This window comes from Streptomyces formicae (assembly GCF_002556545.1).
Classification (GTDB): Bacteria; Actinomycetota; Actinomycetes; order Streptomycetales; family Streptomycetaceae; genus Streptomyces; species Streptomyces formicae_A.
The window spans coordinates 918,143-1,148,828 of the sequence record NZ_CP022685.1 but is presented as its reverse complement, the minus strand read 5'-3'; the positions used below and the strand labels follow the sequence as shown (position 1 = coordinate 1,148,828).

Here is a 230,686-nt window from a genome sequence, read left to right as displayed (position 1 = left end):
CAGGCGACGGCCGCGTCGTTCTGGACGAGATCGGGATTGTTGAGCAGATCGATGCCCAACGCGTCACCCGCCGCCTTGTAGTTGAAGTTCCAGCTGAGCTGGATGGGCCCGCGGCCGTAGTACTTGTCGTTCCCCGCGGGACAGCCGTAGGGCTGGGTCGCGTCGCAGTAATGCGGATAGTTGGACGTGTTCTGCTCGACGACGTACACGAGGCCGCCGGTCTCGTGACTCACGTTGGCGAGGAAGGCCGCGGCCTCCTGTTTGCGCACGGTGTCGCTGCCCGTCTGGGCGAATCCCGGATAGGCGCTGAGCGCGGCCGTCAGGCCGTTGTACGTATAGAAGCTGTTCCTGTTCGGGAACATCTCGTTGAACTGGGATTCGCTGACGACGAATGCGTCCGCCGCGCTCTTGGGCGCCCGCTCGGCCGAGGCCGGGGAGGCGAGCGTGAGCAGGGCGAGGGAGGCGACCGCCGCGACGGCGGTCAGCAGCCCGATGATGCGGGAGCGCATGGGCTCACTCCTAGACGAAGGGGGAGGGAGGGGGGAGAAGCCTCAGCCGCCGACGTTCACGTCGATGCAGGCGTAGAAGGCATTGGCGGTGTCCGCGATGTTCCACACCGCGAGAACCTTCTGCTTTCCGCTGAGACCGCCGAAGTTCACGTCATGCGTGACCGTGGCGCCGGGCTGTGCGCCGCCGTCGTCGAATTCGGCGATTTTCCTGCCGCCCGCGTAGTACTGCCAGGTGCTCGTGGAGTGCCGGGCCGTCAGCGTCCACTGGAACTGGGTCGTACTGCTGACGTTGGTGACGGCCCAGCCCTTCGAGTCGTCGTCGAGTTCGGCGAACCTGCTGTTTCCGCCGCTGCAACTGCTGAGCCCCTTGGGCCCTTCCACGCTCTGCGGTTCGTACTTGATCTCACCGCAACTGACGGTTCCTGCCGCGCATTGGGCCTGTCGGCTCGGCGGATCGGAGATGTATCCGTGGGCGCTCGCCGAACTCGCGGGCAGACTCACCGCGATGACCGGAGCGAGTGCGGCGCCTATGACAGCGGCGATCTTTCTACGGGAACGCATGAGTTCTCCTTCACATCAGGTCTTCCCGTGCGTACGAGGTGTGGGGACCCCGAATGCGACAGGGCGTCCTCTCGAGGGTGGGGCCAAGAGGCGCGAAGGGAGGCGGAGTTCCCGTGGGGGAAGCGCGGCGGAACGCCAGGCAACCGGAACGGGAATTCCTAGTTGGCCTAGACCATACAGGTCGTCGTGTTCGCGTCAAGAGCGCCTGGAGAAGGGCCTGTTGAGAGGTGTCGCGGGCTCCCACGTCACTGGCAAGGAGCCGATTCCGGTGAGGAAGTTCGAGTAGATGCGCCGCGCCGGACCCGCCGCCTCCATGGATCCGACGAGCTCCCGCAGGTCCCGCAGGACCGCGCCGATCTCCGCCCGCGCGAGGAACGCTCCCAGACAGAAGTGGGCGCCGTGCGCGAAGGCCAGATGCTGGTTCGGCGTCCGCGCGACGAGGAAGTGGTCCGGCTCGTGGAAGGCCGTCCCGTCCCGGTTGGCCGACGCGTTCCACAGCGTGACGACATCGCCCGCCCTGATCGTGTGCCCGTGCAGTTCGATGTCCACGGCCGCCGTACGTCCGGCGTGCAGCGTCGGCGTGGTCCAGCGCAGCACCTCCTCGACGGCCGTCTCCGTGGCGACCCTCCCCTCCCGGTACGCGTGCCACTGCGCGGGATGGTCCAGGAAGGCCGCGACCATCCCGACGAGCGCGAGGCGGGTGGTCTCGTCGCCGCCCAGGATCAGGCTGTAGCAGTTGAGGATCACCTCCTCGTCGGTGAGCGGCACGCCGTCGACCCGGCACTGCGTGAGCAGGCTGATGACGTCGTCGCGCGGGTCCTCGCGGCGCTCCGCGGCCAACCGGGAGAAGTACAGCAGGATCTCGCCCTTGGACACCCAGGAGCCGTCCCGCAGTTCGGCCTCGCTCTGTGCCCCGAGCGCCGACGACGTCATGTCGAGCAGCCGCTGCCGGTCGGTCGCGGGCACGTCGAGGAGGTCGCAGATCGCGCGGAGCGGCAACTGCCCCGCGACGTCCCGCGCGACGTCGAACCGCCCCTTGTCCAGGGCGTCCTCGACGACCTGGCGCGACGCCCGTCGGATGCTGTCGACCACGGAGGCGAGCACGCGCGGCGAGAACGCCTTCATCAACTGGCCGCGCAGCGAGGCGTGTCGGGCGCCGTCCATGACCGGCAGCATCAGCCCGGCCGCCGAGTCGCCGCCGCCGAGCAGGGTGTCGAGGACGTTGCCCCGGTCCGAGCGGAAGCGCTCGGAGTCCCGGTAGGCGGCGGCGACGTCCGCGTGGCGCGTCAGCACCCAGAAGCCGGGGCGCGCGCCGCGCGCCGGCTGCCGGTGGACCGGCTCGTCGGCGCGCAGCCGCCGCCACAGACCGGAAAGATCACGCTCCGCGTGCAGGGCGGGATCGGCGAGATCGATCTCGGTGAGCGGCCGCGCGGGGTCCGTCGCGAAGTCGTCGGTCATGAAGAGGCCCGTCCCTTCCACGAGTCGGTGAGCACCGCGCAGATCTCGGTGAGCGGCGCGGGGTCCAGCATCCGGTGGTGGCCGCAGCCGATGTCGTACGTCGTCAGACGGCCGCCGGTGAACGCCTGCCAGGACTTCGGCTCCGGGCCCGGCCCGTCGGCGGTCGCCCTGAAGTGCGTGATGTCGAGGCCGGGGGCGAGCGGCGGGGCGGCCCGCAGTACGTCGAGGGCGCCTCGCGCGGTCGCCCGCACCCCCGCCACCGTCCGCTCGCCGAGCGCCGCGAGCTGCTCGGGCGGTGTCCCGTCGGCGGCGAAACCGATGCCGTCGAGGATGGCGCGCACCATCGTGTCCCGGTCGGGGAGGAGCCCCGGATCGGGCGGATAGGAGTCCAACAGGCCCAGGAACGCCACCTGTTGGCCCGCCGCCGTCAGCTCGGCGGCGACCGCGTAGGCGATGTTGCCGCCGACCGACCAGCCGATGAGGTGGTACGGACCGTGCGGCTGTACGGCACGGATCCGCGCGGCGTAGTCGCGTGCCATGCTCTCGGGGGTGAGCGGACCGGTGCCCGGGGCCTCGACGGCGGGCGACTGGAGGCCGTACACCGGCAGGTCGGCGGGGAGGTGGGGGAGCAGTCGCGCGTACGGCCAGGCGAGCCCGCTCGCCGCGTGCACGCAGAACAGCGGCGGCCCTCCGCCCGCGAGCCGCAGCGGCAGCAGTACATCGAGTCCGGTGGCCGGGGCCGTGGCGTCGATCCGCCCGGCGAGTGCGGCGGGCGTCGGCGCCTCGTAGAGCGTCCTGACGGAGATCTCCGCGCCGAGCACCGCCCGGACCCTGCTGACCAGGCGGGTGGCGAGCAGCGAGTGGCCGCCCAGGTCGAAGAACCCGTCGTCGGGTCCGACACGGTCCGCGCCGAGGACCTCGGCGAAGAGCGCGCACAGGGTCCGTTCGCGGTCGTCGGCCGGTGCGCGGGTCGTCGAGCGGGCGTACGAGGGGGCGGGCAGCGCGGCCCGGTCGAGCTTGCCGTTGGGCATCAAGGGGAAGCGGGGCAGCTGGACCACCGTCGAGGGGACCATGTGCCTGGGCAGACGGTCGCCGACGAAGCGGCGCAGCTCGGCGACGTCGAGCGCCGTCCCGGGCGGCGCGGCCACGACGTAGGCGACGAGTCTGCGATCGTCCGCCCGCTCGCCGCGCGCGACGACGACGGCCTGCGCGATCCACTCGTGCCGTAGCAGGGCGGACTCCACCTCGCCCGGTTCGACGCGAAAGCCGTTGATCTTCACCTGGCCGTCGAGCCTGCCGAGGAAGTCGAGTTGGCCGTCGGGGCGCAGACGCACCTGGTCGCCCGTGCGGTACATCCGGCGGCCGGGTGCGCCGAACGGGCAGGCCACGAACCGCTCGGCGGTCAGCGCGGGCCGGTCCAGATAGCCGCGCGCGACGCCCGCCCCCGCGAGGTAGAGCTCACCGGGCAGCCCCACGGGAACCGGCTGGAGCCACGGATCGAGCACGTACGCCTGGCAGTTGGGGACCGGGCGGCCGATGGGCGGCTCGGTGTCGGCGGGCTCTCCTCCGTCGCGCCACGTCGTGGCGTAGGTGGTCGCCTCGGTGGGGCCGTAGATGTTGGTGACCGTGCTGCCGGGGACCCGTTCCCGGATCTCGCGCAGCAGCCCGCGCGGGATCGGCTCGCCGCCGAGCACCACCTCGCGGGCGGCGAGCCGGGTGTCGCCGCCCGCCAGGACGCTCGCCACCGCGGACGGCACGCCACTGAGCATGCTGCCCTGCCAGCTGTCGCGTTCGAGGAGGGCGAACAGGTCGTCGACGAGTTCGATGGAGCCGCCGGTCGCGAGTGTCGTGATGATCTCCAGGATCGACACGTCGAAGCTGAGGGACGTCGATGCCAGGACCCGCGCCATCCCGGCCCGGCCGAACTGGTCCTCGACCGTGGCGACGAGCTGGACCGCGTTGGCGTGCTCGATGACCACGCCCTTGGGGGTGCCGGTGGAGCCAGAGGTGTGGATGACGTACGCGGGGTGCCTGGGCAGCAGCGGCCGGGGCCGTTCGGCGTCCGTGACATCGCCGGAGGGCTGGGCGGCGGTGTGCCGTACGACCGGCTCGGCGTCCATGACGACGAGGGTGGCGCCGTCCGGGGGGACGATGCCGGTGCGGCTACGTGTGTCCGTGCCGGTGCCGGTGCCCGTGCCGCTGTCGACGACCACGACGAGCGGGCGCGCGCCCCCGAGCATCTGTGCGATCCGCCCGGCCGGATAGCGCACGTCGACCGGCACGTAGGCGGCGCCCGCCTTGAGGGCCGCCAGGACGGCGACGACCATGTCGGGCGTCCGGGGCAGGGCGAGGGCCACCAGCGTCTCGGGCCCTGCTCCGTGTGCGAGGAGCAGCCGGGCGAACCGGTTGGCCCGCCGGTTGAGCTCCCCGTAGGTCAGCTCCCGCCCCGCGTGCGCGACGGCGGGCGAGTCGGGGTGCCGCGCCGCCCGCGCCTCGATCAGGGCGGGCAAGGTGGTGGGGGAGACCGGGCGGGCCGTGTCGTTCCACTCCAGGAGGATCCGGCGGCGCTCCTCCGGCGTCAGGACGGAGACCGAGGCGACCGTGCGCCGCGGGTCGTCGGCGATCGTCTCCAGGACGCGTACGAACCAGTCGCGGATCCGCGCCGCCTCCGCCCGCTCGAACAGATCGGGCCGGTAGTCGAGGCGGACGCCGAGCTCCTCGCCGGGCGTACAGATGAGCGAGAGGGGGTAGTGCGTCGCATCGAACCCGCCGGTGCCGACCAGGACCGCGTCGCCCAGCGCCGGGGCGCCGCCGCTCACCGGATAGTTCTCGAAGGCGGTCGTCGTGTCGAACAGGGCCCCGAATCCGGCATCGCGCTGGATCTCCGTGAGCCCCAGGTGATGGTGGTCGAACAGGTCGAGCTGCGCGTCCTGCGTCCGTTGGAGCACCTCGGCGACGGTGTCCCCCGGGGCGAGCCGGACACGCGCCGGGAGGGTGTTGATGAGCAGGCCCACCATGGTGTCGATGTCCTCGACGTCGGCGGTCCTGCCCGAGACGGTCATGCCGAAGAGCACGTCGTCCCCGCCGGTCACGTGGTGCAGCACGAGCCCCCAGGCCACCTGCACCACGGTGTTGAGGGTGACTCCGCACTCCCGCGCCCGCTCCCTCAGCGCGGCACCGAGGCCGGTGGGCAGGGTGCACAGGATCCGCTCGGGCATGACGGTGCCGACGGCGTGGGGCGCGACCAGCGTGGGCCCCTGGATCCCCTCCAGAGCATCCGCCCAGGCGGCCCGTGCCGCGTCGGTTCCGGTGTCTTCGAGCCAGTCCAGGTAGGTGCCGTAGGCGGGCGCGGGGAACAGCTCGGGTTCGTGTCCTTCACGCAACTGGGCGTAGAGGTCGAAGAGTTCATCGAGCAGGACGGACGTCGACCAGCCGTCCAGGATGATGTGATGGTTCGTCAGCGCGAAGCGCCAGCGGCCCTCGTCGGCCCGCACCAGAAGGAAGCGGACCAGCGGGGGCCGCGCCAGGTCGAAGGGGCGGGCGCGCTCCTCCTCCACGGCCCGGACGGTCTCGGCGTCACGGGCGGCGGGATCGGACGTCCGCACGTCCATCTCCCGCCATTCCAGGGCGACGTCGGGCACGAGGAAGCGGACGGGAGCCCCTGCTGCGTCCGTGCGGAAGCCGGAACGCAGGCTGTCGTGCCGGTCGAGCAGGATCCGGCACGCGGCGCGGAGCGTGTCCGGACGCAGGAGGCCCTCGAAGTCGAGGGTCAGCTGGGTGGTGTAGACGGCCTGGCCCTCCGGGTCGTACGCGGTGTGGAAGAACAACCCTTGCTGGAGCGGCGCGGGCCGCGCGGAGCCTTCGTGGTGTGCGGCGCTCATGCCGTCCTTCCCGTTCCTTCGGTGCGTACCGTCATGGCCGCGAGGGCGGTGAACCAGCCGTCGGCGAGCTCCGCCACGAGACGCTCCTCGATCAGAGCCTTCGCGTACGCCCAAGTGGCCTGAAATTCCAGCCCGTTCGGTGTGTCGATGGAGACCGCGGAAATTTCGAGCAGATGACTGAGCGGCATCTCGGGATCGCCGCCACCGCCGACCGCTCCCGCCTCCGGGGCAAGACCCCACGCGGCGTCGGCGGACCGCTCGAACCTGCCGAGGTAGTTGAAGAGCACCTGCGCCCGGGGCAGCCTCGCCAGCTCGGGGGCGGTGTCCGGGTCGAGGTGCCGGAGCAGCCCGTAGCCGATGCCCTTGTCCGGCATGGCGCTCAACTGCTCCTGGAGGATCCGGGCCCCACCGTCGGGCGCGGACTCCTGCCGCCCGAGGCGCACGGGGAACATGCTGGTGAACCAGCCGACGGTCGAGGACAGATCGAGGTCTTCGGCGATCTCCTCCCGGCCGTGCCCCTCCACGTCCACGAGGAAGGGCGCGGCGCTCCCGGGGAAGTGCGCCGACCGCCAGCGGCGTACGGCCAGACCCAGGGCGGACAGCAGTACGGCGTTGACGCCGGTGCCGACCGCGGCGGGTGCCCGCGTCAGCAGGGCGTCGGTCAAATCGGGTGGCAGGGTCCTGGTGACGGTGGCCTGCGAGCGCAGGACATCGCGCGCGGGGTCGAGCCCGGGTCCCGGGACGAAGTTCTCCACACCCTCCATCAGGCGTGTCCAGAAGGGGAGTTCGGGGCGGCGGCCGGGCGCGGCGCGTACGAGCAGGTCGCCCCACTCGGCGAAGGAGATACCGGAGGAGACTCCAGGGGTGATGCCGGGGGCCTTGCCGGGCGGCCCGATGACGCGGTCGGAGCCGACGGATTCCGCCGACTCCCATGCCGTACGCAGGTCCTGGAGCAGAACGCGCCACGAAATGCCGTCCACGACCAGGTGGTTGACGACGAGCAAGAGCCGTCCGGCCTGTCCGGCTCCCGCGTCGAACCACACCGCCTGGACCATGTTCCCCTCGCCGGGCGCGAGCCGCCGAGGCGCCGAATCGCCCTGGGCGCGCACGAGTTCGGCCAGCTCGTCGCCGGTCAGGCCGGTGGCGTCGACGCGCACGACGCGCCCGGACGCGTCGACGGACCCGCGCGGCAGCACGTCGAGCCGCCACCCCTCGCTGCGGTCCAGACGCGTCCGCAGGGCGTCGTGCCGGTCGAGCAGGGACTGGAGCACCGCGATGAGCTGCGGCATCCGCAGATCGGCGGGTGTCAGCAGAAGCACGCGCTGGTGGAAGCCGTCGACCGGGCCGCCCCGGTCCCGCTGCCACTGGAGGATCGGAGTGAGCGGCACAGCCCGGCCCGCCGTCGGTGACGCCGTTGTCGCCTTAGCTGTCGCTGTCGCCTTCGTTTTCGTGCGGGGCGCCCGTTCCCGCGCGTGCACGGCGAGTTCGGCGACCGTCTTGTGGCGGAACACGTCCCGCGCGGAGATGCCGAGGCCACGGGCGCGGGCCCGTGCGACCAGGCGGATCGCGACGATGCTGTCGCCGCCGAGGTCGAAGAAGCTGTCGTCCACGCCGACGCGGGGCAGACCGAGGATGGTGGCAAAGAGTTCGCAGAGCAGGGTCTCGGCCGGGGTGCGCGGTGCGCGCGCGGTGACGACGGCGGTGAAGTCGGGGGCGGGCAGAGCGGCCCGGTCCAGCTTTCCGTTGGGGGTCAGGGGCAGACCTTCCGGCAGGACGACGACCGTGGGCACCATGTAGTCCGGCAGCAGGTGCGCCGCCCGCCGGGTGAGTTCCCCGGCGAGGTCCTCGGTCGACGCGCCGCCGGCCGGAGCGGCGTACGCGGTCAGCCGGGCCGTGCCGTTCGCGTCCTCGCGGACCAGTGCGGCCGCCCGGGAGACGGCGGGATGGCCGGTCAGGACGGCCTCGACCTCGCCCGGCTCGACGCGGAAACCACGGATCTTGATCTGGTCGTCGGCACGCCCGACGAAGTCGAGGTCGCCGTCCGCCGTCCACCGCACCAGGTCCCCCGTGCGGTACATCCGGGTGCCCGGCGCGCCGAAGGGATCGGCGACGAAGCGCTCGGCGGTGCGGCCGGGACGCCCGCGATAGCCACGGGCGACTCCCGCACCGGCGAGGTAGAGCTCGCCGACCACGCCCACCGGGGCGAGACACAGGCCCGGATCGAGCACGCGCACCCACGTGTTGGGCAACGGCCTCCCGATCGGCGGCCGTTGCTCGTTGTCCCGGTCGATGGGGGCGGCGAGTGACCAGATGGTCGTCTCGGTGGGCCCGTACACATTGGTGACGTCGGCCGCCAGGGCGCGCAGTTCGGCGGCGAGCGGTGCGGGCAGTCGCTCGCCGCCCACCAGGACGCGCAGCCCGCGCACCGCCTCCGGGACGCTGTCGACCAGGCCCGACCAGAGCGACGGGGTGGCTTGGAGCACGGTCACCGAGTGCTGCTCGATCAACCGGCCGAGCGCCTGCGGATCCCGTACGTCCTCGTCGGACGCGATGACGACGGCGGCGCCGACGAGCAGCGGCAGCATGAGTTCCAGCTGCGCGATGTCGAAGGCGACCGTGGTGACGGCGAGCAGCCGGTCCGTGCCGGTGGCCGCCGTGCGGTGGCGCATCGCGTCGAGGAGCTGGGCGAGATTGCCGTGGGTGACGGTGACGCCCTTGGGCCTGCCCGTCGTCCCCGAGGTGTAGAGGACGTAGGCGGCGCTGTCGGGGGCGGGCGTCCTGTCGGCTCCCTCGGCGAGGTCGCCGCTGTCCAAGTGGACACGGCTGCTGGGGAGTTGTGGGTCGTCGACCGCGATCCAGTCCGGCCCGCCCAGCGCCTCGCGCGCGGCGGTGTCGCACAGCACCAGCGCGGGCGCCGCGTCCGCGAGGATGGCGTCGATCCGGTCCTTGGGATGCCGGGGATCCAGGGGCAGTTGGGCCGCGCCGGTCCTGTGCGCGGCGAGCAGGGCGACGAGGAGGTCAGGGGAGCGGTCCATGACCACGCCCACCAGGCGCTCGGGTCCCGCGCCGCGCGCGAGCAACTGCCGCGCGAGGCGCCCGGCGCGGGCGTCGAGTTCGGCGTAGGTGAGCCGGGTGGAGCCGTGGATCACCGCGATGGCGTCGGGCGTCCGTGCCGCCTGCTCGCGGAACCACCGGGGCATCGTCCCTGGTGTCCGCTCGCGCACAGGGCCGTTCCACTCGCCGAGCACGGCGTCCCGCTCGGCCGGGGAAATGACGTCGATCTGCGCGACCGGCCGCGTGGGAGCGGCCAGGGCCCCGGCGAGGAAGCGCTCGAAGCAGCGGGCGAGACGCTCGCCCGTGGCGCGGTCGAAGAGATCCTCGGCGTAGCTCAGTCGGCCCGTGAGCCCCTCACCGGAATCGGAATCGGAATCGGCCCCGAGCCCGGGCCCGGACTCGGCGATGTCGAAGAGGAGGTCGAACGGGACCGCCGGATCCCGCCCGTTGTCGAGCGCCGCCACATCGAGGCCGGGCAGCTCGGCTGAGGCGGCCGCGTTGTTCTGCAGGCTGAGCATGACCTGGAAGAGTGGGTGCCGGGCCGCCGAGCGGGTCGGGGCGATCGCTTCCACGAGGCGCTCGAAGGGCACTTCCTGGTGATCGAGAGCGGTGAGCAGGGCGGTACGCGCCCGGTCGGTGAGTTCGCTGAGGGAGGGGCTGCCCGAGGTGTCCGCGCGGATCACCACGGTGTTCAGGAAGCAGCCGACCAGGTTCTCCAGGGCGGCATCGGTACGTCCGGCGATCGGGCTGCCGATGGGGATGTCCGTGCCCGCGCCGAGCCGGTGCAACAGGCCCGCGAGCCCCGCGTGCAGGACCATGAACACGCTGGCCCCCCGCTCCTTGGCGAGCGCGCGGAGCAGGCGGTGTTCGCGCGGTCCGACGCGCAGCGCGACGGACCCCGTCCGGTGCGTCGCGGTGGCCGGACGCGGGCGGTCGGCAGGCAGCGCGATCTCCTCGGGCAGCCCTTCCAACACCGACGTCCAGTGGCGGAGTTGCTCTGCGAGAGCGCTGTCGGGGTCCGTCGCTTCCCCCAGTGCCTCGCGCTGCCAGAGGGTGAAATCGGCGTACTGCACCGGCAGTTCGTCCCAGTGCGGCGCCTGTCCCGCCAGACGCGCGGTGTAGGCCGTCGACAGATCGCGCAGGAAAGGTGCGGCCGACCAGCCGTCGAAGGCGATGTGATGCACCGTGAGTACGAGGACGTGCTCGGTCGGGCCCGTGGCGAGCAGCTCGGCCCGCAGCGGGGTCTCGTGCGCCAGGTCGAAGACGTGCCCGGACGCGGCGGCGAGCGCCGCCCGCACGGCATCGGGGGCGACGTCCCGCACGGGCAGTTCGAGGCGTGCGGCCTCCTCGTCGAGGATCCGCTGGTACGGAACGCCGTCCCGCGCGGGGAACACGGACCGCAGGCTCTCGTGCCGCCCGGCCACGTCCCGCAGCGCCGTCCGCAGCGCCACCGGATCGAGCCGCCCCGTCAGACGGAGCCCCATGGTGATGGCGTGCGCTTCGGCCCCTTCGGCCAGCTCGCCCTGGAACCAGAACCTCAACTGGGAGAAGGAGAGCGGGAGACGGTCGGGTCGGGGTCGCCGCGCGGTGAGGCGGGCCGGGCCGCTCGGTGCTGGGGCGAACCGTTCGGCGAGGGCACCGGGCGTGGGCGCCTCGAAGATCGTGCGCATGCCTACCTCCGCACCGAGCACCGACCGGAGCCGTCCCACGAGGCGGATGGCGAGGAGGGAGTGACCGCCGAGGTCGAAGAAGCTGTCGTCGACACCGACGTGCGGGAGGCTCAGGACGTCGGCGTACAGCTCGCAGAGTGCCTTCTCGACCGGGGTGCGCGGTGCGCGCGCGGGGGCGGGAGGGGTGTTGTCCGGAGCGGGCAGGGCCGCCCGGTCGAGCTTGCCGTTGGCGGTGAGGGGCAGCCCGTCGGGCAGGACGACGACGGTGGGAATCATGTAGTCGGGCAGCAGCTCGGCCGCCCGGGAGGCGAGTTCCGGGCCGAGGCCCTCGGCGTCCGCTGTGTCGGTCGGCACCACATAGGCCACCAACTGGCGCTCGCCCGGCGCTACGTCACGGACCACCACGGCCACCTGCCCGACCGAGGGGACACCGGCAAGGGCCGCCTCGATCTCGCCGGGCTCGATGCGGAAGCCCCGCACCTTCACCTGCTCGTCGGCGCGCCCGACGAAGGCGAGTGTGCCGTCCGCGTTCCACCGGACCAGGTCCCCGCTGCGGTACATCCGGGCACCCGGCGCGCCGAAGGGGTCGGCGACGAAGCGTTCGGCGGTCAGATCGGGTCGGCCCAGATAGCCGCGTGCCAGCCCCGCGCCCGACAGGTGGAGCTCGCCGACGACACCGGGGGGCACCGGGCGGAGAGCGCCGTCGAGGACGTACACCCGCGTGTCGGCCATGGGACGGCCGATGGGCGGCCGACCGCCGCAGTGGCCGAGCGGTCGCAGCGGCTGGGTGGTCGAGAAGGTGGTGTTCTCGGTCGGCCCGTAGACATGGGTGAGCGCCGTGCCCGGGTACTCCTCGAGGAAGCGGCGCACGGCGGCAGTCGACGGCTCCTCACCGCCCACCCACACCTCACGCAGTGACCGCGGCACCGAACTCCCCTCCGCCACGAGGGAGTCGAAGAGCGCGGCGGTCAGGAACGCACCGGTCGCGCCGTGCTCTGTCACGGCCTCCTCCAGCGTCCGGGCGACCGAGTCCCTGGCCGGTGCCACCACGACGGTGCCGCCGCCGAGCAGCGGTACCCACAGCTCGTACGTCGAGGCGTCGAAGGAGTGCGGGGAATGCGCGAGAACCCGGGCGTGAGCGCCGTCCGCGAAGGAGGGGTCGGCGGCGAGGGCGACGATGTTCCGGTGCGTCACCACCACGCCCTTGGGGGTGCCGGTGGAACCGGACGTGAACATCGCGTACGCCGCCTGGTGTGCGGCGACGTACGGCAAATCCGTGTCTCCAGCGTCCTGTTGGGCGGCGTCGTCGATGACGAGCACCGGCACATCCGTGTGCGGAGCCGCCAGGCCCAGCGCGCGTTCGCGGGATGTCGCGTCGGCCAGGAGAAGAGCGGCGCGTGCGCCGTCCAGGATCGTGTGCAGCCGTGCGTCCGGACTGCGGGGATCGAGGGGGAGGTAGGCGGCGCCTGCCTTGAGGACGGCGAGCAGGGCCACGACGAGATCGGCGGAGCGCTCCATGGCGACGGCGACGAGCCGCTCGGGCCCGGCCCCGTGGCGCGCCAGCCATCGGGCGGTGCGGTCGGAGCGTTCGTCCAGTTCGGCGTAGGTCATGCGGGTGGTGCCGCAGAGCACGGCGGTGGCGTCGGGCGTCGTGCCCGTGCGGTGCCGGAAGCGCTCCGGCACCGAACCGGCGGGTATCGGAAGGTCCAGGCCCTGCCACTCTTCCAGGATCGTGCGGCGCTCGGCGGGCGGCACGACGTCGATGCGGCCGATGGGGAGTGCGGGGTCGGCGGTCGCCCGCGTCAGGAAGTCCTCCAGGCGGTGTGCCAGGCGCTCGGCGGTGGCGCGGTCGAAGAGGTCCTCGGCGTAGACGAGCCGCCCCTCCATGCCTGTCCCCTCGGTCACGTCGAGCAGCAGGTCGAAGGCGATCGAGCGGTCCCTGCCCTGCGCCAGCGTCCGCACGCCGAGGCCCGGCATGCGGGGCGGCTCCGACGTGCTGTTCTGGAGGCTGAGCATGACCTGGAAGAGCGGATGCCGGGCCGCGGAGCGCTGCGGGTTGACCGCCTCCACCACCTGCTCGAAGGGCACGTCCTGGTGGTCGAGGGCGGTCAGGACGGCCGACCGCACCCGGCGCACCAGCTCGCCGAACGCCGGGTCGGACGCGGTGTCCGTGCGGATCACCACGGTGTTCACGAAGCAGCCGACCAGGTCCTCGAGGCCGGTGTCGGTGCGCCCCGCTACCGGACTGCCGATGGGGATGTCCGTGCCGGCGCCGAGCCGGTGCAGCAGGCCCGCGAGCCCCGCGTGCAGCACCATGAACACGCTCGCGTCATGCGCGCGGGCGACCGAGGCGATCCGCTGCCGCACCTCGGCACCGAGCCGGAAGGGGACCGCACCCGCGCGGTGGGACGCGGCGGCCGGACGCGGCCGGTCGCTGGGCAGGTCGAGTTCGGCGGGAGCCCCGGCCAAGGTCTTGGCCCAGTAGGCGAGTTGCTGGGAGAAGTGGCTGTCCGGGTCCGCCGGATCACCGAGCACCTCCTGCTGCCACAGGGTGAAATCCGCGTACTGGACGGGAAGTTCGGGGAAGTCGGGTGCCACGCCTTCCGTCCTGGCCCGATAGGCGAGCGCCAGATCGCGGACGAACGGGGCCGCCGACCAGCCGTCGAACGCGATGTGGTGGAACGTGGCGACGAGTACGTGTTCCTGGGGTCCCGTGCTGAACAAGTCCGCCCGCAAAGGAAGTTCCTTCGCGAGGTCGAAGTCCTTCTCCTGCGCCTCGGTCACGAGCCGCGGCAGTTCCTCCGGCCGGACCTCCCGCACCGGAAGGTCGAGGCGGACGGCGGTCGCGTCCAGGATCTCCTGACGGGGCACCCCGTCCGTCACGGGATAGACCGTGCGCAGGATCTCGTGGCGCGTCACCACGTCCCGCAGGGCCGTCCGCAGGGCCTCCGTGTCCAAGGGCCCGGACATGTGCAGCGGTACCGAGGCGACGGGCGATTCATGCCCGCTGTTCCTGCCCTGCGGGGAGCGGCCTCGGGATTCACCTCGGGGCGCACCCTGAAACTCCCCCTGAAACCAGAATCGCAGCTGTGAAAATGACAGTGGGATCATGAATTTCTCGGCCTCCCAGCCCTATGCGCACGCTGCGCGAAGCGCGTTCACATACCGCAACCCGTTCAGTACGGTCTTGGTGTCCACACCGAAATCAATCAGGCAGGCGATCTCGTCCACGTCGACGGCGCGGAGCCTTTCCACCGTCCGCGCCGCCTCGTCCACCGTGCCGAAGAGACCCCGTTCGTCGAAGTAGGTGTCGAACGACCGGGAGATGATGAAATCGACGTCGTCCTCGTCGAGGTCGTCGGGATCGACATCGGGATCGCTCTCGGCGAATGACCGGGCGACGAGATGGATCGAGCTCTTCAGATACTCCATCAGCGGCCCGCGCACGGTCGCGCGCACCTCGTCGCGGCTGTCCCCGACGAACGTGTGCAGCATCAGGACGACATGCCCGTCCCAGCCCCCGTGCGCCGCGCGCGCCACCGCCCGGTACTCGGCGATCTTGGCGGCGAGTTCGTCGACGTCCTGATGCAGCAGATGCGTCAGCACACCCGCCCGGGCCTCCGCCGCCGCGCGGAACGTCGCCGCCTCACCGGCGCTCGTCACCCACACCGGCAGTTCGCGCTGGACCGGCGGGGGAAAGACTCGCACGGCGGCGGGAAGACCGTTGCCGTCCGTCACCTCGTGGCTCTCGCCGCGCCACAGGCTGCGCACCTGCCCGATGCTGTCGAGCATCACGCGCTTGCGTTCGCCGTAGGACGCCTGCCCGAGCGCGAAGTCGACGGGATGCCATCCGGAGGCGAACGAGATGCCGACCCGACCGCCGGAGAGGTTGTCGACCACCGACCACTCCTCGGCGATCCGGACCGGATGGTGCAGGGGCGACACCACGCTGCCCGCCCTGATGGCGATGTTCTCGGTGGCGACGGCCAGTGCCGCGCCGACCACGGCCGGGTTGGGGTAGAGCCCGCCGAAGGCGTGGAAATGCCGCTCAGGCGTCCACACCGCGCGAAACCCGTTCCGGTCCGCGAAGCGCGCGCCTTCGAGGAGCAGCTCGTACCGTCCTCTGTCTCCTGTGTCTCCCGCGTCCCCGGCCGGGCCGCTGTCGTCCGCGAAGTAGAAGAGGCTGAAGTCCATGGAGCACCCTTGTCGTTCGGGGGCCGCCGGGTGGGCGGCCGCAGTGGTCCGGGGGCGAGCGGTGGGTGACGGCACGTCCGGTCAGTCCCGTCGGCGCATCCGGCGCAGCGCGGGCCGCGCCTTGCGCGCACCGGCGAGACGCGTCACCAGGTCCGCCACGCGCGGTGTGTCGAAGACCGCGCCGACCGGCACTTCGACGCCGAACTCGGCACGGATGCGGCTGACCAGGCGCGTGACGAGGAGCGAATGGCCGCCGAGGTCGAAGAAGCTGTCGTCGATGCCCACCGCGTCGAGCCCGAGCACCTCCGCGTACATCCGGCACAAGGACTCCTCCTGCGGTGTCCGTGGCGGACGGCGCGTGACGTCCCCGCCGGGCCGTGGGTCGGGCAGCGCGGCCCGGTCGAGCTTGCCGTGCGGTGTCAGCGGAAGGCGGTCAAGGACGACGATCGCCGAGGGCACCATGTAGGAGGGCAGGAAGGCGCGGGCGCGGCGCGTCAGGGACTCCTTGAGCCGCGCGTCGGCGGACGCGGCCGACGGGACGTTGACGTACCGCGCGACATCGAACTCGTGCTCCTCGCCGCCCTGCCCGGCACGGCACTCCCCGGCGCCGATTTCCCCGGTCCCGAAGCGGCCCGCCCCGAACTCCGCGTCGAAGCAAGCGGGGCCCGCCGTCGCGGACCAGCGCAGCACCACCTCGTGACCGAGTTCTTCGCCGAGCCGCGCGAGCTCATCGGGGTCGACGCCGTCGGCCCGCGCCTGCCCCGCGGCCGCCAGGTCCACGGTGAGCCGCGCGTTGGGAATCCCCGTGATCCGCAGCCGGCCGGGCTCCGGTGGCCCGGATTCCCGTGCGCCCGCCAGCCTCCGTACGTCGTCGAGCGACCGGACGCCCGCACCCCAGGCCCGCTCCGGCACGGGAACCGCGGCGGGCGCCGGACCGGTGCGCAGCACGACGTCGTACCGGTAGCGGGTCAGCTCGTTGTGGTGGGCGCCGCGCTTCAGCCGTACGTCGCATGAGGTGAAGGGACCAGGGGCGGCGGTGAGCGCGTGGAAGAACTCCGGGTCGACAAGGAGTTCCTGTTCCCCGGCCAGGCTCCGCTCCGTGGCCTGCCGATGGGCAGGGCCGCCCGGCACCGCGCCGCTCCTGCGCGCCGCCGCCGCGGCGTGGAAGCACTCCATGAGCCCCAGATGACGTACGTCCCCGAGGAACACCGAACCGCCGGGAGCCAGCGCCCGCGCCGCACACTCCAGGACCCGGAGGAGATACGCCCCGCCGGGGAAGTACTGCGCGACGGAGTTGAGCACCACCACGTCGAATCGGCCCGGCGGCACACCGGTGTCGTCGTCGGCTCCCTGGCAGCGCAGGACGACGCGGTCGGCGAGCGCGGGCCGTTCCGCGACGTGCCGTCCGAGGCGCTCGACGGCACGGGGCGAGAGGTCGAGCCCCCAGTAGGAATCCACCTCGGGAGCCAGGTGCGCCAGCAACAGGCCGCTGCCCACACCCAGTTCGAGTACGCTCCGGGGCCGCAGCGTCCGGATCCCGCGCAGCGTCTCGTCCCGCCACTGCCGCAGTTGGTCCAGCGGAATGGGGCTCCCGTCGTACCCGCTGAGCCACCCGGCGAAGTCCTCGCCGAAGGGCGCGGGCGCCGCGTCGGCGGGCACCGCGTCGTGGATGCGCCGCCAGTCGGCGACGCGCTCGCTGTCCGTCGGCGCGCCCGGCCGGGCCGCGCCGCCGTCCCGTACGACGTAGCCGACGATCCTGCGCTCCCCCTCCCGGTCCTCGCGCACGGCGACCGCGGAGCCCGAGACGTGCGGATGACCGGCGAGGAGCGCCTCGATCTCGCCGGGCTCGACGCGGAAGCCCCGCACCTTGACCTGGTCGTCGGCGCGCCCGGCGAACTCCAGTTCCCCGTCGGACCTCCGGCGCGCGAGGTCGCCGGTGCGGTACATCCGGGACCCGGCAGGACCGAACGGGTCCGCGACGAACCGCCCCGCGGTCAGGGGCGCGCGGCCCGCGTACCCCCGGGCGAGCCCGGCCCCCGCGACGTACAGCTCGCCCACCACGCCGTCCGGCGCCGGTCGCAGCCGTTCGTCGAGCACGTACAGGCGCGTGCGGCGTATCGGTCCGCCGATCGGCGGTGGCCCCTCCGCCTTCGAGGGGTCCGTGAGGGGGCGGCTCATGGTGGCGCAGACGGTCGTCTCGGTCGGCCCGTACGCGTTGATCAGGATCCGCCCCCGCGACCACCGCCCGGCCTCCTCGGCGCCGAGCGCCTCACCGGCGGCGACCAGGGAGCCGACGCCGGACAGGGCGCCGGACGGCAGCGCCCTCAGCACGGAGGGGGTGAGCGTGGCATGGGTGACGCCGTGCCCGTCGACCACGCGTGACAGGTCCGGTCCAGGGAGGAGCCGACGGGCGGGCGCCATGACGAGCGCGGCCCCCGCGGAGAGCGCCATGGTCACCTCCCAGAAGAACGAGTCGAAGCCCGCAGAGGCGAACTGAAGGACCCGGCTCGCCGGTTCCACCGCCATCGTCCGCAGCTCGTGGGCGACGAGGTTGTCCAGGCCGGAGCGCGTCACCACGACTCCCTTGGGGCGCCCGGTGGAACCGGACGTGTAGATCACGTAGGCGGGATGTTCAGGGTGCGCGGGGGCGCGCCCCGGACCGTCGCGGCGTCCCGTCGTCGCGCTCTCCCGCAGCGCCGCCTCGGTCTCTGCCGCGTCCAGGACGATCCTGGGCACCCCCGGGGCCGCGTCGCAGGAGCCTTCGGTCGCGCGGGTCGCGAGCACCAGCGCCGGAGCGGCGTCGCCGAGGACGTACGCGATGCGGTCGGGCGGGTGCGTGGGGTCCACCGGCAGCTGGGCGGCTCCCGACTTCAGGACGGCGAGCACCGCGACGATCAGCTCGGGGGAGCGGGGGATGGCCGAGGCGACGACGGTCTCGGGCCCGACACCCCGGGAGAGCAGCAGGTGGGCAAGGCTCTCGGCGCGGGCGTCGAGTGCGGCGTACGAGAGACGGTCCTGCTCGAAGACGACGGCGGTGGCGTCCGGGTTCCGCGCGGCCGCTTCCTCGAAGAGGGTGAGGAAGGGGCGGGTGGGAGGAGGTTCGGACTCGGTGACGCTGTTCTCCGCGTCGGTCCGCGGCGCGAACTCCCCCACGGGCAGGCCGGGTTCGCGCACCGCGCTGCGCAGCACGGCGAGCAACCGGGCCGCGATCGCCTCGGCCGTGGCGGGGCGGAACAGATCGGCGGAGTACTGAAGGAAGCCGTCGAGGCCGCCCGGCGCACCGTCGTCGGCGCGCAGTTCGCCGACCGAGAACGACAGGTCGAACTTGGCGGTCCGTGGCTCGACGGGCTCCGTCCGCATGTCCGTGCCCGCGAGGTCCCATGCGGCGACCGCGTTGTTCTGGAAGGCCAGAAGGACCTGGAAGAGCGGCTGGCGGCCCGTGACGCGCTCCGGGCGGAGCGTCTCGACGAGCTGGTCGAAGGGCAGGTCCTGGTGCTCGAACGCGGCGAGGTCGGTCTCGCGCACCCGCGCGAGGAGCTCCTCGAAGGACGGGTCGCCCGAGGTGTCCGTCCTGAGCACCAGCGTATGGACGAAGAAGCCGACCAGCTCGTCGAGCGCGGGCTCGTCGCGGCCCGCCACCACGGCGCCGATCGGGATGTCGTGCCCCGCGCCGATGCCGGTCAGGACGGTGGCGATGGCGGCCTGCACCACCATGAAGAGCGTGCACCCGTTGTCCCGCGCGAGGGCCACGAGCGCGCGGTGCAGATCGGCGTCGCAGACCAGCGGGACGGACCCGCCCCGGTGGGTCGCGGTCGCGGGCCGGGGCCCGTCCGTGGGCAGCGACAGGGCCTCGGGCAGTCCCTTGAGCGTGTCGGTCCAGTACGCCAGCTGTCGGCCCGGTGGCTCTCCGGCACCGTCCGGCGCGCCGTCACGGTCCAGTAGCGCGCGCTGCCACAGGGCGAAGTCCGCGTACTGCAGAGGGAGTTCGGGCCAGTCGGGCGCGGTGCCCGCGCGGCGCGCCCGGTAGGCCGTGGCCAGGTCGCGGGCGAGCGGCCGCAGCGACCAGCCGTCGCTGGCGATGTGATGGGTGACGAGCAGCAGCACATGGGTGTCGGCTCCCGTCGCGAACAGCGCGGCGCGCAGCGGGGGTTCGGCCGTGAGGTCGAAGGGGACGCGGGCGGCGTCGCGCAGCACCTCGGCCAGTTCCGTGGCGCGCACCTCGCGCACCGGCAGGGGGAAGTCCACCGCGTCTGGGGCGAGGACGTGCTGCGAGGGTTCCCCCGCGTCCTCGCGGAAGACCGTGCGCAGCGACTCGTGACGCTTCACGACGTCCCGCAGGGCAGACCGCAGCGCGGGCACGTCCAGGGCGCCGGTCAGGCGGAAGGCCATGGGTTCGTTGTACGTGGAGTTGGGGCCTGCCAGCCGGTCGAGGAACCAGAGCCGGTGCTGCGCCGGGGACAGGGGGAGCCGGGCGGGGCGCGGTGCGCGGCGCAGCGGAGGCCGCCCGCGGCCGTCCGTCGTGTCGGCTGCTCCGGCGACCACGGCGTCCACGCGGCGGGCCAGCGTCACCGGTGTCGGCGCCTCGAAGACGTCGCGCACCGTCAGCTCCGCGCCCAGGTCGGCACGGATCCTGCCCACGAGCCGCATGGCGAGCAGGGAGTGGCCGCCCGCGTCGAAGAACCCGGTGTCGGCGCCGATCCGTGCGGGGGCGAGCAGTTCGGCGTAGAGCCCGCGCAGCGTCCGCTCCGTCGCCGAGCGGGGCGCGCGCGGCGACCCGTCGGGGATGGTGGTGCCGACAGGGGCGGGGGCGGGCAGCGCCGAGCGGTCCTTCTTGCCGTTCGCGGTCAGCGGGAAGGCGTCGAGGACGACGAAGGCCGACGGCACCATCGCGTCGGGCAGCCGCGCGGCACAGTGCGCGCGCAGCGTCTCGGCGAGGCCGCGCGGTGCGGGCGGCGGTGAGGTGACGTACGCGAGGAGGTGATGGTCCCCGTGCCGGTCCCTGCGAGTGGTGACCAGCGCTCCGGTGACGGCCGGATGACGGCCGACGACCGCCTCGATCTCGGCCGGTTCGATCCGGTGGCCGCGCACCTTGACCTGGTCGTCGGCGCGGCCCAGATAGGCGAACACCCCACCGGGCAGCGGGCGTACGCGATCACCGGTCCGGTACATCCGGCCGCCCACTGGGCCCAGCGGGTCGGCGACGAAGCGCGTCGCCGTCGCGCCGGGTCGGCCCGCGTACCCCGTGGCGACGCCGTCACCGGCCAGATAGAGCTCGCCCGGCTCGCCCTCGCCGACCGGCCGCAGCGCCTCGTCGAGCGCCAGGGCCCGCACGCCGGGCAGGGCCGCCCCGATGTGCGGGCCTCGCCCCGTGACGCGGGCCGCCGTGGAGTCGACGGTGCACTCGGCGGGTCCGTAGAGGTTGACGGCGCTCACCCTGCCCTGCCGGGACAGTTCGGCCAGGTCCGCCCACATGGCGGGCGGCACGGGCTCGCCGCCGAGGAAGAGGCGCAGCGCGGGCGCGGCCGCCTCGCTCGTCTGGAGGCAGGGGCGGAGGACCTCCCAGTGCGACGGGGTGGCGTCCAGATCGGTGGCGCCCTGGGCGCGCAGGAAGTCGGTGAACAGGCGGGGATCCGCGCGTAGTTCGTCCGTCGGGAGGATCAGCGTGTCGCCTCGGCAGACCCGGACCCACTGCTGGACCGAGGCGTCGAACCCCGGCCCGGCGTTCCACGCCACGCGGGCGGGCTCCGGCGGATAGACCCCGCTCTCCTCCAGGGACCGGACCAGGTGGGCGACGTTGCCCCGGGTGACGATCACGCCCTGGGGGCGGCCGGTGGTGCCGGAGGTGGGGATGACGTACGCGGGGGCCGTGGAGGGCACGGACACGGCGTGTGCCGTCGGTGCGGCGGCGCCACCTTCATGTCCCGTGTCGGGGGCGGGCAAGGCGTCGACGTCGATGACGCGGGCCCCGGGCGGCCAGGCACCGGGTGACGGCTCCTCGCCCGCCACGAGCACCGTGCGCGCGCCCGCGTCCTCGACGAGCGGCCGCAGGCGCTCGGCGGGATGGGCGGGGTCGAGCGGCACCTGGGCGGCGCCGACCTGCCAGACGGCGAGGAGCGAGGCGACGAGGTCGGTGCGGCGGGGGAGACAGACCGCGACGGCGGAACCGGGGCGCACGCCCGCCCCGTCCAGGACGGTCGCCAACTCATGGACCCGTGCGGCCAGTTGGGCATGGGTGAGGTGCTCGGAAGGCGTGACGACGGCGGTGCGCCCGGGGTGCCGGGCGGCTCCCCGGTGGAATCGGCTCAGGAGATCGGTCGCGCTGCCTGCCACGGAGGGCTCCTTGGGCTCATCGGCGCTCGGGCTTCGAGGGGTGGGATCACGGCCGTTCTCGCTGCGAGTTGCGGGGCGCCTGCGCCCCTCGACTATCGGGGCACCGGCCCGAGAGTGACCCGCGAGTAAAGAGGAACGCCCAATTCCCGCGCCCGGACAGCGCGCGGATCTCCGCCATTCATCGGGGCCGGGGCCCGGCCGAACTCATTCCCAAACGTGCCAAACGGATGCGCCATCCGAAATCGACTCGCTTTCACCCAAGGCGTGTTGCTGCGGTGATGAGCGCGAATATCCTAGGGCGCCGGTGGGCGAATTCCCACACTGGCCTCGAAGAATTTGATCTTGTATGATCGCGCGAATCCGGTCGGAACCGACTTCTGCGAAGGGTTCGCCCCGCCATGAGCTACGACGGTGGCCGGAGTCTGCTATTCCACCGGAACTTCCGGCTGCTGCTGATCGGCGAGACCACCAGCAAACTCGGCACGAGCGTCACCTCCGTCCTGCTGCCCGTCGTCGCGGTCACCACGCTCGACGCCTCGACGTTCATGCTCGGCCTCCTGACAGCGGCGACCTGGCTGCCCTGGCTGATCGTCGGCCTGCCCGCGGGTGCCTGGGTCGACCAACTGCCCCGCCGCCCGGTGATGCTGTGCGCCAACGCGGTCTCCGCCGCCCTGTTCGCGAGCGTGCCGGTCGCGGCCTGGCTCGACGTCCTCGGCATCTGGCACCTGGTCGCCGTCGCACTGCTCTCGGGCGCGGCCACCGTCTTCTTCTCCACCGCCTACTCCGCGTATCTGCCGTCCCTGGTCGACAGGTCCGAACTCATGGAGGGCAACGCGAAGTTGCAGGGCGGCGAGCAGGCCGCCAAGGTGGCGGGGCCCGGGATCGGGGGCCTCGTCGCGCAGACCGTGGGAAGCGCGAGCGGCCTGCTGCTCGACGCCTTCTCCTTCGTCGTCTCCTCGGTGTGCCTGCTCGCCGTGCGCGGCGCCGAACCGAGGCCGGCGGCCAAGGCGGGGCGGCGGCTGCGCGGTGAGATCTCCGACGGCCTGCGCTTCGTGCTGCGCGACCCGCACGTGCGGATCCTCACCGCGTACGGCGCGGCGGTGAACCTGGCCCTGGCCGGGTACCAGGCGGTCCTCGTCGTCTTCCTCGTCCGCACCGTGGGGGTCGACTCCGGCGTACTCGGCGTGCTGGTCGCCTGCGGGGGATGCGGCGGCATCGTGGGCGGACTCGTCGCGGGCCGCCTGACCCGGTGGCTCGGCACCGCCAGGGGGCTGCTGGTCGTCCAGCTCACCGCGTCGCCCTTCGGACTGCTCATTCCGCTGACCCGGCCCGGCCCGCGCCTCGTCCTGTTCGCCGTGGGCTCCGTCGTCGTCCTCGCCGGTGTGGTGATCTGCAACGTCATCATCGTCAGTTTCCGGCAGTCGTACTGCCCGCCCGAGATGCTGGGCCGCGTCACGGCGACCACGCTGTTCCTCAACTACGGCACCATTCCGCTCGGCGCGCTGCTCGGCGGCGCCCTCGGCTCGCTCCTCGGCGCCCGCCCGACGATGTGGATCGTGACCGTCGCCCTCGTCGCGGCGAACGGCCTCCTGCTCGGAGCCCCTGTCCGTACGCTCCGTGACTTCCCCGAGGCGTCGCACCGCTGAAGCGCACCCCGTGATGGCCCTTGCCTCTTCAGCATATGACGACTAGTCATATGGCTAAGAGAAGCATGCGCGCGCCACGCGCCGTTGAGGCGCACCAGAGGCGCGGCAGAGCCACAACCCCCGGGAGGGCACGTGAAGTTCTCCGTCATCTTCGAGGCACAGCTCGCCGACCCGACGGTCGAGCGTGAGCATCAGGTCATCCGCGACAGCGTCGAACAGGCCGTAGTGGCCGAGGAGATGGGGTTCGACCGGATCTGGGCGGTCGAGCACCACTCCCTCAAGTGGTACGCGCACATGAGCGCCCCGGAGATCTTCCTGACCTGGGTCGCCGCGCGCACGAGCACCATCAGGATCGGGCACGGCGTCGTCTGCATGCCGTTCAACTTCAACCACCCGGCGCGCGTCGCCGAGCGCGCCGCGATGCTCGATCTGCTCTCCGGCGGGCGGCTCGACCTCGGCGCGGGACGGGGCGGCACGGCGCAGGAGACCTCGCTGTGCGGAGTCGACAAGGACCGTACGACCCAGGAGGTCGAAGAAGCCCTCCGGATCATCGGAAAGGCGTGGGAGAAGGAGGAGTTGGAGCACCACGGCGAGCTCATCGACATCGACCCGCACCCGATCCTGCCACGCCCCGCGCAGCTGCCGCACCCGCCGCTCTTCCTCGCCTGCAGCAGGACGGAGACCCTCACCCAGGCCGCCGAACTGGGCATCGGCGCCCTGGTGATGGGGTTCGCGGGGCCCGAGTCGATCGCCGAGATGCGCCGCGCCTACGACGACGCGATCGCGGCCCGTACCGACGCGCGCCTCGTGTCCAGCGTCGTCAACGACCACTTCTCCGTGCTCTGCCCGACGATCGTCCTCGACGACCGGGAGACGGCGCGGCGCGTCGGCATCCGGGGGCAGCGGTTCTTCGCCCAGTCCATCGGGCACTGGTACGGCGGCGCGGGCATCCCCGACGAGGCGGTCGTGGAGGGCAGCGACGAGGCGGCCGAGATGCGCAAGGCCGCCGAACAGGTCGTCGCGCGGCTCCACGAGCACCACATCCCGGTGCGCCCGACGTCGACCGCCACGTTCAACGCGGACCACGCCTACGGCACGGCCGACGACGCCATCGCCTACGTGGAACGCCTCCGTGACGCGGGCGCGGACGAGATCATGTGTCTCATCCAGATGGGCACGGTCCCGCAGGGGGCCTGTCTGGAGACCCTGCGCCAGTGGGGCGAGAAGGTCATCCCCCACTTCCGGTCCCAGGAAGCGACCGGGGCGTGACGGGCACGGACCGGCCCACCCGGCTCCCGACCGGCCCCGACCCCGCCCCCAGCCCCGACCGCCTGGCCGCCGAAGCCCGCCCCCTCGTCGACGCGCTCTCCGCCGCCTTCCCCGACCTCGGCGGCTCCGTCACCGATGCCGCGCAGGCCCGGCGGATCCTGGCTGACGGGGGTCGCCCGCCGCGCCCGCCCAAGCGGTCCCGCGCGGTCGGACCGGTCGTGGATCGCACCATTCCGGGGCCCGTCGGCGCCCCCGAACTCCCCGTACGCGTCTATCTGCCGGATCCGGAGACCTGCACCGGCCCCCGCCCCACCGTCGTCTTCTTCCACGGCGGCGGCTACACCCTGTGCGGCATCGAATCCCACGACGCCACGGCCCGGGGACTCTGCGCGCGGGCCGGTGCCGCCGTGGTCTCCGTCGCGTACCGGCTCGCTCCCGAGCACCGCTTCCCCGCGGCCGCCGACGACGCCTACGCGGCGCTGTGCTGGTGCGCGCGTGAGGTGGCCTCGCTCGGTGGCGATCCCGGCGCGCTGGTCACCGCGGGGGACAGCAGCGGTGGTGGTCTCGCCACGGTCGCGGCGCTGAGGGCGCGGGACCGCGGCGGGCCCGAGGTCGCGCTCCAGGTGCTGATCTACCCCGTCCTCGACGCGGGCGAGGACACCCCCTCGTACCGGGAGAACGCCGAGGGCTACTTCCTGACCGCCGCGCACATGCGGTGGTTCTGGCAGCAGTACCTGGGCCCGGACGGCGACGGCGCCCACCCGCACGCCTCGCCGCTCGGCGCGGAGCTGACCGGACTGCCGCCCGCACACCTGGTCACCGCGGGCTGCGACCCGCTGTGCGACGAGGGCGTCGCCTACGCGCGCCGCCTGCGCGCCGCGGGCGTCCCGGTCACCCACGGCCACCACCCGCGGATGTTCCACGGCTTCCTGGGCTTCCCGGGGCTCCTTAGCGAAGCGGAGACCGCCGTGACCGCCGTGGCAGAAGCGATCGCATCGACGGTGAAAGGCAGGAAAAACAGCGGTGAAGAAGGGGGGTGCGCAGGATAATTTCCCGAGGCCCCCCTTGTCGCGGAGAACCTCGCATGCATACGGTGTCCATACGCGAGGTTCTCCCGTGGAAGGTGGGTCATGACGGAAATTCTTGTGCGTTCGGGTACGGAGGGTGCGGTTCCTTCCGCTGATGGGCGGGTGGTGGACCACCCGGCGTGGCCGGTGCTCAAGGACGCCGTGGAGGAGATCAGGCCCTGGCAGTCGCCGGACGGGTCGATCGACTTCGAGGCGGAGGGCGCCCCGGCCAAGGCCGTGGCGGAACTCGCCGTGGACCGCGTCATATCGGCGGTCGAGCAGCTCGCCCCGCTGCTCCCGCACGACGCCGCCTACCACCAGGCCCTCGCCGCCGACCTGCGCCGCTGGTCCGACGACGGCTTCCAGGTGCCCGACTTCCTGGACTCGCTGCTCGCCTTCCAGCCCGCGGCGCACCGCGCGGACGGCCTGCAGCACCTGGTCGTCTTCCCCATGTACACGCAGAACGGCAACCCCGACCGCAATCTCGAAGCGGTCGTGCTGCGCATGGTCTGGCCCGACTGGCTGGCCGATCTCGAGCGCACGCGCTACGACAACCCGCTGTTCTGCGGCATCACCTTCGAGGACTTCACCGCCGGGTACGACACGAACTCGGCCGTCCTGTTCCCCGAGACCATCGCCGTGCGCGAGGCGCCCGAGCGCTTCTCCTGGGGCGGCATCTTCTGCGACCGCGAGGCGGCCCGCTTCCGCCGCGTCACCGAGGCCGCCGTGGACCTGCTCGGGCTCGAACTGCCCGACGACATCCGCGAGATGGTCGGCGACCAGGACCGCTGCCAGCAGGCGTTCGTGCTGTGGGACATGGTCCACGACCGCACCCACAGCCACGGCGACCTGCCCTTCGACCCCTTCATGATCAAGCAGCGCCAGCCGTTCTGGATGTACGGCCTCGAAGAGCTGCGCTGCGACCTCACCGCCTTCAAGGAGGCGGTGAAGCTCGCGGACGAGGGCGTCCCGCAGGCGCGCGACGTGCAGTACGCGGTCCTCTTCGACCGGATGTTCCGCTTCCCGGTCACCGGCGACCGCGTCAAGAACTACGACGGGCTCGGCGGCCAGCTCCTCTTCGCCTACCTCCACAAGCACGACGTGGTCCGCTGGACCGACAACACGCTCCACATCGACTGGGAGCGCGCCCCGCAGGTCACCAACCAGCTGTGTGCCGAGATCGAGGACCTCTACCGGGCGGGCATCGACCGCCCGAAGCTGGTCCACTGGTTCGCCGCGTACGACCTGGTGTCCCAGTACCTCTCGCCGCACCCGGGCTCGCGCTGGGCCAAGGGTCCTGACGCCCTGGACACCTCGCTGCCGCCCCGCAAACTGGTGGACGAGGTGCTTCCCGACGAGTTTCCGCTCAGCATGTTCTATGAGGCGCTCTCCAAGAAGCTGAAGCACGTGATCGCCTCCACCAAGGGGATCACCGCTTCCACGGGTGCCGAGAAGGCCGCCGCGTGAGCGGCCGCCACAAGGAGGCGAGGACGATGTCCGTACTCGATGGAGCTGTGGTCGCGGTCGCGGGAGCGGCGGGACCCGCGGGCCGGGCGACGCTGCTGAGGCTGGCGGAGGCCGGGGCGACGGTCGTGGCGTCCGACGCCGACGCCGCGCGCCTTGCCGAGGCCGTGGACGCCGCGCGGTACGCGCACGGCGGGGCCACCGTCGTCGGTGACACGGTCGACCTCCTCGACCTGGACGCGGCCCGTGAGTGGGCGACGCGCACGGAGAAGGAGTTCGGCCGGATCGACGGTCTGGTGCACCTCGTCGGCGGCTGGCGCGGCAGCAAGAACTTCACCGAGACCGACCTCGCCGACTGGGACTTCCTGGAGAAGCTCCTGATCCGCACCGTGCAGCACACCTCCCTCGCCTTCGAGGACGGCCTGCGCCGCAGCGACCGCGGCCGCTACCTCCTGATCAGCGCCGCGGGCGCCTCCAAGCCCACCGCGGGCAACGCCGCGTACGCCGCGTCCAAGGCGGCGGCCGAGGCCTGGACGCTCGCCCTCGCGGACGCCTTCCGCAAGGCGGGGGGCGACGATGGCCCGCGCGCGGCGGCTGCGATCCTGGTGGTCAAGGCGTTGGTGCACGACGCGATGCGCGCGGAGCGGCCCAACGCGAAGTTCGCGGGCTTCACCGACGTCAACGAGCTGGCCGAGGCCATCGCGGGCGTCTGGGAGCGGCCCGCCGCGGAAGTGAACGGAAACCGCCTGTGGCTGACCGAGAAGCCGTGACCGCTCGCGACGGAGAAGCGGTCAACCCGCCGAGGACCGATGCCCGGCGCCACCACGACCCGGACGTCCGCGGCTTCGCGAGCGACAACTACGCGGGGGCGCATCCGGAGGTGATGGCCGCCCTGGCCCTGGCCAACGGCGGTCACCAGATCGCGTACGGCGAGGACGACTACACGGCCAACCTCCAGCAGGTCATCCGCGGCCACTTCGGCGCCAGTGCCGAGGCGTTCCCGGTGTTCAACGGAACCGGCGCCAACGTCGTCGCGCTCCAGGCGGTCGCCGACCGCTGGGGCGCGGTGATCTGCGCCGAGTCCGCGCACATCAACGTCGACGAGGGCGGCGCCCCGGAGCGGATGGCCGGTCTCAAGCTGCTCACGGTGCCCACGCCGGACGGCAAGTTGACCCCCGAGCTGATCGACAAGCAGGCGTTCGGCTGGGACGACGAGCACCGTGCGATGCCGCAGGTCGTCTCGCTCGCGCAGAACACCGAACTGGGCACGCTCTACACGCCCGACGAGATCCGCGCGATCTGCGACCACGCGCACCAGCTCGGCATGAGGGTGCACCTCGACGGCTCCCGGATAGCCAACGCGGCGGCCGCGCTCGACGTCCCCATGCGGACGTTCACGAACGCGGCCGGCGTCGACATCCTCTCGCTCGGCGGCACCAAGAACGGCGCGCTGTTCGGCGAGGCCGTCGTGGTCATCAACCAGGACGCCGTGCGCCACATGAAGCACCTGCGCAAGATGTCCATGCAGCTCGCCTCCAAGATGCGCTTCGTCTCCGTGCAGTTGGAGGCGCTGCTCGCCAAGGACCTGTGGCTGCGCAACGCCCGGCACGCCAACGAGATGGCGCAGCGCCTGGCGGAGGGCGTCCGCTCCGTGCACGGCGTGGAGATCCTCTACCCGGTGCAGGCCAACGCCGTCTTCGCGCGGCTGCCGCACGACGTGAGCGAGCGTCTGCAGAAGCGCTACCGCTTCTACTTCTGGGACGAGGCGGCGGGCGACGTCCGCTGGATGTGTGCCTTCGACACCCGCGAGGAGGACGTCGACGGGTTCCTCGCGGCGCTCAAGGAGGAGATGGCGCGCTGACCTCCGCCGCCACTCTTTCGGCTGCATAGATATACGGCTGACCGCAATTGCATTGACGTGCGGTCGGTCGTATTTCTATGCTCCCGTGGCATGCAGCTGATCCAGGACAACCCCGTCCTCTCCGCGTACTTGGCCGCCGACGAGGTCATCGACCACCATCACCACGTCGTACGTGAGGTCGCCGCCCGCCTCGCCGAGGAGTCCGCCGACTCATACGTATACGCGCAGGCTGCCTACGAATACGTCCGCGACACCATTCCGCACTCCGCCGACAGCGGTGACCCGCGCGTCACCTGGCGGGCCTCGGACGTCCTGGCGCAGGGCACCGGCATCTGCCACGCCAAGGCCCACGCGCTGGCCGCGCTGCTGCGCGCCGAGGACATCCCGACCGCGCTCTGCTACCAGCGGCTGACCCACGACGCGGGGACCGGCCACTGCGTGCACGGGCTCGTCGCCGTGCGCTTCCGCGGCGGCTGGCACCGGCAGGACTGCCGCGGCAACAAGCCGGGCGTCGACGCGCGGTTCTCACTGGCGGGGGAGCGGCTGGCCTGGGTGCCCGACGCCCGGTCCAGCGAGTTGGACTATCCAGTACTCTATGCTGCACCGCACCCGGCGGTCCTGCGCGTCATGAAGGACGCCCCTGACCGGCCGTACCTGTGGGAGAACCTTCCCGACGCGCTCTGAACAGTCCCGACCGCGCTCCGCACGGTCTCGACGCAGCAAGGTGGCTCGATGACCCGCACACCCCTCACGCTCACCGTGTCCGACGAGGTGCGCGGCCTCGCGCCCGGCTTCCGGCACGTCGCCATCGAGGCGTACGGCCTGGTCAACGGGGAGAGCACCGACGCCACGTCGGAACTCCTCGACGACGCGGCGCGCCGCCTCGCCGTACGCCTGGACGGGCGCGCCCCGCACGAGGACCCGCACATGGCCGCCTGGCGCGCCGCCTACACGGCGTTCGGCGCGAAGCCCTCACGGACCAGGAACTCGGCGGAGGCGCTCGCCAAGCGGGCACTCGCCGACGGCGGCCTGCCGAGGATCAACGTCCTGGTCGACCTCTACAACGCGATCAGCGTGGCCCATCTGATCCCGGTCGGCGGCGAGGACCTGGACCACATCCAGGGCGGCATGCGCCTGGTGCGGGCCACCGGCGAGGAGGACTTCGTCACCGCGGCGGCGGGCGAGCGGGTCGTCGAGCACCCCGACGCGGGCGAGGTCGTGTGGTGCGACGAGGAGGGCGTCACCTGTCGCCGCTGGAACTGGCGCCAGGGCCCGCGCACCCGCCTCACCGAGGAGTCCAGGAACGCGATCTTCCTGCTGGAGGGGATGGGGCCCGACGCGGGCATCGAGGCCGCGGGCGCCGAACTGGCCGAGCTCCTGGAGAAGTTCAGTCCCGGCGCGCGGATCACCGTCCGCGCGCCGGAGTAGCACGGGGGCAGGGCAGGGCGCGGGGGAGGGGCTCAGCCCGCCTCCGCCGCCTTCACCTCGGCGGGCGTCGGTGCCGTCCCGCCCAGGTGCGCGGGCATCCACCACGTGTCGTCGGGACCCTTGGGGCGCACCGGGTAGGCGCGCTGGGCGGCTTCGAGGAGCTCCTGGCAGCGCTCGCGCAGGCGTCGCGTGATCGCACCCGCGTACTGGTCCTTGGGCGCCTCGACCGGCTCGCCCACGCGGATCGTGATCGGCAGGTGGCTGCGCTTGAAGTTGCGCGGGTGCCCCTTCGTCCACAGCCGCTGCGTGCCCCACAGGGCCATCGGGATGAGCGGCACCCCGGCCTCCTGGGCGAGGCGTGCGGCGCCCGACTTGAACGTCTTGAGCGTGAAGGACTGCGAGATCGTCGCCTCGGGGAAGACCCCGATGATCTCCCCGGAGCGCAGCGAGGCGAGGGCGTGCGCGTAGGCGGCCTCACCCTGCTTGCGGTCGACGGGGATGTGCTTCATCCCGCGCATCAGCGGCCCGGAGATCTTGTGCCGGAACACCGACTCCTTGGCCATGAAGCGCACCAGACGCTTCTGCGGCAGGGCGGCGAGACCGTCGAAGATGAAGTCGAGGTAGCTGATGTGGTTGCTGACGAGGACCGCGCCGCCGGAGCGTGGGATGTTCTCCGACCCCTTGCAGTCGATCTTCAGGTCCCATGCCTTGAAAAGTGTTTTCGCGGCACCGATGACCGGAGGGTAGACAAGCTCTGCCATGGGTGGGGAGGGCCCTTCGTTTCTCTGCCTGGGGAGGGGGCTCCCGGCGGGAAGTTACGCAGCCGTAGGTTTTTCGGCGTTGCGCAGATCGTGCCCGAAGAACGGACGGGTGGCCACCCTTGGTGCCGCCATTGCGGGAGATTCTCGTCACGTCGGAATCTTTGCGGGTGCGTGTGCGCTGAACTGGGGAGCGAACGGAACGGGGCGTGGATCGACATGCCGGGGCGGGAGGCTGGAGTGCCAGAACACGACACCGGGCGGCGGCTCGGCGCGGCGGACATCGGGGAGCCGCTGGGCGAGCGCGCGACGCTCGTGCAGTTCTCCAGCGCCTTCTGTCAGCCCTGCCGCGCGACCCGCAGGGTCCTCGCCGAGGTGACCGCCATGGTCCCGGGCGTCGCCCACGTGGAGATCGACGCCGAGGCCGCCCTCGGTCTCGTACGCGAACTGCGCGTCGTCAAGACGCCGACCGTGCTCGTCCTCGACGCGGCCGGGCGCGAGGTGCGCCGCGCGGCCGGGCAGCCGCGCAGGGCCGATGTGATCGCCGCCCTCGGGGAGGCCGTGTGACCTGCTGTTCCACCCTCCGGAGCGCCCCGCGCGCCGCTGCGTCAGTGATCCATCTTTCATATCCCGGAAAGGACTTGACTGTGTGGGCCACCTGTCGCGAGCCTGCTTCCATGCCTCGGGACCTTCTGCTGTACGAGCGCGTCCATGTGGACCTAGCGCGCCATGCCAGCGCGCGCTGTCCGCACTGCTGAGTACCGACGAATCCGCTCGTACCTCCGGCAGAAGGACAACTCCATGACGGCATCGCCCACTCTCGGCACTTCCCGGATCGCGCACCCCGATCTGCTCCGCTCGGTCTTCCGGCGGCACGCGGCGGGGGTCGCCGTGATCACCGCGGCGCGGGACTCGCGCCCCGTCGGCTTCACCGCCACCTCGCTCACCTCGGTCTCCGCCGAGCCCCCGATGATCTCCTTCGGCATCGGTACGGGCGCCTCCAGCTGGCCCGCGATCTCCGAGGCCGAGCACGTCGGCGTGCACATACTCGGCGAGCACCAGCAGGACCTCGCCGCCACCTTCGCGCGCAGCGGTGCCGACCGCTTCGGCGCGCCGACGCGCTGGCACGAGGGGCCCGAGGGCGTCCCCGTCCTGGACGGCGCGCTCGCCTGGCTGGTCTGCCGGATCGTGGCCCGGGTGCCCGCGGGCGACCACCGGATCGTGCTCGCCGAGGCCGTCGAGGGCGACCCCGCGGGCGAGGGCCGACCGCTCGTGTACCACCAGGGGCGCTTCAACGCCCTGCGCGACTGAGCGTTCCCGTTCGACCGCCGGCGCGCCCGATTACGGAGCGTTGGGAAGGTCACAGTTCAAAGCGCTTGCTCAGGGGGAATGAACTGGGTGTACTCATGAGTAATATTTCGGTCGGAGCGGGGGCCGCCCCGACCGGGATGCGCCGCTTCAGGCGCCTATGCTGCCTGCAGAAGGCAGTAGCCATAAGCCTAGGCAGCAGCCCAGTAAAGACGATGCAGTAGGAGAGCCGGCGTGAGCTTGAGGATCGTTGTCTGTGTGAAGTACGTGCCCGACGCCACCGGCGACCGGCACTTCGCCGATGACCTGACCGTCGACCGCGACGACGTCGACGGCCTCCTTTCGGAACTCGACGAGTACGCGGTCGAGCAGGCACTGCAGATCGCGGACGAGGCGGACGACGCGGAGATCACCGTGCTGACCGTCGGTCCCGAGGACGCCAAGGACGCGCTGCGCAAGGCGCTCTCCATGGGTGCCGACAAGGCCGTCCACGTCGAGGACGACGACCTGCACGGCACCGATGTGATGGGCACCTCGCTGGTGCTCGCCAAGGCCATCGAGAAGACCGGCTACGACCTGGTCATCGCCGGCATGGCGTCCACCGACGGCACCATGGGTGTCCTCCCGGCGATCCTGGCCGAGCGCCTCGGCGTCCCGCAGGTCACGCTGCTCTCCGAGGTCTCCGTCGACGGCGGCGTCGTCAAGGGCCGCCGTGACGGCGACACCGCGAGCGAGCAGCTCGAGGCTTCCCTGCCGGCCGTCGTGTCCGTGACGGACCAGTCGGGCGAGGCCCGCTACCCGTCGTTCAAGGGCATCATGGCCGCCAAGAAGAAGCCGGTTCAGTCCCTCGACCTGGACGACCTGGACATCGACGCCGAAGAGGTCGGCCTCGAGGGCTCCTGGACCAAGGTCGACTCCGCCACCGAGCGTCCGGCACGCACGGCAGGGACGATCGTCAAGGACGAGGGCGAGGGCGGCAAGCAGCTCGCCGCCTTCCTTGCGGAGCAGAAGTTCGTTTAGGCACAGCCTTGCGGGCCAGAAGTTCATCTGAGCTTCAGTCGCCCCGTTGCCGCTCCCAAGACCTTCGCATCAAGCAGGAGATTGAAGTCCCATGGCTGAAGTTCTCGTCTACGTCGACCACGTGGACGGCGCCGTCCGCAAGCCCACCCTTGAGCTGCTGACCCTGGCCCGCCGCGTCGGCGAGCCCGTCGCCGTCGCCCTCGGCTCCGGTGCCGAGGCCACCGCCGCCACGCTCGCCGAGCACGGCGCGGTCAAGGTCCTCACCGCCGACGCCCCCGAGTTCGCCGACTACCTCGTCGTACCGAAGGTGGACGCGCTCCAGGCCGCGTACGAGGCCGTCTCCCCGGCCGCCGTGCTCGTCCCGTCCTCCGCCGAGGGCAAGGAGATCGCGGCCCGTCTCGCGGTCCGCATCAAGTCCGGCATCATCACGGACGCCGTCGACCTGGAGGCCGGCGACGAGGGTCCGGTGGCCACGCAGGCCGTGTTCGCCGCCTCGTACACCACCAAGTCCCGCGTCTCCAGCGGCACCCCGGTCATCACGGTCAAGCCGAACTCGGCCGCCGTGGAGGCCGCCCCGGCCGCCGGTGCCGTCGAGGCGCTCGCCGTCACCTTCTCGGAGAAGGCCACCGGCACCAAGGTCGTCGCGCGCACCCCGCGCGAGTCGACCGGACGCCCGGAGCTGACCGAGGCCGCGATCGTGGTCTCCGGCGGCCGCGGCGTGAACGGCGCCGAGAACTTCTCGATCATCGAGAACCTCGCCGACTCGCTCGGTGCCGCCGTCGGCGCCTCGCGTGCCGCGGTCGACGCCGGCTGGTACCCGCACTCCAACCAGGTCGGCCAGACCGGCAAGTCGGTCTCCCCGCAGCTGTACATCGCCTCCGGCATCTCCGGCGCGATCCAGCACCGGGCCGGCATGCAGACCTCGAAGACGATCGTCGCCATCAACAAGGACGCCGAGGCCCCGATCTTCGACCTGGTCGACTACGGCGTGGTCGGCGACCTCTTCGAGGTCGTCCCGCAGCTGACCGAAGAGGTCAAGTCCCGCAAGGGCTGAGCAGGTTGATCGCCCGAGGCCCTCGTTCCGCACCGCGGGACGAGGGCCTCGGCGCGTCACAGCGTCAGGCTCGCCTGCACGGGCAGATGGTCGCTCGGGAACTGTCCCTCCAGCGAGAACGTGTTGATCGACGCCTCGTGGACGTGGACCTCGGGGGTCACCAGGATCCAGTCGATGCGGTCGCCGTCCGGCACCAGCGGCCGGTAGCCGTGGAAGGTGGCGTACGCCCTGCTCCGCCGGTCGGCGGCGTCCCAGGTGTCGACGAGGCCCGCGCCGAGCATCGTGCCGTGGACGGGATTCTTGTGCGCGGCGACGTTGAAGTCGCCCGTCACCACCAGGGGCAGGGACCGGTCGAGGCGGCCGAGGCGCTCGACGATCAGGGCGGCGCCGCGCGTGCGCGCGTACTGGCTCACGCTGTCGAGATGGGTGTTGAGGACGTACAGCTCGCCGTCCGTGCGCAGATCCCGGAAGCGCACCCAGGTGACCATGCGGATCGAACCGCCGCCCCAGGTGTTGGAGCCGATGAGCTCCGGGGCGTCCGAGAGCCAGTAGTGGTCGTACGCGACGGGCCACAGCCTGCGGGTGTCGTAGTAGACGGTCTCGAACTCGTCGCGGCTGCCGCCCGCGCGGCCCGTGCCGATCCAGTCGTAGTGCGGGCCGAGGTCGGCCGCGACGTCCCGCACCTGGTCGTAGAGCCCTTCCTGGCTGCCGATGACGTGGGGCCGGGCCCTGCGGAGCAATTCACGGGTGACCGGGCGGCGCTCCGCCCAGGTGTTCGGCGGGGTGGTGCTCGCGTAGCGGAGGTTGAAGGACATGACCTCCAGGCGCCGCCCCGGGCGCTCCACCGCGCTCGCCCGGGTGGCGGAGCTCACGACTCCTGTGTCGGTCGGCACGCGGTCTCCTTCGGTAGGTGGCGCCAGGATGGAGCGGGCGGACCGAAGTGTGGAAGCTGGATCTGAGACAGACGTGAACGCTGGTTGTCGGGGACCAGTCAAGAATTGGTCGGGTGTTGACCGGCGGGAAGGTCGCCAGATAACTTCGCCATACGGATTCTTGATTCCGTGAAGCGGAAACGTGAGCGGAAACACCAGGCAACGCTGAGTGTGTGGAGGGTGCAGGAATGGGTCAGCAAGAGAAGGTGGCAACGAGCCTCGCGGGCGCGGTCAGCGAGGGCATCAGCGCTTCCCTCGCCCCGGTGGACGCGGAGCTCGAGCGCCGCTATCCCGGAGACCCCGGCACCCGTCAGCCGGTCCACACCGTGTACGTCCCCGGTGAGCAGTTCGACGCGGCCTCCATCAGGACCTGGGGCGACCAGGCCCTGGCGATGCTCGACGAGCACGCCCCGGACGCCGCCTCCTTCGCCGCCGTCCTCGGCCTGGGCGACGACCTCGCCGACGCCGTCTACACGCGCGTGCGCGCCAAGCTGGAGCGCGAGCCCGTCGAAGACCTGCGCATCGACTTCGAGGACGGCTACAAGGGCGCCGACGAGGACCAGGACGCCGCCCGCGCGGCCCGCCTGGTCGCGGAGGCGTACCAGAACGGCACCGCGGCCCCGTACATGGGCATCCGCATGAAGTGCATGGAGGAGGCGGTGCGTGACCGAGGCATCCGCACCCTCGACATCTTCCTGTCCGGACTCATGGAGGCGGGCGGCCTGCCCGACGGGCTCGTCCTCACGCTGCCGAAGGTGACCTACCCGGAGCAGGTCACCGCGATGGTGCGCCTCCTGGAGGAGTTCGAGAAGGCGCGCGGCCTGGAGCGGGGCCGCATCGGCTTCGAGATCCAGATCGAGACCAGCCAGTCCATCCTCGCCACCGACGGCACCGCCGCCGTGGCCCGCATGATCCAGGCCGCCGAGGGCCGCGCCACCGGACTGCACTACGGCACCTTCGACTACAGCGCCTGCCTGCACGTCAGCGCCGCCTACCAGGCCAGCGACCACCCGGCGGCCGACCACGCCAAGGCCGTCATGCAGGTCGCCGCCGCGGGCACCGGAGTGCGCGTCTCCGACGGCTCCACCAACGTCCTGCCCGTCGGCACCACCGAGCAGGTCCACGACGCCTGGCGGCTGCACTACGGCCTCACCCGGCGCGCCCTGGCCCGCGCCTACTACCAGGGCTGGGACATGCACCCCGGCCACATCCCCACGCGCTACGCCGCCGTGTTCGCGTTCTACCGCGAGGGCTTCGAGGCGGCCGCCGCCCGCCTCGCCGCCTACGCGGGCCACCACGAGGGCGGCGGCGTGGCCGACGAGCCCGCCACCGCCAAGGCGCTCGCCGGATACCTGCTGCGCGGCCTGGACTGCGGCGCGCTCGACGCGGGCGAGGTCACCCGGCTCACCGGCCTGACCCTGGCCCGTCTCCAGGGCTTCTCGGGACCGCGCCGCGGCGACCTCACGGCATCGGGCAAGTAACACCGGACACGGCCTGTCACAGCTGCCCCGTACTCTGTACGCCACGGAACGTGGTGACGCGGGGAACGGGGCAGCGGTGTCTTCGGGGGATCAGGAACAGACGGGCGGGGCCGGACGGCTGCTCGCCGGGCGCTATCGCGTCGTGGCCCAGCTCGGGCGCGGCGGCATGGGCGTCGTGTGGCGCGCGGTCGACGAGGTGCTGCACCGCGAGGTGGCGGTCAAGGAACTGCGCACGTTCACGGACGCGGCCGGTGGCGAACTGGCCGACCTGCGCCTGCGGATGCAGCGCGAGGCGAGAGCCGCCGCCCGGGTGCGCCACCCCGGAGTGGTCGCCGTGCACGACGTGGCGGAGGAGGACGGCCGCCCCCTCATCGTCATGGAGCTCGTCGAAGGCCCTTCCCTCGACGACGTGCTGCGCGAGCGCGGCACCCTCGAACCGCGCGAGGCGGCGGCCGTCGGCGCCAAGGTCATGGAGGCCCTGGCCGCCGCGCACCGCGTGGGCGTCCTGCACCGCGACGTGAAGCCGGGCAACATCCTCCTGGAGACCGGGGGACGCGTCGTCCTCACGGACTTCGGCATCGCGACGATGGAGGACCCCGGCGACGGATCGGCGACGCACCTGACCCGCAGCGGCGAACTGATCGGCTCTCTGGACTACTTGGCGCCCGAGCGCGCCCAGGGCCACGACCCGGGACCGGCGTCCGACGTCTGGGCGCTCGGCGCCACCCTGTACGCCGCGGTCGAGGGCGACTCCCCCTTCCGCCGTACGTCGACGTGGTCGACGCTCACCGCGATCGTCGTCGACCCGCTGCCCGAGCCGCGCCGCTCCGGCCCCCTGACTCCCGTACTGCGGCAGCTGATGCACAAGGACCCGCAGGCGCGGCCCGACGCGGCCGCCGCGTGCGGGCTGCTCGCCGGGGTGGCCGCGTCGGCCGCCGGGGACGTGGCCACGGCCGCGCTGCGGGAGGCCCCGGAGCCGCGTCAGCAGACGGTACGCAGCATTCCGAACACGCCGCCGCCCGGCTTCGGACCGCCGCCGTCGCCCGCCGCGCAGGCGCCCTTCGGCGAGCCGCAGAGCCCGCCCGCCGTGGACCTCGGCGCGACCCGCACCACGCGACGGCCGCGCAAGGGCCGGGCCTGGCTCGCCGCCGCTGCCGTGGCCGTCGTGCTCGCGGCGACAGGCACGGCCGTGGCCCTTCTCCAGGGCAAGGACGACAGCGACAGCCGGGCCAAGGAGAGCGCGGCCGCGGGGAGCGACGTCGACCGCGCCGACGACGACAGCAACGGCCCCCTCGGTGGCGCGTCCCAGCGGCCCGAGCCGTCGAAGCAGGGTGACGAGAAATCCCGCGAGCCGGACACGAAGCCGGACGGCGACAAGAACGAGAGCAAGGGCAAGGACAAGGACAGGGACGACGGTGGGTCGTCGGACCGGGACAAGGGCGAGCGGGACGGCGGGGACAAGAACGGCGACGCGTCCTCGTCCCGGCCCGACCCCACCACCAAGCCGACCGGAGGCCCTTCGGGCGGTGGTGGCGGCGGCTCCGAGCCGGACCCGGTCTGCCACCCGGCGGGCGGCGGCAAGTACAACTGCTCGGTGTGGCGCACCGCGACGTCCTACACCGCGTCCGGCGCCGAGGCGGGCAGCCTGAACTCGGGCACCAACTACTTCTACTGCCAGCAGAACCTGGGCCGCCGCGAGACGTACGGCCGCTGGACGAACGTCTGGTGGGCCAAGACGGACGACGACAGCGGCAACAGGAACGTCTTCGTCAGCGACGTCTACATCACCGGCGGCGACAACGACAAGCCGCTGCCGGGCCTGCCGACCTGCTGACACCACGGACCAGGAAAGGGGCGCGCCCATGAGCGAAGCCCACCGCGCCGACGGCACGGAGGCGTTCTCCGCCCGTGTCCAGGAGTCCCTCACGGACGCGGCCACCGCGTACCGGTTCCAGCGCAGGGAACGGGGGTTCGACCTGGTCGCGGACGTCCCGACGACGAGCCGCCACACCACTCAGGTCCACACCTACCGCGTCGCGTTGGACCCGGGGGAGCTGACCTTCGTCATGACGGACATCGTCCGCACGGAGACCCACGGCCCAGGACCGCTGCGCGGACGGACCGTCGAGACGGGCCGAAGCCGGTACTGGGTCACGAGCGGCTCCCTGGCCGGTGCCGACCGGCAGAGCTTCTCCTCCACCGCGGGCCACCGGTTGATCAGGGGCGTGGCGGCGGAGCTCGGCTGGCGTGAGATCAAGCCCACCGGCCAGAAGGCCGCCAAGGTCTTCGGCATCGTCGGTGGGGTCGTCGCCCTGGGCACGTTGATCGCGCTTGCGGTCGTGTTCTGGCCCTGAGCCGGGACGAGCGGGGGCGGCCAGGACGGAGAAATGACCGGTAGGTAGGGTTTTGGTGCGAGGTGGCGCCCATGGGCGTCAGGGGGCATCAGGGACCGGACCGGAGACTTCATGGCAGAGCAGCTCGGACCGCTTCAGCGGGTCGGTGACCGATGGGTCATCGGTGACTCGACGCGAGCGGGCTGCTCATGGCTCGTCCTGACGGAGGACGGCATGGAACACCACGGGCCGATGGCGCCGCGATGCCGTGCGGTGCTCCCGTGGTCCAGGATCGTGGACCTGGACGTGCGTTCCACCCAGTGGGCGTGGATGGCCTCCTCCGTCATGGAGGGGATGACTGCTTTCGGTCCCGGGGAGTTCGGCCGCAGGGCCTGTTCCGTGCGGGCACTGGTGCGCGATCCGTACGAGGACTGGTCGGCGCGGTACACCCACCACAAACACTCCTACGCCTACGGCGACATCGGCCTGCTGGGCGGGTTGTTCGCGCAGGCCGCCGAGGCCAAGGCGGCGCACCGGCTGGGTGATCCGCACTGGCTGGACGCAGCGGTCACTCGGGTGACGGCGGCCGGGAGCATCAGCGGGGTCATCGAGGAACTCGGCGTCTGACGACGACCGCCCACCCCGCCAGCGCGCTCAGTCCGCGGGCCGCAGTTCCCCCGACCCGCGCTGGATGAGCCGCGTCGGCAGTTCGATGCGCTCGGGCGCGTCCGAGGCGCCGTCGAGCTGGCGGAAGAGCCGTTCGGCCGCGGTCCTGCCCAACTGTGCGGCGTCCTGCGCGACGACGGTCACTCCGGGCTCCAGCAGATCCGCGAGCTCGATGTCGTCGAAGCCGACCAGGGCCACGGTGCGGTCCAGCGCGGCGAGGACCCGGATGACGGTCACGGTCACGCGGTTGTTGCCCGCGAAGACGGCGGTGACCGGATCGGGGCCCGTCAGCATCGCCTCGGCCGCCGTGCGGACGCGCTCCGGGTCGGTGAGGCCGAGCGAGACCCAGGCCTCGTCGACGGGGATGCTCGCGTCCTCCATGGCCGCGCGGTAGCCGCGCAGCCGCTCTATGGCGGTGTGGATGCGCGGCTGGTCGCCGATGAAGCCGATGCGGCGGTGGCCGTGCGCGATGAGGTGGGCGACGCCGTCCCGCGCGCCGCCGAAGCTGTCGGAGAGCACGACGTCGGCGTCGATCTTCCCGGCGGGCCGGTCGACGAAGACGGTGGCGACACCGGCAGCGATCTCCGGCTCCAGATAGCGGTGGTCGTCACCGGCCGGGATGACCACGAGGCCGTCGACCCGGCGGGCGCACAGCGCGAGCACCAACTCCTGTTCGCGGTCCGGGTCTTCGGCGCTCGATCCGTTGATGAGGAGCGCGCCGTGCGCCCGCGCGACCTCCTCAACGGCGCGGCTCAGCGGTCCGTAGAAGGGGTCCGCGAGGTCTTCGAGCACCAGGCCGATGCTGGCGGTGCGGCCCTTGCGCAGCACGCGGGCGCTGTCGTTGCGGCGGAAGCCCAACGCCTCGATGGCCTCCTGCACACGGCGTTCGGTGTCGGGGGTGACGCCGGGTTCACCGTTGACGACACGCGAGACCGTCTTGAGGCCCACGCCCGCGCGCGCGGCGACGTCCTTCATGGTCGGACGGTTGCCGTAGCGGTTCTCGGGTCGGCGGGAGGCGGTCTCGGCCACGGTGCGCTGTCCTGTCCTGTCGTCCATGAGGTGGTCCATGAGCATGTGGCGTCGAGCATAGAGCCTGGACAACGTTGTCAGATGCGAGAGAGACTGTCCAACGCACTCTCCGGCCTGCCCATACACCAGGAGACCCGACACAGATGCACATGGACCTCGTCGCCGCACTCGACATCGGCGGCACCAAGATCGCCGGAGCCCTGGTGGACGGCCGCGGCCGGATCGTGCTGCGCGCCCAGCGGCCGACGCCCTCGCGGGAGGAGGGCGACACGGTCATGCGGGCGGTCGAGGAGGTGCTCGGCGAGCTGACGTCCAGTCAACTGTGGGGCGGGGTCGGCACGGTGGGGATCGGCAGCGCGGGCCCCGTGGACGCGTCGGCAGGGACGGTCAGCCCCGTCAACATCCCCGGCTGGCGCGGCTACCCCCTGGTCGACCGGGTCCGTGCGGTCACCGGCGGGCTGCCCGTCGCCCTGGTCGGCGACGGCGTCGCGATGACCGCGGCCGAACACTGGCAGGGCGCGGCCCGCGGCCACGACAACGCGCTGTGCATGGTGGTCTCCACGGGCGTCGGCGGCGGTCTGGTCCTTGGCGGCGCGCTGCATCCCGGCCCCACGGGCAACGCGGGGCACATCGGCCACATCAGCGTGGACCTCGACGGCGACCCGTGCCCGTGCGGGGCGCGCGGCTGCGTCGAGCGGATAGCGAGCGGGCCGAACATCGCGCGCCGTGCGCTCGAGGGCGGCTGGGTACCGGGCCCGGACGGCGACACGTCGGCGGCCGCGGTGGCGACCGCCGCGCGCGCGGGCGACCCGGTGGCCCTCGCCTCCTTCGAGCGCGCGGCGCAGGCGCTGGCGGCGGGCATCGCCGCGACGGCGACGCTCGTCGAGATCGACATCGCGGTGATCGGCGGGGGAGTGGGCAAGGCGGGCGACGTGCTCTTCACCCCACTGCGCCGCGCCCTGCGCGACTACGCCACGCTCTCGTTCGTACGCCAACTGACCGTGGCTCCGGCCCTGATGGGGACGGACGCGGGCCTGGTCGGCGCGGCGGCGGCCGCGCTCGGTAGTAGTGGGTCGAGCGCGGCTGTGGAATTGCGGCCTGCGTAGGAGGGGTTGGGTCGGGGTTGGGTGCGGAGGGGTTGGGCGCGTCGGGGTGGCGCCTGCGCGGCGCTGCCTCGACGGGGCCTGATCCCCGACGGCGCCTGATCCCCGGTGCTGCCCGCTCCGCCCCGCCCCGGCCAGACCCGGTGCTGCCCGCCCCGGCCCGACCCGGAGCGGCCCGGCCCCCTGCCGTCGGCCTGCGGGCCGGGATCTTCAAGCGTTGGCTTGCGGTTCCCGTCCGCGGGCCTGGATGTCGGGCTTCGGTCCGCGGCGTCGGGCGGGCCTTGGCTCGCGGGGCTGTGCCTCAGTCAGGAGCGTTGGGCCTCGGCTCACGGCGCCGCACCTCGGTCCGTGGCGCAGTACCCCAGCTTGCGATGCCCCGCGAGCCCGAAGGCCACGGGGCGGGCCAAGCGCACCGGACATGCCCCGGCGCGCCCCGTGCCTGACGCCCCGCCCCAGCCCTCAGCACCTCACCTCAGCGCCTCACCTCAGCAACTCAACGTCGCATCCCCCCAGTCCGCGTGGTCCGAGTCGTTGCCGTCCCCGCCGTCCGTGACGACCAGGCGGACCAGCCGGGCGCCGGTCACGTCCGCCGACAGTTCCTGTGCGGGCATGGCGTTGGTGAGGACTCCGGTGGACGCGACCTTCTTGCCGTCCGCCCAGATCTCGAAGACGACCGTGCCCTTGAGGAGCTTCTCGTCGTCGACGCCGACCTGCGCGGTGACCTTCTCGCAGGTGCCGCCGGTGTAGTACTCGACCGCGCTGTCCGCGTGGACGCCGAGCCCCTTGGCGTACACCGTGCCGCCGATGGTGATCGGGTTGCCGTCACCGCCGACGTTCTCGCCGTTGCTGGTGTTGCGTTCGACGGGGCCCCAGCCGTTGGTCGCGGTGATCCACGGCAGGTCGCCCAGGGCCGAACTGCCCGCGGGCGGTGCGACGACCACGTCGGCCGTCAGGGGCAGGACGCTCTCGGCGCGGGCCCCCTGGGGCGAGCGGTAGGTGCTCTTGAGCGTGAGGTCGTACTTGCCGGGCGCCGTGCCCGCCGGTGCGGTGACGGACCAGGACGTGGTGAGCGACTGGCCGGTGCGCAGCGACTTCGCGGTGGTCGGCGAGGTGGCCTTCAGGCGCCAGCCGGAGGGCCCGGTGAGCGCGACCGACACGTTCTTGGCGGCGGTGCGGCCGAGGTCGGTCACCTTGGAGGTGAGCGTGGTCCGCTTGCCCGCCTCGACCAACGCGGCGCCGTCCGCGCCGAGTTCGACGGCAGGCGGGTTCTTGGCCCACTTGTCGTCCGCCGACACGCGGAGCAGGACGGTGCCGTGCGCGGGCACGGTCGCCGAGATCGCCCCCGCGGTGTTGTAGCTCTTGTGCTGCCACAGGTCGCGCAGTGTGTACCCGTCTGCGGCGGGCAGGCCGACGGCCTTCGCGGTGGTGGCGATGGACTGGGCGGTCCCGGTCTCGTTGAAGAGGGCGACGGCGCGGCTGCCGTCCTTCATCTCCTTGGCGACGACCCAGCGGCCGTTCTGCGTCGAGAGCACCTCGCCCTGCTTGCCCAGGGGGTCCTGGTCGACGGCGATGACTTCCTTGTTGCCGAGGATCTCGTAGGTCTCAGGCGTCGCCTTGCGCAGATCGGAGCCGATGAGCAGCGGCGCGGCCATGATCGACCACATCGAGAAGTGCGTGCGGTACTCGGTGTCGCTCATGCCGCCGTTGCCGACCTCGAGCATGTCGGGGTCGTTCCAGCGGCCGGGACCCGCGTACTTGGCGAGCGGCAGGTTCTGCTTCATGATCGACACCATCGAGCCCCAGCTGTCGCTGATGTCCCCGGTGGTGCGCCACAGGTGGCCGACGTCGGCGGCCCACTCCCAGGGCTTGTTCTCGCCCCACTCGCAGATGCTGTAGACGATGGGCCTGCCGACCGACTCGGAGGCGGCCTTCAGCGCGTCGCGCATCGTGATGTAGCGCTGTTTGGCGTCCACGCCCTGGTTGTTGCAGTTGTCGTACTTGAGGTAGTCGACGCCCCATTCGGCGAACTGCTGGGCGTCGCTGCGCTCATGGCCGAGCGCGCCGGGGAAACCGGCCGGGTTGCAGGTCTTGGTGCCCGCGCTGGTGTAGATGCCGAGCTTCAGGCCCTTGGCGTGCACGTAGTCGGCAACTGCCTTGATGCCGTTGGGGAATCGCTTGGGGTCGGGCACCAGCTTGCCGTTCGCGTCGCGCGCGGGCAGCGCCCAGCAGTCGTCGAGGTTGACGTACTGGTACCCGGCGTCCTTGAGCCCCTTCTCGACGAAGATGTCGGCGATCCCCTTGACCATCGCCTCGTCGAACTCGGCCCTGCAATGGGTGGAGTTCCAGTTGTTGAAGCCCATGGGCGGGGTGAGGGCGAGGCCGTCGGGGAGCCGCACGCCGGGATCGGCGGAGGAGCTGCCCGCCGTGTCGCGCGTGGCCGCGGAGGACGCGGGAGGGGCGGGGGCCGCGGCGGCGGACGCCGGCGCGGCGAGACCGGCCGCACAGAGCAGTGCGGTGGCGAGCGATCCGACCACTCTGCGGCGGGTTGTGCGGGATGGGAGATGACGCATCGTGACGTTCCTCCGTACTCGCGGAAGATGAGGGGTTTGCGTGTACGTGTCATGCGTGCGCGCTTACGGTAGGGCGTGTTGGAGTCTGTTGGAAGGGGAGCGGTAACGGTTCGGCCGCCTGGCGCCAAAACCCTTGACTGCGGTGCCTCTTGGGAGTGGGATCCAACCCTCGCGTTCGGTTGTGTTTGGTTGCACCCCGAGGAGGGGGACATGGCACAGTCATCGTTCAGCGGTCCCGTCGCGCCACGGAGCATGACAGGACATCGGATGTCCCGGCGCAATGTCCTGCGCGGTGCGGCCGCCGGAGCCGGGGCGGTCACCCTCCCCGCACTGCTCAGCGCCTGCGGGGACGGACCAGGCGGCAAGAAGAACGAAGTCACGATGGGCTCCAACTCCTCGGACGCGGTGCCGAAGAAGGCGTTCCAGGACGCCTTCGACGCGTACAAGAAGAAGACCGGCAAGACCGTCAAGGTCCACACCACAGAGCACAACGAATTCCAGCAGAACATCACGCGCTATCTGCGGGCCACCCCGGACGACGTCTTCATGTGGTTCGCCGGATATCGCATGCAGTACTTCGCGGAGAAGGGCCTGCTGGTCGACATCAGCGATGTGTGGAAGGGGTTCAGTGGCTTCTCCCAGGCGCTGAAGGATCAGTCCACGCACGACGGCAAGCAGTACTTCGTGCCGTACTACTACTATCCGTGGGCCGTCTTCCACCGCAAGAGTCTCTTTGCGGAACGGGGGTACGAACAGGCCAAGACCTGGGACGAGTTCATCGCGCTCGCCAAGAAGATGTACAGGGACGGGATTCCGGTCGCCTTCTGCGACAAGGACGGCTGGCCCGCCATGGGAACCTTCGACTACATCAACATGCGCCTGAACGGATACGACTTCCACAAGGGGCTGATGGCGGGCGAGGAAGCCTGGACGGACACCAAGGTCAAGAAGGTCTTCGACCTGTGGCGCGAACTCATGCCGTACTACCAGAAGGGCGCGCTCGGCCGGACCTGGGAGGAGGCGGGGCAGGGCCTGCAGAAACGCAGGACGGGCATGGCCGTCTTCGGAATGCCGCATCCGGGGCAGCAGTTCCCGGCCAAGGAGCGGGACGACATCGACTTCTTCGCCTTCCCCGAGATCGACCCCGCTCACGGACAGGACGCCGTGGAGGCGCCGATCGACGGATTCCTGATCGCGAAGAAGGCCAAGAACGTCGATGCGGGGAAAGACCTCCTGACGTGGCTGGGAACGCCCGAGGCCGAAGAGGTCTATCTGGCCGGTGACCCGAACAACGTCGCGGTCAACGACAAGGCGGACACCGCCACGTACACCGCGTTGCAGAAGAAGTCGGCCGAACTGGTCTCCGGGGCCAAGCAGATCTCGCAGTTCCTCGACCGGGACACCCGCCCCGACTTCGCGCAGACCGTCATGATCAAGGCGCTGCAGGACTTCATCGACGACCCGGGCGACGTCGACGGTCTCGTCAACCGCATCGAGCGGCAGAAGAAGGACATCTTCGCGCAGGCCGTCGGCTGACCATGCTGACCATGAGGGGATCGCGCTCCGTACCGTCGAAATCCGCCGGACGCGCCGGGCGAAGGGGCCCGCGGCGCTTCACACGCCGTGACACCGTCGTCCTCGGCGTACTCCTGGGAATTCCCGTCCTCCTCGAAGCCGTCATCGTGTGGGGGCCGACGCTGGCCTCCATCGGTCTGTCCTTCACCTCGTGGGACGGTATCGGCGACATCCACTGGGTAGGCGGCAAGAATTACGAGAGCCTCGTCGACAACTACCCGGCTTTCTGGCCCGCGGTCCGCCACAACCTCCTCTGGATCGCCTTTCTCGGCCTCGTGGCCACGCCCTTCGGGCTCCTGCTCGCCGTCCTCATCGACCGGGGCGTACGGTTCAGCCGCTTCTACCAGTCCGTGCTGTACATGCCGGTCGTGCTCTCGCTCGCCGTCGTCGGCTTCATGGCCCAACTCCTGCTCGGCACGGACCAAGGCGTGATCAATACGGCGCTCGGCAATGAGAGCGACCCCATCGACTGGCTCGGCAATTCCGACCTCAACATCTGGATGATGATGATCGCCGCGAGCTGGCGGCACACCGGATACGTGATGATCCTCTATCTGGCCGGGCTCAAATCGGTCGATCCCGCGCTCAAGGAAGCGGCCGCGATCGACGGCGCGAACACCCGCCAGACCTTCTTCCGCGTCGTCTTTCCCACGCTGCGCCCCGTCAACGTCATCGTTGGCGTGATCACGGTCATCGAAGCGCTGCGGGCCTTCGACATCGTGTACGCGGTGAACAAGGGCCGCAACGGCCTCGAACTCCTCTCCGTACTCATCACCGACAACATCATCGGCGAGGCGAGCCGCATCGGATTCGGGTCCGCCATCGCGGTCGTCCTGCTCACCGTCTCCCTGGGATTCATCGTGACGTTCCTGGTCCAAGAGCTGCGAGGTGCGCGCGACCGATGACCGCCGACCTGCGTGCCGCCTCCGCCGACCGCGCGTCCGACCGTCCCGCACGCGAGCCGACGCGCGCCGAACGCCCGCGCCGCCGCGGCCGGTTCGGGGTCCCGCTCTTCCTCGCGGCCGTCTCCCTCGCCTTCCTCGCGCCGCTCCTGCTCGCCGTCTACGCGTCGTTGCGCCCGTACGAGGAGACGGCAGAACACGGCTACTTCTCCTGGCCCGAGCACATGTCCTTCGACTACTACCGCCAGGCGTACACCGAATCCGGCATGGGCAAGTACTTCACCAACACCCTGCTGATCGCCGTTCCCGCGGTGCTCCTGACGCTGTTCCTCGCGTCGTTCGTCGCCTTCGCCGTCTCACGGGTGCGGATCCGCGGCGGCATGCTCCTGCTGATGCTGTTCACCGCGGGAAACCTGCTGCCTCCGCAGGTCCTCGTGACGCCGCTCTACGCCCTGTTCCTGAAGATCCCGCTGCCCTGGTGGATGTCGGACTCGCTCACCCTCTACGACTCTCTCTGGGCGCTCGTCCTCGTCAACGTCGGCTTCCAGATCGGCTTCTGCGTCTTCGTCCTCTCCAACTTCATGCGGACGCTCCCCAAGGAGATCCTGGAGGCGGCGATCGTGGACGGCGCGGGCGTGTGGACCCAGTTCTGGCGGATCACCCTGCCGCTGTGCCGCCCGGCCCTCGCGGCCCTCGCGACCCTCGAATTCACCTGGATCTATAACGACTTCCTCTGGGCCCTCATCTTCATCTCCAACCCGGACAAGCTCCCGATCACCTCGTCCCTGAACAACCTGCGCGGTCAATTCTTCACCGACTACAACCTGTTGGCCGCGGGCTCGGTCCTGGTGGCCCTCCCCACGGTCCTGGTCTTCCTGCTCCTCCAGCGGCACTTCATCGCGGGCCTGACGCTGGGGTCGGGGAAAGGGTGAGTGCGTGGAAACCGCGAAGACGATTACTTCCGGCGGCGGAACGTCAGCCACAGGCGCGTGGCGATGAGCCCGAGGACGACGATGCCGACCGTGATCCGCGCCCAGCGGGGGAGGGCGCCGGAGCCGGGCAGGTACAGGGCGAGGATGGTCACGCGGTGCTCCTTGGCCGGTGCGGGTGACGGACATTCTGCTCCACGCGGCGTGCACCGCGGGCACCTCTTCGCCGCCCTGCTCCACGAGCCGCCCGGCACACGCCAGAGCCCCGCCGGCCAGCGGCGGGGCTCTGCGCGGAGCGTCAGGAGTCGTCGCGCTTGAGGGAGTCCTTCATGCCCTCCGCGCGCTCCTTCAGGGAGTCCATCGTGTCCTTGACGCCGCCCTTGGCCTGGTCGGTCTTGCCCTCGGCTTCCTTGCGCTCGTCGCCGCTGGCCTTGCCGAGCATTTCCTTGGCCTTGCCCTTGAGCTTGTCCATGTTGCCGTCGTCACCCATGACCGCTCCTTACGATGCCGTTCGGTTACCCGATCAACGTAGGCCGCCGACCCGCTTCGCGCGCGCTGGAAGGTGGCACTGCGTGACGACGGCCCGGGATGCGACCCGTCCGCCGCGACGGCGTGCGCGAGCGGTCGTACGTCACGGGGGCGGTGCTCCCCTCACACCGTCCCGCCCCTGATCCGGCGAGCCACCAGGACCCCTGCCGCCGCCAACGCCCCGGTCAGCGCGAACGTCGCCGTCAACGCGGTCGTGATCGAGGAGCCATGGGCATCGGAGAGGGCGACCGCCGCGCCGCCCAGGCCGCTGAGGACCGCCACCGCGAGCGTCTGCGCCAGTTGCATCGAGCCGCTCGCCTCGCCCTGCCGGTCGGCCGCGGCCTGTTCCATGGTGTCGGTCGTCGCCGCGTTGAAGGCGACGCCCATGCCCGCGCCGCCGATCGCCCAGCCCGCGACGGCCGTCAGCGCCGGTGTCGTGTCCACCAGGATGCCCAGGGCCATCACCACGATGCCGACGAGCAGCACCGCGAACCCCGCAGCGATCGGCACCGCGCGCGACCGCCCGCTCCAGCGGCTGTCCGCCCTGCCCTGCCAGGCCGCGCCCGCCACCCAGGTGATCGCGCCCGCCGAGAGCCCGAGCCCGGCCTCCGTGGCGCTCAACTCCCGCAGTTCGACCAGGCCCAGGGGCAGGAACGCCTCGCTGCCGAAGTACGCGCCGCACAGCAGGAACCGCAGTACCACCCCGGTCGGCACTCCGCGCCGCACGGTGAGCGTGCCGGGCGGGGTGACCGAGCGCAGGGCGCCGACCGCGACGACGGCGCCGACCGCGGCCAGCGGAATCAGCAGGGCGACGGTGCGGAGTTCGAGACCGGCGAGGAAGAGGGCCGTGCCCAGCGCGAGCAGCACGCTGCGCGCGATCGGCGTGGCCCACCACGGTCCAGGCTCCCCGGCCGGGGCGGGATCGGGCCCGCCCAGGCGGCGCAGCGGTGTCAGGGCGAGCGCGGCCGCCAGGACGACGAGGGGGAGCAGGAGGACGAACACGCCGCGCCACGAGGCCCCGTCGGCGATCATCGCCGCGATCGTCGGACCGATCAGCGAGGGCAGCGTCCAGGCGCCCGAGACGAGCGCGAACATCCGCGCCCGCAGGTGCTGCGGATAGGCCAGGGCGATCGCGGTGTACGCGAGGGCCATGACGGCGCCGACGCCGAGGCCCTGGAGGAAGCGCCCGGCGAGGAAGAGCGGCCAGTTGGGCGCGGCACCGGCGACCGCGCAGCCGACGGCGAAGACGGTGAGGCCGATGGCCAGCGGGCGGGCGGGGCCGCGCAGGTCGGCGGCCCGGCCCGCCGCGACCGTACCGATCAGATTGGCCAGCATCAGGGCGGACAGGCCCCAGCCGTAGGCCCCCAGGCCGCCGAGGTTCCCGGCGATCTCGGGGAGGACGGTGGCCACGCCCATCGACTCGAAGGCCACCAGGCCGACCGACAGGACGATTCCCCAGGTCAGCGCGGCATAGCGGCCGCCCAGCACGCTCTCGTGGGCCTTCCCGCGCTGGGGCCCCTGGGGCGTCTCGGTCAAGGACGTGGGCTCCGTGCGCACGCGGTCGGCGGTCGACTCCTGCTCGGACAAGGCGAGCTCCTTGCATGGTGAGTTACGTTTCGATCCGGATCGGAACGAAATCACATGCTACCTATACTGCTTCGCATGGCAACACCCGATCCCGCGTCCCGCGCCGCCACCCGCCCCGCGGGACGCCCGCGCGACACCCGGCTCGACGACGCGATCCTCTCGGCGACGCAGGAGCTGCTGGAGGACGTCGGCTATCCCGGCCTGACGATGGAGGCGGTGGCGCGCCGCGCCGGGACCACCAAGCCCGCGATCAGGCGCCGTTGGGCCTCCCGGCAGCACCTGGTCATCGCGGCGCTCGCCGACACGATGGGCACGGCACCCACGCCCGACACCGGCTGCACGCACTGCGATCTGATCGAGGGGATCGACACCCTCAGCCGCGCCTTCGGCGGACGTCTCGGGCGGCGTACGCTCCCGGCGCTGATGGCCGACCTGGCCGACGACCCTGCGCTGGACCGGGTGTTCACGGAGACGATCTTCCGTCCGCGCCGCGCGACCACCGAGGCCGCGCTGCGGCGCGGCATCGAGCGGGGCGACATCCGCGCCGACGCGGACATCGACCTGCTCCTCGACCTGCTCGGCGCCACCACGTACCACCGGGTGCTCTTCGGGCACCTGCCCGTCACGGACTCACTGGCCCACGACGTGGTGATGACGGTCATGGGCGGTGCCGCGACGCCGCGTTGGCGCGGCCGCTACCAGCGGCGCCACGAGTCGGACCACGACTAGGACCGTCGAGTGGGTCCGCGAGGAGGCCGCGCCGGACGTCTAGGTCTCGTCGAACGGCCCGCGCAGCGCCGCCCCCAGTGACGGCGCGGGGGACAGGGCCGAGGTGAGCCTGGTGATGCGCAGCATGCGCAGGGTCAGCGGATCCGTGCACACCACGCGCAGGTGGCCGCCCCTGCCGCGCACCCGCCGACGGGTCCGCATCAGCAGGGAGATGCCGGAGCAGTCGAAGAAGGTGACCCGGCTCAGGTCGACGACGACCAGCGGTTCGGAGCCCGAGGCGGCGGCATCCATCAGCGACACCGTCCGCTGGTAGGCCACGAGGTCCATGTCTCCGCGCAGTTCGACCACGATCGCCCCGTCGAGCCCGTACACGCTCGGCGGCCGATCGGATTCCTCTGGTTCGTACGTGCCCAGCTCTGTTTGAAGCATCCATCCCCCCAGCGCCGGCGCCGCACTCCTGGGGAGGGAGACGCGGCGGGCCTGTCGTTTCCTTGAGATCGCCGGGGGCCGGGGCGTCTGTCGGATCACGCTAGCGGGCACTGGCGCACTCTGGCGTGCGGGAACGATTCATGGAAGCGCCGCACCACACGATGGGGTGAAGTGGTCTCTAAATCCTTGACAGTTCGGGTGAGGCGCTGGCGGTTTCCTGTACGTCGTCACGGAACTGGTCCTCCCGGGCCCGGTGCTTCGCGCCCGCCTGATGGCTCACGACCAGGAGCAGCGAGACGAGAAGCCAGTTCGCGACCATCGACGACCCGCCCTGCGCGAGGAACGGCAACGCCTTGCCGGTGAACGGCATGAGGCCGGTCACGCCCGCCGTCACGATGAAGACCTGGAGCGCGAGCACCAGGGAGAGCCCCGCGGCGAGCAGCTTCCCGAACGGGTTGTCGCAGGCGATGGCCGTACGCAGGCCACGCTGGACGAGCAGGGTGTAGAGCAGCAGCACGGCCATCATCCCGGCGAGCCCGAGCTCCTCGCCGACGGTGGTGAGGATGAAGTCGCTGCGCCCGGCGAACCCGATGAGTTCGGGGTGCCCCTGCCCGAGCCCGGTCCCGGTGACGCCGCCGCTGCCGAAGCCGAAGAGGGCCTGTGCCGCCTGGTCGGAGACGAGGCCCGGCGGGCGCTGGTCGGGCGGCAGGTAGATGTCGAAGGGGTGCAGCCAGGCGAGGATCCGGCCGCGTACGTGCGGTTCCGTCGCGCCGACCGCGGTGGCGCCGACGGCCGCCATGGCGATCCCGCACACCACCCAACTGGTGCGCTCCGTGGCGATGTAGAGCATCACGATGAAGACGCCGAAGAAGAGCAGCGAGGTGCCCAGGTCGCGTTCGAAGACCAGCACGAGCAGGCTCAGCAGCCACACGGCGGCGATCGGACCGAAGTGCCTGCCGTGCGGCAGGGTCAGGCCGAGCACGCGACGTCCGGTGAGGGCCAGCGCGTCGCGCCGCGGCACCAGGAAGGCCGCGAAGAAGATCACGATGGTGACCTTGGCGAACTCGCCCGGCTGGAAGGAGAACGGGCCGAGGTAGACCCAGCGCTTGGCGCCGTAGGTGTCGCCGGGGAAGAACGCGGGCGCCATCAGGAGGGCGAGCGACACCGCCATCGCGACGTACAGATAGCGCTGCAGCCGACGGTAGTTGCGCAGGAACCTCAGGAGCAGGATGGCGGCGGCCACCGCCAGGACGGTCCACACGAGCTGCCCGGTGCTCGCGGGCGCCGAGTCGTAGCGCGCGGCGTACGCCGGGTCCAGGCGGGCGAGCAGCACCAGACTGAGGCCGGTGAGCAGGAAGGCGAGCGGGAGGACGAGCGGATCCGCGTACGGCGTATAGCGGCGTACGGCGAGGTGCGCGGCGGCGGCCAGACAGACCTGGGACGCGGCGAAGCCGGCCAGTTGGCCGGGTAGCTCGCCGCTGAGCGCGAGGCCCGCGCTCGCGTGTCCGAGGACGACGACGGCGACGGCGAGCGCGAGCAGCACCGCTTCGGTGCGCCGGAGGTTCAGTCCACGCACGGCACACCGCCACCGGAGACCTTGGGGTCGTCGTGACCGGAGTCCTCGCCCCCGCCGTCCTTCCGCGCGCCGTGCGCGGGTTTGAGCTGTCCTGTCTGTTCCTGGACGCGTCGGCGCACCAGGTCGCGGTCGACGATGTTGACGTCCTCGCCGTTGTGCTTGGCGAAGGACTCCACCGGCAGGGTCGTGAACTCCACGTTGCCGCCCGTCAGGCTCCTGGCCTCCTTGACGAAGGAGAGGACGCCCCAGCCCTTGTCGAGCACCACGTTCTCCTTGACCACGTCCTTGAGGTCCAGGAGGCGGCCGGGGTTGGTCAGCGTGCCCAGGCTGTTGGCCTGGTGCAGCGCAGAGGCGAGGAAGGCCTGCTGGCGGCGGGTGCGGTCCAGATCGCCGCGGGTCAGACCGTGCCGCTGGCGTACGAAGGCCAGTGCCTCCTGGGCGTTCAGCTTCTGCTTTCCCGCGGGGAAGTCGGCGCCCGAATAGCGGTCCTCGACGGGGTGGTTGAGGCAGACCTCGACACCGCCGAGGGCGTCGGCCAGATGGTAGAAGCCCGCGAGGTTCACCTCGGCGAAGTGGTCGACGGGCACGCCGAGGAAGGTCCGTACCGTCTCGATCTGGGAGCGCCTGCCCGCTTCACGTCCCGCCTGCTCCAGCTCGTGCCGGTCCTTCACGCCGCGCTTGAGCAGCCGCTCCTCCTCGTCCGCCTTGGCCAGGCCGTACGCCTTCTTGATCTTGTCCTTGCCGTGCCCCGGAATGTCGACGAGGTCGTCGCGCGGGATGGAGAAGCCCTTGGCCTTGCCGCCGCCCGCGGGGACGTGCAGGAGGATCAGCGTGTTGGCGTTGTAGCCGCCGATCTCCGAGCTGCCCGCGTGGAGCTTCTTCAGGACGTCATGGGGGAGCTCGTCGCCGTTCTGGTCCTTCCGGGTGTCCAGGCCCATGAGCAGGATGTTCGTTGAGCCGTCCGTGGACTTGGGCGCGTCGGGGCCGAGGGCGGCCGACGAGCCGATGCTGTCCAGCTCGCGGTACAGGTACCAGGCCGCCGCGCCGCCGCCGAGCACCAGGACGGCGGTCAGGATGAGCAGCGTGCGCAGCAGACGGGCCCGGCGCGAACGCCGTCGCGCCGGGTGGGCACGCGCGCGGTGCCGGGGGCCGGTTGCTCGGTGCAGGGACATGGGGACGATCCTGCGGGCGCTTTGCTGAGGGGATTCTGAGGAACCGGAAGGGGTCTTCAGGAAAGGGAGAAGGGATCTTCGGGAAGGGCGGCGTCACACGTCCGCGGCCGGGAGGCGCAGCACGAGGAGGGCGCCGTGCGGGCCGGGGGCCACGCGCAGGCTCCCGCCGTGCGCCTGCGCGATCTCGCGGGCGATGGCCAGGCCGAGCCCGGTTCCCCCGCGGTCCCGGTTGCGGTCCTCCTCCAGGCGCGCGAACCGGTCGAAGACCTTCTCCGCGGCCTCGGGCGGGATGCCGGGCCCGTCGTCGGCCACTTCGAGCACGGCCGTGCCGCTCGCCGGATCGGTCCGCGTGGTGACGCGGACCTCGGAGACCGCGAAGCGCTGGGCGTTGTCGAGCAGATTGGCGAGGAGCCGCTCCAACTGACCGCTGTCCCCGCGCACGGACACGGGTTCGTCGGCCGTGAGGCGCAGCGGGACCCGGGCCGAACGGCGCCGCGCGATCTCCTCGGCGGTGAGCAGCGACAGGTCCACCAGGGGCGTCGCCGCGGTCTGCGGGGCCTTCGGCGCCTGCTGTGCGTCGAGGCGGGCCAGGAGCAGCAGGTCGGCGGCGATCCGCTCCAGTCGTACGGTGCTCGCGAGGGCCTGCCGCAGCGAGGCCACCGTCTCCTCGGGGTCCTGGCGCAGGAGGGCCAGTTCGAGTTCGGCGCGGACGGCCGCGATGGGGTTGCGCAGCTCGTGCGAGGCGTCGGCGACGAACTGGCGTTGCAGGGTGACCGAGCGCTCCAGGCGTTCCAGGGTGTCGTTGACCGTACGGGCGAGCCGGGTGATCTCGTCCTTGCCGCCCGGCGCGGGCACCCGGCGGCTGAGCCGGTCGGCCGTGACGGCGGCGAGTTCCCTGCGGATGGCCTCGACGGGCCGCAGGGCCGACCCGGTCACGCTCCAGGAGATGAGGCCGGTGAGGACGACCACCAGCGGGCCGCCGACCAGCAGGGTGACGGCGAGCGCGTGACTTGCGTCGGACTCGGCGTTCAGCATGGTCAGCGCGTAGACGTAGCGGTCGCCCTGCGGTGAGGGCGCGCGCACCACGGCCACCACACTGCGGTGGCTGGCGGCCGCCTCGCTCTCGGACAGCTCGCGCACGGCGGAGTCCTCGCCGCGTGCGGGGCGGAAGTCCGCGAGGCGCGCGGCGCGGGCCGCCGGGTCGGGGGCGGTGCTGGCCAGGGCGCGGCCGCGGGCGTCCAGGACGAGCACCGCGTCGACCCCGTCGTCCGGCTCGGGCAGGTCGGAGGGGAGCTCGTCCTTCCCGGTCATCAGGGCCGCGACGGTCTGCCGTGCGGCGAGCTCGGTGCGGTCCGCCGCGTTGTCCAGGACGTTGTCGCGCAGCGTGAGGTAGAGCCAGCCGCCGCCGACGGCGAGGGCGAGCACCATCGTCAGTACGGCGGCGGCGGTGGCTCTGGCCCGCAGGGTGCGGGGCCAGGGCCAGCGGGGGCGGAAACGGCGGGTCGGCTCGGGACCGGCCGGTTCAGGGCCCATCGGGTGCCAGCCGGTAGCCGACGCCGCGCACGGTGCGGATCGTGTGGCGGTCGAAGGGCGCGTCGATCTTCTTGCGCAGGGAGCTGACGTACACCTCGACGATGTTGGGATCGAGATCCGCGGGCGATGCCCAGACCTCGTCGAGGATGCCCTGCTTGGAGACCGTGCCGCCGCCCGCCGCCATCAGACAGCCGAGTACGTCGACCTCCCGCGCGGTCAGCTCGACCGATCGCTCGCCGCGCTTGCAGAGGCGGGCGCCGACGTCCAGCGTCAGATCGCCGACCTGGAGCGTCGAGGCCCGCTCGCGCCCGGCGCGACGGCCGAGCGCGCGCAGCCGCGCGAGCAGCACGACGAGCGAGAACGGCTTGGTCAGATAGTCGTCCGCGCCCGCGTCGAGCCCGTCGGCCTCGTCGTACTCGCCGTCCTTGGCGGTCAGGATGAGGACGAGCGCGTGGTCGTCGAGGCTGCGCAGCCGCCGACAGACTTCGAGACCGCTGAGGCCGGGCAGCATCAGGTCGAGCACGATCACGTCGTAGCCGCCGGTCAGCGCCAGCTCGAGGCCGGAGTGTCCGTCATGGGCGACGTCGACCCAGTGGCCGTCCGACGAGATGGCCCGGCGCAGGGTGTCGGCGAGCGCATGCTCGTCCTCGATGACCAGGATCTTCACGGCTCAAATATCACATATCTAGTAAATGGGGTGAGAACCGTCAGGATAGGTCCGGCCTGCTGAGCCCTCTCTGAAGATCCTGAAGACGCGCTCAGGAAGGGCGGCGGCGCCCGTCCGTCCTGAAGCGGGCTTCAGGTGCCTCAGCCGGTGTTCAGCCTCCCCGCCGCATGGTGGAGAGGCGGTGCGACGAGCGTGCCGTACGTGCGGCCCGGGGTGGTCCGGGCCCGCCGAAGAGCTGAGGAGGTGGTCGTTGTGCCCTACGGCGACCCTCCTAGTCGCGCGCTCCGCCGCCGCGTCCGCTAGCGCGTTCCGCTGGGCGCGGCGTCCCGCCGCCGTGCCGCCGCGCCGTCACCCGATGACACCGCGCCGCGTCACCGCCGCAGCCGGGTCCGTACTACCCACCGGGTTCCCCTCATGTCGAAGCTCCGTCAGTTCCCCTCCCGCGGCGCCGTGCGCGTCGCCCGCATGCGCCCCGTCGACCTCCTCGTACTGCTCGGCGTCGTGGCCGTCTTCTTCTGCGCCGCCCGGATCGGCGCGTCGGCCGACCAGCCGTACGACGCCGCCGCACCGCCCGTCGTCTCCACCGATCCCGGCCAACTGCCCTACTACGCGGGCCGTTCGCTGCTCCGGATGTTCGCGGGCCTGGTGCCCGCGGTCCTGTTCACCCTCGTCTTCGGCACCTGGGCGGCCCGCTCGCGGCGCGCGGCCAAGGTCATCGTGCCCGCCGTCGACATCCTCCAGTCGGTGCCGGTGCTCACCTTCCTGAGCATCACCGTCACCGGGTTCATCGCGATGTTCCCGCACTCCACGCTCGGGCTCGAACTCGCCTCGGTCTTCGCGGTGTTCACCGCCCTCGTGTGGAACATGGCGATGGCCTTCTACCAGTCGCTCACCACCCAGTCCAGGGAACTGGACGAGGCCGCGCGGCTCATGCGGCTCACCCGCTGGCAGCGGTTCTGGAAGGTGGACGTGCCCAGCGGCATGATCGCCCAGGTCTGGAACGGCATGATCAGCTTCGGTGCCGCCTGGTTCGCGCTCTCCGCCTCCGAGACGATCAGCGTCCACGGCAAGGACAACGGCCTGCCGGGCGTGGGCTCCTACGTGGCGCAGGCCCTGGACAACGGCCAGGGCACCCGCGTCGCCCTGGCCGTCCTCGTCATGATCACGATGGTCGTCTCCGTCAACTTCTTCTTCTGGCGGCCCATCACGGCGTGGGCCGAGCGGTTCCGCACCGAGGACTGCGAGATCGCCGAGCAGCCCCGCAGCTGGTTCCTGAACCTGCTGCGCCGCTCCACCCTGCCCGCGCTGCTGGGCCGCGTGCTGCGCCCGGCCGGGGAGCGGCTCGACCGGGCCATGCGCGTCCTCGGCACGAGCCCCGGGTGGCTGCGCCACGACCCGGTCCGCCGCCGGCGTGCCGACCTGGTCTTCCACGTGCTCTACGCGGCGGCCGTCGGCCTGATCGTGTGGCGGGCGTTCGCGTACATCCTCGACAACGTGCCGGTCGGCGAGATCGGGCACGCGGCCTGGCTCGCCCTCATCACCTACGGCCGGGTCATGGCCCTGGTGGTCTTCTCCACCCTGGTGTGGGTGCCGATCGGCGCCTGGATCGGGATGAACCCCAAGGTCAACCGGATCGCCCAGCCCGTCGTGCAGGTCCTCGCCTCCTTCCCGTCCAACTTCCTCTTCCCGCTGGCCGTCGTGGTGCTCGGCGCCTCCGGCATCTCCCTCAACTGGGGCGCGATCGCCCTGATGGCGCTCGGCGCGCAGTGGTACGTCCTGTTCAACGTCATCGCGGGCGCCAGCTCCATCCCCGGCGATCTGCGCGAGGCGGCCGACGACCTGGGGCTGAAGGGCTGGCTGCGCTGGAAGCGACTGATCCTGCCCGCGGTGTTCCCCTCGTACACGACCGGCGCCCTGACGGCGTCCGGCGGCGCCTGGAACGCCTCCATCCCGGGCGAGTCGGTCTCGTACGGCACCACCACCCTGACCGCCGTCGGCATCGGCGCCTACATCACCCAGGCCACGGACTCGGGCGACTTCGCCCGCAACTTCCTCGGCGCGGTCGTGATGAGCGTGTACGTCGTCGTCATCAACCGGCTGCTCTGGCGCCGTCTGTACCGCTACGCGCAGAAACGGTGCGCGCTGTGACCCGGCACCGCCTCGTGATCCGGCACTGCTTGCTCGGCCCGGGCACCGGCGCCACCCACCCCCGTCACCCCACCGCACCCCTGAGGAGCGCCCCCATGAACGCGTCCGCCACCACCTCGGCGATCGTCAGCGAGCGGGACCCCGCCGCCCGCACCCCGGTCATCACCGTGACCGGTCTCTCCAAGGACTTCACCGCACCCGGCGGGGAGCGCCTTCCCGTCCTCCAGGACATCGACCTCACGCTGCACGAGGGCGAAGTCGTCGCGCTCCTCGGCAAGTCGGGCTCGGGCAAGTCGACGCTGCTGCGCCACATCGCGGGGCTCCTCGCCCCCACCGGCGGGACCGTGCACTACCGGGGCAGTCAGGTGAACGGCCCCAATCCCGGCACGGCCATGCTCTTCCAGTCGTTCGCCCTGATGCCCTGGCTGACCGTGCAGCAGAACGTCGAACTCGGGTTGCAGGCAAGGGGAGTGGCGGCCGCCGAGCGCAGGGAGCGGGCGCTCGGCGCCATCGACATGGTCGGCCTCGACGGCTTCGAGAACGCCTACCCCAAGGAGCTCTCCGGCGGCATGCGCCAGCGCGTCGGGTTCGCCCGCGCCCTGGTCGTGGAGCCGGACGTGCTCCTGATGGACGAGCCGTTCTCGGCGCTCGACGTCCTGACCGCGCAGACGCTCCGCAACGAACTCCTCGAACTGCTCACCCACCCCGAAAGCCCCACCCGCACCGCCCTCCTGGTCACCCACTCCATCGAGGAGGCCGTCCAGCTCGCCGACCGGATCCTCGTCCTCGGCACCGATCCCGGCACCATCCAGCGCGTCCTTCCGGTGGACCTGCCGCGGCCCCGCCACCGCCACACCCCCGGCTTCGGCACCCTCGTCGAGGACGCGTACGAGGCCCTGACGGGCGAGCGCTCCGGGACCGCGGGCGTGGAGGGGCACGATCCGCTGTGGGGCTCGGTGCCGCTGCCGCGCGCCGAGGTGGACACCCTCGCCGGTCTGCTCGAAGAGGTGGACGGCCGGGGCGGCGCCGTCGAACTCGCCGTCCTGGCCGACGCGTTGTCGTACGAGGTGGACGATCTGATGCCGCTCATCGAGGCGGCCGAGCTGCTCGCCTACGCCGGGATCGCGACCGGGAAGCTCACCCTGACGGCCACCGGGCGCGGTTTCGCCCGCGCCGACATCCTCACGCGCAAGCACCTCTTCGCGGCGGCCGCGCTGGCGAACGTGCCGCTCATCGCCACCGTCCGCACGCTCCTGACGGCCTCCGACAGCGGGCGGCTGCGCGAGCGCTACCTCCTCGACCGGCTGGGCGCGAGCGGCGCGCGGCACGCGCGGGCGCGCGGGCTCGACACCGCGATCGCCTGGGGCAGGTACGCCGAACTCTTCGAGTACGACGCGCGGGACCGCGTCCTGCTGCTGCCCGCGGAGAGCCGTTCCGACCGCGCGGCCTGAACGTACGCCGCCCGCATCCACGCCGTACCGCCTTTGGGAGGCGCATCTCATGACTCCGCTGAATTCGCTGAACCCGCCGAACCCACTGAACCCGCCGAATCCGCACCACGTCGGCCGGACACGGTCCGGGACGGTGGCCGTCGCACTGACCGGGCTCTCGGCCGCCCTGCTCGCCATCGCCGCCGTGGTCCCGCCCGCCACGGCGTACGTCATCTGCGGCGCGCTGCTCGGGGCCTCGGCGACCGCGGTGGGGTTCGCCCTCGTCGGCTGGGGCGCCTGCTCGCGGCGCGCGGCCGGTGGCCGGACCTGAGGGCGGCGGGCGGCACCACCACTCATGCGCATCGTCCTTCCCGCGTTCCTCCTCGCCGGGCTGCTCGCCTTCCCCGGCGTCGTGCCCGACACGCCCGGCCACATCGGGAGCCTCGTCGAGACCGTCCTGCCCTGGTTCGGCCTGGGCGTCCCGTGCCTCGTCCTGGGGGCGGCGCTGCGCCGCTCGCGCGCGGGCCTGGCCGCCGCGCTGGTCCCCGCGACGGTCTGGGCGGCCGTCTTCGGCCCGGCCTTCCTCCCCGAACGGACCGCGGCGCAGGCCGACTTCCAGGTCCTGACCCTCAACGTCGGCGGCGACAGGACCACCCCGCGCGAAGTCGCCCGCGAGGTGATCGACACGCACGCCGATGTCGTGGCCCTGGAGAAGGTCCCCAGAACAGCGATGAAGGAGTACGAGAAGCAGCTCGACGCCACCTATCCCCACCACGTCACCCGCAACACCCTCGGCCTGTGGTCGCGTTACCCGCTCAGGGACGTCGAGGCGCTGCACCTGGGCGGCGCCTGGCCGCACGCGCTGCGCGCCAGCGCCCGTACGCCGGGCGGTGACACGGCCGTGTACGCGGTGCGTCTCCCCTCGGTACGGGTGACGCCGGGCAACGGGTTCGCCGTACGCGACCGGGACGCGAGCGCCGCCGAACTCGCCGAGCGGGTCGAGGCCGACCCGGCACGGCGGGTGGTGCTGCTCGGCGACCTCAACGGCAGCTTGCGCGACCGGGGCCTCGCCCCGCTGGCCCGCGCCCTCACGGACGTGCGGGAAGGGGCGGGCCGGGGGCCCGGGTTCACCTGGCCCGCGGCGTTCCCCGTCGTCCGCATCGACCACGTCCTGACACGCGGTCTCCGGGCGACCGGCACCAGGGTCCTGCCGGACCTCGGCAGCGACCACCGCCCGGTCCTGACCGGGCTGCGCTCCTGACCGGGCCGCGCTTCAGACAACTCAGCGGGCGTTCAGGAAGGACACCCCACCATCGAAGGGCCCGCTCCCGCAGAAAGGTATCTCCCCATGGCGTCGGACGAACCGCGCCCGCCGGGCTTCCTGCCCGCACGCCTGCCCGCGCAGGTCCTGGCGGGGGCATGGACCGACCTGGACGTACTGGCCCACGCGGCGGCCGTGGCGCGCGCTCCCGAGGAGGCGAGGGCGCTGGTCGACCGGGCGGACAGGGCGGGCGAACTCGCGGTCCTGCGGCAGCGCGTCAACCGTCTCGCGCCGCCGAGGGCCAGGGCCGCGGCGATGCGGGTGGCCGTCATCGCGGCGGCCTGCGGCTGGACGGACCTCGACCCCCTCGCGCCCGAGTCCCGGCGGGCCGCGCGCGAGGACTTCCTCGGCCTGTGGTCATCGCTGGCCCACCGGGGCGACCACGAGAGATTCGTGGCGCTGCCCACTCTCGCCCTGCTCAACTGGGCCCCACTGCACAAGTCGCAGCGCGCCAGGACCACCGACCAGCTGGCCCGCGGCGAGGTGCTCGTCCCCATCGTCCGCTGGTCGCGGTCGGGCCAGCCGCTGTCCCGCATCGACCGGCTGATGCTGGCCTCGGTACGCCTGGAGGCCCAGGGGATCTGGCTGCTGCGCATCGCGGAGAGTCTGGCGGGCCGGGGTCCCGGCGACGAGACGGTGGCCACGGCGCTGTGCAGGTTCACCCGCATCCAGCACGTACTGCGCACACAACTGCGCACGGAGAGAGTGAAGCTGGCGATGGCGCCGACAACCGCACAACAGCGGACCGTGCTGCACTCCCTCGCCGGACGGGGCGCGCTGGAGCCACCGATCCTCCTGGCGGCGGACACCGTCCTGGGCATCGGTGGCCGCCCCGGCAACACGAGCCGCCCACAACTGCGCCGCCACCTCCCCGCCCCCCACCGCTGCCGCCTGTCCACCCTGGAGCGCGACTGCGCCCCCCTGCGCACCCTCGCCCACCGCAGCGGCCCGGACGCGGACGCCTACCGCGAGGCCCAGGAGTCACTGATCGTGCTGCGCCGCACGTACACGGAGCTGGTGGGCACCGCGATGGAGCCGGGGCCGGTGCGACCCATGTGGCCATAGGAAAGGGCCCGACCGGCCGGGACAAGCCACCCCGTCAGCGGCTGGTTTCCATGGCAGGCTGTTGCGGGCAAGCCACAGGGGGCCAACAGAAGAGGGGGAACCGTGATCGTCTGGATCAACGGCGCGTTCGGTGCGGGCAAGACCAGCGCCGCACGGGAACTGATCGAGCTGATCCCGAACAGCACGCTCTTCGACCCCGAGGTCATCGGCGGCGCCCTGCCGTACCTGCTGCCGCCCAAGCGCCTCTCCGAAGTGGGCGACTACCAGGACCTGCCGATCTGGCGGCGGCTCGTCGTCGACACGGCGGCCGCGCTGCTCGCCGAGGTGGGCGGCGTCCTTGTGGTGCCGATGACGCTGCTGCGCCAGGAGTACCGCGACGAGATCTTCGGGGGGCTCGCCTCGCGCAGGATCTCCGTACGCCACGTCCTGCTCGCCCCGGACGAAACGATCCTGCGCGCCCGAATAACCGGCCGTGACGTGCCGCTCGACCTGCCGGACGGCGGTGGCACGCCCGACGGCGACCTGCGCGTGCGGCAGTGGTCGTTCGACCACATCGAGCCCTATCGCGCGGCGCTCGCCGGATGGCTCGGTGCGGACGCCCATCGCGTCGACACCAGCTCCCTCACCCCGTACGAGAGCGCCGAGTGCGTCGCCGAGGCGATCCGCTCCGGCGCCGCCGCCGTCTGCGACATCGTGCAGACGCCCGAACCCACCGCGGAGACCGTCGCCGCGGGCGTGCTGCTCTTCGACGAGCGGGACCGGGTGCTGCTCGTCGACCCGACGTACAAGGCGGGCTGGGAGTTTCCCGGTGGCGTCGTCGAAGCGGGCGAGGCCCCCGCGCGCGCGGGCGTGCGCGAGGTCGCCGAGGAGACCGGCATCCGGCTCACCGGAGTTCCCCGGCTGCTCGTCGCCGACTGGGAGCCGCCCGCGCCGCCCGGCTACGGAGGGATGCGGTTCCTCTTCGACGGGGGGCGGCTCGACAGCGACCAGGCCCACCGGATGCTGCTCCCCGGACCGGAACTGCGCGGCTGCCGCTTCGTCACCGAGGAGGAAGCCGCCGTCCTGCTGCCCGCCGTTCGCTACGAACGGCTGCGCTGGGCCCTGCGCGCACGGGAGCGCGGCGCCGCCCTCTATTTGGAGGCGGGTGTTCCGGTCGGCGGCTGAGCCCCGGCCTCAGGTGGCCGCGTCGTCCAGCAGCTTCAGCGCCAGCTCCCGCGTCGCCGCGTCCGCCTTCTCCGGACTCCCGGTGTCGTACGGCGGATCCGGGTCGTACTCGACCGCGAGCTGCATCGCCCGTGCCACCTTCTCGTCGGAGAGCCGGGAGGCGAGATGGAGCCCCATGTCGATACCGGCGGAGACCCCGGCGGCCGTGATGATCTTTCCGGTCTCCACGAAGCGCCCCGGCGTGTACGTCGCGCCCGCGTCCTTCAGGAACGGGCGAGAGGCCCAGTACGTCGTGGCGGGCAGGCCGCGCAGGAGGCCGGTCGCCCCGAGGATCAGCGAACCCGTGCACACCGACGTCGTCCACGTCGAACGGCGGTGGATGCGGCGGATCCAGTCGTGGACCTCGGTGTCACCCATCATCGCCAGGACGCCCCGGTTCCCGCCGCCGGGGACAAGCAGGACGTCGGCCCTGTGTACGTCCCGCATCGCCCGCTCGGCGACCAGGCTCAACTCGCCGGTGTCCGTGAGGACAGGACCCTTCCCGGCGCGGCCGACCATCGTCACCCGCACGCCCGGCACCCGGCACAGCACCTCGAAAGGGCCCACCGCGTCCAGCGCGGTGAACCCGTCGTAGAGCAGCACCGCGACCTGGACGCGCCCGTCATCGGGCGTCGCGCCGTTGCCGGAAGCCGCCCACGCGGGCCCGGTCGCGCCCCCGGCGGCGACGACCCCCGCCCCCACGGCGCCGGCCGCCGCGCCCCGCAACAGTCCGCGGCGACTCGGCTTCCGCCGTGCCTCAGCCATCCTCATGACACACCAACGCCCCTCGCTCAGACAGCAGTTGACGTTTCAGTAGTCGTACGTCACCGCGTCCGGGTTCCCGCGAGGGGCGAGGTCGTCATGCGTGCGGATGAGGCGGCGCGGTCAGCGCGCCGCGTACTTCCGAAGGAACAGCGCCTCGGCGACGGAGAGCCGCTCCAACTCCTCGGGCGACACGCTCTCGTTGACCGCGTGGATCTGCGCCTCGGGCTCGCTCAGGCCGATCAGCAGGATCTCCGCCTGAGGGTAGAGCGAGGCGAGGGTGTTGCAGAGCGGGATCGAGCCGCCCTGGCCCGCGTACTGCATCTCCTCGCCCGGGTAGGCCTCACCCATCGCCTCGGCCATGGCCGCGTACGCCGGGCTCGCCGTGTCCGCGCGGAACGGCTGGCCCTGACCGATCTGCTCCGTGCGCACCCGCGCGCCCCACGGAGTGTGCGCCTCCACGTGTGCCTGGAGCAGCTTCGTCGCCTCGACGGCGTCCACGCCCGGCGGCACCCGCAGGCTGATCAGCGCCCGCGCGCCCGCCTGCACGGACGGGGTCGCGCCGACCACCGGCGGGCAGTCGATGCCCAGGACGGTGACGGCGGGGCGAGCCCAGATGCGGTCGGCGACCGTGCCCCCGCCGATGAGCTCGACGCCGTCGAGCACCTTGGCGTCCTTGCGGAAGGCGGCCTCTTCGTACTGAAGACCGTCCCAGTCGGCGTCGCCGGTCAGACCGTCGACCGTCGTCGAGCCGTCCTCGGCGCGCAGCGAGTCGAGGACCCGCACCAGCGCCGCGAGAGCGTCCGGGGCCGCGCCGCCGAACTGGCCCGAGTGCAGGTTGCCTTCGAGGGTGTCGACGCTGACGCGGACGAGCGTCATGCCGCGCAGCGTCGAGGTCACCGTCGGCGTGCCGACCCGGAAGTTGCCCGCGTCGCCGATCACGATGGTGTCGGCGGTGAGCAGCTCGGGGTGCTCCTCCGCGTACCGCTCCAGGCCGCCCGTGCCCTGCTCCTCCGAGCCCTCCGCGATCACCTTGACGTTCACCGGCACGCCGCCGTTCGCCTTGAGGGCGCGCAGCGCGAGCAGGTGCATGATGACGCCGCCCTTGCAGTCGGCGCTGCCCCGGCCGTACCAGCGCCCGTCGCGCTCGGTGAGCTCGAAGGGCGGGGAGGCCCAGGCGGCCTCGTCGAGGGGCGGCTGCACGTCGTAGTGCGCGTAGAGCAGGACCGTCGGGGCGCCGGCGGGGCCCGGCAGGAAGCCGTACACCGACTGCGTCCCGTCGGGGGTGTCGAGCAGTGCGACGTCCTCGAAGCCCTCGGTGCGGAGCGCGTCGGCCACCCAGTTCGCGGCGGCCTCGCTCTCGCTCTTGGGGAACTGCTCGAAGTCCGCCACCGACTTGAAGGCCACCAGTTCGGTGAGCTCCGCCTTCGCCTGCGGCATGAGTGAGGCGACGGTCTCGGCGATCGGATCCGGCGACATGGGCACGCTCCTCGTAGGTGCGACGTTGTACGTGTGGGTACATGTGATCCTCCCACAGGCGGGGCTCCCGAGGGGTCGCCGTAGGATGCCTGGGGAAAGCGCGGCCAACAGCTGGATCAGGAGCGGTAGACCAACGTGAGCAGCGAGAACACAGCGGACGACGCCCGGCACGTGTGGGATGTCGTGGTGGTCGGAGCGGGCCCCGCGGGGGCCTCGGCGGCCTACGCGGCAGCCGTCGCGGGGCGCAGCGTCCTGCTCCTCGAGAAGGCCGAACTGCCCCGCTACAAGACGTGTGGCGGCGGCATCATCGGTCCCTCGCGCGACTCGCTGCCGCCCGGCTTCGACCTGCCCCTCCAGGACCGGGTGCACGCGGTGACGTTCTCCCTGGACGGCAAGTTCAGCCGCACCCGCCGCTCGCGGCAGATGCTCTTCGGCCTGATCAACCGCCCCGAGTTCGACCAGCAGCTCGTCGAGTACGCCCAGAAGGCGGGCGCCGAGCTGCGCACCGGCGTCACCGTCGCGCGCGTGGAGCAGCACGGCCCCGACGTGCCCGACCGGCGCACCGTCGCCGTGATGCTGCAGGGCGGCGAGACCGTCCTCGCCCGCTCGGTGGTCGGCGCCGACGGCAGCGCGAGCCGCATAGGGGCGCACGTCGGTGTGAAGCTCGACCAGGTCGACCTCGGCCTGGAGGCCGAGATCCCGGTGCCCAAGACCGTCGCCGAGGACTGGGCGGGGCGCGTCCTCATCGACTGGGGCCCCATGCCGGGCAGTTACGGCTGGGTGTTCCCCAAGGGTGACACGCTCACCGTCGGCGTGATCTCCGCGCGCGGCGAAGGCGCCGCCACCAAGCGGTACTTGGAGGACTTCATCGCCCGGCTGGGCCTCGCGGGCTTCGAGCCCAGCATCTCCTCCGGGCACCTGACGCGCTGCCGTGCCGACGACTCGCCGCTCTCCCGCGGCCGGGTCCTGGTCTGCGGTGACGCGGCGGGCCTCCTGGAGCCGTGGACCCGCGAGGGCATCTCCTTCGCCCTGCGCTCCGGCCGCCTCGCGGGGGAGTGGGCGGTCCGCATCGCCGAGGCGCACGACGCGGTCGACGCGCGGCGCCAGGCGCTGAACTACGCCTTCGCGATCAAGGCCGGGCTCGGCGTCGAGATGAGCGTGGGCCGCCGCATGCTCAAGGTCTTCGAGCGCCGCCCGGGCGTGCTGCACGCGGCGATCACCGGCTTCCGCCCCGCGTGGAACGCGTTCGCGAGGATCACCCGTGGTTCGACGACGCTGGCGGAGCTGGTGCGTACGCATCCGCTGGCGGGGCGGGCGTTGAGCGCGCTGGACCGCTAGCCGGGTCTTGCTTCGCCGCCCGTCGCCAGGACCGCCGTGGCGCGGGGGCGCCTGCCTTAGTGGCCCCGCTCCTTCGCACCCTTCACGGTGATCCGGAAGACGGGGTGATCGGGCGCGGCCGCCAGGATCTCCGCGTCGGAGGACTTGGCGGTCACGCCCTTGAAGTACTGGTTGACCTCCCAGCCCCACCGCTCCAGATAGCCGCGCAGCAGCGGAAGCTTCTCGGCGTCGGGCACCTCCACGACGGTGAACTCCCGCACCTTGCGCCCCACGCGCAACTCCCCGCCACCCGCGACGCGCATGTTCCGCACCCACTGGGAGTGCCCGCGCGCCGACACGAGGTACTGGCCCTGCTCGCCCCCGTCGCTCGTGTGCGCATACGGGTTCACGGGGACGCGCTGCATCTTGCCGCTCTTGCGGCCCCGCACGGAGAGCTCGGCGCTGCCCATCAGGCTGACTCCGTGCCGCGCGAGCCAGCCGATGACGCTGTTGAGGCGGACGGTGAGCGGGCTGCCCTTGAGGTAGTACGGGGGCGGAGTCGAGGACGCGGACATGGGGACCTCCAGGGGGTGGCGCGGACCAGGATTGCGAGAGCACTGCTCTCGCTTGAGAGTAGTGTGCAGGAGATTGGCGATCCAAAGCAAGAGCGGTGCTCTCGAAATGGTGCACCGATAGGAAAAAAGTGCGCCGATCACAAAGGTGTGCACCGCTCCGTCGCCATGGCAGACTGGTCCGCATGAGCGGCAGCACCAGCGTCACCAAGGGAGCCCGGGCCCGCGCCCGCGAGGAAGTCACCGCGGCGATCAAGGACGAAGCCCGCAGACAGCTCGCGGCCGAGGGCGCCGCCAAGCTCTCGCTGCGCGCCGTCGCCCGCGAGCTCGGCATGGTCTCGTCCGCGCTCTACCGCTACTTCCCCAGCCGTGACGACCTGCTCACCGCGCTCATCATCGACGCGTACGACTCGATCGGCGCCGCCGCAGAGGCCGCGCACGCGGGAGTCTCGGGGCAGGAGCCCGTACGCCGGTGGACGACGGTGTGTGAGGCGGTGCGCGTCTGGGCGCTGGCGCACCCGCACGAGTACGCGCTCATCTACGGCTCGCCCGTGCCCGGTTACCGCGCGCCGGAGTCCACGGTGCGGGCCGCCGCGCGGGTGGGCCAGCTGCTCGTCGACATCGTGCGGGACGCCCACCGGGGCCGGGGGATCGCCGTGCAGCCGCTGCCCGGCGGTTTGCGTACGGAGGGGGAGCGGCTCGCGGCGGACCTGGCGCCCGATCTCCCTCCGGCGGCCGCCACGGCGATGGTCGCGGCGTGGGCGCAGTTGTTCGGGCTCGTGGGCTTCGAGGTGTTCGGGCAGTTCAACCGGGTGGTCGAGGACCGTGAGGCGTTCTTCTCGCACGCGGTGACGCAACTCGCCCGGGGCGTGGGGCTGTTGCCGCAGAGCTGACACCCGCGCCGCCGCGCCCCGCGTCACCTGCCCTCGCGTACTCCCGAGGGAGTACGCCTGATCACCACGCCCGTCGGACGCCCGCGGACCGCCGCCCGGTCTAGCGTGGCCGCCATGGACGAGCAGCACGAACGCAGGGCCGACGGTCCGTCCCCGGGCTCGGGCGGGCCGTCGATGTGGCGGCACGGACCGCCGTGGTGGAACCAGGGCGACGGCGCGAGCGCGGGCCGTCGGCTGCCCTGGCTGACGACGCTCGCGCTCACCGTGTTCGTCCAGATCGGCTCCGGCTTCGCCGGGCACTCCCAGAGCGGACGCGAGCAGCTCGACCCCTACGCCCGGGTGCTCCTGTTCCTGGCCACGGCGGTGCTGCTGTTCCGGCACCGCTTCCCGCTCTCCGTCGCATGGGCCACCGCGGGGCTCACACTCGTCTACATCGGCGCCGGATATCCGTACGGACCCGTCTTCCTCGCCGTCGCCGTGGGCTGCTTCGCCGCGGTCGTGGCGGGCCACCGGCGCGCGGCCTGGAGCGCCGTGGGCGCGCTGTGGGCCGGACATCTGCTGATCGCGCACTGGCTCTACCGGTGGCTGCCGCCCGGCGGCGACGGCGCGAGGCCCTGGAACGAGGAGATCGCGGTCGCCGTCTGGGTCGTCGCGATCGTGGCGGTCTCCGAGCTCGCCCGCGTACGCCGCGAACAGTGGGTCAAGGAGCGTGCCGAGCGCGCGCAGGCCGCCAGGCGGCGTGCGGACGAGGAGCGGCTGCGGATGGCGCGCGAGCTGCACGACGTGCTCGCCCACAGCATCTCCGTCATCAACGTCCAGGCGGGCGTGGGCCTCGCCCTGCTCGACTCCGACCCCGAGCAGGCCCGCACCGCGCTGACCACCATCAAGGCGGCGAGCAAGGAGGCGCTCGGCGAGGTGCGGCAGGTCCTCGACACCCTGCGGGCCCCCGGCGACGCGCCCCGCGCCCCCGCGCCGGGCCTCGACCGGCTTCCCGAACTCGTCGAGCAGGCGCGGAGCACGGGCCTCACCGTCGACGTCACCACCGAGGGCACCCGCGCGAAGCTGCCGCCCGGCCTCGACCTCGCCGCGTTCCGCATCGTCCAGGAGGCGCTGACCAACGTCGTACGGCACTCCGTCTCACGCCACGCGCGCGTGCTGGTGCGGTACGACGAGGCGTGCGCGACGGCGGAGGGGAAGAACGGCGAGAGCGCCGCTCTCACCCTCCGCATCGACGACGACGGGCCCGCCACCGGCACCGACGCGGGCGGCAGCGGCAACGGACTTGCCGGGATGCGGGAGCGCGCCGCGGCCCTGGATGGCACGATCGAGGCGGGCCCGCGCCCGGACGGCGGCTTCCGCGTGACCGCCGTACTGCCCCTGGCGGCCGACCGGGACACCGCGACCCGCACCGCACCCCGGGAGGACCAGTGATCCGCGTACTGCTCGCCGACGACCAGTCCCTGGTCAGGGCAGGCTTCAAGGCGCTGCTCGACGCCCAGGCGGACATCGCGGTGGCGGGCGAGGCGGCGGACGGCGACGAGGCGGTGCGGCTGGTGCGCGAGCTGCGCCCCGACGTCGTCCTGATGGACATCCGCATGCCGCTGCTCGACGGACTCGCGGCGACCCGGCGCATCACCGAGGAGCCGGGTCTCGACGCGGTGAAGGTGGTCATGCTGACCACCTTCGAACTGGACGAGTACGTCTTCGAGGCGATCCGCGCGGGGGCGTCCGGCTTCCTCGTCAAGGACACCGAGCCGGACGAACTGCTGCGTGCCGTGAGAGCCGTGGTCGAGGGCGACGCGCTGCTCTCGCCGGGGGTGACGCGCCGCCTCATCGCCGAGTTCGCGGCCCGTTCCAAGGAGCCCGCGGCCGCCGACGCGCTCGGCGGACTCACCGAGCGGGAGCGGGAGGTGATGGCGCTGGTCGGCGTCGGCCTCACCAACGAGGAGATCGCCCGCCGCCTGGTCGTCAGCCCGCTCACCGCGAAGACGCATGTGAGCAGGACGATGGTGAAGCTGGGCGCCCGCGATCGGGCCCAACTGGTGGTCCTGGCCTACGAGTCGGGCCTCGTCCGCCCCGGCTGGCTGGGCTGAGGTGCGGTGGGCGCTCCCGGCGGACGGCCATCATGCGCCGGGAGCGCCCTGCCGACGGCCTGCTGACGGTCTGTCGGCAGCCTGCCGGGGCTTCCGAGGGTCAGTCGCGAGCGGCCACCGTCTCCCGCTCCGTCGGCTCCTGATCCACCGGGCCCCGGTGCGCGGACCCCTGGGCCTCCGCCTCCTGGGGCACCGACTTGGCGACGACGACGCTCTTCCGCGTACGCGAACTCCGCAGCCCCGTCAGCGTGATGAGGAGTCCCGCGACCGCGATCGCGGTGACCACGATCAGGCCGGGCCGGAAGCTGTCGAGTACCGCCTGCGGGGACGCGTCGCCGTCGTGTGAGGACGCGGTGACCACGGCGGTCACGACCGCGAGGAAGATCGCGCCGCCGACCTGGATCGAGGTGTTGAGCAGGCCGGACACCATGCCCTGCTCGTCGTCGTCCACACCGTTGGTGGCCTGGATGTTGAGCGAGGGGAAGACCAGGGCGCACGCGAAACCGAGCAGGATCATCGAGGGCAGGACCACCGCCGCGTACGCCGGAGTCAGGCTGATCCGCAGGAAGAGCACGTAGGAGGCGACGAGCAGCACGAACCCGGCCACGATGACGCGCGGGGTGCCGAACCGGTCGATGACCGAGCCGACCTTCGTCGACGACAGGGCGACGAGCGCGCCCGCGGGCAGGAAGGCGAGCGCGGTCTCCAGGGCGGACCAGCCGAGCAACGACTGGAAGTACTGCGTGGCCAGGAACTGGAAGGAGACGTAGCCGCCGAAGAACGTCATCGCGCCCAACTGCGCCCGCAGTTGGGGTCCGGAGCGCAGGACGCCGAGCCGGATCAGCGGGCTCGCGGTGCGCAGTTCGATGCGTACGAAGACGGCGAGCAGGACGGCCGCGACGAGGAACGACAACAGCGTGCGGGCCGAGGCCCAGCCCGCTTCGGGGGCCTCCACGACGGTGAAGACGAGCAGCAGCATGGCCGCCGTGCCGGTGACGGCGCCCGGTACGTCGTAGCCGCCCTTGTTCTTCTCGCGGGCGCTGCGCGGGATCAGCTTGATGCCCGCGACCAGGGCGAGGAGCGCGATCGGCGCGGGAAGGAGCATCGTCAGGCGCCAGCTCGCCTCGGTGAGCAGGCCGGAGAGGACGAGGCCCATGGAGAAGCCGGTGGCGGCGCAGGTGGTGTAGATGGTGAGCGCGCGGTTGCGGACCGGGCCCTCGGCGAACGTCGTGGTGATGATGGAAAGACCCGCGGGCGCGGTGAACGCGGCGCTCAGGCCCTTGATGAAGCGGCTCGCGATGAGCAGCGGCCCGGAGTCGACGAAGCCGCCGAGCAGCGAGGCGAGTGCGAAGACGGCGAGCGCGATCAGGAAGACCCGGCGGCGGCCGAGCAGGTCGGCGGCCCGTCCGCCGAGGAGGAGGAGCCCTCCGTAACCGAGGATGTAGCCGCTGACGACCCACTGGAGGGTCGAGGTGGAGAGGTCGAGTTCGGAGCCGATGGAGGGCAGGGCGACGCCGACCATCGATACGTCGAGTGCGTCGAGGAACATCGCGGCGCAGAGCACCAGCAGAGTGCCCCACAGGCGCGGGGTCCAGCGCTCCGGGGACGCGGAGACAGCTGTGAGCGGAGAAGTCATGGGCAGTAAGGTACATGCGCATGCATTGAATGCAAGCGCATTTAATTCCAATGCAACAAAGCGCGGATTCTCTGCTACCGTGCGATGTCATGGCGGCGAAAACGGCCGAGCAGGGGCTCGTGAATCAATGGCGCGACATCCTCGCGGTGCATGCGCGCACCCTGTGCGAGCTCGACCGTGAGCTCCATCCGCACGGCCTGGGGGCGAGCGACTTCGAGGTGCTCGACGTCCTCGCGGAGGGCTCGTCGGACGACGGCGGCGGGGCGTTCCGCGTCCAGGAGATCTCGTCCCAGGTCCACTTGAGCCAGAGCGCGCTCTCCCGGCTGATCGGACGCCTGGAGAAGGACGGTCTCGTGGAGCGCGGCATGTGCAGCGAGGACCGGCGCGGCGTGCGGGTCTGCCTGACGGACAAGGGGCGCGAACTGCACGCGGAGGTACGGCCGTTGCAGCGGGCCGTGCTCCAGAAGATGCTCGCGGGGGACGCGGGCTGACGTTCCCGGCGGAGCCGGCCGCCGACCGGCCCGCGACCGGCGCCCTCACCCCATGACGATGGCCGACTTCTCCCGCCACAGCGCCGCGAGCGAACGGTCCCCGGTCACCTCGGGGAACGGCAGCCGGTTCCACAGCGCCGGATAGAGCCGCGCCGCGGGGCCGGACACCTCGCAGTCGGCGGGAGCCGTCGAACCGCGTTCGGTGACGGGCGGCCCTTCGGAGAGCCGCACCGTCCAGCTCTCCTCCTCGGCCGCGTCCGTCGCCCGCACGCGGAGCACCCTCGGTACGTCGCTGCGCACCTGGCTCCTGGAGCGCGCGTGGAAGCCGCACAGGAGCTCCTCGATCCCGTCCAGCGCGAACGCGGTGCCGATCGGCGAGAACGGCGCACCGCCGCGCGCCGACTCGGCGTCGAGGCGGTGGACGGTCGTCTCGTGCGCCTGTCGCCGGGCCCAGAAGGCGAGCGGAGAGGGGGCGGGCAGGAAGGCCCAGCACTCGACGTCCAACGGCGCCCCGGTGAGCGTCTCGACGAGCGCGGCGTGCCCCTGCCGGAACCAGCCGATGAGCGCGTCCCCCTCGATGTCGGGCGCCTCGCCGCCGAGCTGGTACGAGGTGCGCCGCTCCGTGATGAACGCGGCGGCCCAGCGGTGCACCATGCCGGTGTGCCGCAGCAGGTCCCGCACCTGCCAGCCGGGGCAGGTGGGCACCTTCGCGTCGGTGCCCGCCTCCTCGGCGGCCCGCGCGAGCAACTGGCCCTCTTCGTCGACCACTTGGATGTGTGCGGAAATCTCCATCGTCGTCATGCGGGAGATTGTGTCGGAAGGAGCGGGACCGAACCGGAAGCTCCGGATGATGTCAGACCGTTTCCGTACGCTCTGTAGGCACGAGGGGCTCCACGTGCTCCGTACGCTCGGTGTGCCGCGTCGCGAAGCCGATGAGCGCGGCCGCGGCGGCGAGCAGCGCGACGCTCGTCAGCGCCGCGGGCAGCGAGTACCAGTCCGCCATGAAGCCGATGAGCGGCGGTCCCACCAGCATGCCGCCGTAGCCGAGCGTCGAGGCGGCGGCGACCCCGCCGGGACCGGCGAGCGCGCCCGCGCGTTCCACGGCCACGGGGAAGATGTTGGCGAGCCCGAGCCCGGTGACGGCGAAACCGGCGAGCGCGAGGCCCGTGGAGGGGGCGAGCGCGCCGAGCAGCATGCCGACGCAGGCCGTCGCGCCGCCGCCGACCACCGTGCGGGTCCTGCCGAGGCGCTCGAGGAGCGTGGTGCCGGAGAGGCGGCCGATGGTCATGGCGAAGGCGAAGCAGGAGTAGCTCGCCGCGGCCACGCCCGGGTGCGCGTGCAGGTCCTGCTCCAGGTGCAGCGGGCCCCAGTCCGCGATCGCGCCCTCGCCGTACGCGGTGCACAGTGCGATGAGCCCGAAGACCAGGACCAGGCCGCGGGTGCGCCGGTCCATGCGGTGTGACGCCCGTACGTCGGGGGACGGGAGCGCCTCCGGGGTCGAGGAGTGCTCGCGCAGCAGGTCCGCCGCGCCGTCCCGGAGCAGCACGGGCGCGGTGACGGCGGTGATCGCCAGGCCGAGGACCGTGATGCCGAGCAGATGGGGCGTGGGGGAGAGGTGGCCCGCGACCAGGCCGCCGAGGCCCGCGCCGATCATGCCGCCGAGGCTGAACGCCGCGTGGAAACTGGGCATCACGGGGCGGCGCAGCGCGGCCACGAGATCGACCGCGGCGCTGTTCATCGCGACGCTGATCCCGCCGTACGCCGCTCCGAAGAACAGCAGCACGAGGCCGAGTACGAGGACCGAGTCGGTCAGCGGCGGCAGTGCGACGCTGAGCGGGAGCAGCACCCCGCAGGCCACGGTCGTCCGGAGACTGCCGTAGCGCCTGCAGAGCCGTCCGGTGAGCGTCATCGTGATCACCGCGCCCGCCGAGACCGCGAGCAGCGCGAGGCCCAGCTGGCTCGCCGAGGCTCCGGTCTGCTCCTTGATGGCGGGGATCCGGACGACCCAACCGGCGAAGACGAAGCCGTCGAGTGCGAAGAAGACCGTCAGGGCGACGCGCAGACGGCGGAGGTCGGGGGCGGTGGGCCGCGGCGCTGCGGTCCCGAGTTTGTTTAGTAGCGGCACAAAGTCAGAGTAGGGGTGTGTCCCGGCCGCGCACAACACGATTCCGCGGTGGCCGAAGACGTGCGGTCGCCGAAGGGCGGAGGAGCGGCGGATGACGACTGAACGGCGAGGCGGTGTACGGATCATGGGAGACTCGCCCTCATGAACGGCAAGGCTGTCCCCCGCGGCGAGGGGGAAGTGTCCACGCGCACCCGGCTGGAGCGGGGGCGCGGCGCGCTGGGTCCCGCGCTCGAACTCGTCCATACGGGGCGGGCGCCCACGCGCGCCGTGCTCACCGCCGAGCTCGGTGTCACCCGTGCCACCGCAGGTGCCGTCGCCGCCGAGCTGGAGGCGCTCGGCCTGATCAGGATCGACGCGAAGCCGAGCGCCGCCGCGGGTTCGCAGGGCAGGCCCTCGCACCGGCTCTCCGTCGTCGAGACGGGGCCCGTCGCGCTCGCCGCGCAGGTGCACGCGGACGGTTTCCGGGCGGCGCTGGTCGGCCTCGGCGGCCGCATCGTGGCGACCGCGCCCGGTTGTGAGGCCGTCGGCGCTGATCCCGCCCAGGTCCTCGGATCAGTGGTCGACGCGGGTGCCCGGCTGCTGCGCGAGACCGGCAGGCGCTGTGTCGGCGCGGGGCTCGCGGTGCCGTCGGCGGTCGCCGAACCCGAGGGCACGGCGCTCAATCCGCTGCACCTGGCCTGGCCCGCGGGCTCGCACGTCCGCGAGATCTTCGCCGATCGCGTCCGTGAAGCGGGCATCGAGGGACCGGCGTTCGCGGCCAACGACGTGAACCTCGCCGCGCTCGCCGAGCACCGGCACGGCGCCGGGCGCGGCGCCCGCGATCTGCTCTGTGTCGCGACGGGGCACCGGGGGGTCGGCGGGGCCCTGGTCCTCGACGGCCGTCTGCACACGGGCAGTTCGGGCCTGGCCCTGGAGGTCGGGCATCTCACGGTGAACTCCGAGGGGCAGGCTTGTTACTGCGGGGGCCGGGGCTGTCTCGACGTGGAGACCGATCCCCTCGCCTTCCTGACGGAGGCCGGGCGCGCGCCGGGCCCCGAGGGTCTGCTCGTGCAGGCCCGCGCACTGATCCGTGATTCCTACGGCGACCCCTCCGTGCGCTCGGCGGCCGAGGTCCTCATCGACCGCCTCGGCCTCGGGCTCGCGGGTCTGGTCAACATCCTCAACCCCGACCGGATCATCCTGGGCGGTCTGCATCGCACGCTCCTGGAGGCGGATCCGGAGCGGCTGCGCGCCGTCGTCGCCGACCGGAGTCTGTGGGGGCGCAGCGGCGGCGTGCCGATCCTGGCGTGCACGCTGGACTACAACAGCCTGGTGGGGGCCGCCGAGCTGGCCTGGCAGCCGGTGCTCGACGACCCCTTGGCGGCCCTGGGTTAGACGGGCTGGGTGCTGCGCCGGTCGACCTGGTCGTTCGGCCGGACGGCCTCGGCCGTGTCGTGGGCGCCGCCGCGGTCCGCCGTCCGGCGGCGCAGCAGGTCGGGCAGCAGCGTGCCGAGCCCGAGGACCGCGAGGGCCGCGCCGATCCACAGGGGCGCCCGCAGGCCCTGTGCGTCGATGGCGGGTCCGCCGATGGACGTGGCGATGATGATGCCGAGCGTGATGAAGGACGAGTGGACGGTGTTGACCAGCGGCCGCGCGTTGCCCGCCCGCTGAACCCGGGTGATCAGGGCCGGGTTCATCGTGACGCCGACCAGGCCGATGCCCAGCATGAACAGCACTGCGGGAACGGACAGTTGGGCGAAGAGCGCGAACCCGACGAGGAAGGTCAGATTGAGCGCCAGACCCACGACGAGTACGGGCAGGGCGCGGCGGTCGGCGAGTCGGCCGACGACGGTGTTGCCGATGACGGTGGCCGCGCCGTACGCGATGAGCAGCAGCGGGACGGTGCCGGTGGAGAAGCCCGTGACCTTGGTGAGGATCGGGTTGAGGTAGCTGAAGGCGGAGAAGGTCGCGCCGATGGTGAAGGTGCTGGTGATCATGACCAGCCACAGGCGCGGACGGCGGAAGGCGACCAGTTCCTGACGGAGGCCGCCACCGGCCTCCTCGGTCTCGCCTTCGGTGTGCGGAACGAAGGCCAGTGTGGCGAGCGCGGCCAGTACGGTCAGCGCGGTGATGGCCCAGAACGCGGCGCGCCAGCCCAGGTGTTCGCCGACGACGGTGGCGAACGGAAGTCCGAGCAGTGTGCCGAGCATCAGCCCGTTGAGCACCACGGCGACGGCACGGCCGCGCACTTCGGGTCGGGCGATGCGCGAGCCCAGGGAGATGGAGACGCCGAAGAACGCCTGCGAGGCGATGCCGGTGAGCACGCGGGCCACCAGCATGGTGCGGTAGTCGGGCGCGAGCGCGGCGAGCACGTTGCCCGCCAGGAAGATGCCGAACAGCACCATCAGGGCGGACTTCTGACGCATCTTCAGTACGGCCACGGTGAGGAACGGGCCGCCGAAGGCCATCGCCGCCGCGAAGGCGGTGATGAGATAGCCGATCTCGGGGATGGTGGCGTCAAGTCCTTCGGCCATCTGGGGCATCAGTCCTGCGACCACGAATTCGCTGGTCACCATGGCGAAGATGCCGAGGGCCAGTACGTATACGGCGCGGGGCATGGGTGGGCTCCTGTCGGGCACGAGTATTGGATAGATCAGTACAAAAAAAGGGCATGCCGAGGCGCGGGAGAGCCGCGCGGGGTGAAAGGTTCCGTGAGGGGATGGGCGGAGGTCGCGGGTGCCGGGGTTAGCGCACCGCCAGCGCGTCGAGCGCGGTATCGGCGATCGCCTCAAGGGTGGCGCGGTCGGCGCCGCCCTGGGCGGAGACGCGCATGCCGCCGATGACGGCGTTGATGTAGCGGGCGAGCGATTCGGCGTCCCGCCCGGTCGTGATGTCCCCGGCGAGTTGCCCCGACCGGAGGGTGGCGCGCAGAGCCGCGAGCCGGAACTCCAGGTCGCGCTCCAGCATCCCGGCCGCCTCCGCGTCGCGGGAGGCGAGCCCGACGGTCGTGTTCACGGTCAGACAGCCGATGCTGTGGCCGTCCTGCCGGGTCTCGATCTCGCCGTCGATGACCCGGTCGAGCAAGGCGCGCAGCCGCTCCATGGCGGGCCGCTCCACGTCGTCGAGGATCTCGGCCTGGCCGGCGTTCATCGTCTCCATGTAGCGGGCGAGTGAGCGCCGGAACAGATCGTGCTTGCTGCTGAACGTGTTGTAGATGCTGCTGCGGCCCAGTCCGGTGGCCTCGCACAGATCCTGGGTCGAGGTGGCCTCGTAGCCCTTCACCCAGAAGGCGTGCATCGCCGCGTCCAGGGCCCGCTCCTCGTCGAAAGTCCTCGGTCGGGCCATGGAGAGACCGTACATGTTTTGGAACGCGCGGTGCAATACGCGCTTCTCGCCTGGTCGGGGCGGCTCCGCAAACCTCGTTACCTCTACACGAGCTCAACTGGTAACTTCATGGGAGTAGAGAAGCAGGATTCGCTTCGACGCAGGGAGACGGCACGTGAGGTGGCACCTGAAGGAGAAGTTCGAGACGCCGGACGGCTGTGTGCGGTGGGCGTCGTTCGGAGCGGGCGACCCGGTCGTCCTGCTGCACGGATCCCCGTTCTCCTCGTACATCTGGCGCGAGATCGCTCCCGCGCTGGCCCTGACCCGCCGGGTCTACGTCTGGGACCTGCTGGGCTTCGGCGCTTCGGACAAGCGCGACGGGCAGGACGTCGGCCTGGCCGCCCAGGGGAGGCTCTTCGCCCGGCTCCTGGAGCACTGGCGCACGGCCGACCGCTGGGGCACGGCCCGCCCCGGCGTCGTGGCCCACGACGTGGGCGGGGCGGTGGCGCTGCGGGCGCTGCTGATCGAAGGGGCTCAGTACCGGGACCTCACGCTGGTCGACGCGGTCGGCGGCGGCGCCTGGGGGACCGGCTACTTCAAGCTGATCAGGGAGAACGCACACATCTTCGAGCAACTCCCCGACTACGCCCACGAGGCACTGGTCGCCAGCCACCTCCGCCGCGCCACCCACACGGGTTACCGCCCCGGCGTCCTGGACGCGTACCTGGCCCCGTGGCGCGGCGCCGAAGGCCAGGCGGCGTTCTACCGGCAGTACCGCCAGTTCGCCCAGCGCCAGACCGACGAACTCGAACCCCTGCTCGGCACGGTCGCGGTCCCCACGCGCGTCATCTGGGGCCGCGAAGACCGCCTGCTGCCCGAGGAGTTCGGGGAGTTCCTGCACGAGCGGATCCCGCACGCGGAACTGATCAGGGTCGAGGGCGCGGGTCACACGATCCAGGAGGACGCCCCGGCCGAGCTCCTGGCCCACCTGGCGACCGGCTTCGGTGCCGTGCCTACGCCCACCGCACCCCGAACGCCCGCCCCGCGTTGACCGTCAGGGTTCGCTCCACCAGGTCCTCGCCCACGGCGAGTTCGAGGCGAGGGCGCACTCTGCGCAGGAGATGAGGCATCCCGGGGCCGCCGTTCACCGAGCGGGCCCCCGCCGTGGTCGTGTCGCCGCCCAGGAGCAGGCGGTCGCCGAAGCCCGCGTCGGCCAGTGCCTTGATGGCGTCCGGCATGCGCCAGTCCGTGGCGTGGTGGGCGCGGGACGGGCCGTCGAAGGCCAAATAGGCGCCGGAGGCGGCCGCTTGATGGTGGGTCAAGAGGTCGGGGGAGCGGTTCAGGTGGCCGAGGATCACGCGGTGGGGCGGGACGTCCAGTTCGCCGCAGAGCAGGTCGAGTACGTCCAGGGCGCCGGTGCCGAGCTCCAGGTGGACGGTGATCGGCGCGCCCGTGGCGTGGTGGGCTTCGGCCGCCGAGCGCATGGTCCACCGGGCATGCGCGTCGAGCCCGTGGAATCCGCCCGCCACCTTGATGAGACCGGCCCGTACGCCCGATTCGCCGATGCCTTCGGTGAGTTCGCGGAGGAAGACGTCCGCCAGGCCCTCGCCGCGCAGTTCGTCCAGCGTGTCCTGGGTGTAGTGGGCCGCTTGGTGCAGTCCCGTCGCGGCGACGATCCGCACGCCCGTCGCCCGGGCGAGATCGGGCAGTAGTCCGGCATGGCGCCCCATCCCGTACGGAGTCCACTGGATGACGCTCCGCCCGCCCGCCGCACCGAACGCCGCCAGCTCGCGGGCCGCCGCGTCGGCCGAGTCCAGCTCCTGGCCGGGTAGTTGGGGGCTGCTGATGAACACGTGGTCATGCGCGTCGCACGTGCCGAGCTCCTCGGGGGCGATGTCGCCGAGCACCGTCCGTACGGTGAAGGGCGCGCTCACCACTGCCGACCCCCCGTCAGTTCCTGCCGCTCCGGCGCCGACAGGTGCAGCACATCGAAGACGTCACCCTCGCCGTGCGGCGAAGCGTGGTCCCAGAGCGAGAAGTGCACCGCTTCCCAGGCGTGCGGGTCGACGGCGACCGTCGCGCTCACCACCCCGTCCTGTCGAGCCAATTGCGCTGCCTCGTGCGCAAGTTGGACGGCGTACTCCGGCAGGGGCGTCCCGTCCGGTATCCGCTGCGCGCGGCGGATCGCCGCCTTGGGTGCGGTCGACGCGGCGGCTCCCTCCTCGTGGGCGAGGACCGTCCAGTTCCGCACGTCCGGCCGTCCGAAGTCGTCCACGAGACCCCTGAACCCCGGCCCCCAGAGGAAGGAGTTCATGCCCTCGGGGCTGTTCCAGAGGTAGAACGGCGCGTACTGGTTCACGGGCGAGCCGTCCCTGCCGCGTTCGCGCATCAAGTAGACCTTGAAGCCGAGTCCGGGGAAGTCGTCGAGCAGGTGTCCCTTCGTCGCCACCCGGTCGCGGATGATGCCCATGTCGTAGTCGGCGGGCAGGGTGATCTCGTACTGCATGGCGTGCATGGCGCAAGTACTCCTCAAGAGGCGGGCGGATAGGGGTAGGTGGCGTGGCAGGCGTCGTCGACCAGTTCGCCCCAGGTCGCGGTCGTGCCGTCCTCGGCCGCCTCGACCACCGCCAGATGTGTCATGAACGTGCGAGGTCCCGCCCCGTGCCAGTGCCGTTCCCCGGGCTCGATCCAGACGGTGTCGCCCGCCCTGATCAGCTCGACGGGACCCTCCGCACGCTGCACGAGCCCCTCGCCCTCGGTGACGTGGAGGACCTGTCCGTGCGGATGGGTGTGCCAGGCCGTGCGGGCGCCCGGAGCGAAGTGCACGCTGAACATCCGCAGCCGGGAAGGGGGTTCGGGCGCGGCGATCTCGTCGAGCCAGACCGTGCCGGTGAAGTGCTCGGCCGGTCCCTGCTTGCTGTCCGGGCGGGTTCGGGTGATGTGCAACGTACGGATCCTCACTGAGTGGCAGGGGGGCGTCGGGAGGGGTCAGGTCGTGGTGCGGCGAGCGGTCGTGAGCAGCGCGAGCAGGCCGCGCACCGCCGTGTCGAACGCGGCGGGTGAGCCCGAGGAGCGGGCCAGGACGTAGCCGCCCTGCACCGTCGCGACGATCGCCGAAGCGGTCTCCCGAGGGTCGAGCGCGTTCGTGAACTCGCCCTGTGCGCACCCCTCTTGGACGATTCCGGCGAGCCGGTCGCGCAGCCAGTCGAGGGTCTCCGTGACGGGCGCGCGCAGTTCGTCGCTCGCGATGACGTCGGGGTCCATCGTGAGCCTGCCGACCGGGCAGCCCCGCAGCACGTCGCGCTCGCGCAGCAAGTACGCCGCCACGCGCTCGTACGCCGAACCGGGCCCGGCGAGCACGGCCTCCGCGGTGGCCCGCATCTCCTCGGCCGTGCGCCGGATCGCGGTGAGCGCCAGATCCGGCTTCCCCGCGAAGTGGTGGTACATGCTGCCCTGCCCCGCGCCCGCGTGCTGCTGGATGGCCTTGGGGCTCGTGCCCACGTAGCCGCGCTCCCACAGGAGCTCGCGGGTGGCTTCGATCAGTCGCTCCGGAGTGCTCATGAGGACACTGTACATACTAGTAGGTACAGAAGTCGCCCCTCGGGGGAGCAGGCGCGAGATCCCTGCGTACTCCCGGGGTGGTACGCGGGGTGCCGCTGCCCGTACGACGACGTGGGGGCACCCGCGGAGCGACCTTGGAGGCGTCGCGGAAACCGCTCTAGAGGAGATGACTTCAGATGCAGACCCTGGCGCAATGGGACGGCGGGCCTGGCCCGTGGATCCTCTTCTTCCCGCTGATCTGGGCGGCCGTCGTGGTCGGCGCCGTCACCCTGCTCCGCCGCACCGTGTGGCGCGGGCGCCGTGGCCCCTTCCGGGCCATGGGGCGTCCGACGGGCGTCGAGGAGCACTCGCCCATCGCCGTGCTCGGCCGTCGTTTCGCCTTCGGTGAGATCGACGAGGACGAGTACTGGCGCCGACTGACCGTCCTGAACGAGGAGTTCGGCCGCACCTCCAAGGGTGGCGCGGCATGAGCGCCTCGAACGGACAGGTCGCGGGTGCCGTGCGCACCGACGCCGCCCGCGTGAGCGGCGCCGTGAAGGTCTACGGCAGCGGCGACACCGCCGTACGGGCCCTGGACGGAGTGGACGTCGGCTTTCCCGCCGGACGTTTCACCGCCATCATGGGCCCGTCGGGCTCGGGCAAGTCGACCCTGATGCACTGCGCGGCCGGGCTCGACACGCTCACCTCGGGCGCCGCGTTCATCGGCGACACGGAGCTCGGAGCGCTTGACGACCGGCGCCTCACGCTTCTGCGCCGCGACCGGATCGGCTTCGTCTTCCAAGCCTTCAACCTGGTGCCGACGCTGACCGTCGCCGAGAACATCACCCTGCCCATGGACCTCGCGGGCACCCGCGGTGACCGCGAGTGGACCGAGGCCCTGATCGACGTCGTCGGCCTCCGCGACCGCCTGCACCACAGGCCCGCCGAGCTCTCCGGCGGACAGCAGCAACGCGTCGCCGTGGCGCGGGCGTTCGCCGGACAGCCCGACGTCGTCTTCGCCGACGAACCCACCGGGAACCTGGACTCGCGCGCGGGCGAGGAGGTCCTCGGACTCCTCGGCCGCGCCGTGCGCGGGATGGGCCGCACCGTCGTCATGGTCACCCACGACCCGGTGGCGGCCGCCCACGCCGACGAGGTCGTCTTCCTTGCCGACGGGCGGCTCATGGACCGGATGGAGTCCCCGACGGCGGACCGGGTCCTCGACCGGCTCAAGGCGTTCGACACGAAATCCGCCGCCAGGAGCGGCACGTCCGCCACGATGCCCGCCGCCAGGAGCACGGAAGGAACCAGGCCATGAGCTCCCTCGGCGCCTCCGCGCGCATCAGCCTGTCGTCTCTGCGCGGCCACAAGCGCCGCTTCGCCGGTACGTTCCTGGCGGTCATGCTCGGCGTCGCCTTCCTGGCGGGCACCCTCGTCATGGGCGACACCCTGCGCGCCAGCTTCGACACGATGTTCGGTAACGCGACCAGCGGCACCGACGCGGTCGTGCGCGGCGCGGACACCATCACCACCCCCGACGACAGCCAGGGCACCCGCAAGCCCGTGAGCACCTCCCTGGTCGACAAGATCGAGCGGACCGACGGCGTCGCGGCCGCGGCACCGAACATCCAGGGCGCGGGCCAGCTGCTCGGCAAGGACGGCGAGCCCATCGGCGGTCAGGGCCCGCCCACGCTGGCGGGCAACTGGATCGGCGACGCGCGGCTGAACCCGTATCAACTCGCCTCGGGCCGCGCCCCCGTCGCCCCCGGCGAGGTCGTGATCAACCGCGGTGCCGCCGAGTCCGGGGACCTGAAGATCGGCGACACGACCACCCTGCGCACGCCCGACCCCGTCCGCGTGAAGATCGTGGGACTCGCGACCTTCGGCGGCGAGGACGGCATGGCGCAGACCACCTTCACCGGCATGACACGGGCCGACGCGGAGAAGTACCTGACGCCGAAGCCCGGCGAGGCCGCGACCATCCAGGTGCGGGCGGACCCCGGCGTGAGCGAGCGGGAACTCGTGGACGCGCTGACTCCCGTACTGCCCAAGGGAGTCGAGGCCATCACGGGCGAGGAATCGGCGGCGGAGAACACGGAGAACGTCTCCGGCCAGTTCCTCTCCCTGTTCACCAGCTTCCTGCTGGTGTTCTCCGGAGTCGCCCTGCTCGTGGCGACCTTCAGCATCCACAACACCTTCGCCATCGTCGTCGCCCAGCGCACCCGAGAGAACGCGCTGCTCCGCGCGCTCGGCGCATCGCGCCGCCAGGTCACCGCGTCGACCCTCGTCGAGGCGAGCGCGGTCGCCGTGGTCGCGTCGGCCGCGGGTCTCGCGGGCGGCATCGGGATCGCGGCCGCTCTCCAGGCGCTCTTCCCCGCCATCGGATTCCCCTTTCCCGAGGGCGACTTGGTGATCAGCGCGCTCTCCATGCTGCTGCCGCTCGCCGTCGGCGTCGTGGTCTGCGTCGGCTCCGCGCTGCTGCCCGCCGTACGGGCCGGGCGCACCGCGCCCCTGGCCGCGCTGCGGGAGACCGCGGTGGACCACTCCGGGGCCTCGCGGGGGAGGGCCTTGGTGGGCGCGGTCCTCGCGCTGGTGGCCGTCGGCCTCGCCCTGACCGGTGTCCTCGTCAGCCCCTCGGTGTGGCTGGCGGGCGCGGGCGCCGTCCTCGCCCTCGTGGCGTTCGTGGTGCTCGGCCCCGTCGCGTCCTCGCGGGCGGTACGGATCATCGGCGGGCCCCTCGACCGGCTCCGCGGTGTCACGGGCGGGCTCGCCAGGCGCAACGCCCTGCGCAGCCCCAAGCGGACCGCCGCCACCGCGAGCGCCCTGATGATCGGCGTCGCCGTCGTCTCCCTGTTCACGGTCTTCGGCGCCTCGCTGAAGGCGACCATGGACCAGACCGTGAACCGCTCCTTCGCGGGCGACATCGCGATCAGCACCCCGGGATTCGGCGCGGGAGGCAGTGGTCTGAGCCCCAAGCTGGCCCCCGCGCTCGCCGAACGGCCCGAGGTGGCGACCGCCGTCGGCCTCGGCAAGGGCGCCGCGGAGGTCGAAGGACAGGGCCGCGCCCTGACCGTCACCGACCCCGTCCCCTTCGCGAAGTCCTTCGACCTCGGCAAGGTCGACGGATCTCTCGACGCGCTCGGCGATCACGGCATCGCGATCACCCGCGCCGAGGCCGACAAGCAGGACCTGAAGGTCGGCTCCCAGGCTCAACTGGCGTTCGCCGACGGCACGAAGGACACCTTCACGGTGCGCGCGGTCTTCGGGCGCTCCGAACTCGCGGGCGACTACGTCATCAGCAGGCAGGCATGGGCCCCCCACCGCGCACAGGACGCCGACAGCCTCGTCTCCGTGACGTTCAAGGACGGCGTGAGCACGGCCGAGGGGAAGGCGGCGATCGCCAAGACCGCGCAGGCGTACGGCAATCCGGACGTGCAGACCCGAAGCGAGTACGCGCGGTCCGCGGCCGGTGGCATCGACATGATGCTCACCCTCGTCTACGCGCTGCTCGCCCTCGCCGTGCTCATCGCCCTGCTCGGCATCGCCAACACGCTGACCCTCGCGGTCCACGAACGCACCCGCGAACTGGGCCTGTTGCGAGCCGTCGGCCAGACCAGGGCGCAGCTGCGGGCCATGGTCCGCTGGGAGTCGGTGCTGGTCGCCGCGTTCGGCACGGCGGGCGGTATCGCGCTCGGCGGCTTCCTCGGCTGGGTGCTCGTCAAGGCGTCCGACGGCGCGACCGAGAGCGCCTTCGCGTTCGCGCTCCCGCCGACGCGGCTCGCGGTGGTCGCCCTGGTGGGCCTGGCCGCGGGAGCCTTGGCGGGCCTGCGTCCCGCTCGGCGGGCCGCGCGCCTCGACGTGCTGCGGGCCATCGCCACCGAGTGACGCCCGCGCCTCCAGCGGCGTACGGAGAGCGGCGTACGCACGAGGAGGGATCCGTGTGGTGGACGGTCACCGCCCGGTCAGCCGGCAACGGCCGACCGGGCGGGAGCATGTTCCACCGCCGGCCGGGCGGGAGCACGTTCCACCGCGCCGTAGCCGGGATAGGCGGGCAGCGCCACCGCGGGGGAGGGGGCGGGCAGGGTGAACCAGACGATCTTTCCCGCCTCGCCCTGCGGACGCACGCCCCAGCTCTCGCTCACCGCCGCGACCATCGCGAGCCCGCGGCCACAGGTGGCGAAGGGCTCCGCGTCGCGCAGCTGGGGCAGCCGGGGATCGTGGTCGTGCACGGACACCGTGAGGCGGTCGAGCAGCAGCTCGATCTCCACCGTGCACACCTTGTCCGGCTCGGCGTGCCGGTGGACGTTGGTGAGCAGCTCGGTCACGCCGAGGGCTGCCTGGTCTATCAAGGGATCGAGATGCCAGTAGCGCAACTGCGCAGAGACGATTCTGCGGACCTGGCCGATCCGCGACGGCAGGGCTTGCAGCTCTACCGTGCAATGCCTGCTTGGCTGGCTGATCACGGCTGCGACTCCCCGAATTGAGGTCCGGAAGAAGACGACGTTCGGATCCAGCAGGGGGCCGCGTGGTCTGCCGCCTGCTGTACGGCCGGCGGGCTGGTTCGCAGCGTCATCGCCGGTAAACCCAGAGTGATGTTGTGAGACCAGAGTGACCCAGGGGGTGCGGGCGTGCAACTCGCGCGAGGGTGCCGCGGGCCCGCTCAGCCTCGCGGCCGGTGACCGGCGGCCTTGCGTACGGCGTCGAGGAAACCGCGGACCGTAGGCGGTCCGCCCTCGCCCGGGGCCGGTTCGTGCTCGCCGAGGGTGAGGAGATAACGCCTGCCGTTCACATCGGCGAGGGCCCTGTCGTCCGCGGCGAACCACGGCTTGCCCGTGCGCACCGCCTGCACCGGCGCGCTGTCGATCTCCGTGCCGTAGCTGGTGAGCAACTCCAGCCTGCCGTCCGTGATCCGGACCTGTCCCGCCCGGGTGAGGGAGCGCAAGCGCCGCCCGATCCGCACGCCCGTGGCCGTGAACTCCGGCTCCGCCATGACGCTCCGCCCCCTTGTGCGCTTCGGTGAATCGCGTCGATCGCTTCGATCGGGACGGGCGTCCCGCTGCGTCGCAGTCTGCACGCACCCGGCGTCGAGCACCAGTACGCATGACGACGTCACGCCAGGTCGAAGAGACCTTTGCCGAGGCTACTCCTGACCTTTGCCCCGTCACTGCGCCAGCAGTGCCTTTGAGGTGCTCAAAGGTGTGTTTATGCAGGTGAGGAGCGTGCGGAGGGTGTTTAAGATCGAGGTGTACGGCCGCGTCGAATCGCGTCCGGCACGACGCGAAGGAGTCCCGCGGTGAGCACCCCAAGCACCCCACAACCCGTCCGAGCCGACGAACCGATGCCCACGCTCGACGTGGACCACTCCGACGCCGAGTACCGTGCCTGGCTGAAAGAAGCCGTCCGCAAGGTCCAGGCCGACGCCAACCGCTCGGCCGACACCCACCTGCTGCGCTTCCCGCTGCCCGAACAGTGGGGCATCGACCTGTACCTCAAGGACGAGTCCACCCACCCCACCGGCAGCCTCAAGCACCGCCTCGCCCGTTCGCTCTTCCTCTACGGCCTGTGCAACGGCTGGATCCGGCCCGGGCGCCCCGTCATCGAGGCGTCCAGCGGCTCGACGGCCGTCTCCGAGGCCTACTTCGCCAAGCTGATCGGCGTGCCCTTCATCGCGGTGATGCCGCGCACGACCAGCGCCGAGAAGTGCCGACTGATCGAATTCCACGGCGGCCGGTGCCACTTCGTGGACGACTCGCGCATGATGTACGCCGAGTCGGCCGCCCTCGCCGTCGAGACCGGCGGCCACTACATGGACCAGTTCACGTACGCGGAACGGGCCACCGACTGGCGCGGCAACAACAACATCGCCGAATCGATGTTCCAGCAGCTGACGTTGGAGCGCTATCCCGATCCCGCCTGGATCGTCGCCACGGCGGGCACCGGCGGCACCTCGGCGACCATCGCGCGCTACGTGCACTACAACCAGCACGACACCCGCATCTGCGTCGCCGACCCGGAGAACTCCTGCTTCTTCGACGGCTGGACCAAGAACGACCCGGACGCGACGAGCGACTGCGGATCGCGCATCGAGGGCATCGGGCGGCCCCGCATGGAGCCGAGCTTCGTGCCCGGCGCGATCGACCGCATGATGAAGGTGCCGGACGCGGCGTCCGTCGCCGCCGTGCGCGCCCTGGAGCAGGCCATCGGCCGCAAGGCGGGCGGCTCCACCGGCACGGGCCTGTGGAGCGCCCTGAAGATCGTCGCCGAGATGGTGGCGGCGGGCCGCACCGGCAGCGTCGTCACCCTGATCTGCGACGGCGGGGACCGCTATCTGGACAAGTACTACTCGGACGCGTGGCTGGCCGAACAGGGCCTGGACATCGCACCGTACGGGCAAGCGATCGAGACACTGCTCGCGACCGGGGCGTGGCCCGGGCCCGAGCCCGCATAGGGAGGTGCCCCCGGCGGGTCCCTACGCCCCGGCCGCCGCGAGCCGCCGGTCGAGCGCCGTGACCGCGTCGCGGAACGCCCGGCCGAGACCCGCGCGGCCGAGCTTGAGCGTGCCCCGGAACACGGCCGTCCCGTCCGCGGCGAACGTCCACTGCACGCGGGTGCCGGGTCCTGCCGGGGTGAGCCGCCACTCCTCGACGAGGGCGCGCAGCCCCGGCGCGTTCGACTCGTCGATGCGGTAGGCGTACCGCTCGGGGCCCTCGGCCACGAGGATCGACTCCTGGAAGCGGGTGCCGCCCTTGAGGTGCACCTCCCGGCCCTTGCCGCCGTCGGTGGGCCTGCACAGGGTGACCGCGGTGAACCACCGCGGCCAGTCGGTCACCTCGTCGGCGAGCGCGCGGTAGACGACCTCGGGGGACGCCCGTACCTCGCGTGCGAAGACCAGACGCAGCGGAGCGGACTCTATGAACTCCAGCCCCACAGGGCTCAGTTGGCGTGCCATCGAACGCTGACCCCCAGCGGAATAGGGCGGTGACCCGGCATCGTCACCATAGCTGGCGGCCCATCAGATGTCTGCGGGGGCCCGGCCCTTACCGGACGGGGGCCCGGCCCTTACAGGTCCGCCGTGGGTTCGGCCGGTTCGGTCGCTCCGGCCGGGCTCGCCCCGCCCGTCGCGTCCTCGGCGTCATAGGCGCCGACCGTGCCCTCCGGCTCGCCCGCGACCACGAGGCGGTGCAGGTGCTCGGAGATCTCCGTCCGCGCGTCCGCGGGCAGCCCCGCGTCCGTCACCAGCGTGTCGACCTGGGTGAGCGTGGCGAACGAACTCAGGCCCACCGTGCCCCACTTGGTGTGGTCGGCGACCACGATGACGCGCCGCGCCGACTGCACGAGGCGCCGGTTGGTCTCCGCCTCCGCGAGGTTCGGCGTCGAGAGACCGGCCTCCGGCGATATGCCGTGCACACCGAGGAACAGGACGTCGAAGTGGAGCGCGCCGATGGCCTGGTCGGCCACCGGGCCCACCAGCGAGTCCGAAGGGGTGCGCACGCCACCGGTGAGGACGACCGTCGCCGCGCCCTGGCGCTGGCCGGAGCTGCGCTGCGCGGAGTGGAACACGTCCGCGACCCGCACCGAGTTGGTGACCACCGTCAGATCCGGCACGTCGAGGAGGTGGTGGGCGAGTGCGTACGTCGTCGTGCCGCCGGAGAGCGCGATCGCCGTGCCCGGCGACACCAGGGACGCCGCGGTTCGCGCGATGTCCTCCTTGGCGGTGAGTTCGAGGCCCGACTTGGCCTCGAAGCCCGGCTCGTGCGTGCTCGCCTCGACCACGGGCACCGCGCCGCCGTGCACCTTCTCCAGGACCCCCTGGCGGGCGAGCGCGTCGAGGTCACGGCGGACCGTCATGTCCGAGACGCCGAGCTTCCGGGTGAGTTCGTTGACACGGACACCGCCGCGACGGCGCACCTCGTCGAGGATGAGGGCACGGCGCTGCTCGGCGAGGAGGTTCTGATTCTCGCTCAATCCCGGTCCGGCCCTTCCGCCTCGTCACGCCCCTCGCGCCCGTCCGGCGCGCTGCCTCATCCTCGCACGCGGCACCGACACCCGTGCCACCGCCCGGAGGGCGCGCACGGCCGGAACGGGGAGATTCCGTGACGGCCGATGCGCCGGGGCCCGCGAGCCGGGATCCTGGTCCCCTGACACCACGCATCTCGGGGGAAGCCGAACAGTGGAGCGTGCGACGCAGGACGAGACCGCCCTGGAACTCCTGGTCCATGGAGTCGGGGGAACGACACCGGAAGAGATGCTCGGCGACCCGCGGACCGTGCGGGTCTCCGGCGACGAGACGGCGGCCGTCTTCCGCCGCACGGAGGACGCCGACGCCGAGCGGCGCCCCGACGACTACCGGGGCAAACCCGTGCCCGAGGCGTACGTCTGGTGCAACCTCACCTCGGGCAACGGCTCGCGCGCCCTGTGGCTCCTGCTGCTGCCCTTCATGGTGGTCAACCTCGCGCACTGGATGCGCCCCACATCCCGCCACCGCAAGCGCCTCGTGCGCACCTACGGCCTCCTGGTCCGCCTCACGGGCCTCACCCTCACCGTGCTGCTCGTCGCCGCGGCCTGCGAGGTCGCGCTCGATCTGACGGCCTGGCAGTGCGCGGGCACGCCGCGGTGCACCGAAGGCCGCTCCTGGCTCGGCTTCCTGTCGGCCGACGCCTCCGGGCACGGCGGCTGGTGGTCCCAGCCAGGGCGCCGCCTCGCCCTCGCCGCGCTCGTGCCCGCCGCGCTCACCGGCCTGCTCTGGTACCTCTCGCACCGCACCTGGAGCGCGTACGAGTCCCAGCAGCCGCTGCCCCACCAGGCCGACCCGGAGGAGGAGACCAGCCGCACCGCGCTCGGCAGGCCCGGCTTCTGGTACGGCCGCAGGCTGGTGGCCCGGCTGCGCGCGGCCCACACGGCCGCCGGGTTCCTCACCGTCGCCGCGGCGGTCGGCGCCCCGGCCGCCCGCCACGACCGGCGCCCCGGCGGCCCCGGCCTGCTCGACTCCCTCGGCTGGCTCCTGAACTTCACCATGATGCTCGGCGGCGTCGTTGTGGTGTGGGTGGTGTGCCGCAGGGGGCGCAGCGAGAACAAGCTCGACCGCCGTCTCGACACGTCGCTCGTGCGCTGGCTCCCGGTGAGCGCGCTCACACAGCTCGTACTCGTCCTGCTCTACGCCGGGTGGTCGCGCCCCGGCTGGCGCTCCGTGGGAAGGCTGCCGGGCGACGCGACGTTCGGTGGCATCGCGCTCGTGCAGGGCATCCTGGTCCTCGCCCTCGCGGGGGCGGCGTACTTCCTGTTCCGCACGTCGCCCGACTCCCGCACCGCCATCCGCGGCTTCGGCGGCCCCGCCGTCGCCATGCTGGCCTGCGCGCTCGGCGGCGTGATGTCCGGCGGCGGCGCCCAGCGCGTCGCCGACTGGCTGGACGGCGGGGGCTCGCCGGGCGCGGGCGGCACCATCGACGGACCGCCGGTCCTGCTCACTTGGCAGGCTTCCGTGATCCCGCCGCTCCTGATCGTCGTCGCGCTGCTCTGCGCCTGGTTCGGCATCCGTACGCTGCGGCTCAAGCGCCGCGAGATGGAGAGGGTGGGCCTCGACTACCCGGACGAGGCGGAGCGCGAGGACTCCGAGCGCACCCGCCGCATCGCGAGCAAACGCGCGCGTGCCACCCTCACCGACCGCGCCCCCGTGCTCGTCGGCATCATCTCCGCGGTGACGCTGCTGCTCGGCGCGGGCGCCCTCACCGGCGCGTTGCTGACGGAGAAGGTGCCGGGCAAGGCCGCGCAGGGCCAGCCCGACGTGGTGGCGGCGGCCGCGCAGACCGCGCAGGCACTCGGCTCCTGGCTGATCGGTCTCGGCTTCATACTCTTCGTCACCTGGGGACGCCGCGCCTACCGCGACCCGTCGGCCCGCCGCACCATCGGCATCCTCTGGGACGTCGGCACCTTCTGGCCGCGCGCGGCCCACCCCTTCGCCCCGCCCTGCTACGCCGAGCGCGCGGTGCCCGACCTGACCTGGCGCATGGCCGCCTGGACACGCTCCACGGGCGGCAGGCTCGTCCTCTCCGGGCACTCCCAGGGCAGCGTCCTGGCCGCGGCCGCCGCCTGGCAGCTGCGCCCCTCGGTCCGCAGACGCGTCGCCCTGCTCACCTACGGCTCGCCCCTGGAGCGGCTCTACGGCCGCTGGTTCCCCGCCCACTTCGGTCCCGCGGCCCTCACCTCACTGCACCGCGAGGTCGACTGCTGGCGCAATCTGTACCGCGCCACGGACCCGATCGGCGGCCCCGTACGCCTGCCCGGCGAATGCGGCCCGCAGGTCGACCGCGACGCCCTCAAGGACCCGCTCGCCTACGGCCGTACGGAGGCGCACCCGCTGCCCGCGCCGATCCTCGGCCACGGCGAGTACCAGGCCGACCCGGCCTTCGCGGAGGAACGCGCCAAGCTGCTCGCCCGCCTGAAGCACAGCGTTCCGCCGCCCCGGCCGCCGGGCGCGGGCGCCCCGCGGGCTCAGGAAACCGTCACACCAGCTCCGGCAGATCCTCCGGATACAGCAGGGTGAGATCGTCCGTGCTCGGCTCGCCCACCTGGGCGACCCGTCCCGCGTGCCGCTCCACCATCGCCTCGAAGGTCTGCCGCGCGGTGCGGCCGTTGCCGAAAGCGGGCCCCTTCGGGAGCGCGGTGAAGTACTTCAGGAGCGCCTCGGACGTACCCGTGCCCAGGCGGTACTCGTGCTCGTCGGCCTGCTGCTCCACGATCCGGAGGAGTTCCTCGGGCAGGTAGTCGCTGAAGGTGATGGTCCGCGAGAAACGGGACGCCACACCGGGGTTGACCGAGAGGAAGCGCCGCATCTCCTCGGTGTACCCCGCGACGATCACCACCACGGCCTCGCGGTGGTCCTCCATCAGCTTCACCAGCGTGTCGATGGCCTCGCGGCCGAAGTCGCGCCCGGAGTCCTCGGGCGAGAGCGCGTACGCCTCGTCGATGAACAGGACACCGCCGCGCGCCCGGTCGAAGGCCTCCTGCGTACGGATCGCCGTCGAGCCGATGTGCTCGCCGACCAGGTCGACACGGGACACCTCGACCAGGTGGCCGCTCTCCAGGACGCCGAGCGAGGCCAGGATCTCGCCGTAGAGCCGCGCGACGGTGGTCTTGCCCGTGCCGGGGGAGCCGGTGAAGACCAGATGGCGCCGGACCGACGCGGCCTTGAGCCCGGCCTGCTGCCTGCGCCTGCCCACCTCGATCATGTCGGTGAGGGCGCGCACCTCGCGCTTGACGCTGTCCAGACCGACCAGGGCGTCGAGTTCGCCGAGCACCTCCTTGGAAGCACGGGCGGCAGGCTCGGGCGCCGGTGGCTGCGGGGCCTGCTGGGCGGGCACGGAGCCGAGCAGCCCGACGGTCTGCGTGGCCGTCTGCACGGCGGGCGTCTCCTGCGCGGCGGTCGTCGGCGTCCGCAGGCCACCGCTCTCGTCGCTCGTGCAGTCCTCGACCAGCGGCCCCTCCTCCGAGAACTCGAAGCCGCCGCGCGCGCACCGTTCCGTACGGCACTTGCGCAGCGTCGTACGGCATCCGTCGATGACGTGGAAGCCGTACCCGCCGCTGCCGGAGACCCGGCAGCCGTGGAAGGTGCCCCGGCCGCCCGCGGAGACGTAGAAGCCCGCCTCGGCGGGCGAGTCGACGGTGCAGCGCTCCAGGGTGGGGTCCGCGCCCTTGGTGACGATCACGCCGGTCTGCACGCTGTCGACCGTGCAGTTCGCCAGCGTGCCGCCGCTGCCGTGGTCGCGGAACCACGCGCCCGTGGCGGCCTCGCGGATGCGGCAGTCGTCGAGCTGCGCCGTCGCGCCGTCGCTCACCGACACCGCCGTGTTGCGCACCTGGGACAGGTCGCTGTCGACGACGTCGGCGCGCGAGCCCCGGTCGAGGACGAACAGGGCGTCGGGCACGTCGTGCACCCGGCAGGACTCCAGGACGGCGGTCGCGCCGTCGCTGACCCACACCGCCGGATAGTCGCCCGTACTGTCGTGGATCTCGCACTGGTTGGCGTCCACGCGCGTGCCGGGGTCCCACACGGAGAGGCCGTTGCGCCCGAACTGCCGGACCGTGGACCGGGTCAGCGTGAGCACCGAGCGCGAGCGCAGGTCGATCGCGTTCTCCGGGATGTCGTGGATGCGGCAGTCGGCGAGGGTCAGCACGGCGTCCGTGTCGAGCGTGACGCCGTCGGACGTGGTGCGGTGCACGTCGCAGTCGGTCAGGTGCGCCGTCGCGCGCCCGGTGATCTGCACCCCGGTGCCCTTGACCTCGTACACCTCGCAGCCGATGGCCTCCAGGCCGGTGTGCTCACCGGTCGCCGAGAGCCCCGCGCCCGACGCGTGGTGCACGCGGCAGCGCTCCAGACGGGGGTGCGCGCCGCCGCGCACCGCGACACCGGACTGGCCCGCCGCGACGATCTCGCACTCCTCGTAGACGCCGCCGCCCCCGTCGAGCACGGCGATGCCGATGCCGCCGGGGTTGTCGACGGTGCAGCGGCGCACGGTCGGGCGCGCGCCGCCGCGGACCTCGATCCCGGCCGCGGAGCGCGTCACGACACGGATGTCGGTGAGCTCGGGGGCGCCGTCCTCGACGAGCAGCGCGGGCGCGGAGGAGTCCTGGCCCTCGATGTGCAGGTCCTGGACGAGCGCGGAGGCACGGACGGTGAGCGGTACTCCCTCGGAGGGCGCGATGCGCACGGAGCCGGGGGAGCCCTCCGGGCCGCGCAGGGTCACCGCACGCTGGATGACGAGGTTCTCGCGGTAGGTGCCCGCGTTGACGGTCAGTACGTCTCCGTCGCTCGCGGCCTCCAAGGCAGCGGCGAGCGATGCGTATTCGCCGGTGCGGCGCCGCCACCGCGACGTGCCGGTGTGCGTCACCTGGACCGTGCCCTGTGCCATGGAGTTGCTCTGCCCCCACCTCGTCGTACGCGGGATCTCGCGTCGATGGCCGCGTCGTGCGGTGTCGATGCGCGAGGAGCCGAAGACTTCGGCCGGTCCACCGTAGCGCGCGCGGGCAGGGCGAGTTGACCCGATGCCCAGGCTCTCACCTGCGTGACCGCGACGGCGGGTCGCTCAGGAGCCGGTGCCGGTCCTGCCCCAGTCGGGGCCCGCCTTGTCCCATGCCTGGTCCCAACGGGCATAACGCCCGCGTGCGATGCGCCACAGGATCAGCTTCCTCGTCCCCTCGACAAGGCCCGCCGCCGCCGTGGCCGCGCCGAATCCGGCGAGGACGGCGTGGGTCGTCGCCGTCGCGCCGTCCAGCGGCCTGCCGACCACGCGGCCGCTCGCGTCGGTCCAGATCGTGAAACGGTCGCCCGGGTCAGGGGTCTTGAGGTCGGACATGACCACTCCCGCGCGCTCGATGCCGTCCGGCGCGATCCAGTGGGCGAGCACGCGGCTGTGCGAGTCCCGCGCCGACGAGGTCTCGGGGTCCGGGTCGATCGGGGGAGACGCGACCCTCCTGGTGACCGTGGCGACGGTCTCGTGGCGGCTCTCGCGCTGGTGTCGGATGGAGGTCAGCAGGGCATCGCGCGTCAGGTCCGTGGTGACGACGGCGGCCACCGGGACGGCCACCACGATCAGTACCAGGGCGGCGAAAGCCACCCATGCCTCGACCAGATCGGTCCTGCGGCGCAGCGGATTGTGCCGCCAGCGCCAGAGTCCGGCGATCGCTCGCACAGTCCTGCACCCCCTTCCGCGTCCGTCTCGACCGGTAACGGCACGGCCCACGCTCAGGTGGGGGAAGAGAGCGGCATCACCTTCGACGTCGCTCCTGGTCGCCCTTCTCTATGATTCCACGATTCCCTGTCGCTCAACGTCCGTGCTCCGCCTTCGAGTTCCCCACCCGGGCGGCGATCATTCAAGGATGGTGACCGGATCGCCGACGTGAAGGACACCGGTCGATTCGGGTACGAGGTTCTGCCCGAAGACGAGCTGGTCGCCGAAGCGGCGGTGGCGCGCGAGCGTGCGCAGGGGCTCCTTGCCGCGCTCCGCGGTGTCCTGGTCGGTGGTGGTCACCACACAGCGCCCGCACATCTTGGCGACGCGGAAGGTGACGTCCCCGATGGCGACGCGCGACCAGTCGTCCTCGGCCCACGGCGGGGTGCCGTCCACCACCACGTTCGGCCGGAAGCGGTTCATCGGCAGCGGGCCCTCGTCGGCGTGATCACCCTGGGCGATCAGTGAGTTCAGGGCGTCGAGCGAGGAGAGCGTGGTGAGCAGCAGCGGATACCCGTCGGCGAAGCTGACCGTCTCGCCGTCCTTGGCGTACGCGGGATCGATGGGGCGGCGCTCGGCGGGGTCGTCGAGGTGGACGAGGCGCACCTCCGCGCCGAGGTGAGCGCTGAACCAGGCGTCCGCCGCCGCGTCGGCGGGCACAGCCTCGACCTTGTCCCGCCAGATCTCCACCGTGACGGTCTCGACCGGCTCGGGCACCGCGATCGTCAGCGGTTCCAGGCCGGGCGCGGACACGCGAACGCCGCCGTCGGGCAGTTGCTCGACGGCGGTCAGCGCCATCCGCGGATGCGGTCGCTGCGAGACGAACCGCCCTTCGCCGTCGACCAGCAGCCATCGACGGTCCCCCGCGAGCCCCCAGGGCTCCACGACGGCCTCACGCGGTGCGTGCCCCCGGGCCGCCTTGAGCGGGTGGACGTGGATCGAGCGAAGTGCTGGGTTCGACATGCGGCCATCCTGCCAGCAGCCACTGACAGGAAGGGCCGCGGGCGATCAGTAGCCGCGGTAGGGGCGGTTGTACGGATCCTCGTACGGCGCGGGCGCGGGACGAGGCGCCGCTGGGCGCATCGCCTCGTAGCCCGTGCCGGTGGCGGGACGTTGCTGCTGGGCGCCCGGGTAGCCGCGGGGCGCGGCGGCCTGCTGCGGGATGTACGGCGCGGGGGCCTGTTGCAGCGGTGCGGGCTGCGGGGCCGACGGGTAGCCGTACGCCGGGTTGTGGTGGGAAGGCGCGGCCGGGAGCGCGGGCAACGCGGCCGGGAGGGCGGGCAGGTGACTGCCGGTGTCGTACGCGGACGGAACCCGAATCGGGGCGATCTGAGGAGTGCCCCGCTCTGCGACGAGAGAGTCGTAGATCGGAGTGTCCGGGAAGGACGGCGCGGAGTAGTAACCGCCGCCATAGGTGGAGCGGGGGGAGGTCATGCTCCATAAGTTAAGCCCTTGATGTGCTGGTTGGGGAGACCGATAAGAGGGTTGTTTTACGTGTCGGCAGTGACTGCGGATCCCCAATGCGAGCGAACTTGGGAAAAATCGGTCGCCGAACCGCGTAGGGATCGTGTAAAGGCCGAGTTCCGGGCGGGTTACCCGCGGTCGGCGGCGGGGTGGCGAGCGGGCTGTCGAACGCCGTATCGAAAAGCCGCGGATGGCGGCCGTGGGGATCTTCGGGGTCCGGGTAATAGGTTGGTCATGAACGAATCGGCGGCCCCGCCGGACGCGGCTACTTGTGATGGGGGCGGACATGACAATGCCTAAAGGATCGAATGTTCCGGTACCCGCGCCTGCGGTGCGGGTCGAATTGGGGTGGGGCACCGGTCCCGGCGCGCCCGACGCCGATGCGTCCGCACTCTTGTTGGGCCCTTCCGGAAAGGTCCGCTCGGACGCGGACTTCGTCTTCTACAACCAGCCCGCGCACGCCTCGGGCGCGGTGCGGCACGAGGGCAAACAGCGCACCGCGACCGGCGTGACCGACGTGCTCGCCGTCGACCTCGCGCGCGTGGAGCCGGAGATCGAGACCGTGGTGCTCGCCGCGTCGGCCGACGGGGGCACTTTCGGACAGGTCCCCGGGCTGTACGTCCGGGTGCTCGACGCGGCGAGCGGCGCCGAACTCGCGCGCTACGACAGCGCGGACGCGACCGTGGAGACGGCCTTCGTCCTCGGCGAGCTCTACCGGCGCCAGGGCGCCTGGAAGTTCCGCGCCGTGGGCCAGGGGTACGGCAGCGGCCTCGAAGGGCTCGCGACGGACTACGGCATCGCGGTGGACGAACCGCAGCAGGCCGCGCCCGCCGCGCCGCCCGTACCCGCCAGCGTGCCCGCGGCTCCCGCAGCCCCTGCGGCCCCTCCCGCCCCGCCCGTCACGGCAGCGGCTCCCGCCGCCCCGCGGCCCCCAGCGGCCCCCGCGCCCGAGCCCGTGCGCCTCACCAAGGTCACCTTGACGAAGGACGCCCCGTCCGTCTCGCTCAAGAAGCAGGGCGGCACGTCGGGCGGCATGCGCGTGAACCTCAACTGGCAGGTGCGCAAGCAGTTCAAGGGCTGGGGCGCGAAGCTCGGCAGGGCCGTCGCCATGCACGCCGACCTCGATCTCGACCTCTGCGCGCTCTACGAACTGGCCGACGGCCGCAAGGGAGTCGTCCAGGCGCTCGGCAACGCCTTCGGAGCGCTGCACCAGCCGCCGTACATGCTGCTCGACGGCGACGACCGCACCGGTGCGGTCAGCAGTGGCGAGAACCTCACCATCAACCTCGACCACATCAAGGACTTCCGCCGCATCGTCATCTTCGTGACCATCTACGAAGGCGCGCGCAGCTTCGCCGACCTCAACGCCACGGTCACCCTCCAGCCGCAGCACGGCGCACCGGTCGAGTTCTCCCTGGACGAGTGCACGGTCCCCTCGACCGTGTGCGCGCTCGCCCTGCTCACGAACGACGGCGGCGACCTCGTCGTCCAGCGCGAGGCCCGCTACCTGGTGCCCGACCGCGGCGTCAGCCCGCAGCGCACTATCGACCACGCCTACGGGTGGGGCATGAACTGGACGCCCGGCAGGAAGTGACCCCGGTCAGTTCTGCTCGGGGGAGGGCGCGGGAGCGGTGGTGTCCGGGCGTGCGTACGTACGCCCCTTCCACTGCGCCCCGCGCCCCCTGTAGTGCTGCACCGCCGAGTCCACCGTCATCAGGAGGTACAGGAACGCGGTGCCGGGCAGCAGCGGGGCGAGCAGGAGCGGCAGGCGGTAGTAGCGCAGCATCGGCAGGTACGTCCCGGTCATCACCAGCCAGGCGAGACCACCGGCCGTCGCCGCCACCGCGTTCCCCGTGGCGAGGCCCGCGAACAGGGCCACCGGCGGGACGAGATACACCAGGGCGAGGCCCGCGACCGTGCCGATGAGCAGCAGCGGGTTGTGCCGCAGCTGCGCGTACGCGCTGCGCGACACCATCCGCCACAGGTCGCCGAGGCGCGGATAGGGGCGCACGCTGTCGACGCCCTCGGCCAGACCGAGCCAGACGCGGCCGCCGGAGCGTTGCACCGCCCGCGCGAGCGCCACGTCGTCGATCACCGCGTGCCGGATGGCGTCCGGGATCCGGGCCCGCTCGGCGGCCTCCGCGCGCAGCAGCACGCAGCCGCCCGCGGCCGCCGCCGTCCGCGACCCCTGCCGCGCGATCCACCGGAAGGGATAGAGCTGCGCGAAGAAGTAGACGAACGCCGGGACCACCAGGCGCTCCCAGACGCTGGCCACCCGCAGCCGGGCCATCTGCGAGACGAGGTCGAAGCCGCCCGTGCCCGCCGCGGCCACCAACTCCCGCAGGCTGTCCGGCGCGTGGGCGATGTCCGCGTCCGTCAGGAGCAGGTAGTCGGGCTCACGCGCGCGTGCCAGGCCGATGCCGTGACGTACCGCCCAGAGCTTGCCCGTCCAGCCGGGCGGCGGCTCACCGGGCGAGGAGACGGTCAGCGGCAGACCGCCGTGCCGCTCGGCCAGGGCGCGGGCCAGGTCGCCCGTGCCGTCCGAACTGCCGTCGTCGACAAGGAAGATCTCGGCCCGCCCCGGATAGTCCTGCGCGAGGAGCGAGGGCAGGCTCTCGGGGAGGACGGCCGCCTCGTCGCGCGCGGGCACGACGACACCGACCGACGGCCAGCGGGAGGGTTCCCCGCGCGGCGGCAGACGCACGTCCGTACGCCAGAAGAAGCCCTGCCCCAACAGCAGCCACAGCCACACGGCAAGCGATCCGGCGGCGATCCACGCAACGGCGCTCATCCGCCGAAGTCTGCCCCACACCACGGGGCTCGTGGGGCCCATCGACTATGGTGACCGGGTGAAGATCGCGCTCATGGACTCCGGTATCGGACTGCTCGCCGCGGCCGCGGAGGTGCGCCGCCTGCGGCCCGACGCCGAGCTCGTTCTCTCCTCCGACCCGGACGGACTGCCCTGGGGGCCACGCACCCCGGAGGACATCACCAGGCGTTCCCTGACCGTCGCCGAGGCCGCCGCCGCGCACCGGCCCGACGCGCTGATCGTCGCCTGCAACACCGCCTCCGTTCACGCGCTGCCCGCGCTGCGGGCCCGCCTGGAGCCCGGCCTCCCGGTCATCGGGACCGTTCCCGCGATCAAGCCCGCGGTCGCGGACGGCGGCCCCGTGGCCATCTGGGCCACCCCCGGCACCACGGGGAGCCCCTACCAGCGCGGCCTGATCGAGCAGTTCGCGGGCGGCGTCGCCGTCACCGAGGTGCCCTGCCCCGGCCTCGCCGACGCCGTGCAGTACGCCGACGAGCGGGCGATCGACGAGACGATCGCCGCCGCGGCCGCCCTCACCCCGTCCGATGTCAGGGCCGTCGTCCTTGGCTGCACCCATTACGAGCTGGTCGCGGAGCGTATTCGCGCCGCCGTCCAGCAGCCGGGCCTGCCGCCGCTGGCCCTGTACGGCTCCGCTGGCGCGGTCGCCGCCCAGGCGCTGCGCAGGGCGGGCGAGCGCGCCGGAGCGGCGCCGGGCGCCCTGTCCCCGGGCCTCACGGTCCTGCTCAGCGGGCGCGAGGAGCAGCTGCCGCAGGCGGCGCTCACGTACGCGGAGGGGCGCATGCTCGCGGCGGTCAGCCCGGCGCTCTGACTCCACGCTGCTACCGACGCCCCGTGGCCGTGGTCCGGACGAGGTAACCCTCCGCGACGCGGTGCCTTCACAGCGGAACGTGAGTAGTCTCGAAGGCATGAGGGACCACGCCCCCGAGGAGCGGGCCACCACCGACAGCCCGCCCGACGTCTGGACCGGCCGCGCGACCAACCGCGTGCAGTGGCTACTGGCCTGCGCGGGCGCCGCCTGCCTCGCGCTCGGCATCGAGCTCGCGGTCGACTCCATGTGGACATCGGGCGTGGCGCCGCTGGCCATGTCCGTCGTCGGGTGCATCGCCGTCGGCCTCCTGATGCTCTTCGGGACGCTCGCCTTCGTCCATGTGGCCGTCAAGGTCGACAAGGACTCGCTCGAAGTGCGCTGCGGCCATCTGGGCCTGCCGCGCCGCAGCATCCCGCTCTCGCACGTCGTCGGCGCCGAGTTCGCGCCCGCGGTCACGCCCCGCCAGTGGGGCGGCTGGGGATATCGCTGGCGTCCAGAGAAGGGCACCGCCGTCGTGGTCCGTCGCGGCGAGGGCCTGGTGCTCAGCCTCGGCGACGGCCACAAGTTCACGGTCACCGTCGACAACGCGGAATCGGCCGTGCGCGCCATCAGGCACCGCCTGGGCCTCGCGGGCAACGCGGCGTAAGGGTCTACACAGCGTCTCAGACCCGTTCGTCCGTGAGCGGGCGTGCCGTGGCGATCCCCGCGAGCAGGCCCGCGCCCGTCGTCACCGCCGTCACGCTGAGCGCGTTGCCCACCGCGGCCACGGCCGTCAGTGCGGTCAGGGCCGCGCCCGCCGACAGGACGACCTGGGTGGAGCGCGGCGAGCGCCACAGGGCGTAGAGCAGCCAGCAGAACACCGCGGCCAGTAGCGCCGCCCCCACCATCCCCTGTTCCGAGGCCAGCTGCAGCGGTGCCGAGTGGGGCTTGCCGTCGGTCAGGACGTCGTCGGCGAGCGCCGGGCTCACCTCGCCGAACCGGCCGGGGCCCACCCCCATGGCGGGCTCGCGCGTCGCGAGGCCGAGCGCGTCCCGCCACAGCAGCACGCGGTGGTGGCCCAGCTGCCCCTCCAGGGGAGCCGTGAGCCCGTCCGGCAGCGTCTCGTCGGCCACCGCCAGGGACACCCCGGTCACCAGGAGCGTGCTCACCGCGAGGACCACGAGGGCGGGCGCCCTGCGCCGGGTCAGAGCCGTGGCGAGCGAGCAGAGCAGGACGGCGGCGCAGCCCGCGAAGCCGAAGAGCGAGCCGAGCGCGGCCGCCGCGCAGGTGATGCCCAGGGCGAGCAGCCGCAGTGCCAGGCGCGCCGGGGGAGTCCGGGCCGCCCACGCCGCACAGCAGGCCGCGCCCACGGCCAGGATGAGGAGCGCGGCGACGGCGCCGGCCCGGCCGAGCGGGGACGTGAGCCCGAGCGGGAGGTGCGGAGCGGCCGCGGCGAGGCCGAGCCCCACCAGGGCGCCCGCGCACGGGGCGGCGACCGGGAGCAGCGCCCCGCAGATCCGGCCGCCCGCGTACCCCGCGGCCACCGCGAGCACCGCGAGGAGAACGCCCTCGGGACTTCCGCCGCGCACCCCCGCAGTGATCAGCGCCCAGGCGGCGCACGCCCCCAACAGCGCCACGCCCGTCGCGTCGGACGCGCTCCGCCGCTCGTACGCCTCTGCCGGACCGGCCGCAGCGGCCGTCCCCATTGACCCCACCCGTCGCCCCCCGGTGTCTGACGGGCCCAGGACGGCGCGGTCGGCGCGGACGGGTCCGCCGCGGCGGACCTGCCGTTCGTCCGGGACTCGGCCACACGCTAACGGCTGATGCCGCGGTGCGGGAGTCACTTGCGCAGGAACGATACGGCGGACGGCTCGTCCGGGCCCCGCCGACCACGCTGTCGGCGCCCAGGTGAGGCGCCGTACACTCCCCGAGTGACCGCCACCACCACTCCCGTGGACGAGCCGGGCAGGCTCGACCCGGAGCCCGCACAAACCTCCCGTGCCGCGCGCGTTCTGCGTCGTCTCGTGCCCGCCGCCGCGGCGGCCCTCTCCGGAGTGCTGCTCTACGCAAGCTTCCCGCCCCGCACCCTGTGGTGGCTCTCCCTGCCCGCCTTCGCCGTGTTCGCGTGGTCCCTGCGCGGCCGCACCTGGAAGGCCGGACTCGGCCTCGGCTACCTCTTCGGTCTCGGCTTCCTGCTGCCGCTGCTCGTCTGGACCGGCGTCGAGGTCGGCCCGGCACCGTGGCTGGCGCTCGCCGCCATCGAGGCCCTCTTCGTCGCCCTGGTGGGCGCGGGCATCGCGGTCGTCTCCCGGCTGCCCGGCTTCCCGCTGTGGGCCGCGGCGCTGTGGATCGCGGGCGAGGCGGCACGCGCGCGCGTGCCCTTCAACGGATTCCCCTGGGGCAAGGTCGCCTTCGGCCAGGCCGACGGCGTCTTCCTGCCACTCGCGGCGCTCGGCGGCACCCCCGTGCTCGGCTTCGCGGTGGTGCTCTGCGGCTTCGGGCTCTACGAGATCGTGCGCCGGGTCCTCGACGCACGCGACGCCGACGGCGTCCTCGACGTACGCCGCGTTCGACGCGGTGCCACGGCCGCCGCCGTGCTCAGCGTGCTCGTCCCGCTCGCCGGTGCCTTCGCGGCCCGCCCGCTCGTCAGCGACGAGGCCGAGGACGGCACGGCGACCGTCGCCGCCGTCCAGGGCAACGTCCCGCGCGCGGGACTCAACTTCAACGCGCAGCGCCGCGCGGTCCTCGACCACCACGTGCGCGAGACCGAGCGCCTCGCGGCCGAGGTGAGGGCGGGCAAGGTCAAGCGCCCCGACTTCGTCCTGTGGCCGGAGAACTCCTCCGACATCGACCCGTTCACCAACCCCGACGCCCGCGCGGAGATCGACCGCGCGGTCAAGGCCGTCGGCGTGCCCCTCTCGGTGGGCGGCGTCGTCGAGACCGAGGACGGCAAGCTCTTCAACGAGCAGATCCTGTGGGACCCCGAGAAGGGGCCCACCTCGACGTACGACAAGCGCCAGATCCAGCCGTTCGGCGAGTACATCCCGCTCCGCTCCTTCATCGGACTGCTCAGCAGCGACATCGGCAAGGTGCGGCAGGACTTCAGCCGGGGCAGCGAGCCCGGCGTCTTCACCATGGCGGGCACCAAGGTGGGCATCGCCACCTGCTACGAGGCGGCCTTCGACTGGGCCGTGCGCGACACCGTCACGCACGGCGCGCAGCTGATCTCGGTGCCGAGCAACAACGCCACGTTCGACCGCAGCGAGATGACCTACCAGCAGCTCGCGATGTCCCGGATCCGCGCGGTCGAGCACAGCCGCGCCGTGGCGGTGCCGGTGACCAGCGGCGTCAGCGCCGTGATCATGCCGGACGGCGACGTGGTCGCGAAGACGAAGTGGTTCACGGCGGACACGCTCGTCGAGGACGTTCCGCTGCGCTCCTCGCAGACCCCCGCCACCGAGCTCGGCGTCCTGCCCGAGGGCATCCTCGTGCTGATCGCGGCCGGTGGGCTCGGCTGGGCGGTGACGTCGGCGGCGCGCGCCAAGAGGTCCCGGCAGGCGTAATCGAGGCTCTCGGCGGGAGCGGTGGCGGGACACCGTTAGGGTCGGGTCCATGGCTACTCCCGACTTCATCACGACGCTCCGGGCCGACGCGGGGCAGCAGTTGCTCTGGCTGCCCGGAATCACCGCCATCGTCTTCGACGACGAGGGAAGAGTGCTGCTCGGACGGCGTTCCGACAACGGCAGGTGGTCGGTGATCGGCGGGATCCCCGACCCGGGGGAGCAGCCCGCCGAATGCGCCGTGCGCGAGGTGTTCGAAGAGACCGCGGTGCGCTGCGTCGTGGAGCGGGTGGTCCTGGTGCAGGCGCTGAAGCCCGTCACCTACCCCAACGGCGACACCTGCCAGTACATGGACATCACCCTGCGCTGCCGTGCCGTCGGCGGCGAGGCGCGGGTCAACGACGACGAGTCGCTCGAAGTGGCGTGGTTCGCCGTGGACGCGCTGCCGCGGCTCCACGAGTTCTCGGAGTACCGGATCAAGCAGGCCCTGTCGGACGGGCCCACCTGGTTCGAGCCCGCCGCCGCGGAGTGACCGGGGAAGGCGGAGGTCGGACGGTGGGGCACAGGGCCTACGCCCAGGGACTGCGGGTGCTCGCCTGCGCCCTGATGGCCTGGCAGGTCTGGTTGGTGTGGCACATCAGCACCTATGACGCGTCGACGGTCCGGTGGTCCTGCGACGGCACGGGCAGCTGTGCCAGCGACCAGTTCGCGAGCGTGGCGCCGCTCTTCGGGATCGCTTCCGCGGTCCTGCTCGGCTTCCTTTCGTCGCGGTTCCTGCAGCGCGCCACGGCGGGTGCGGTGGTCATGTTCTGCGCGGTCGCCTCGGCCGTCGGCTGGTACGACGCGGTGCGCGCGGGCCGCGTGGAGTACGCGACGGTGACCGACTTCCCCCTCGTCCTGCCGGTCGCGGACCTCTCCGTATCGGGCTGGCTGACCTTCCTGTGGGCGGTCGCGGGGGCCGGGTGCCTCGCCGCGTGCTGGGGCGCCGCCGTGAGCGTCCGGCGCACCGCCGTGCTGCGCAGGCTTTCGCGCCGCTACACCACCGCGGAGGCGACGCTGGAGGGCTGGCGCACCGTCAGCCGCTCGTACGGCGAGGCCGTCGTCGTCTTCACCGACGCCGGGGGCCTTGAGCACCAGGTGCCCGCCGTCGTCGAGCGGATCGCCCTGGACCGGCCCGTGCTCGCCGTGTACGACGCCGACCGCCCCGCCGACCCCGACCGCACCAGGGTCGCCGTTCCCCGCAAGAGGCTGCTGCGCATCTCATGAACGCTTCGACTCCTTCGACTCCTTCGGCTCCTGTGTCTCCTTCAACTCCTGCGCATCCTTCCTTGGCGTCCTCCGTCCGCAGGTTCGTCGCGCCGCCCGTCCTCGCGGGCGCCCTCGTCGTGGCGGCCGCGCTCGCCACGCTGGCCCAGGGGATCATCGGCGGCACCACCTGGATGCTCCTGGTCGGCCTCACCGCCACCGCCGTCGTCCTCACCCTCCTGGGCAGCCTCGCCGACAGCGGGCACGGGCCCGGCGTCGCGTCCGGGCTGCGGTCCGGCGGGCCGCGCGCCCACGCGCCCGCCGTCGTGCACGGGGTGCGCGCGGTGCACCGGCGGACCGGGGCGGCCGTCGTGGACGGGCAGCGGCACAGCAGCGTCTTCGTGTTCGACCTGACGGTCGTCCCCGACGAGGGCCCGGCCTTCCGCGTCGCGGTGCGTCACCCCCTCGACGTACAGGGCCTGCTGCACCGGACCAGGGCCGTCGTCGCGTACGACCCCGAGCAGCCCTGGCGGGTGGTCCTGCCGGACGATCCGCCGCGTCCCCTGCTGGCCCGCGCGCAGCGGCTCGACGACGCGGCCGCGCACGGCGCACAGCGGCCCGCCCAAGGCTTGCCGCCGGGCGCCCACCTGCTGGTGACGGGCTCGATCCTCGCGGCGCTTGTCGTGGGGCTCGTGCGCCTTGCGGGCTGAGCCGAGGGCTCCGTTAGCCTTTGGGGCACGATGAACGACCGTTTGAGCACGTCATGGGGCGCGTACGACCTCACCCGCTTTCCCGCGGACCCCAAGGACCAACTGCGCGCCTGGTCCGCCGCCGACGCCTATCTGCTGCGGCACCTCGCGGGCGAGGAGGGTGCGCCCGCCGTCGACCTCTCCGGGACGGTGGTCGTCGTCGGCGACCGGTGGGGAGCGCTGACCACCGCGCTCGCCGCGCACGAGCCCGTGCAGATCACCGACTCCTTCCTGGCCCGCGAGGCGACCCGGGCCAATCTGGCGAGGGCCGGTCGGACGCCGGACGAGACGCGGCTCCTGACCACCAGGGACGCCCCGCCCGCACCCGGCGCGGAGGGCGGCGGCGTCGACGTGCTGCTGATCCGCGTACCGAAGAGCCTCGCGCTCCTGGAGGACCAGCTGCACCGGATCGCGCCCGCCCTGCACGCGGGCACGGTCGTCATCGGCACCGGCATGGTCACCGAGATCCACACCTCGACGCTGGAACTGTTCGAGCGGATCGTCGGGCCGACGAAGACCTCGCTGGCCCGGCAGAAGGCGCGGCTCGTCTTCAGCACGCCGGATCCGGCGAGGGCGGCGGGGCCGAGCCCCTGGCCGCGCACGTACACGCTGCCCGCCGACTCCGGGGCGGGCGCGGGCCTGACCGTCGTCAACCACGCCGGGATCTTCTGCGCCGATCGCCTCGACATCGGCACCCGCTTCTTCCTGGGGCACCTGCCCCGTGCCCGCGCCGGTGCGCACGTCGTGGACCTCGGCTGCGGCAACGGCGTGCTCGGCACCGCCGCGTCCGTCGCCGCTCCCGATGCCACGGTCACCTTCATCGACGAGTCCTTCCAGGCCGTCGCGTCCGCCGAGGCCACCTTCCGGGCCAACGCCGCCGAGGGCGCCGAAGCGGAGTTCCTGGCCGGGGACGCGCTCGCCGCGGTGCCGCCGGGCACCGTGGACCTGGTCCTGAACAACCCGCCCTTCCACAGCCACCAGGCGACGACCGGCGCGACCGCGTGGCGGATGTTCAGCGGCGCCCGTGCGGCCCTGCGCCCCGGCGGCGAACTGTGGGTCGTGGGCAATCGCCATCTCGGCTATCACGTGAAGCTGCGCAAGCTCTTCGGGAACGCGCAGGTCATGGCGAGCGACCCGAAGTTCGTGGTGCTGCGGGCGGTGAAGGGCGGCGGACGGTAGACGTCGATCACGTGCCGGGTGCGGTGCGAAGGGGGAAGCGAGTGATGCGTGCGAAGTGTGGGGCGGGGCGGGTGCTGGCCATGACGGCGGCCCTGCTCACCGCGACGGCCTGCGGCGCGTCGGACGACGCGCGTACCTCGTCCGAGGCTCCCCCTACCGCGAGCGGTTCGCCGACGCGGACGCCGACACCGACGCCGAAACCGACACCGGAGAGCACCGATCCACCCACCGGCGTCCGCCCCTGCACCGCAGCCCTCACCAGGGCGAGCGTCGCCGACGACCCCGAAGGCGACCTGATGCTGACGGTTACCAATACGAGCGGAGCGCCCTGCACCGCCTACGGAGCGCCCCGTCTGACCTTCGGGGGCTCCACGTCGGCCGTCGCCCCCTCCCGTGACACCGCGCCGAAGGCTCCCGTGACCATCGGCCCCGGCGGTTCCGCCTACGCGGGCATCCTCATGGCCTGGGAGCCCGACGACTTCGTCACCGTCGACAAGGGGTCCCTCACCTTCGCCGCCGACGGCGAGGGGCACGGCACGGCGGGGGAGCCGGTGACCGTCGCGCTGCCGGGCAGGACGCCGTACGAGGAGCTCGACGCCGAGGTCACCTACTGGCAGCGGACCCGTGAGGAGGCCCACGTCGATGGGTGACGAGCTGTTCCCCCGCGAGGCCGCCGCGCTCGGCCCGGGGGCGGTGCACGTGCCGGACTGGCTGGGGATCGCGGAGCAGCGCGAGCTGGTCGAGGCATGCCGAGGGTGGGCCAGGCCGCCCGCGGGGCTGCGCGTGGTGCGCACGCCCGGCGGAGGGACGATGACGGCCCGGCAGGTCGGGCTCGGCTGGCACTGGTTCCCGTACGGCTACGCGCGCAGCGTGGTCGACGGTGACGGGGCGCCGGTCAAACCGATGCCGCCGTGGCTCGCCGAGCTCGGCCGTCGCGCGGTGGGGGCCGCGCGGTCGGCCGTGGCCGGGAACGGGGACGCGTACGGCGACGAGCACGCGTACGACTACGACATCGCGCTCATCAATTTCTACGACGGCGACGCCCGCATGGGCATGCACCGGGACAGCGACGAGAAGTCCGGCGCCCCCGTGGTGTCCCTGAGCCTCGGCGACACCTGTGTGTTCCGCTTCGGCAATCCGCACACGCGGACGAAGCCGTACACGGACGTCGAGCTGCGCAGCGGGGACCTGGTGGTGTTCGGCGGGGCCTCGCGCCTGGCGTACCACGGGGTGCCGAGGGTGCACCCGGGCACCGCGCCGCGGGACCTCGGGCTCACCGGGCGCCTCAACATCACCCTGCGCGTGAGCGGGTTCACCGATGACGGTGCTCCCGGCGCCTCAGGCGTTGTGGAAGACGAGCCCCAGTGACCTGCGAAGCCCCGAGCGTACGGTGCTGACGCCGTGCCGCACCGGGCCCGCCGACCAGCCGCGCGCCGAGCGGACCGGGCGGTCGCGGGTGGTGAAGACCAGGCCGTGGCCCTGGGGCAGGACCGTCGAGGTGCCACGCGACTGGGCCCGAGGCCGCTGTTCGACGAGCAGGAACTCGCCGCCCGTGTAGTCCACGCCCTGTTCGTCGAGGCCGATGACGACCTGGAGCGGGAAGACCATGTCACCGAAGAGATCGCGGTGCAGGGCGTTCCAGTCGCCCGCCCCGTAGCGCAGGAGGATCTGCGAGGACTTGGTCTGGCCCGCCGCGCGGCACCGGTCGAGCCACTCCTCCAGGGAGTCGGGCCAGGGCGCGGGGCGGCCGAGGCGGGTCGCCCAGTCGCGCGCGACGGTCAGCAGCCGCGGATAGAGCGCTGCCCGCAACGCGGCGACGACGGGCGGGAGTTCCTCGGCGAAGTAGCGGTACTGCCCGGAGCCGAAGCGGTGCCTGGCCATGTCGACCGTGGACCGGAACAGCGTGAGGTCGTCGTAGAGGGCGGCGATGGCGCGGCACTGTTCCGGTGCGATGAGCTGTGGCGTGAGCGCGCAGCCGTGCGCGTCGAGCTCGGTGGCGAGCGCCGTCCAGTCCGCCGAGTCGACGGCCGTGCCGACCGCGGAGCCGATCGTCATGCCGTCTCCAGGTCGAGGAGGTGCCGCTTGCGCTCCAGGCCCGCCGCGTAGCCGGTGAGGGAGCCGTCGGCGCCGATCACCCGGTGGCAGGGGCGCACGACGAGCAGCGGGTTGCGGCCGATGGCGGTGCCGAGGGCACGGACGGCGGCGCGGGAGAGGCCGAGCTGTTCGGCGAGGCGCCCGTAGGTGGTCGTGGTGCCGTAGGGCACGGTGTCGACGGCCGCCCAGACCTTGCGCTGGAAGTCGGTGCCCGCCCCGGTGGCGTACTCGATCTCGAAGTGGGTCAGGCTCCCCGCGAAGTACGAGCGCAGCTGGGCGGCGATCACGTCGAACGCCTCGTCGTCACGGGACCAGCCGTCCCGGACGACCGCCGCGCCCTTCTGGCCCGGCATGGACAGCGAGGCCAGCGCGGTGCCGCCCTTGGCGGTGGCCGATGTCTCGCCCACCAGGAGCAGCTCGCCCAGCGGGCTGTCGATCGTCGTGTAGACGGTCATCGGACTCTCCTCACACGTTCGGTTGCTGGCTCCAGTCTGCGTCTCGCGCGAGGGCGCGGCTGGCGGGATTCGGACATGGCACTCACGGCGCCGTCTTTCATGGCGCTCGGGCCGCCATCTTTATGCAACTAGTTGCACAACGGCGTGCGCGTCGTCTAGAACTGTTCCGTAGACACCGCGTACGGAGGGGCCGCATGAGCCGTTACCCGAACCTGCTGAACCCGCTCGACCTGGGCTTCACGACCCTGCCCAACCGGGTCCTGATGGGCTCCATGCACGTCGGCCTCGAAGAGGCGCCGAACGGCTTCGCGCGGATGGCGGAGTTCTACGCGACCCGCGCGCGCGGCGGCGTCGGCCTCATCGTCACCGGCGGCATCGCCCCGAACGAGCTCGGACGCCCCTGGGACGGCGGCGCCAAGCTGACCACGGAGGCGGAGGCCGAAGAGCACCGCGCCATCACCGCCGCCGTGCACGCCGAGGGCGGCAGGATCGCGATGCAGATCCTGCACTTCGGGCGGTACGCCTACCACGACAAGCTCGTCGCGCCGAGCGCGCTCCAGGCGCCGATCAGCCCCTTCGTGCCGCGCGCCCTGGAGGACGACGAGGTCGAGCAGACCGTCGAGGACTTCGTGCGCGCCGCCGAGCTGGCGAAGCTCGCGGGCTACGACGGCGTCGAAGTCATGGGCTCCGAGGGCTACTTGATCAACGAGTTCATCGCGGCGCCCACCAACCGGCGCACCGACCGCTGGGGCGGCTCGTACGAGAACCGCATCCGCTTCCCCGTCGAGATCGTCCGCCGCGTCCGCGAGCGCGTCGGCGCGGACTTCATCATCATCTACCGGCTCTCGATGCTGGACCTGATCCCCGGCGGCTCCACCCTCGACGAGGTCGTCCACCTCGCCAAGGAGATCGAGGCCGCGGGCGCCACCATCATCAACACAGGCATCGGCTGGCACGAGGCGCGCATCCCCACCATCGCCACGTCGGTGCCGCGCGCCGCCTACAGCTTCGTGACCAAGAAGCTGATGGGCGAGGTCGCCGTGCCGCTCGTCGCCGTCAACCGCATCAACACCCCCGAGATCGCCGAGGAGCTGCTCGCCGACGGCGCCGCCGACATGGTGTCGCTCGCCCGCCCGCTGCTCGCCGACCCCGACTTCGTCGCCAAGGCGCGGGCCGAGCAGGCCGAGGCCATCAACACCTGCATCGGCTGCAACCAGGCCTGCCTCGACCACACGTTCAACCTGCAGATCACCTCCTGCCTGGTGAACCCGCGCGCCTGCCACGAGACCGAGCTGATCCTCTCCCCGACGCGTACCAAGAAGAGCGTCGCCGTCGTCGGCGCGGGCCCCGCGGGACTGGCGTTCGCCGTCTCGGCGGCCGAGCGCGGCCACGACGTCACCCTCTTCGACGCCGCCGCCGAGATCGGCGGGCAGCTCAACGTGGCCCGCAAGGTCCCCGGCAAGCAGGAGTTCGACGAGACCCTGCGCTACTTCCGCACGCAGCTCGAACTGCGCGGCGTGGACGTCCGGTTGAACACCGTCGTCACCGCCGAAGAGCTCGCCGAGGCCGCGTACGACGAGGTGGTCGTCGCCACCGGAGTCTCGCCGCGCGTTCCGGAGATCCCCGGCATCGACCACCCCAGCGTCGTCGGCTACCTCGACGTGCTGCGCGACGAGGCGCCGGTCGGGGAACGGGTCGCGATCCTCGGCGCGGGCGGCATCGGCTTCGACGTCGCCGAGTACCTCACCGACGGCGGCGAGAAGGCCAGCCTCGACCCGGCGACGTACTTCCGGCAGTGGGGCGTCGACATGGACTTCCGCGAGCGCGGCGGCCTGACCAGGCCGGAGCGGCCCGCCCCGCCGCGCACCGTGCACCTCCTCCAGCGCAAGACCTCCAAGGTCGGCCAGGGCCTCGGCAAGACGACGGGCTGGATCCACCGCACCGAGCTGCGCCACCGCGGCGTCGCGATGGTGGCGGGCGCGACCTACGACCTGATCGACGACGCGGGCCTGCACATCACCGTCGACGGACACTCCTCCGTCATCCCCGTCGACACCGTCGTCCTGTGCACCGGACAGGAACCGCGCCGCGGCCTGTACGAGGAGCTGCTCGCCGCGGGCCGCAGCGTGCACCTCATCGGGGGCGCGGACGTGGCGGCCGAGCTGGACGCCAAGCGTGCCATCAAGCAGGGCACGGAGCTCGCCGCCGCCCTGTGAGGCGCCCCGTCCCTAGGATTGGCGCCATGTCACTCCCGCACGCGATCCTCACCGCGCTCCTCGAGAAGCCGTCGTCCGGGCTCGAACTGACCCGCAGGTTCGACAAGTCCATCGGCTACTTCTGGTCGGCCACGCACCAGCAGATCTACCGCGAGCTGGGCAGGCTGGAGCGCGAGGGGGCCATTCGCGCCCTGCCCCGGCAGGGCGCGACGCGCGGACAGAAGAAGGAGTACGAGGTCCTGCCGGCGGGCCGCGCCGAACTGGCCCGCTGGACCGCGGCGAGCCAGGACCCCAAGCCGCTGCGCGACACGCTCCTGCTGCGCCTGCGCGCCGCGGCGGTCGTCGGCACGGACGGCATCCAGGACGATCTGCACCGCCATCTCGACCTGCACCGCCGCCAGTTGGCCGAGTACGAGGAGATCGAGCGGCGCGACTTCCCGCCCGGCAGGGACGCCGTCGAGGACCGCCTGCGGCACGTGGTCCTGCGCGCGGGCATCGACCTGGAGACGTTCTGGACACAGTGGCTTGAACGGACGATCGAGGAGCTGGAGGCGTCGTGATCCATGGCTGACTCGGGGTGGTACGACGACGGTGCCGAGAGCGACGCGGTCGAGCGGGCGGAACGGTCGACACGCGTCGGGTGGGCGGCGATCGCGGGCATCACGGGATTGCTCGGCTGCGCCGTGATCGCCGTTGCCGTCGCCACCCTGGTCGGCATTCTCGCTTGCCTCGGCGTCGTGCTGGCCATGAACCATTAGCAGGCCGTGGCCACCGCAAGCGCCCGGGGAACCGCTAGCCGAGGGTCGCCTCCAGCGGGTCCCAGTCCTCGGGCAGCGGCTCCGGGGGCACGACCTGTGTGGTGAGCGGGGTGAACTCGGCGTGGTCCGCGGAGTGTGTGATCGCCGTCATCGTCTGCAGGACGTGCAGGGCGAGCGCGCCCGAGGCCCGGTGGGGGGTGCCGCCGCGCAGGGCCCGCGCCATGTCGACCACCCCGATGCCGCGCCCGTCGAGCGGTCCGTGCACGGGCAGTTCGCGCCAGTCGCCGGAGCCGTTGGGCAGCAGCTTCAGCGGGCCGCCGAAGGTGTTCGGGTCGGGTACGGCGAGGGTGCCCTCGGTGCCGGTGATCTCGAAGCCGATGCGGGGGAGCGCCGAGTCGAAGCTGAACGTCGAGTTGGCCCGCACGCCCGAGGCGAACTCGACGAGCGAGGTGACGTGGGTCGGCACGTCCACCGGGAACACCTGGCCGGCCTTGGGGCCCGACCCCACGGAGCGCACCGCGCGGGCGCGGGACGAGACCGCGGCCACCCGCGCCACGCTGCCGAACAGGGCGATGAGCGAGGTCAGATAGTAGGGGCCGAGGTCGAAGAGCGGGCCCGCGCCCGGCTGGTAGAAGAACGCCGGGTCGGGATGCCAGTGCTCGGGCCCCAGGCTCTGCGTCACGGTGGCAGCCGCCATGGGCGTGCCGATGTGCCCCGCCGCCACGGCCCGCAGCGCCGACTGGAGGCCCGCGCCGAGGAACGTGTCCGGCGCGTTGCCCACGCGCAGCCCCCGTTCCGACGCCTGGGCGATGAGCTTCTCCGCATCGGCGGGGGCGGGCGTGATCGGCTTCTCGCCGTAGACGTGCTTGCCCGCGCGCAGCGCCTCCGTCGCCACCTGCGCGTGCGCCGCGGGCACCGTGAGGTTGACGACGAGCTCGACCTCGGGGATCGCGAGCACCGTCTCGGGGCCGCCCCACACCGGGATGCCGTGGGTGCGGGCCGCCGCCTCCGCGCGCGCCTCGTCGAGATCGGCGACGGCCACGACCCGGACGTCGGGGAAGCCACCGAGCGTCCGCAGGTACTCGCTGCTGATGACACCGGCGCCGATGACGGCCGTGCCGACAGGACCCGAACTCACGCGGCCTCCAGGGAGGTTATGTGGGCGTGGCTCGCGGCGAGCGCGTCGAAGAGGGCGTCAGGGCCGCCCACGCAGGCGTCGAACTCGACGACGCGCCGGGCGTGCGGAGCGGCGGTGATGATCTCCCGCACCGGCATGGTGCCCTGGCCGACCGCGACGTTCGGGTCCTCCTTGGTGCCGGGACCGTCCTTGAGGTGCAGCGCGGCCACGCGGTCGCCGATGCGGCGCAGCAGCGCGGGCACGTCGGCGCCGCCGACCGCCGCCCAGTAGGTATCGATCTCCAGGAACACGGCGGGGTCGAGGAGATCGGCGAGGAGCTCGACGGCGTGCAGGGACCGTGTGCCTTCCCCGTCGTCGAAGCGGGGCTCGATCTCCCACCAGTGGTTGTGGTAGCCGACGCGGACGCCGTGCCGACGGGCCGGTTCCACCAGGGAGTTGAGGCGGTCGGCGGCCCGTGCCAGGCCGTCGCGCGTGGTGAAGTCCTCGGGCGGCAGACCGGCGGGGACGATCGCGAGGTCGGTGCCGAGCGTCGCCACCGCGTCGAGGGCGGGACCCGGATCAGGGGCGAGCAGGTGCAGGGCGTGCGCGCCGGACACGGTGAGCCCGAGGTCGTCGAGGACCAGACGGTGGCCCTTGGGGTCCACGAGCACGTCGTACGGCTCGACCGCGCCGTACCCGAGTCCGGCCAGGCGGCGCACCGTCCCCTGCCAGTCGTCGGCGAGCTGATCGCGCACGCTGTAGAGCTGAACGCTGAGCGGTCGTGGCATGAGCGCGCCCTCCCTGTCGGCTGGGAGGACGGTAAGTCGGTTCACCGGGGCGGGCAAGAGTGCCCCGGCGCGGGTGACCGGGACATGCGACCGCCGCCCACCCGGAGCGAAACGGGCGGGCGGCAGCCGGTGGTGCGGTGTTCTCTCCGTGGCCCGCCGTCAGGCCCGGTTGTTGGCGCTCCGGCGCCGCAGGTACCAGACGCCGCCGGTCGCCGCCGCGGCCACCAGGGCCCCGCCGGCGACGAGCGTCAGCGTGCCCCGGTCCTCCGTACCGCCCCCGAGCCCGCCCCGGACGCCGCGCGAGGGCGCGGAGGTCGAGGAGGTCGTCGGCGCGGTGCCGACGGTGACGGTCCGAGGCCCGGCGTTGCTGCCGTCCGGGCAGCTGACCAGCACGGTGTAGCTCCCTGGACTGACGTTCTGCCAGGTACCGCCGCCGTTGCTGATCCCCACCTGTTGGCCACCGGCGAAGCTGGCGTTGTTGCCGCCCATCAGGGAGGCCGTGCCACCGGCGCAGGCCCCCGTGACCTGCACGGTCGAGCCGGTGGCCGTCACGGTGATGCCGCCTCCCGCGGACGCGGGAGCGGCCAGGGCCAGCGGCAGCGCGGCGGCGGCGACGATCAGGCCGGAGCGGACGAGTATCTGAGTGGTACGCATGAGTCTGCCCTCCGGTGACACGGGAGGCGGTACAACCCATGCGCCGCCGAGGATTGGGGGGAACGCCCGTGCTACCTGACGAAGAGCCAACGTGCCGTCGCCGGGGTCCGCATGCGGACGGCCTCCGGGCAGGTGACGGAATCCTTCGTACGGCGGAGAGCTGACCCGGCGTCACGGCCCGCTCGGGTGACGGGACGCGACTACACGGCGTCCGCCCCCGGCGCCGGGGCCAGGCCCTCGGCGACGAGTCCCGCGTACACCGCCTGGCCGAGCGCCTGGACGGCGGACTGCGGCCGCACCATCACGGTGAACTCCTTGATCAGACCCTGCTCGTCGAAGTGCAGCAGGTCGATGCCGTGGATCTCCTTGCCGTTCACGGTCGTACGGAAGAGCAGGACGGCCGATTCCGCCTCGGCGCCGTCGGAGCTCGTCCGCGACTCCCCGGCGAACGACCCGACGTACCGGAAGTCCTCGAAGGTGCGCAGGAGCACGCCGAAGAGGCCGAGCACCATCGGCCGCCCCTCGAAGGGCGTGAACTTCACGGGGCTGTACAAGCGGACGTCCGGGGTGAACAGCTCCTCCAGCGCGTCGAGGTCGCCCTTCTCGACGACGGCACGGAAGCGTGCGGCGGTGGGGTGCGTCATGGGTCCTCCATCGTTCACTGGCCCTAGAGCCATAGTCATCAATCTGACTAGTCAGATCGATGACTATGATGGGGGTACGAGACGGCGCAAGGGAAGGGGAACCGGGCGATGGCTCTGCGACACGCGGTGCTCGCGGCACTCCTCGACGGCGAGTACAGCGGCTACCAGCTGGCCAAGGGCTTCGACATCGGCGTGGCCAACTTCTGGCACGCGCTGCCGCAGCAGCTCTACGCCGAGCTGGCCAAGCTGGAGGCGGAAGGTCTTGTCGCCGGGCGTGAGGTCGTCCAGGAAGGGCGCCCGAACAAGCGGCTCTTCCGGGTGACCGGCGAAGGACTCGCCGAGATGGAGCGGTTCGCCGCCCGCGCCGCGAAGCCGTCGTTCATCCGCGACGACCTCCTGGTGAAGGTGCAGGCCGTGGACGGCGTCGCCGCCGCGCCGGTGATCGAGCAGCTCCAGGAGCGGGCCGCGATCGCCGACGCGAAGATCGAGGTCCTGGAGAAGCTCCTGGTGCGGCTGCGCGGCGGCGCCGACGAGGACGACTTCCTGCGCGCCGGCGAGCGCGTCGGCCCCTATCTGACCTGTCTGCGCGGCCTGGCCTTCGAGCGGGAGTCCCGCGACTGGTGCCGACGCGCCGCCGCCGTGCTTCAGGGGCGTCCCGTGGTGACCGTCCGCTCGGGCGAGTAGCCGCCCCACGTCCCGTCGGGCAGCTTCGGGCGGATCCGGACCCGATGCCGCTCCCCGGCCTTCTCGCCGATGTAGAAGCTGTGCTCGGCCTTGTCGCTCGGCGCCGTGCCGCCGAAGACGAGCGAGGTGACGGTGCGGCCGTCCAGCTGGATCTGATACTCCGCCACCGCGCCGCCGGTGTCCGGCGGGGTCCAGGCCAGGTCGATGTAGTACGCCCCGTCGGCGCGGTGCGTCGTCGCGCGGAAGTCGGACGGCGCGGTGGCGCGGCCGCCGTCCTTGCCCGCCGCGGTGGTGAGGCGCACCTGCCGACTCGCGGGCGAGAAGTTGTCGGCCGCGTCGCGCGCCTTGACCGTGAAGACGTACGTCGTGTTCGGACGCAGGCCGGTCACCAGCGTCGCGGTCTGCGCCCCGCCGACGCTGTGGATCTTCGAGGTGCCCTGGTAGATCTCGTACGAGGCCACCTTCTGGTTGTCCGACGACTTGCCCCAGGAGAGCGAGGCCGCCCTGCTGCCCGCCGCCTCGCCCCGGAGCCGCCCGGGCCGCGACGGCGCCTCGTGGTCGGCCGCGGTCGCCTTGGGCGTCGTGACGGAGAGCTTTCTGCTGTCCTCGCTGACGTTGCCCTCGGCGTCGCGGGCGCGGACGGTGAAGGAGTACGTGGTGGAGGGCTCCAGGCCGACGATGTCCACCATGTGCTGCCCGCCCGGCACGCGCTTGACCTTCTTGGCGTCGCGGTACACCTCGTACCCGGTCACCGCGGTGTCGTCGGTGGCCTGGTTCCACATGACGTGGGCCGTGGTGGCGCTGCCCGCCTGCACGGTGAGGCCGCGGGGCGCGGCGGGCGGACTGGTGTCCTGGCCGTCGCCGCCGCCCCACGCGCAGCCGCCGAGAGCGGTGACGGCCAGGGCGGTCAGCAGGGTCAGGGGGGTGGACAGGTGCGGGGTCCGTCGCACGGTGCTGCCTTCCACTCGACGGCATTGGTCCGGACCTATTTGACACAGGTGACGGGGGCACATCAAGAGGCGGGGCGTCCGCCGTCCGGGCCCCGAATGCCGGATGGGGCATACGACGGGGTGCAGATTGGGATATCTGGCCCTGAAGCCGCTACCGGCTCACAACCCGTCACATGTCCCCTACGAAGGGTTCCTTCTCGTGCGTACCAGAACGGCGGCCCTGGCCGCCGCTGCCGGGGCCGCGCTCCTTGCCCCCGCGTCGTTCCCCGCGGCGGCCCAGCAGCCGTTGGCCGAACCGGTCGTCAAGTCCCCTGACGACGTGGCGAGTTCGGGCCGAGGGTCCGGGCCGGGCGAGAGCGAGGGCGGGAGGTCCGAGGGCCGGGGGTACGAGGTCCGGGGGTACAGGGGAGCACCGCGAGTGCTCGCTTCGGCAGTCCCGGAAGCCGCGGCCGCGCCCGTCACCTCGGGTGCCCAAGGCGCCCCAGCCGCTCCGGCCGAGGAAGGCTCCGTGCGGGCCGCCGACCTGCTCGCGAGGACCGGGTCCTGCCGACAGATCTCGCACGGGAAGTTCCGTACGGACGACGGCGCCCGCGCGACCGTACCCGTGTGCGCGAAGCGCGGCGCGGTCTTCTGGAAGGCCGACATGGACATCGACTGCGACGGGCGGCCGACCAAGGCCTGCAACCGGCGCACCGACCCGCTCTTCTTCCACGCCACGGCCTTCCAGCAGTCCGACGGCCGCCAACTCGACGCGGAACACCTGCCCTACGTCGTGGTGCCGGGTGCGAGCCGCCGCTGGAAGCACGCCGCGCACGGCATCACCGGCGGCACGGTCGCCGCCGTGATCCACCGTGACAAGGTGCAGTACGCCGTCGTCGGCGACACCGGGCCCACGGACCTCATCGGCGAGGCGTCGTACGCGACCGCCAAGGCGCTCGGCATCAGGGCCGATCCGAAGAGGGGCGGCGTGGACTCCGGCGTCACGTACGTCGTCTTCAAGGGCCCGAAGGCGACGCCCATCGAGAGCCACCGGGCAGCGGTCGCCAGGGGCGAGGCGCTGGCCCGGCGGTTCGTGCGACAGAACTAGCGGAACCGGCGGTCGGCTCACACCTTCCGGTAGGAGTACGCCTCCGCGGCCGCCGCCTCGACCGCGGCGATGTCGGCACCGGCCGACGCGGTGACCACGGCGGCGACCGCGCCCTCCACGAAGGGCGCGTCCACCAGGCGTGCGCCCTCCGGGAGTTCGTCGCCCTCCGCGAGCAGCGCCTTCACCGTGAGGACCGCGCTGCCGAGGTCGGTGAGGATCGCGACGCCCGCGCCGCGGTCCACCTCGGCGGCGGCCGCCGCGATGAGGTCGGAGCTGGTGCCGAGCCCGCCGTCCTCCGTACCGCCCGCCGCGGCCACCGGCGCGGTGCCGCCGCCGCCCGCGAGTCCCCGCGCGAGGTCGACGACCGCTTCGGCGACGGGACCGCTGTGCGAGACGAGGACGATGCCGACCAGCTTGTCGTCAGCCACGGTCGGCCTCCGAGGTGTTGTTGGCGTCCGCCGTCTCGGCGAGCGCCTCGAAGAGCAGGGCGGACGAGGTGGCGCCGGGGTCCTGGTGCCCGACGCTGCGCTCGCCCAGATAGCTGGCGCGGCCCTTGCGCGCCTGGAGCGGAGTGGTCGCGAGGGCGCCCTCGCGCGCGGCGTCCCGAGCGGCGGCGAAGGACGTGCCGAGCGCGTCGACGGCGGGGACGAGCGCGTCCAGCATCGTCTTGTCGCCGGGCGCGGCGCCGCCGAGCGCGGCCACCGCGTCCACTCCGGTGAGCAACGCGTCGGCGAACGCGGCCTCCTCGACCTCGGCGGCGTCGCCGAGCGCCTTGCCGGTGCGGCGCAGCAGCGTGCCGTAGAGCGGCCCCGACGCGCCGCCCACCGTGGAGATCAGCTGTCGCCCGGCCAGCGTCAGGACGGCGCCCGGCGTAGCGGGGGCGTCCTTCTCGATGACGGCGGCGACGGCGGTGAAGCCGCGTTGCAGATTGCTGCCGTGGTCGGCGTCGCCGATGGGCGAGTCCAGCTCAGTGAGCCGGTCCGCCTCACGGTCGACGGCGGCCGCGGCGGCCGTCATCCAGCGGCGGAAGAAGTCGGCGTCGAGCACAGAATCTCCTTGCGTTGTCCGTGTTCGGGCATGTTCGCGTGCAGGTGGGTGCCGACGGGTCACCTACCCCAGCGCAGCCCGGCCGTACGCACCGGCGCGTCCCACAGCCGCAGCAGCTCCTCGTCGACCTGGCACAGCGTCACGGAGGCGCCCGCCATGTCCAGCGAGGTCACGTAGTTGCCGACGAGCGTGCGGGCCACCGGTACGCCGCGTTCCAGGAGCACGCGCTGGACCTCTGCGTTGAAGCCGTACAGCTCCAGCAGGGGAGTGGCGCCCATGCCGTTGACGAGGACGAGCACCGGGCTGCGCGGGTCGAGGTCCTCCAGGACGGCGTGCACGGCGAAGTCGGCGATCTCCCGCGAGGTCATCATGGGGCGCCGTTCACGCCCCGGCTCGCCGTGGATGCCGATGCCCAACTCCAGTTCCCCGCCGGGCAGGTCGAAGGTGGGGCTGCCCTTCGCCGGGGTGGTGCACGCGCTCAGCGCGACGCCGAAGCTGCGCGCGTTCTCGTTCACCCGCCGGGCGATCGCCTCGACCCGCTCCAAGGGCATGCCCGCCTCCGCGGCGGCTCCCGCGATCTTCTCCACGAAGAGGGTCGCGCCGGTGCCGCGCCGCCCCGCCGTGAACAGGCTGTCGGTGACCGCGACGTCGTCGTTGACGAGGACCTTGGCGACCTGGACGCCCTCGTCCTCGGCGAGCTCGGCGGCCATGTCGAAGTTGAGCACGTCGCCCGTGTAGTTCTTCACGATGAACAGCACACCGGCCCCGCTGTCCACGGCGGCGGCGGCCCGCACCATCTGGTCGGGCACGGGCGAGGTGAACACTTCTCCGGGGCAGGCCGCCGAGAGCATCCCGGGGCCCACGAACCCGCCGTGCAGCGGTTCGTGCCCCGACCCGCCGCCCGAGACGAGAGCGACCTTCCCCGCGACAGGAGCGTCCCTGCGGACGATCACCCGGTTCTCGACGTCGATCGCCAGCTCGGGATGCGCGGCCGCCATGCCGCGCAGGGCATCGGCGACGACGGTCTCCGCCACGTTGATCAGCATCTTCATGCGTACCTCCGAGATATCCGAAAGAGCCGGGTGCGGCGGGCCGGTCAGGGCGATGACCGGCCCGTGCCCAGGATCGAGCATCGCCCGACAAGTGTCGCGGGGGAAGCGCCGCTCTCTCGCGTCATGCCGCCCGGCCCGGCTCCATCAGACGGGCGAGCAGATCGTCCAGGCTGACGAGGCCGGTGAGCCTGCCCGATTCGTCGCCGACCACGGCCAGCGTCGCGCGGCGCTGGCGGAGCGTCTCGACGGCGTGGGCCACCGAGTCGTGCGCGGACAGTTCGGGCACCGGTCTGGCCAGCTCGCGGGCGGTGCCCGCCCGGCCCCGCGCGCGGGCGACGAGGACGTCCCGGGCGTGCACGGAGCCGACGACCGTGGCGCCGTCACGGACCAGGAGACGGGTGCGGTCGCTGCCCGACGCCACCTGGAGGACCTCGTCGAGACCCGCCGTCGCGGGCACCGAGGTGATCCGGTCGGTAGGCGTCTGGAGATCGCCCACCGGACTCTGCGGCGCGGTCAGGGAGCTGGTGATCAGCTCCGAGTCGATCGCGCTGATCAGCCCGAGCCGCTCCGACTCCGTGACGAGGTGGGTGAGTTGCTCGCGGTTGTGGACCGAGGCGAGCTCGTCGCGCGGGGTGACCCGGCACATCCGCACCAGGGCGTTGCTCACCTTGTTGAGGACCCAGATCAGCGGCCGTACGACCTTGACCACGGCCCGGAACGGCGGCGTGAGCAGCATCGCGGAGCGCTCGGGGTGCGCGATGGCCCAGGACTTGGGGGCCATCTCGCCGACCACCATGTGCAGGAACACCACGACGATCATCGCGAGGGCGAAGGCGATGCCGTAGCTCAGCCCGGCGGGCAGGCCGAGCTTCGCCAGGAGGGGATCGAGTTCGTGCGAGATCGCGGGCTTGGACAGGGAACCGAGGCCCAGGGTGCAGACGGTGATGCCCAGTTGGGCACCGGCCAGCATCAGGGAGAGCTCCCGCATGCCCGCAAGGGCCGATTTCGCGCCGCGCTGCCCCTGGGCGGCGGCCTGCTCCACGCGGTGCCGCTTGGCGGCGACCAGGGCGAACTCGGCGGCGACGAAGAACCCGCTGCCGATGAGGAGCAGCAGCGTGACGAAGAGAGCCATGGGGAAGCTCATGCGGTGGCCCCCTTGCCCGCGGAACCGGTTCCGTCGGCGTCAGTGCTGCCCGCGTCCGTCCCGCCACCGGCATCCGGCAGGCGCTCCACCCGCACCCGCTCCGGCACGTGCCGGTCCAGGGCGAGTACGGCGATGGCCGCCGTGCCGCCGTCCGGCAGGTCGACGGTGAGTCGGTCCCCGACGGTCGGGAAGCGCCCGAGCCGGTCGACGATCAGTCCGGCCACGGTGTCGTAGTCCTCTTCCTCGGGCAGGTCGATGCCGGTGGCGTCGGCGATCTCGTCCAGACGGCGGCCCGCGGCCACCAGCCACCCCGCGCCGTCGGCGACGGCGGGGGCGACGACCGTGTCGGACTCGTCGGCGATGTCACCGACGAGTTCCTCGGCGATGTCCTCGTACGTGACGACCCCGGCGACGCCGCCGTGCTCGTCGAGGACCACCGCGAACTCGTCGTCGCGCTCACGCATCTGCGCCACCGCCTCCGGCAGCGGCAGCGTGTCGGGCAGGAAGAGCGGTCGGCGGGCCGCGTCGCCCGCCGTGATCCGCTCGAAGCGGGCGGCGGGCAGCCGCATCAGTTCGCGTACGCCGAGGACGCCCGCCACGTCGTCGGGGTGGTCGCCGAGGACCGGGTAGTTGGAGTGCCCGTGCTTGGCGATCAGCTCCACGGCCTCGGTGGCGCTGGCGTCCTTGCGGACGAAGACGGCGTCCGCGCGCGGCACCATCACCTCGTCGAGGGTGCGCTCGGAGAACTCCAGGACGTGGTCGAGCAGCTCGGCGGTCTCCCGGGGCAGCTCGCCCTCCTTGTGGGACTCGCCGATCAGGTGGCTGAGCTCCTCCAGGGTCGCGCCGTGGTGCAGCTCCTCGACCGGCTCGATGCCGATCCTGCGCAGGATGCGGTTGGCCGCGCCGTCGAAGACGCGCACCAGCGGCCCGACGACCTTCAGGTACGCGAGCGTGGAGGCGGCGAGCGACTTGGCGAGGCGTTCGGGGACGGCCAGCGCGAGGTTCTTCGGCGCCAGCTCGCCCAGGACCATCTGGACCACGGTGGCGACCACGAAACCGACCACTACGGAGATGGCGGAGACAGTGCCGTCCGACAGCCCCGTGCCCTCCAGCGCGGGCCTGAGCAGCGCGGACACCGACGGCTCCGCGAGGAAGCCGACGACCAGCCCGGTGACGGTGATGCCCAGCTGCGCGCCGGACAGCATGAAGGAGAGCTTCTCCAGGACCTGGAGGGCGCGGGCGGCCCGCTTGTCGCCCGCGGCCGCCTCACGCGCGAGGGCGAGCCGGTCGGCGGCGACGTAGGCGAATTCCTGGGCGACGAAGTAGCCCGTGCCCGCGGTCAGGACCAGGACGGCCAGCAGGCCGAGTACGGCACTCATCGAACACCACCCCGTCGCGTGCCGCGATCATGCCTCTTCGGGCGGGATGGTCGGGGACTGTGCCCCGGAGGGTCCGTCGGTCTGGCGGACACAGGGTGGCTCCGTTCTCGTATGAGGACTCAGTGAACGATTCTCGGCCCGGCGCGGTTCCCCCGCCACAGCGGACGAGGGGGACCGCACCGGGCCGCGCGGATCAGGCGGATCAGGCGGGGACGGTGGCGGAGGCGACAGCCGGGGCCGGTCCCACCAGCTCGGACAGGACGTCCTCCATGGTCACGAAGCCGAGCACCGCGCCGCCCTCGCCGAGGACCGCCGCCAGATGACTGCCCTCGGCGCGCAGCGCGGTGAGGGTGTCGTCGAGCGGGGTGTCGATGCGCACGCGCGTGACGGGGTGCAGGGCCTCGGCGGGGAAGGGCGCGTCGCGGTCGGCGACGCCCAGGGTGTCCTTGATGTGCAGATAGCCGAGCAGTGCGTCGTCCGGCCCTGTGACGGGGAAGCGGGAGTAGCCCGCCGCGGCGGCCACGCGTTCGAGGCGGGCCGGGGTGACGGCGTGGTGGACGGTGTGCATGTGCACGATGGGGACGAGGATCTCGCCGACCGGCCGGGTGCCCAGCTCAAGGGCGTCCCGCAGCCGCTCGCTGTCGGCGGCGGAGAGCAGCCCCGCCTCGCTGGAGTCGGCGACCATACGGGCCAGCTGGTCGTCGGTGAAGGCGGCCTCCACCTCGTCCTTCGGGTCGACCTTCAGCAGCCGCAGCAGCGCGTTGGCGAAGGCGTTGACGCCGAAGATGACGGGCCTGAGCGCCCGGGTGAGCGCGACCAGCGGCGGGCCGAGCAGCAGGGCGGTACGGGCGGGCGCGGCCAGGGCGATGTTCTTGGGGACCATCTCGCCGATCAGCATGTGCAGATACGTGGCGATCGCGAGCGCGATCACGAACGCGATCGGGTGCACCAGCGCGTGCGGGACCCGGGCCGCCTCGAAGGCGGGCTCCATGAGGTGCGCGATGGCGGGTTCGGCGACGGCGCCGAGCACCAGCGAGGAGACCGTGATGCCCAGTTGGGCGGTGGCCATCATCGCGGAGATGTGCTCGATGCCCCAGAGGGTGATCCGGGCGCGCTTGTCGCCCGCGCGGGCCCCCGGCTCGATCTGGCTGCGGCGCACGGAGATCAGCGCGAACTCGGCGCCCACGAAGAACGCGTTGGTGAGCAGCGTCAGGGCGCCGATGGTGAGCTGGAGGGCGGTCATCGTGCGTCCTCCAGCTGGTTGTGGTGTGCGGGCGCGGTGATGTGCACGCGGTCCGCGCGGTGGTGGTCGACGTCCAGGACGTCGATGCGCCAGCCGCCGACGTCGACGCTGTCGCCCTGGACGGGGATGCGGGCGAGCCGGGTGGCGACAAGTCCCGCGACCGTCTCGTAGGGACCGTCCTCGACGGCCAGGCCCATCCCGGCCAGCTGGTCTATCCGTACGCTGCCCTCGGCCCGCCAGGCCCTGCGGCCGTCGTCGGTCGGGGCGGCGGGCAGCAGGTCGGGGACCTGCATCGGGTCGTGCTCGTCGCGGACCTCGCCGACGACCTCCTCGACGATGTCCTCCATGGTCGCGACCCCGGCCGTGCCGCCGTACTCGTCGATGACGACGGCCATGGTGCGGGTGGTGCGCAGCCGCTCCAGGAGCCGGTCGGCGGTCAGGCTGTCGGGCACGAGCAGCGGCCGGGTGGCGAGCGCGGTGACCGGGGTCGCGGCGCGCTCGTCCGGGTCGAGGGCGAGGACGTCGCGGATGTGGACGGTGCCGATGACCTCGTCCAGGGAGTCCCGGTACACGGGGAAGCGGGAGAGGCCCGTCGCGTACGTGAGGTTGGCGGCGTCGGCGGCGGTGGCGTGCGCCTCCAGGGCCTGCACGTCGACCCGGGGCGTCATCACGTTCTCCGCGCTGAGTTCGCTCAGGTGCAGCGTGCGGACGAACAGCTCGGCGGAGTCCGCCTCGAGGGCGCCCTCGGCGGCCGAGTGCCTGGCCAGCGCGACCAGTTCCTCGGGGCCGCGCGCGGACGCCAGCTCCTCCGCGGGCTCCAGGCCGAAACGGCGTACGAACCGGTTCGCGGTGTTGTTCAGGTGCCGGATGAACGGGCCGAACGCGGCGGTGAAGCCGCGCTGCGGGGCCGCCACCACCTTCGCCACCGCGAGCGGGCGCGAGATCGCCCAGTTCTTCGGCACCAGTTCGCCGACGACCATCAGGACGACCGTGGACAGGACGACGCCGAGGAGCGTGGCGGTGGCCGAGGCGGCGCCGCCGAGACCGGCCGCTTCGAGCGGGCCGCGCAACAGCGCGGCGAGCGACGGCTCGGCGAGCATGCCGATCACCAGGGAGGTGACGGTGATGCCCAGTTGGGCTCCGGAGAGCTGGAACGTCAGGCGGCGCACGGCCTTCAGCGCGCCTTCCGCGCCCCGCTCACCCGCAGCCGCGGCCCGTTCCAGGTCGGCACGCTCGACCGTGGTGAGCGAGAACTCGGCGGCGACGAAGAGGGCGCAGGCCAGCGTGAGGAGCAGGGCCAGGAACAGCAGCAGGACCTCGGTCACCGTGCCACCCCCGATCCCGTACGCATGCGAGGCGGTGAGGGGACGGCACGGTCGGTACTGGGAGGCTCACCCATTGTGGGCCGGGGCTCCTTCTTCTCCTCGCACGAGGGCGTCCTCGTGCGAAACGGCGGGGCTGAAGCACGAATGCTTCTACACCTACTGTAAAGGAACCGTAAAACGCCGAGGCCCGGCCGGGGTGGATGGGGCCCACGGCCGATGAAAGAATCCGGTCGGCAGAGACGGAGACGTGCACCTTCGGGCACGTCCCTGGTGGGTGGGGGCCAATGTGGCTGTGGAGTGGCGGCAGATGAGGAGCGGGGCCAAGGCGGTCCCGCAGCCGATCGCGAACCTCGTCGTCTGGGCGGGTGCGGGAGCGGGCGCGCTGCTGCTCGTCGGCGTGCTCAACGCGCTGGGGGTGCTCGACCGCACGGGTCTGGCGCTCGCCGTGCTCTGCTCGCTCGCCGCGGTGCTCGGCACGCGCGGCAGGTTCGCGGCCGCGCCGGGCACGGCCGTGCTGTGCTGGCTGGTTCTCAACGTCTTCGCGACCCACCCCACGGGGGAGGTCAGCTGGGCCGGGCACCGCGACCCCGAGTGGCTCGTCTACCTGCTCGTCGCGGGGCTCACGGGCGCGGTGGCGAGCCGCATCGTGAGCGCCCGCGCGGCCTATCGCCGGGTGACGCCGCAGATCGGCCGGGGCGGGCCCGCGGACTACTAGCGCGTCTTCTCGCGCGACTTCTAGCGCCTGAGCAGGGCGGCCAGTTCCGCTTCGAAGAGGGTGGCGGGGTCGAAGCCCATCCCGGTGAAGTGGCCCGCGAGTTCCAGTGAGAGCACGCCGTGCACGCGGGTCCAGAAGGACAGGGCGCGGTGCAGTTCGGCGGGGGTGGCCGGGTGGTCGCCCGCCCATTGGCGGTGGGCGTCGATGTGCTGCTCGAAGTCCTGTTCGGGGGAGCTGGAGGGGTCGGGGGATTCCGGGGAGCCCGGGGGGCCCGGGGAGTCGTCGGGCAGCTTCGCGCTGGCGTCGAGCAGCGCGGACATGATCTCGGAGGAGATCGTGGTGACGTCGTCCGGGGCGTGGTAGCCGGGCACCGGGGTGCCGAAGATCAGCAGGTACCGATGCGGGTCGTCGAGTGCCCAGCGGCGGAGCGTGTGCCCGAGCTCAGGGAGGCCCGCGCCGTCCTTGGCGGCCGCGTCGACGGTGTCGGCGAGCCCCCGGTAAGCGTCCCTGATGAGCTCGGTGATCAGCTCGTCACGGCTGCCGAAGTACCGGTAGAGCGCGGGGCCGCTCATGCCCATCCGCTTGGCGATCGCGTTGAGCGACAGCGCGGAGGCGCCCGCGTCGGCGATCTGCTCCCACGCCCGTTCCTTGATCTCCGCGCGGACCTGGCTGCGGTACCGCTCGCGGGGGGATGCCGTGCCGGTGGCCTTGGCCATGTCCGGTCTCCGCTCGTCGTGACGCTTATGTCTTGGTGCTTGCGTGAGAAGGTATCACTCAACCTCTTGACGGGGCTTCGCGAGAGTTATAGCTTCTAACTGTCGTAAGGGGCGCTAGCTCGACCGGGCAGACGGTCGGGCGGGCCGGGCCAACGGAGGTTGTCATGAGCGGTGCCGCATCCATCGAGTGCGTCGAGGTCGTCCTGCCGGGGCGGGTCGAGCCGGAAGGGCTCCAGTTCCGGCGCGGGCCCCTCCCCGTCGCGGAAGCGGGGCAGGTGGTCGTCGCGATGGAGGCCACCGGCGTCTCCTTCGCCGAGCAGCAGATGCGCCGCGGCCGCTATTTCGACCAGCCGCCCTTCCCCTTCGTCCCCGGGTACGACCTCGTGGGCACCGTCATCACGGCCGGCCCCGGCGTGGTTCCGACCCTGGTCGGCAAGCGTGTCGCGGCGCTCACCAAGACCGGCGGCTGGGCCAGCCACGTGGTGCTCGACGCGGCGGACGTCGTCGAGGTGCCCGAGGGCGTCGGCGCCGCGGCGGCGGAGACCGCCGTGGTCAACGGCATCACCGCGTGGCAGATGCTGCACCGCAAGGCCCGGGTGCGGGCGGGCCAGACGATCCTGGTGCACGGAGCCAACGGAGGCGTCGGCTCACTCCTCGTCCAACTGGCACTCGGCGCGGGAGTGCGGGTGATCGGCACGGCGTCCGCCCGCCATCACGACGCCCTCCTGGAGCTGGGTGTCACCCCGGTCGACTACCGGACCGAGGACGTTCCGAGGCGGGTGCGCGAGCTCGTGCCCGGTGGTGTGGACGCGGTGTTCGACCACATAGGCGGCCGCAGTGTCACCGACTCGTGGCGGCTGCTCGCGCCCGGCGGGACCCTCGTCTCGTACGGCAGCGCCGCCACCCGGGACGACACGGGCTCCAAACAGTGGCCCGTCCTCAAGATCCTCGGCCGGGTCTGGGTGTGGAACGCGCTGCCCAACCGGCGCCGCGCGTACTTCTTCAACGTCTGGGCCGGGCGCGCGTTCGGCAAGGACCGCTTCCGGGCCCGCCTCCGCGCCGACCTGGGTCAGGTCTTCGCGGCGCTCGAGCGCGGTGAGATCACGGCGGGCATCGCCGCCGAGCTGCCGCTCGCGCGCATCGCCGACGCCCTGCGGCTCGCCGAGTCCGGCACGGTCAGCGGCAAGGTCGTGCTCACGCCCTGAGCCGGTCACGAAACACACTCCGACACCCCAGAGGGAACCCCGTCATGAGCGACACACCCCGCCAAGCCCCCTATCTGACCGGCCACTTCACACCCGTTCCCGACGAGCTCACCGCCCGTGACCTGACCGTCAGGGGCACGATCCCGCCGGAGCTGTCGGGGCGCTACTTCCGCAACGGACACAACCCCAAGCCGGGCGACGTCCCCACCCACTGGTTCCGCGGCGCGGGCATGCTGCACGGCATACGCGTCGACGGCGGCCGCGCCGAGTGGTACCGCAACCGCTGGGTGCGCACCCCCGCCCTGGACGGCGCGCCGCTGATCCGCGACGACGGGAGCGTCGACCTCACGGCCAGCATCGCGGGCACCCACGTCATCGAGCACGCGGGCCGCATCCTCGCCCTCCAGGAGGCCAATCTGCCCTTCGAGATGACCCCGGACCTGGACACGATCGGGGCGTACGACTTCCGAGGCAGGCTCACCACCGCCATGACCGCACACCCCAAGGAGGACCCGGCCACGGGCGAGCTGCACTTCTTCGGCTACGCGGCGATCCCGCCCTACCTGACGTACTACGTAGCGGATGCCAAGGGCGAGTTGACGCGCAGTCAGATCGTGCCGGGTGCGGGACCCACGCTCATGCATGACTTCGGCCTGACCCCCCGGTACACGGTCTGGCTCGACCTGCCGGTCGTCTTCGACCCCGCCGAGCGCTCCGGCATCCCGTACCGCTGGAGCGACACCCACCGTCCGCGCATCGGCGTGCTGCCGCGCGGGGGAGGGGTGGAACCGATGTGGTTCGAGGTCGACGCGGGCGCGATGATCCACGTGACCAACGCCTACGAGGACGCCCGGGGGCGCGTCGTCGTCGAGGGGCCTCGCTACGACCGGTCGTCCTGGGAGAGCAGCTGGAAATGGTGGAGCGGCGCGCCAGGACACCCCGCCGTGCCCGCGATCGGCTCGATGCGGCACCGCTGGATACTCGACCCGGCATCCGGCACCGTGCGCGAGGAGCCGCTCGACTCCCTGGTCACCGAATTCGCCACCATCAACGAGGCGTTGATCGGCGCGGCCCACCGCTACACGTACACCGTCGCCTTCCCCGGCGCGGGCCTGGAGCGGTACGCGCTGGTCAAGTACGACGCGCGGACCGGCGAACGGCAGATGGCCGACGCGGGTCCCGGGCGGATGTACGGCGAGCCCTTCTTCGTCCCGGCGGCCGGGGGAGTGGCGGAGGACGACGGATACCTCCTCACCCTCGTCAGCGACCTCGCCCGCGACTCCTCCGAGTTGCTCGTCCTGGACGCCAAGGACATCACCGCGGCCCCGATGGCCGCGGTGGAACTGCCCCGGCGCGTACCGGCGGGGATCCACGGTTCGTGGATCCCCGACACGGCGACCACGTAGGAGAGCCGCCCCGGCCACCAGAACCGGCGGCCCAGGTTGAAGACGGAGAAGCGCCGGCGCGACCGGCGAGCGCAGCAGTCGGCCCCGTACGGGTGACCACAACGCGCCGCCGTCCGGCATCTGAGCCTTGAATGGACGGGTGACCGCGATTCCCGACGACTGCCTCGCGCGCAACGAGTGGATCTGCGGTGAGTATCTGAGCACCCGCCGCCAGATCCTGATCGACGCGGTCGTCCAGCACCTCCAGCTGACCGCCGTCTCCGTACTCATCGCGCTCGTCGTCGCCGTGCCGCTCGCCGTCCTCGCCCGCCGCTGGGAGTGGGCCGCGGGACCCGTGCTCGCGCTCACCACGATCCTGTACACGATCCCCTCGCTCGCGATGTTCTCGCTGCTGCTCCCCGTGTACGGGCTCTCGGCCGCGCTCGTCGTCGCGGGGCTCGTCCTGTACTCGCTCACCCTGCTCGTGCGGAACATCCTCGCCGGGCTGCGTGCCGTTCCCGAGGACACCCGGCAGGCCGCCCGCGGCATGGGCTACGGCCCGATCCGCCTCCTGCTCACCGTGGAACTCCCGCTCGCCCTGCCCGCCGCCATGGCGGGGCTGCGGATCGCCACGGTCTCCGCCGTCTCCCTCGCCACCGTCGGCGCGATCGTCGGCTTCGGCGGCCTGGGCAATCTGATCTACGCGGGCATGAACACCTATTTCAAGGCGCAGGTGCTCACCGCCTCGGTGCTCTGCGTCGTCATCGCCGTCGCCGCCGACCTGCTGCTGCTCGGCGTACAGCGCCTGCTCACCCCCTGGACCAGGGCGGTCCGCTCATGAAGACACTCGGCGACGCCTGGGCGTGGCTCACCGACTCCGCGCACTGGGCGGGTGACGACGGCATCTGGCACCGGCTCACCCAGCACCTCGTCCTCACCGTGGTCTGTCTGCTGCTCAGCTGTCTGATCGCCCTGCCCGTCGCCCTCGTCCTCGGCCACCTCGGCAGGGGCGGCGCGCTTGCGGTGAACATCTCCAACGTCGGGCGCGCGGTGCCGACCTTCGCGGTCCTCGTCCTGCTGCTCCTCACCCCGCTCGGCAAGTGGGGCGAGGGCCCGACCGTCGTCGCCCTGGTCCTCTTCGCGGTGCCCCCGTTGCTCACCAACGCCTACGTCGGGATGCGCGGCGTCGACCGCAGCATCGTGCAGGCGGCGCGCGGCATGGGGATGACCGGGCGGCAGATGCTGTGGCGGGTCGAACTGCCGCTCGCGCTGCCCCTGGTGCTCAGCGGTATCCGCATCGCCGCCGTGCAGCTCGTCGCCACCGCCACCATCGCCGCGCTCGCGGGCGGCGGCGGGCTCGGCCGGATCATCACGGCGGGCTTCAACCTGGCGAGCACCGCGCAGGTGGTCGCGGGCGCGGTGCTCGTCGCCGTCTTCGCGCTGCTGGTCGAGGGGGTCTTCGAGGCCGCCGAGCGGCTCGCGCCCGGGTGGGCCCGGGCGCGGGGGAGGGCGGGATGAGGCGCCGCGCGGGATCGGCGACGGTGGCTCTCCTCGCCCTGCTCACGGGCTGCGCCGGCGGTCCCTCCCTGGAGAACCAGGGCGAGGTCACCGCGCCGCCGGGCGACAGCAAGCACCTCGTCGTCGGCTCGGCGGGATTCACCGAGAGCGACCTGCTCGCCCAGATGTACCTGCTGCTCCTGAAGAAGGCCGGATACGGCGCGGAGATCCTGTCCGTGGCCAACCGCGAGCTCTACGAACCCGCCCTGGAGTCCGGTCAGATCGATGTCGTCCCCGAGTACGCGGCGACCTTCGCGGACTGGCTCAATGCCAAGAAGAACGGCGCCGACGCGCCGCCGGTCGGCTCGCCCGACCTCGCCACCACCATGAAGGCGCTGCGCTCACTCGCCACCCCGCGCGGCCTGACCGTCCTCGACCCCGGCAAGGCCGTCGACCAGAACGCGTTCGCGGTCGCCGCGTCGTACGCCGAGCAGCACCAGCTCAAGACGCTGAGCGACCTCGGAAAATCGGGCCTGAAGGTGCGGCTCGCCGCAGGCGACGAGTGCGTGCAACGTCCTTACTGTGCCCCGGGGTTGAAGAAGGTGTACGGCATCGACGTCACCGGGGTCGATCCCAAGGGCGTCGGTACCACCCAGGCCAAGAAGGCCGTGCAGGACGGTCAGGACCAGATGGTCCTGACCACGTCGACGGACGCCACCCTCGACGACTTCGGGCTCGTGCTCCTCAAGGACGACAAGCATCTGCAGAACGCCGACTACATCGTCCCCGTGGTCAACCGCTCCCGCGCGGGCAGCGGACGCGTCGCGGCTGCGCTCGGGCGGCTCAATCCTGTACTGACGACGGAGGATCTGGCGTCCATGAACGAGCAGGTGGACAGCTGGCGGAGGCTGCCGCAGGACGTTGCGCGGGCTTATCTGGAGGACAAGGGGCTGCTTTAGCTTCCGCAGGGGGGAACTTTGCCCGCGGGTCTCTCCGGGCTGAGCGCGCAGTTCCCCGCGCCCCTTACGGGGCGCCCCGCAAGGCGCCTACGCGTCTGCGACGGAGTCAAATTCCACCTGGTCCCGCGCGACGCCCTGCGCATCCGCGTCCACCGAGCGCCGCAGCGCCTCGTGCAGCTTCGCCGGGGTCAGGACGCCGAGGAAGCGGGCGCCGTCCAGGACGGCGACCCAGCCCGCGTCGTGCTGGAGCATCACGCCGAACGCCTGCTTGAGCGGGGCGCCGATCGGGACCCAGGAGTTCATGCGGTGCGCCAGATCGCCGACCGTGCCGCCCGCGCCCGCCAGGGCCACCTCGTCGACGCCCACCCAGCCGTGCAGATCGCCGTCCTCGTCCAGGACGACCGCCCAACGGGCCTCCTCCGCACGCAGCCGGGCCGCGGCCTGCGCGGCGGGCTCGTCGAGGCGGGCGAGCGGCGGCTGCTCCAGGTCGTCGGACTGGATCTCGGTGACCGAGAGCCGCTTCAGGCCGCGGTCGGCGCCCACGAACTCGGCGACGTAGGGCGTCTGGGGCGCCCCGAGCACCGCTCCCGGCGTGTCGAACTGCTCGATGCGCCCCTGCCCGTACACCGCGATGCGGTCGCCGAGCCGGACCGCCTCCTCGATGTCGTGCGTGACCAGGAGCACCGTCTTGCGCACGGCCGCCTGCATCCGCAGGAACTCGTCCTGCAACTGCTCGCGCACCACCGGGTCGACCGCGCCGAACGGCTCGTCCATCAGGAGGACGGGCGGGTCGGCCGCGAGCGCGCGGGCCACGCCGACGCGCTGGCGCTGGCCGCCCGAGAGCTGTTCGGGGTAGCGGGATCCGTACGTCTTCGGGTCCAGGCCCACCAGATCGAGGAGTTCGGCGGCGCGGGCCCGCGCCTTCGCCTTCTTCCAGCCGACGAGCGCGGGCACGGTCGCCGTGTTGTCCAGGATGGTCCGGTGCGGGAACAGGCCGACCTGCTGGATGACGTAGCCGATGCGGCGGCGCAGGCGCACCGGGTCGACGTCGGCGATGTTCTCGCCGTTCACGAAGATGCGGCCCGATGTCGGTTCGATGAGGCGGTTCACCATCATCATCGTCGTGGTCTTGCCGCAGCCCGAGGGGCCGACGAGCGTGACCAGTTCGCCCTCGGCGACCTCGAAGGAGAGGTCGTCCACGGCCGTCGTGCCGTCCGGGTAGCGCTTGGTCACCTGCTCGAACCGGATCATGCGTTCACGCTAGCCGCGCCGCTCACTCCCCGCTCACCAGGACGACCTCCAAGGTGCGCGGGCCGTGCACTCCCTCGACGCGGTCCAGCTCGATGTCGCTGGTCGCGGAAGGGCCCGAGATCCAGGTGAGCGGCCGGGCGGGGTCCAGCCGTTCGAGGGCCCCGGGGACGCAGGAGACGACCTGGTCGGGCACGCGGACGACACAGACGTGATGGTCCGGCACCAGGGTGATGCGGCGGCGGCCCTGATCGGGGGAGCCGTCCAGAACGATCGTGCCGGTCTCGGCGACGGCCACCGCGCAGCCCGTGACGACGCTGTCGACCTCGTCGAGCTCGTGCGGGGTGCTCGCGGCGCGGTCGTGGACGCGCACCGGGTCGGCGGCGGCCAGCCAGTGCGGCGGCAGGCCCGGCGGCACCAGCACGGTCCGCGCCCCGCGCCGCGCGAGCAGCCGCGTCAGCAGTTCCGGAAGATCCGCGGCGGCACAGCGGTGCACGATCGCCCGGTAGTCCGCGAGGTTCTCCGCGAGCAGGTCGACGGTCTGCTCGGTGGTGCGCTCGCCGTGCTCGCGCGCGTACGCGCGGGCCACCGACTCCTCGTACGGAAGCTCGCCGTCCGGTACGTCGGCCAGTGCCCGCCGCACCCGGCCCAGGATCCGGTCCCTGCTGCTCATGCGTCGTTCCCCTCGGTCGTGCCGCCGCTCCTGTCGCCCCGCGTGCGCTGCCACCAGTCGCGGAACGGCTCGGCGGGCACCTTCGGCAGGTCCCGTGTCGCGCTCCAGGCCCGGCCGGGGCCGGGCAGCATGCGCGGATGGAACCGCCGCGTGCGCGACGCGATGCGCTGGCCCGCGCGCAGGGCACCGGGGCGGGCGAACGCGAGGCCCGCCGCGCGCATCGCCGCCCGCTCCGCCGCGTGCCCCTTCGCGGGCTTCAGCGTCACCTTCACACCCTGCCGGGTGGCCTCGCCGCCCTGGACGACCCGCTCCCGCAGGTGGACCAGGACCTCGGGGATGTCGATGGCGACCGGGCACACCTCGTAACAGGCCCCGCAGAGCGACGAGGCGTAGGGGAGCGAGGCGTCGATCTCGCTCCGGGTGCCGCGCAGCTGAGGACTGAGGATGGCGCCGATCGGGCCCGGATACACCGAGCCGTACGCATGGCCGCCCGCCCGTTCGTACACCGGGCACACGTTGAGACACGCCGAACAGCGGATGCAGCGCAGCGCCTGGCGGCCGACCTCGTCGGCGAGGGTGTCGGTGCGGCCGTTGTCGAGGAGGACCAGGTGGAAGGTGCTCGGTCCGTCGGCCGTGGCCGCGTCGGTGGTGCCCGTCCACATCGACGTGTAGGGGTTCATGCGTTCGGCCGTCGAGGAGCGCGGCAGGGTCTGGAGGAAGACCTCCAGGTCGCGCCAGGTCGGGATGGTCTTCTCGATGCCGACCACGGAGATCAGGGTCTCGGGCAGCGTGAGGCACATCCGGCCGTTGCCCTCCGACTCCACGACGACCAGGGTGCCGGTCTCGGCGACCATGAAGTTCGCGCCCGAGATGCCGACCTTGGCGCGCAGGAACTTCTCGCGCAGGTGGAGGCGGGCCGCCTCGGCCAGCTCGGCGGGGCTGTCGGTGAGTCCCTCCGGGGCGGGGCGGCCCCAGTCGGCCATCTCCTTGGCGAAGATGTCGCGGATCTCGCCGCGGTTGCGGTGGATCGCGGGCACCAGGATGTGCGAGGGCCTGTCGTGGCCCAACTGCACGATCAGCTCGGCGAGATCGGTCTCGTAGGCGTGGATGCCCTCCGCTTCGAGGGCCTCGTTGAGGCCGATCTCCTGCGTCGCCATCGACTTGACCTTGACGACCTCGCTCTCGCCCGTCGCCTTGACCAGGGCCGTCACGATGCGGTTGGCCTCGTCCGCGTCGGCCGCCCAGTGGACGGTGCCCCCGGCGCGCACCACGGACTCCTCCAACCGCATGAGGTAGTGGTCGAGATGGCGCAGCGTGTGGTCCTTGATGCGCCGTCCCGCCTCGCGCAGCTCGGCCCAGTCGTCGAGCTCGGCGACGGCGCGGGCCCGCTTGTCGCGGATGGTGTGGGTGGCGTGCCGGAGATTGGCGCGCAGCGTGGTGTTGCCGACGGCCTCGTGCGCGGCCTCGGGGAAGGCGGGCATGCCGACGAATGTGCCGCCGCTCATGACAGGGGCTCCTCTTCCGTACTGGCCAGGATCTCCGCGATGTGGACGGGTCGCACCGCCGTGCGCAGCCGGGTCGCCGTGCCCGCGATGTGCATCAGACAGGAGTTGTCGGCGGCGCACAGCACATCGGCGCCCGTCGACTCGGCGTTGCGCACCTTGTCCGTGCCCATCGCCGCGGAGACATCGGAGTTCTTCACGGCGAACGTGCCGCCGAAGCCGCAGCACTCCTCGGCGCCCGGCAGCTCCACGAGTTCGAGTCCCTCGACCGCCCGGAGAAGCCGCGTCGGCCGCTCGCCGAGACCGAGGGAGCGCAGGCCGTGGCAGGTCGGGTGGTAGGTGACCTTGTGCGGGTAGTACGCGCCGACGTCCGTGACGCCGAGGACGTCCACCAGGAACTCGGTGAGTTCGTACGTCTTGGGCACCACGGGCGCGAGGGTGCGGGCCAGCCCTTCGCCGCGGCCCTCCGCGCGGGCCCGCTCGCCCATGCGGGGGTAGAGCTCGCGCACCATCGCCCCGCACGATCCGGAAGGCGTCACGATCGCGTCGTACGCGTCCGAACCGAAGACATCGGAGAAATGACGGGCCAGCGGCTCCGCCTGATGGCGATAGCCCGTGTTGTAGTGGGCCTGCCCGCAGCAGGTCTGTGCCATCGGGAAGTCGACCTCAACTCCCAGCCTGGTCAGCAGTTTCACCACCGCGCGGCCCGTGTCCGGATAGAGCGTGTCGTTGACACAGGTCAGGAACAGGGCGACGCGCATCGCGGGTTCCTCCTCGTCGATCATCGGATGGGTGCAGGGTACCCGTACGGCTTCCGAGCGTTAAGTAGGCTTGTCCTCACGGCTGGTGACGGCCGCACAGGGGATGGAGCTCCGGGAACGCATGGTCGGGATCAAAGACGTGGCGAAGCACGCGGGCGTGTCCGTCGGCACCGTGTCGAACGTGATCAACCGCCCGGACACGGTCTCCGAAGGGACCCGGCACAAGGTGCAGGCGGTCATCGACCGGCTCGGCTACGTCCGCAGCGAGTCCGCACGCCAACTGCGCGCGGGGCGCAGCCGCATCATGGCGCTCCTCGTCCTGGACATGGGCAACCCGTTCTTCGTGGACGTCGCGCGGGGCGCCGAGCGTGCCGCGCGCGAGGCCGGCCTCTGCGTCACGGTGTGCAACAGCGGCCAGAGTCCCGCCGAAGAGGCCGAGTACCTGGCGCTCTTCGCCGAGCAGCGGGTACGGGGCGTGCTCCTCACGCCCGCCGACGCGACCGGGCGGAACATCGCGGCCTTCCGCAGGCACGGCATCCCCTTCGTCCTCGTCGACCGCGTCGCCGACGGCGCCACCGAGTGCTCCGTGTCCGTGGACGACGTGCTGGGCGGCGGGCTCGCCGTGCGCCACCTCGTCGACACCGGGCACCGCAGCATCGCGTACGTGAGCGGCCCGCCCTCGCTCAAGCAGGTCAGGGACCGGCGCGTGGGAGCGCTGCGCGCGCTCGCCGAGGCGGGTCTGGACGCCTCGCTGCTGCGCGAGCTGCCCACCGAGCGGCTCGACGTGGCCGCCGGGCGGGACGCGGGCGCCCGCATCCTGGGCCTCGCCGTGCGGCCCACCGCCGTCTTCTGCGCCAACGACCTGCTCGCCCTCGGCGTGCTCCAGGCCATGTACGCGGCCGAGGTGAGCGTGCCCGAGGACATCGCGATCGTCGGCTACGACGACATCGAGTTCGCGGCGGCCGCCGTCGTGCCGCTGACCTCCGTGCGCCAGCCCGCCGTCACCATGGGCGCGATGGCGGCGGAACTGCTCATGGAGGAGACCGAGTCGGGCGACCCCGCGGCGCACGAGCACCGCCGCGTGGTGCTCATGCCCGAACTCGTCGTACGACGCTCGAGCCTGCCGGGCCGCTGACCGGGCGCCCTCCGGTCCGGCGCCGCGGCGCGTGTGCTGAACTGGGGAGACCGTCCCGCGTCCGCGACGTCGCCCCGCGCGACCTGGCCCAGGAGCCGCATTGACCGCCACGTACCGCCAGCCCGGAGTCGTCCTCACCGACCGCCGTTTCAGCGTGCCGCTGGATCACGACGCACCGGCGGGGGAGCGGATCGAGGTCTACGCCCGCGAGGTGGTGTCCACCGCAAGGGGCGGCGCTCAGCTGCCGTGGCTGGTGTACCTCACGGGCGGCCCCGGCTTCGGCGCGACCCGCTTCCACGGCAGGGAGTCCTGGCTCGACCGCGCCCTGGAGGAGTTCCGAGTCCTCCTGATCGACCAGCGCGGCACCGGCAGCTCCACGCCCGCCAACCGCCAGACGCTCCCGCTGCGCGGCGGACCCCGCGAACAGGCCGACTACCTGGCGCACTTCCGCGCCGACTCCATCGTGCGCGACTGTGAGGCGATCCGCCCCGAGGTGACCGGCGGCGCCCCCTGGACCGTCCTCGGGCAGAGCTTCGGCGGATTCTGCGTGACGCACTACCTCTCGTACGCACCCGAAGGGCTGCACACCGCGCTCATCACCGGCGGTCTGCCCACGCTCGAAGGCCACGCGGACGACGTGTACCGCGCCGCCTACCCGCGGATGGAGCGCAAGAGCGCCGCGCACTACGCCCGTTACCCGCAGGACGTCGAGCGCGCCAGGGTCATCGCCGAGCACATCGCCGAGCACGAGCCGGTCCTGCCCGGCGGCTACAAGCTGACGGTCCCGGCCTTCCAGTCGCTCGGCATCCTGCTCGGCACGGGCAACGGCAGCCACCGGCTGCACTACCTCATCGAGGACGCGTTCGTGCGGACGCCGTCGGGGCCCGCGCTCTCCGACGCCTTCCAGGAGAACGTCCTTTCGGTCCTCAGTTACGCGGCGGCCCCGCTCTATGCCCTCCTGCACGAGGCGATCTACGGTCAGGGAGAACGGCCCACCGACTGGTCGGCGGAGCGCGTGCGCGGCGAGTTCCCGCAGTTCGACGCGGCGAAGAGCCTGGCGGACGACGCGCCGCTGCTGTTCACCGGCGAGGCCGTGCAGCGCTGGATGTTCGACAGCGACCCCGCCCTGCGTCCCCTGCGCGAGACGGCCGACCTGTTCGCCGCGCGCACCGACTGGCCGCGCCTGTACGACCCGGAGCGGCTCGCGGCCAACGAGGTGCCCGCGGCCGCGGCGATCTACCACGACGACGTGTACGTCGACAGGAACCACTCCCTGGCCACGGCCCGCGCGATCCGGGGGCTGCGCACCTGGGTCACCGACGAGTTCGAGCACGACGGGCTCAGGGCCGAGGGGCCCCGGGTGCTCGACCGGCTGCTCAAGCTCGCCCGCGGGGAGGCGTGACGCGCCCGGCGCCGCGCACTCCGTCCGTCTCCCCGGCTCTGCCCGTCGTCGGACCTCGGCGCTAGGCTGAGGATCATGACCGAGCCGCAGCCTTCCGCAACGCCCGCGCAACTGACGCCCATGCCCGAGGACTGGCAGCGCGCCCTCGCCGTCGTCGCCCACCCGGACGACCTGGAGTACGGCTGCTCGGCCGCGATCGCCGGATGGACCGACGGCGGGCGCGAGGTCGCCTACCTCCTGGCGACCCGCGGCGAGGCGGGGATCGACACGATCGACCCGGCCACCTGCGGGCCGCTGCGCGAGCGCGAGCAGCGGGCGAGCGCGGCCGTCGTCGGCGTCGACACCGTGGAGTTCCTCGACCACAAGGACGGCGTGATCGAGTACGGCACGGCGCTGCGCCGGGACATCGCCGCCGCGATCCGCAGGCACCGCCCCGAGCTCGTCATCACGCTCAACCACCGTGACACCTGGGGCGGCGTCGCCTGGAACACCCCCGACCACGTCGCGGTCGGCCGCGCCACGCTGGACGCGGCGGGCGACGCGGGCAACCGCTGGATCTTCCCCGAGCTGATCGAGGAGCAGGGCCTCGAACCGTGGAACGGCGTGCGGTGGGTCGCCGTCGCCGGGTCCGCGTCGCCCACCCACGCGGCGGACGCCACGGCCGGTCTCGAGCGCTCCGTGCTCTCCCTGCTCGAACACCGCGCCTACATCGAGGCGTTGACGGACGAGGACCCGGAGAAGTACTGCAGGACGTTCCTCCTGGGCAACGCGCAGGCAGCGGCGCCGCGCTTCGGCGGACGGCCCGCGGTGCCGTTCGAGGTCTTCAGCCGGTAGGCCGCCACCCCTACTCTGACGGGTCATCAGAAACGTATGACCGCAGAGGAGTTGGGGCCCGATGATCGACACGATCGGCACGGACATCCCGGACGGCGAGGAGCGGCTGCGCCTCGACGTCGAGGACGGCCTCGGCATCCTCACGCTCTGCCGCCCGCGCAAGCTCAACGCGTGGAGCTGGGAGTCCACCCGGCAGCTCGGCCTGTTCGCCGACCGGATCCGCTTCGACGACTCGATCAGGGCGGTGCTGCTGCGCGCCGAGGGCAGGGCGTTCTGCGCGGGCATCGACATCACGGCACCGGGCGGCGCGATCACGGGCCGCTCCGGTGCCGAGCGCGCCCGCAACTACTACGAGGCCATGCGCTGGGTCCACGAGCGCTTCCGCGCCTTCGCCGAACTGCCGCAGCCGGTCGTCGCGGCCGTGCAGGGGTACTGCCTCGGCTTCGGCTTCGAGCTCGCGCTCATGGCGGACGTACGGATCGCCGCCGACGACGCGGTGTTCGCCCTGCCCGAGGCGCGGCTCGGCGTCGCCGTGGACGCGGGCGGCGATCTGCGCATCGCGCGCGAGGCGGGCGCGGGCTGGGCCAAGCTGCTCGCGCTCACCGGCCGCCGCGTGGACGCGCCGACGGCCGAGCGGCTGCGCCTGCTCCAACAGGTCGTACCCGTCGCTGAGTTGGCGAAGAGCGCCCGCGCGGTGTCGGCCGAGATCGCCGCGAACGCGCCGCTCGCCGTGCAGGGCATCAAGCGCGGCATCGACGCGTACGCGGACACGGGGATGGCGGGCGCGCTCGACCGGGTCGCGATGAACGCGGCGATCACGCTCACGTCGGAGGACTCCCGTGAGGGGTACGGGGCGAAGGCGGCGGGGCGAGCGCCCGCGTTCGAGGGGAAATAGCGGCGGCGGATCGGGCGTCGGGGCGGTGGGCTGCGTGAGGGCTGGTCCGCTCACTCCGCGAACGGGCCCCGTCCCAGCTGCTCGCGCACCGTCACCACGGGCGGGCTCACCAGGGCGCGGCGCTGCCAGTTGGCGCCGTCGACGACCAGCGTGTGGCCGGTGATGAAGCGGGCGTAGGGCGAGGCCAGGAAGGTGGCGGCCCAGCCCAGTTCGCGCGGACGGCCGACGCGCAGGGCGGGTTGCCGGGCGTCCTTGTCGTGGGCCCGGTCGAGATTGCCGCGGATGTCCTCGGTCATGTCGTCGTGCGGCATCAGGCCCGGCACCAGCCCGTTGACCTGGATCCCGTACGGTCCCCACTCCACCGCGAGGCTCTCCACCAGGCTCTTCACGCCCGCCTTGGCCGCGGCGCTGTGCGCGAAGCCGGGGCCGCCCGTCCAGGCGTACGAGGCACCGACGTTGATGACCGAGCCGGGGGTGCCCGCGGCCAGGTGGCGGCGGCCGAACTCCCGCGTCATGTAGAACGTGCCGTTGAGCGTGGCGTCCACCACCGAGCGCCACGCGTTGGGGGACATGTCCTCCGAGGGGACGGGGAAGTTGGCGGCCGCGTTGTTGACCAGGACGCCCGGCAGACCGTGCGCCGCCTCGGCCGCGTCGAAGACGTCGGCGACGCGCCGCGGGTCGCGGATGTCGCACCCGGCGGCCGTCACCCGCCCGCCCAGCGCCGCCAGTTCGTCCCGCGCCGCCGCGAGGCGGTTCTCTTTGCGGCTCGCGATCACCAGGTCGGCGCCGAGTCGCGCGAACTCCGCGGCGACGGCCTTGCCGAGACCGGTCCCGCCGCCGGTGACCAGGACGACGGTCCCGGCGAACGTGCCGGGCGGCAGCGCGCTCGCGCCGGGCGGGGGAGGGGCGGGCAGGCCGGGCAGACCGGCATCCGGAAGCTCGCCCGTACGTGCCGCGCCCGCCGCGTGGTCCGTCATTCGCGCATCCCTCCGTCGTCGTACGCGGGCCCCGCACGCGAGCCCGCCCCGCCTGTGGTCGCATCGATATCGCGTACGGCTCCAAAGCTCCATGGCCTATCGCGTACGGCTCCAAAGCTCCATCACTTACACCGGCAGACCGTGCGCCCGCTCGCCGCTCACCGTGCGCGCCACCGCGGCCTCGGCCTCCGCCGTGAACTCCCCGGCACGCCGCCGCTCCACCGACGCGTCGATGTCCGCCATCACCAGCTCCGCGTTGATCATCACGCCTGCCCGGTAGCCCATGCTTGCCGCGTTGACGACCTGCTCCATGGCGCTCGCGGCGTTGCCGACCGCCCAGACGCCGGGGACGCTGGTGCGGCCCGTCTCGTCGATCGCCGGGTACGGGCCGTACGGCGTGTCCGTGGTGTCGGCGCCGAGAGCCGTGAGCAGACCGGACCGGGGCGCCGGCCTCGCGGCGACGAACAGGACGGAGCGCGGGACGACGCGCCCGTCGGCGAGCCGCACACCGGTCAGCCGGTCGTCCTCGACCTCCAGGCTCGCGACCTCGCCCTCCACCACGGAGACGCCCGCGGCGGCGAGGCGCTCCCACTCGGCGTCCGGCAACTCCCGCACGGTGTGCAGGAAGAGCGTGACGTCCTTGGACCACTGGGTGACCAGCAGCGCCTGGTGGCTGTTGAAGGGCTCCGAGGCGAGTACCCCGAACGCCTCGTCCCGTACCTCCCAGCCGTGGCAGTACGGGCAGTGCAGCACGTCGTGTCCCCAGCGCTCCGCGAGTCCCGGCAGCTCATCGGGGAGTTCGTCCACGAGCCCGGTGGCGACGATCACCCGGCGGGCGTGCACCGGGGCGCCGTCCGCGAGGGAGAGCGTGAACGCGCCCGCGCCGTCCCGGGCCACCTCGGTCACCCGGTCCCGCACGACGTCCACGCCGTACCGCGCCAGCTCACCGCGCCCCTCGGCGAGGAACTCGGCGGGCGGCATGCCGTCCCGGGAGAGGTAGCCCTGCATGTGTGCGGCGGGCGCGTTGCGCGGTTCGCCCGCGTCGACGACGAGGACCCGGCGCCGCGAGCGGCCGAGCACGAGCGCCGCGCTCAGGCCCGCCGCGCCGCCTCCCACGACGACGACCTCGTACGCGTCGTCCTGGCTGCTGTTCTTTCGGGTCACGGTGACCACCTCCACGGACACCCTCACTCCGGTAGTGCGATATCGACAAGTTGGATTGCCGATACCGCAAGAACTGCGTCATGATGACGGCATGAGAAGAGCGCACCAGGAACCGGCGGAGCCGGACGGGACGGAAACGGCCGAGGCCCCGGAGGAGATGGACCAGGTCCTCACCGAGGTTGGCCCCCGGCTGCGCCGTATCCGCAAGGAGCGCGGCGCCACCCTGGCCGCGCTCTCCGCGGCCACCGGCATCTCCGTGAGCACCCTCTCCCGCCTGGAGTCGGGCCACCGCAAGCCCAGCCTCGAACTGCTCCTGCCCATCGCCCGCGCGCACCAGGTCCCCCTCGACGAGCTGGTCGGCGCGCCACCGGTCGGCGACCCGCGCGTACGGGCCAAGCCGATCGTCCGGCACGGGCGCACCATGCTGCCGCTGACCCGGCAGCCGGGCGGACTGCAGGCGTACAAGGTGGTGGAACCCCCTCGGACGACGCCCGCCCCCGACCCGAGGACGCACGAGGGGTACGAGTGGCTGTACGTCCTCTCCGGGAAGCTGCGGCTGATCCTCGGCGACCACGACGTGGTGCTCGGGCCCGGCGAGGCGGCGGAGTTCGACACCCGGGTGCCGCACTGGTTCGGGGCCACGGGGGACGGGGGAGCGGAGTTCATCAGCTTGTTCGGGCCCCAGGGCGAGCGGATGCATGTGCGGGCGCGGCCCACCCGCAAGGAGAAGGGGGACTGACGGTTTCCGGACTCTGTCCCGGGCTGTTCCCCGTACTGTTCCCCTAGGGGCAAGCGACCGCTTAGTATGCGGTGGAGCCCGGTCTACGACAGCCCCGTGGAGGCCCCGCATGCAGGCATGGCAAGTGCACGAGAACGGCGAGCCCGGCGAGGTGATGCGCCTCGCGGAGGTGGCGAGGCCGGTGCCGGGCGAGGGGCAGCTGCTGCTCAAGGTCCGTGCCGCGAACATCAACTTCCCGGACGCGCTGCTCTGCCGCGGCCAGTACCAGATCAGGCCGCCGCTGCCGTTCACGCCCGGCGTGGAGATCTGCGGCGAGACCGAGGACGGCCGCCGGGTGATCGCCAACCCCGCGCTGCCCCACGGCGGCTTCGCCGAGTACGCCGTCGCGGACGCCGCGGCACTCCTTCCCGCGCCCGACGCGCTCGACGACGCCGAGGCGGCCGCGCTGCACATCGGCTACCAGACGGGCTGGTTCGGGCTGCACCGCCGCGCGCACCTCCAGGAGGGCGAGACGCTCCTGGTGCACGCGGCCGCGGGCGGCGTCGGCAGCGCCGCCGTACAGCTCGGCAAGGCGGCCGGCGCCAAGGTCATCGGCGTCGTCGGCGGGGCGGAGAAGGCCGCGGTCGCGCGCGAGCTCGGCTGTGACCTCGTCCTCGACCGGCGGGCGGACGACGTCGTCGGCGCGGTGAAGGAGGCCACGGGCGGTCGTGGCGCCGACGTCGTCTACGACCCCGTGGGCGGCGACGCCTACGCCAAATCGGCCAAGTGCGTGGCCTTCGAGGGCCGCATCGTCGTGGTCGGCTTCGCCAGCGGCGCCATCCCGACGCCCGCGCTCAACCACGCCCTGGTGAAGAACTACTCGATCCTCGGCCTGCACTGGGGCCTGTACGCGAGCAAGGACCCTCGGTTGATCCTGCGCTGTCACGAGGAGCTGACCGCACTGGCCGCCAAGGGCGCGATCAAGCCGCTGGTCAGCGAGCGCGTCCCGATGGACGGGGCCGCCGCCGCGGTCCAGCGCGTCGCCGACGGAGTGACCACCGGACGGGTCGCCGTCCTGCCGCACGGAGGTGCCGCATGACCGACGCCGCCGAACTGGTCATCCGCACGCAGGAGTTGCTCGCCGCGCACCCGCCCGCCACGACAGAGCGCACGGACTTCCTCAAGGCCCGCTTCGACGCCGGACTCGCCTGGGTGCACTACCCCGAGGGCCTGGGCGGGCTCGGCGCCGCCCGCTCGGCGCAGGCCGTCGTGGACGCCGAACTGGAGGCCGCGGGCGCCCCCGACAACGACCCGCGCCGCATCGGCATCGGCCTCGGCATGGCGGCGCCGACGATCCTCGGCTACGGCACCGAGGAGCAGAAGCGCCGTTTCCTCAGGCCGCTCTGGGTCGGCGAGGAGGTGTGGTGCCAGCTCTTCAGCGAGCCGGGCGCCGGATCCGACCTGGCCGCGCTCGGCACCCGCGCGGTGCGGGACGGCGACGACTGGGTGGTCAACGGGCAGAAGGTGTGGACGTCCAGCGCCCACCTCGCCCGCTGGGCCATCCTCATCGCCCGCACCGACCCGGACGCGCCCAAGCACCGCGGCATCACGTACTTCGTGTGCGACATGACCGACCCGGGCGTGGACGTGCGTCCGCTGCGCCAGATCACCGGCGAGGCCGAGTTCAACGAGGTCTTCCTGACGGATGTGCGCATCCCCGACGCGCACCGGCTCGGCGAGGTCGGTGACGGCTGGAAGGTCGCCCAGACCACGCTGATGAACGAGCGCGTCTCCATCGGCGGCGCGCGGATCCCGCGCGAGGGCGGCATGATCGGCATCGTCGCCAAGACCTGGCGCGAACGCCCCGAGCTGCGCACCCACGACCTCCACCAGCGCCTGATGAAGCTCTGGGTCGAGGCCGAGGTGGCCAGGCTCACCGGCGAGCGGCTGCGCCAGCAGCTCGTGGCCGGCCACCCCGGGCCCGAGGGCTCCGGCATGAAGCTCGGCTTCGCCCGCCTCAACCAGGAGATCAGCGGCCTGGAAGTGGAACTCATGGGCGAGGAAGGTCTGTTGTACGAGGACTGGACGATGCGGCGGCCCGAACTCGTCGACTTCGTGGGCCGCGACCCGGGCTACCGCTATCTGCGCGCCAAGGGCAACAGCATCGAGGGCGGGACCAGCGAGGTCCTCCTGAACATCGTCGCGGAGCGCGTCCTTGGCCTGCCCTCCGAGCCGCGCACCGACAAGGACGTCGCCTGGAAGGACCTGGCCCGATGAGCGATCTTCTCTACACGCAGGAGGAGGACGCGCTGCGCGCCGCCGTGCGCGGCCTCCTCGACGACCGCTGCGACGCCGCCGCCGTGCTCGCGCGCGCCGAGAGCGACCGGCCGCACGACCTGGAGCTGTGGAAGACCCTCGCGGGCGAGATGGGCCTCGCCGGACTCCTGGTGCCCGAACGCCTCGGCGGCCAGGGCGCATCGCACCGCGAAGCGGCCGTCGTGCTGGAGGAGTTGGGCCGCGCGGTGGCACCCGTGCCCTATCTCACCAGCGCCGTCGTCGCCACGCAGACGCTGCTGGCCTGCGAGAGCGCGGGCGCGGGCGGGGGCGAGGCCGCCGAGCTGCTCGGCGCGCTCGCCACGGGGCGGGTGATCGGGGTGCTCGCCGTCGGCCTCGCCGTCGCGCCCGGCGCGCCACTGACCGGCGTACGGCACGAAGACGGCGCGCTGCACGGCGAGTTGACCGGCATCGCGGACGCCACCGGCGCCGATGTGCTGCTCGTCCCCGCCGACGGCGCCCTCTACGCGGTCGACACCGCGCAGGACGGCGTCACCGTCACCCCGCAGGTCTCGCTCGACCTGACGCGGCCGCTCGCCACCGTGAGCTTCGACGCGGCACGCGCGCGCCTGCTGACGCCGGACGCGGCGGCGGCGGTCCGCGCGGGGCTGCGGGCCGGGGCCGCGCTGCTCGCCTCCGAACAACTCGGCATCGCCGAATGGTGTTTGACCGAGACCGTCCGCTACACGAAGGAACGGCACCAGTTCAACCGGCCCGTCGGCTCCTTCCAGGCGCTCAAGCACCGGCTCGCCCAGCTCTGGCTCGAGGTCGTGGGCGTCCGCGCGGCGGCCAGGAACGCGGCCGACGCGCTCGCCACGGGGAGCGCGGACGCGGACGTCGCGGCGGCCCTCGCGCAGTCGTACGCGGCGCCCGTCGCGGTGCGCGCCGCCGAGGAGGCGCTCCAGTTGCACGGCGGCATCGGCATGACGTGGGAGCACCCCGTGCACCTGTGCCTCAAGCGGGCCAAGGCCGACTCGATCGCCTTCGGCACGGCGGGACGCCACCGCGAGGCGCTCGCGGAGCTGGTGGACCTGCGGGCTCCCTGAGGCCCCGGTCCCGCTGCCGGGCCGTCCGAAGACGGCCCGGCAGCGGGACGGCCACGAGGCGTCACACGGGGAAGGAGTTGTCGCCCTCCCAGGTCACGGTGACCTTCTCCGGCTTCAGGCCGTGGATGACGGCGCGGCCCGCGTCCCGTGCGAACTGCTGCGCGATCGAGACGGTGTCGGCGGCGGGGTAGCGGTCCTGGAGCCCGGCGACGATCTGGTCCGCGGGCACGCCGACGGCGGCGGCGAGGTTGGCCGTGTTCCCCGGCCGGTTGTTCCAGCCCGCCTCGGCGTTGCCGGGGCCGACGTGGATGGAGTCCTGGGCGGTGAGGACGGATGCCCCCGCGTCCTCGATGAGGTTCTGGCCGTCCAGCGGGCGCGCGGTCAGGTGGAAGTGCGTGCCCTTGATCTTCACCGCCGACGCGCCGCTGTTCCCCGTCTCGTTGCCGAGGACGAGCATCACGTTGAGATGCACGGCGAGCCGGGCGCTCCTGCCCTCGTGGCTGACGGTCACGGCCTTGGGGCGCGAGATGAGGTTGTTGCCGCCGTTGTTGCGGCACTCGGGGCCGAACTCGAAGCCGCCGAGCACCCGTCGGGGGCTGTCGGAGTCGTTGCCGCCGCCGACGATGATGTCCAGGATCCGGGTGCCGCTCGAAGCCCGCCAGGGGGCGTCGGCGACGCGCTGGACGGCGTGGCCGCCCGCCGTGGCGGGGGCGCGCTGCACGTCCGCTCCGGCCACCGGGGCCTCCGGTGCCGGACCCGAGAGCACCCGGTGCGCGTTGCTCTCCGCCTCGCGCTCGAACCGGTCCGACGGGTCGGAGACGCGCAGACCGTTGCCGTTGTCGGTGCCCGCGACGGGCCCGCTGCGCTGCTGGATGACGTGGGTCAGCTCGTGGGCGAGGGTGTGCCGGTCGTTGCCGCCGTCACCGATGACGACGTGGCTGCCGGAGGTGTACGCGCGGGCGCCGACCTCGGCGGCCGAGGACTTGGCGGCGCTGTCGTCGTGGATGCGGACATCGGAGAAGTCCGCGCCGAGCCTGGCCTCCATGTCGGTGCGGGTGGCCTCGTCGAGGGGGCGGCCGCTGCCGCGCAGCACGTCGTGCACGGCGGAGCGCTGCACGGCGGGCTGTTCGGCCTGCTGGTGTCCGCACCCGGCGCCGTGCCGGTGCTCCTCCTGCTCCGGGGCGTGGCCCGTCGCGCGCAGCATCTGCACGACGGCGGCGTTGCCCGCGTCGGCCTGGAGGGCGAGCAGCCGCTCGCGGGGGGTTCCTGTCGCGTCCCCGGCCTTGCGCGCGGGCGTGTTCCCCCGCCCGGATCCGCGCTGCCGTGCGTTGTCGTGCTGGTGCAAGGTCCCTCTTCCCACGCTGCCCATGACGTCCCTTCATGCATACGTGGTGCGGGGCCTGTGAACCAGGGGCCCGAGGGCAGGGAGGGGTGACCGAACGGGCACCGGAGAGGGGACGTGGCCGAGGCGGACCCGTCAGGACCAGGGGGTGGCCAGTTTTAATGGGTTATGCACGTACCGGGTGCGGGCTGCGCGTTTTACGCCCGCATTACATAAGGCATAATTGCGAGCTGTTCGCAATAACGGTTGATCTTCAGTAAGGGTGTGGGGCATGAGGGCCCGATCGATACGGGGCACGGGTGGACTGGCGGCGGCCGTCTCGATAGCGGTCGCGGCCTCCGCGTGCTCGTCGCCGGGCGACGGCGCGGGCGGGAACGGCGCCAAGGACTCGGCGGTCGTCGGCATCGCCTACGAGCCGGAGACCCTCAGCCCGCTCCTCGGCTACGGCAAGGACGGCAACTCGAAGATCTTCGACGGGCTGCTCACGCACGACGCTGACATGAAGCTCAAGCCCGCGCTCGCCGCCGAGCTGCCCAAGGTCACCGACGACGGCAAGACCTACACGTACAAGCTGCGCAAGGGCGTCACGTTCAGCGACGGCAAGCCCTTCTCGGCCAAGGACGTCGTCTTCACGTACGAGACGATCCTCGACAAGAAGACCAACAACGCCTCCAAGACCGAGCTGGACGCGGTCAAGAGCGTCGAGGCGAAGGGGGACGACGGCGTCGTCTTCCACCTCAAGTACCCCTACGCGCCGTTCGCCGAGCGCACCGTGCTGCCCATCGCGCCCGAGCACATCGCGGGCAAGCAGGACGTGAACACCGGCGACTTCACCACCAAGCCGATCGGCACCGGCCCCTACGAGCTCGTCAAGTGGACCAAGAACGACAAGCTCACCTTCAAGGCCAACCCCGACTACTGGGGCGGCGCGCCGAAGATCAAGAACTTCACGATGGCGATCATCAAGGACGACGACGTCCGCGCGACCCGCCTCGACGCCGGTGAGCTCGACGGCGCCATCCTGCCGCCCAACCTCGCCAAGAAGTACGCGGGCAACGACAGCAAGAAGACGTACGCCGCCAAGACCTTCGACTACCGCGTGGTGACGCTGCCCACCGGCAACAAGATCACGGGCGACACCGACATCCGCCGCGCCCTCGACATCGGCGTGAACCGCAAGGCCATGGTCGACTCGATCCTGGACGGCGCGGGCAAGGAGGCCTACGGGCCCGTCCCGACCGACAGCCCCTGGTTCACCAAGGGCACCGAGCGGAAGTTCGACGCCGCCAAGGCCAAGAAGCTCCTCGACGACGCCGGGTGGAAGCCGGGCAAGGACGGCATCCGCGAGAAGGACGGCGCCCGGGCGAAGTTCAACCTCTGGTACCTCGCGGGCGACAAGCTCCGCCAGGACCACGCACTCGCCTACGCCTCCGACGCCAAGAAGCTCGGCATCAAGGTCCAGGTGCAGTCCGGCACCTGGGAGGTCATCGAGCCCCTCATGCCCGAGGACGCGGTCCTCGGCGGCGGCGGCTCCCCGGCCGACCCGGACTTCGACCAGTACACCCTCCTGAAGTCCTCCCTCGCGGGTGACGGCTTCAACAACATGGCGCACTACGACAACGCCAAGGTCGACAAGGCTCTGGAGGACGCCCGCAAGAGCGGCGACCGCGACAAGCGCCAGGCCGCCTACGACACCATCCAGCGCGAACTGGTGAAGAACCCCGGCTACACCTTCCTCACCCACATCGACCACCTCTACGTCGTCGACAAGCGCTTCGGCGACCTGAGCACCCAGGTCGAGCCGCACGACCACGGCCTGGCCTCCGGGCCCTGGTGGAACGTCGAGGACTGGCAGCCGGAGAAGTGACCTCAGCGATAACGAAGGCCCCGGAGAAGGCGGCGGGCCGCCGCCTTCCCTGGGGGCCGATGGCACGGCTCACGGCACGGCGGGCCCTGTTCGCCGTGCCCGTGCTGCTCATCGTCACCTTCGGCGTCTTCGCCATCGCCGCCGCTTCGCCCTTCGACCCCGTCAAGGCGTACGCGGGCACGGCGGGACTCACCGCGTCGCAGGAGAACCTCGACCAGCTGCGCGCCAACCTCGGCGTCGACAAGCCGCTCGCCGCCCAGTGGTGGGACTGGCTCACCGCCGCCCTCACCGGCGACTTCGGCGACTCCAGCACCCTGCGCCAGCCCGTCGCCGACGTCATCGGCGAACGCGTCGGCTGGTCCGTGCTGCTCGCCGCCACCGCGTTCCTCGTGGCGATCCTGGTCGGCACCGCCCTCGGCGTGCTCGCCGCGCGCCGCCCCGGCGGCTGGCTCGACCGCCTCGTCACTTCGCTCGCCTACACCCTCGAAGCCGCGCCGCCGTTCTGGCTCGGGCTGCTCGCCGTCTGGCTGTTCTCGCTCAAGCTGGGCGTGCTGCCCTCCGGCGGTCTGACCGACACGGCAAGCTCGACCGTGACCGCGGGACAGGTCGCCAGCCATCTGGTGCTGCCCGCGGGCGTGCTCGCCGTCTCGCAGCTTCCCTGGTTCGTCCTGTACGTACGCCAAGGGGTCGGCGACGCGCTGGGCGACGACCCCGTGCGCGGGGCACGCGCGCGTGGCCTCGCCGAGCGCACCGTCCTGCTCGGGCACGCGCTGCGCTCCGGCATGCTGCCGGTGCTCACCCTCATCGGCTCGCGCGTGCCCGAACTCATCACCGGGGCGCTCCTGGTGGAGACCGTCTTCAGCTGGCCGGGCATCGCCGCGGCCACCGTGCAGGCCGCGACCGCCGTGGACTTCCCGCTGCTCGCCGCGCTGACCGCGCTGGCCACCGCCGCGGTCCTGCTCGGCAACCTCGTGGCCGACCTCCTGTACGGCCTCGCCGATCCGAGGGTGGGTTTCGATGGCTGACATCGTCTGGCGCCGGCACGGCGGCGTGCGCCGCTCCACGCGCGCGTGGCGGGTGCGTTCCTCCGCGGTGCTCGTCGCCGCCTTCGTCCTCGCCGTCCTGGTCGTACCGCCCCTCGTCCACCTCGACGAACAGGCCGTCGACCTGGCGTCGAAGCTCAGGCCGCCGTCGTGGGAGCACCCCTTCGGGACCGACGACGTCGGCCGTGACCTGCTGCTGCGCTGCGTGTACGGGCTGCGGGTCTCGCTCCTCGTGGGCGTCGTCGCGGCCGTGGTCGCCACCGTCATCGGCACCGCGGTGGGCGCCCTCGCCGCCGCCTCCGGGGGCTGGGTGGACCGGGTCGTGATGCGGCTCGTGGACGTCTTCTCGTCCGTGCCGCACCTGCTGCTCGGCATCTTCATCGTCGCGATGTTCCGGCCGGGCGTCTGGCCCGTCGTCGTCTCCGTGGCGCTCACGCACTGGCTCTCCACCGCCCGCATCGTGCGCGCCGAGGTGCTCTCCCTGCGCTCGCGCCCCTACATCGACGCGGCGATCTCCGGCGGCGCGTCGCGGCTGCGCGTCACCCTGCGGCACCTGCTGCCCGGCGTGCTGCCGCAGGCCGGCCTCGCCGCCGTCCTGATGGTGCCGCACGCCATCTGGCACGAGTCCGCGCTGTCCTTCCTCGGCCTCGGACTCCCCACCCACCAGGCCAGCCTCGGCACCCTGGTGCAGAGCGCGCGCGGCTCGCTGCTCGCGGGCGACTGGTGGCCGACGCTCTTCCCCGGCCTGTTCATCATCGTGCCCACCCTGGCGATCGCCGGTCTGGCGGGCGCCTGGCGGGAACGGATCAATCCCCGGCGCCGATCGGAGCTCATGCTGTGACGGTCCCCGTCCTGTCCGTACAGGGCCTCTCCGTACGCTTCCGCATGCGCGGCGGGGGCCACGTCGCCGCCGTCACCGACGCCACCTTCGACCTCGCGGCGGGGGAGTGCCTCGCCCTGGTCGGCGAGAGCGGCTGCGGCAAGTCCGTGCTCGCCTCCGCGCTGCTCGGGCTGCTCCCGCAGAACGCGGAGACCGCCGGGTCCGCACTCCTCGGCGACACCGATCTGCTCACCGCCGACGAGCGGACCCTCGCCCGCACCGTACGGGGGCGGCGCGTCGGCCTCGTACCGCAGAGTCCCGCCGCGCACCTGACGCCCGTACGGACCGTGCGCTCCCAACTGGAGGAGACGCTGCGGGAGCTCATGGGCGTGCGCAGGCCGCGGTTGAGGACCGCCGCCGAGGCGGCCGCCGAGCGCGCGGCGTTCCCCGCAGGGCACCTCGACCGCTACCCGCACGAACTGTCCGGCGGCCTCGCCCAGCGCGCCGCCACCGCGCTCGCGCTGATCGGCGACGCGCCGCTGCTGCTCGCCGACGAGCCCACCACCGGACTCGACAGGGACCTCGTGGAGCGCACCGTCGACGAGCTGAAGCGGCACGTCGGCGACGACCGGTCGATGCTCCTGATCACCCACGACCTGGCCGCCGCCGAACGGATCGCCGACCGGGTCGCGGTGATGTACGCGGGCCGCGTCGTCGAACTCACCGACGCCGAGGCGTTCTTCGGCACGCCGGGCCCCGCGCACCCCTACGCCCGAGGTCTCCTGAACGCCCTGCCGGAGCGGGAGTTCACGCCCATTCCCGGCATGCCGCCCGAGCTGTCCGCGCTCCCCGAAGGCTGCGCGTTCGCCGCCCGCTGCGGACGTGCGGACGAGGCGTGCGCCGTGGTGCCCGCGCTCACCGGGGGCGCCGCCTGCCACCATCCCCACGTGGACGTGCTGGAGGCGCCCCGTGCTTGAACTGCGTGCCATCACGGCCGGATACGACCGCGGGGACCCCGTCGTCAGGGGGGTGGACCTCACCATCGCCCCCGGTGAGTCCGTGGGCCTGCTCGGCCCGAGCGGTTGCGGTAAGTCGACGCTCGCGCGGGTCGCCGCGTTGCTGCACCGGCCCGACGCGGGGCAGGTCGTCATCGACGGCGAGGCCGCGGGGGGCTGGCGCCACCGGGCGCCGCGCTCGCAGCGGACCGCCTTCGGCGTCGTCTTCCAGCAGCCCAGGCTGTCCGCCGACCCCCGCCTTTCCCTGACCGATCTCATCGCGGAGCCGTTGCGGGCCGTGGGCCGGGGCTCCGAAGCGGCCGCGCGCGTCGCGGAGTTGACGCCCGTCGTCGGGCTCGGCGCGGATCTGCTGGGGAGGCGGCCCCACGAGGTGAGCGACGGCCAGTTGCAACGGGCGTGCCTGGCCCGCGCCCTGGTGCTGCGCCCGCGCTGGCTGATCTGCGACGAGATGACGGCGATGCTCGACGCTTCCACGACGGCTGCGCTGGTGCACGCGGTGGAGGCGTACCGGGCGGAGTCCGGGGCGGGGCTCCTCGCCGTGGGCCATGACCGGGTGTTGCTGGAGCGGTGGTGCGGGCGGACCGTGCAGTGGGCCGAGTTGGCCGGGCAGAGGGCCTGATTGATCATTGCGTGAGGTCCGCGGGGAGCCGAGACTGTTCGGGCGAGGCGGTGACGCGGGGGACGGGGCGCTAGGTGAAACGCATTCACTTCACGGCGGAGGACCTGGCGCGGACCCGCGTGGCCACGACGATCGGCGTGGCGGCGGAGACCTTCGACACCGTGCGGCTGCTGAGGAGCCGCGGGTCCAGCCCCGCCTTCCGCCGCTGGTACGTGTCGGTACGCGGGCGGGTGGGCGAACAGGCAGGCCCGCTCGCAGCGTTGACGCCCCACCACGGTCCGCTGCTCGACGCGATGAGCCTGATGGGGGACACGGCATCCGTCGACGAGGCGGTGGACCACCTCATGGCGGCCCCCCGCGCCCTGCTGCGCGTCGAACTGGAGAACATCGACGTTCACCCCGGGGCGCGTACCTGGGCCGCAGCCCTGATGGACGGCGACCGGGAGGCGCGCCTCCAGATGGCCACGGCGCTCAGGGCCTGCCACGGCGTCACCGTCGCCCCCTACTGGAGCAGAGTGCGCTCCCACCTGAGCGAGGTCCGGGCCGGGTACGTGGGCACGATGGCCGACGGCGGGGTCGAGCGGCTCCTGACCACGCTCTGCGAACCGTTGGTCCGCTGGCGGCCGCCCGTCCTCGAAGTGATGCACGCGCGCGATGCGGACATCCACTTGCGGGGGCGGGGTCTCGTCATCGCGCCGACGGTGTTCTCCACACGGCAGGTCGAACTTCTGTACCCGCCACTCGACCCGGACCAGGCACCGACCCTGGCCGTCCCCACGCTGGACGGAGCCTCGCTCGACACCGCGCTGTGGGAAGGCGACGGTGAGCTCACCGCTCCGTCACTGGAGGATCTGCTGGGGCGTACCAGGGCCGCCGTGCTGAGCGCGGCCGTCGACGGATGCGGCACCACGGAGCTGGCCCGACGCTTGAACATCTCCCCGGCGACCGCGAGCCACCACGCCGCGGCGCTGCGCAATGCCCGCCTGGTCACCTCCCGACGCGAGGGCAAGACGGTCCTTCACACGGCCACGTCCCTGGGCATCGCCCTGCTGGGGCACGACACTCTCGTCTGACGGGACGGCCGCGCGGGTCCAAGGGCTGCACGGCCGGGCACGTTTCGACGCTCGTCGAATCGTTGGCGGCCGCTCCTGGCCGAAGCCTAAGTTTGAGGCACTCGCTCGATCGCGGTGAACGGGACCCGGCGCCGCGACGGACACCCACCTCGTCAACAACTGGGGGAGCTACATGACCAAAGCGCGTATCGCGGGGGCCTTGGCCTCGATGACGCTCGTCCTGGGAGGAGCGCTGGTCCTCGCACCGAGCGCCGCGGCGGCGAGCGGCTCGTCGTCGACCGCTGTTCCCGCGTCCAGCACATCCCAGCTGCAAGCGTGTTGGGGCCAACCGGAGCGCGGCTCCGAGGGGCACCACGGGAACAGCGGCTGGTGCGACTCGGGCCGCTACCGGCAGGCGATCCGGTGCGAGACCCTGGGGGGCTACCGCTACGTCCACTACGGTCCCTGGGTCTGGGCGCCCGCGAAGAGCACCGCATGGTGCAATATCGGCGACAGGGTCGTCGGAACCTGGCTGGAGTGAGGTGCCACATGAGCAAGCAGACGTTTCTCCGACCCGCGGCGGGCCTGCTGGCGGCCTGCGGCATGACCGGGGCGCTCCTTCTCGGAGCCTCCGCCACCGCGCAGGCCGGTGAACCGAGCGTGCGGTGCCCGGGTGGCTGCGCCCAGGTGGTGCCCGGCACGCCCACCACGGGTGACGTGACCACTCAGGGCAACTGGGAGCCCCACTAGGACCCGGCGGGCATCCTGGGTGACCGACGGCCTTGACCGGTACGGGGGACCGGTCAAGGCCGTCGTGCCGGGATGCCCTCAGGCACGCGGCACCACGCGTACCTCCGTACCGGCCCGTCTGATCGAGTGGACCTCGTCCCGCGCCAGCCCGTCGTCCACCACGAGCAGGTCGAAGTCCGAGAGCGGCGCCAGCGCGTACAGGCCGTCGCGGGTGAACTTGGTGTGGTCGGCCAGGAGGACCCGGCGCGTGGCCGCTGCCATCATCGCCCGCTTGACCTGCACCGTCTCCGGAGACGTGTGGTAGCAGCGGCCGCGTGTCACCGCGGTCGTCGACATGAAGAGCACGTCCGCGCGGAACGCCTCGACGCTGTCCGCGGTGTGCAGCCCCATGAACGCGTCGTACGCCGGGAAGTAGCTGCCCCCCAGGGCGATCAACGAGACGCCGGGCTCCTTGGCGAGCGCCGTGATCGCGGGCAGCGAATTGGTGATCACCGTCAGCGGGGTCCGCTCGGTGAGCAGGCGGGTCAGATGCAGACAGGTGGTGCTGTCGTCGAGCAGGACCGTCTGCCCGGGCACCAGTTCCCGCGCGGCCGCCCGCGCGAGGTGCTGCTTCGTCCGCGCCATCGTCGACATGCGCTCGGCGACGCTGCCGTGGAACTGCGCGGACGGCAGCCCCGTCGCCCCGCCGCGCACCTTGCGCAACCAGCCCTGCGACTGCAGGAAGTCCAGATCGCGGTGGATCGTCATCAGGCTGACGTCGAACTCGTCGGCGAGGTCGGCGGCGCGCACGAAGCCGTTCGCGACCACCGACTCGCGGATGCGGATGCGCCGCTCCTCACGGACGTCCGCCCGGTCGCTCGTTCCCATGGCGCTCCTCCCCTTCCGCCTGCCGTGCCATGTGAAGTCCCCAAGTGATGATCTCATGGATTTCACAGGGGAATCGGGGGAGCGCCGGGGCGCCGCACTGCTCGGGGCAGGGTGACCCAAGTCCTCTCACACGGCGAAAGTCCCTAGTCACGGGAGATGTCGGGAGACGATTGACGCGGGTTTTCGGCCACTTGTTAGCTCGTTCCTGCCAGCACTCGTCGCCGCCGTTGCCGCAGGGGAGCTTCAATGACGAACACCCCGAGTTCCGTCTTCACACGACTCGGCATTCCGCCCGCCCTCTCCTGGGGATATCTGGGCCTCCTGATCTTCATGACCGGCGTCGGCGTCGAGGCCGGTTACCTCTCGCCGTACCTGGAGGGCCTCGGGATCCCGGCCGCCGACGTCGCGATGGTCTTCACCGTGTACGGCGTCACGGGCGCCGTCGCGGCCTGGTTCGCCGGGGCGCTCTCCGACCTCTGGGGGCCGCGCCGCGTCATGTGGCTCGGCCTCGTCGCCTTCGTCGTCACCCACGTCTTCTTCCTGACGGTGGCGATCCCCAGCAAGGCGTACCCGCTGCTGCTCCTCGGCTACGGACTGCGCGGCCTCGCCTTCCCGCTCTTCGCGTACGCCTTCCTCGTGTGGATCGCGGCGGTCGCCCCGCAGCGCCAGATGGGCAGCGCCATGGGCTGGTTCTGGTCGGCGTTCTCCGCGGGGCTGCCCACGCTCGGCTCGCTCACCGCCAGCCTCCTGATCCCGCGCGTCGGGGAACTCGGCACGCTGTGGGCCGCGCTCGGCGTCGTCGTCGGCGGCGGGCTCACGGCGCTGCTCCTGGTCCGCGAGCGCACCGGCTCCGTACGTCTCGCGCCGCCGGGGGAGAGCCCGCTGGCCGGGCTCGTCGGCAGCCTGACGATCCTGTACCGCGAGCCGAGGGTGGGCGCGGGGGCGACGGTACGGATGCTCAACACCGCGTCCCAGTTCGGCTTCCTGGTGATGCTGCCCGCCTGGTTCGTCACGGAGATCGGACTCAGCAACGCGCAGTGGCTGCGACTGCTCGCCCTGATGTTCGCCACCAACATCGTCACGAACCTGCTCTTCGGCGTCGTCGGCGACAAGGTCGGCTGGCGCACCACCGTCGCCTGGTTCGGCGGCGTCGGCTGCACCCTGTCCACCCTCGTCCTCTACTACGTGCCGTCCGCCGTCGGCGCGCAGTACACCCTGTGCGTCCTGGTCGCCGTGGGCTACGGCGCGACGCTCTCCGGGTACGTGCCGCTCTCCGCCCTGATGACCGCCATCGCGCCCGCCCACAAGGGGCAGGCCATGGCCGCACTGAACCTGGGCGCGGGCGCCTCGACCTTCGTCGGACCCCTCGTCGTCAGCCTCTTCATCGGACCGCTCGGGGTCGGCGGCGTCGTGTGGATCTTCGCCGGGTTCCACGCGGTCAGCGCCGTGCTCACCCTGGCCCTGCGGACCACTACCCCCGCCCCCGACTCCGCGGTACGCCTGCCACAGCCGCTTCCCGCCGACGACCGGGCACCCGTCGGCGCCCCCGCCACGAAGGGACTGTGACCCCATGTCCGTACTCGCCATCGACGTCGGCACCACGATGATCAAGTCGGTCGTCTTCGACGACCAGGGCACCGAACTCGCCGTCTCGCGCCTGGCCACCGAGGTGCACCGGCGCCACCCCGGCTGGGCGGAGCAGGACATGGACACGGTGTGGAACGCCGTCGTCTACACCGTCCGCAACGCGCTCTCCGACATCACCGACCCCGTCTGGCTGGTGACGTTCACCGCGCAGGGCGACGGCGCCTGGCTCGTCGACGCCGCGGGCAGGCCCACCGGGCCCGCGATCCTCTGGTCCGACGGGCGCGCGGGCGACATCCTCACCCGCTGGCAGCGCGAGGGCGTCCTCGAAGAGGCGTTCCGCCGCAACGGCTCCCTCACCTGTAGTGGCATGCCCAACGCGATCTTCAGCTGGCTCGGCTCGCACGACCCGCAGCGGCTCGCCCGCTCGGCCGCTTCCCTGACGGCCGCGGGCTGGCTGTTCCTGCGCCTGACCGGGGTGGCCGCCGTGGACGAGTCCGACGCGTCGGCGCCCTTCCTCGACCACGCGACCGGTGACTACGACCCCGAGATCCTCGCCCTGTTCGGCCTGAGCTCCTACGCCAGGCTGCTCCCCACGGTCCTCGGTGAGCACGAGCGCATCGCCGAGATCACCTCCGAGGCGGCGGCCCAACTCGGCCTGCCCGCGGGGCTTCCCGTCGTCATGGCGCCGTACGACATCGCCTCCACGGCCCGTGGCGCGGGCGTCGTCAACCCGGGCCAGGCGTGCGGCATCCTCGGCACCACGCTGTGCACGGAGATCGTCCGCAAGGACGTCGACACCAGCGGCGAACCGTCCGGCATCAACATCGCCTACCGGGGCCGCGAACGCGTCCTGCGCGCCTTCCCCACCCTCAACGGCGCCGAGGTCCTCACCTGGGCATCGCGCGCGCTGCACGTTGAAGGGCCCCCGGAGCTCGCGGAGTTGGCCTTCACCTCCGAACCCGGCGCCCGCGGCCTGATGTTCCTGCCCTACCTCTCCCCGGCGGGCGAACGCGCCCCCTTCCTCGACCCGCGCGCCCGCGGCGCCTTCTGGGGCCTCTCCCTCGAACACACCAGGGCCGACATCGCCCGTGCCGTCTTCGACGGGCTCTCCCTCGTCCTGCGCGACTCCCTCGTCGCCTCGCGCACGACCGTCACCGAGCTGCGCCTGTGCGGCGGGGGAGCCAACAGTGCCGAATGGTGCGCGCTCATCGCGGACGCGACCGGCGTGCCCACCGCCCGCTCAGCGGACACCGAACTCGGCGCCAAGGGCGCCTTCCTCACCGGCCTCGTCCTGAGCGGCGCCGAGTCCAGCATGCACAGCGCCGCCGCCAAGTACGTGCGGATGCAGAGCAGTTGGGAGCCTGACCCCGAGCGCTCCGCCTCCTACGCGGACCTCTACGAGTCGTTCCTGACCTGGCGGACGCTCGCCCGCGACGCGGGCTGGACCGCGGGCGCCGCCCCCTTCACCGCACCCCGTCCCGCACCCGAACAAGGAGCGCACCGTGTCTGAGCAACCGCCCCCGGACGCCGTCTGGCTCGGCCTCGACCTCGGCACCCAGAGCGCCCGCTGCGTCGCCGTCGACTCCACCGGCGAGGTGCTCGCCGCCGCGTCCCGGCCGCTGAGCAGCAGCCGCGAGGGCAACCGCCACGAGCAGGACCCCGAACAGTGGTGGAGCGAGCTCACCGACGCCTGCCGCGAAGCCCTGTCCGGCATCGAGGCCGACCGGATCCGCGGTCTCGCGATCGACGGCACCTCCGGCACGATCCTCCTCGCCGACGCGTCGGGCACCCCGCTCACGCCGGGCCTGATGTACGACGACGGGCGCGCCGCCGAGCAGGCCGCACGCGCCAACGCGGCGGGCGAGGACGTCTGGCGAGAGCTCGGCTACCGCTCCATGCAGCCGTCCTGGGCCCTGCCCAAACTGCTCTGGCTCCTGGAGCACGGGAGCGCGGCGGCCGGTACGGGGGTCCGCCTCCTCCACCAGCCCGATCTGATCACCTGGCGGCTCGCGGGACACCAGGTGCCCAGCGACGCGAGTCACGCCCTGAAGACCGGCTACCACCTCGCCGATGAGCGCTGGCCGCACCGCGAGCTCGCCGAACTCGGCGTCCCCGAGAGCCTGTTGCCCGACGTCGTACGACCCGGGGAAATCCTCGGCACGGTCTGCGCCGCGGCCGCCGAAGCGACCGGCATCCCCGAAGGCACCGCGATCGTCGCGGGCATGACCGACGGCTGCGCGGCCCAGATCGGCGCGGGCGCCCTCACCCCTGGCGCCTGGAACTCCGTACTCGGCACCACCCTCGTCTTCAAGGGCATGAGCCCCCATCTGGTGCGCGACCCGGGCGGCGTCGTCTACTGCCACCGAGGCCCCGGCGACAGCTGGCTGCCCGGCGGCGCCTCCAGCAGCGGCGCGGGCGTCGTGGCCCGCGAGTTCCCTGACGCCGACCTCGACGAACTCACGGTCCTGGCCGGCGAGTCCGACACGGACGCGGTCGCCTACCCGCTGGTGTCCACCGGCGGTGAACGCTTCCCCTTCCGCGCCCCGGACGCCGCCCCCTTCGTCATCGGCGCACCCGCCGACGAGGCGGAGCGCTTCCACGCCCACCTCCTCGGCGTCGCCTGCGTCGAACGGCTCTGCTTCGACTACCTCGACCTGATCGGCGCCCCCGTCGACGGCCCGCTCACCCTCACCGGGGGCGGCGCCCGCAACCGCTACTGGAACCGGCTGCGTGCCGACGTCCTGGGCCGCCCCGTCCGGATCCCCGCACAGGCCGAGGGCGCCATCGGCATGGCGGTGCTCGCCGCCACCTCCAGCGGCGTCTCCGTCCAGGACGCGGCGGCCGCGATGGTCCGCGTCGGCGAGGAGCTCTCCCCCGACCCGGCGCGCACCACCCGCTGGGCGCCCGTCTACCTCGGCTTCGTCGCCGCGCTCGTCGAGCGCGGCTGGCTGGACGCGGCCGTCGCCGCACACGCACAGAAAAGGGCAGGGCAGTGACCGACTTCATCCTCGTACGCCATGGGGAGACCGTCTGGCACGACGGCAACCGCTACGCGGGACGCACCGACGTGGAGCTCACGTCGCGCGGCCTGCGCCAGGCCGCGGCGCTCGGCGCGTGGGCCGCGGGGGAGCGCGTGGACGCCGTGGTCAGCTCGCCGCTGAGCCGCGCCCGGCTCACCGCCGCGCCCGCCGCCGACGCGCTCGGTCTGCGGCCGCGCGTCGACGAGCGGCTCATCGAGGTCGACTTCGGCCGGGGCGAGGGGCTGACCAGGGACGAGATGCGCGAGCGGTTCCCCGACGAGCTCGCCGCCTTCCTGCGCGACCCGGTCACCCACCACCTGCCCGGCGGCGAGGACCCGCGCGCGGCGGCCGAGCGGGCCGCCGAGAGCCTCGCCGACCTGGCGTCGGCGTTCCCCGAGGGGCGGATCCTCGTGGTCGCGCACTCCACCCTCGTACGCCTCCTGCTCTGCCGCGAGCTGGGCATCCCGCTCGCCGACTACCGGCGGGTCTTCCCCGCGCTGCACAACGGCGCCCTCACCGAACTGCGGCTGAGCGAGGGCCAGATGTCGCTGATCCGCTTCAACGCGCCGGCCGCCGTCGCCCCCGTACCCGCGTAACGCCCCCCCGCACCACCTCGCAGAGAGAAGCCCCTCATGAGCACCACCGTCCTCGCCGCAGGCGACCACTTCGTCCTGCCCCGCCTGCTCGCCGAAGAGGTCCGCGGGGCCACCGAAGGCACCGGCGCGGTAGAGGTCCGCGAACTCACGCTGCCCTGGCCGCACACCCCCTTCGGCCGCGTCGGCGAGGTCGACGAGGCGTCCGGCACCGAGGACGAGCTCATCGAGGCCCTCCAAGGAGCTGAGGTCTGCGTCACGCAGATGGCGCCGCTCACGGAGCGTGTCCTCGCCAACTGCCCCGACCTGAAGCTGATGTGCGTCAGCAGGGGCGGTCCGGTCAACGCGAACCTGGCGGCGGCGACCCGGCACGGCGTCGCCGTCTGCTACGCCCCGGGACGCAACGCCGTCGCCACCGCCGAACACACCCTCACCCTGCTCCTCGCCGCCGCGCGCGGCGTCGGCGACACGCACAGCGACCTGCGCCGAGGCGTCTGGCGCGGCGACTACTACGACTACGCCGCCTGCGGCATCGAGATCGAGGGCGCCACCGTCGGCCTGATCGGCTACGGAGCCATCGGCAGCCGGGTCGCGAAGGTCCTGGCGGCGATGGGCGCGCAGGTCCTGGTCCACGACCCCTACGTGCGGCCCGAATCGCTCGCGGACGGCGCCGAGCAGGTGTCCCTGGAGGAGCTGCTCACCCGCTCCCGCATCGTCTCGCTGCACGCGCGCGTGACCGAGGAGACCACCGGCATGATCGGCGCCGTCCAGATCGCGAAGATGCCGCGCGGCTCCGTCCTGGTCAACTGCGCGCGCGGCGCGCTGCTCGACTACGACGCCGTCTGCGACGCCCTGGACTCCGGACAGCTCGCGGGCGCCGCCTTCGACGTCTACCCGCAGGAGCCCGTGCCCGCCGACTCGCGCCTGCTCACGACCCCCGGAATCGTCATGACCCCGCACATCGCGGGCGGCAGCCAGGAGGTCGCGCACAAGGCGGCCAGGATCGTGGCGGGCGAGGTCGGCCGTTTCCTGCGCGGCGAGCCGCTCGCCCACTGCGCGAACCCCGAGGTCTTCGCGGACCGGGCGTGAACGCACGGCATCGATAGCGCCAACTCCCGTACGAGAGGGGTCAGTCGACGTGGGCGGGGCCGCATACTCACTGAGGCTCCGCCCCACGTCGTACCCGCGCGTCGCACCCCGACGCCGTACCCACTCACCCCGGGAGGCAGACATGGCACCCACCACCCGTCGCAGAGCCCTCACCACCCTCGGCGCGGCGCTGGCGGGCAGCGTCGCGATACCCGCCTACGCCCAGGCGGGCGAGCGCGGCCACCACCCCAGGCCCCGCCCGCTCCTCCGCGCCCACGCGCACAACGACTACGAGCACCCCCGGCCCCTGTACGACGCGCTCGACCACCGCTTCAACAGCGTCGAGGCCGACATCTACCTCGTGGAAGGCCAACTCCTCGTCGCCCACGACCCGGTGGACCTCGACCCCACCCGTACCCTCGAATCCCTCTACCTGGACCCCCTGGCCGCCCGCGTCCGCGCCCAGCACGGCTCCGTGTACCGGGGCTTCCACCGCACCCCCTTCCAGCTCCTCATCGACATCAAGACCGAGGGCGCCTCGACGTACGCCGCGCTCCACCGCCATCTGCGGCCCTACCGTCGCCTCTTCACCACGTACGCGTACGGCAAGGTCCGCCGCTCCGCGATCACCGCGGTGGTGTCGGGCGATCGCGCCGCCCGCGCCCCGATGGAGGCGCAGAAGGTCAGGCACGCCTTCTACGACGGCCGCCTCGCCGACCTCGGCACCGCGGCGCCCGCCTCGCTCATCCCGCTGATCAGCGACAACTGGACGCTCAACTTCGGCTGGCAGGGCACGGGTCCGATGCCCGCCGCCGAACGGGACAAGCTGCGCGGCATCGTCTCCGCGGCGCACGCCCGCGGCCAGCGCGTCCGCTTCTGGGCGACGCCCGACCTGCCGGGATCCCAGCGCGACGCCGTCTGGGGCGAACTGCTCGCCGCCGGTGTCGACCACCTCAACACCGACGACCTCGCGGGGCTCGAGGCATTCCTGGACGCGCACGCCCTGTGACCTCGGCCGATCAACACCCGCGCACATAACACCCGTTCGGAGCACAGGTCAGACGCCCGGACGGCCCCTCCGCTACGCCACACTGACGGCCGAAAGCCGCGGTCCCGCGTGGCGGAGGAGGTACGTCCGGTGGCTGTCTCGATCTCTGTGGTGCTGTTGCTCGTGATCCTGGCGGTGGTCTTCCTGCGCAGCGGAGCACTGAAGATCTCGCACGCCGTGGTCTGCGCGCTCCTCGGGTTCTTCCTGGCGGGTTCGAGCATGGCGCCGACCATCCACAACGGCCTGACGGCCACGGCCGACATCGTCAGCGGGCTGCGGCCCTGAGTCCGGCGCGCCCGGTCACTCGCGGGAGAACACGCCGATGCCGTTCGGCACCGGGCGCTCCGCCCCGCCGCTGGGGTTGTTGCGCACGGTCACGGCATCGGCGCCCGGCGCCCGCGCCACCAGGGTCGACGTGGCGGCGACCAGGGTGGAGGAGCCGCCGCCGTCCAGGCTGAAGCCGTCCGTCGCCCCCAACCCCCGCAGCGTGTCCGCGACTTCGGCGACGGTCAGGCCGCCCCGGTACTCCGGTGAACCGTCGAGGGAGAGCAGCAGCAGCCGTCGCCCGTGGTCGGATATCCCGGCCGCCGTGCGCACCGCCGACGCCGTCGGGTCGAGGCCGGGCAGCGGCGCGCCGTCCCGCAGCACGGGGTAGCCGCCGAGCGCGAAGCTGAACGGAACGCGCGAATCGGCCGCGACGAGGCGGTGGCTGACCCGCACCCGGTCGCCCAGGGAGAGCTTCCGCAACTGCTGCGCACCCGCCTCCCGGCCGACCAGCACGGTGCTGCCCCGCGCGATCGGACCGGTGCCCGGCGCGTCGGCCGACGCCACGACGCGCCCGCCGCGCACCGTCACCTCGTGGGTGTCCGTGCTGCACGGCGCGCCGCGGCTGGTGTCGGTGCCGCAGGTGGAGCGCAGCCGTGAGACGACGCCCCAGTCGCTGGTGAACGCGCCGACGGAACCGACGGGCAGCGCGTACTGGTTGAGGCCGCCGAGCGGCAGCCGCGCGTCGGGCGTGCGGATCGTCCCGTCCAGGGACAGGTCGTCCATGCGCGCACGCCGGTCGTACCCCACACCGAGTACGGCCTCGGTGGTCACTCCCGGCGGCATGGCGGGCCCGAACCGCTGCCCGTTCGGCACCGCTCCTTTGAGCGCGTGGCCGTTCGCGACGGCGGGGCCGACCGACGCGCCGGTCGCCTCCACGCCCGGATGCTGGGTCTCGCTGATGTTGAAGAAGTCGCCGTTGATCCCGCCGACGGCGCCGACGCCGTCCGCGAGCGCGGAGACGGGCGCCCGCGCGGCGACCGCGCCCGGGTAGAGCAGGCCGACGCCGGTGCGCGGATCGCGCAGGTCCACGTCGAGCACATGGGCGCGGGCCGTGCCGCGTGCGGTCGGGATGTCGAAGTAGCCGTAGGTCACGCCCGGCGCTATCGCGGACGTCCTCGCCGTGCCGGGACCGGCCGCCGCCTTCGGCGAAGCGCCGCTGGCCGGTGCCGCTCCCGTGAGAGCGACACCGGCCAGCGTGCCGAGCGCGGTCAGCGCGGCGAGTGCCGTGCTGACCGTTCTGAACCGACGCTCACGTCTTCTCGTCACTGTCCCACCCCTGGTGCACTCCGGTGTTCCCCGGTGTCTCCGGGCTGCCAACGGCCCCAGTGTGAGGGGCTGTCGGAGAGTGCACCAGAGGACGGTGACGGGCTGTTTCCGGGACGGCCGCTAGCTGCCGACCAGCCGGGAACGGATCAGGAAACGGACGCCTTCGGGCGCCTCCAGGGAGAAGCCGCTGCCCCGCCCCGGCACGACGTCCACGATCAGCCGGGTGTGGCTCCACACCTCGTACTGGCTCTTCGACATCCAGAACGCCACGGGCTCGGCGACGCCCTCGACCGTCAGCGAGGCGAGCCGCACGTCCGACGCACCGGTGCGGAACTCGCCCTCGGGGTAACACATCGGCGCGCTGCCGTCGCAGCACCCGCCGGACTGGTGGAACATCAGCGGCCCGTGGTCCCGCGTCAGACGCCGCACCAGGTCGGCGGCGCCGGGGGTCAACTCCACGCGGGGGCTGCCGTGCGGCTCGTTCTCGTCGTGGGTCATGGCACCAGGACAGCGCGCGGGACGTTGCATCGAGGTTGCACGGCAGGTCGTGGGCACGGGCGGTGCGCGGGCGCCGCGCGGCGCCGGGTACCTTCGGGCGGGCCGCGCGGATCCGTCGCGACGGCCCATGGCACGAGCGAAAGAGACACGGTGGACGACATCACGGGGTTGGCGGCACGCTTCGAGGAGCACAGACCTCATCTGCGGTCGGTGGCCTACCGCATGCTCGGCTCGCTCAGCGAGGCCGACGACGCGCTCCAGGAGACCTGGCTGCGGCTGAGCCGCACCGACATCAGCGACGTGGAGAACCTCGGCGGCTGGCTGACGACGGTCGCGGGCCGCATCTGCCTGAACATGCTGCGCTCGCGGGCCCATCGGAGCGAGGAGCCGCTGCAGACCCTGGCCCCGGACGTGGGCCCGGTGCGCCAGGAGGGCGGTGACCCCGAACAGGAGGCGCTGCTCGCCGACTCGGTCGGCCAGGCGCTCCTGGTGGTCCTCGACACCCTGGCGCCCGCCGAGCGGCTCGCCTTCGTCCTGCACGACACGTTCGCCGTGCCGTTCGACGAGATCGCCCCGATGATCGAGCGCACCCCCGCCGCGACCCGGCAGTTGGCGAGCCGCGCACGCCGCCGGGTCAAGGGCGGCTCTCCGCTGCCCGCCGCCGACCTGTCCCGTCAGCGCGTGGTGGCCGAGGCGTTCCTCGCCGCCACGCGCGGCGGGGACTTCGACGCGCTGGTGACGCTGCTCCACCCGGACGTGGTGCTGCACGCCGACCCGTCGGTCATCCCCACGCCCGAACCCGTCGTGGTGCGCGGCGACGTCGCCGTGGCGAAGGGTGCGATGGCGGCCGTGGCACGAGCCCAGTACACCGGGCTCGCGGTCATCGACGGGACGGTGGGCCTGGTGATGGCCCCGCTCGGGCGGCTGCGTCTGGTCCTGCGCTTCACGTTCGGCGAGGACCAGGAGCGGATCACCGGGATCGATGTCGTCGCGGACCGCGAGGCCCTCGACCGCCTCGACCTGGGGGTCCTGGACGACTGACGCGACGGGGACGGCCCGGCAGGGCGGCGGGCGTCGCCCGACCGGCTCAATTGTGGGATTAGTCGGGCCGTGTCGCGGGGCGGTGGACCGCGCGGCGGCGAAGCTGGGGCGATGCGCTGGCTCATCTCCTCGATCGCCGCCCTGTCCCTGGCCGTTCCCGCAGTCCACGCGTCGGCGGCGCCCGCCGGGGCCGACGCGCCGTGCCGCGGGGGCCCTGCCCCCTACCAACGCGAGCTGGAGCGCGAGCTGAAGCTGCCCGTCGACGGCCGCCAGTCCACCGCGGACTGCGTGGCCATCAGGCGGCTGCAGCAGCGGCTCGGCATCCGCCCCGCGGACGGACGCGCGACGCTGCGGACGTACCGCCTCGTCGTCGCGGACCACGTCAAGCGGGATCCGGCCGCCCGGCGCGGGTGTCCCGTCAGGCCGTACCGGGTCACGTGTGTGGACCTGACGCGACAGATCCTGTGGGTGCAGACGGGCCGGAAGCTGGTCTTCGCGCCGGTCCCGGTCCGCACGGGACGCGACGGCCTGGAGACCCGGCGCGGCTGGCAGCGGATCTACTGGAAGAACCGCGACCACTTCTCGACGATCTATCACGTGGCCATGCCGTACGCGCAGTTCTTCAACGGCGGGCAGGCCCTGCACGGCACCCGCGCGGATCTGTTCTCGTCCGGGTCCGGGGGCTGCGTCAACATGGCGGTGGGTGACGCCGCGCGGCTGTACGCCCTGCTCAAGAAGGGTGACCGCCTCTACATCTGGGGAACGAAGCCGGGCACGGGCGGCTGACGCCGTCCGTGCCCGGTGCGGGGGAGCGGGGCCGGGTGTTCACCCGGCCCCTTCGTGGGTCACTTGCCCTTCTTGCCTCCACCGCGCTGGTTGCTGAGCTTCACGGTGACGCCCTTCTCGGCGTTGCCCGCGGTGACCCTGTGCGGGCCGCTGACCGTGTTCTTCGGCAGGACGTAGCCGTCGGGGACGGCGGTCTCCTTGAGGTAGTACGTGCCGAGTTCGAGGTGGCGGTAGTCGCAGCGGCCCCGGTTGTCCGTGGCGCAGCCGCTGTCGACCAGGGAGTCACGGCGGGCACCGGTCGTCTGGAGACCCGGCTTGCCGTTGGTGTCCTCCCAGAGCTGGAAGACGGCGCCCGCCAGCGGCTTGCCCGTCTTCTTGTCCTGCTTGACGACGCTGATCCTGCCCGTGACCCCGGGGCGTCGGTGCATCACGTTCACCGCGGTGACGGTGACGCCCTTGGAGGCGTTGGCCTTGGTGAGTTCCAGGGGGCCGAAGACGGCGGGGTCGGGGAGGTCGTAGCCGTTGGGGGCTTTGGTCTCGACCCAGTAGTAGGTGCCGGTCTTGACGTTCTTGTGGCAGGTGCCCGTGGCCGGTGTGGTGCAGGGGGTGCCGACCTTGGTGTCGGGGTCGGGGCCGTCCTGTTGGAGGCCGTCGGCGCCGTTGGTCTCGTGCCAGAGCTGGAATTCGGCGCCGGGCAGCGGGCTGCCGGTGTCCTTGTCCTTCTTGATGACGGTGACGTCGCCCTTGACCACGGCGGGCTTCTTCTTGTTGTCCGCGGTGACGGTGACGCCCTTGGAGGCGTTGGCCTTGGTGAGTTCCAGGGGGCCGAAGACGGCGGGGTCGGGGAGGTCGTAGCCGTTGGGGGCTTTGGTCTCGACCCAGTAGTAGGTGCCGGTCTTGACGTTCTTGTGGCAGGTGCCCGTGGCCGGTGTGGTGCAGGGGGTGCCGACCTTGGTGTCGGGGTCGGGGCCGTCCTGTTGGAGGCCGTCGGCGCCGTTGGTCTCGTGCCAGAGCTGGAATTCGGCGCCGGGCAGCGGGTCGCCGGTGTCCTTGTCCTTCTTGACGACGGTGACGTCGCCCTTGACCACGACCGGCTTCTTCTTGTTGGTCGCGGAGACCGACACGCCCTTGTCGGCGTTGGCCTCGGTCAGCTCCAGCGGGCCGAACACGTTCGGCGAGGGCAGCTCGTAACCGTTCGGAGCCTTGGTCTCGCGCCAGTAGTACGTGCCGAGCGGCACGGTCTGCACGCACTCACCGGGCTTGTCGGTGGTGCAGGGGCTGCCGATCTGCTTGTCGGGGTCGGCGCCGTCGGTCTGCAGGCCGTCCACGCCGTTGGTCTCGTGCCAGAGCTCGAACTCGGCGCCCGCGAGCGGCTTGCCGCCGTCCTCGTCGGTCTTGACGACCTTGACCTCGCCCACGGTGGGCGCGAGGGCGCAGTCGGGCAGGTCTCCCTCGAAGGGGTAGTTGTGGAACTCCTGGCCGCCACCGCCCGACGGCGCGCTGGTGTGGGTGAGCGAACCGGTGGTGAAGAAGCGGCCGTTCATGCCCGGCACGCTGACCGTGGCCATCGAGCCCTGGTCGCCGATCAGCACGCTGCCCTGGAACTGCCCGGTGCCCTTGATCTCGACGGACGTGGCGTCGGGGAAGTTCCACAGCAGACGGCTACGCATCTGGTTCAGCTGGCTGCTGTCGTCGATGGTGCCGCTGTAGGTGTTGATGGTGCGGTTGGTGCCGAGGATGTTGACGAGGACCGTGGCGTCGTCGGGGATCCCCTCGAAGCGGATGCCCTCCTGGCCGCCCGAGCCGCCCATCAGGTCGAAGTCGACGTTGAAGACCTGGATCTTGGAGGTGTTGTCACCTCTGAACAGCGTCTCGCCGCCCGCGTGCGTGGCCGTGCCGGTGGGCGTGCGGGTGCTGCCGGGGCCCGTCGGGTGCGCGTAGCACTGGCTGGCCTCGGTGAGCTGGTTGCGCAGCGGAACGTAGGGCTTGGCGGCGTCGGGGTCCTTGGTCACGGTGCTGACGATCGTGCCGGTGGCGTCCCCCGCGTGCCGCACCACGCCCTTCTCTGCGAGCAGCCGCTCGCCCGAGGCGACCTTGACGTCGCCGCCGGTGGTGAGCCAGTCGGAGCCCTCGGAAGGGGTGACCCGGGAGCCGACACCGGCCTCACCGACGTTGTAGATGCCGCTGACCCCGGTCGCCTTGTCCTGGTCGAAGTCGCCGAGCACCACGACGCGGCCCTCGGCCTCCGCGGCCTTCTCACGGACGAGGAAGTCCTGGCCCACGTAGACGTTGATGGCATCGTCGCGGTACTGGATCGACCCGTTGTTGATGGGCGGATAGGGGCCGCTCGGGCAGTTGCCGGGGACGCACGGACCGAGCCCGCCGGGCAGCGGCTTCGCGGCGGCGACCGCGGCGGGCGCGTGGCCCGGTACCGAGGCGGTCTGCGCGACGGCGGGCGCGGTGGACAGGCCCGTTCCGGCGGCGATACCGAGGAGGCAGAGGTACCTCAATCCGGAATGGACTAGGGAGGGGAGGGTCACTTGCACATCAGCTCCTCACATGGACAAAGACTCGTGGAGGAGGCTCGCACGAAGGGCGCCCCGTGCCATTCAACCGATCCGCGCTTCATAAGAAGAGCACTGCAAAGGATGAGTGTTGGGCCATGTGGGAAGCGTTCGCACGCCTGCGCGGTGCTTCGGAGGGATTAAGTGGTCACTCTCGCTTCAAGCCTTTGAATGACAGGTTGTGAAATCGCAGTAGCTTGCATGTGAAGGAGTGTGGGCGAGTTCACAAGGTAACGCGCAGGTGTGGCCGCGCGTGGCTGTATGTCCTGTTTCGTGGCGAACAATTCCCGCACTTGTTGCCGCGGCATGAACAATTCCAGGCACTCGGAAAGGCTCCTGAAACGTACCGCTCACGTTCGTCGCGAACGTCTTCCGCGCATGTGGCAGCGCCGCTTCCCACGGTGTTGTAATTCTCCGCAACCCGGCGCGGACCACCCATTCCGAGCCGCCGGACCGCATTCCACGATCCGCATCCGCGACCCGGTGCGGGCGCGAGAACCAGGAGCACGGCAGCGCATGGCCGACGTACAGACGCAGAAGCCCCGAGGCCCGTACGCCGTGGCCCTGAAGGCGTTCCGCAAGGACCGGGTCGGCCTCGCCTCGCTCGGCGTCGTGCTGCTCTTCGCGGTGCTCGCCGTCGCCGCGCCCCTCGTCGCCCGTCTCTACGGCAGGAATCCGACCGAGCACTACGGCCAGAACGAGCCGGGCCTGCTCAGTGCCGAGGGCCTCCCCGTGCTGCCCAACGGCGGGATCTCCGGCGACTTCTGGTTCGGCATCGAACCCGGGCTCGGCCGCGACGTGTTCACCCAGCTCCTGTACGGGGTGCGCACCTCGCTGACCGTCGCCGTGGCCTCCATCGCGCTGATCGCCGTCATCGGCGTCGTGCTCGGGGTGACCGTGGGCTATCTCAGCGGGCTCGCCGACCGCGTCTTCACCTTCGTCTGCAACGTGCTGCTCGCCTTCCCGACGCTGTTGCTGCTCCTCGCGCTCAGCCCGGTCATCCAGACGCGCTTCGTCTCGCCCGACGAGAACGAGCCCGCGTGGATGCAGTTCACCGTGCTCGTCCTGGTCTTCGCCGCCTTCGGCTGGGTGCCGCTCGCGATGATGCTGCGGACCACCGTGCGCTCCCTGCGGGAGCGGGAGTTCATCGACGCGGCCCGGGCCGTGGGCGCGTCCCGCCGCCACATCGTGCTGCGCGAGCTGCTGCCGAACGTGTGGGCGCCGGTCCTGGTGCACATCACCATCGCCCTGCCCGGCATCGTCACCGCCGAGGCGGCGCTCTCCTTCCTCGGCGTCGGCATCAGCGAGCCGATCCCCGACTGGGGGCGGATGATCGCCCGAGGCGCCGAGGTCTTCTACGACGACCCGACGTACATGTTCTTCCCCGGCGTGACGATCCTCGTCTTCGTCGTCGCCTTCAACCTCCTCGGCGACTCGGTGCGGGACGCGCTCGACCCCCGTACGCGCCGCTGAGCCCTCCTCCTCACCGCCAGTTCACCCCGTCATCTCCGCAAGGGAGTCCGTCATGCCCAGAATCCGTCCGCGTGCCGCCGTCGTACCGGCCGCCGTCGCCGTCTCCGCCGCGCTCGTGCTCTGCTCCTGCTCGTCGGGGGCCGGTGCCAAGGGCGACGGCGCGCCGTCGGTGGCCGATGAGGCGAACCTCACCGCGGGCATCGGCACCGCGAAGGACAGCGCGGGACCCGCGCCCGCCGTCGAGGGGGCAAGGCGCGGCGGCACCGTCCACGTCGCCAACCTCAGGGACTCCTCCCACCTCGACCCGCAGAAGATCTACGCGGGCGAGACCTACAACACCTCCCTCCTGTGGGGCCGTCAGCTGACCCAGTACCAGGTCGTCGACGGCAAACCGAAGCTGGTCGGCGACCTCGCCACCGACACCGGCAAGCCCTCCGACGGCAGCCGCACCTGGACGTACCGCCTGAAGGACGGCATCGCCTGGGAGGACGGCAAGCCGATCACGTCGAAGCACGTCAAGTACGGCATCGAGCGCACCTTCGCGCCCGGCTTCGAACTCGGCCCGCCCTACTGGCCGCAGTGGCTCACCGGCAAGCAGGACCTCGCCAAGGCCCGCACGGTGTACGGCGGCCCGAAGAAGGACGGCGACTTCAAGGGCATCGAGACGCCCGACGACAAGACGATCGTCTTCCACTTCGCTGAGCCGCAGTCCGACGTGCCGTTCATGGCCGCGCAGTCCTCCTCCTCGCCCGTACGCCCCGACAAGGACACCGGCACCAAGTACGACCTCAAGCCCTTCGCGACCGGCCCGTACCGCATCGTCGAGCACCGGCAGAACCAGAGCATGACCCTGGAGCGCAACCCGCACTGGAAGGCCGCGACCGACCCGATCCGCCACCAGTACGCCGACAAGTTCGAGTTCACCTTCGAGAAGAAGGAGCTCAACACCGCCCAGGAGATCCTCAACGGGCGCGGTGAAGGCGCGAACACCGTCACCACCAAGAACGAACTGCCGCCCGAGCTGTACGGCGAGGCCACCCGCGACCCGAAGAAGAAGCAGCTCGTCGTCGACGGGCGGCGCGGCGCCTTCACCTACCACCTGGTGGCCAGGAACGACCGGGTCGCCGACCCCGAGGTCCGCAAGGCCATCCACTACCTCTTCCCGCGCCAGCAGGCCCGCCAGGCGCTCGGCGGCCCGCGCGTCGGGGACATCGCCACGACGTACTCCTCGCCCGCCATCGTCGGCTACGAGAAGTACGACCTCTACCCGGTGGCGCCGACCGGCGACATCAAGAAGGCCAAGGAGCACCTCGCCAAGGCCGAGAAGCCGGTCAAGAGCCTGAGCTACGCCTACGAGTCGACCGCCGCCAACGACCGCATGGCACAGGTCCTCGTCGAGGCGTTCGCCAAGGCGGGCATCACCCTGGTCACCAAGCCGATGCCGCTGCCCGCGTTCACCAACGAGGTCGCGCGCAACGCCGACCCGAAGTACGACCTGTGGATGTCCGGCAGCTCGGTCGACTGGCCGACCCCGGCGACCGGCGTGCCCTACCGCTTCGACAGCCGCCGCGACTCCCTCGACAACGACCCGCGCTACAAGAACCCGGCCGTCGACAAGGAGCTCGACCGCATCGCGAAGATCGGCGACGCCGAGAAGAAGGCCGAGGCGCTGATCACCCTGGAGAAGGACAAGATCATGAAGGATGTGCCGCTCGTGCCGTTCCTGCACCAGCGCGTCCAGCAGGCGCGCGGCGCAAACGTCGGCGGCGCCTTCATCCACCCCATCTACGGCACCATCAGCCCCGCCTGGCTGTACCTGAAGAAGTCCTGACCCATGCTCACCTACCTGATCAGACGAGGGCTCCAGGCGGCGGTGGTGCTGCTCGCCATCTCCGCCACCGCCTTCGCCCTCTTCTACGCCGCGCCGTCCGACCCAGCGACCATCGCCTGCGGCCCCAAGTGCGACGCCACCCAGATCGCGGCGGTCCGGCACAGCATGGGCCTGGACCAGCCGATCCTCACCCAGTACGGCGACTACCTGCGCGGACTCCTCGCGGGCCGCACCATCAGCGACGTCGACGGCAGCGCCATCGCCTGCCACGCGCCCTGCCTCGGCTACTCGTACACGCTCCACGAGCCGGTGCTCTCCGCGATCACCAGCCGCTTCCCCGTCACCCTCTCGCTGGCCGGTGGCGCGCTCGCCGTGATCCTGGTGTTGGGCATCGGGGTGGGGTTCGTCTCCGCGCTGCGCCGCGGCTCCGCGAGCGACCGGGTGCTCTCCGGCTTCACGCTGATCGGCGCGAGCGTGCAGATCTATTTCCTCGGCTACGCGCTCCAGTACCTGCTCGTGTACTCCACCGGCTGGCTGCCGCTGCCCGGCTACACCCCGCCGGGCGAGGACCCGGCGGCCTGGGCGGCCGGGCTGCTGCTGCCCTGCCTGGTGCTCGGCTTCGTCAACGCCGCCGTGTTCGCCAGGCTCTCCCGCGCCCAGCTCCTCGAAGTGATGCACGAGGGGTACGTGAGGACCGCGCGCGGCAAGGGTCTCGGTGTCCTGCGCACACACCTGAAGTACACCGCACGGGGCGCGGCGGGCCCCGTGGTGCAGTTGCTCGGCCTGGAGGTGGGGGCGCTGCTCGGCGGGGCGTTCATCACCGAGACGGTCTTCGGGCTCAGCGGCGTCGGCAAGCTCGCCGTCGACGCCGTCACCCAGAACGACCTGCCGACCGTCGTCGGCACCGTCCTGATCGCCGCCTTCTTCGTGGTGGTCTTCGTGGCCGTCGCCGACCTGGTCGTGGCCTGGCTCGACCCGAGAGTGAGGCTCGCATGACGCCGCAGCAGGACACCGTGCCCGCCGTGCGCGAGCGGCAGGACACCGTGCTCTCCGTGCGCGACCTGACCGTCTCCTTCACCGGGGCGCGGGGCCCCGTCACCGCCGCCGAAGGCATCTCCTTCGACCTGGCTCGGGGTGAAGTCCTCGGTCTGGTGGGGGAGTCGGGCTCCGGAAAGTCCACCGTCGGGCTCGCCGCGATGGGACTGCACGATCCCTCGCGCACCACCGTCAGCGGCACCGTCGAGGTCGTCGGCACCGACGTCGTGGGCGCGGCCGAGGCCGAGCTGAAGGCGCTGCGCGGCGCCCGGATCGCGATGGTGTTCCAGGACGCCCTCGCCTCGCTCTCGCCCTTCCACACCGTGGCCGACCAGCTCGGCGAGGCCTACCGGCTCCACCACAAGGACGCGAGCAGGGACCGCGTGCGGGCCAGGGCCCTGGAGATGCTGGAGCGCGTCGGGATCGCGGGGGCCCGCGCCCGCGACTATCCGCACCAGTTCTCCGGTGGCATGCGCCAGCGCGTGATGATCGCGATGGCGCTGATCAACCACCCCGACGTACTGATCGCCGACGAGCCGACCACCGCGCTCGACGCCCGTGTCCAGCGCCAAGTCCTCGATCTGCTGGCCGAGTTGCAGCGCGAGTTCGGCACCGCCGTGGTCCTGGTGACGCACGACGTGGACATGGTCGCCGCCGCCACCGACCGCATGCTGGTCATGCGCGAGGGCCACATGGTCGAGACGGGCCCCACCCATCGGGTGCTCACCGCGCCGGACCACCCCTACACCCGGGCGCTCATCGGCGCGGCGCCCTCCCTGAAGACGGTGCCGGGCAGCCGCCTGCCCACGGTCGACGTACCGGAGCCGAAGAGCCGTACGACAGCGCGCGCCAGGCCGGACGAGGCCGGACCGTCGCTCGCCGAAGTCTCCGATCTGCGCGTGGAGTTCGGCGGCCGGCGCACCCTGCTCGGCCGCCGCCGCGAGCCCACGCGCGCGGTGCGCGGCGTCAGCCTGCGCCTGGCCGAGGGCGAGACGCTCGGCCTGGTCGGCGAGTCGGGCTCCGGCAAGTCCACCACGGCCCGGGTGCTCGCGGGGCTTCAGCGGCCGAGCGGCGGCACCGTCCGCTTCGACGGCAGGGACATCGCGCGCGCCGCCGACGACACCGCGCTGCGCAGGGAGCTCAGCCGCGAGGTCCAACTGGTCTTCCAGGATCCGTACGCCTCGCTCAACCCGCGCCGCACCGTCGAGGAGATCGTCACCACGCCGCTGCGCGTCCACACGGACATGAGCCGCCGCGAGCGCCGCGACCGGGCCGCCGAACTCCTGACGCAGGTCGGCCTCAGCGCGGACCAACTGCCGCGCTACCCGCACGAGTTCTCCGGCGGACAGCGCCAGCGCATCGGCATCGCCAGGGCCCTCGCGCCACGGCCGCGCCTGATCATCGCCGACGAACCGGTCTCCGCGCTCGACGTCTCCGTGCAGGCGCAGGTCCTGAACCTCCTGATGGACCTGCGCGACGAACTCGGGCTCTCGCTCCTCTTCGTCTCGCACGACCTCGCCGTCGTCCGCCACCTCTGCGATCGCGTCGCGGTGCTGCACCACGGCGAGATCGTCGAGACGGGCACCCGCGACGACGTCTTCGAGCGGCCCCAAGAGGCGTACACCAAGGAGCTGTTGGCGGCGCGTCTGTAGCGGCACGCTCGTCCGCGCCGGGCGCGTCACAGGGATGGCGGGCGGCCGCGCCCTCGGCGAAGATGCCCCCTCGGCGAGGACGACCCCCTGACCGCGGGGGCGTCCGCCACCCGCGCGACGGCCGGGGGCCGGAGGAGGGCAGCGTGATGGGATCACACGCGGCGGCGAAGCGGCGCAGGCCGATCGTGTCCGGTGCGCTCGGCGTGACACTGCTCGCGGCCCTCCTGTGCGTCCCGAGCGCCGGGGGAGCCCCGGTGTCGGCGGACGCCTGCCGGACCGGGGACACCGAGATGCCGCGCGGCGACTGCGGGCCGTTCTGGCAGGTCCTCGCCGAGGACTTCAACGGCGACCGGGTGCCGCTCGGCGCGTTCAGCGACTGCGACCACCACGCCGACACCTCCGGCGCCTACTGCGCGGGACTCACCGGCACCTACCGCGACAACTGGTGGGCGTACCCCACGGGTTGGCGCGACACGGCGAACGACCGCGCGCGCGACGTCGTCGGCGTCTACCACCCCGAGGACACCGTGAGCGTGGGCGCTGCGGCGAACGGCGACGGCCGCATGCGCGTGCGCATGTGGCGGCCCGCCGACGGAGGACCCGTACACGCCGCGGCGGTGGTACCACGTGCCGTCATGCAGATGAAGTACGGCAAGTACAGCGCCCGCATCAAGGTGACCAAGCAGGCCGCCGGTTACAAGTCGGCGTGGCTGCATTACGGCGGCGGCTGCGAGATGGACCACCCCGAGGGCGAGTGGACCGGATCGCTGAGCGCCTTCCACCACCCCTGCGGCGGCGGCGCGCAGGGCTCCTTCCACGGCGCCGACGACTGGACCGAGTGGCACACCGTGTCGACCGAGTGGACGCCCGGCACGGTGCGGTTCTTCGTCGACGGACGCGAGAGGGGCCGCGACACCCGGGGCGTGCCCGACCGGCCGCTGTCCTGGGTGCTCCAGAACGAGAGCGCCCTCGAAGGCCCCGGCGCCGCGCCCGGCAGCAGCGCCCAGCTGGAGATCACCTGGGTCACGGCCTACGCGTACGGCTGGAAGTGACGCCCCGCACCTGCGAGTTCGCGCTTCCGAACGGAATCGAGAACCCCGTACAACCCTTGTGCCCCATCCCGTGTCGAACAGGGCGCCGGACAAGGAACGGGCCCTTTCCGGACACCCCCCGCGCTGCCCGGCCACCTTCCTTCACAGGAGCCGCTCGTGCGCAAGAACCGTTCGGCCGCCCTCGCCGCGGCATCGTTCCTTCTGCTCACCGGGGCCGGTATCGCCGCCGCCCCCTCCGCCTTCGCCGGTACCCCTGGGGGGACGCACGCCGACGACCGCAACAGTGACTTCAACGGCGATGGATACGAAGACGTCCTGGTCGGCGCCCCCGGCGCCACCGTCAGCGGCCAGAAGGGCGCAGGACTCGTCACCGTCCAGTACGGCTCCACCCGAGGCATCGGCACCAGCAACGTCGCCAGATTCAGCCAGTCGACCGCGGGCGTCGCGGGCGCCGCCGAGGCGGGCGACGGCTTCGGCAAGGCCGTCGCCAGCGGCGACCTCGACGGCGACGGCTTCGACGACGCGATCGTCGGCATCCCCGGCGAGGACATCGGGGACACGGCCGACGCCGGTGGCGTCGCGATCCTGTGGGGCTCGAAGAACGGCCTCACCGGGGCGGCCAGCGACTGGCTGCAGACCCAGGAACCCACCAAGGGCGAGCAGTTCGGCGTGGGCCTGACCGCCGCGCACTTCACCAACGACACGCCGGGCGACCTGCTCGCCGTGCTCGACCGCGACGACCTGGAGCTCTTCGGGTACGAAGCGGCACCCCAGGCCCGGGCGGGCGAGCGGGCCCCGCTGCGCCGCACGGCCACCGAGCGGCTCTCCGCGGCGGCCGAGCAGCACGACATCCTGCCGAAGTCGCTCACCACGGGCGACTACGACAACAACGGCTACGCCGACCTCGTCGTGTCCGGCGTGACCGAGGGGTCCGAGCCGGGCCACGGCTGGTCCCTGCACTACGCGGGCGCCGCCGACGGCCTCTCGTACCGGGGCGAGCTGCGCGGCGGGCCCGCGGCGGCCTCCGGCGACATCAACCACGACGGCTACGACGACCTGGTCACCGGTGAGCCCGCCTCGCCCGACGACGGCGGCGAGACGATGACCGGCGGTCTGGTCGGCGTGCGCTACGGCGACGAGAACGGCCTGAAGGACGAGGCCAAGTGGTGGACGCAGGACACCGAGGGGGTCCCCGGAGTCGCCGAGCGGGGTGACGGCTGGGGCGCGGACCTGTCCGTCGCCGACACCAACGGCGACGGGTACGCGGACGTCGCGATCGGCGCGCCGGGCGAGGACATCGGCACGGTCGCGGACGCGGGCGCGGTCTGGGTGCTGCGCGGCGGGGAGTACGGGATGACGGCGACCGGCGCCAAGTCCTTCGACCAGAACTCGGCGGACGTCCCCGGCGTGGCCGAGAAGGGCGACAAGTGGGGCGCGCAGGTCCGTCTCACCGACCCCAACCGCGACGGCCGCTTCGGGCTGCTCGCCGCGGCGCCCGGTGAGAACGCGGGCGACGGCACGGTGTGGGTGCTCTCCGCGGGGACGGGTGGCATCACCGCCGCCGGGTCCTGGACGTACAACGCGCAGGCGCTCGGCGCGCCGGGCACGGGCGCGGCGTTCGGCGCGGCCGTCGACGAGTAGGCAGGGCCCCGCGACAGCGGGGCGTCCGAACGCGGTCGTGCGCCGCTCCGTATGATCACGGAATGGATTCGCGACCGCGTTCGGAGGCTGAACAGGCATGACGGAGAGTCGAGTTGTCATCGTCACCGGTGGCGGTACCGGAATCGGCGCCGCCACCGCTCGGCAGTTGCGTGCCGACGGGCACCGAGTGGTGATCTCGGGCCGTCGCCCCGAGCCCCTGGAGCGCGTCGCCGAGGAGACCGGGGCGCTCGCCCACCACGCCGACGCGGGCGACCCCGCGGACGTCCAGGGTCTCGTCGACGCGACGGTGGAGGCGTACGGCCGCATCGACGGCGTCGTGCTCAACGCGGGGATCGGGCGCGGCGGCGCGGTCGGTGACATCCCCGACGAGGACTGGGACCTGGTGCTGCGCACCAACCTCACCGGGCCCTTCCTGCTGCTGCGCGCCGCGATTCCGCACCTCGTCGAGACGCGGGGCTCGGTCGTCGCCGTCGCCTCGGTCGCCGCGCTGCGCAACGGCGTCGCCAACGCCGCGTACGCGACGTCTAAGGCGGCACTCCTCCAGCTGTGCCGGTCCGTCGCCGTCGACTACGGCAAGCGGGGCGTGCGTGCCAACACCGTCTGCCCCAGCTGGGTGCGGACCGAGATGGCCGACCGGCGCATGACCCGCTTCGCGCAGGAGGCCGACCTGGGCGACGGCGGCGCGGACGCGGCGTACGAGGAGGCGACCCGCCTGGTGCCGACGGGCCGCCCCGGTGAACCCGCCGAGGTCGCCGAGGCGATCACGTGGCTGCTCTCGCCCGCCGCGTCGTTCGTCAACGGCGCCACGCTCACCGTCGACGGCGGGGTGACGGCGCTCGATCCCGGCACCCTCGCCTTCGACTTCGACATCACCCCGCGCGCCGGATCCGCGCGCTAGAGGTACCGCTCGATGTGCAGCTGTGCCGGTGGGAGAGGCGAGGAGGACGTCGTGCCCACCGACCAGTAGCCGCCCGCCTGCCCGGGGACGGCGGTGATCGCCTCGGGCAGCACGGTGGACGCCGTGACGGGACCGCGTTCGCTGACCCAGGTCGTGCCGTTCCAGCGCAGGTAGTGGGCGCGCTTGTCGTCCCAGAAGTCCCAGCCGCAGATGAGGTCGGGTCGGCCCGCGGCGTCACCCACGATGTCGGTCAACATGCCCACGCTGAACGGGGCCGCGACGTAGTTCCACTGCGTCCCGTCGTAGCGCTGCAGCATGACGCCGGGCGGCTTTCCCGGCGGTCCGCCCACTCCGTAGCCGTAGCCGACCAGCCAGATGTCGTCGTGCGCGACCGGCAGCAGCCCCCTCACCGAGGCCCGCACGCCGAGCAGTCGCGGGATCACCGTCCAGGCGCCGTCCCAGCGGGCGATGACGTCGCCGAAGACCCACACCTCACCGCCGGGCGTCACATGGACGCCGGTCGGCGTGGGCGCGGCCGCGTCGGGCAGCGGAGGGCACCAGCGCCACTTCGCGCCGCGGCCGTGCAGCAGCCCCGCGCGGCCGCCGTGCCGCCCCGACACCCAGAACCGGCCGTCGGGCCCGACCGCCACGTCCGTCACCGTGGTCCCCGTCTCGCCCCTGCCGGGGAAGGGCGTCTCGCGCCAGGTCGTCCCGTCCCAGGTCAGGAGCTGGCCGTGGCCCGCGCTGTCGGTGCCGACGGCGTGCGCCTCGCCGTCGGGGGCCGCGGCGACGCCGCGCAGCGCGCCCTGGTACGCGAGGTGGGAGACGTCGTTCGCCGTCCAGGCGGAGCCGTCCCAGGTGAGCGAGATCGGGGTGCCGGAGATGGCGCCGTTGAGGCCCTGTTCGCCCACCGCCCAGGCCCGGTCGGGTCCGGTGGCGGCCACCGAGACGAGATGGGCGGCGGGCCGCCCGGCGGGTGCGGGCACCACCTGCCAGCTTCCGGCGGCCGTGGCGGCACCGGCGGATCCGGAGGCGGCCCGGGCCAGGGGAGCGGGGACGGCAAGCGCCGCACCGGTCGCGGCAAGTCCACGGACAAAGACGCGTCTTCGCATGAGAGGAGCCCTTCTTCGAAGGAGAGGGTTCGGGGCTGCGCCGAGCATCGGAACTGCGGGCAACACCCTGAACCGGGCACCTCACGACGTCAATGTACGAAGGTGAGCAATCCCGTGCCGTCGTGCGCGACCACCCGCCTTCTTTGGTACAGACCACTGCGATGGTTTCCCGGGTGGTCGGAGGTGTCAAGACCCTGTTCGCATGCCGGAATTCCTGCGTGAAGACCACGTGAAGCGGGGGCGAATATGAGCTTTTCTGTCAACAAGGGCACCCAACTCATTTATTGACAGCGAGAGTTGGTCTAGTCCATTTTGGTGCTACGTGAGTTCGACGTGGGGCGGATGTTGCAGGTGGTGCCTGTGTGATCGCCCTCCGCGAGCGGCAGAGAGAACCGAACCTTGGAGCACCACATGCCAGCTGCTGACCGCTACCTCCATCGAGCCCCCTCGGACCGCCCCTACTTCAGCTCGGACGGCGAGACGTATCTGGCGCAGACCCAGTTGCGGGACCTGGACAAGACCCGTGAGCTGAGGGTGCTCTCCGAGGAGGACTTCGCCTTCTGGCAGACGTACGGCTACGTCGTGGTCAAGCAGGCCATCCCCGCCGCCGCGGCCAAGGACCTGCTCGACTTCACCTGGGAGTTCCAGGGCCTCGACCGCGAGCGCCCCGAGACCTGGTACGAGGAGCGCGAGTACCGCTCGGACCTGGACAGGGAGCTGCACATCTACGGCTTCGTCGAGGCGTACCACCACCAGCTCATATGGGACAGCCGCCAGACCCAGCGGGTCTACGACGCCTTCGTCGACGTGTGGGACTGCGAAGAGCTCTGGGTGACCCTCGACCGGCTCAACCTCAACCCGCCCAACGTCAAGAACCGCGACCGCGGCCTGATCGCGCCCACCGAGCGCGGCTTCGACATCAACCTCCACTGGGACGTCGACACCACGCTCGGCGTACTGCCCCAGCGCGTCCAGGGCATCATCGCCCTCGACGACACGAGCGCGGAGCTCGGCGGCTTCCAGTGCTGCCCGGAGCTGTTCCGCCAGTTCGACCGGTGGAAGGCCCTCCAGCCCGACGACCGCGACCCGATCCGTCCCGCGATCGACCGCTCCGAACTGCCCGTCGTCCGCCCCGAACTGGAGGCGGGCGACCTGCTCATCTGGAACGGCCTCCTCGCCCACGGCGTCGCCCCCAACACCTCGGGCAGCGGCGTGCGCGCGGTCCAGTACCTCTCGATGATGCCCGCGCTCGAATCCCACGAGACGCTGCGCCGCTCCCGCGTCGAGTCCTGGCGCGACCTCAGCACGCCCGACTGGAACGCGACGCTGGTCGGCGACCCCTTCAAGCACGAGTCCGAGCGGTACGGCACCGCCGCGCTGACCGACCTCGGTGCCAAGCTCCTCGGCCTGAAGTCCTGGAACGGGCAGCCCTTCGACGAGCCGATCGGGGAAGACGCATGCGCCGAATCTGCCTGACACTGCCCACGAACAGGGCCTGCTCCCACACCATCGCGGCGATCGGGGCCGAGGCGGCGTACGCGGCCGCGACCTTCGACGTCGAGGTGCGGCTGCTGATCCTCGACTCCTCCGACACCGCCACCTACACCGAGCACGCGACGGCCGTGCGCGCGCTCGGCGACGTCCCCGGCGTCGTCACGCACCACCTCGACGAGGCGGCGCAGCGCGACTTCCTGCGCCGGGTCATCGGCGGCGCGGGCGTCGCCAAGCCCGAGCTGATGCTCGACCTGATGCTGCCGGACGGCGTCTCCTACGGTGCCTGCACCAACCGGGCGTTCCTCATCGCCGCCGCGCTCGGCTGCGAGTCCGTGCACCGCAGGGACTCCGACAGCCACTACCAGGTCCTGGACGGCGAGCCCGTCTTCCCCGTCCACCACGAACTTATGTCGCTCGGCAAGCGCGCCGCCGACGCCGCCCACGGCGTCACCGGGACGGAACTCGCCGACGAGCACCGTGACAAGCGCGTCGCGATGGTCGGCAGCTCCTTCGTCGGCGAACTCTCCGTGGACATCGGCGAGATCTGCCGGATCGACCCCGACGTCTACTACGACGTGGTCAGCCTCTGGGCGCCCGTCCACTGGTCCGACGAGGAGAAGCGGGACCTCGTCGAGGAATCCTTCCGCGGCGCGGGCTCCGACACCTTCACGGAGGACCGCGCGACGCTCACCCTGGTCGACCCGATGCGCGTCGACATGTGCAACATCGCCTTCCACGACGTGCATGAGCGCGTCCCGCTGCCGCCCGCCACCGACACCATCGGCAGCGACTACTTCCTCATCCACCTCGTCCACGACGCCGCCCTGCCCGGCGTCCTGCACAACCGCCACATCGTCAACTACTACACCGAGGAACGCCGCACCGACGCGGGCTTCATGGCGTACCAGACGCGCTTCGTGAAGTTCTTCCTCTCGATGCTCTACTTCAACGTCATCTACGACAGGATGACCGAGGCGGGTGAGGAGCTCCTGGACGAGCGGGGCCGGGTCGACGCGTCCGCCATCGCCGCGTTCGCTCGGGAGAGCGCTCTCCTGGACCGGTCGGAGAACGTCGAGCGGCTCGACAGGATCGACGTCGCCTACCGCAAACTGGGCGGCCGCTACGCGGAGTTCGCCGACCTCCTCGTCGAACGCCGAGAACGCCTCCTCGACGAGGCGCGGCGCGACATCGAGGACTTCGCGCTGCTCACCGAGGCATGGGAGCCGCTGGTGCGCGCGAGCGTCGCCGCCGGTGCCGTGCTGACCCCGGGGCGGACCGGTTGAGCGCCACGATGACGTACGAAACCGAGAGCGCCCCCCTGTTCGACGCCCTCGCGGCCGCCGCCGAGGACCAGATCGTCTACGACCTGCCGGGCATCGAGGCGCGCTACGACACGCTGCGCCGCGAACTGCCGGGCGTCGCCGTCCGGTTCGCCATGAAGGCGTGCCCGGTGGACGAGGTGCTCGGGCGGCTCGCGCTGCGCGGCTCAGGAGTCGACGCGGCGAGCCCCGACGAGGTGACACAGGCGCTCAGGGCGGGCGTGCCCGTCGAGCGGATGCACTACGGCAACACCGTCAAGTCCGACCGGAACATCGCCGACGTGTTCCGGCTCGGCATCAGGGACTTCGCGACCGACAGCCTGGAGGACGTGACGGCCCTCGCCGAACACGCCCCGGGCGCACGGGTGTTCTGCCGCCTCGCGACCACCGGCGAAGGGGCCCTGTGGGGTCTCAGCAACAAGTACGGGTGCTCGCCCGCCGACGCCGTGGACGTCCTGACGACCGCGCGGGACAACGGACTCGTCCCCGCGGGCCTGTCCGTGCACGTCGGATCCCAGCAGATGACCGCCGACGCCTGGCGCGGCGCCTTCGACCGCATCGCGGACGTCCTGACCGCCCTGGCGGAACGCGGGATGTCCCTCGACCACGTCAACCTCGGCGGCGGGCTGCCCGCGCTCGGCTACCGCGACAAGCACGGCAGGCCGCTCGACCCCCCGATGGACAAGATCTTCGCCGTGATCCGCGAGGGCATGGAACGCCTGCGGGAGATCGAGGGCCACCGCCTCGGTTTCGTCGTGGAGCCGGGCCGCTACCTCATCGCCGACCACGGTGCGATCCGCGCCCACGTCGCGCGGCTCTCCGCGCGCAGCCAGGCCAACGGCGAGCGGCAGTACTGGCTCTACCTGAGCTGCGGCAAGTTCAACGGCCTCTACGAGATGGACCAGTTGCAGTACCGCCTGGTCTTCCCCTCGCACCGCGGCGCCGAGTCGGTGCCCGCCGTCGTGGCGGGCCCCACCTGTGACAGCGACGACGCCTACTCCCACGAGAACGGGCTCGTCCCGGTGCCCAAGGCACTGGCCTCGGGCGACCCGGTCTGGGTGCTCTCCTGCGGGGCGTACGCGACCAGTTACATGACGCAGGGCTTCAACGGGTTCCGCCCCTTGCCGTACACGTGGATCGACGGCGGTGCGCATGCGTCATGAAGTGCGCGTGAGACACATCGTCGACGCCGACTGGACCGGCATCACGGAACTGGAGGCCAGGGCCTACACCGGCCTCGGCCTCTCGGAGGGGCGGGCCGCCCTGGAGTCGCGGATGCGGGCGTCCCCCGACACCTGCTTCGTCCTGGACATCGGCCCCCGGCTCGCGGGCTACCTCCTCGCGCTGCCCTACGCGGAGCACGAGTACCCCGACCTGCGGCGCACGGAGGCGGGAGGCGCCGCGGCCGTGTCGCGCAACCTCCATCTGCACGACGTCGTCATCGCCGAGGACCTCCGCCACCAGGGGCTCGCCCGGCACCTCGTCGGCCATCTGATGGAGACGGCCCGTGCGCACGGGTACGAGCGGATCTCCCTGATCGCCGTCGGCGGCAGCGACACCTTCTGGTCGGCACGCGGATTCACCGCCCGCGAGGGAGAGGCCGCCCCGGCCGGATACGGCCCCGGCGCCGTGTACATGCACCGCGCGGTGCCCGGCGACGTGGCGCTCGCCGGCGCGGCGCCGCGGACTCGACGTTCGCTGAGAGAAGTGGGCTGATGCGGATGCTCCGCGTACGTGATCCTTTCCATCGGGGCCAGTTGGCGATAGCCGCCCTGTTCTGCTCCCTCGGCTTCCAGTACGCCACCTGGGCGGCCCGGATCCCGGCGATCAAGGCGGACCTCGGCCTCACGGCGGCGGAGGTCGGCGTTCTGCTCATGGCCGCAGGGGTGGGCGCGGCCGTCTCGTTCCCGCTGGTCGCGATGTTGATGCGGCGCTTCGACTCGCGCCGCATCGCCATCTCGTCGGCCATCGGCCTCGCCCTGATGCTCCCGGCACTCGCCGCCGCGCCGAACTTCCCGGTGGCGCTGGCCGTCATGTGCTTCGACGGCTTCCTGGTGGGCTGCCTCAACGTCTCCATGAACGCCCAGGGCGCCGCCCTGGAGAGCAGGCACGAGCGCAACGCCATGGCCCGCCTGCACGCGACGTTCAGCGGCGGCTCGCTGCTCGCCGCGCTCGTGGCCTCCGGCATGAACGCGGTGACCTCGACGGTCGCCGTGCACTTCGCCGCGGCCGCCGTGATCCTCTTCCTGCTCGTCGCGTACGCCAGCACGGGCCTGCTCACCGAGGACAGGACGAAGGAGAAGGCGCAGGAGGAAGCGCGGGAAAGCACGACGAAGGGAGAGAAGAGGCAGGAGAAGGAGGGGCAGAGGAAGGAGGGGCAGAAGAAGGGCAAGTGGGCCCTGCCTTCCCGCATGACCCTGTGGATGTGCTGCGCCATGGCCTTCGGCACCGTGACCGAGGGCGCCATGAACGACTGGTCGGCGCTCTACCTGAAGGACGTGGCCAAGGCATCGGCCGAGCTCGCCCCCCTGGGCATCGCCGTGGTCTCCGGAATGATGGTGGTCGCCCGTCTGTTCGCCGACGGCTGGCGCAGCCGCTGGGGCGACGGCCGCATCGTCGTGGTGGGCAGCGCGGTGGGCGGTGTCGGACTGGCACTCGCCCTGCTCAGCGGTGGTCTGGTGCCCGCCCTCATCGGGTTCGCCTGTGTGGGTCTCGGCGTCGCGGCCGTCACCCCGTGCGTCTACGTGGCCGCGGCGAACCAGGGCTCGGACACGCTGACCCTGGTCGCCGCCATGGGCACCACGGGACTGCTCGCCGGGCCGCCGCTCATCGGGTTCATCGCGCACGCCAGCAGCCTGGCCTGGGGCCTCGGGGCCGTCGCCGCGTCGGCACTCGTCGTGTCGCTGTGCGGTACGCGGATCCGGTGGACGTCCCCGGCTGCCGCGCCAGGAACAGCGGAAGAAGGGGTTCTTACTCAGGGGTAGGCCGCGCCGACCCCCTTGTTATACGGTCTGTCTAACAAGGGGGTCGCGGCGGGCGACGGGACACTGCGCCGCGCTCCGTTCTGCGCACACTTCTGAGCCGAGGAGCCGCAGCATGGCAAGCAGCACCGTTCGCCCCAGCACACAGGACCACCCGCAGCACGGCTCCGCCGCCTCTCAAGAGGGTGACGTGTCACAGCGGTTGCTCGAATCGGCCGCCGTCCTCGCCTACGACCCCGCCACCGAGGTCGACTGGGACACGCCCCTCGACACCGACCACCACGGCGCGAGCCCGGAGTGGAGCACGCTCTACGGCACCGCGTACTGGCGGGAGCTGACCGAGGCGCAGCGCAAGGAGCTGACCCGGCAGGAAGCCGCGTCGGTGGCCAGTACGGGCATCTGGTTCGAGATGATCCTCCAGCAGATGGTGCTGCGCGACGTGTACGCCAAGGACCCGACGAGCGCCGACGTCCAGTGGGCGCTGACGGAGATAGCCGAGGAGTGCAGGCACTCGATCATGTTCGCCCGAGGCGCCCAGAAGCTCGGCGCGCCGCCCTACCGGCCCAAGCGGTTCGTCACCGAACTCGGCAGGGTCTTCAAGACGGTGGCCTTCGGCGAGGCGGCGTACGCGGCGATCCTCGTGGCGGAGGAGGTGCTCGACGTGATGCAGCGCGACTGGATGCGCGACGAGCGGGTCGCGCCGTTCGTCCGTACGATCAACAACATCCATGTCGTCGAGGAGTCGCGGCACATGAAGTTCGCCCGCGACCAGACGCGCAAGCGCCTTGAGGGCGCGGGCCCGGTGCGGCGCCAGATCAACGCCTTCGTCGTCGCCGTCGCTTCGTACTACATCGTCACGAGCATGGTGAACCGCCAGGTGTACGCGAACGCCGGGCTCGACGAGAAGCGGGCGCTCGCCGAGGCGAAGGCCAACGAGCACCACAAGTCCATGATGCGCTCCAGCTGTTCGGGCCTCATGGAGTTCCTCGCCTCCTCCCGCCTGCTCACCAGGCCCGCGCTGGCGTTCTACAAGCGCGCGCACCTGATCTGACCCGTTCCGCGATCCGACCCGTGCCGAGATCCGATCCCTTCCGAACGAGCAGAGCAGAGCCGACGACATGACCTACGCCATCACGCAGACCTGTTGCAGCGACGCCACGTGCGTCGCCGTGTGCCCGGTCAACTGCATCCATCCGACGCCCGAAGAGCGCGCTTTCGGCAGCACGGAGATGCTGCACATCGACCCGCAGACCTGCATCGACTGCGGCGCCTGCGCCGACGCCTGCCCGGTCGACGCGATCTTCCCCGTGGACCGGCTGCCCGCCGCGCAGCGCGCGTACGCCGACATCAACGCGGCGTACTACGAGGACGCGGAGCGCGAACCCGCGCCGGAGGGCCCCAACTTCCACGCCTGGGGCGAGCCGTCCTTCCCGCGGGTCCTGCCCGCCGACTTCGCGCGGCTCAGGGTCGCCGTCGTCGGCACGGGGCCCGCGGGGATGTACGCCGTGCAAGATCTGCTCCTGCACACCAGCGCCGAGGTGACCCTCATCGACCGGCTCCCGGTGGCCGGTGGTCTGGTGCGCTACGGAGTGGCGCCCGACCATCCCGCGACCAAGAAGGTCGGCGACACCTTCGCGCGCTTCCACGCCCACCCGAGGGTGCGCATGCACCTGGGGCTCGACGTGGGCACCGACGTCACCCACCAGGAGATCGCGGCACACCACGACGCGGTCGTGTACGCCGTGGGCGCCGCCGCCGACCGGAACCTCGCGATACCGGGCGAGGAGCTGCCGGGCAGCGTCTCCGCGAGCGCGTTCGTGGCCTGGTACAACGCCCACCCGGACGCGGCGCGCGGCCCGGTCGACCTGTCGGCCGAGCGCGTAGTCGTGGTCGGCAACGGCAACGTCGCCCTCGACGTGGCACGCATCCTGCTGGCCGACCCAGAAACCCTGGCCCGCACCGACATCGCCGACCACGCGCTGGCCGCGCTGCGCGCGAGCAACGTGCGCGAAGTGGTGCTGCTCGGCAGGCGCGGCCCCGAGGACGCCGCCTACACCAGGTCCGAACTGCTGGCGCTGCGCCAGGTGCCGGGTGTGGACCTCGTCGTGGACGACCACGACCCGCGGATCGCCCCCGCGATCGAGGCGGCCGCCGCGCGCGACAAGGCCGCCGTGCTGCAAGGCGTCACCCGCGCACGGCCCGCCTTGGACGCACCGCCCGAGCCGGGACGGCGCATCGTCCTGCGCTTCCACTGCACGCCCGTCGAGGTGCTCGGCGACGACCGGGTCGAGGCCGTGCGCGTCGCGGCCGGACAGAGCGGTCGAGGCGGCGAGGCCGACGGCGGCGCGGACGAGGGGGCGATCCGCGCGGGCGCGCTGCTGCGCGCGATCGGCTACCGCGGACTGCCGGTCGCCGGGCTGCCCTTCGACCAGGCCACCGGCACCGTGCCGCACGAGGGCGGTCGGGTGGCGGGGGAGCCCGGCACGTACGTGGTGGGCTGGATCAAGCGCGGCCCCAGCGGCGGCATCGGCGCCAACCGCATCTGCGCCGCCGAGACGGTCTCCACGCTCCTGGCCGACGCGGTCGCCGGTGCCCTGCCCACGCCGAAGCACCCGGCCAAGAACTTCCGGCGCCTGGCCAAGCGCCGCAACCGGAAGGTGGTCGACGCCCGGGGGCTCGCCGCGATCGAGCGGGCGGAGGCCACCCGGGGCCACCTCGAAGGACGGCCCCGGGTCAAGCTCGCCACGGTGGAGGAGCTGGTGGCGACCGCGCGGAGCGGGCGCCCTGGTCTGCTGCGCTGAGCGACGGCCCCGACCGCCTGGCGCTCATCCCTGCCCGGGCACCACGAACAGGGCCCAGGTGGCGAGCGGCGCGATGAGCGCCAGGGAGAGCCCCCACTTCATGAGCGCGCCGAACACCTGCGGGCGCATCTCCTCCGGGGCGTTGGCGGTGACCAGCGCCCCGGAGGTCGACAGCGGTGAGGAATCGACGACGGACGAGGAGATGGCAAGGGCGATGATCAGCCCCACCGCGCTGACCTGACCGTCCATCAAGAACGGTACGGCGAGCGGGATCAGGGCCCCCAGGATGCCGGTGGTGGAGGCGAACGCCGAGACCAGGGCGCCGATGAGGCAGATCAACAGGGCACCGGCGAGCGGTGAGTCGATCTTCGCGACGCTCTCGCCGAGCCAGTCGATCGTGCCCATGCGCTCCATGACGCCGACGAAGGTCACGACCCCGCAGACGAGCAGCACGGTGGACCACGCGCACCGGTCCACCGCCCCTTTGGCCGCCTCGGGGTCGACGAGGGTGAGCACGACGACCACGGTGAGCGCCATGAGCCCGACGTTGAAGTCGAGGAAGAGCGCCCCCGCGACCATGCCGAGCAGTCCGAGCAGGGTCAGGGTGCGGGACCTGTCGAGACGCAGGGCGACGGTGGGAGTTGCGGGTGCGATCGTCGCGGTCGCGGAACCGCCGCTTTCGTGGGGGAGTGGTTCGGCTGGTTCTTCGGCCGGTTCTTCGGCGGGGGCGGCCCCGAGGTCCGTGCTGCGGCGGCCGATGAGGTGCCTGCCGCCGAAGAGGAAGTACGCCACGACGCTGAGCGCTGCGTTGAACAGGAAGGACATCGCGAACAGCAGCACGGGGCTGCCCGGCAGGCCGTTGCGTTCGACGACGCCGTTGGTGATGCTGCCGAAGACGCTGGCGGGCGAGAAGCCGCCCGCGCTCGCGCCGTTGATGACGAGCAGGCCCATGAGCATCGGGTTGATCCTGTACCGCGTGCAGAAGCTCATGCCGATGGGCGCGATGACGCCCACCGCGGCGGGCACGACGGCGCCGACCGCGGTGAGGGCCGCGGTGATCAGGAACATCACCCAGGGGATGAGGGCGATCCGGCCGCCCACGGCCTGGGTCGCGGCATGCACGAGCCATTCGATGGTGCCGTTGTTCTTCGCGATGGCGAAGAGGAAAGTGACTCCTACGAGTACGACGAAGAGGTCCCCGGGGAAGCCGCCGAACACGTCGTCCGCGCTCTGCCCCGCGACGGCGGAGCCGACGGCGAAGGCGGCGACGAGAGCGAGCACCCCCATGTGGACCGAGGTGAACGTGGCGACGGTGAACACGAGCACCAGTGCGCCGATCGCGATGAGATGGTCTGCCATGACACGTCCTCGCCTTCGGGCTGCGGCCGAGAGAGTCGGCCGGGACTGTCCGCAGCATGGACTTAAGGTTCCGCTATGCGGAACTCTCCTGCGGCGTTGGCGAGTATGTGACGGCTGTCACGAACCGTCAAGGGGGTGCGACGGCAAGGGAGTTACCGGACGCGGCTCGCGTGCGGCGTCTCGTACCCCAGCGCCGCACTGATCTCCTGGGCCGCCGAGCGCACGTGCGATCCGAGGGCGTGCAGGCGCTCGCGGTCGCACCGGCTGCTGGGCAGGTTGATGCTCATGCTCGCCACCGGGACGCCGTCGGGGCCGAGCACCGCGGCGGCCACCGCGGACACGTCGTCGCGCCATTCGCCCTGGTTGAGGGCGTAACCGCGGGCCCGGACCGCGTCCAATTCGGTGCGCAGCGCGTCGGGGTCGTCGATCGTGGTGTCGGTGAAGTGTGTCAGGCCGCGGGCGAGGTAGCGCTCGACCGCGTCGGAGGGCCCCGCGGCGAGGATCGCCTTGCCGTTGGCGGACGCGTGGCCGGACAGCGGCTGGCCGAGCGGCAGCACGATCCGCACCGGCTGGCTCGTCTCCAGGCGCTCGACGAGCACGATCCGATCGCCCTCGGGGACCGCCAGGTGCACCGTCTCGTCGACGGCGCGGCGCAGCTTCTCCATCACGGGCACCGCCACGTCCCGCACGCCGAGTTCACCGGTGGCCTGCCGCCCGATGAGCAGCGCCTTCGTGGTGAGCGTCCAGCGCGTGGGCGTACTCCCGGTCTGCTTGATCCAGCCTGCCGTGTGCAGCGTGCCGAGCGCCCGCTGCACCGTGCTCTTGGGCAGGTCCATGGCCCGGGCGAGCTCGGCGACGCCGATGGGCTGACGCCCCGCCAACTCCTCCAGCGTGCGCAGGGCGTTGAGGACGTTCTGCACCGAAATCCCCCTTGCGTACGGCTGTTGACGCGACGCGGCAAGGCCGTTGACCCCTCGTCGAGGGTGACCCTAAGCTGCCTCGTGCCGCATCACGATACGCCGTGCCGTCTCACGGCACAAGCGTGGAGGGGAGATTCGCGCAATGACCGTCCGGACGGGCCGCCACTTTCTCCAGATCCCAGGCCCCACCAATGTTCCCGACCGGGTGCTGCGCGCCATGGCCGCGCCCACCATCGACCACCGAGGCCCCGAATTCGCCGCCCTCACCCGCCGGTTGCTCGACGCGCTGGGGCCCGTCTTCGGCACGACGGGGCCCGTCGTCGTCTATCCCGCGTCGGGCACCGGGGCCTGGGAGGCCGCCCTGGTCAACACGCTCAGCCCCGGTGACCGCGTGCTCTGCTTCGAGACCGGCCACTTCGCCTCGCTGTGGCGCGCCATGGCCCGGTCCCTGGGCCTCGACGTGGAGTTCGTGCCCGGCGACTGGCGCCACGGCGCGTCCCCCGAAGCCGCCCTCGCACGCCTGAGCGCCGACACCGAGCACCGCGTCAAGGCCGTCTGCGTCGTCCACAACGAGACGTCCACCGGTGTCACCAGCCGCGTCCCGGAGATCCGCGCCGCCATCGACGCGGCGGACCACCCCGCGCTGCTCCTCGTCGACACGGTCTCCTCGCTGGGCTCCCTCGAGTACCGGCACGACGCGTGGGGCGTCGACGTGACCGTGACCGGATCGCAGAAGGGGCTCATGCTGCCGCCGGGGCTGAGCTTCAACGCCGTCAGCGAGAAGGCCCTGTCCGCGGCGCGCACCGCGCGGCTGCCCAAGTCCTTCTGGGACTGGACGCCGATCATCGACGCCAACGAGGCGGGCTACTTCCCGTACACCCCCGCCACCAACCTCCTCTACGGCCTCGAAGAGGCGCTCGACATGCTCGCCGACGAGGGACTCGAACAGGTCTGGGCCCGGCACGCACGGCACGCCGCCGCCACCCGAAGTGCCGTACGCGGCTGGGGACTCGATGTGCTCTGCGCCGACGAGCGCGAGCACTCGGGATCACTGACAGCCGTGCTCCTGCCCGACGGCCAGGACGCCGACGCCGTACGGAAGGTCGTCCTGGAGCGCTTCGACATGTCGCTCGGCACCGGCCTCGGGCGGCTCGCGGGCCAGGTCTTCCGCATCGGCCACCTGGGCCACTTCAACGACCTCACGCTCGCGGGCACCCTCGCCGGGGTCCAGATGGGCCTCGAACTCGCCGGGGTCCCGGTGGGCCACCAGGGACTGGCCGACGCACTCGACCACTTGCGCACCACCTGACCCGTACGTACGCCCCTTCGCCCCCCGGAGCATGTCGTATGACGTCGAGCACGGAGAGCACCAAGAGCACCAAGAGCACCGAGAACACCGCTGACACCAGCGCCCCCGACCCCGCGCGGACCGAAGACCTCGCACGGCGGCTCGCCGCCGACCTGGAGGGCGAGGTCCGCTTCGACGACTACAGCCGCCACCTGTTTGCGCGCGACGCCAGCATGTACGCCATCACCCCGCTCGGCGTCGTCTTCCCGCGCCACGCCGACGACGTCCAGGCGGCGGTCGCCGCGGCCGCCGCGCACGGCGTGTCCGTGGTGCCGCGCGGCGCGGGCACCAGCCTCGCCGGGCAGACGACTGGACCCGGCATCGTCCTCGACCTCTCCCGGCACATGCGGCGGATCGTCGCCCTCGACCCCGACGCCCGCACCGCGCTCGTCGAACCCGGCGTCGTCCAGGACGACCTGAACCGCGCCGCGGCACCGTACGGCCTGATGTTCGGGCCCGACACCTCCACCAGCAACCGCGCCACCCTCGGCGGGATGATCGGCAACAACTCCGCGGGCAGCGGCTCGCTGCGCCACGGCATGACCATCGACCACGTCCGCGCGCTCGACGTGGTGCTCTCCGACGCGACGAGCGCGCATCTGGCGCCGCTCACCGAGGAGGAGCGCGCGGCCCGCGCCCGGCACGCCACCCTCGACGGCCGCATCCACCGCGAACTGCCCGCCCTCGTCGCGGCGCACGCCGGGGCCATCGAGGCCGGGTTCCCGCACCACTGGCGCCGCGCGGGCGGCTACCGCCTGGACCGGCTCGCCCGCGATGACACCCCCTTCGACCTGGCGAAGTTCGTCGTCGGATCCGAGGGAACCCTGGCCGTCACCACCCAGGCGCTCGTCGACCTGGTCCCCAAACCGTCCCGCACGGTCTTCGCCGTCGGTCACTTCACCTCGGTCACCGCCGCGATCGAGGCGACCCAGGACGCGCTCACCTGCGATCCGGCGGCCGTGGAACTGATGGACCGCACCATCCTCGACCTGTCCCGCCAGAAGATCGAGTACGCGTCCCTCTCCGACGTGCTCGAAGGCGACCCCGAAGCGCTCCTCTTCGTCTCCTTCACCGGCGACGACGCACGCGAACTCATGGGCAGGCTTGACACGCTGACCTCGCTCTGGCGCCGCCACGGCCACGGCTACCACACCCTGCGCGCCGTCGACCCCGCCCACCGGGCCGCGCTGCTCAAGGTCCGCAAGTCCAGCCTCGGGCTGCTCATGGCCGCGAGCGAGGGAACCAAGCGGCCCCTCGCCTTCATCGAGGACACCGCCGTCGACCCGGTCCACCTGCCCGCCTACACCGCACGGTTGAAGAAGGTCCTCGACCGGCACGGGCTCACCGCGGGGTTCTACGGCCACTGCTCGGTGGGCTGCCTGCACATCCGCCCGTTCCTGGACGTCACCGACGCCGCGCAGCGGCAGACCATGCGCGCCGTCGCCGAGGAGATCAAGGACCTCGTCACCGAGTACGGCGGGGTCAACTCCAGTGAACACGGGGACGGCCTGGCCCGCAGCGAGTTCAACCGCGCGCTCTTCGGCGACGAGCTCTACGGGGCCATGCGCCGCGTGAAGGGCCTCTTCGACCCGCACGACCGGCTCAATCCCGGAAAGATCGTCGACGCCCCCGCCATGACCGACCACCTGCGGGACGCCGCCCTGCCCCCCGCGCCGGGACTGCGCACCCGCCTCGACTTCGACGTCACGGGCGGGATGCGCGCCACGGCCGACCGCTGCATGAACATCGGCCTGTGCCGCAAGACCGACACCGGCACCATGTGCCCCTCCTACATGGCCACGAGGAACGAACAGGACTCCACCCGCGGCCGCGCCGGCGCCCTCGTCAAGGCGCTCTCCGCCCCCGACCCGCACACCGCCCTCGGCGACGAGGCACTGCACGAGGTCCTTGACCTCTGTCTCATGTGCAAGGCGTGCAAGAGCGAATGCCCCCTCGGCGTCGACATGGCCGCCCTCAAGACGGAGGCGCTCGCCCACCACCACGACGAACACGGCGTCCCCGCCCGCTCACGCGTCTTCGGCGCGATCCGTCTCCTGAACCGCCTCGGCTCGGCCACGGCACCGCTCTCCAACCTGCCGGGCCGCGTCCCCCTGCTGCGCCGCCTGCTCGACCGCACGCTCGGCATCACCCCGCACCGCCCGCTGCCGCGCTTCGCCCGCCGCAACCTCGTGCGCTGGTTCCGCCGCCGCCCCGCACCGGCTGCGGCCGCCACCCAGGGCACGGTCGTCCTCCTCGCCGACTCCTTCACCACCTACACGGAACCGGCGATCGGCCGGGCCGCCGTCGAACTCCTCGAACGCGCGGGCTGGGACGTACGCCTGGAGAGCGGCGGCTGCTGCGGACGCTCCAGCCTCTCCAAGGGCCTCGTGGACGACGCGAGCGACAAGGCGTTCCAGCTCGTCCACCGGCTCGCGGAGACCACCCCGGTCGACGCCCCGATCACCGGATGCGAGCCGTCCTGCCTGATGACGCTGCGCGACGAGCACCGGGCGCTGCTGCCCAAGGACTCGGCGCGCATCGCGATCACGGACCGGGTGCGCCAACTGGAGGAACTGCTCACCGACGCCATCGACGACGGCAGGCTGCGACTGCGCGCCGACTCCTGGCTCAGCGGCCGCACCCTGCTCTTCCACGGCCACTGCCACCAGAAGGCCGAGGTCGGCACGGCAGCGACCATGGCCCTGCTGCGCCGCATACCCGGCGTCGAGGTCGTCGAACTCGACGCGGGCTGCTGCGGGATGGCGGGATCCTTCGGCTTCGAGTCCGAGCACTACGACGTGTCGATGACCGTCGGCGACGACCGGCTCTTCCCCGCCGTGCGTGCCGCCTCCGAGAACACCGTCGTCGTCGCGACCGGCGCCTCCTGCCGCCAGCAGATCTTCCACGGCACGGAGCGCGACGCGTGGCACCCCGTACAACTGGTGCGGGAGGCGACGGTCAGCGCGTCGGCTTCAAACGGACGGGGAGCTGGGCCTGCCCGTTCGTGATCAGCGAGGGAACCCGCGCCAACTGGTCGATGGGCACGGCCAGTTCGGCGTCGGGGAACCGCTCGAAGAACCGGCTCAGCGCCACGCTCCCCTCCAGGCGGGCCAGCGGAGCGCCCAGGCAGAAGTGCACACCGTGCCCGAAGGAGAGGTGCTCCGGGTTGCCGCGCGTCACGTCGAACGCGTCCGCGCTCTCGCCGTGCCAGTCGGGGTGCCGGTTCGCGGCGGCGTACGAGGCGAGGATCGCGTCGCCCGCGGCGATGACCTGGCCGTCGGGCAGCGGGATGTCCCGCACCGCGAAGCGCATCGGCAGATGCTTGACGGCAGGCTCGACCCGCAGCGTCTCCTCCACCACGCCGCCCCAGCCCGCCCGGCCCTCGCGCACGTGCGCGAGCTGCTCGGGGTGGGTCAGCAACTGGGCGACGGCGTTGCTGATCAGGTTGACCGTGGTCTCGTACCCGGCGCTGACCATCAGCAGGAGCGTGTCGCGCACCTCGGCCTCGTTCAGGCCCGAGCCGTCGCCCTCCTCGTCCTGCGCGGCGATGAGGAGCGAGGTCATGTCCTCGCCGGGCTCGGCCCGCTTCGTGGCGACGAGGCGGTCGAAGGAGGCGTACAGCTCCGCGGTGTTCGCCGCGGACTCCTCGGCGGTCAGGGTGGTGGAGAAGACGCCGTCGACCAGCCTGCGGAACCCCTCGCGTTGCTCCTCCGGCACGCCCATGAGCTCACCGATGACCCGGATCGGCAGCGGATAGGCGAAGTGCTCGCGCAGGTCGACCGGTTCACCGGCCGCGATGACCCCGTTCTCCGTCTTCCTGCCGTGGTCGAACCCCTCCTCCAGATCGTCGAGGAGCTGCGTCACGATCTGCTCGATGCTCGCCTCGAGCGCGGCGACGCGCCGGGCACTGAACGCGGGGGCCACCAGACGGCGCAGCCTGCGGTGATCGGCGCCGTACGCGGTGAACATGTTCTGCACCGCGACCCACAGGGCCAGCGGCCAGGTCGCTATGGCCTCGTCGAACAGCGGCCAGTGCTTGCGCGCGTCCTTGGAGACGTCGGGGCTCGTCAGCATCTTCTGCAACAGCGCGGGATCGCTGACGGACCACGCGGTGACGCCGAGGACGTCCACACGGGTGGCGGGGCCCGCGGCCCGGAGCGCACGGTTCTCCGTATCCGGATCGGCGCCGGTGGGGTCGATGACGAAGGGCGGGGGCTGCTCGGGCATGTCGGGTCTCCGAATCGACGGTGGTACCAGGGCGTTGGCACCGGCGCAGACGTTACCCGCGGGTCAGCCCCGGCGTCTCGCCACATACGAAGACGTATGGCCACTCTCCACAACGCGGGTCGCCAGCACGCCCGATGACGCTTCCTCAAGTCGCCCTCCCGCAAAGGTGGTTGCTCCGGGCAACGCATCCGTACGCGCGGGCGGACGCGTGCGAGGAAAACCGCATGAGTGCGGAAGGGGAGGAGAGGTCGGCGTCGGGGGCACGGAGAGCCGGGCAGCGTGCCGAGCGTGCGTACGCATCTCACAAGTTTGCGGCCAGGATTCCTGTCACAGAACCGCCCGGCGGCCCTGTGACCTCACCCGTCACTTGTGATGTTCCTACAACACCTGGCCGCGGTCACTGGCTCAGGACCGCGTGAAACAGGCCACCCGCCCCGGCAAGGATGAGCGGGTGACCGCACCCCAGTACTCCGACGCGCCGCCGCACTCCGAGGACCCGCCGACCGTCCTCGATCCGGCGGACCCCGCCTTCGCACGCGACCCGTACCCGTACTACGCACGGCTGCGCGAGCTCGGCCCGGCGGCGCGCGTATCTCTCGCCAACGGCACGCACGCCTGGTTCGTCACCGGCTACGAGGAGACCCGGGCCGTCCTCGCCGACCCCCGCTTCTCGAACGTGCCGCCGCGCGACGCGGGCCGGCCCAAGAACGACTCGCCCGCACAGCGCGCCCGCGCCTGTCTGGCCCGGCACATGCTCAACACCGACGCGCCCGACCACACCCGGCTGCGCAGGCTGACCACCGCCGCGTTCGCGCCGCGCCGCGTCGACGCGCTGCGCGTGCGGATCGAGGAGCTGACCGACGGGCTCCTGCGCGACGTCGCCGAACGCCTCGCGCGCGAGGGGAGCGCGGACCTCGTCGACGCCTTCGCCTTCCCGCTGCCCGTGCTGGTGATCGGGGAGGTGCTCGGGGTGCCCGAGGGGGACAGGGCGGCCCTGCGCGACTGGACGTACCGGGTCGGCTCGCCCGCCGACGCGCTGCGGCCGGGCGCGGTGGACGAGGCGTGGACGTCGCTGTACGCCTACTTCGGCGAGCTCATCGCGCACAAGCGCCGCTCCCCGGGATCCGACCTGTTCAGCGCGCTCACGCACGACGCCACGGAAGGCGGCCTCGACGACGGCGAGCTGCTCGCCATGGCGTTCCTGCTGCTGTTCGCGGGCTACGAGACGACCATGAACCTGCTGGCGTCGGCCTCCCTGCTGCTGCTCACCCACCCCGGTGAACTGGCGGCCGCCCGCCGCGACCCCGGGCGCTGGCCCGCCGTCGTCGAGGAGACGCTGCGGCACGCCAGCCCCCTGGAGGGCACGACCTGGCGGCACACCACGCAGGACGTGGACCTCGGCGACGGCACGCGCATACCGGCAGGGGCCTCGGTCCTCGCCGTCCTGGCGGCGGCCAACCGGGACCCCCGGCACTTCCCCGAACCGGACGCCTTCCGCCCGGACCGCTACGCGCACGACGCCACGGGCCGCGGCCCGCGCGCAGCGCCCCACGCCGCGTTCGGCCACGGACCGCACTTCTGCGTCGGCTCGCGATTGGCCCGCCTGGAGGCGGCGATCGCCCTGCCGCGCCTCTTCGCCGCCTTCCCCACACTCCGTCCGACCGGGGGCCCGGACGAACTTCCCTACCGTCCGGGTCTGTTGGTGCGCGGCCCGCGCAGCGTCCCGGTCACGGTGGCCTAGGTGCCGCTTGCTCCCTCCGTCCGCGCGAGGGCGCTCGCCAGGTCGGCGCCGATCGGCGCGAGGGCGTCGGGCCGCAGCATGTGCTCGTGCCGTACGTCGACGCTCCGCTCGGTCACCGCGCCCGCGACGTACGGCGACCAGGCCCCGGCCGAGCGGCGCGGATCGTCCGCGGGCCACTCCGCGGCCGACTGCGCCGCGGTGAACAGGAGTACGTCGCCGCCGAACCGCTCGGGGACGAACTTGTCCAGGGCATCCGGCACCCGCATGAAGAGGTCGACGACCCTGGCGAGCACGTCCTCATCGAGCAGCAGGTCCACCCGCCCCGCGCTCTCCTTCCGCATGAAGTCGATCACCTGCTCCGCCGTCAGCTCCCGCCCGCCGAAGTCCGCGTCGAACCGCTTGCGGTCGATGCCGACGACCTCCTCGAAGAGCAGGGCGAGCACATCGCGCAGGTCCAGCTCCGGTATCTCCTCGCCGGGCCTGCGGTCGGGCGGGAAGGAGTCGAGGAGCGCGAGCAGCTCCACCCGCTCCCCGGCCTTCTCCAGACGGGTCGCGACGGCGTGCGCGACAAGACCGCCGAAGGACCAGCCGAGCAGGGAGTACGGCCCCGACGGCTGGACGGCCCGGATGTGCGCCAGATAGTCGTCGGCCATCTCGTCGATGGTGCGGGCGGGCGGCTCCGCGCCGGTGAGGCCGCGCGCCTGGAGCCCGTAGACGGGCCGGTCGGGTGCGACGTGCGCGAGTAGTCCCGCGTACGGCCAGCTGATGCCCGCGGCGGGGTGCACGCAGAAGAGCGGAGGCAGGGAGCCGGTGGTCCGCAGCGGAAGGAGCACGTTCAGCGCGTCCCCCGAGGTGTCGCTGTCCAGGCGCCGGGCCAGCGCCGAGGGCGTCGACGCCTCGAACAGGGCCCGCACGCCGAGCTCCACACCGAACACCGCCTTGACGCGGGAGACGAGGCGGGTGGCGAGCAGCGAATGCCCACCCCGGTCGAAGAAACTGTCCTCCGCGCCCACGGGCACCCCGAGCACCTCGGAGAACAGCCCGCACAGGAGCTGCTCCTCCTGGCTCAGCGCCGAGCGCGGGGCGGCGAGAGAGGGCGACGCGGCGAACTCGGGCTTGGGCAGCGCGGCACGGTCCAGCTTCCCGTTGGGGGTCAGCGGGATCGCGTCGAGGGTGACGTACGCGGCGGGAACCATGAACTCGGGCAGGCGGGTACGGACGAACTCACGGAGCACGGCGGCGAGTTCCCCGGGCGGAGTGTTCGCCCCCGCGGTCGACGGGACCACGTATCCGACGAGGCGGTGGCCGTCCTGTGCCGTGACGACGGCCTGAGCGACACCGGGGTGCTCGGCGAGGACGGACTCGATCTCACCCGGTTCGATGCGGAAACCCCGGACCTTGATCTGCTGGTCGGCCCTGCGCACGTAGTGCACCTGTCCGTCAGCGCTCCGCCGTACGAGGTCGCCGGTGCGGTACATCCGCTGCCCGTCCTCGAAGGGGCAGGCGATGAAGCGTTCGGCGGTGAGGGCGGGACGGTTGGTGTAGCCGCGTGCGAGCCCCGCGCCCGCTATGTACAACTCGCCGGTCACCCCCGTGCCGACGGGCCGCAGCCGTTCGTCGAGCACATAGGCGCGGACGTTCGGCACCGGTGTCCCGATCGCCGGGGACGAGGGCCAGGCGGAGACGTCGGCGGGCAGCGTGTGCGAGGTGACCACGTGTGTCTCGCTCGGACCGTAGTTGTTGCGCAGCCGCCGCCCCGGCACCTGCCGGAAGAACGCGCGCACGTGTGGGCTCAGGGTCAGCGCCTCACCGGCCTGCACGACCTCCCGCAGCGCGGGCAGCTCCCGCTCACGTGTGACCGCCGCGTGCGCCAGCGCGTCGATGACCAGGTTCGGCGCGAACAACTCGTCGACCCGCTGTTCGTCCAGCCAGTCCACCAACTCGTCCGGGCCGTACCGGACATCGTCCGGCGGGATCACCAACGTCTTCCCGAACAGCACCGCCGAAAGGATCTCCTGCACGGACACGTCGAAACTGAGCGAGGAGAACTGAGCGGTACGGGTCGGCCGCGCGCACGGCAGTTCACCGCTGTGCCAGGAGAGCAGATTGACCATGGCGCCGTCGGGCACGGCGACGCCCTTCGGCCGCCCGGTGGACCCCGAGGTGTAGATGACGTAGGCGGGGTGCAGGGGATCGCGGGTGACGGCGACGGGGTCGGTGTCCGGCTGCGCGGACGTGTCGAGGTCCGTGCCGTCGAGTACGAGGAGGGGGCGGGCGTCGTCCAGCATGAACTGGACGCGGTCGTCGGGGTATTGGGGGTCGATGGGCAGGTAGGCGGCGCCGGTCTTGAGTACGGCAAGTACCGCGACGACCATCTCGGCGGAGCGGGGCAGCTTGAGCGCGACGACTTGTTCCGGCCCTGCGCCCTGGGCGATGAGGTGGTGGGCGAGCCTGTTGGCGCGGGAGTTGAGCTGGCCGTAGGTGAGTTCGGTGCCTTGGTGAACGACGGCCGTGCGGCCGGGTGTGCGGGCGGCCTGGTCCTGGAAGAGGTCGGCCAGGGAGGCCCGGGGCACCTCGCGGGCGGTGTCGTTCCAGCCGTACACGGCCTGGCGGTGCTCCTCCGCGCTGAGCAGGTCGATGTCGCCGATGGGCTCGTCCGGGTCGGAGACGGCCGCGGTGAGGATCCGGCCGAGCCGGTCGGTGAGGGCCTCGACCGTGCCGCGGTCGAAGATGTCGGTGCTGAATTCCACCTGCCCGTCGATACCGTTCGGGCTGCCGTCGGCCGTGCGGTGTTCGGCGATGCTGAAGGTGAGATCGGTCCGGGATGTGCCCGTTCCCGCGGAGACGGGTGTGACGGAGAGTCCCGGCAGATCGAGAACGGCGTCGGCGGTGTTCTGCCAGGCGAGCATGGTTTGGAAGAGGGGGTGGTGGGCGAGGGTGCGTTGGGGGTTGAGGATTTCGACGAGGTGTTCGAAGGGGATGTCTTGGTGGGCGTAGGCGTTGAGGTCGGTTTCGCGGGTGCGGGTGAGGAGTTCGCGGAAGGTGGGGTTGCCGGATGCGTCTGTGCGGAGGACGAGGGTGTTGACGAAGAAGCCGATGAGGTGGTCGAGGTTGTTGTCGGTGCGTCCGGCGATGGGGGTGCCGATGGGGATGTCGGTGCCTGCGCCGTGGCGGGTGAGGAGGGTGGTGAGGGCGGCGTGGGTGATCATGAAGGGGGTGGTGCCGGTGGTGCGTGCGAGTTCTGCGATGTCTGTGTGGAGTTGGGTTGGCCAGTGGAAGGTGTGGGTGTCTCCTTGGTTGGTGGTGGCGGTGGGGTAGGGGCGGTCGGTGGGTAGGTCGATACGGTCGGGGAGGTCGGAGAGGGTCTCCTTCCAGTGGGCGAGCTGGTCGGCCATGAGGCTGTGCGGGTTGGTGCCGTCGCCGAGGACGTCTCGCTGCCAGAGGGTGTAGTCGGCGTACTGCACCGGGAACGCGGCCCAGTCGGGAGCGGCACCCGCAAGGCGTGCCCGGTACGCGGTGGCGATGTCGCGCCAGAGCGGCTCCAGCGACCAGCCGTCGGCGGCGATGTGGTGCAGGACCAGAACGAGGACGTGCTCATTCGCCTCGCCGGTCTGCCCGTCCACCGGCTCAGGCGTCAAGAGCGCGGCGCGCAGGGGCAGTTCGTTGCTCAGGTCGAAGCCGTGTCGTACGGCCGAGGTGACCGACTCCTCCAGCGCGGAGGCGGCGATGGTCGACACCGTGAGCGTCGGCCGTGCGGCATCGCTGTCAAGAATCAACTGGTAGGGCATGCCGTCGTGTTCGCGGAAGAGCGTGCGCAGGCTCTCGTGCCGGGATACGACGTCGGCGAGCGCGTCTTCCAGGGCCTGCCGGTCGAGTGTGCCGGTGAGGCGTACGGCGAGCGGCACGTTGTACGTCGCCGAGGGCCCTTCGAGTCGGTGCAGGAACCACAGCCGGTTCTGCGCGTACGACAACGGGACGTGCTCGGGCCGTACCGCGGTCCCCAACGCGGCCCGCGCCGGACGAGCCCCGCCGAGCACCTGGGCCAGCGCGGCGACGGTCGGGGCCTCGAACAGGGCCCGGACGCCGATCTCGGCGTCGAACGCCGACCGGATCCGGGAGGTGAGGCGGGTGGCGAGGAGTGAGTGTCCGCCGAGGTCGAAGAAGCTGTCGTCGATGCCGACGTGAGGTCGTGCGAGGACGTCGGCGAAGAGGGAGCAGAGGATTTCTTCGGTGGGCGTCCTGGGCGCGCGGGAGGCGGTGGTGTCGAAGACGGGGTCCGGGAGCGCGTTCCGGTCGAGCTTTCCGGTGGAGGTCAGCGGAAGCTCGTCGAGCACCGTCAGCGTGGCGGGGACCATGTGCTCCGGCAGGCGAGTGCGCGTGAAGTCACCTATGGATGCTTTGAGTTGAGCGTGATCCGTGGAGCCCGACGGAACGACGTAGCCCACGAGCACGTCCTGGCGCACGGAAACGACCGCCTGGGCGATTCCCGGGAACGAGCCGAGTACGGCTTCGATTTCGCCGGGTTCGATGCGGTAGCCGCGGATTTTGATTTGGTGGTCGGTGCGTCCGGCGAAGGTGAGGGTGCCGTCGGTGCGTCGGCGGGCGAGGTCGCCGGTGCGGTACATGCGTTGGCCTGGGGTGTAGGGGTTGGCGATGAAGCGTTCGGCGGTGAGGGCGGGGTGGTGGGTGTAGCCGCGGGCGAGGCCGGGGCCTGCGAGGTAGAGCTCTCCGGTGACGCCTGGGGGGACGGGGCGGAGCCAGGTGTCGAGGAGGTAGGTGTGGGTGTTGGGGATGGGACGGCCGAGGGAGGGGAGTGCTCGATCGGTGTTGGTGGTGAGGGTGGCGCAGATGGTGGCTTCGGTGGGTCCGTAGGCGGTGATGAGGTGGCGGTTGCCGGTATTCCATTGCTGGGTGAGGTCGGGTGGGCAGACTTCACCGCCGGCCAGGACGTAGCGCAGGTCGGGGAGTTGGTCGGGGTTGAGGGTGGCGAGGAGGGAGACGGGCAGGGCTATGTGTGTGGCTGCGCTTGATTTGAGGGCGGTGGTGAGTTCGTCTCCGGCGAGTTGTCCGGGGCTGTCCAGGAGGAGGGTGGCGCCGGTTCCGAGGGTCATGATGAGGTCGCAGACGGCGACGTCGAAGCTGGGGGAGACAGCTTGGAAGACGCGTGATCCGGGTGCGAGGTCGAGTGCTTCGGCGTGAGCGGTGAGCAGTGCGGTGATCCCGGTGTGGGTGACGGCGACGCCCTTGGGTTTGCCCGTGGAGCCGGAGGTGTAGATGACGTAAGCCGTGCTCGACAGGTCTTGTTCGATGCACAGGTTGGTGTCGTCGTACCCCTCGACGGCGACGGGCCCGTCCACGACCAGCACGGGCTGGGCGTCGTCGAGCATGTATCGCACCCGCTCCTCCGGATAGCCGGGGTCGACGGGCAGGAAGGCGGCACCGGCTTTGAGTGCCGCGAGTGTTGAGACGATGAGGTCCACGCTCCGGGGCAGTCGCAGCGCGACGACCGTCTCGGGTCCCGCGCCGTGTTCGCTCATCCAGCGGGCGAGTCGGTTGGCGCGCACGTTGACCTCGGCATACGTCAGCTCGATGTCACCGCGGCTGAGCGCGATGCCGTCCGGCGTTCGTGCCACCTGCGTTTCGAACAGCTCGGCGATGGTCAGCGCGGGAAGATCACGCGCGCTGTCGTTCCATCCAACGAGGGCTTGTTCCCGCTCGCGCGGAGAGAGCAGGTCGAGTCCGGCGACGGGCTGGTCGGGATCGGCGACCACGGCCCGCAGCAACCGTTCCAGCCGCGCCGCGATCCCCTCCACCGTCTCCCGGTCGAACATGTCCGGGCGGTGGTCCAGCCGCAGGACCATCGTCCGGCCGGGGACGACGGCGAGGCTGAGCGGATAGTGCGTGGCGTCGTGGCCGCTCGCGCCCGAGACGCGCAGGCCGTTGAAGGTAGGTGTGTCCTCTCCTTCGCCGGTTTCGCCCAGGGGGTAGCTCTCGAACACCATCAGGGTGTCGAAGAGCTCGTTGTGCCCCGTGAGCCGGTTGATGTCGGTGAGGCCGAGATGGTGGTGCTCGGCGAGCTCCGCCTGTTCGGTCTGGACGCGGGTGAGCAGGTCCCCGACGGTCTCCATGGGATCGAGACGTACCCGGACCGGCAGGGTGTTGATGAAGAGCCCGACCATGCCTTCCACACCGGGGAGTTGAGGGGGCCTGCCGGACACGGTCATGCCGAAGGTCACGTCGTCGCGGCCCGTGAGCTGCTGGAGCAGCAGCGCCCAGCAGCCCTGCACGACGGTGTTCGGCGTGAGCCCGCGGCGCCGTGCGAAGGCGGTGAGGTCGGCCGTCAGCGCCTCGGGGAGGGGGCGGTCGAGCCGTTCGGGGCGGGCGGTGGCCTGCCCGGGGCCCGTTGGCTCGGCACCGGTGCGCGCCGAGTCCGCGGGCGCGACCAGCGTCGGCCCGTCGACACCGGCCAGTGCCGCACGCCACGCCTCCGTCGAACGCGCCGGGTCCTGCTCGCCGAGCCAGGCCAGATAGTCGCGGTAGGGAGTCGCGGGCGGCAGCCCGGAGCCGTCGCCGTGGTGCTCGTAGAGGTGGAAGAAGTCCCGGTACAGGACAGGCAGCGACCAGCCGTCGAGCAGGATGTGGTGCGCCGTCAGGGCGAGCCGGTGCCGCCGCTCGCCCAGGCGTACGAGTGCGAAGCGGAGCAGCGGCGGGTCGGCCGGGTCGAAGCGGAGCGTCCGCTGCTCGGCCAGGACCCGGTCCAGCGCCTCCTGTCGCGCGTCGTCTTCGAGGCCGCCGAGGTCGGTCTCGTACCAGGGGACGGTGACCTCGGCGGGGATGAGCTGGACGGGCTGCTCCAGGTCCTCGTCCCAGAAGCCCGCGCGCAGGTTCGGGTGCCGGGCGAGCAGGGCGTCCGCGGCGCCGCGCAGCGCCTCGGCGTCGAGCGGACCCTCCAGGTCGAAGACGACCTGGAGGACGTAGACGTCGGCGCGGTCCTCGTCATAGCGGGCGTGGAAGAACATGCCCTCTTGCAGGGGCGCGAGGGGCCATACGTCGACCAGTTCCGACAGTTCCGGCTGCGTCACTTGCGTTTCCTCCACGCTGCTTCGATCTTCGACAACTGACCCCGGCCCATTTTCACCAGGGGTGCCTGTGGCTCTGTTTGAGGTGCCGGTTCAGCAGGCCCGGCCGGTTCTGCCGGTTCCGTCGGTTGCGCGTGTTCGGCGAGCGCGGCGACGGTCTTGTGCAGGAACACGTCCCGAGGTGTGATCACGTACCCGGCCGTACGGGCCCGGCCGACCACCTGGATCGACATGATGCTGTCGCCGCCCAGATCGAAGAACCCGTCGTCCACGCCCACCTCGACCCCGAGCACCTCGGTGAACACCTGGCAGAGGGCGACCTCCGCAGGTGTGCGCGGCGCGCGGGACGCGGGTGCGGGGGCGAAGTCCGGCTCGGGGAGCGCGGCACGGTCGAGCTTTCCGTTGGCGGTCAGCGGGAACGCGTCGAGCCTCACGATCGCGGCGGGGACCATGAACTCCGGTAGCCGGGCGCGGACGAACTCCCGCAGGGTGAGGCTGAGTTCGCCGGTTTCGGCGCCAGTGTCGGATTCGGACGTCACATACGCCACGAGCCGCTCGCCGCCCCGGACCACCGCCACCGCCTGACGTACCGCCGGATGCCCGGCCAGCGCGGACTCGATCTCGCCGAGCTCGATGCGGAAGCCGCGCAGCTTCACCTGGTCGTCGGCGCGCCCCACGAAGTCGACGCGGCCGTCCGCGCGGCGGCGCACCAGGTCGCCGGTCCTGTACATGCGCTCGCCACGGTCGCCGAACGGACAGGCGACGAACCGTTCGGCGGTCAGGGACCCACGCCCCGCGTACCCGCGTGCGAGCCCGGCGCCCGCGATGTACAACTCGCCGACGACGCCCGCCGGGACCGGTGAGAGCCGACCGTCGAGCACGTACACCCGCGTGTTGGCGATCGGCGTGCCGATGCCCGGCGTCTCGTCCTCCACGGGTGCCGCCGTGGACCAGATGGTCGTCTCCGTCGGACCGTAGACGTTCAGGACGGAACCGGCACGCTTGGCCAGCGACACCGCCAGGTCCTGCGGCAGGGCCTCGCCGCCGACGAGCACGCTGACCCCGTCGAGCCGTACGTCCGTCGCCAGCAGAGCACGCCAGAGACTGGGCGTGGCCTGCATGACGGTCGTGCCCGACCGGGTGAGCAGCGCGCCGAGCGCCTGCGGATCGCGTACGGTCCCGCGCGGCGCGACCACGACGCGGGCGCCGCTCACCAGCGGGACGAACAGCTCGAGGCCCGCGATGTCGAACCCCGTCGTGGTGACCGCGAGGAACGTGTCGCCCGCGCCGAGACCGAGGCGGTCGCGCATGGCCACCACCAGGTTCAGCAGGGCGCCGCCGGGCACGGTCACACCCTTGGGCCGCCCGGTAGAGCCCGATGTGTAGATGACGTACGCGGGATGGAGCCCATGGCGTCGTACGTCCCCGGCCTCGGGCCCGCCCCCGGTCCCGCCCTCGATCTCCGCCTCGGCGTCGAGCGAGTCCAGGACGACGACCGGCCGCGCGTCGTCGAGCATGAACCGGATGCGCTCCTCGGGATACTCCGGATCGATGGGCAGATAGGCCGCACCGGTCTTGAGCACGGCCAGCATCGCCACCACGAGCCCGGCCGAACGCGGCAGCCGCAGCGCGACGAGCCGCTCGGGTCCCGCGCCGCGCGCGACGAGCGAGCGCGCCATGCGGTCGGAGCGCGCGGCGAGTTCGGCGTACGTCAGCTCGACGTCGTCGAAGGCGACCGCCACGGCGTCCGGGGTGCGCCGCGCCTGAGCGTCGACCAGTTCCGGTACGGACGACGACGGCAGGTCGAGCGCGGTGTCGTTCCCTGCGGTGAGCGCCTGGTGGCGTTCGTCGGCCGTGAGCAGGCCGATGGCGCCGACCGGCAGGTCGGGGTCGTCGGCGACGGCGGAGAGGAGCCGTCCGAGTCGCCCGACCAGCGCTTCGACCGTCGGTCGGTCGAAGACGTCGGAGCTGAACTCGACGAACCCGTCGATGGTTCCCTCGGCCGTGTTCTCCGTCAGGTTGAACACCAGGTCCATCCGGGCGGTCCTGGTGTCCGTCGCCACGGGGGACGCGGTCAGGCCGGGCAGGCCCAGCGCCGACCGCGCGGTGCTCTGCCAGGCCAGCATCACCTGGAAGAGCGGATGGTGGGCCAGGGTGCGGGACGGGTTGAGCACGTCCACCAGGTGTTCGAAGGGGACGTCCTGGTGGGCGTAGGCGTCGAGGTCGGTTTCGCGGACGCGGGTGAGGAGTTCGCGGAAGGTGGGGTCGCCGGACACGTCCGTGCGCAGGACGAGGGTGTTGACGAAGAAGCCGACGAGGTCGTCGAGTGCCTCGTCCGTGCGTCCCGCGATGGGTGTGCCGATCGGGATGTCGTCACCGGCGCCCGAACGCGAGAGCAGTGCGGCCAGCGCCGCGTGCACGACCATGAACGTGGTCGTCCCGCTGTGCCGTGCCAACTCGGCGACACGCGTGCCGAGTTCGGCGTCCCAGTGGTACGTCAGGCTGCCGCCCCGGTACGAGGCGATCGCCGGGTGCGGGCGGTCCGTCGGGAGTTCGATCCGTTCGGGGAGTCCGGCGAGCCGCTCCTTCCAGTGGCCGAGCTGCCGGGCCAGCGGGCTGTCCGGATCGGCGCTGTCTCCCAGGAGTTCACGCTGCCACAGCGTGTAGTCGGCGTACTGCACGGGCAGCGGCTCCCACGTCGGCGCCGCGCCGTCGTGCGAGCGCGCCCGGTACGCGGTGGCGACATCGCTCCACAGGGGTGCGAGCGAGGAGCCGTCGGCCGCGATGTGGTGCACCACGAGGGCGAGGACGTGCTCGTCCGGAGCGAGCTCCAGGAGCTCGGCGCGGACGGGCGCTTCGGTGCCCAGGTCGAAGGCGTGGCGCACGGCGGCGGCGACCGCCCCGTCCAGCGACGCGGCGTCCACCCGGCGCGTGTGCAGGTTGGGCCGTGCCGCGTCCGGGGCAAGGACGTGCTGGTAGGGCGTGCCGTCGTGTTCGCGGAACACGGTCCGCAGGCTCTCGTGCCGGGCCGCCACGTCCGCGAGCGCGGCTTCGAGGGCGGCGCGGTCGAGTGTGCCTGTCAGCCGTACGACCAGCGGAATGTTGTACGTGGCCGAAGGGCCGTCGAGTCGGTACAGGAACCACAGGCGCTTCTGCGCGAACGACAGCGGGAGCCGCTCGGGACGCGTCGCGGGGCGCAGTGCGATCCTGGCCCGTTCCGTGCCTTCCTGTTCACCGAGCACCCGGGCGAGCGCCGCCACCGTGGGCGCCTCGAACAGCGCCTTCACGCCGAGCTCCGCGCCGAACGCCGAGCGGACGCGCGACACCAGCTTCGTCGCGAGCAGGGAGTGCCCGCCCAGGTCGAAGAAGCTGTCCTCCACGCCGACCTGGGAGGTGCCGAGGACGTCGGCGAAGAGCGCGCACAGGACTTCCTCGGCCGGGGTGCGCGGCGCGCGGAACGAGGGCCCGGAGATGAACTCGGGCACGGGCAGGGCGGCTTTGTCCAGCTTTCCGTTGGAGGTCAGCGGAAGTTCGTCGAGGGCCACGACGGCGGCGGGGACCATGTACTCCGGGAGGCGCGTACGCACGAAGTCCCTTATCGCACCCGCGAGTTCGGCCTCAGGTGTGTCCGTCGAGGTATCCCTGACGACGTAACCCACCAGGACATCGCCCGCCCGCGCCACCACGGCGGCCCGGGCGACGGCCGGATGCTCCGCCATGACGGCCTCGATCTCGCCGGGCTCGACTCGGAAGCCCCGGACCTTCACCTGGTCGTCGGCGCGCCCGGCGAACTCCAACTGCCCGTCGCCGCGTCGGCGCACCAGGTCGCCCGTGCGGTACATCCGCTGCCCGTCCTCGAAGGGACAGGCGACGAACCGTTCGGCGGTCAGCCCGGACCGGCCCGCGTACCCGCGCGCGAGTCCCGCACCGGACACGTACAACTCGCCCACCACACCCGTCGGCACGGGCCGCAGCCCGCCGTCGAGCACATAGACGCGGGTGTTGTCGACGGGGACGCCGATCGGGACAGGGCCCGGTCGGCCCCCGGCGGGCAGCGGCGCGCTGATGGTGACGCAGACCGTGGACTCCGTGGGGCCGTACGCGTTGATCATCGTGCGGCCCGCCGACCAGCGCGCGGCCACCTCGCGCGGGCACTCCTCACCCGCGACGACCAGGACACCGCCCGAAGGGAAGTCCTCCGGCGCCACCACGGGAAGCAGTGCGGGAGGCAGCGTCATGTGGGTCACACCCTGTCGGACGCACAGGGCCCCGAGCCGATCGGGAGCCAGCTCCTCCTTCGGCGCCATGACCAGCGCGGCCCCGGAGAGCAGCGCCATGCACAGCTCCCACGCCGCCGCGTCGAAGCTCACCGAGGCGAACTGCAGGACCCTGCTGTCACCCGAGACCCCGAACCGTTCGATCTGCGTCGCGGACAGACTGCCGATGCCCGCGTGGGTGACGGCCACGCCCTTCGGACGGCCGGTCGACCCCGACGTGTGAATGAGGTAGGCCGGGTGCGAGAGGTGGAGCGGCCGCACACGTTCGCGCTGGGTGAGGTCGGTGTCGGCGAAAGCCTTGACCGACACGTCGTCGACGCGGACGAGGGGAATGCCCAGCGGCCCGGCGGCAACACCGTCGGGCAGGACCGTGTCGGCCCCGGTCAGCAGGCACACCGGCGCCCCGTCCCGCAGGATGAACGCCACCCGTTCCGACGGGTATCCCGGATCGACGGGCAGATAGGCGCCCCCGGCCTTGAGGGTGGCGAGGAGCGCCACGACCAGTTCGGGCGACCGGTCCACCAGGACGGCGACGGTCGACTCGGGCCCCACGCCCTCGGCCACCAGGTGGCGGGCGAGGCGATTGGCCCGGGAGTTCAGCTCGGCATACGTCAGCTCGGTGTCCTGGAACACCAGGGCCACCGCGTCCGGGGTGCGTGCCACCTGCGCCTCGAACAGCTCGGGCAGGGTGTGGCCGGGCAGCTCGCGCGCCGTGTCGTTGAACGTGGTGAGCAGTTCACGGCGCTCCGAGCCGCTCAGCAACTCGATGGCGCTGACCGGCTGTTCGGGATCGGCGACCACGGCGGCGAGCACCCGGTGGAGCCGCTCCACCAGTGCGACGACCGTCGCCTCGTCGAAGACGTCCGTGCTGAACTCGACCACCCCGTCCAGGCCCGCGGGATCCCCGTCACCCGCCCGGCTCTCCGCGATGCTGATCACGAGGTCCATGCGGGCGGTGCCCGTCCCCACGGGAGCGGCCTCGACGGCGAGACCCGGCAGCGCCAGCCCGACATCGGGCGTGTTCTGCCACGCCAGCATCACCTGGAACAAGGGATGGTGGGAGAGGGCGCGTGCCGGGTTCAGCGCCTCGACGAGGAACTCGAACGGCACGTCCTGGTGCGCGTACGCGTCCAGATCGGTCTCCCGGACCCGGGCGAGCAGATCACGGAAGGTGGGATCGCCCGACACGTCCGTACGCAGGACCAGCGTGTTGACGAAGAACCCGACGAGGTCGTCCAGGGCCTCGTCGGTACGTCCCGCGATGGGGGAGCCGACGGCGATGTCGTCACCGCCGCCGGATCGGGCGAGGAGCGCGGCGAGTGCCGCGTGCACGACCATGAACACGGTCGCACCGCTGCTCCGCGCCAACTCCGCGAGTCCCGCGTGCACGTCGGCGTCCCAGCGGAACGTCAGCGTGCGGCCCCGGTAGGAGGCGACCGCCGGATGCGGGCGGTCCGTGGGCAGTTCGAGCCGCTCGGGCAGGCCCGCGAGCCGCGTCCGCCAGTAGCCGATCTGCTCGGCGAGCACACTGTCGGGATCGCCGCCGTCGCCCAGGAGTTCGTGCTGCCACACCGTGTAGTCGGCGTACTGCACGGGCAGCGGCTCCCATGCCGGAGCCGCGCCGTCGCGCGAGCGCGCCTCGTACGCGGCGGCCAGGTCGCGCCAGAGCGGTTCGAGCGACCAGCCGTCGGCCGCCACATGATGCAGGACGAGGACCAGCGTGTGCGCGTCCGGCGCGGACGTGAACAGCGTGGTGTGCAGGGGCAGTTCGTCGCCGAGGTCGAAAGCGTGCCGTACGGCCGACGCAACGGCCCGGTCGACCTCATCGGCGGGTACCTCGGCGGCATCGAGTACGGGAACCGCCGAGGCGGCATCGAGCACCAACTGGTAGGGCGTGCCGTCGTGTTCACGGAACACGGTCCGCAGGCTCTCGTGCCGGGCGACCACGTCCCCGAGGGCCGCAGCGAGGGCGTTCCGGTCCAGTATCCCTGTCAGCCGTACGACCAAGGGGATGTTGTACGTGGCCGAAGGGCCTTCGAGGCGGTGCAGGAACCAGAGCCGGTTCTGCGCGAACGACAGCGGAAGCCGCTCGGGGCGCTCCGTCGCCGCCAACGCCAGACGGGCCCGCTGGGCGCCCGAAAGCAGCCTGGCGAGCGCCGCCACCGTGGGCGCCTCGAACAGTGCCCGCACACCCAGCTCCACACCGAAGACCGACCGCACTCGTGACACGAGGCGGGTCGCGAGCAGGGAGTGCCCGCCCAGGTCGAAGAAGCCGTCGTCGACCCCGACCGTGCGCACTCCGAGGATCTGGGCGAAGAGCCCGCACAGCAACTCCTCGACCGGCGTCCTCGGCACCCGCGACGTCGATGCGGCCAGGAACTCCGGCACCGGGAGCGCGGCCCTGTCCAGCTTGCCGTTGGCCGTCAGCGGGAACTCGTCCACGACGAGGACAGTGGCCGGGACCATGAACTCGGGCAGCCGCGTGCGCAGGTGCTCGCGCACCGAGGCGGCGAAGGCGCCGATGTCGCGCGACACGGCTGGATTGTTGGCCCACGCCGCCGGGTTCTCCCCGGCGCCACTCGGTCCCGGCCGGTACAGCCCTTCGAGGACGGTGCCCTCGGGCACGTCGGCCGAGAGGAACACCGCGTCGAGAAGGTCCTCGGACTCCGCCGACCAGGTGAGCACGGTCCGGTAGCCCAGGCTCTCCCCGAGCCGGTGCAGCTCCTCCGGATCGACACCGGGCCCGTCCGCCTCGGCGAGGGTGCGCAGCAGCTCGGCGGGTGTGTCACCGGCGGCGAGTCGACGCACGGTGGCGACTTCGGCGGTGAGGCGTTTGTTGGGGATGCCGGTGACACGTATGGCGGGGCTCTGGTGGGACCTCAGGAGTTCGGTGAGGTCCTGCCCCCAAGGGTGTTGGGGGATGGTGGTGAGGTCGAGTGTGGTGGGGGGTGTTTTGTGGAGGGTGGCGTCGTAGCGGTGGCGGGTGAGTTCGTTGTGGTGGTGGCCGCGTTTGAGGTGGATTTGGGTGGTGTGGGTGGGGGTGTGGTGGTGGAGGGCGGTGAAGTATTGGGGGGCGATGAGGAGTTCTTTGTCGCGGACGAGGGCGCGTTCGATGGTGGCGCGGAGGGTGGTGGTGTGGGTGTGGGGGGTGGTTTGTTGGGTGTGTATGGCGGTGTGGAGGGTGCGGGCGGTGTGGAGGTTGCGGATGTCGCCGATGTAGAGGGTGCCTGTGGGGGTGAGGAGTTGGAGTGCTTTGGTGATGACGTTGGTGAGGTAGTCGGCGTTGGGGAAGTACTGGATGACGGAGTTGATGATGATGACGTCGAAGTGGTCGGTCGGCAGGCCGCGCATGTCGTGGGCGGGCTGATGCCGCAGCTCCACACGGTCCGCGAGCGCCGCAGGGATCTGTGCCCGCAGCGCCGAGACGACCCCGGCGGAGAAGTCGGTACCCCAGTAGCTGTCGCAGTGGGGTGCGAGTTGGGAGAGGAGGAGTCCGGTGCCGACGCCGATTTCGAGGATGTTGTGGGGGTTGAGGGAGCGGATGGCGTCGACGGTGGCGTCGCGCCATTCCCTCATCTGGTCGAGGGGGATGGGTTGTTGGTCGTAGCTGCTGTTCCAGCCGATGAAGTTCTGTCCCCAGGTGGCGGTGGCGGCGTCGGTGTAGAGGTCGTCGTAGATCTCCTGCCACTCACCGACCTGCGCGTCCGCGACACCTTCGGCGGTACTGTCCGGGGGAGCTGAGCCCTCAGCGGTGGCGGCAGCGTCGTCCGTCCCGCTGCCCGACGCCCCCACGACGTACCCGATCAGACGCTGCTCACCCGCCTGGTCCTCGTGGGTCACGACCACGGACCTGGCGACCCCGGGGTGCGCGTCCAGAGACGCCTCGATCTCGCCGAGCTCCACGCGGAAGCCGCGGACCTTGACCTGTCCGTCGGCGCGGCCGACGAACTCCAGGCGCCCGTCCGCACGCCAGCGCACGAGGTCGCCGGTGCGGTACATCCGCTGCCCGGCCTCGAAGGGGCAGGCCACGAAACGCCCGGCGGTCAGGCCGGGGCGCTCCAGGTACCCGCGTGCCAGACCGGCGCCCGCCACGTACAACTCGCCCACGATGCCCACGCCGACAGGTCGGAGTCTCTCGTCGAGGACATACGTGCACGTGTTGGCGACCGGAGCGCCGATCGGCATGACGTGGCCCAGCTCGTCGGCGGACCGCACGGGGTGGCAGGTGGCGAAGGTGGTCGTCTCCGTGGGGCCGTAGCCGTCGACCACGACGAGGTCGGGGCAGGACCGCAGCGCCCGCTGGACCGCGCCGGGCGACACCACGTCGCCGCCGGTCCACACCTTGCGCAGCCCGGCGAGGCAGTCGGCCGCCTCCTCGACGAACGCGTGGAAGAGCCCGGCACTCAGCCAGGCGCCGGTGATGCCGTGCCGCTCCACCAGCGCGCCGAGTCCGCCGGGTGTGAGCCCACCGGTCGGTGCGAGGACCAGTCGGCCGCCGTTGAGGAGAGGCACCCACACCTCGTAGGTGAAGGCGTCGAAGGTGTGCGGCGAATGGACGAGCACCCGCTCGCGGGCGGCTGCCCCGAAACACGGGTCGAGAGCGAGGGCGACGACGTTGTGGTGCGTGGTGTGGACGCCCTTCGGCGTCCCCGTGGACCCGGATGTGTAGATCACGTATGCCGGGTGCTGTGGATGCGGGGCGAGGCGTGGGGAGCGGCCCGCATCCGCGTGTTCGTCGTGTTCGTCGTGCGTGCCGCCGACGGGCAGATCGCCGTCCAGTACGAGGACGGGGCGGGCGTCGTCGAGCATGAAGCGGATGCGCTCGGCGGGGAAATCGGGGTCGATCGGCAGATAGGCCGCACCCGACTTGAGCACCGCGAGCATGGCCACGATCAGCTCGGGTGACCGGCGAAGACAGAGCCCCACGGTCTGCTCCGGGCCCGCGCCGTGGTCGATCAGCCAGTGCGCGAGCCGGTTCGCCCGCGCGTCGAGCTCGGCGTAGGTGATCTCCGTGTCCCCGGCGACGTCCCCGGCCGTACCTCCGGCCACGCTTCCTGCGACGATCGCGACGGCGTCCGGCGTGCGGGCGGCCCGTTCCTCGAACAGCTCCGGCAGCGTCGCCGCGGGAAGCTCGTGCGCGGTGGCGTTCCACTCGGTGACGACGCGGGCCCGCTCGCGCTCGGACAGCAGGTCGATGGCGCCGACCGGCTGGTCAGGGTCGGCGATCACCGAGGCGAGCAGCCGCCCGAGCCGGGACATGAGGGCTGCCACGGTGGACTCGTCGAAGAGGTCCGCGCTGTACTCGACGATCCCGCCGTCCTCGTCGAGGTAGAAGGACAGGTCGAACTTGGCGGTGCCCGTCTTCACGAACTCAGGACGCGACGCGAGGCCGGGCAGTTCGACATCGTGCGGGGCGTTGTCCTGCCAGGCCAACATCACCTGGATCAGCGGGTGATGGGACAGCGACCGCGTCGGGTTGAGCACCTCCACCAAGTGCTCGAAGGGCACGTCCTGGTGCGCGTAGGCGTTGAGGTCCACCTCCCGTACGCGGTCCACCAGTTCACGGAACGTCGGATCCCCCGACGCGTCGGTGCGCAGCACCAGGGTGTTCACGAAGAAGCCGACGAGCTGGTGCAGGGCGTCGTCGGTGCGGCCCGCGATCGGACTGCCGACGGCGATGTCGTCACCGGCTCCGGAGCGGGAGAGGAGCGCCACCAGCGCGGCGTGCACGACCATGAACACCGTGGCCCCGCTGTCACGGGCCAGCTGGGCAAGGCCCGCGTGCAGCTCCGCGTCCCACTGATGGGCGAAGGTGCCGCCACGGTAGGTGGCGGGCGAAGGGTGGGGGCGATCGGTCGGCAACGCGGTCCGCTCGGGCAGCCCGTCCAGGGTCTCCCGCCAGTACGCCAACTGGCGCGCCATCGTGCTGTCCGGGTCGTCCGCGCTGCCGAGCAACTCCCTTTGCCACAGCGTGTAGTCCGCGTACTGCACGGGAAGCGGCACGCGGTCGGCGGCCCGCCCGTCGCGCGACCGCGCCTCGTACGCGGCGGCGATGTCCTGCCAGAGCGGCGCAAGGGACCAGCCGTCGGCGGCGATGTGGTGCACGACCAGGACGAAGACGCAGTCCTCCGGAGAGATCACCAAAAGGCGTGCGTGGACGGGCAGTTCACTGCTCAGGTCGAAGGAGTACCCGACGGCCTCGTCGATGGCGGCGGCGAGATCGCCGCTCTCTTCGACCTCGCTCACGTCGAGCACGATGCGGGCGGCCTCGCCCTGGAGCACCTGCTGGAACGGTGTGCCGTTCTTCTCGGGGAAGACGGTGCGCAGGCTCTCGTGCCGGCCGACGACGTCGCCGAGCGCGGCGGCGAACGCCGCGCGGTCCAGCGAGCCGAAGAGCCGGATCGCGAAGGGGACGTTGTAGGTCGGCGACGGGCCTTCGAGGCGGTGCAGGAACCAGAGGCGGTTCTGGGCGTACGACAGCGGCGGGTGCTGCGGCCGCGCGACGGGCACCAGCGCGGGACGTGCCTGATCGGCGCTGCCCAGCTCCCGAGCGAGCGAGGCGACGGTCGGCGCCTCGAAGAGGGCCCGCACGCCGAGCTCCACACCGAACAGCGAACGCACGCGTGAGACGAGCCGTGTGGCGAGGAGTGAGTGTCCTCCGTGATCGAAGAAGTTGTCGTCGATGCCGATGTGGGGGGTGTTGAGGAGTTGGGCGAAGAGGGTCTGGAGGAGTTCTTCGGTGGGGGTGCGTGGGGTGCGGGAGGTGGTGGGGTGGGTGGTGAAGTCGGGTGTCGGCAGGGCGGCGCGGTCGAGCTTGCCGTTGCTGGTGAGCGGGAACCGGTCGAGTACGACGACGGCTGCCGGGACCATGTACTCGGGCAGACGGTCGCGGACGAAGTCGCGCAAGAGTGAAGGGAGTTCGGCGGCACCGGTGTTTGCCCCAGTGGCCGCCGGGACCACGTATCCGACGAGGCGGTGGCCGTCGTACGCCGTGACGACGGCCTGGGCCACATCAGGATGCTCGGTCAGGACGGCGTCGATCTCGCCGAGTTCGATGCGGAAGCCGCGTACCTTCACTTGGTCGTCGGAGCGTCCGATGAATTCCAGTTGTCCGTCGGCGCGTCGGCGGGTGAGGTCGCCGGTGCGGTACATGCGTTGGCCTGGGGTGAAGGGGTTGGCGATGAAGCGTTCGGCGGTGAGGGCGGGGCGGTTGGTGTAGCCGCGTGCGAGTCCTGCGCCTGCGAGGTAGAGCTCTCCTGTGACGCCGGGGGGTACGGGCTGGAGTCGGTCGTCGAGGACGTAGGTGTGGGTGTTCCAGAGGGGTGTGCCGATGGGCACGGTGGTGGTGTGGGTGTGGTCGTCGGTCCAGGTGGTGGCGTAGACGGTGGCTTCGGTGGGGCCGTAGGCGTTGATGAGCCGAGTGCCTGGGTGTGCGGCTCGGATGCGGGTCAGAGCGTGGGCGGGCAGGGCTTCGCCCGCGAGGACGATGGATCCGGTGATGGTTCCGTGGGTGTCGGTGAGGGCGTGGTCCAGGACGGAGGGGACGCCACTGACGAGTCCAGGGACGGGCTCATTCCTCAGACGGTCCGTCAGGGCCAGTCCGTCAGCGATGAGTTCGACGCTGCCGCCGTTGAGGAGTGGGGCGAGGATTTCGAAGACGGAGACGTCGAAGGCGAGGGAGGTGGAGGCGATGGTGTGGTCGAAGCCGTGTGTGCCGCCGAATACCGCACCGGCCCAGGAGACCAGGTTGACCACGGCACTGTTGGGGACAGCGACACCCTTCGGCCGTCCCGTGGACCCGGACGTATAGATGACGTAGGCGGGGTGGAGAGGGCGGTGATCGGGTATCGCGGGGTCGGTGTCGGGGTGGTCGTCGGCGGCGAGGGGGTGCTCGATGGTGGTGAGGGGGCGGGCGTCGTCCAGCATGAACTGGATCCGCTCCGCCGGGTACGTGGGGTCGATGGGCAGGTAGGCGGCACCGCTCTTGAGTACGGCAAGCACCGCGACGACCATCTCGGCGGAGCGGGGCAGCTTGAGGGCGACCACCCGCTCCGGCCCTGCGCCCTGGGCGATGAGGTGGTGCGCGAGCTTGTTCGCGCGGCAGTTGAGTTCGGCATACGTGAGCCGGGTGTCCTGATGGATGACGGCCGTCTGGTCCGGAGTACGGGCGACCTGCGCCTGGAAGAGCTCGGCGAGGGAGGCCCGGGGGACCTCGTTCGCCGTGTCGTTCCAGGTGGCGAGGGCATGGTCGCGCTCCTCCTCGCTGAGCAGGTCGATGTCCCCGATGCGTCGGTCGGGATCGGCGACGGCAGCGGCGAGGAGGCGGCCGAGTCGGGCGGTGAGGGCTTCGACGGTGCTGCGGTCGAAGACGTCGGTACTGAACTCCACTTGACCGTCGAGGCCGTTGGCCTCGCCGTCGGCGGTACGGCGCTCGGTGATCCCGAAGGTCAGGTCCATCCGCGCGGTCCCGGTCCACACGGGGACGGTCTCGACGGTCAGACCACCGAGGTCCGACGTGGCGAGCCCTCCGCTCTGCCAGGCGAGCATGGTTTGGAAGAGGGGGTGGTGGGCGAGGGTGCGTTGGGGGTTGAGGATTTCGACGAGGTGTTCGAAGGGGATGTCTTGGTGGGCGTAGGCGTTGAGGTCGGTTTCGCGGGTGCGGGTGAGGAGTTCGCGGAAGGTGGGGTTGCCGGATGCGTCTGTGCGGAGGACGAGGGTGTTGACGAGGAAGCCGATGAGGTGGTCGAGGTTGTTGTCGGTGCGTCCGGCGATGGGGGTGCCGATGGGGATGTCGGTGCCTGCGCCGTGGCGGGTGAGGAGGGTGGTGAGGGCGGCGTGGGTGATCATGAAGGGGGTGGTGCCGGTGGTGCGTGCGAGTTCGGTTATGTCTGTGTGGAGTTGGGCTGCCCAGTGGAAGGTGTGGGTGTCTCCTTGGTTGGTGGTGGCGGTGGGGTAGGGGTGGTCGGTGGGTAGGTCGATGCGGTCGGGGAGGTCGGAGAGGGTCTCCTTCCAGTGGGCGAGCTGGTCGGCCATGAGGCTGTGCGGGTTGGTGCCGTCGCCGAGGACGTTTCGCTGCCAGAGGGTGTAGTCGGCGTACTGCACCGGGAGCGCGGCCCAGTCGGGAGCGGCTCCCGTCAGCCGTGCCCGGTATGCCTCGGAGACATCGCGCCAGAGCGGTTCCAACGACCAGCCGTCGGCGGCGATGTGATGGGCCACCAGAACGAGGACGTACGCGTCGTTCGGCAGCGCGAGCAGCTCCGCGCGGAGCAGGACGTCACGGCTCAGGTCGAACGGACGGCGGACCGCGGCGGCCGTCGCGGCGGAGACGTCCGCGTCGGTGGTGTGACGCAGGTCGGTGACGACGAAGTCGGGCCGCGCGTCCGCCACGTCGAGCACGTGCTGGAACGGGGTGCCGTCCTCCTCGCGGAAGACCGTGCGCAGGCTCTCGTGCCGGGTCACGACGTCGGCGAGCGCGGCCTCCAGGGCGTGCTGGTCGAGGGTGCCGGTGAGACGGAGTGCCAGCGGGATGTTGTACGTCGCCGATGGCCCCTCCAGGGTGTGCAGGAACCACAGCCGGTTCTGCGCGTACGACAGGGGGAGCTTCTCCGGCCGAGTCACCGGACGCAGAGCGAGACGCGCCTTCGCGGCGCTTCCGAGAATCTCGGAGAGCGCGGCGACGGTCGGCGCCTCGAACAGGGCTCGTACGCCGATCTCGGCGTCGAAGGCCGACCGGATCCGGGAGGTGAGGCGGGTGGCGAGGAGTGAGTGTCCGCCGAGGTCGAAGAAGCTGTCGTCGATGCCGACTTGGTGCTGCCCGAGGACATCGGCGAACACGCCGCAGAGGATCTCCTCGGCAGGTGTCCTGGGCGCGCGGTAGGAGGTGGTCTCGAAAGTGGGATCCGGGAGCGCGCTCCGGTCGAGCTTTCCGGTGCCGGTCAGCGGAAGCTCGTCCAGGACCACGAGCGCCGCCGGGACCATGAAGTCCGGAAGCTGCTTGCGTACGAAGGTCTTGAGCTCCGCGGCGAGCCTCTCGCCGTCGGTCGCGTCGGTCGCGTCGGCCGAAGTGGGCACGACGTACCCCACCAGGCGCTCACCGTCGTGCGCGACGACGGCGGCCCGGTCGACATCGGGGTGGCCGGTCAGCGCGTTCTCGATTTCGCCGGGTTCGATGCGGTAGCCGCGGATTTTGATTTGGTGGTCGGTGCGTCCGGCGAAGGTGAGGGTGCCGTCGTGGTGGCGGCGGGCGAGGTCGCCGGTGCGGTACATGCGTTGGCCTGGGGTGTAGGGGTTGGCGATGAAGCGTTCGGCGGTGAGGGCGGGGTGGTGGGTGTAGCCGCGGGCGAGGCCGGGGCCTGCGAGGTAGAGCTCTCCGGTGACGCCTGGGGGGACGGGGCGGAGCCAGGTGTCGAGGAGGTAGGTGTGGGTGTTGGGGATAGGTTGGCCGAGCGAGGGCAGCGTGGTGCTTGTGGTGAGGGTGGTGCAGACGGTGGCTTCGGTGGGTCCGTAGGCGGTGATGAGGTGGCGGTTGCCGGTATTCCATTGCTGGGTGAGGTCGGGTGGGCAGACTTCACCGCCGACCAGGACGTAGCGCAGGTCGGGGAGTTGGTCGGGGTCGAGGGTGGCGAGGAGCGAGACGGGCAGGGCTACGTGGGTGGCCGCGCTTGATTTGAGGGCGGTGGTGAGTTCGTCTCCGGCGAGTTGTCCGGGGCTGTCCAGGAGGAGGGTGGCGCCGGTTCCGAGGGTCATGATGAGGTCGCAGACGGCGACGTCGAAGCTGGGGGAGACGGCTTGGAAGACGCGTGCTCCGGGTGCGAGGTGGAGTGCTTCGGCGTGGGCGGTGTGCAGTGCGGCAATCCCGGTGTGGGTGACGGCGACGCCCTTGGGTGTGCCCGTGGAGCCGGAGGTGTAGATGACGTAGGCGGTGTTGGCCGGGTCCTGCGGGGTGTGCAGGTTGGTGTCGTCGTACCCCTCGACGGCGATGGGCCCGTCCACGACCAGCACGGGGCGGGCGTCGTCGAGCATGTATTGCACCCGCTCCTCCGGATAACCGGGGTCGAGGGGCAGGAACGCTGCTCCTGCCTTCGCGGCTGCGAGCGCGGAGACGACCAGCTCGACCGAGCGGGGCAGTCGCAGCGCGACGACCGTCTCGGGTCCCGCGCCGTGTTCGCTCATCCAGCGGGCGAGTTGGTTGGCGCGTGCGTTGACCTCGGCATACGTCAGCTGGACGTCGCCGCGGCTGAGTGCGATGCCGTCCGGTGTGCGGTCCACCTGCGTTTCGAACAGCTCCGTGATGGTCAGCGCGGGAAGATCGCGCGCGCTGTTGTTCCATCCGACAAGGGCTTGTTCCCGCTCGCGCGGGGAGAGCAGATCGAGTCCGGCCACGGGCTGGTCGGGATCGGCGATCACGGCCCGCAGCAACCGTTCCAGCCGCGCCGCGATCCCCTCCACCGTCTCCCGATCGAAGAGCTCCGCGCTGAATTCGACGAGCCCGTCGACGGCGGTACCGGTGCCACCGTCGATCCGGCTCTCGGTCAGGCTGAAGGCCAGGTCGAGCCGTGCGGCCTCCGTGCTGACCGCGAGGGTCTCGGTCGCGAGGCCAGGCAGGTTCAGCTCGGATTCCGCAGTGTTCTGCCAGGCCAGGAGCACCTGGAACAGAGGGTGGTGGGACAGGGCGCGGCTCGGGTTGAGCACCTCGACGAGATGCTCGAAGGGCACGTCCTGGTGGGCGTACGCGTCCAGGTCCGCTTCCCGTACGCGGGCGATCAGCTCTCGGAAGGTGGGCGCGCCGGACACGTCCGTACGCAGGACGAGGGTGTTGACGAAGAAGCCGACCATGTCGTCGAGCGCTTCGTCGGTGCGGCCCGCGATGGGGCTGCCGACGGCGATGTCGTCACCGGCTCCGGAGCGGGAGAGGAGCGCCACCAGTGCGGCGTGCACGACCATGAACATGGTGGCGCCGGTCGTACGTGCCAACTCGGCGAGGCCCGCGTGCAGTTCGGCATCCCACCGGAAGGTGTGCGTCCCGCCCCGGTACGAGGCCACCGCCGGATGCGGACGGTCGACGGGCAGCTCGATGCGCTCCGGCAGACCGGAAAGGGTCCTGCTCCAGTGCGCGAGCTGATCCGCCATGGCGCTGCTCTGGTCCGTGCCGTCGCCGAGCACGTCGCGCTGCCACAGGGCGTAGTCGGTGTACTGGACCGGCAGCGGTGCCCAGTCGGGTGCCCGTCCGTCCCGGACCCGTGCCGCGTACGCGGTGGTGATGTCACGGCACAGCGGCGCAAGGGACCAGCCGTCGGCAGCGATGTGATGCACGACGAGCACAAGGACGCACTCGTCCGGTGAGAGGGCCAACAGCTCCGCGTGTACGGGCAGTTCGGTGCTGAGGTCGAAGGCATATCGGACGGCGCGGTCGATCGCCGCGTCCAGCCCGGCCGCGTCCACCGTCTCGGTCACATGGAGTGTGGGGCGGGCGGCCTCGCCCTGGAGTACCTGCTGGAACGGGGTGCCGTTCTTCTCGGGGAAGACCGTGCGCAGGCTCTCGTGCCGGGACACGACGTCGGCCAGCGCGTCCGCCAGCGCCTGGCGGTCCGGAGTGCCGGTCAGTCGTACGGCCAGCGGGATGTTGTACGTGGCGGACGGGCCTTCGAGGCGGTGCAGGAACCAGAGGCGGTTCTGGGCGTACGACAGCGGCGGGTGCTGCGGCCGAGCGACGGGCACCAGCGGGGGCCGCACATGTTCGTCGCTGCCCGCATCCCGCGCTGCCTCCCGCGCCACCTCCTGTGCCAGCGAGGCGACGGTCGGAGCTTCGAACAGGACACGCACGCCGAGTTCCACGCCGAGCACCGACCGGATACGGGACATCAGGCGCGTGGCGAGGAGTGAGTGTCCTCCGTGGTCGAAGAAGTTGTCGTCGATGCCGATGTGGGGGGTGTTGAGGAGTTGGGTGAAGAGGGTCTGGAGGAGTTCTTCGGTGGGGGTGCGTGGGGTGCGGGAGGTGGTGGGGTGGGTGGTGAAGTCGGGGGTCGGCAGGGCGGCGCGGTCGAGCTTGCCGTTGCTGGTGAGCGGGAACGCGGGCAGGACCATCACCGTGGCCGGGACCATGAAGCGCGGCAGCCTGCCGCGTACGAAGTCCCTTATGGATCCCTGAAGTTCAGCTTCTCCTGTGGGAAGTGTGGCGTTGTCGGACGGCACGACGTAGGTGACGAGCAGCTCGTCGTTGTGCGTCACCGAGAGGGCCTGGGCCACATCAGGATGCTCGGTCAGGACGGCGTCGATCTCGCCGAGTTCGATGCGGAAGCCGCGTACCTTCACCTGGTCGTCGGAGCGTCCGACGAATTCCAGGTGTCCGTCGGCGCGGCGGCGGGCGAGGTCGCCGGTGCGGTACATGCGTTGGCCTGGGGTGAAGGGGTTGGCGATGAAGCGTTCGGCGGTGAGGGCGGGGCGGTTGGTGTAGCCGCGTGCGAGTCCTGCGCCTGCCAGGTAGAGCTCTCCCGTGACGCCCGGGGGTACGGGCTGAAGTCGGTCGTCCAGGACGTAGGCGTGGGTGTTCCAGACAGGTGTGCCGATGGGCACGGTGGTGGTGTGGCTGTCGTCGTCGGTCCAGGTGGTGGCGTAGACGGTGGCTTCGGTGGGGCCGTAGGCGTTGACGACGCGGGTGTCGGGCTGGGCGGAGCGGATGTTGGCGAGGGTGTGGGCGGGCAGGGCTTCGCCCGCGAACACGATGGATCCGGTGATGGTTCCGTGGGTGTCGGTGAGGGCGTGGTCCAGGACGGAAGGGACGCCACTGACCAGCCCGGGGACGGGCTCATTGCCTAGGCGGTCCGTCAGGGCCAGGCCGTCAGCGACGAGTTCGACGCTGCCGCCGTTGAGGAGCGGGGCGAGGATTTCGAAGACGGAGACGTCGAAGGCGAGGGAGGTGGAGGCGATGGTGTGGTCGAAGCCGTGTGTGCCGCCGAATTCCGCACCGGCCCAGGAGACCAGGTTGACCACGGCACTGTCGGGGACAGCGACACCCTTCGGCCGTCCCGTGGACCCCGACGTATAGATGACGTACGCCGGATGCTGCGGATGCCGGACCACACGTGTGAGGTCCGCGACCGAACGGCCGCTCACACCGGAGCCTGCCGCTGCCCCCGTGACCGAGTCCGTTCCGTCGAGTACGAGGACCGGGCGGGCGTCGTCCAGCATGAACTGGATGCGCTCCGCCGGGTACGTGGGGTCGATGGGCAGGTAGGCGGCACCGCTCTTGAGTACGGCAAGCACCGCGACGACCATCTCGGCGGAGCGTGGCAGCTTGAGCGCGACGACCTGCTCCGGTCCTGCCCCCTGGCCGACCAGGTGACAAGCCAGCGCGTCAGCACGGGAGTTCAACTCGTCGTACGTAAGTCGTGCGTCCTGGAAGATGACGGCGGTCTCGTCCGGGGTACGGGCCGCCTGCGCCTCGAAGAGCTCGGCGAGGGAGGTCGGGGGGACCTCGTGGGCCGTGTCGTTCCACAGGGAGACGGCCTGCCGGCGCTCCTCCTCGCTGAGCAGCACGACCTCGCGTACCGGCAGATCCGGGTCGGCCACCACCGCTGTCATCAGGCGGCCGAGCCGTTCCGTCAGGGCGTGGACCGTGTCGTGGTCGAAGATGTCGGTGCTGTACTCGACGACACCGCCGACGCCCGCCGGGGCGCCGTCGGCCGCGTGCAGCTCCGTGACGCTGAGGACCAGGTCCATCCTGGCCGTGCCGGTGGCCGCGAGAGAGCCTTCCGCCGAGAGACCCGGCAGGTCGAGACCGGAGTTGAAAGCCTGCTGCCAGGCCAGCATCACCTGGAACAACGGGTGGTGGGCCAGGGTTCGTTCGGGGTTGACGGCCTCCACCAGGTGTTCGAAGGGGACGTCCTGGTGGGCGTAGGCGTCGAGGTCGGTTTCGCGGACGCGGGAGAGGAGTTCCCGGAAGGTGGGGTCGCCCGACACGTCCGTGCGCAGGACGAGTGTGTTGACGAAGAAGCCGACGAGGTCGTCGAGTGCCTCGTCCGTGCGTCCCGCGATGGGTGTGCCGATCGGGATGTCGTCACCGGCGCCCGAGCGCGAGAGCAGTGCGGCCAGCGCGGCCTGCACGAGCATGAAGACGCTGGCACCCGAACCCCGCGCGAGCCGGACGAGACCGGCGTGCAGTTCGGCGTCCCAATGGAAGGTGAACGACCCGCCCCGGTACGAGGCCGCCGCCGGGTACGGGCGGTCCGCGGGCAGCTCGATCCGTGCCGGGAGACCCGCAAGTGCCTCCTTCCAGAAGTCGAGTTGGCGGGCGAGGGCGCTGTCCGGGTCGGTCGGCTCGCCGAGGATCTCGCGCTGCCAGAGCGTGTAGTCGGCGTACTGCACCGGCAACGGCCGCCACTCCGGCGTCGTGCCGCGCAACCGTGCCTTGTAGGCGGTGGCGACATCGCGCCACAGCGGTTCGAGCGACCAGCCGTCGGCGGCGATGTGATGGACCACGAGGACGAGGACGTGCTCACGCGGCGACAGGGCGAAAAGCCTGCCGCGCAGGGGAATTTCCGTACCGAGGTGGAAGGGCTTCTGGACCGCCGACGCGATCGCCTCTTCCAGACCTTCCTCGGTGACCGCGGAAACCGGCAGTGCCGGCCGGGCGGATTCGGCGTCGAGCACCAACTGATAGGGCACGCCTTCGTGTTCACCGTCGCCGTCGTGTTCACGGAAGACGGTTCGCAGGCTCTCGTGCCGGGCCACCACATCGGCGAGCGCGGCCTCCAGGGCACGCTCGTCCAGGGTGCCCGTCAGCCGTACGACCAAAGGAACGTTGTACGTGGCGGACGGGCCTTCGAGGCGGTGCAGGAACCAGAGCCGGTTCTGCGCGAACGACAGCGGTAGCCGCTCGGGCCGCTCCGCCGCCTCCAACGCCCGGCGCGCCTTGCCCGCGCCGCCCAGGACACGGGCGAGCGCCGCCACCGTCGGCGCCTCGAACAGCACCCGCACACCCAGCTCGACGCCGAACGCCGACCGCACCCGCGACAGCAACCGCGTCGCCAGCAGCGAATGCCCGCCCAGCTCGAAGAAGTCCTCCTCCGCGCCGGTCTCCGGCAGGCCGAGCACATCGGCGAAGAGCCCGCACAGAACCTCCTCGACGGGCGTACGGGGCGGACGCGAAGTCGCCGTCCGGAACTGCGGTTCGGGCAGTGCGGCCCGGTCCAGCTTCCCGTTGGCGGTCAGGGGGAAGGAGTCGAGGACCACGAAGGCGGACGGCACCATGAAGTCCGGGACCTTGCCGCGTACGTGTTCCCTGAGCGATGCCACGAAGGAGCCGATGTCGCGGGCGGTCGCGGGGTTGCTGGCGAACGCGGAGGGGTTCGTGGCGCCGGGGGCGATCGGAGGGCAGAGGTCGATGGGCGGGCGGCCCTGCGCCGCGTCGTCGAGGTCACGCGCGACGAACACCGCGTCCATGCCGTCCTCGCGGTTCGCGGACCAGGTGAGGCTGACCCGGTAGCCGAGCTCCTCACCCAGCCGGTGCAGCTCCTCGGGATCGACCGCGCCGGACTCGTCGGGCCCGTACAGCGCCCGCCTGATCTCCTCCGGCGCGTCACCCTCCGCGAGCCGCCTCTTCGCTGCCGTCTCCGCGGTGAGGCGCTTGTTGGGGATGTCGTTGACGCGCACGACGGGGTTCTGACCGGGCCTCAGGTGCTCGGTGAGGTCTTGCCCCCAGAGGAGTTGGAGGGGATCGGTGGGGTGGGGTGTGTGGGTGGTGGGGGGTGTTTTGTGGAGGGTGGCGTCGTAGCGGTGGCGGGTGAGTTCGTTGTGGTGGTGGCCGCGTTTGAGGTGGATTTGGGTGGTGTGGGTGGGGGTGTGGTGGTGGAGGGCGGTGAAGTATTGGGGGGCGATGAGGAGTTCTTTGTCGCGGACGAGGGCGCGTTCGATGGTGGCGCGGAGGGTGGTGGTGTGGGTGTGGGGGGTGGTTTGTTGGGTGTGTATGGCGGTGTGGAGGGTGCGGGCGGTGTGGAGGTTGCGGATGTCGCCGATGTAGAGGGTGCCGGTGGGGGTGAGGAGTTGGAGTGCTTTGGTGATGACGTTGGTGAGGTAGTCGGCGTTGGGGAAGTACTGGATGACGGAGTTGATGATGATGACGTCGAAGTGGTCGGTCGGCAGGCCGCGCATGTCGTGGGCGGGCTGGTTCCGCAGCTCCACGCGCTCCAACAGGTCAGGGTGGCCTGCCAGTTGGGCCTTGAGGCCGTCGATCACCGCGCTCGACAGGTCCATGCCCCAGTAGCTGTCGCAGTGGGGTGCGAGTTGGGAGAGGAGGAGTCCGGTGCCGACGCCGATTTCGAGGATGTTGTGGGGGTTGAGGGAGCGGATGGCGTCGACGGTGGCGTCGCGCCATTCCCGCATTTCTTCGAGGGGGATGGGTTGTTGGTCGTAGCTGCTGTTCCAGCCGATGAAGTTCTGTCCCCAGGTGGCGGTGGCGGCGTCGGTGTAGAGGTCGTCGTAGATCTCCTGCCACTCACCGACCTGCGCGTCCGCGACACCTTCGGCGGTACTGTCCGGGGGAGTTGAGCCCTCGGCGGCGGCAGGGTCGTCCGTCCCGCTTCCCGACGCGCCCACGACGTACCCGATCAGACGCTGCTCACCGTCCCGATCCGGGCGTGCGATCACCGCGGCCTGTGCGACGCCCGGGTGTTCGGCGACGACCGATTCGACCTCACCCAGTTCGATGCGGAAGCCGCGGACCTTCACCTGGTCGTCGGCGCGCCCGACGAACTCGAGCTGACCGTCGGCGTGCCTGCGTACGAGGTCGCCGGTGCGGTACATCCGCTGCCCGGACCCGGACGGACAGGCCACGAACCGTCCCGCGGTCAGGCCGGGGCGGTCCAGGTACCCGCGTGCCAGGCCCGCGCCCGCCACGTACAACTCGCCCGTCACCCCGTCGGCGGTGGGCCGCAGGTACTCGTCGAGCACATGGGCGTCGAGGTCGGCGAGCGGCTCGCCGATGGCGCTGCCCGCACCGGCGACCGCCTGCGCGCGGTCGAGGGCGCGGTAGGTGACGTGCACCGTGGTCTCGGTGATGCCGTACATGTTGACCAGCAGGGGAGCGCGGTCGTCGTGACGCTCGTACCAGGGCGCGAGGCTGCCGAGGTCGAGTGCCTCGCCGCCGAAGACGACGGCGCGAAGCCGCAGCGCGTCGCCGAGCCCGGGGTTCTCGCGGTCGGCGCGCATCAGGCCCTGGAAGGCCGAGGGCGTCTGGCTGAGCATCGTCACACGCTCGTCGACGAGCAGCCGCAGGAAGTCCACCGGCGATCGGCTCGTCTCGTACGGGACCACGACGAGGCGGCCGCCGTGCAGCAGGGCGCCCCAGATCTCCCACACGGAGAAGTCGAACGAGGTGGAGTGGAACAGGGTCCAGGTGTCGTCCGCGGTGAGCGGCAGGCGTCGGCCTATGGAGTCGAAGAGGCGGACGACGTTCCGGTGCGTCACGACGACGCCCTTGGGGGTGCCGGTGGAACCGGAGGTGTAGATCACGTAGCAGGGGTTCGACGCGACGGCCCGCGGCGCGGACGGCGGGGTGTCGGGGAGGGCTTCGAGTGTGGCGAGGGTGCCGTCGTCGTCCACGACGAGGCGAGGGATCGCGGTGCGCGCGCCGGTGCCCGGCGCGGTGTCAGTCGCGTTGTCGCTCGCGGCGTCGAACTGCCTGCCGATGTCGGCCGTGGTCACGAGCAGGACCGGTGCCGCGTCGTCGAGCATGAAGTCGATGCGCTGACGGGGGTAGGTCGCGTCGACCGGCAGGTACGCGCCGCCCGCCTTCAGGACGGCGAGCAGCGCCACGATCATCCCGGCCGAGCGGGGCAGTGCGAGGGCGACCAGGCGCTCCGGTCCGACGCCGCGCTCGATCAGCAGGTGGGCGAGGCGATTGGCCCGCCGCTCCAGCTCCGCGTACGTGAGCTGTTCGTCCCCGTCGAGCACGGCCGTCGCATTCGGCGTGCGCCGCGCCCGGGCCTCGAAGATATCGACAGGAATGGGCTGCTGATATTCGCGTGATATAGGCAGGGAGTAGCCTTGAGCGTCGGACCGCATTACGCTTAATTCCCCCATTGCTTGTTCTTTTTCAATTACAGTGCGGAAAATACACTGAACCACATGGCGAAGCTTTGTTCGATGTGATTCACGCCACATCTGGAAGCCTTGGCGAGGGTGTCGCGGAATTGCCGAGTTGCGCCCCCTGTGGCTCTTTGGCCTGCGGTTATTGCTATCACGCGAGCCGTGTTCGCTCTGTCGGTGCGCTGCTCGAAAAGGCGGTCCGAATGGGCTCGGGCGGGAACGTGCTTTCTCGTCCCCCGTACTCGGCCGGGTGTGATTGGGGTGCTGGTGGCGGGTGGGGCCGGGGGGCGTTGGTGGTGATCCCGTGTGTGCGGGAGTTTTATCTCTCCCCCAGGCGTCCCGGAAGTCGGGTCCGGTTCTTGACTCTCTTTTTGCGTTCCTTTGGAAAATCTTTTGAAGAGGCTTTGGCGGGAAAGCGAGGTCCCCGCCCCCTCCGGGGGCTGACAGGGTCGACGGACACCGCCTTGTCACGCCTTGGGGGAGGCCGATGCCGGTGGACGACCGTCCCGCAGTCGACGGCGCGAGCGCGCGCGAAGCCTTCGGCATGAGTTCCGACTACATCGAGCCGCGGACCACCGTCGAGCACAGACTGGTCGCCCTGTGGGGCACCGGCCTCGGCGGCATCGGTGCCGGGGTCGAGCCGATCGGCGTCGAGGACGACTTCTTCGAACTCGGCGGCGACTCCCTGCTCGCCGCCGAACTGCAGCTGGCCATCGACACGGAGTTCGGCGTGGAGGTGCCCGCGGCGGCGCTGTTCCTGACGCCCACCATCGCGGCCCTCGCCGAGGCGGTGGAGTCGGCGGCGAAGAACGGCGCGACGACAGGTCCCGGAACTCCTCGTCCGGAGCGAGAGCGAGGGCGGGAGCCGGAGCCGCAGTCGGAGCCTAAGTCGCCGTCGGAGCCAGGACAGTGACCGTCCCGCCCGCCGAAGTGAACCTCGCGGATCCGGCGCTGTACACGGAGGGCGACCCGTACGCGGCCTGGCGCGCGCTGCGCGCCCACGCGCCCGTGTCCTGGCAGCAGGTATCCGACGCACTCGGCTTCTGGTCCGTGACCCGGTACGCGGACGTCGAGCGCGTCCTCGCTGACCACGCGTCCTTCACCTCCGAACGCGGCACGCTGCTCAGCCTGCTCGGCAGGTCCGACCCCGCGGCG

At 71.9% G+C, this 230,686-nt stretch carries 177 protein-coding genes (2 of these 177 cut by a window edge); 104 read left to right on the top strand and 73 right to left on the bottom strand.

Features of this window, described 5'->3' with window-relative positions:
- From KY5_RS04560 to KY5_RS04530, 7 genes are all read right to left on the bottom strand, one after another.
- Positions 1-509, bottom strand: the 5' portion of a protein-coding gene (locus KY5_RS04560; protein WP_098240974.1) for a chitinase. 223 nt of this gene lie to the left of the window's left edge; only the first 509 of its 732 coding nucleotides appear in the window; the start codon lies at positions 507-509; the stop codon falls past the left edge of the window.
- Positions 510-551: 42 nt separating this feature from the next.
- A complete protein-coding gene (locus KY5_RS04555) occupies positions 552-1,070 on the bottom strand; it encodes a lytic polysaccharide monooxygenase auxiliary activity family 9 protein (RefSeq protein WP_098240973.1) in 519 nt (172 codons plus the stop codon).
- A gap of 195 nt (positions 1,071-1,265) precedes the next feature.
- Complete coding sequence (locus KY5_RS04550; RefSeq protein ID WP_098240972.1) at positions 1,266-2,528, bottom strand: cytochrome P450; 1,263 nt, start codon at positions 2,526-2,528, stop codon at positions 1,266-1,268.
- A complete protein-coding gene (locus tag KY5_RS04545) occupies positions 2,525-6,409 on the bottom strand; it encodes a non-ribosomal peptide synthetase (protein ID WP_098240971.1) in 3,885 nt (1,294 codons plus the stop codon). Before KY5_RS04545 ends, KY5_RS04550 begins: the two co-directional genes overlap by 4 nt.
- Positions 6,406-14,244, bottom strand: coding sequence for a non-ribosomal peptide synthetase (locus KY5_RS04540; protein WP_098240970.1), 7,839 nt, complete (start codon positions 14,242-14,244; stop codon positions 6,406-6,408). The genes KY5_RS04545 and KY5_RS04540 overlap by 4 nt, the downstream gene beginning before the upstream one ends.
- 21 nt (positions 14,245-14,265) lie before the next feature.
- The gene (locus KY5_RS04535) at positions 14,266-15,327 is read right to left on the bottom strand and encodes a MupA/Atu3671 family FMN-dependent luciferase-like monooxygenase (RefSeq protein WP_098240969.1); all 1,062 of its coding nucleotides are present in this window, start codon (positions 15,325-15,327) and stop codon (positions 14,266-14,268) included.
- An 81-nt stretch (positions 15,328-15,408) separates the two neighbouring features.
- Positions 15,409-21,657 (bottom strand): non-ribosomal peptide synthetase, encoded by a 6,249-nt coding sequence (locus KY5_RS04530; RefSeq protein WP_098240968.1) that lies wholly within the window; start codon positions 21,655-21,657, stop codon positions 15,409-15,411.
- Between the two features lie 398 nt (positions 21,658-22,055).
- On the opposite strand from KY5_RS04530, the gene KY5_RS04525 reads away from it, so the two are divergent.
- The 8 genes from KY5_RS04525 to KY5_RS04490 all read left to right on the top strand — a co-directional run bounded on the left by KY5_RS04525 (position 22,056) and on the right by KY5_RS04490 (position 30,392).
- The gene (locus tag KY5_RS04525) at positions 22,056-23,303 is read left to right on the top strand and encodes an MFS transporter (protein ID WP_098240967.1); all 1,248 of its coding nucleotides are present in this window, start codon (positions 22,056-22,058) and stop codon (positions 23,301-23,303) included.
- 132 nt (positions 23,304-23,435) lie between these two features.
- A complete protein-coding gene (locus KY5_RS04520) occupies positions 23,436-24,572 on the top strand; it encodes an LLM class flavin-dependent oxidoreductase (RefSeq protein ID WP_098240966.1) in 1,137 nt (378 codons plus the stop codon).
- Entirely contained in the window at positions 24,569-25,621 is a 1,053-nt protein-coding gene (locus tag KY5_RS04515) for an alpha/beta hydrolase (protein WP_267894263.1), read from the top strand. Before KY5_RS04520 ends, KY5_RS04515 begins: the two co-directional genes overlap by 4 nt.
- 81 nt (positions 25,622-25,702) lie before the next feature.
- The gene (locus KY5_RS04510; RefSeq protein ID WP_098240965.1) at positions 25,703-27,106 is read left to right on the top strand and encodes a DUF6421 family protein; all 1,404 of its coding nucleotides are present in this window, start codon (positions 25,703-25,705) and stop codon (positions 27,104-27,106) included.
- 26 nt (positions 27,107-27,132) lie between these two features.
- The gene (locus KY5_RS04505) at positions 27,133-27,873 is read left to right on the top strand and encodes an SDR family oxidoreductase (RefSeq protein WP_199842931.1); all 741 of its coding nucleotides are present in this window, start codon (positions 27,133-27,135) and stop codon (positions 27,871-27,873) included.
- A complete protein-coding gene (locus KY5_RS04500; RefSeq protein ID WP_098240963.1) occupies positions 27,870-28,964 on the top strand; it encodes a threonine aldolase family protein in 1,095 nt (364 codons plus the stop codon). Before KY5_RS04505 ends, KY5_RS04500 begins: the two co-directional genes overlap by 4 nt.
- Before the next feature lie 90 nt (positions 28,965-29,054).
- Positions 29,055-29,648: a transglutaminase domain-containing protein gene (locus KY5_RS04495; RefSeq protein ID WP_098240962.1), complete on the top strand. Its 594-nt coding sequence runs from the start codon at positions 29,055-29,057 to the stop codon at positions 29,646-29,648.
- Positions 29,649-29,696: 48 nt separating this feature from the next.
- The gene (locus KY5_RS04490) at positions 29,697-30,392 is read left to right on the top strand and encodes a B3/4 domain-containing protein (protein WP_098240961.1); all 696 of its coding nucleotides are present in this window, start codon (positions 29,697-29,699) and stop codon (positions 30,390-30,392) included.
- 32 nt (positions 30,393-30,424) lie between these two features.
- Here KY5_RS04490 and KY5_RS04485 read toward each other — a convergent pair whose 3' ends face one another.
- Positions 30,425-31,153, bottom strand: a complete 729-nt coding sequence (locus tag KY5_RS04485; protein ID WP_098240960.1) for a lysophospholipid acyltransferase family protein — start codon at positions 31,151-31,153, stop codon at positions 30,425-30,427.
- A 216-nt stretch (positions 31,154-31,369) separates the two neighbouring features.
- Here KY5_RS04485 and KY5_RS04480 point away from each other — a divergent pair, with 216 nt between their 5' ends.
- The 4 genes from KY5_RS04480 to KY5_RS04465 all read left to right on the top strand — a co-directional run bounded on the left by KY5_RS04480 (position 31,370) and on the right by KY5_RS04465 (position 34,532).
- On the top strand, positions 31,370-31,717 hold the full coding sequence (locus KY5_RS04480; protein WP_098240959.1) for a TlpA family protein disulfide reductase: 348 nt from the start codon (positions 31,370-31,372) through the stop codon (positions 31,715-31,717).
- A gap of 234 nt (positions 31,718-31,951) precedes the next feature.
- On the top strand, positions 31,952-32,461 hold the full coding sequence (locus tag KY5_RS04475) for a flavin reductase family protein (protein WP_098240958.1): 510 nt from the start codon (positions 31,952-31,954) through the stop codon (positions 32,459-32,461).
- Positions 32,462-32,692: 231 nt separating this feature from the next.
- Positions 32,693-33,478, top strand: a complete 786-nt coding sequence (locus KY5_RS04470) for an electron transfer flavoprotein subunit beta/FixA family protein (RefSeq protein ID WP_098240957.1) — start codon at positions 32,693-32,695, stop codon at positions 33,476-33,478.
- 91 nt (positions 33,479-33,569) lie between these two features.
- Positions 33,570-34,532 (top strand): electron transfer flavoprotein subunit alpha/FixB family protein, encoded by a 963-nt coding sequence (locus KY5_RS04465; protein WP_098240956.1) that lies wholly within the window; start codon positions 33,570-33,572, stop codon positions 34,530-34,532.
- Positions 34,533-34,588: 56 nt separating this feature from the next.
- On the opposite strand, the gene KY5_RS04460 is transcribed toward KY5_RS04465, so the two are convergent.
- A complete protein-coding gene (locus KY5_RS04460) occupies positions 34,589-35,425 on the bottom strand; it encodes an endonuclease/exonuclease/phosphatase family protein (RefSeq protein ID WP_234362612.1) in 837 nt (278 codons plus the stop codon).
- Positions 35,426-35,652: 227 nt separating this feature from the next.
- On the opposite strand from KY5_RS04460, the gene KY5_RS04455 reads away from it, so the two are divergent.
- From KY5_RS04455 to KY5_RS04440, 4 genes are all read left to right on the top strand, one after another.
- Positions 35,653-36,945 (top strand): DUF6986 family protein, encoded by a 1,293-nt coding sequence (locus KY5_RS04455; RefSeq protein ID WP_098240955.1) that lies wholly within the window; start codon positions 35,653-35,655, stop codon positions 36,943-36,945.
- 76 nt (positions 36,946-37,021) lie between these two features.
- Positions 37,022-38,779, top strand: a complete 1,758-nt coding sequence (locus KY5_RS04450; RefSeq protein ID WP_098240954.1) for a serine/threonine protein kinase — start codon at positions 37,022-37,024, stop codon at positions 38,777-38,779.
- Positions 38,780-38,807: 28 nt separating this feature from the next.
- The gene (locus KY5_RS04445; protein ID WP_098240953.1) at positions 38,808-39,299 is read left to right on the top strand and encodes a hypothetical protein; all 492 of its coding nucleotides are present in this window, start codon (positions 38,808-38,810) and stop codon (positions 39,297-39,299) included.
- Between the two features lie 111 nt (positions 39,300-39,410).
- Complete coding sequence (locus KY5_RS04440) at positions 39,411-39,905, top strand: hypothetical protein (protein WP_098240952.1); 495 nt, start codon at positions 39,411-39,413, stop codon at positions 39,903-39,905.
- 27 nt (positions 39,906-39,932) lie between these two features.
- Here KY5_RS04440 and KY5_RS04435 read toward each other — a convergent pair whose 3' ends face one another.
- Positions 39,933-41,000 carry a LacI family DNA-binding transcriptional regulator gene (locus KY5_RS04435; RefSeq protein WP_098247055.1) on the bottom strand — a complete coding sequence of 356 codons (1,068 nt, stop codon included), beginning with the start codon at positions 40,998-41,000 and terminating at the stop codon, positions 39,933-39,935.
- Between the two features lie 116 nt (positions 41,001-41,116).
- On the opposite strand from KY5_RS04435, the gene KY5_RS04430 reads away from it, so the two are divergent.
- Positions 41,117-42,079 carry an ROK family protein gene (locus KY5_RS04430; RefSeq protein ID WP_098240951.1) on the top strand — a complete coding sequence of 321 codons (963 nt, stop codon included), beginning with the start codon at positions 41,117-41,119 and terminating at the stop codon, positions 42,077-42,079.
- Positions 42,080-42,561: 482 nt separating this feature from the next.
- On the opposite strand, the gene KY5_RS04425 is transcribed toward KY5_RS04430, so the two are convergent.
- Positions 42,562-44,646 carry an NPCBM/NEW2 domain-containing protein gene (locus KY5_RS04425; protein WP_199842929.1) on the bottom strand — a complete coding sequence of 695 codons (2,085 nt, stop codon included), beginning with the start codon at positions 44,644-44,646 and terminating at the stop codon, positions 42,562-42,564.
- Positions 44,647-44,913: 267 nt separating this feature from the next.
- On the opposite strand from KY5_RS04425, the gene KY5_RS04420 reads away from it, so the two are divergent.
- The 3 genes from KY5_RS04420 to KY5_RS04410 are packed head-to-tail and all read left to right on the top strand — an operon-like array spanning position 44,914 to position 48,055.
- On the top strand, positions 44,914-46,182 hold the full coding sequence (locus KY5_RS04420) for an ABC transporter substrate-binding protein (RefSeq protein WP_098240949.1): 1,269 nt from the start codon (positions 44,914-44,916) through the stop codon (positions 46,180-46,182).
- Positions 46,183-46,193: 11 nt separating this feature from the next.
- Positions 46,194-47,126 (top strand): carbohydrate ABC transporter permease, encoded by a 933-nt coding sequence (locus tag KY5_RS04415; RefSeq protein ID WP_098247054.1) that lies wholly within the window; start codon positions 46,194-46,196, stop codon positions 47,124-47,126.
- Positions 47,123-48,055 carry a carbohydrate ABC transporter permease gene (locus tag KY5_RS04410; protein ID WP_098240948.1) on the top strand — a complete coding sequence of 311 codons (933 nt, stop codon included), beginning with the start codon at positions 47,123-47,125 and terminating at the stop codon, positions 48,053-48,055. Before KY5_RS04415 ends, KY5_RS04410 begins: the two co-directional genes overlap by 4 nt.
- Positions 48,056-48,078: 23 nt before the next feature.
- On the opposite strand, the gene KY5_RS42920 is transcribed toward KY5_RS04410, so the two are convergent.
- From KY5_RS42920 to KY5_RS04400, 3 genes are all read right to left on the bottom strand, one after another.
- A complete protein-coding gene (locus KY5_RS42920) occupies positions 48,079-48,207 on the bottom strand; it encodes a hypothetical protein (protein ID WP_267894262.1) in 129 nt (42 codons plus the stop codon).
- A 143-nt stretch (positions 48,208-48,350) separates the two neighbouring features.
- A complete protein-coding gene (locus tag KY5_RS04405; RefSeq protein WP_098240947.1) occupies positions 48,351-48,542 on the bottom strand; it encodes a CsbD family protein in 192 nt (63 codons plus the stop codon).
- Positions 48,543-48,703: 161 nt separating this feature from the next.
- Positions 48,704-50,167: an MFS transporter gene (locus KY5_RS04400; RefSeq protein WP_234362611.1), complete on the bottom strand. Its 1,464-nt coding sequence runs from the start codon at positions 50,165-50,167 to the stop codon at positions 48,704-48,706.
- A 75-nt stretch (positions 50,168-50,242) separates the two neighbouring features.
- Here KY5_RS04400 and KY5_RS04395 point away from each other — a divergent pair, with 75 nt between their 5' ends.
- Complete coding sequence (locus tag KY5_RS04395; RefSeq protein ID WP_098240946.1) at positions 50,243-50,896, top strand: TetR/AcrR family transcriptional regulator; 654 nt, start codon at positions 50,243-50,245, stop codon at positions 50,894-50,896.
- Between the two features lie 39 nt (positions 50,897-50,935).
- Here the strand turns inward: KY5_RS04395 and KY5_RS04390 are convergent, their stop codons facing one another.
- The 5 genes from KY5_RS04390 to KY5_RS04370 all read right to left on the bottom strand — a co-directional run bounded on the left by KY5_RS04390 (position 50,936) and on the right by KY5_RS04370 (position 56,273).
- Positions 50,936-51,325: an STAS domain-containing protein gene (locus tag KY5_RS04390; RefSeq protein ID WP_098240945.1), complete on the bottom strand. Its 390-nt coding sequence runs from the start codon at positions 51,323-51,325 to the stop codon at positions 50,936-50,938.
- Positions 51,326-51,503: 178 nt separating this feature from the next.
- Positions 51,504-52,901, bottom strand: coding sequence for an FtsW/RodA/SpoVE family cell cycle protein (locus KY5_RS04385; RefSeq protein ID WP_234362610.1), 1,398 nt, complete (start codon positions 52,899-52,901; stop codon positions 51,504-51,506).
- A complete protein-coding gene (locus KY5_RS04380; protein WP_199842927.1) occupies positions 52,889-54,073 on the bottom strand; it encodes an LCP family protein in 1,185 nt (394 codons plus the stop codon). Before KY5_RS04380 ends, KY5_RS04385 begins: the two co-directional genes overlap by 13 nt.
- Before the next feature lie 93 nt (positions 54,074-54,166).
- Positions 54,167-55,606 carry a sensor histidine kinase gene (locus KY5_RS04375; protein WP_098240944.1) on the bottom strand — a complete coding sequence of 480 codons (1,440 nt, stop codon included), beginning with the start codon at positions 55,604-55,606 and terminating at the stop codon, positions 54,167-54,169.
- Complete coding sequence (locus tag KY5_RS04370) at positions 55,596-56,273, bottom strand: response regulator transcription factor (RefSeq protein WP_098240943.1); 678 nt, start codon at positions 56,271-56,273, stop codon at positions 55,596-55,598. The genes KY5_RS04375 and KY5_RS04370 overlap by 11 nt, the downstream gene beginning before the upstream one ends.
- 414 nt (positions 56,274-56,687) lie before the next feature.
- Between KY5_RS04370 and KY5_RS04365 the strand changes: the two genes are divergently transcribed.
- The 6 genes from KY5_RS04365 (at position 56,688) to KY5_RS04340 (ending at position 63,401) form a co-directional block, all read left to right on the top strand.
- Positions 56,688-58,421, top strand: a complete 1,734-nt coding sequence (locus tag KY5_RS04365; RefSeq protein WP_098240942.1) for an ABC transporter permease — start codon at positions 56,688-56,690, stop codon at positions 58,419-58,421.
- A 95-nt stretch (positions 58,422-58,516) separates the two neighbouring features.
- Entirely contained in the window at positions 58,517-59,872 is a 1,356-nt protein-coding gene (locus KY5_RS04360; protein WP_098240941.1) for a nitrate/sulfonate/bicarbonate ABC transporter ATP-binding protein, read from the top strand.
- A gap of 133 nt (positions 59,873-60,005) precedes the next feature.
- Positions 60,006-60,182 (top strand): hypothetical protein, encoded by a 177-nt coding sequence (locus tag KY5_RS04355; RefSeq protein ID WP_159072486.1) that lies wholly within the window; start codon positions 60,006-60,008, stop codon positions 60,180-60,182.
- A 24-nt stretch (positions 60,183-60,206) separates the two neighbouring features.
- A complete protein-coding gene (locus KY5_RS04350) occupies positions 60,207-61,112 on the top strand; it encodes an endonuclease/exonuclease/phosphatase family protein (RefSeq protein WP_098240939.1) in 906 nt (301 codons plus the stop codon).
- 87 nt (positions 61,113-61,199) lie between these two features.
- Positions 61,200-62,237, top strand: coding sequence for a hypothetical protein (locus tag KY5_RS04345; RefSeq protein ID WP_098240938.1), 1,038 nt, complete (start codon positions 61,200-61,202; stop codon positions 62,235-62,237).
- Positions 62,238-62,339: 102 nt separating this feature from the next.
- The gene (locus KY5_RS04340; protein WP_098240937.1) at positions 62,340-63,401 is read left to right on the top strand and encodes an NUDIX hydrolase; all 1,062 of its coding nucleotides are present in this window, start codon (positions 62,340-62,342) and stop codon (positions 63,399-63,401) included.
- A 9-nt stretch (positions 63,402-63,410) separates the two neighbouring features.
- On the opposite strand, the gene KY5_RS04335 is transcribed toward KY5_RS04340, so the two are convergent.
- Together KY5_RS04335 and KY5_RS04330 are read right to left on the bottom strand one after the other, a co-directional pair.
- Positions 63,411-64,205 carry a DJ-1/PfpI family protein gene (locus KY5_RS04335; protein WP_098240936.1) on the bottom strand — a complete coding sequence of 265 codons (795 nt, stop codon included), beginning with the start codon at positions 64,203-64,205 and terminating at the stop codon, positions 63,411-63,413.
- A 120-nt stretch (positions 64,206-64,325) separates the two neighbouring features.
- Positions 64,326-65,681 (bottom strand): dipeptidase, encoded by a 1,356-nt coding sequence (locus KY5_RS04330; RefSeq protein WP_098240935.1) that lies wholly within the window; start codon positions 65,679-65,681, stop codon positions 64,326-64,328.
- Positions 65,682-65,816: 135 nt separating this feature from the next.
- Here KY5_RS04330 and KY5_RS04325 point away from each other — a divergent pair, with 135 nt between their 5' ends.
- Positions 65,817-67,019, top strand: a complete 1,203-nt coding sequence (locus KY5_RS04325) for a geranylgeranyl reductase family protein (protein WP_098240934.1) — start codon at positions 65,817-65,819, stop codon at positions 67,017-67,019.
- A gap of 56 nt (positions 67,020-67,075) precedes the next feature.
- On the opposite strand, the gene KY5_RS04320 is transcribed toward KY5_RS04325, so the two are convergent.
- Positions 67,076-67,573, bottom strand: coding sequence for a nitroreductase family deazaflavin-dependent oxidoreductase (locus tag KY5_RS04320; RefSeq protein ID WP_098240933.1), 498 nt, complete (start codon positions 67,571-67,573; stop codon positions 67,076-67,078).
- Between the two features lie 182 nt (positions 67,574-67,755).
- On the opposite strand from KY5_RS04320, the gene KY5_RS04315 reads away from it, so the two are divergent.
- From KY5_RS04315 to KY5_RS04305, 3 genes are all read left to right on the top strand, one after another.
- On the top strand, positions 67,756-68,463 hold the full coding sequence (locus tag KY5_RS04315; protein WP_098240932.1) for a TetR/AcrR family transcriptional regulator: 708 nt from the start codon (positions 67,756-67,758) through the stop codon (positions 68,461-68,463).
- A 114-nt stretch (positions 68,464-68,577) separates the two neighbouring features.
- Positions 68,578-69,894: a sensor histidine kinase gene (locus tag KY5_RS04310; RefSeq protein ID WP_098240931.1), complete on the top strand. Its 1,317-nt coding sequence runs from the start codon at positions 68,578-68,580 to the stop codon at positions 69,892-69,894.
- Positions 69,891-70,556: a response regulator gene (locus tag KY5_RS04305; RefSeq protein WP_098240930.1), complete on the top strand. Its 666-nt coding sequence runs from the start codon at positions 69,891-69,893 to the stop codon at positions 70,554-70,556. The genes KY5_RS04310 and KY5_RS04305 overlap by 4 nt, the downstream gene beginning before the upstream one ends.
- A 100-nt stretch (positions 70,557-70,656) precedes the next feature.
- Here the strand turns inward: KY5_RS04305 and KY5_RS04300 are convergent, their stop codons facing one another.
- Positions 70,657-72,192: an MFS transporter gene (locus tag KY5_RS04300; protein ID WP_098240929.1), complete on the bottom strand. Its 1,536-nt coding sequence runs from the start codon at positions 72,190-72,192 to the stop codon at positions 70,657-70,659.
- Between the two features lie 89 nt (positions 72,193-72,281).
- On the opposite strand from KY5_RS04300, the gene KY5_RS04295 reads away from it, so the two are divergent.
- Positions 72,282-72,683: a MarR family winged helix-turn-helix transcriptional regulator gene (locus tag KY5_RS04295; protein ID WP_098240928.1), complete on the top strand. Its 402-nt coding sequence runs from the start codon at positions 72,282-72,284 to the stop codon at positions 72,681-72,683.
- A 45-nt stretch (positions 72,684-72,728) separates the two neighbouring features.
- On the opposite strand, the gene KY5_RS04290 is transcribed toward KY5_RS04295, so the two are convergent.
- Both KY5_RS04290 and KY5_RS04285 read right to left on the bottom strand, forming a co-directional pair.
- On the bottom strand, positions 72,729-73,475 hold the full coding sequence (locus KY5_RS04290) for a maleylpyruvate isomerase family mycothiol-dependent enzyme (RefSeq protein WP_098240927.1): 747 nt from the start codon (positions 73,473-73,475) through the stop codon (positions 72,729-72,731).
- A gap of 61 nt (positions 73,476-73,536) precedes the next feature.
- On the bottom strand, positions 73,537-74,808 hold the full coding sequence (locus KY5_RS04285; RefSeq protein WP_234362609.1) for an MFS transporter: 1,272 nt from the start codon (positions 74,806-74,808) through the stop codon (positions 73,537-73,539).
- A 141-nt stretch (positions 74,809-74,949) separates the two neighbouring features.
- On the opposite strand from KY5_RS04285, the gene KY5_RS04280 reads away from it, so the two are divergent.
- The gene (locus KY5_RS04280) at positions 74,950-76,182 is read left to right on the top strand and encodes an ROK family protein (RefSeq protein WP_098240925.1); all 1,233 of its coding nucleotides are present in this window, start codon (positions 74,950-74,952) and stop codon (positions 76,180-76,182) included.
- Here the strand turns inward: KY5_RS04280 and KY5_RS04275 are convergent.
- Together KY5_RS04275 and KY5_RS04270 are read right to left on the bottom strand one after the other, a co-directional pair.
- A complete protein-coding gene (locus KY5_RS04275; RefSeq protein WP_098240924.1) occupies positions 76,179-77,405 on the bottom strand; it encodes an MFS transporter in 1,227 nt (408 codons plus the stop codon). The genes KY5_RS04280 and KY5_RS04275 overlap by 4 nt on opposite strands.
- 127 nt (positions 77,406-77,532) lie before the next feature.
- Positions 77,533-78,132 carry a TetR/AcrR family transcriptional regulator gene (locus KY5_RS04270; RefSeq protein WP_098240923.1) on the bottom strand — a complete coding sequence of 200 codons (600 nt, stop codon included), beginning with the start codon at positions 78,130-78,132 and terminating at the stop codon, positions 77,533-77,535.
- A 154-nt stretch (positions 78,133-78,286) separates the two neighbouring features.
- On the opposite strand from KY5_RS04270, the gene KY5_RS04265 reads away from it, so the two are divergent.
- Positions 78,287-79,162: an alpha/beta fold hydrolase gene (locus KY5_RS04265; RefSeq protein WP_098240922.1), complete on the top strand. Its 876-nt coding sequence runs from the start codon at positions 78,287-78,289 to the stop codon at positions 79,160-79,162.
- Here KY5_RS04265 and KY5_RS04260 read toward each other — a convergent pair.
- Genes KY5_RS04260 through KY5_RS04245 form a run of 4 tightly spaced genes read right to left on the bottom strand, consistent with a single transcriptional unit; the run spans position 79,125 to position 81,672 of the window.
- On the bottom strand, positions 79,125-80,048 hold the full coding sequence (locus KY5_RS04260) for a phosphotriesterase family protein (RefSeq protein WP_098240921.1): 924 nt from the start codon (positions 80,046-80,048) through the stop codon (positions 79,125-79,127). The two genes, KY5_RS04265 and KY5_RS04260, sit on opposite strands and share 38 nt — an antisense overlap.
- Positions 80,042-80,626 carry a DUF4865 family protein gene (locus KY5_RS04255; RefSeq protein WP_098240920.1) on the bottom strand — a complete coding sequence of 195 codons (585 nt, stop codon included), beginning with the start codon at positions 80,624-80,626 and terminating at the stop codon, positions 80,042-80,044. The genes KY5_RS04260 and KY5_RS04255 overlap by 7 nt, the downstream gene beginning before the upstream one ends.
- Before the next feature lie 14 nt (positions 80,627-80,640).
- Positions 80,641-81,057 (bottom strand): cupin domain-containing protein, encoded by a 417-nt coding sequence (locus tag KY5_RS04250; RefSeq protein ID WP_098240919.1) that lies wholly within the window; start codon positions 81,055-81,057, stop codon positions 80,641-80,643.
- Positions 81,058-81,099: 42 nt separating this feature from the next.
- A complete protein-coding gene (locus KY5_RS04245) occupies positions 81,100-81,672 on the bottom strand; it encodes a TetR/AcrR family transcriptional regulator (RefSeq protein ID WP_234362608.1) in 573 nt (190 codons plus the stop codon).
- 176 nt (positions 81,673-81,848) lie between these two features.
- Between KY5_RS04245 and KY5_RS04240 the strand changes: the two genes are divergently transcribed.
- From KY5_RS04240 to KY5_RS04230, 3 genes are read left to right on the top strand one after another with little or no spacing between them, the layout of a single operon-like run.
- Positions 81,849-82,142, top strand: a complete 294-nt coding sequence (locus KY5_RS04240; RefSeq protein WP_098240917.1) for an SHOCT domain-containing protein — start codon at positions 81,849-81,851, stop codon at positions 82,140-82,142.
- Positions 82,139-82,969, top strand: a complete 831-nt coding sequence (locus tag KY5_RS04235; protein WP_234362607.1) for an ABC transporter ATP-binding protein — start codon at positions 82,139-82,141, stop codon at positions 82,967-82,969. Before KY5_RS04240 ends, KY5_RS04235 begins: the two co-directional genes overlap by 4 nt.
- Entirely contained in the window at positions 82,966-85,536 is a 2,571-nt protein-coding gene (locus KY5_RS04230) for an ABC transporter permease (RefSeq protein WP_098240916.1), read from the top strand. Before KY5_RS04235 ends, KY5_RS04230 begins: the two co-directional genes overlap by 4 nt.
- Positions 85,537-85,613: 77 nt before the next feature.
- Here KY5_RS04230 and KY5_RS04225 read toward each other — a convergent pair whose 3' ends face one another.
- Positions 85,614-86,114, bottom strand: coding sequence for an ATP-binding protein (locus tag KY5_RS04225; RefSeq protein ID WP_098240915.1), 501 nt, complete (start codon positions 86,112-86,114; stop codon positions 85,614-85,616).
- A 197-nt stretch (positions 86,115-86,311) separates the two neighbouring features.
- Positions 86,312-86,641, bottom strand: a complete 330-nt coding sequence (locus tag KY5_RS04220; protein ID WP_098240914.1) for a hypothetical protein — start codon at positions 86,639-86,641, stop codon at positions 86,312-86,314.
- 348 nt (positions 86,642-86,989) lie between these two features.
- Here KY5_RS04220 and KY5_RS04215 point away from each other — a divergent pair, with 348 nt between their 5' ends.
- Entirely contained in the window at positions 86,990-88,099 is a 1,110-nt protein-coding gene (locus KY5_RS04215; protein ID WP_098240913.1) for a PLP-dependent cysteine synthase family protein, read from the top strand.
- A 21-nt stretch (positions 88,100-88,120) separates the two neighbouring features.
- On the opposite strand, the gene KY5_RS04210 is transcribed toward KY5_RS04215, so the two are convergent.
- On the bottom strand, positions 88,121-88,600 hold the full coding sequence (locus KY5_RS04210; RefSeq protein WP_098240912.1) for an SRPBCC family protein: 480 nt from the start codon (positions 88,598-88,600) through the stop codon (positions 88,121-88,123).
- A 110-nt stretch (positions 88,601-88,710) separates the two neighbouring features.
- A complete protein-coding gene (locus KY5_RS04205; RefSeq protein ID WP_234362606.1) occupies positions 88,711-89,616 on the bottom strand; it encodes a DeoR/GlpR family DNA-binding transcription regulator in 906 nt (301 codons plus the stop codon).
- Between the two features lie 280 nt (positions 89,617-89,896).
- Between KY5_RS04205 and KY5_RS04200 the strand changes: the two genes are divergently transcribed.
- Positions 89,897-92,191 (top strand): hypothetical protein, encoded by a 2,295-nt coding sequence (locus tag KY5_RS04200; protein WP_234363138.1) that lies wholly within the window; start codon positions 89,897-89,899, stop codon positions 92,189-92,191.
- Here KY5_RS04200 and KY5_RS04195 read toward each other — a convergent pair.
- From KY5_RS04195 to KY5_RS04180, 4 genes are all read right to left on the bottom strand, one after another.
- Entirely contained in the window at positions 92,151-94,556 is a 2,406-nt protein-coding gene (locus KY5_RS04195; RefSeq protein WP_098240910.1) for a right-handed parallel beta-helix repeat-containing protein, read from the bottom strand. The genes KY5_RS04200 and KY5_RS04195 overlap by 41 nt on opposite strands.
- Before the next feature lie 174 nt (positions 94,557-94,730).
- Positions 94,731-95,336, bottom strand: coding sequence for a hypothetical protein (locus KY5_RS04190; protein WP_098240909.1), 606 nt, complete (start codon positions 95,334-95,336; stop codon positions 94,731-94,733).
- A 177-nt stretch (positions 95,337-95,513) separates the two neighbouring features.
- Positions 95,514-96,338: an MOSC domain-containing protein gene (locus KY5_RS04185; protein ID WP_098240908.1), complete on the bottom strand. Its 825-nt coding sequence runs from the start codon at positions 96,336-96,338 to the stop codon at positions 95,514-95,516.
- A 45-nt stretch (positions 96,339-96,383) separates the two neighbouring features.
- Positions 96,384-96,809 carry a DUF6643 family protein gene (locus KY5_RS04180; RefSeq protein WP_098240907.1) on the bottom strand — a complete coding sequence of 142 codons (426 nt, stop codon included), beginning with the start codon at positions 96,807-96,809 and terminating at the stop codon, positions 96,384-96,386.
- A gap of 304 nt (positions 96,810-97,113) precedes the next feature.
- On the opposite strand from KY5_RS04180, the gene KY5_RS04175 reads away from it, so the two are divergent.
- Positions 97,114-98,433, top strand: coding sequence for a TerD family protein (locus tag KY5_RS04175; RefSeq protein ID WP_098240906.1), 1,320 nt, complete (start codon positions 97,114-97,116; stop codon positions 98,431-98,433).
- 6 nt (positions 98,434-98,439) lie between these two features.
- Here the strand turns inward: KY5_RS04175 and KY5_RS04170 are convergent, their stop codons facing one another.
- A complete protein-coding gene (locus KY5_RS04170; RefSeq protein ID WP_098240905.1) occupies positions 98,440-99,630 on the bottom strand; it encodes a glycosyltransferase in 1,191 nt (396 codons plus the stop codon).
- Between the two features lie 58 nt (positions 99,631-99,688).
- Here KY5_RS04170 and KY5_RS04165 point away from each other — a divergent pair, with 58 nt between their 5' ends.
- Positions 99,689-100,477, top strand: coding sequence for a glutamate racemase (locus KY5_RS04165; protein ID WP_098240904.1), 789 nt, complete (start codon positions 99,689-99,691; stop codon positions 100,475-100,477).
- A 97-nt stretch (positions 100,478-100,574) separates the two neighbouring features.
- On the top strand, positions 100,575-101,123 hold the full coding sequence (locus KY5_RS04160) for a hypothetical protein (protein ID WP_098240903.1): 549 nt from the start codon (positions 100,575-100,577) through the stop codon (positions 101,121-101,123).
- Between the two features lie 16 nt (positions 101,124-101,139).
- On the opposite strand, the gene KY5_RS04155 is transcribed toward KY5_RS04160, so the two are convergent.
- The gene (locus KY5_RS04155) at positions 101,140-102,162 is read right to left on the bottom strand and encodes an O-antigen ligase family protein (RefSeq protein WP_107645686.1); all 1,023 of its coding nucleotides are present in this window, start codon (positions 102,160-102,162) and stop codon (positions 101,140-101,142) included.
- Between the two features lie 225 nt (positions 102,163-102,387).
- Here KY5_RS04155 and lnt point away from each other — a divergent pair, with 225 nt between their 5' ends.
- The 7 genes from lnt (at position 102,388) to KY5_RS04120 (ending at position 108,557) form a co-directional block, all read left to right on the top strand.
- On the top strand, positions 102,388-104,019 hold the full coding sequence (gene lnt / locus KY5_RS04150) for an apolipoprotein N-acyltransferase (protein WP_098240902.1): 1,632 nt from the start codon (positions 102,388-102,390) through the stop codon (positions 104,017-104,019).
- Between the two features lie 49 nt (positions 104,020-104,068).
- Complete coding sequence (locus KY5_RS04145) at positions 104,069-104,548, top strand: NUDIX hydrolase (RefSeq protein WP_098240901.1); 480 nt, start codon at positions 104,069-104,071, stop codon at positions 104,546-104,548.
- A 23-nt stretch (positions 104,549-104,571) separates the two neighbouring features.
- On the top strand, positions 104,572-105,282 hold the full coding sequence (locus KY5_RS04140) for a hypothetical protein (RefSeq protein WP_234362605.1): 711 nt from the start codon (positions 104,572-104,574) through the stop codon (positions 105,280-105,282).
- 62 nt (positions 105,283-105,344) lie between these two features.
- Complete coding sequence (locus KY5_RS04135; protein WP_098240899.1) at positions 105,345-105,971, top strand: hypothetical protein; 627 nt, start codon at positions 105,345-105,347, stop codon at positions 105,969-105,971.
- A gap of 30 nt (positions 105,972-106,001) precedes the next feature.
- Positions 106,002-107,189 carry a methyltransferase gene (locus KY5_RS04130; RefSeq protein ID WP_098240898.1) on the top strand — a complete coding sequence of 396 codons (1,188 nt, stop codon included), beginning with the start codon at positions 106,002-106,004 and terminating at the stop codon, positions 107,187-107,189.
- Between the two features lie 44 nt (positions 107,190-107,233).
- The gene (locus KY5_RS04125) at positions 107,234-107,839 is read left to right on the top strand and encodes a DUF4232 domain-containing protein (RefSeq protein ID WP_098240897.1); all 606 of its coding nucleotides are present in this window, start codon (positions 107,234-107,236) and stop codon (positions 107,837-107,839) included.
- A complete protein-coding gene (locus KY5_RS04120) occupies positions 107,832-108,557 on the top strand; it encodes an alpha-ketoglutarate-dependent dioxygenase AlkB family protein (protein WP_098240896.1) in 726 nt (241 codons plus the stop codon). Before KY5_RS04125 ends, KY5_RS04120 begins: the two co-directional genes overlap by 8 nt.
- On the opposite strand, the gene KY5_RS04115 is transcribed toward KY5_RS04120, so the two are convergent.
- Positions 108,528-109,244 (bottom strand): 2OG-Fe(II) oxygenase, encoded by a 717-nt coding sequence (locus tag KY5_RS04115; protein WP_098240895.1) that lies wholly within the window; start codon positions 109,242-109,244, stop codon positions 108,528-108,530. The genes KY5_RS04120 and KY5_RS04115 overlap by 30 nt on opposite strands.
- Positions 109,241-109,738 carry a methylated-DNA--[protein]-cysteine S-methyltransferase gene (locus KY5_RS04110; protein WP_098240894.1) on the bottom strand — a complete coding sequence of 166 codons (498 nt, stop codon included), beginning with the start codon at positions 109,736-109,738 and terminating at the stop codon, positions 109,241-109,243. The genes KY5_RS04115 and KY5_RS04110 overlap by 4 nt, the downstream gene beginning before the upstream one ends.
- Positions 109,739-109,932: 194 nt before the next feature.
- On the opposite strand from KY5_RS04110, the gene KY5_RS04105 reads away from it, so the two are divergent.
- The 3 genes from KY5_RS04105 to KY5_RS04095 are packed head-to-tail and all read left to right on the top strand — an operon-like array spanning position 109,933 to position 112,712.
- Positions 109,933-111,954: an NADPH-dependent 2,4-dienoyl-CoA reductase gene (locus tag KY5_RS04105; protein ID WP_098240893.1), complete on the top strand. Its 2,022-nt coding sequence runs from the start codon at positions 109,933-109,935 to the stop codon at positions 111,952-111,954.
- Positions 111,955-111,980: 26 nt separating this feature from the next.
- Positions 111,981-112,514 (top strand): PadR family transcriptional regulator, encoded by a 534-nt coding sequence (locus KY5_RS04100; RefSeq protein WP_098240892.1) that lies wholly within the window; start codon positions 111,981-111,983, stop codon positions 112,512-112,514.
- Positions 112,515-112,517: 3 nt separating this feature from the next.
- Positions 112,518-112,712, top strand: coding sequence for a hypothetical protein (locus KY5_RS04095; RefSeq protein ID WP_098240891.1), 195 nt, complete (start codon positions 112,518-112,520; stop codon positions 112,710-112,712).
- Between the two features lie 34 nt (positions 112,713-112,746).
- On the opposite strand, the gene KY5_RS04090 is transcribed toward KY5_RS04095, so the two are convergent.
- The 4 genes from KY5_RS04090 to KY5_RS04075 all read right to left on the bottom strand — a co-directional run bounded on the left by KY5_RS04090 (position 112,747) and on the right by KY5_RS04075 (position 115,915).
- Positions 112,747-113,850, bottom strand: coding sequence for a Gfo/Idh/MocA family protein (locus tag KY5_RS04090; RefSeq protein ID WP_098240890.1), 1,104 nt, complete (start codon positions 113,848-113,850; stop codon positions 112,747-112,749).
- Complete coding sequence (locus KY5_RS04085) at positions 113,847-114,617, bottom strand: sugar phosphate isomerase/epimerase family protein (RefSeq protein ID WP_098240889.1); 771 nt, start codon at positions 114,615-114,617, stop codon at positions 113,847-113,849. Before KY5_RS04085 ends, KY5_RS04090 begins: the two co-directional genes overlap by 4 nt.
- A gap of 159 nt (positions 114,618-114,776) precedes the next feature.
- Positions 114,777-115,271 carry a hypothetical protein gene (locus tag KY5_RS04080; RefSeq protein ID WP_098240888.1) on the bottom strand — a complete coding sequence of 165 codons (495 nt, stop codon included), beginning with the start codon at positions 115,269-115,271 and terminating at the stop codon, positions 114,777-114,779.
- Between the two features lie 200 nt (positions 115,272-115,471).
- Positions 115,472-115,915, bottom strand: a complete 444-nt coding sequence (locus tag KY5_RS04075) for a nuclear transport factor 2 family protein (RefSeq protein ID WP_098240887.1) — start codon at positions 115,913-115,915, stop codon at positions 115,472-115,474.
- 108 nt (positions 115,916-116,023) lie between these two features.
- On the opposite strand from KY5_RS04075, the gene KY5_RS04070 reads away from it, so the two are divergent.
- Positions 116,024-116,599: a PadR family transcriptional regulator gene (locus KY5_RS04070; RefSeq protein ID WP_098240886.1), complete on the top strand. Its 576-nt coding sequence runs from the start codon at positions 116,024-116,026 to the stop codon at positions 116,597-116,599.
- On the opposite strand, the gene KY5_RS04065 is transcribed toward KY5_RS04070, so the two are convergent.
- Entirely contained in the window at positions 116,560-117,549 is a 990-nt protein-coding gene (locus KY5_RS04065; RefSeq protein ID WP_234362604.1) for a fibronectin type III domain-containing protein, read from the bottom strand. The genes KY5_RS04070 and KY5_RS04065 overlap by 40 nt on opposite strands.
- Positions 117,550-117,748: 199 nt before the next feature.
- Here KY5_RS04065 and KY5_RS04060 point away from each other — a divergent pair, with 199 nt between their 5' ends.
- Entirely contained in the window at positions 117,749-118,636 is an 888-nt protein-coding gene (locus tag KY5_RS04060) for a glycoside hydrolase family 75 protein (protein WP_234362603.1), read from the top strand.
- A gap of 17 nt (positions 118,637-118,653) precedes the next feature.
- Here the strand turns inward: KY5_RS04060 and KY5_RS04055 are convergent, their stop codons facing one another.
- The 7 genes from KY5_RS04055 to KY5_RS04025 all read right to left on the bottom strand — a co-directional run bounded on the left by KY5_RS04055 (position 118,654) and on the right by KY5_RS04025 (position 125,826).
- Positions 118,654-119,064, bottom strand: a complete 411-nt coding sequence (locus KY5_RS04055; protein ID WP_098240883.1) for a PTS-dependent dihydroxyacetone kinase phosphotransferase subunit DhaM — start codon at positions 119,062-119,064, stop codon at positions 118,654-118,656.
- Positions 119,057-119,683, bottom strand: coding sequence for a dihydroxyacetone kinase subunit DhaL (dhaL, locus tag KY5_RS04050; RefSeq protein ID WP_098240882.1), 627 nt, complete (start codon positions 119,681-119,683; stop codon positions 119,057-119,059). The genes KY5_RS04055 and dhaL overlap by 8 nt, the downstream gene beginning before the upstream one ends.
- 59 nt (positions 119,684-119,742) lie before the next feature.
- Positions 119,743-120,735, bottom strand: coding sequence for a dihydroxyacetone kinase subunit DhaK (dhaK, locus tag KY5_RS04045; protein WP_098240881.1), 993 nt, complete (start codon positions 120,733-120,735; stop codon positions 119,743-119,745).
- Between the two features lie 121 nt (positions 120,736-120,856).
- Positions 120,857-121,879 (bottom strand): hemolysin family protein, encoded by a 1,023-nt coding sequence (locus tag KY5_RS04040; protein WP_098240880.1) that lies wholly within the window; start codon positions 121,877-121,879, stop codon positions 120,857-120,859.
- Positions 121,876-123,258: a hemolysin family protein gene (locus tag KY5_RS04035; protein WP_098240879.1), complete on the bottom strand. Its 1,383-nt coding sequence runs from the start codon at positions 123,256-123,258 to the stop codon at positions 121,876-121,878. Before KY5_RS04035 ends, KY5_RS04040 begins: the two co-directional genes overlap by 4 nt.
- A 202-nt stretch (positions 123,259-123,460) precedes the next feature.
- Entirely contained in the window at positions 123,461-124,501 is a 1,041-nt protein-coding gene (locus KY5_RS04030; RefSeq protein WP_098240878.1) for a hemolysin family protein, read from the bottom strand.
- Positions 124,498-125,826, bottom strand: a complete 1,329-nt coding sequence (locus KY5_RS04025; protein WP_098240877.1) for a hemolysin family protein — start codon at positions 125,824-125,826, stop codon at positions 124,498-124,500. The genes KY5_RS04030 and KY5_RS04025 overlap by 4 nt, the downstream gene beginning before the upstream one ends.
- A gap of 307 nt (positions 125,827-126,133) precedes the next feature.
- Between KY5_RS04025 and KY5_RS04020 the strand changes: the two genes are divergently transcribed.
- Positions 126,134-126,541 (top strand): hypothetical protein, encoded by a 408-nt coding sequence (locus KY5_RS04020; RefSeq protein ID WP_098240876.1) that lies wholly within the window; start codon positions 126,134-126,136, stop codon positions 126,539-126,541.
- A 20-nt stretch (positions 126,542-126,561) separates the two neighbouring features.
- On the opposite strand, the gene KY5_RS04015 is transcribed toward KY5_RS04020, so the two are convergent.
- Positions 126,562-127,257, bottom strand: a complete 696-nt coding sequence (locus KY5_RS04015; RefSeq protein ID WP_098240875.1) for a TetR/AcrR family transcriptional regulator — start codon at positions 127,255-127,257, stop codon at positions 126,562-126,564.
- Positions 127,258-127,421: 164 nt separating this feature from the next.
- Between KY5_RS04015 and KY5_RS04010 the strand changes: the two genes are divergently transcribed.
- The 5 genes from KY5_RS04010 (at position 127,422) to KY5_RS03990 (ending at position 132,303) form a co-directional block, all read left to right on the top strand.
- Positions 127,422-128,462, top strand: coding sequence for a medium chain dehydrogenase/reductase family protein (locus KY5_RS04010; protein ID WP_098240874.1), 1,041 nt, complete (start codon positions 127,422-127,424; stop codon positions 128,460-128,462).
- A gap of 44 nt (positions 128,463-128,506) precedes the next feature.
- Entirely contained in the window at positions 128,507-129,868 is a 1,362-nt protein-coding gene (locus KY5_RS04005) for a carotenoid oxygenase family protein (RefSeq protein ID WP_098240873.1), read from the top strand.
- Between the two features lie 139 nt (positions 129,869-130,007).
- The gene (locus tag KY5_RS04000) at positions 130,008-130,688 is read left to right on the top strand and encodes an ABC transporter permease (protein ID WP_098240872.1); all 681 of its coding nucleotides are present in this window, start codon (positions 130,008-130,010) and stop codon (positions 130,686-130,688) included.
- The gene (locus KY5_RS03995) at positions 130,685-131,365 is read left to right on the top strand and encodes an ABC transporter permease (RefSeq protein WP_098240871.1); all 681 of its coding nucleotides are present in this window, start codon (positions 130,685-130,687) and stop codon (positions 131,363-131,365) included. Before KY5_RS04000 ends, KY5_RS03995 begins: the two co-directional genes overlap by 4 nt.
- Complete coding sequence (locus KY5_RS03990; RefSeq protein ID WP_098247049.1) at positions 131,362-132,303, top strand: ABC transporter substrate-binding protein; 942 nt, start codon at positions 131,362-131,364, stop codon at positions 132,301-132,303. The genes KY5_RS03995 and KY5_RS03990 overlap by 4 nt, the downstream gene beginning before the upstream one ends.
- A gap of 87 nt (positions 132,304-132,390) precedes the next feature.
- On the opposite strand, the gene KY5_RS03985 is transcribed toward KY5_RS03990, so the two are convergent.
- Genes KY5_RS03985 through KY5_RS03970 form a run of 4 tightly spaced genes read right to left on the bottom strand, consistent with a single transcriptional unit; the run spans position 132,391 to position 136,487 of the window.
- The gene (locus KY5_RS03985; RefSeq protein WP_098240870.1) at positions 132,391-133,554 is read right to left on the bottom strand and encodes an ABC transporter ATP-binding protein; all 1,164 of its coding nucleotides are present in this window, start codon (positions 133,552-133,554) and stop codon (positions 132,391-132,393) included.
- A gap of 22 nt (positions 133,555-133,576) precedes the next feature.
- The gene (locus KY5_RS03980; RefSeq protein ID WP_098240869.1) at positions 133,577-134,224 is read right to left on the bottom strand and encodes a LutC/YkgG family protein; all 648 of its coding nucleotides are present in this window, start codon (positions 134,222-134,224) and stop codon (positions 133,577-133,579) included.
- Positions 134,221-135,729 carry a LutB/LldF family L-lactate oxidation iron-sulfur protein gene (locus KY5_RS03975; protein ID WP_098240868.1) on the bottom strand — a complete coding sequence of 503 codons (1,509 nt, stop codon included), beginning with the start codon at positions 135,727-135,729 and terminating at the stop codon, positions 134,221-134,223. The genes KY5_RS03980 and KY5_RS03975 overlap by 4 nt, the downstream gene beginning before the upstream one ends.
- A complete protein-coding gene (locus KY5_RS03970; RefSeq protein WP_098247048.1) occupies positions 135,726-136,487 on the bottom strand; it encodes a (Fe-S)-binding protein in 762 nt (253 codons plus the stop codon). The genes KY5_RS03975 and KY5_RS03970 overlap by 4 nt, the downstream gene beginning before the upstream one ends.
- Positions 136,488-136,608: 121 nt before the next feature.
- On the opposite strand from KY5_RS03970, the gene KY5_RS03965 reads away from it, so the two are divergent.
- The 4 genes from KY5_RS03965 (at position 136,609) to KY5_RS03950 (ending at position 140,753) form a co-directional block, all read left to right on the top strand.
- On the top strand, positions 136,609-137,622 hold the full coding sequence (locus KY5_RS03965; protein WP_418952739.1) for a LacI family DNA-binding transcriptional regulator: 1,014 nt from the start codon (positions 136,609-136,611) through the stop codon (positions 137,620-137,622).
- 100 nt (positions 137,623-137,722) lie between these two features.
- A complete protein-coding gene (locus KY5_RS03960) occupies positions 137,723-139,024 on the top strand; it encodes an alpha/beta fold hydrolase (protein WP_098240866.1) in 1,302 nt (433 codons plus the stop codon).
- A gap of 75 nt (positions 139,025-139,099) precedes the next feature.
- Positions 139,100-139,858, top strand: coding sequence for a PIG-L deacetylase family protein (locus KY5_RS03955; RefSeq protein ID WP_098240865.1), 759 nt, complete (start codon positions 139,100-139,102; stop codon positions 139,856-139,858).
- Positions 139,859-139,919: 61 nt separating this feature from the next.
- Positions 139,920-140,753 (top strand): enoyl-CoA hydratase/isomerase family protein, encoded by an 834-nt coding sequence (locus KY5_RS03950; RefSeq protein WP_098240864.1) that lies wholly within the window; start codon positions 139,920-139,922, stop codon positions 140,751-140,753.
- 50 nt (positions 140,754-140,803) lie between these two features.
- Here KY5_RS03950 and KY5_RS03945 read toward each other — a convergent pair whose 3' ends face one another.
- A complete protein-coding gene (locus KY5_RS03945) occupies positions 140,804-141,730 on the bottom strand; it encodes an SDR family oxidoreductase (RefSeq protein ID WP_199842925.1) in 927 nt (308 codons plus the stop codon).
- 126 nt (positions 141,731-141,856) lie between these two features.
- On the bottom strand, positions 141,857-142,894 hold the full coding sequence (locus tag KY5_RS03940; protein ID WP_234362602.1) for an NAD(P)/FAD-dependent oxidoreductase: 1,038 nt from the start codon (positions 142,892-142,894) through the stop codon (positions 141,857-141,859).
- Positions 142,895-143,051: 157 nt separating this feature from the next.
- Between KY5_RS03940 and KY5_RS03935 the strand changes: the two genes are divergently transcribed.
- From KY5_RS03935 to KY5_RS03920, 4 genes are all read left to right on the top strand, one after another.
- A complete protein-coding gene (locus KY5_RS03935) occupies positions 143,052-143,633 on the top strand; it encodes a helix-turn-helix domain-containing protein (RefSeq protein WP_098247045.1) in 582 nt (193 codons plus the stop codon).
- Positions 143,634-143,742: 109 nt separating this feature from the next.
- The gene (locus KY5_RS03930; protein ID WP_098240863.1) at positions 143,743-144,711 is read left to right on the top strand and encodes an NADPH:quinone oxidoreductase family protein; all 969 of its coding nucleotides are present in this window, start codon (positions 143,743-143,745) and stop codon (positions 144,709-144,711) included.
- Entirely contained in the window at positions 144,708-145,889 is a 1,182-nt protein-coding gene (locus tag KY5_RS03925; protein ID WP_098240862.1) for an acyl-CoA dehydrogenase family protein, read from the top strand. Before KY5_RS03930 ends, KY5_RS03925 begins: the two co-directional genes overlap by 4 nt.
- On the top strand, positions 145,886-146,992 hold the full coding sequence (locus KY5_RS03920; RefSeq protein WP_098240861.1) for an acyl-CoA dehydrogenase family protein: 1,107 nt from the start codon (positions 145,886-145,888) through the stop codon (positions 146,990-146,992). The genes KY5_RS03925 and KY5_RS03920 overlap by 4 nt, the downstream gene beginning before the upstream one ends.
- A 61-nt stretch (positions 146,993-147,053) precedes the next feature.
- On the opposite strand, the gene KY5_RS42440 is transcribed toward KY5_RS03920, so the two are convergent.
- On the bottom strand, positions 147,054-148,337 hold the full coding sequence (locus KY5_RS42440) for a DUF4157 domain-containing protein (RefSeq protein ID WP_234362601.1): 1,284 nt from the start codon (positions 148,335-148,337) through the stop codon (positions 147,054-147,056).
- Positions 148,338-148,605: 268 nt separating this feature from the next.
- Here KY5_RS42440 and KY5_RS03910 point away from each other — a divergent pair, with 268 nt between their 5' ends.
- The 8 genes from KY5_RS03910 (at position 148,606) to KY5_RS03875 (ending at position 155,501) form a co-directional block, all read left to right on the top strand.
- Positions 148,606-150,201, top strand: a complete 1,596-nt coding sequence (locus KY5_RS03910; RefSeq protein WP_098240860.1) for an ABC transporter substrate-binding protein — start codon at positions 148,606-148,608, stop codon at positions 150,199-150,201.
- Between the two features lie 59 nt (positions 150,202-150,260).
- On the top strand, positions 150,261-151,226 hold the full coding sequence (locus tag KY5_RS03905) for an ABC transporter permease (protein ID WP_098240859.1): 966 nt from the start codon (positions 150,261-150,263) through the stop codon (positions 151,224-151,226).
- Positions 151,219-152,085 carry an ABC transporter permease gene (locus KY5_RS03900; RefSeq protein ID WP_098240858.1) on the top strand — a complete coding sequence of 289 codons (867 nt, stop codon included), beginning with the start codon at positions 151,219-151,221 and terminating at the stop codon, positions 152,083-152,085. Before KY5_RS03905 ends, KY5_RS03900 begins: the two co-directional genes overlap by 8 nt.
- 44 nt (positions 152,086-152,129) lie before the next feature.
- Positions 152,130-153,041, top strand: a complete 912-nt coding sequence (locus KY5_RS03895; protein ID WP_098247044.1) for an ABC transporter ATP-binding protein — start codon at positions 152,130-152,132, stop codon at positions 153,039-153,041.
- Positions 153,034-153,699: an ABC transporter ATP-binding protein gene (locus KY5_RS03890; protein WP_098240857.1), complete on the top strand. Its 666-nt coding sequence runs from the start codon at positions 153,034-153,036 to the stop codon at positions 153,697-153,699. Before KY5_RS03895 ends, KY5_RS03890 begins: the two co-directional genes overlap by 8 nt.
- A gap of 74 nt (positions 153,700-153,773) precedes the next feature.
- Positions 153,774-154,772 carry an ArsR/SmtB family transcription factor gene (locus tag KY5_RS03885; RefSeq protein WP_098240856.1) on the top strand — a complete coding sequence of 333 codons (999 nt, stop codon included), beginning with the start codon at positions 153,774-153,776 and terminating at the stop codon, positions 154,770-154,772.
- Between the two features lie 172 nt (positions 154,773-154,944).
- Positions 154,945-155,292 (top strand): hypothetical protein, encoded by a 348-nt coding sequence (locus KY5_RS03880; protein WP_098240855.1) that lies wholly within the window; start codon positions 154,945-154,947, stop codon positions 155,290-155,292.
- A gap of 8 nt (positions 155,293-155,300) precedes the next feature.
- Positions 155,301-155,501 (top strand): hypothetical protein, encoded by a 201-nt coding sequence (locus tag KY5_RS03875; protein ID WP_098240854.1) that lies wholly within the window; start codon positions 155,301-155,303, stop codon positions 155,499-155,501.
- Positions 155,502-155,579: 78 nt separating this feature from the next.
- On the opposite strand, the gene KY5_RS03870 is transcribed toward KY5_RS03875, so the two are convergent.
- The gene (locus KY5_RS03870) at positions 155,580-156,368 is read right to left on the bottom strand and encodes a DeoR/GlpR family DNA-binding transcription regulator (RefSeq protein WP_098240853.1); all 789 of its coding nucleotides are present in this window, start codon (positions 156,366-156,368) and stop codon (positions 155,580-155,582) included.
- A gap of 246 nt (positions 156,369-156,614) precedes the next feature.
- Between KY5_RS03870 and KY5_RS03865 the strand changes: the two genes are divergently transcribed.
- The 7 genes from KY5_RS03865 to KY5_RS03835 all read left to right on the top strand — a co-directional run bounded on the left by KY5_RS03865 (position 156,615) and on the right by KY5_RS03835 (position 163,990).
- On the top strand, positions 156,615-157,934 hold the full coding sequence (locus tag KY5_RS03865) for an MFS transporter (RefSeq protein ID WP_098240852.1): 1,320 nt from the start codon (positions 156,615-156,617) through the stop codon (positions 157,932-157,934).
- A 4-nt stretch (positions 157,935-157,938) separates the two neighbouring features.
- The gene (locus tag KY5_RS03860; protein WP_098240851.1) at positions 157,939-159,465 is read left to right on the top strand and encodes an FGGY-family carbohydrate kinase; all 1,527 of its coding nucleotides are present in this window, start codon (positions 157,939-157,941) and stop codon (positions 159,463-159,465) included.
- Positions 159,458-160,951 (top strand): FGGY-family carbohydrate kinase, encoded by a 1,494-nt coding sequence (locus tag KY5_RS03855; protein WP_098240850.1) that lies wholly within the window; start codon positions 159,458-159,460, stop codon positions 160,949-160,951. The genes KY5_RS03860 and KY5_RS03855 overlap by 8 nt, the downstream gene beginning before the upstream one ends.
- Complete coding sequence (locus tag KY5_RS03850) at positions 160,948-161,571, top strand: histidine phosphatase family protein (protein ID WP_098240849.1); 624 nt, start codon at positions 160,948-160,950, stop codon at positions 161,569-161,571. The genes KY5_RS03855 and KY5_RS03850 overlap by 4 nt, the downstream gene beginning before the upstream one ends.
- A gap of 36 nt (positions 161,572-161,607) precedes the next feature.
- Positions 161,608-162,657: a 2-hydroxyacid dehydrogenase gene (locus KY5_RS03845; protein WP_098240848.1), complete on the top strand. Its 1,050-nt coding sequence runs from the start codon at positions 161,608-161,610 to the stop codon at positions 162,655-162,657.
- 142 nt (positions 162,658-162,799) lie between these two features.
- A complete protein-coding gene (locus KY5_RS03840; RefSeq protein ID WP_098240847.1) occupies positions 162,800-163,666 on the top strand; it encodes a phosphatidylinositol-specific phospholipase C/glycerophosphodiester phosphodiesterase family protein in 867 nt (288 codons plus the stop codon).
- A gap of 129 nt (positions 163,667-163,795) precedes the next feature.
- The gene (locus tag KY5_RS03835; RefSeq protein WP_098240846.1) at positions 163,796-163,990 is read left to right on the top strand and encodes a hypothetical protein; all 195 of its coding nucleotides are present in this window, start codon (positions 163,796-163,798) and stop codon (positions 163,988-163,990) included.
- A 15-nt stretch (positions 163,991-164,005) separates the two neighbouring features.
- Here KY5_RS03835 and KY5_RS03830 read toward each other — a convergent pair whose 3' ends face one another.
- Positions 164,006-165,298 carry a phosphodiester glycosidase family protein gene (locus KY5_RS03830; protein ID WP_098240845.1) on the bottom strand — a complete coding sequence of 431 codons (1,293 nt, stop codon included), beginning with the start codon at positions 165,296-165,298 and terminating at the stop codon, positions 164,006-164,008.
- Between the two features lie 120 nt (positions 165,299-165,418).
- Positions 165,419-165,796, bottom strand: a complete 378-nt coding sequence (locus KY5_RS03825; RefSeq protein WP_098240844.1) for a DUF779 domain-containing protein — start codon at positions 165,794-165,796, stop codon at positions 165,419-165,421.
- 150 nt (positions 165,797-165,946) lie between these two features.
- Between KY5_RS03825 and KY5_RS03820 the strand changes: the two genes are divergently transcribed.
- Positions 165,947-166,837, top strand: a complete 891-nt coding sequence (locus tag KY5_RS03820) for a sigma-70 family RNA polymerase sigma factor (protein WP_098240843.1) — start codon at positions 165,947-165,949, stop codon at positions 166,835-166,837.
- A 111-nt stretch (positions 166,838-166,948) separates the two neighbouring features.
- Positions 166,949-167,623 carry a L,D-transpeptidase gene (locus KY5_RS03815; RefSeq protein WP_098240842.1) on the top strand — a complete coding sequence of 225 codons (675 nt, stop codon included), beginning with the start codon at positions 166,949-166,951 and terminating at the stop codon, positions 167,621-167,623.
- 59 nt (positions 167,624-167,682) lie between these two features.
- Here KY5_RS03815 and KY5_RS03810 read toward each other — a convergent pair whose 3' ends face one another.
- Positions 167,683-170,133, bottom strand: a complete 2,451-nt coding sequence (locus KY5_RS03810) for a SpaA isopeptide-forming pilin-related protein (RefSeq protein WP_098240841.1) — start codon at positions 170,131-170,133, stop codon at positions 167,683-167,685.
- A 570-nt stretch (positions 170,134-170,703) separates the two neighbouring features.
- Between KY5_RS03810 and KY5_RS03805 the strand changes: the two genes are divergently transcribed.
- From KY5_RS03805 to KY5_RS03775, 7 genes are all read left to right on the top strand, one after another.
- Positions 170,704-171,660, top strand: coding sequence for an ABC transporter permease (locus KY5_RS03805; protein WP_098240840.1), 957 nt, complete (start codon positions 170,704-170,706; stop codon positions 171,658-171,660).
- A 52-nt stretch (positions 171,661-171,712) separates the two neighbouring features.
- On the top strand, positions 171,713-173,491 hold the full coding sequence (locus KY5_RS03800) for an ABC transporter substrate-binding protein (RefSeq protein ID WP_098240839.1): 1,779 nt from the start codon (positions 171,713-171,715) through the stop codon (positions 173,489-173,491).
- 3 nt (positions 173,492-173,494) lie between these two features.
- A complete protein-coding gene (locus KY5_RS03795) occupies positions 173,495-174,487 on the top strand; it encodes an ABC transporter permease (RefSeq protein WP_098240838.1) in 993 nt (330 codons plus the stop codon).
- Positions 174,484-176,178 (top strand): dipeptide ABC transporter ATP-binding protein, encoded by a 1,695-nt coding sequence (locus KY5_RS03790; protein WP_234362600.1) that lies wholly within the window; start codon positions 174,484-174,486, stop codon positions 176,176-176,178. Before KY5_RS03795 ends, KY5_RS03790 begins: the two co-directional genes overlap by 4 nt.
- A gap of 146 nt (positions 176,179-176,324) precedes the next feature.
- Complete coding sequence (locus KY5_RS03785) at positions 176,325-177,230, top strand: glycoside hydrolase family 16 protein (protein ID WP_098240837.1); 906 nt, start codon at positions 176,325-176,327, stop codon at positions 177,228-177,230.
- A 156-nt stretch (positions 177,231-177,386) separates the two neighbouring features.
- Complete coding sequence (locus KY5_RS03780) at positions 177,387-178,871, top strand: integrin alpha (protein WP_098240836.1); 1,485 nt, start codon at positions 177,387-177,389, stop codon at positions 178,869-178,871.
- Positions 178,872-178,968: 97 nt separating this feature from the next.
- Positions 178,969-179,790 carry an SDR family NAD(P)-dependent oxidoreductase gene (locus KY5_RS03775; RefSeq protein ID WP_098240835.1) on the top strand — a complete coding sequence of 274 codons (822 nt, stop codon included), beginning with the start codon at positions 178,969-178,971 and terminating at the stop codon, positions 179,788-179,790.
- On the opposite strand, the gene KY5_RS03770 is transcribed toward KY5_RS03775, so the two are convergent.
- Entirely contained in the window at positions 179,787-180,902 is a 1,116-nt protein-coding gene (locus KY5_RS03770) for a hypothetical protein (protein WP_098240834.1), read from the bottom strand. The two genes, KY5_RS03775 and KY5_RS03770, sit on opposite strands and share 4 nt — an antisense overlap.
- Positions 180,903-181,313: 411 nt before the next feature.
- Between KY5_RS03770 and KY5_RS03765 the strand changes: the two genes are divergently transcribed.
- From KY5_RS03765 to KY5_RS03735, 7 genes are all read left to right on the top strand, one after another.
- Positions 181,314-182,378 carry a phytanoyl-CoA dioxygenase family protein gene (locus tag KY5_RS03765; RefSeq protein WP_098240833.1) on the top strand — a complete coding sequence of 355 codons (1,065 nt, stop codon included), beginning with the start codon at positions 181,314-181,316 and terminating at the stop codon, positions 182,376-182,378.
- Entirely contained in the window at positions 182,360-183,679 is a 1,320-nt protein-coding gene (locus tag KY5_RS03760; RefSeq protein WP_098240832.1) for a DUF6271 family protein, read from the top strand. The genes KY5_RS03765 and KY5_RS03760 overlap by 19 nt, the downstream gene beginning before the upstream one ends.
- A gap of 8 nt (positions 183,680-183,687) precedes the next feature.
- On the top strand, positions 183,688-184,878 hold the full coding sequence (locus tag KY5_RS03755) for a type III PLP-dependent enzyme (protein WP_098240831.1): 1,191 nt from the start codon (positions 183,688-183,690) through the stop codon (positions 184,876-184,878).
- Entirely contained in the window at positions 184,868-185,431 is a 564-nt protein-coding gene (locus KY5_RS03750) for a GNAT family N-acetyltransferase (RefSeq protein WP_098247042.1), read from the top strand. The genes KY5_RS03755 and KY5_RS03750 overlap by 11 nt, the downstream gene beginning before the upstream one ends.
- Before the next feature lie 5 nt (positions 185,432-185,436).
- A complete protein-coding gene (locus tag KY5_RS03745) occupies positions 185,437-186,699 on the top strand; it encodes an MFS transporter (protein WP_098247041.1) in 1,263 nt (420 codons plus the stop codon).
- 112 nt (positions 186,700-186,811) lie between these two features.
- A complete protein-coding gene (locus KY5_RS03740) occupies positions 186,812-187,747 on the top strand; it encodes an AurF N-oxygenase family protein (RefSeq protein ID WP_098240830.1) in 936 nt (311 codons plus the stop codon).
- A 67-nt stretch (positions 187,748-187,814) separates the two neighbouring features.
- The gene (locus KY5_RS03735) at positions 187,815-189,497 is read left to right on the top strand and encodes an FAD-dependent oxidoreductase (protein WP_098240829.1); all 1,683 of its coding nucleotides are present in this window, start codon (positions 187,815-187,817) and stop codon (positions 189,495-189,497) included.
- A gap of 24 nt (positions 189,498-189,521) precedes the next feature.
- Here the strand turns inward: KY5_RS03735 and KY5_RS03730 are convergent, their stop codons facing one another.
- Positions 189,522-190,856, bottom strand: coding sequence for an SLC13 family permease (locus KY5_RS03730; protein WP_098240828.1), 1,335 nt, complete (start codon positions 190,854-190,856; stop codon positions 189,522-189,524).
- A gap of 152 nt (positions 190,857-191,008) precedes the next feature.
- The gene (locus KY5_RS03725) at positions 191,009-191,776 is read right to left on the bottom strand and encodes an IclR family transcriptional regulator (RefSeq protein ID WP_098240827.1); all 768 of its coding nucleotides are present in this window, start codon (positions 191,774-191,776) and stop codon (positions 191,009-191,011) included.
- 142 nt (positions 191,777-191,918) lie between these two features.
- On the opposite strand from KY5_RS03725, the gene KY5_RS03720 reads away from it, so the two are divergent.
- Together KY5_RS03720 and KY5_RS03715 are read left to right on the top strand one after the other, a co-directional pair.
- A complete protein-coding gene (locus tag KY5_RS03720; protein ID WP_098240826.1) occupies positions 191,919-193,085 on the top strand; it encodes a pyridoxal-phosphate-dependent aminotransferase family protein in 1,167 nt (388 codons plus the stop codon).
- 38 nt (positions 193,086-193,123) lie between these two features.
- The gene (locus KY5_RS03715) at positions 193,124-196,132 is read left to right on the top strand and encodes an FAD-binding and (Fe-S)-binding domain-containing protein (RefSeq protein ID WP_098240825.1); all 3,009 of its coding nucleotides are present in this window, start codon (positions 193,124-193,126) and stop codon (positions 196,130-196,132) included.
- Here KY5_RS03715 and KY5_RS03710 read toward each other — a convergent pair.
- The gene (locus tag KY5_RS03710) at positions 196,083-197,351 is read right to left on the bottom strand and encodes a cytochrome P450 family protein (RefSeq protein WP_098240824.1); all 1,269 of its coding nucleotides are present in this window, start codon (positions 197,349-197,351) and stop codon (positions 196,083-196,085) included. The two genes, KY5_RS03715 and KY5_RS03710, sit on opposite strands and share 50 nt — an antisense overlap.
- Positions 197,352-197,802: 451 nt before the next feature.
- Between KY5_RS03710 and KY5_RS03705 the strand changes: the two genes are divergently transcribed.
- Positions 197,803-199,092, top strand: coding sequence for a cytochrome P450 (locus KY5_RS03705; RefSeq protein ID WP_098240823.1), 1,290 nt, complete (start codon positions 197,803-197,805; stop codon positions 199,090-199,092).
- Here KY5_RS03705 and KY5_RS03700 read toward each other — a convergent pair.
- Both KY5_RS03700 and KY5_RS03695 read right to left on the bottom strand, forming a co-directional pair.
- Positions 199,089-206,174 (bottom strand): amino acid adenylation domain-containing protein, encoded by a 7,086-nt coding sequence (locus tag KY5_RS03700; RefSeq protein ID WP_098240822.1) that lies wholly within the window; start codon positions 206,172-206,174, stop codon positions 199,089-199,091. The two genes, KY5_RS03705 and KY5_RS03700, sit on opposite strands and share 4 nt — an antisense overlap.
- A complete protein-coding gene (locus KY5_RS03695) occupies positions 206,171-229,606 on the bottom strand; it encodes a non-ribosomal peptide synthase/polyketide synthase (RefSeq protein ID WP_324959847.1) in 23,436 nt (7,811 codons plus the stop codon). The genes KY5_RS03700 and KY5_RS03695 overlap by 4 nt, the downstream gene beginning before the upstream one ends.
- A gap of 418 nt (positions 229,607-230,024) precedes the next feature.
- Between KY5_RS03695 and KY5_RS03690 the strand changes: the two genes are divergently transcribed.
- On the top strand, positions 230,025-230,444 hold the full coding sequence (locus KY5_RS03690) for an acyl carrier protein (RefSeq protein ID WP_234362599.1): 420 nt from the start codon (positions 230,025-230,027) through the stop codon (positions 230,442-230,444).
- A protein-coding gene (locus KY5_RS03685) for a cytochrome P450 (protein ID WP_098240819.1) crosses the window boundary here: on the top strand, positions 230,441-230,686 show its 5' portion. It continues 1,020 nt past the right edge of the window; the window shows 246 of its 1,266 coding nt (coding positions 1-246); its start codon is at positions 230,441-230,443; the stop codon falls past the right edge of the window. The genes KY5_RS03690 and KY5_RS03685 overlap by 4 nt, the downstream gene beginning before the upstream one ends.

Coding starts and splice junctions, on each gene's coding strand:
- KY5_RS04220 (WP_098240914.1), bottom strand. CDS start 86,641: ATGGCGGAGCCGGAGTTCACGGCCACGGGCGTGCGGATCGGGCGGCGC.
- KY5_RS04375 (WP_098240944.1), bottom strand. CDS start 55,606: ATGGGCCCTGAACCGGCCGGTCCCGAGCCGACCCGCCGTTTCCGCCCC.
- KY5_RS03955 (WP_098240865.1), top strand. CDS start 139,100: ATGACCGAGCCGCAGCCTTCCGCAACGCCCGCGCAACTGACGCCCATG.
- KY5_RS04200 (WP_234363138.1), top strand. CDS start 89,897: ATGCTCGGCGACCCGCGGACCGTGCGGGTCTCCGGCGACGAGACGGCG.
- KY5_RS03800 (WP_098240839.1), top strand. CDS start 171,713: ATGCCCAGAATCCGTCCGCGTGCCGCCGTCGTACCGGCCGCCGTCGCC.
- KY5_RS04195 (WP_098240910.1), bottom strand. CDS start 94,556: ATGGCACAGGGCACGGTCCAGGTGACGCACACCGGCACGTCGCGGTGG.
- KY5_RS04130 (WP_098240898.1), top strand. CDS start 106,002: ATGAACGACCGTTTGAGCACGTCATGGGGCGCGTACGACCTCACCCGC.
- KY5_RS04230 (WP_098240916.1), top strand. CDS start 82,966: ATGAGCTCCCTCGGCGCCTCCGCGCGCATCAGCCTGTCGTCTCTGCGC.
- KY5_RS03870 (WP_098240853.1), bottom strand. CDS start 156,368: ATGGGAACGAGCGACCGGGCGGACGTCCGTGAGGAGCGGCGCATCCGC.
- KY5_RS04235 (WP_234362607.1), top strand. CDS start 82,139: ATGAGCGCCTCGAACGGACAGGTCGCGGGTGCCGTGCGCACCGACGCC.
- KY5_RS04105 (WP_098240893.1), top strand. CDS start 109,933: ATGAGCCGTTACCCGAACCTGCTGAACCCGCTCGACCTGGGCTTCACG.
- KY5_RS03875 (WP_098240854.1), top strand. CDS start 155,301: ATGAGCAAGCAGACGTTTCTCCGACCCGCGGCGGGCCTGCTGGCGGCC.
- KY5_RS04125 (WP_098240897.1), top strand. CDS start 107,234: ATGCGTGCGAAGTGTGGGGCGGGGCGGGTGCTGGCCATGACGGCGGCC.
- KY5_RS03740 (WP_098240830.1), top strand. CDS start 186,812: ATGGCAAGCAGCACCGTTCGCCCCAGCACACAGGACCACCCGCAGCAC.
- KY5_RS04550 (WP_098240972.1), bottom strand. CDS start 2,528: ATGACCGACGACTTCGCGACGGACCCCGCGCGGCCGCTCACCGAGATC.
- KY5_RS03990 (WP_098247049.1), top strand. CDS start 131,362: ATGAGGCGCCGCGCGGGATCGGCGACGGTGGCTCTCCTCGCCCTGCTC.
- KY5_RS04110 (WP_098240894.1), bottom strand. CDS start 109,738: ATGACCGTCTACACGACGATCGACAGCCCGCTGGGCGAGCTGCTCCTG.
- KY5_RS04555 (WP_098240973.1), bottom strand. CDS start 1,070: ATGCGTTCCCGTAGAAAGATCGCCGCTGTCATAGGCGCCGCACTCGCT.
- KY5_RS03920 (WP_098240861.1), top strand. CDS start 145,886: ATGAGCGATCTTCTCTACACGCAGGAGGAGGACGCGCTGCGCGCCGCC.
- KY5_RS03795 (WP_098240838.1), top strand. CDS start 173,495: ATGCTCACCTACCTGATCAGACGAGGGCTCCAGGCGGCGGTGGTGCTG.
- KY5_RS03825 (WP_098240844.1), bottom strand. CDS start 165,796: ATGACCCACGACGAGAACGAGCCGCACGGCAGCCCCCGCGTGGAGTTG.
- KY5_RS03790 (WP_234362600.1), top strand. CDS start 174,484: ATGACGCCGCAGCAGGACACCGTGCCCGCCGTGCGCGAGCGGCAGGAC.
- KY5_RS03935 (WP_098247045.1), top strand. CDS start 143,052: ATGGACCAGGTCCTCACCGAGGTTGGCCCCCGGCTGCGCCGTATCCGC.
- KY5_RS03775 (WP_098240835.1), top strand. CDS start 178,969: ATGACGGAGAGTCGAGTTGTCATCGTCACCGGTGGCGGTACCGGAATC.
- KY5_RS03900 (WP_098240858.1), top strand. CDS start 151,219: ATGGCTGACATCGTCTGGCGCCGGCACGGCGGCGTGCGCCGCTCCACG.
- KY5_RS04035 (WP_098240879.1), bottom strand. CDS start 123,258: ATGAGTGCCGTACTCGGCCTGCTGGCCGTCCTGGTCCTGACCGCGGGC.
- KY5_RS03930 (WP_098240863.1), top strand. CDS start 143,743: ATGCAGGCATGGCAAGTGCACGAGAACGGCGAGCCCGGCGAGGTGATG.
- KY5_RS03910 (WP_098240860.1), top strand. CDS start 148,606: ATGAGGGCCCGATCGATACGGGGCACGGGTGGACTGGCGGCGGCCGTC.
- KY5_RS04445 (WP_098240953.1), top strand. CDS start 38,808: ATGAGCGAAGCCCACCGCGCCGACGGCACGGAGGCGTTCTCCGCCCGT.
- KY5_RS03785 (WP_098240837.1), top strand. CDS start 176,325: ATGGGATCACACGCGGCGGCGAAGCGGCGCAGGCCGATCGTGTCCGGT.
- KY5_RS03765 (WP_098240833.1), top strand. CDS start 181,314: ATGCCAGCTGCTGACCGCTACCTCCATCGAGCCCCCTCGGACCGCCCC.
- KY5_RS03735 (WP_098240829.1), top strand. CDS start 187,815: ATGACCTACGCCATCACGCAGACCTGTTGCAGCGACGCCACGTGCGTC.
- KY5_RS04070 (WP_098240886.1), top strand. CDS start 116,024: ATGGCTCTGCGACACGCGGTGCTCGCGGCACTCCTCGACGGCGAGTAC.
- KY5_RS04540 (WP_098240970.1), bottom strand. CDS start 14,244: ATGATCCCACTGTCATTTTCACAGCTGCGATTCTGGTTTCAGGGGGAG.
- KY5_RS04420 (WP_098240949.1), top strand. CDS start 44,914: ATGTCCCGGCGCAATGTCCTGCGCGGTGCGGCCGCCGGAGCCGGGGCG.
- KY5_RS03895 (WP_098247044.1), top strand. CDS start 152,130: ATGCGCGGCGGGGGCCACGTCGCCGCCGTCACCGACGCCACCTTCGAC.
- KY5_RS04120 (WP_098240896.1), top strand. CDS start 107,832: ATGGGTGACGAGCTGTTCCCCCGCGAGGCCGCCGCGCTCGGCCCGGGG.
- KY5_RS04415 (WP_098247054.1), top strand. CDS start 46,194: ATGAGGGGATCGCGCTCCGTACCGTCGAAATCCGCCGGACGCGCCGGG.
- KY5_RS03985 (WP_098240870.1), bottom strand. CDS start 133,554: ATGATCCGGTTCGAGCAGGTGACCAAGCGCTACCCGGACGGCACGACG.
- KY5_RS04270 (WP_098240923.1), bottom strand. CDS start 78,132: ATGGCCCGACCGAGGACTTTCGACGAGGAGCGGGCCCTGGACGCGGCG.
- KY5_RS04545 (WP_098240971.1), bottom strand. CDS start 6,409: ATGAGCGCCGCACACCACGAAGGCTCCGCGCGGCCCGCGCCGCTCCAG.
- KY5_RS04180 (WP_098240907.1), bottom strand. CDS start 96,809: ATGACCTCCCCCCGCTCCACCTATGGCGGCGGTTACTACTCCGCGCCG.
- KY5_RS04345 (WP_098240938.1), top strand. CDS start 61,200: ATGGCGTCGGACGAACCGCGCCCGCCGGGCTTCCTGCCCGCACGCCTG.
- KY5_RS03945 (WP_199842925.1), bottom strand. CDS start 141,730: ATGACGGACCACGCGGCGGGCGCGGCACGTACGGGCGAGCTTCCGGAT.
- KY5_RS04175 (WP_098240906.1), top strand. CDS start 97,114: ATGGGGGCGGACATGACAATGCCTAAAGGATCGAATGTTCCGGTACCC.
- KY5_RS04215 (WP_098240913.1), top strand. CDS start 86,990: ATGCCCACGCTCGACGTGGACCACTCCGACGCCGAGTACCGTGCCTGG.
- KY5_RS04295 (WP_098240928.1), top strand. CDS start 72,282: ATGGCGGCGAAAACGGCCGAGCAGGGGCTCGTGAATCAATGGCGCGAC.
- KY5_RS04490 (WP_098240961.1), top strand. CDS start 29,697: ATGACCCGCACACCCCTCACGCTCACCGTGTCCGACGAGGTGCGCGGC.
- KY5_RS04475 (WP_098240958.1), top strand. CDS start 31,952: ATGACGGCATCGCCCACTCTCGGCACTTCCCGGATCGCGCACCCCGAT.
- KY5_RS04015 (WP_098240875.1), bottom strand. CDS start 127,257: ATGGCCAAGGCCACCGGCACGGCATCCCCCCGCGAGCGGTACCGCAGC.
- KY5_RS03695 (WP_324959847.1), bottom strand. CDS start 229,606: ATGTGGCGTGAATCACATCGAACAAAGCTTCGCCATGTGGTTCAGTGT.
- KY5_RS04380 (WP_199842927.1), bottom strand. CDS start 54,073: ATGTCCCTGCACCGAGCAACCGGCCCCCGGCACCGCGCGCGTGCCCAC.
- KY5_RS04085 (WP_098240889.1), bottom strand. CDS start 114,617: ATGCCACGACCGCTCAGCGTTCAGCTCTACAGCGTGCGCGATCAGCTC.
- KY5_RS03745 (WP_098247041.1), top strand. CDS start 185,437: ATGCTCCGCGTACGTGATCCTTTCCATCGGGGCCAGTTGGCGATAGCC.
- KY5_RS04020 (WP_098240876.1), top strand. CDS start 126,134: ATGAGGAGCGGGGCCAAGGCGGTCCCGCAGCCGATCGCGAACCTCGTC.
- KY5_RS04310 (WP_098240931.1), top strand. CDS start 68,578: ATGGACGAGCAGCACGAACGCAGGGCCGACGGTCCGTCCCCGGGCTCG.
- KY5_RS04455 (WP_098240955.1), top strand. CDS start 35,653: ATGGGTCAGCAAGAGAAGGTGGCAACGAGCCTCGCGGGCGCGGTCAGC.
- KY5_RS04425 (WP_199842929.1), bottom strand. CDS start 44,646: ATGCGTCATCTCCCATCCCGCACAACCCGCCGCAGAGTGGTCGGATCG.
- KY5_RS03865 (WP_098240852.1), top strand. CDS start 156,615: ATGACGAACACCCCGAGTTCCGTCTTCACACGACTCGGCATTCCGCCC.
- KY5_RS04320 (WP_098240933.1), bottom strand. CDS start 67,573: ATGTCCGCGTCCTCGACTCCGCCCCCGTACTACCTCAAGGGCAGCCCG.
- KY5_RS04335 (WP_098240936.1), bottom strand. CDS start 64,205: ATGGCTGAGGCACGGCGGAAGCCGAGTCGCCGCGGACTGTTGCGGGGC.
- KY5_RS04505 (WP_199842931.1), top strand. CDS start 27,133: ATGTCCGTACTCGATGGAGCTGTGGTCGCGGTCGCGGGAGCGGCGGGA.
- KY5_RS03750 (WP_098247042.1), top strand. CDS start 184,868: ATGCGTCATGAAGTGCGCGTGAGACACATCGTCGACGCCGACTGGACC.
- KY5_RS04245 (WP_234362608.1), bottom strand. CDS start 81,672: ATGAGCACTCCGGAGCGACTGATCGAAGCCACCCGCGAGCTCCTGTGG.
- KY5_RS03980 (WP_098240869.1), bottom strand. CDS start 134,224: ATGAGCAGCAGGGACCGGATCCTGGGCCGGGTGCGGCGGGCACTGGCC.
- KY5_RS04390 (WP_098240945.1), bottom strand. CDS start 51,325: ATGCTTCAAACAGAGCTGGGCACGTACGAACCAGAGGAATCCGATCGG.
- KY5_RS04465 (WP_098240956.1), top strand. CDS start 33,570: ATGGCTGAAGTTCTCGTCTACGTCGACCACGTGGACGGCGCCGTCCGC.
- KY5_RS03905 (WP_098240859.1), top strand. CDS start 150,261: ATGGCACGGCTCACGGCACGGCGGGCCCTGTTCGCCGTGCCCGTGCTG.
- KY5_RS04300 (WP_098240929.1), bottom strand. CDS start 72,192: ATGACTTCTCCGCTCACAGCTGTCTCCGCGTCCCCGGAGCGCTGGACC.
- KY5_RS04010 (WP_098240874.1), top strand. CDS start 127,422: ATGAGCGGTGCCGCATCCATCGAGTGCGTCGAGGTCGTCCTGCCGGGG.
- KY5_RS04040 (WP_098240880.1), bottom strand. CDS start 121,879: ATGAGCTTCCCCATGGCTCTCTTCGTCACGCTGCTGCTCCTCATCGGC.
- KY5_RS03925 (WP_098240862.1), top strand. CDS start 144,708: ATGACCGACGCCGCCGAACTGGTCATCCGCACGCAGGAGTTGCTCGCC.
- KY5_RS04115 (WP_098240895.1), bottom strand. CDS start 109,244: ATGACGATCGGCTCCGCGGTCGGCACGGCCGTCGACTCGGCGGACTGG.
- KY5_RS03845 (WP_098240848.1), top strand. CDS start 161,608: ATGAGCACCACCGTCCTCGCCGCAGGCGACCACTTCGTCCTGCCCCGC.
- KY5_RS04255 (WP_098240920.1), bottom strand. CDS start 80,626: ATGCACGCCATGCAGTACGAGATCACCCTGCCCGCCGACTACGACATG.
- KY5_RS03760 (WP_098240832.1), top strand. CDS start 182,360: ATGCGCCGAATCTGCCTGACACTGCCCACGAACAGGGCCTGCTCCCAC.
- KY5_RS04280 (WP_098240925.1), top strand. CDS start 74,950: ATGAACGGCAAGGCTGTCCCCCGCGGCGAGGGGGAAGTGTCCACGCGC.
- KY5_RS03840 (WP_098240847.1), top strand. CDS start 162,800: ATGGCACCCACCACCCGTCGCAGAGCCCTCACCACCCTCGGCGCGGCG.
- KY5_RS04435 (WP_098247055.1), bottom strand. CDS start 41,000: ATGGACGACAGGACAGGACAGCGCACCGTGGCCGAGACCGCCTCCCGC.
- KY5_RS03715 (WP_098240825.1), top strand. CDS start 193,124: ATGACGTCGAGCACGGAGAGCACCAAGAGCACCAAGAGCACCGAGAAC.
- KY5_RS04145 (WP_098240901.1), top strand. CDS start 104,069: ATGGCTACTCCCGACTTCATCACGACGCTCCGGGCCGACGCGGGGCAG.
- KY5_RS03805 (WP_098240840.1), top strand. CDS start 170,704: ATGGCCGACGTACAGACGCAGAAGCCCCGAGGCCCGTACGCCGTGGCC.
- KY5_RS04315 (WP_098240932.1), top strand. CDS start 67,756: ATGAGCGGCAGCACCAGCGTCACCAAGGGAGCCCGGGCCCGCGCCCGC.
- KY5_RS04330 (WP_098240935.1), bottom strand. CDS start 65,681: ATGTCGCCGGATCCGATCGCCGAGACCGTCGCCTCACTCATGCCGCAG.
- KY5_RS03950 (WP_098240864.1), top strand. CDS start 139,920: ATGATCGACACGATCGGCACGGACATCCCGGACGGCGAGGAGCGGCTG.
- KY5_RS03710 (WP_098240824.1), bottom strand. CDS start 197,351: ATGCCCGAGCAGCCCCCGCCCTTCGTCATCGACCCCACCGGCGCCGAT.
- KY5_RS03970 (WP_098247048.1), bottom strand. CDS start 136,487: ATGCGCGTCGCCCTGTTCCTGACCTGTGTCAACGACACGCTCTATCCG.
- KY5_RS04485 (WP_098240960.1), bottom strand. CDS start 31,153: ATGGCAGAGCTTGTCTACCCTCCGGTCATCGGTGCCGCGAAAACACTT.
- KY5_RS03815 (WP_098240842.1), top strand. CDS start 166,949: ATGCGCTGGCTCATCTCCTCGATCGCCGCCCTGTCCCTGGCCGTTCCC.
- KY5_RS04440 (WP_098240952.1), top strand. CDS start 39,411: ATGGCAGAGCAGCTCGGACCGCTTCAGCGGGTCGGTGACCGATGGGTC.
- KY5_RS03770 (WP_098240834.1), bottom strand. CDS start 180,902: ATGCGAAGACGCGTCTTTGTCCGTGGACTTGCCGCGACCGGTGCGGCG.
- KY5_RS04030 (WP_098240878.1), bottom strand. CDS start 124,501: ATGACCGCCCTCCAGCTCACCATCGGCGCCCTGACGCTGCTCACCAAC.
- KY5_RS04495 (WP_098240962.1), top strand. CDS start 29,055: ATGCAGCTGATCCAGGACAACCCCGTCCTCTCCGCGTACTTGGCCGCC.
- KY5_RS03965 (WP_418952739.1), top strand. CDS start 136,609: ATGGTCGGGATCAAAGACGTGGCGAAGCACGCGGGCGTGTCCGTCGGC.
- dhaK (WP_098240881.1), bottom strand. CDS start 120,735: ATGAAGATGCTGATCAACGTGGCGGAGACCGTCGTCGCCGATGCCCTG.
- KY5_RS04080 (WP_098240888.1), bottom strand. CDS start 115,271: ATGCGTACCACTCAGATACTCGTCCGCTCCGGCCTGATCGTCGCCGCC.
- KY5_RS04095 (WP_098240891.1), top strand. CDS start 112,518: ATGGCTGACTCGGGGTGGTACGACGACGGTGCCGAGAGCGACGCGGTC.
- KY5_RS04155 (WP_107645686.1), bottom strand. CDS start 102,162: ATGGGGACGGCCGCTGCGGCCGGTCCGGCAGAGGCGTACGAGCGGCGG.
- KY5_RS04275 (WP_098240924.1), bottom strand. CDS start 77,405: ATGCCCCGCGCCGTATACGTACTGGCCCTCGGCATCTTCGCCATGGTG.
- KY5_RS04535 (WP_098240969.1), bottom strand. CDS start 15,327: ATGGACTTCAGCCTCTTCTACTTCGCGGACGACAGCGGCCCGGCCGGG.
- KY5_RS03755 (WP_098240831.1), top strand. CDS start 183,688: ATGACGTACGAAACCGAGAGCGCCCCCCTGTTCGACGCCCTCGCGGCC.
- KY5_RS04075 (WP_098240887.1), bottom strand. CDS start 115,915: ATGACGCACCCCACCGCCGCACGCTTCCGTGCCGTCGTCGAGAAGGGC.
- KY5_RS04480 (WP_098240959.1), top strand. CDS start 31,370: ATGCCGGGGCGGGAGGCTGGAGTGCCAGAACACGACACCGGGCGGCGG.
- KY5_RS03730 (WP_098240828.1), bottom strand. CDS start 190,856: ATGGCAGACCATCTCATCGCGATCGGCGCACTGGTGCTCGTGTTCACC.
- KY5_RS04360 (WP_098240941.1), top strand. CDS start 58,517: ATGAACGCGTCCGCCACCACCTCGGCGATCGTCAGCGAGCGGGACCCC.
- KY5_RS04410 (WP_098240948.1), top strand. CDS start 47,123: ATGACCGCCGACCTGCGTGCCGCCTCCGCCGACCGCGCGTCCGACCGT.
- KY5_RS03975 (WP_098240868.1), bottom strand. CDS start 135,729: ATGAGCGGCGGCACATTCGTCGGCATGCCCGCCTTCCCCGAGGCCGCG.
- KY5_RS04005 (WP_098240873.1), top strand. CDS start 128,507: ATGAGCGACACACCCCGCCAAGCCCCCTATCTGACCGGCCACTTCACA.
- KY5_RS04160 (WP_098240903.1), top strand. CDS start 100,575: ATGAGGGACCACGCCCCCGAGGAGCGGGCCACCACCGACAGCCCGCCC.
- KY5_RS04185 (WP_098240908.1), bottom strand. CDS start 96,338: ATGTCGAACCCAGCACTTCGCTCGATCCACGTCCACCCGCTCAAGGCG.
- KY5_RS04430 (WP_098240951.1), top strand. CDS start 41,117: ATGCACATGGACCTCGTCGCCGCACTCGACATCGGCGGCACCAAGATC.
- KY5_RS03995 (WP_098240871.1), top strand. CDS start 130,685: ATGAAGACACTCGGCGACGCCTGGGCGTGGCTCACCGACTCCGCGCAC.
- KY5_RS04525 (WP_098240967.1), top strand. CDS start 22,056: ATGAGCTACGACGGTGGCCGGAGTCTGCTATTCCACCGGAACTTCCGG.
- KY5_RS04395 (WP_098240946.1), top strand. CDS start 50,243: ATGGCAACACCCGATCCCGCGTCCCGCGCCGCCACCCGCCCCGCGGGA.
- KY5_RS04210 (WP_098240912.1), bottom strand. CDS start 88,600: ATGGCACGCCAACTGAGCCCTGTGGGGCTGGAGTTCATAGAGTCCGCT.
- KY5_RS04290 (WP_098240927.1), bottom strand. CDS start 73,475: ATGGAGATTTCCGCACACATCCAAGTGGTCGACGAAGAGGGCCAGTTG.
- KY5_RS03880 (WP_098240855.1), top strand. CDS start 154,945: ATGACCAAAGCGCGTATCGCGGGGGCCTTGGCCTCGATGACGCTCGTC.
- KY5_RS03860 (WP_098240851.1), top strand. CDS start 157,939: ATGTCCGTACTCGCCATCGACGTCGGCACCACGATGATCAAGTCGGTC.
- KY5_RS04365 (WP_098240942.1), top strand. CDS start 56,688: ATGTCGAAGCTCCGTCAGTTCCCCTCCCGCGGCGCCGTGCGCGTCGCC.
- KY5_RS04405 (WP_098240947.1), bottom strand. CDS start 48,542: ATGGGTGACGACGGCAACATGGACAAGCTCAAGGGCAAGGCCAAGGAA.
- KY5_RS04240 (WP_098240917.1), top strand. CDS start 81,849: ATGCAGACCCTGGCGCAATGGGACGGCGGGCCTGGCCCGTGGATCCTC.
- KY5_RS04510 (WP_098240965.1), top strand. CDS start 25,703: ATGACGGAAATTCTTGTGCGTTCGGGTACGGAGGGTGCGGTTCCTTCC.
- KY5_RS04170 (WP_098240905.1), bottom strand. CDS start 99,630: ATGAGCGCCGTTGCGTGGATCGCCGCCGGATCGCTTGCCGTGTGGCTG.
- KY5_RS04100 (WP_098240892.1), top strand. CDS start 111,981: ATGTCACTCCCGCACGCGATCCTCACCGCGCTCCTCGAGAAGCCGTCG.
- KY5_RS03720 (WP_098240826.1), top strand. CDS start 191,919: ATGACCGTCCGGACGGGCCGCCACTTTCTCCAGATCCCAGGCCCCACC.
- KY5_RS04350 (WP_098240939.1), top strand. CDS start 60,207: ATGCGCATCGTCCTTCCCGCGTTCCTCCTCGCCGGGCTGCTCGCCTTC.